Raw genomic sequence first — 225178 nt, 5'->3', positions numbered from 1 at the left:
CGCCGAGCCGGAGCTGGATTTCGCGCCGATGCGCGAGTACCTCCGCGCGCGCATGCAGGAACGCGATGTGCCTGCGATGTCGGTGGCGGTGGCCAAGGACGGCCGCCTGCTGTGGGCCGAAGGCTTCGGCATGGCCGATCGCGAACGCGGCATCGCCGCCGATGCCGACACGATGTATTCACTGGCCTCGGTGACCAAGACCTTCACCGCGGTCGCGCTGATGACGCTGGTGCAGGAAGGCCGCATCGCCCTGGATGATCCGATCAACGATCATCTGGGCGAGGCCAGGCTGCATTCGTGGGTGGACGATGCCGACGCGGCGACCCTCCGCCATGTCGCCAACCACACGTCCGGGCTTGGCACCGCCGAGCAGTTCTTCTATGGCGAATCCGAGCACGCGCTGATTCCGCCGATGGCGCAGTCCATCCAGCGTTACGGGCATCTGTACCGCCGCGCCGGCGAGACGCACGAGTACAACAATTTCGGCTACGGCCTGCTCGGTCATGTCGTGGAGCGGATCTCCGGCCAGCCCTACGGCGACTATCTGCGCACGCGGGTGTTCGCGCCGCTCGGCATGCGGCATTCGGCCATCGACCTCGCAGCCGGGCTGGAACGGCATGCGGCGGCGCGCTACGGCGGCAAGCGCGAACCGATTCCGTTCTATGGCTTCGCCGAACCCGGTGCGGCGGCGATGTACGCCAGCGCGCGGGATCTCGCGCGTTTCGGTTCGTTCTTTCTCGGCCATCTCCAGCCGGGCCAGCGGGAGATCCTCGACGCCCGCCATCGCGCGGCGATGGTCGAAGGGGCATTCCGCACCGACCCGCACGCCGCCTACGGTATCGGCCTGGAGGTCATCGATGACGGCGGCTATCGCTGGTACGAGCACGGCGGTTCGATGTCCGGCGTGTCCGCATCGCTGACGATGGTGCCGTCCGAAGGCCTGGTGGTGGCGGTGCTGGGCAACGTATCCGGCGCGCCGGTGGCGCAGGTGCGCGAACGGATCTTCCAGCAGATGCTGCCAGGGTGGCGTGCGGAGGCCGGCTCGACCGCCGCTGCGGCGCCTGTCGCCGCGCAGTCGACGCCGCCCGGTACCGCACCGATCGAATGGCGCGGCGACTGGTCCGGCATCCTGCACACCTACGAAGGCCCGGTGCCCGCGCGGCTGCGGGTGCTCGACGATGGCCGGGCGCTGTTCCGGCTGGGCGATCAGTTGTGGAGTCTGCTGGACAAGGTGGAAGTCGAGGACGGCCGTCTGCGCGGCTACACGCTCAGCCAGGTGCCGACGGTCGATGCGCAACGGCGCCGCCATGCGTTGCGTGTAGACCTGCGGCAGCGCGGCGACGCGCTCGCGGGCGAGGCGATGGCCTGGTCCGGTCCGAAGGGACCCGCGGGCGTGCTGGATCCCTACTTCGTGTTCGCGCTGAATCACTGGCTGGAACTGCGGCGCGCCAATGCCGGGGATGAAGGCTGACGACAGGAACGCGTAACCTGTCGTCAACATGCCCCGCGATACCACCCACACCCCACCTTCTTCCGCACCGGCCTACCGCGAAGTCGCACCGGCCGCGCCGCTGCGCGCGGGATTGACCTGTGCCTGGACCTACCAGGCACCGTCGCGGCCGGCGCCGGACGTGCTGGTCATCCCCGATGGCTGCGTCGATCTGATCTGGACCGACGACGAGGTGTTCATCGCTGGACCGGATCCGGTCGCGCAGCCGGCGTCCATCGCGCCCGGCGCGCTGCTGGTCGCGGTCCGGTTCGCGCCGGGCGCCGCGCAGGCGTTCCTCGGCATGCCGTTGCGGAACATCACCGGTCAGCGGGTCGCGCTGCACGATCTCTGGGGTTCGCGGACACGGCGCTTGACGGATGCGCTGGCCCTGGACGCCGCCGCTCCAGCCGAACGCCTGCGATCCCTGCAGCATGCCATCGCCCGCCAGGGTCCGCCGGTTGCGGATCCCGCCATGCGCGCCCTGTTCGGGCGTCTGGATCACCCCGAAGCCATGCCATCGTCCCTGCTTGCGCGCGAGTTCGATATCAGTGAACGCACCCTGCGGCGGCGCTGCCAGGATGCGTTCGGCTACGGTCCCAAGACGCTGGCGCGGATCCTGCGCCTGCAACGCTTCCTGCGTGCGCCCGCCGAACAGGCACTGCTGCGGCGCGCGCTCGACGCCGGCTATGGCGATGCCTCGCACCTGGTCCGCGAAACCCGCCTGCTCACGGGCCTGGCGCCAGGCGCGCTGCTGGCTGGGCGGCACGGCTGATTGGCCGTTTTTTCCAAGACGCCTTCCGGTCACCGCGCGATACTGCGCGTCCACCTTCTCCACGAGCCGGACCATGAGCGAATCCCAGCATCACCGCATCGACTACGTCGAGTTCAACGTCGCCTCGATCACCACGTCCAAGGCCTTTTACGGCAAAGCGTTCGGCTGGACCTTCCAGGACTACGGTCCGGACTACTGCGAATTCCGCGATGGCCGGCTGACCGGCGGTTTCACCCATGGCGAGCCGCGCCCGGGCGGCGCGCTGATCGTGATCCAGTCCGATGATCTCGAAGCCAGCCAAGCCGCGGTGGAAGCGGCGGGCGGACGCATCAGCCAGCCCATCTTCGCCTTCCCCGGCGGCCGCCGCTTCCATTTCCTGGATCGCGACGGCTACGAGCTGGCGGTGTGGTCGCAGGGATAGTCCTCTACCCCTGGGCCCTGTAGGAGCGACGTGAGTCGCGACCGCGGTACCGGAAGGACCAAAAGGGCCAGATCGCGGCTAGCGTCGCGCTTGCCAGTGCCCGATCTCCGGAATACCTGCCTTCCCCGCGGGCCCCTGTGGGAGCGACATAAGTCGCGAATCAACCCCGTGAGCGCGTGACGCGAAAAGCTCGCGACTCGCGTCGCTCCTACAGGCAGGATGTCGCAGGTCCGGGGGACCGCGTTACTGCTTCGGCATCGGCAGCGGATCGTCGGCGAAGATCGCCACGTGCGGCACGCCGTCGGCGCCGATCCAGCCGCGATACATGCCTTCGGTGTTGAACGGGAACGCGATGCTGCCGTCGGCGGCCAGCGCGATCGCGCCGCCATCGCCGCCGGCCTTGGGAATCTCGTCGTTGATCACCGCCTTGGCGGCGCTGGCGATGTCCTGCCCGCCGTAGCGCACGCGCGCGCAGATGTCGTGCGCGGCGACCGCGCGGATGTAGTACTCGCCCCAACCGGTGCCCGACACCGCGCAGCGCGCGTCGGCGTAGGTGCCGGCGCCGATGATCGGCGAGTCACCGACCCGGCCGTAGCGCTTGTTGGTCATGCCGCCGGTGGACGTGCCCGCGGCCAGGTGGCCCTGCGCGTCCAGCGCCAGCGCGCCCACGGTGCCGAAGTGCTTGGCGGTCTCCAGATCGGCATGGGCCTGGCCGGAGGCTTCTTCCTTCAGCGCCTTCTGCAACTGCTGCCAACGCTTCTCGGTGCGGAAGTACGACGGGTCCACCAGGGTCACACCCTGCTCGGTCGCGAACGCCTCGGCACCGTCGCCGACCATCATCACGTGCCTGGACTTGTCCATCACCAGCCGGGCCAGCTGGATCGGATTCTTGACCCGATGCACGCCGGCCACCGCGCCGGCCTTGCCGGTGGCGCCGTCCATGATCGAGGCGTCGAGTTCGTTCTTGCCGTCATGGGTGAACACCGCGCCGCGCCCGGCGTTGAAGCTCGGCGCGTCCTCCATCACCGAGATCGCGGCGGCCACCGCGTCCAATGCGGGCTTGCCGGCGGCGAGCTCGGCGTGGCCGGCACGCAATGCTTCTTCCATCGATTTGCGCGCGGCGGCGATTTCCGCGGGCGCGAGATCGCCACGCTCCACGCCGGCGCCGCCGTGGATGACCAGGACCGGACGGTCGGCATCCGCGGCGATGGCGGTGCCCGCCATTCCCAACAACGCAAGGCAACACGCACGCAACAGGTTCGTCATGGCAGCAACTCTCGGGATTGGCGGTGGTTCGGGGATTTCATTCTAGCGACGCGGTGCGCGCGGCGTCGCCCAGGACGCCGTTCACCACGTCGACGCGGCGCTCGAACGCCGGGTGCTCGACGCGGAAATCGGGCAATTGCAGCAAGCTGCCGGTATCCAGGCCGATGACCGGCATGTCGCGGAAGGTCAGCGGCTTGCCGACGGCGAACACGTCGGCCTGGCGCTGCGGACGCACCAGCCAGACATGGCCGCCATCGCCACTGTGGACCCGCGCCATGCCCTTCGCGTCGATGCACAGCGCGGTGTATTCGTCGATGCCGATGCCGACCAGGTCCACGCGCTGCTGTTCGGCCGACAGCCGGGCGACGAAGGCGATCAGGCGACCCAGCCGGTCCCGCTCGCCGAAGTGGCTGTCGGTGATCACGTTCTGCAGATAGGGCATGTGCAGGAAATCGCCGACCAGGGTGACTTCCGGACCCGACGGATTCGTCATCGCGGTGGGCGAGACGATGCTGCCGCCATCCATCGCGCCATAGGCGAACGCGCCGAGGATCGCCAGGCCCGCGCTGGTCCCGCCGATTGGCTTGCCGGCGCGCACGTGCGCGTCCAGCGCTTCGTTCAGCGGTGTGCCCTTCCAGAAACGCACGTAATTGGACTGGTCGCCGCCGGCCAGGAAGATGCCGTCGGCCTCGCGCACGATGCGCAGCACCTCCGGGTCGCTGGCGGCGCGACGGTCATCGAACACCAGCGTCTGCGCGGCGGTGATGCCGCCAATGTCCTTGAAGAATTCGTCCTGCGCCTCGACGGTGCCGGAGGCGCGCAGAATCACGATGCGGCCATGCCCGGCCTTCCCGATCATCCAGCGGAAGGCGTCGTACGGCCAGTCGCCGCCGCCGACCAGCATCAGCCCGGCCTCGGTCGCGCCGGGGCGCGGCGCCTTCGGATCACCGATCTCGAAGTAGCGATAGCCGTCGCGGCGCGAGGCGTCCGGCGCGGAAGCCTCGTCGGCGGCAACCGCCCCGGTGGCGCCGGCGAGCGTCAGGATCAGCAGCGCGCAGCGTTGCAGGAACAGGCGGCGGGACAGCGGTGACGGCATCTCTTTGCTCCAGGTGGCACCAGCATTGAAGACGAACGGATGCGCGCTTCCCCTCCCCCGTTCGTCGCTGCTTTGCAGCATCGATGGTCGTCGTTGGCCCGCGCGGATTGGGGTAATGTCGTGGAATGACCGAATCCACCGACGCCTGGTTCGCCCGCGAGATCCTCGTCCACGAGGAGGCGCTGGTGCATTTCCTGCGCCGCTGCTGGCCGCATCGGGAAGAGATCCACGACCTGCGCCAGGAAGTCTACGTGCGCGTCTACGAGGCCGCCGGCAAGTCGGTCCCGACCGCGCCGAAATCGTTCCTGTTCGCCACCGCGCGCCACCTGATGACCGACCGCCTGCGCCGCAGCCGGGTGGTCTCGATCGAGACAGTGGGTGATTTCGAGTCGATAAACGTCTTGATAGACGAGGTATCGCCCGAACGGTGGTGCGGCGGCCGGCAGGTGCTCAAGCGCCTGGCCGACGCCTTCGACCGCCTGCCGGACCGGTGCCGGGAGGTCATCTGGCTGCGCCGGGTCGAGGAACTGCCACAGAAGGAAGTGGCCTCGCGCCTGGGCATCAGCGAAAAGACCGTGGAAAAGCATGTCGCCAAGGGAATCCGCCTGATCGCCGAACATTTCTACGGCGGCGGCGGCACGCGCACCCGCGCGCGGCAGGCCTTGCAGGACGCAGGAAAGGAACCGGGACATGGCCAGCAGCAGACAGATTGAACAGGCCGCGGCGGCCTGGCTAGCGCGACGCGAAAGCAGCGCGTGGGCCGGCACCGACCAGGCCGCACTGGACGCGTGGCTGGCCGAATCCACCGCCCACCGGGTGGCGTTCCTGCGCCTGGACGCGGCCTGGAACGAAAGCGGACGCCTGGCCGCGCTGGGCGCCGGCCAGGCGCCGGGCGCCGCGCCGCCGCGCGGGCAATGGACCGCCTCGCCGCTGGATCGGCCCGCGTCCCAGCGCATCGCCTCCACGCCAGCGCCCGCTCCGTCCGGCGGACCGCCGGACGTGGCGCGGCTGGTGTTCGCGCCGCGCGAACGGGAACACCGCAGCCGCTGGCCGCGCGTGGCCACCGCGCTGTTCGCCGGCGTGCTGGTCGTGGCGGGCGCGGGACTGTGGGCGCACCACTATTTCTATGGCGTGGTCGAGCAGGCCTCCTATGCCACCGCGCTGGGCGACCTGAACCGGGTGCCGTTGAGCGACGGTTCCGGCGCCACGCTCAGCAGCGACAGCCGCATCGCGGTCAGCCTGTCGCGCCGCGAACGCCACATCGATCTGCAGCGCGGCGAGGCGTTCTTCGAGGCGGCCAAGGATCCGCACCGGCCGTTCGTGGTCAGCGCCGGGCCGCGCCAGGTGGTGGCGGTGGGCACCCGCTTCGCGGTGCGCCGGGATGGTCCCGATCTGCGGGTGGTGGTTACCGAGGGCACCGTCCGGCTGGAGGCGTCTCCCGACGCCCAGGGCCATCTGCAACCGACCACCCTGCTGCCGGCCGGCAGCCTGGCCATCGCCAGCCGCAATGGCGTGGTGGTGCGCACCGGCTCGGTCGCCGACGCCGAACGGCTGGTCGACTGGCGCAGCGGTTTCGTGACCTTCCGCGACACCTCGCTGGCCGAAGCCGCGTCCGAATTCAACCGCTACAACGCGCGCAAGATCGTCATGGGCGATCCCAACGTGGGCGCGCTGCGGGTCGGCGGCAACTTCCGCTGGTCGAACGTGGACGCCTTCGTCAGGCTGCTGGAACAGGGCTTCCCGGTCCGCGCCGAAGCCGGCGCCGACCGCATCGTCCTGCACAGCCTCTGACCCTGCCGGGAGACGGGGGATTTCCCCGGCTCGTTCGTCCTGATAGCCAAGGGCGCCTTCCCGTGCGCCCATGGGGAGAGCCATCCAATGCGGTCGTCGTTGCGTGTCCTGTTGTTGAGCCTGGCCTGTTCAGCCGCACTGAGTGCGCAGGCGCAGAATTCCAAACCCGCGCAGGTCAACATCCCCGCCGGGGATCTGGTGGCGGCGCTGGATACGCTGGCGCGCCAGTCCGGCACCCAGTTCGTCTACCGCGCCGACCAGCTCAAGGGCCTGCGCACCCAGGGCGTGCACGGCAATCTCTCGGCCGACCAGGCGCTGGACAAGGTGCTCAGCGGCAGCGGCCATGTCGCCCGCCGCGACGCCGCCTCCGGCGCGGTGGTGATCGTGCGCCAGGATGCCCCGCCGCGTCCGGCGCCCGCCGCCCGCCCTACTCCGGCTCCCACCGGCCAGTCCGCTGACGCCGCCGAGGAGCCGGTCACCCAACTCGAGAACGTACAGGTCACCGGTTCGCGCATCCCGCGCGCTCAGATCGAAGGTCCGGCGCCGATTACCGTGGTCACCGCCGAGCAGATCCAGGCCGCCGGCTTCACCTCCGTCCCCGACGTGCTGCGCTCGCTCAGCCAGAACAGCGGCAGCGTGCAGGGCCAGCAGAACACCACCAGCGCCCAGTCCACGCCCGGCGCGCAGGCGGTCGACCTGCGCGGCCTCGGCCCCAACCACACCCTGGTGCTGATCAACGGCCGCCGTATCGCCGACTTCCCGCTGCCGCTCAACGGCCGCAGCAACTTCACCGACATCGGCAACATCCCGCTCGGCATGATCGATCGCATCGAAGTGCTGACCGGCAGCGCCTCGGCGGTGTACGGCTCCGATGCGATGGCCGGCGTCATCAACTTCATCCTCAAGAAGTCCACCGACGGCACCACCATCGACTATCGCTACGGCGACACCAGTCGCGGCGGCGGCGAGTCGCACAAGCTGACCCTGACCACCGGCTTCGAGCGCGGCGGGTTCAGCGGCATCGTCGGGGTGGAGTTCCTCGACAAGCGTCCGTTGTGGGGCTACGAGCGCAGCGTGCAGGATTCGACCCTCGACGCGCCGACCTCGCGCCGTCGGCTGCCGCGCCTGACCGCGCAGCTCTATGACTGGGACGATGACGTCAACATCGCGCCGGCGGACGGCTGCGCTGCAATGGCCGGCCTCAACCAGGGCACCACCGTGCTGGCCGAGGATCGCTTCGGCCAGCCGTACTGCGGCAGCGAGCGCGCCATCGCGTACCGCACCATCCAGAACGAACGCAAGGGCTACAACGCCTACGGTTCGTTCGAGTATCGCTTCTCCGACACGCTGTCCTGGTTCGCCGATGTGCAACTGGGTCGCCAGAAGGTCAAGCTGCTCACCGGCACCAACGGCAACGACGTCGTGAGCGACGTCATGGGCTGGGAATTCCACGATCCGGCCTCGACCGACAACAACGACAAGGTGTTCTACAACGCCGTCACCGGCCATTACGAAACCTGGTCGCGCCAGTTCACGCCGGAGGAAATCGGCGGCCTGCGCAATCGCATGAACACCACCACGCAGAAGACCCTGGCGGTGACCACCGGCCTGCAGGGTGCCTTCGGTGAGTCGTGGAACTGGGAAGCGGCCTACAACCATTCGCAGTACAAGGCCGACGTGGGCATGCCGCGTATCTGGGCCGAGGCGGCCAATCGCCTGTTCCTGGGCGAACGCCAGGGCTACGACGCCGACGGCTACGCGATCTACAGCCCGGATCCGGCGCGCCTGTTCACCCCGCTGACCCAGGCCGAGTTCGCCTCCATCGCGGCGATGTCCACCTTCCATCCGAAGGCCGACAACGACAACCTCAGCTTCACCGTGGATACGCCGGCGCTGTTCACCCTGCCCGCGGGCGACGTCGGCTTCGCCGCGGCGGTCGAATACGGCCGGCAGTCGTACGAGGTCAATCCTGATCCCCATGCGCTGACCGCCGACGCCTACTACGGCCCGCGCTATGGCGATGGCGAAGGCGACCGCGATCGCTGGAGCGTGGCCGGCGAGTTCCGCCTGCCGCTGCTGTCCACGCTGCAGGCCAGCCTGGCCGGCCGCTATGACCGCTACGAATACGGCAACAAGAATCCCGGCAAGTTCACCTACAGCGCCGGCCTGGAATGGCGTCCATTCGAGACCCTGCTGGTGCGTGGCTCCTACGGCACGGGTTTCCGCGCACCGGACATGCACTACCTGTTCGCCGGCGACGACTTCTACCGCACCGTGTCGACCGACTACTACCAGTGCAGATCCACGAATCCTAACCTCAGCGACGGCGATTGCTACGACGATTCCACTTGGGAAACCAACACCTTCGACGTCTACACCGGCAACATGGATCTGGATGTGGAAACCAGCAAGTCGTTCACCGCCGGCTTCGTGTGGTCGCCGGTGTCCAACTTCGACCTGGCCATCGACTACTACAAGATCCAGGTGTCCAACCAGGTGCAGACGCAGAGCCGCGAACTGCTGCGTTCGACCGAGGCCGACTGCCGCCTCGGCGTGACCGACTCCGGTGCCCCGATCGACATCAATTCGCCCACATGCGTGGACGCGATGTCACGCGTCCTCCGCGACGAGGACGGATTCATCACCAGCGTGCACTTCAGCCCGATCAACATCGCCGAGGAGGAAACCTCGGGCCTCGACGTGACCGCCAACTACCGCCTGGCGACCGCCCGCGCCGGTGATTTCGCCTTCCGCGCCAACTACAACTGGACCCATCGCCACACCCGCCAGCTGTATCCGGGCGATCCGACCGAAGACATGCTGGACGTGAGCTTCGCCGACACCACCTTGCCGCGCACCAAGGGCAACGTGGGCGTGAACTGGGACAAGGGCGCGTTCGGCGCGAGCCTGTTCGGCAACTACGTGGGCCGCGTGGCGAACTACAACAACGACGCATGGACCGAGTCGACCTGGCGCTTCAATGCCGGCGCGCGCTACGACGTGACCGATCATCTGCGCATCTCGCTTTCGATCAACAACCTGTTCGACAAGATGCCGCCGCGGGACGCCACCTGGGCGAACTACCCGTACTACGACACCTCGTGGTTCGATTCGTTCGGTCGCAGCTTCTACCTGCAGTTCACCTGGAAGCTGGGTGGCCAGGCGCTGTAAACCCGGCTGCCCGTTCCGGATCGGCCATACGGAAAACCCGCCTCACGGCGGGTTTTCTTTTGCGCTCATTCCCGTGGTCGCGTCATCCGCGGCGATTACATGGTCCCGCGATTCTTGCCCTGCCACGGCCGGTACCACGCGCGGATCGCGGCCATGTCGGCCTCGGCGTCGCCGGTGGGGTAGTACACGTCGCCAATGCCGATGGTCTTCTCGGGGTAGTGGAAGTAGGCCATCAGGATCGGCACCTGCGCCTGCTGGGCGATCTTCAGGAAGCCACCCTTCCATTTCTCCACCCGCTTGCGGGTGCCTTCGGGCGTCAGCGCGAACCACAGCCGGTCCGACTCTCGGATCATGCGGACCGCCTGCTCCACCGTTCCCTGCGGCGAGCTGCGATCCACCGGCACCACGCCCAGCTTGCGCAGCAGCGGCGACAGCGGCCACCAGAACAGCTGCGCCTTGCCGAGCACGCGCACCTGAAAGCCCATCGCGATCTTCGCGGCCATGCCCCAGATGCCGTCCCAGTTGGACGAATGCGGCGCCACGATCAGGACCAGCTTGGGAATGTCGGGGATCGTGCCCACCACCCTCCAGCCGAAGGTGCGCAGGAAGGTACGCCCCATCCAGCGGGTGAAGCGGTTGGGCGGCACCTGCGGCATGTTGGGCGGAATGACGGGGATGACGTCGTGGGCGTCGCTCAATCGATTACTCCCAGTGGCTCTTTTGCGAACGGCCGCGTTTGACTTCGCTGCGTTCGCGCTTGGCATCCAGGCGCCGGGCCTTGGCCGCGCGCGATGGCTTGGTGGCGATGCGGGGCCGGGGCACGTGCATCGCCGCGGCGATGAACGCGGCCAGGCGCTCGCGGGCGTCCTGCCGGTTGCGGTCCTGGGTGCGGAAACGCTGGGCATCGATGACCAGCACGCCGTCGTCGGTCAGGCGCCGGTCGCGGCGGGCCAGCAGGCGTTCGCGCAGGGGTTCGGGCAGCGACGGCGAATGCGCCACGTCGAACCGCAGCTCGACCGCGGTGGCCACCTTGTTGACGTTCTGCCCGCCCGCGCCGCTGGCGCGCACGAACCGTTCGACCAGTTCGTCGTCAGGAATCGCCAGCGTGGGCGTGATGTCGAGTCGTCCGCTCCCCATGCGCGGATTGTAGTGGAGGTCGCGTACCGCCCGCATGACAGCGGGCGGCCGCGGGGCCGTTCAGGGGCCCGCCGCCGCGCGCAGGTAGGGGACCGGATCCACCACCAGGAACGCCCCCGATTGCTCGCCGAACTGGCGCAGCAGCGGTGCATGGCCCGCCCCGTACACCACCAGCATCCGCTCCCGCGGGCTTTCGGCCAGGCGCACCAGACGGGCGAAGATGCGCAGGTTACGGCCATGCCAGTTGGCCATCCAGTTCGCGCCGGGCGCGTCGACATCGTCGCCCAGCATCGCGTAGTCGTAGTAGCGGCGATGCCGTTCGGCCAGCGCGGCGGGCGTGTTCGTGCGGACCAGCACGTCCGCCAGCGCGACGCCGGCAGGGACCGCCCCCTCGAGCCCGCGCGGATCGCGCATGGCCGCCACCATGGCCTCCTTGCCGGTGCGGCGGGCATAGGCGTCCCAGTCCATGGAGGCGATATCGCCGGGCGGCATGCCGTTCCAGTCGCCGGCGTCGACGCGCGGCAGGTCCAGCCGGGCGGCCAGGCGCAGGCCGATCTGATCCACTTCGCTGCGTCCCAGTGCGTAGCGGCCCGCGCGATAGTCGGCATAGCGCGCATCCAGCGCCGCCTGCCCGGCGACCGGATGCTCGACCACCACACGGGTCGGGGCGAAGCGCGCGAGCGCGGAGACGATCGCCTCGATTTCCGCCTGTCGCGCCGGCGTCATCACGTCGTCCACCTGCAGGTTGATCACGTCACGCCCATGATTGGCCAGGTGCGGCGTGCCGACCACCATCAGCCACGGCCGCTCGTGCGGCATGCGGTTCCGCAGCAGCGATGCCTGCGCGGAAGCGGTCGCGGGTTCCGTCGCCACCACGGCGTCGGTGCAGGCGAGGGCCAACAACAGCGACAGGAACGAGGAAATGCGGTGGCGCGACATGGCAGGGTCCGATGCGTGGCGGATGCGCGACAGGCTGCCGGATCCGCGTTGGCTTCCCGAGTGCACATCGTCCCCATGACCATCGTCGGGGCCCTTGTTTTAACGTGATGTTTACTTCCACGTCGGCACCATGCAGGCCCGCCCCTGCCGCAAAGCCGCACACATGACGAAACGCCCGCTCGCACTGCGTCTGGTTTTCCTGGCCGGATGGATGTTGTTCACGGGCGTGGCGCTGGCGGCGGAACCCTCCGACGCGGACATCGAGAAACTGCTGCAGGCCTCGCGCGCGGAAAGCATGCTCAACGCGATCATCCCGCAAATGGAAACCATGCAGCGCCAGCAGTTCGACCAGCTGATGGCGGGCAAGGAGATGAGCGCCGAGCAGCGCGCCGAAGCCGACCGGATCATGGCCAAGACCAACGAGATCATGCGCAAGGCGCTGTCCTGGCAGGAGATGCGCCCGCTGTACGTGGACGTCTACAAGAAGACCTTCACCCGCGAGGACGTGCGCGCGATCACCAAGTTCTACGAGAGCCCGGCCGGCCGCAGCCTGCTCGACAAGACGCCCGCGCTGATGCAGAACCTGATGGGCGCCATCCAGCAGAAGATGGTGCCGATGATGGAAGAGCTGCAGGCCGAGATCCAGAACGTCACCCCGGCGCCGGTACCCGCTCCGCCGGTCACCCCGTCGCAGCCGCGCCGCAAGAAAAAGCGCTGACCCGGCGCGGAACTTGAACCACCGGGCCCTCCACCCGGGCGAACCCCCGCCGTTCCGGTCGCCAAACAGGCTCCGCGCTACGCCAGCAGCGGGTCGGCGGGCAGTTGCGCGCGCATCGGCAGGCGCCAATCGATCGGGGCCTGGCCGCGCTCCCGCAGGTAGCGGTTGGCCGCCGAGAAATGCCCGCAACCCAGGAAACCCCGGTGCGCCGACAGCGGCGAGGGGTGCGGCGCGCGCAGCACCCGGTGCCGGCGCGCATCGATGACCTTGCCCTTGGCCTGCGCGTAACTGCCCCAGAGCAGGAACACCAGTCCCTCGCGCTCGCGCGCCAGCGTCTCGATGACGTGGTCGGTGAAGCCTTCCCAGCCCTTGCCCTGGTGGGCGCCCGCGCGCGATTCCTCGACGGTCAGCACCGCGTTCAACAGCAGCACGCCCTGCCGCGCCCACGGCAGCAGGCAGCCGTGATCCGGCGGCGCGATGCCCAGGTCGGCCTGGATTTCCTTGTAGATGTTGATCAGCGACGGCGGCACCGGCACGCCCGGCCGCACCGAGAAGCACAAGCCGTGCGCCTGGCTCGGCCCGTGGTACGGATCCTGGCCCAGGATCACCACCTTGGCCGCGCCGAACGGCGTGGCCTCGAAAGCGGCGAAGATCTGCGGTCCGGGCGGATAGATGCGCGCACCCGCGGCCTTGCGCTGGCGCAGGAACTCGGACAACGCCTGCATCTCCGGCCGCAGCAGCCAGTCACCGGCGTGCTGCTTCCAGGACGGTTCGAGTTTGATGCGTTCGGTATCGGACATTGGCGAAGGGATTCGGGATTGGGGATTCGGGATTGGCATGTTACCCAACACGTCCCTCGCCCTTGCCAATCCCCAATCCCGGCAATTCAACGCCCTTCCATCCGCGCCAGGCGCAGCTGGAACAGCACCTTGGTCACCAGCAGGCGTTCCTCGATCGGCTTGAGCACCAGGTCGTTGGCGCCGGCCTGCAGCAGCACGGCCTGGTTGTCGCGGTTGCTGTCGCCGGTCATCACCAGGATCGGCAGGCGGCGCTTGCCGTAGGCGAAGTCGATGCGGATCCGCTGCACCACGTCGCGGCCGCTGAGTTCGCCCTTCAGGGTCACGTCGGTCAGCACCAGATCGAAGCGGTGGGTCGAAAGGCCCAATGATTCGGCGGTGAGCAGGGCAAAAGCGTCCTCGGCGCGCAGCACGTGCACGACATTGAGCGATTGCCGCTCCAGCATGCGCTTGGTGGTCTCGGCGACCACCCGGCTGTCTTCCACGTACAGCACGGTCGCGCCGGGAATCGGTTCGGGTTGCACGTAGCCGCGGATGAACGTGGCCAGCGCCTCGTGTCCCAGCGACTTGTCGAAGTAGTCGGTGACGTAATCGTTGAAGCGGCGCTCTTCCAGGTGCTGCTGGGCATCGCCGGACACCACGATCACCGGCACGTAGGCCTGGCCGGAAGCCTCGCGCACGCTGCGCGCGATCTCCATGCCATCACCATCGCGCAGCGCCAGTGCGGTGGTGACCAGGTGGATTTCACCCTCGGCCAGCGCCTTGCGGGCTTCGGCGATGCTGGCGCAGCCGATCACGTTGACCCCGGGCAGATCCCGTTCGAGCACGTCGGCGATGAGTTTGCGCACCAGTTTGGAACCGTCGACCACCATCACCCGGGGGGCGTCGCTGATGAGATGCCGGAGCGCGTCGGACATGCGGGCGGGTCAGGTGGCGGTCGGGCGAGTCTGCCGCAAGAAGTGGCCGGTCACCAGCCACGCCCCCAGCCAGCCGACCACGGTCGCGCCGGCCAGTACCGCGCCGGCGCGCAGCGGGTCCAGGCCGGCCAGGGCGAAGCGGCTGCCGTAGCTCTGCGCCAGGGTCGCCAGCGGCGCCTGCAACGCGGCGGCGGCGGCGACCAGCAGGCCCAGCGCGATGGCGCCGGCCACCAGGCCGTACCAGGCGCCCAGGTAGATGAAGGGTCGGCGGATGAAGCCATCGGTGGCGCCCAGCAGTTGCAGCACGCCGATTTCCTCGCGCCGCGACTGGATGTCCAGGCGCACGGTATTGCCCACCACCAGCAGCGCGCCGATACCGAACAGCGCCGCCAGCACCCAGACCAGGCGTTCGCCGAAGCCGAGCCAACCGCGCAGGCGATCACGCCACTGCGCGTCGTGCTGCACCAGATCCGCTTCGGGCAGGCGCTCCAGCGTCGCCACCAGCCCGGCTTCGTCGCCGCGCGGGGTGATCTGCAGCAGCGTCGGCAGCGGATTGCCTTCCAGCGCGTCCAGGCTGGCGCCCAGGCCGCTGCGCTCGCGGAACTCGGCCAGTCCCTGTTCCGGCGTGCGCAGTTCGACCTTGGCCACGTCGGCGCGGCCACCCAGCTGTACCGCCAGCACCCGTGCGCGCGGCACCGGCACGTCGAGCTTGAGGAAGACGTCGATCTCGCGCGAATCGCTGACGTCGCCGGCGAACTGCTCGACGTTCGCCAGCGCCAGCCACAGGCCCAGCGGCAACACGAACGCCACCGCCATCACCCCGATGGTCAGCACCGTGGCCCAGGGCCGGCGCACCAGCCGGCCCAGGCTGGAAACGAAGCTGTAGAGATGCTGGTCCAGCCAGATGCCGAAGCCCGAACGCGGACGCGAAAAGCGGTTGCTGTCGTTCATTCGGCCAGATCCGCCGGCGAGATGTCGTCGACCAGCTGGCCGTGGTCCAGCACCAGCACGCGCTTGCGCATGCGCTTGAGCAGGGCCAGGTCATGGCTCACCACCAGCACGCTGGTGCCACGCTCGGGCATCGAGGCGAACAGTTCCATGATTTCCGCGGCCAGGGTCGGATCGAGGTTGCCGGTCGGCTCGTCGGCCACCAGCAGCTTGGGTTCGGCGACGATCGCGCGGGCGATGCCCACGCGCTGCTGTTCGCCGGCCGAAAGTTGGGTCGGCAACGCCTTTTCGCGATGGCCCAGTCCCAGCCGCGCCAGCACTTCGCGTACCCGCTTCTGGATGTCGGCGCGCCGCTCTCCGCGCAGGATCAGCGGCAGCGAGACGTTCTCCATGATGGTGCGATCGGTCAGCAGGCGGTGATCCTGGTGGACCGCGCCGACTTCGCGGCGATGCAGCGGAATGCGGCCGCCGCGCACCTTGAGCAGGTTGCGACCGGCGAACAACACCGCGCCGCGGCTGGGCCGTTCGCTCAGGTGGATCAGCTTGAGCAGCGTGCTCTTGCCGGCGCCGGAGTGGCCGGTGACGAACAGCATCTCGCCTTCGGCCACTTCGAAGTTGACCTCCGACAGCGCCGTGTGGCCGCCGGGGTACTGTTTGCTGACGTTTTCGAATCGAAGCACGCTCATGCCGCGATTATGCCGGAGCGTGGAACGCGGAAGCGATCCCCGCGCATCGCCGGCACCGATACGCGACCGGTGCCGGCCGGGCCGGCGTCAGCCGCCGACCAGCGACTTCAGCTTGCGGCCCAGGCGGCTGAAGAACGAGGGCTTCTCGTGCTTGTCGACCGCAGCCGCGGCGGATGCGGCGGCCACGGGCTTTGCCACGGCGGCCGTCTCGGCGCCTTCCACCGGACGTCCATGGCGACGGCGGCGGCGCTTGCGCGGCGCGCGCTCGCCTTCGGCCTGCGGCGCCGGGGCGGCGGCCGGGTGCGTGACGGCAGGCGATCCGGCGACCGCGTTGTCGGGACGGGGCGGACGCGGCGGGCGCGGCTTGCCGTCACCGCGCGGCGCGCCATCGCGGCGTTCGCCGCGACCACGTTCGCCACCGCTGCCACCACCGCCACCGCTGCGACGACGGTTGCCCTGGCCGGAACCGGAGCGCCCGCCACCGCGGCGCTGTTCCTCGGCGCTGCGCTGTTCGCGAGCCTCGCGGAAAATCTGGCCGATGCTCTCATCTTCCTCGCCCTCGGCGCCTTCCACCGGCGCGCGCTCGGGACGCGGCAGCGCGGTCAGCACTTCAGGGGTCACCGCTTCGACCGGAATCTTCTGCTCGATGTACGCCTCGATGTCGGGCAGCGACATCGCATAACGCTCACAGGCGAAACTGATCGCGTCACCCTCGGCGCCCAGGCGGGCGGTGCGGCCGATGCGGTGGACATAATCCTCGGCATCGAACGGCAGATCGTAGTTGTAGACGTGCGAGACGCCATCGATGTGCAGGCCGCGCGCGGCCACGTCGGTGGCGACCAGGATTTCCAGCTGGCCCTTCTGGAAGCGGTTGAGCAGGGTCTCGCGCTTCTTCTGCGGCACGTCGCCGGACAGCACGCCGACCCGGTAGCCGGCCCGTTCCAGCGCGCGGGCGACGCGTTCGACGAACGCCTTGGTGTTGACGAACACCATCGTGCGCGCGCCCTCGCTGCGCGACAGCAGGCCCAGCAGCAGCGGGATCTTCTCTTCGTCGGCCGGGAAGTACATGCGCTGGCGGACCCGCGCGGCGGTAACCGTCTCGGCCTCCACCACCAGCTTCTCCGGCTCGTTCATGTGCTCGTAGGCCAGTTCCAGCACGCGATGGCTGAGGGTGGCGCTGAACAGCAGGGTCTGGCGCTCGGTGCGGATCGGCATGCGCCGCAGCAGGAACCGGATGTCCTTGATGAAGCCCAGGTCGAACATGCGGTCGGCCTCGTCCAGCACGCAGACCTCGCAGGCGTGCAGGGAGACGACCTTGTGCTGCTTGACGTAGTCGATCAGGCGGCCCGGGGTGGCGATGATCACGTCCACGCCCTGCTGCAGCAGCTCGCGCTGCTTGTCATAGTCCACGCCGCCGTAGACCAGGGCGAAGCGCAGGCCCAGGTCGGCGCCGAACTTCACCGCATCCTTGTGGATCTGGATCGCCAGCTCGCGGGTGGGCGCCAGAATCAGCGCGCGCGGGTCTTCCGGCTTGCGCTCGGCCAGGGCCGGGCGCGACAGCAGGCGGTTCATCACCGCCACCAGGAAGGCCAGGGTCTTGCCGGTGCCGGTCTGGGCCTGGCCGGCAACGTCGCGTCCGGCCAGCGCGACCGGCAGGGTCAGCGCCTGAATGGGGGTGCAGCGGGAAAAACCGGCGTTCTCAAGCCCGGCCAGCAGGGCCGGATGCAGGTCGAACGAGGTAAAAGTAATGTCGGTTAAAGGTTTGTCGCTCATGCTTTCTTCTTTGCGCCGCAGTGTTCCGTTGGCGCGACTGATAAGGGACTGCTCGTGCTTGCATCGCCGTCGGCGGCGTCGCAAACTGCGCCCCCAAAGCCGGATCGCGCGGCCGCCAGGATGGCTTGATCTGGCCGCGGAACGCCCCAGTTTACCCCAATAGAGGTGGCCGTCCCCGGCCCCCATCCGTCCGCGGCCCGCCGCGGCTCCGCAGGAGAACCCAGTGAGCGAAAAAGTAACCCATGTCGGCGATGCCGATTTCGAGGCCGCCGTGCTGCAGTCCGACGAGCCCGTTCTGGTTGATTTCTGGGCCGAATGGTGCGGCCCGTGCAAGATGATCGCCCCGGTCCTGGACGAGCTGGCCCAGACCTATGACGGCCGCCTGAAGGTGGTCAAGCTCAACGTGGACGAGAACCGCGCCACCGCCATCAAATACCACGTCCGCAACATCCCGCTGCTGCTGCTGTTCAAGGACGGCCAGGTCCAGGCGACCCAGGTCGGCGCGGTCGGCAAGGGCCAGCTGACCCAGATGATCGACAAGACGCTCGGCGCCCAGACCGCCTGAGCCGGTCCGGCCGGATTCCCGGCTGAACCCGTGCGAACCCGTTGCGGCCCGGCGCTTGCCGTCGCCGCAACGCGGTGCTAGTGTCCGCACATCCGGCGCCTTTTCTGCGCCGCACCCTTCTGAGTCAACACACTCCCCGACCTGCCGCCGCGCGTTCCAGCCGGCGCTCGCCACCTTAGCGAGGAATCGCACTTTGTCCGACAGTAGCAACGAAACCGGCGCCCCCGCCGAGAAGCGCGTGCGCAAGCCGCGCGTCGCCAAATCCGCTCCCGAAGCCGCCGCCGCGGCGCCTCCGGCCGAAGCGCCGGCCCCCGCAGCGCCCCCGCCTCCCGCGCCCGCTCCGGCTCCCGCCGTCGAAGCGCCGCGCGCCACCGCGCCCGCCCACCAGGAAAGTGCCGGCGATGCCGGCGGCGGCCAGTCGCCGCAGGGCCAGGCTGACGGCGAACCGCGTGAGCAGCGCGACGGCAACCGCTTCAACAACAACAACCGCCGCGACCGCTTCCGCAACCGCCGTGACCGCGAGCGCAACCGTGGCGGCTACAACGACGGCATGCCCGGCGACGGCAACGGCGGCGGCAACGAGAATTACGTGCCGCGCCAGATGCCGAGCGTTCCGGAAGGGTTCCCGCAGTACTCGCTGGGCGACCTCAAGCGCATGCCGGCGCCCAAGCTGCTGGAAATCGCCGAGCAGCTGAACATCCAGGAGGGCGTCGCCCGCGCCCGCAAGCAGGACGTGATCTTCGCCCTGCTGAAGGTGCTGACCCGCCACGGCGAAGGCGTGGCCGCCGACGGCGTGCTGGAAATCCTGCCGGACGGCTTCGGCTTCCTGCGCGCGGCCGAGGCCAGCTACCTGGCCGGCCCGGACGACGTCTACATCAGCCCCAGCCAGATCCGCCGCTTCAACCTGCGCACCGGCGACCACCTGTCCGGCCGCATCCGCTTCCCGAAGGACGGCGAGCGCTACTTCGCGCTGTCGACCATCGACACCATCAACGGCGAGCCGCTGGAAGCGTCGAAGAACAAGGTGCTGTTCGAGAACCTGACCCCGCTGTTCCCGCGTCGCCGCTTCACCCTGGAGCGCGGCAACGGATCGTCGGAGGACATCGCCGGCCGCATCCTCGACCTGATGGCGCCGCAGGGCAAGGGCCAGCGCGCGCTGATCGTGTCGCCGCCCAAGGCCGGCAAGACGATCATGATGCAGCAGATCGCCACCGCCATCACCACCAACCACCCCGACGTGCACCTGATCGTGCTGCTGGTGGACGAGCGTCCGGAAGAAGTCACCGAAATGCAGCGCACCGTGCGCGGTGAAGTGGTGTCCTCGACCTTCGACGAACCCGCCGCCCGCCACGTGCAGGTCGCCGAGATGGTGATCGAGCGCGCCAAGCGCCTGGTCGAGCACAAGAAGGACGTGGTGATCATGCTCGACTCGATCACCCGCCTGGCCCGCGCCTACAACAACGTCGTGCCCAGCTCCGGCAAGGTGCTGACCGGCGGCGTGGACGCCAACGCCCTGCACCGCCCGAAGCGCTTCTTCGGCGCCGCGCGCAATGTCGAGGAAGGCGGTTCGCTGACCATCATCGCCACCGCGCTGGTCGAGACCGGCAGCAAGATGGACGAGGTGATCTACGAAGAGTTCAAGGGCACCGGCAACAGCGAAGTGCACCTGAACCGCCGCATCACCGAGAAGCGCGTCTACCCGGCCATTGACATCAACCGCTCCGGCACCCGCCGCGAGGATCTGCTGATCGAACCGGAACTGCTGCAGAAGATCTGGATCCTGCGCAAGCTGCTCCATCCGATGGACGAAATCGCCGCGATGGAATTCCTGCTGGACAAGATGAAGAACACCAAGTCCAACGACGAGTTCTTCGCTTCGATGAAGCGCTGAGCCAGCAGCAAGACGAAAACGCCGGCCCACGCCGGCGTTTTCTTTTCCGGATCCCCTGCCCCGACACCGCCATGGATCAACTCAATGCGATGCGCGCTTTCCGGCGGGTCGTCGAACTGGGTGGCTTCGCCCGTGCCGCCGACGATCTGGGTGTCTCCGCGGCCGGCCTGAGCAAGCAGCTCCGGCAGTTGGAAGAACACCTGGGCGCGGTGCTGCTGCAGCGGACCACGCGCCGCATGAGCCTGACCGATGCCGGGCAGGCCTATTTCGGTGAGTGCTGCCGCCTGCTGGACGAGATGGAACGGGTCGAACATGCGCTGCGCGCGCAGGTTGGCCAGGTCGAGGGCCGGCTGCGGGTCAACGCGCCGACCTCGTTCGGCCTGGCGGTGCTGTCGCCGCTGCTGGGGACGTTCCTGGCCCGTCATCCGCGATTGAAGCTGGATCTGGCGCTGGATGATCGGGTGCTGGACGTGATCGGCACCGGTTTCGACGTCTCCCTGCGCGTGCGCAGCACGCTGGAGGATTCCTCGCTGGTCGCGCGCCGGCTCGGTACGATCCAGCAGGTGCTGTGCGCGGCACCGGATTACCTGCACCGTCGCGGCATGCCAGAATCGCCCGCGGATCTGTCCGGCCACGACGTGCTCGCCTATGCCCTGGCCGACACGCCGGACAGCTGGCAGCTCCAGGGCCCGGAGGGAACGACCCGGGTGGCGCTGCCGCCGGCACGGACCGTCGTCAACAACAGCCTGATCCTGCGCGACCTGCTGTGCGCCGGTCTCGGCATCGGCGCGCTGCCTTCCTTCCTGGCGGCGCCGGCGATCGCCGGGGGACGCCTGCAACGCGTCCTGCCGGCCTGCGCTTATCCGCAGCGGCACGTCCATGCGATCTACCCCACCGCGCGGCACCTGCCGCCCAAGGTGCAGGTCTTCGTCGATTTCCTCGCCCAGGCGCTGCCGCCGTTGCTGGAAGGCGATTCGTAACCGGCAGCGAAAACTGTCCGCACCGCGGACGCATTTTTCGGCGTCGGCCGCGCATTCAAGCTGTGAATCCCCAGGCAGCTGTTCCAGGCCGCCTCCCCACGAGGATTCCCGCAATGCTCCCTTCGCTTCGATCTTCCCTGCGTCGCCTGACCCTGGCCGCAGGGTTCGCCGCATCCCTTTCCGCCGCCACCACCGGCCACGCCGGCGAAGTCGGCACCAGCCCCTGGGGCCCTGGCGATGAAATCGGCCGCCTCAACCTGATCACGCCCGAATCCCGCGCCGCGATCCTGTCGCGCGTCGACGGTCGTCGCGCCTATGACCTGGCCACCGACTACTACATCGGCATGCCCAGCTGGCAGGGCGCGGGCGATCCGCACTACCAGTTCTGGATGACCCACACCCCGCGCGGCACCGCCGTCGACGATCCGATGGCGGTGGGCGACGCGCTCAACGCCAGCACCAGCTACACCGGCACCGCCTTCTCGATGTACAGCCACACCGGCACCCACATCGACGCGCTCAACCACTTCGGTTTGCACGGAAGGATCTGGAACGGCTTCAGCGCCGACGAGCATCTCGGCGATCGCGGCTGGCGCAAGGCCGGCATCGAGAAATTCCCGAACCTGATCGCACGTGGCGTGCTGATCGACGTCGCCGCCGCCAAGGGCGTGGAAATGCTGCCGGATCAGTACCGCATCACCCGCGCGGATCTGCAGGCGGCGCTGGCGAAGCAGAAACTGAAATTGCAGCGCGGCGACGTCGTGTTGATCCGGACCGGCCGGATGCGCCTGTTCGACCAGGCGGAGGCCTACATGGCCAATCCCCCGGGAATGAGCCTGGACGCGGCGCGCTTTCTGGTCGAGGACGGTGGCGCGATGGTGGTCGGCGCGGACAACCTGAGCTTCGAGACGTTTCCTTCGCAGGAACCCGACGCCTATGTTCCGCTGCACACCTACCTGCTCGCCGAACAGGGCGTGCCGATCATCGAGCTGATCGCCCTGGATGAACTCTCGCGCGACAAGGTCTATGAGTTCGCCTTCATCGGTGGGCCGCTGAAAATCCGCGGCGGCGACGCGGCGCCGTTGCGACCGATCGCGTTGCCGCTGCGATGACCCCGCACGCGGCAGCGGTCATTTGATCGGAACCAGCCCCCGCGATGGGTTTCGCCGGGTCATTGCAGGAACGCCCCGTACGCTGGCGAGGCGTTCCCTGCCGGGAGGACCGGTAGCCTCAGCCCGACAATGGCGTGAGCAGGCGCCGGCCCTTGCCGATCTCGTAGACGCCGCCCGCCACCATCGCGTCCGGGCTGCCGCCTTCTCCGCGCTCCGACTGCATCCATGGCGCACTCTGGCGGGGCCCGGGAACATAGACCTCCCATCGGCCATAGCCCGGCGCCTTCTTCCCGGGCATCTTGTAGTCCACCGGCACGCGCACCAGCCAGAACGGCGCGTCCATCTCAGCCCCCTCGGTGGGAGGCTGGAAGGTCCATTTCCTGGCCGCGACCAGGGTCGCCTCGGAAAACGCGTCGCGGGCCTGCTGCATCAGTCGCTCGTCGCCGACGAAGCCCAGGTTGACCTGTTCGGTGATCACATCCGCGACCGTGCCGTCGCGCCCCACCTTGACCACCAGGTACACGGTGCCCTGGGCGCCCAGGCGCGCCGCGCCTCCCGGATAGGCGGGGGGCTGGAGCTTGATGCTGCGCACGGAGTCGTTGCGCTGCTGGCGCTCTTCCGGACTGATCGCCTCGTCGCCGAAATGGCTGCCGCGGAGCGCCACCTGGAAGTCGCCATTCGGCAGCTTGTTGGCGACCACCCGCAGGCTCATCCGCGCCTTGCCGCGACGCGCGACGCCATCCACCAGGATCGGCTCGAACTTCCAGCCGGCGGCCGCCTTCTCGACCAGGCCGATCACGGCCTCGGGCAGCTTGTTGCGCTGGTCGATGTCCAGTTTCTCCACCGCGCCCTCCGGCTCGATGATGATCGCGCCAGTCACCAGCATGCTGGCTTCGACCTGCTGGCGGATCTCCTTGATGCCGGCGCCCGCCGTGCAGGCGATGCCAAGCAGGCACGCGAACGCCAGCCATCGACCCATGCCATGCGTTCCCTTTTTCATGTCGCCCGCTCCTTCAATATCCGGTCGGTGCCGGAGCACCCGATAGATCCATTCCCACGATGGCTCACCCTCCGCCTTCCAGCCGCGTGAAAGGCGAATCCAGCGCCATCGGGCGCTGTTCGTCGCCTCGCTTCAGCAGGGCCGTGCATTCGGGTTTGTCGGCCTTCGATTGCGTGGAAGCGGTGCCGTGCGGACGGGATTCGAAGTGGAGGGGAACCCGCATCCGGGTCCGCACCGGCTTTCCATCCACCTCTTCCGGCATGAAGCGGACCTGTTTCATCCAGTCCTCGATCGCCGGCCGGAACAGGCGCTTGCTGCCCGAGGGCGTGAATTCGAGCGACTCCAGCGTGGTGCCGCCATCCGGCTCGACCACGAACTGCACCACGCCCCTGTGGTTGGCGTTCTTCCCCGCCGCTTCGCGCGGATAGGGGGGAACGATCTTCCCGTCCGGTCGTGGCGTACCCGGCCCGGCGCCCTTGTAGTCGATCGCCAGCTGGTAACCGTCCGCCGTTGGCGCGGCACAGGCGCCCACGGTGAGATAGGTCTTGCCGGCACGCGCCTGCCCGTCGACGTCCGGGGGAACGAATCGCCATTGCATGATCTGGTCCCGGACAAAGGTTGCCACCGCCTCCGGCATCTGCTCCGGAAGCTGGATTTCCGTCGGGCGCCCCGTCGCGTCGATGCTGACCGCAGCCCGGGTCTGGAACACGAACAATTCCTTTTCTTCCGGGCCCGTTGCCGAAGCGGTGCTGGTGCCCGCCATCAACAGCAGCGCGCCCAACATCCGGCGACCCTGCAACGAAGAATTCCTTGCGTTCATTGCGTCTCCATTCTGGTTCGGCAGCGCCGGCCGAGGCCATCCGGACGCCGTGCGACATTCATAGCGAACTGCCGATCACTGGCGTTTTCAGTTTCATCGAATAGTCCAGCGCCAGGACTTCACCCTCTTTCAGGCCGGACGCGTCGAACGCCTGCCGGGATGGGTCGAGCCACGGGATCGTCCTGGCCGGGCCGGCGGACTCGTAGTGCCAACCTTCGCGCGGCGGGCGATCCACGTTCATGCGATAGCTGATCGGCACGATCAGGGTGGTGTCGCCTTCCGCGTGCGGGGCAGCGTCCGCGGGCTCGAACGTCCAGTTGCGCGCCGCTTCCACCGATGCGGTTTCGAGCATCGGTCCCCACTTCTCCGCGGCCTTGGCCGCGACCTTCTTGTAGGGCCAGGAGGTCTGTACCGCCACCGCGTCGGTCACCTTGCCCGACGCATCAACCCGGATCGCCACCAGCACGTCGCCACCCACGCCGTTGATCGCCGCCTGCTTCGGATAGCGCGGCGGCTTCATCGAGATCGCATCGCGATAGCCCGAGAAGCGGACATGCTCCACCTGCAACCGGAAGCCCTCGTCGACCTGCCTGGCGATCAGCGTCAGGTGAAGCCGCGCCTTCGCGTGCGTCGCCCGTCCGTCGCGCATCACCGGTTCGAACTTCCATTGCCGGACCGAACGCTCGACCAGCGCCTTGACCGCTGGCGTCAGTTCGGTGTCGATCCGGTAGTCGAACACCGCTCCGGTCGGATCAACCCCGATTTCTCCGTTCACCGGCAACCGCAACCCCGCATCCTGCGCCAAGGCGTTCATCGCCAGCAGGCACAACGCCAATCCCCACGCTCTATTCATTGTCCGCTCCTCCGTTCCATCCGTGCCGCACCTCCGTGCACTTCGACCCCGGCCCGGATCGCCTAGAGCGCTGCCCCGATCACCGGCGTCTTCAACTTCACCGCAAGATCCAGTGCCAGTACCTCGCCTTGCTTCAGTCCGGAGGCGTCGAAAACCTGTTGTTCCGGAGTCAGCCAGGGAATGGGATTGGCCGGGCCCGCCGACTCGTAGCGCCAGCCCGTGTCGGGCGGAGTGGCGTCGCCCACCCAGAAATTCACGGGAACCACCAGGGTCGCATCGCCGGTTTCTTGCGATGCCGCATCCGCCGGTTCGAAGACCCATCGACGCGCGGCTTCCAGCGATGCCTTTTCCAGCACCTTTCCCCAGTAGCGTCGTGCCGCCTCGTTGATCTTGCTGTTGGGCCAGGAGGTCTGCACGGCGGATGCGTCCACGACGCGCCCTTCCGCGTTCACCCGCACCGCCACCAGGACATTGCCGCTGACGCCGCCCCTGGCTGCTTCCACCGGATAACGCGGTGGCGTCATCTTGATCGAGGCCCGATAGGTGGAGAACTGCACGCGCTCCACCTGCAACTGGTAGCCCGCGGGCACCGGCTGCGCGATCAGGGTCAGGTGCATGCGCGCCTTGGCGTGGGTGGCGACGCCGCCACGCAGCACGGGCTCGAACTTCCATTGCCGTACCGAGCGTTCGACCAGCGCGGCGACTGCCGGCGTCAATTCGGTATCGAGCCGATAATCGAACACCGCTCCCGCCGGATCGATGCCAATCTCGCCGTTCACCGGCATTCGCAGTTCCGCGGTCTGGGCGTTGGCCACGGCGGCCAGCAGCCACAGCGCGATTCCCCATATCCCCTTCATCGCCCTCTCCCTGGATGAATCCCCGGCGCCGAGCCTAGCGCGGTCGCGGGCCGCCTTCAATCAGGACCATCGCCCCGGATTCCGGGAGCGACCGGCATAATGGGCCGGAGGTGAATGCATGCACGGTAGTGGCCTAGAGCTGACATTGGTGTTCCTGCTGGCCGCGGTCATCGCCGTGCCGGTGTTCAAGCGGCTGGGCATCGGTGCGGTGCTGGCCTATCTGGTCGCCGGCGTGGTGCTGGGGCCGGACGGCATGGCCCTGATCCGGGACGCGGACCGGATCCTGGACGCGGCGGAAATCGGCGTGGTGATGATGCTGTTCGTCATCGGCCTGGAACTGTCGCCGTCGCGCCTGCGGGTGATGCGCAAGCCGGTATTCGGCGCGGGCGGGCTGCAGGTGCTGCTGACCGCGCTGGCACTGGGCGGCATCGCCCTGCTCGCCGAGCATCACTGGAAGACCTCCCTGGTCATCGGCCTGGGCCTGGCGCTGTCCTCGACGGCGGTCAGCCTGCAATTGCTGTCCGAACGCAAGGAACTGACCAGCGAACACGGGCGCCTGGGTTTCGCCATCCTGCTGTTCCAGGACCTGGTGGCGATTCCGCTGCTGGCGGCGATCCCGCTGCTGGGGGGCGCCAAGAACGAGACCCTGACCTGGACCATGGTGTTCCAGGCGATCGGCGCGATGGCGATCGTCATCTTCGGTGGCCGCCTGATCCTGCGGCACATGTTCCGGGTGGTGGCGCGCACGCGGATGCCGGAAGTGTTCACCGCCAGCGCGCTGCTGGTGGTGCTGGGCACGGCCTGGTTCATGCAGCTGGCCGGACTGAGCGCGGGCCTGGGCGCGTTCCTGGCAGGCGTGCTGTTGTCGGATTCGGAGTTCCGTCACGAACTGGAATCGCAGATCGAACCGTTCAAGGGCCTGCTGCTCGGCCTGTTCTTCATCGCCGTCGGCATGGACATCGATCTGGACCGGGTGATGAACGAGCCGCAGATCATCACCGCCGGCGTGCTGGTGCTGCTGCTGGTTAAGTTCGGCATCCTGTTCCTGCTCGGCCTGTGGCCGGGCCGGCTGGACGTGCGCGGCGCGCTGATGCTCGGTGGCGCGCTGTGGCTGGGCGGCGAATTCGCCTTCGTGGTGTTCAACGAGGCCGCGCGGGTGAAGCTGCTGGATGCCGACGTGCGCGATCGCCTGGTCGCGATCGTGGGCGTATCCATGGCGCTGACGCCGCTGTTGATGATGGGGCTGTCGCGGTGGGTGTCGGGCATCGCCCGGCCGATGCCGGATCGGCGCGCCTTCGACGACATCCCGGACCAGACGCCGCAGGTGCTGATTGCCGGCATGGGCCGGTTCGGCCAGATCGTGGCGCGCGTGCTGACCTCGCAGCGCATTCCTTTCGTCGCCCTCGAACACAGCCCGGAAACGGTGGATACATTGCGCCGGTTCGGCGGTGCGCGCATCTACTACGGCGATCCCACGCGCCCGGATCTGCTGCGGTCGGCCGGTGCGCAGCACGTCAAGGTGTTCGTGATCGCGATGGATGATCCGGATACCAACATCAAGGCGGTGCGCTTGATCCGCCGGATGTATCCGAACGCCAAGGTGCTGGCGCGCGCGCGCAACCGCCAGCATGCCTGGCGGCTGATGGATCTGAGCACCGAACCCTTCCGCGAGACCCTGGGGACCAGCCTGGAAATGGCCGAACAGACCCTGGTGGCATTGGGGCGTTCACCCGAGGCGGCGGCCCAGCAGGCGCGACGCTTCCGCGAGCACGACGAGAAGCTGTTGCGCGCGCAGTACCTGGTCTATGACGACGATGCGGCGGTGATCCAGACCGCACGCGATGCGGTCGGCGATCTGGAAAAGCTGTTCGAGGCCGATGCCAGCGGCGAAGACGAAGCCGACGCGTCGCCTGCCGCGACGGATGCCACGCCCCGCGCGACCTGAAGCGCAAGGGCAAGACAAAGCCTGGAACCCGCGTTTACGCCGGTTCCCTCAGCCGCGCGGTTCGCGCAGGAAGCGGGCCATCGAGGCCCCCGGCGCGACCGGCACGAACTCGCCGGCCACGTCGACGAAGCCGCGCATCACCGCGACCTCGCGCGGCGTGCGGTTGAGCGCATCGCGCAGATCCGGATCCGCGCCCGCGCGCAGCAGCCGCTGGACTACCCGCAACAGGCCATGCAGCGCGGCCAGATGCAGCGGGCCGAATCCACGCGGATCCTGGGTCTCCAGCGACACGTCCTCGTCCAGCAGGCGTTCGACGCCCGCCAGCACGACTTCCTCGTCGCACGCGGTGCCGGGCTCGGCGCGCGCGCCCAGCAGCAGCAGCAGCGGCGTCACCGATCCGGCGGCGACCTGATCGGGTTCGGCGCCGGACAGCAGCAGGGTGTCGAACAACGCGACCAGGCGCGGCTTGTCGCGCGAGGTGAAGCCGTACAGCGCGGCGCAATGCAGCGGCGTCAGGCCCTGCGCGTCCCCGGCATGCACGTTCGCGCCCGCGGTCAGCAGGCGCGCGACGATGTCCGGCAATCCCAGCGCGGCGGCCAGCATCAGCACGGTGACGCCGCCCGGCAGGCGGTGCTCCAGCGCCGCGCCGGCCTGCAGCAACAGGGCGACGATCTCGGCCTGGCGCATGCTCACCGCCGCCGACAGCGGGGTGGCGCCGGTATTGGCGGCGCGCTGCGGATCCGCGCCGCGTGCCAGCAGCAATTCCACCACCGCGCGGTGGCCGCCGCCGGCCGCACGCAACAGCGCGGTGCAGCCCTGCGCATCCGGCGAGTCGACCGTGAATCCCAGATCCAGCAGCCGGCGCACGGCGTCCGCGTCGCCCGCCATCGCCGCGGCCGGCAGATCCGCGGCGCGCAGCGCGCGGCGCGGCAATGCCCAGCCCCGCCAGTCCAGCCAATCGGCCAGATCGCGGCGGCCACTGGCGAGGGCGACGCCCAGCGGCGTCTGCCCGTCGGCCGCGCGCGAATCCGGGCGCGCGCCCTTGGCGACCAGTTGGCGCAAGGCCAGTTCGCGGCCCAGCGCCGCCGCCAGATGCAGCGCGGTCATGCCATGGCTGTCGCGCGCTTCGCGGTCCACGCCGATGTCCAGCAGCCGATCCAGCAGCCGCGACCAGCCCAGGCGCACCGCCAGGGCTAGCGGCGGATCGCCCAGCGGGGACGCGGCGAACGGATCCGCGCCGCGTTCCAGCAGATCGCAGGCGAACTGTTCCAGTCCGCGCCCGACCTGCTCGCCACGCGCGCAGGCATCCAGGAAGCGGGCCAGGCCACCGGCGCCGGCGGGAGAGACGCCGCGGCGCAGCATCACTTGGATCGAGGCGAGGGCTTCGCCGCCGCGCGAAAGCAGCGCGAACAGCGGCGTGTCGCCGGCCGGATCCAGCGCATCGGCATCCGCGCCCTGCGCCAGCAGCCAATCCAGCCGCTGCGGCGACAACGCGATCCCGGGATCGTGCAGCAGGCTGCCCAGTTCCTGCCGCGACGCCAGCCGCACCAGCGAAGCCAGCTCGGCGCGCGGACGATCCGCGTGCAGGCCTTCCCGCAGCAGCGCGATTGGCGCGCGATCCGGCGGTGGCTGGTCATCGTCGCCGACGCTGACAGCCGCCGGCAGCGGATAGGTCGCATCCAGCGCGGACACGATCGCCCAGCGACCGGCCTCGGCGGCCAGATCCACGGCGCGGCGTCCCTGCGTGTCGGGCTGATCGGCCGCCACGCCGAGTTCCAGCAGGCGCCGGATCAGGGCGGGCGACGCATTCTCCGAGGCGCAGGCGACGCGCACCGCATTGCGTTGTTCGGCATCGGCCACGGCCACATCCACCCCCGCCTCGGCCAGCCGTTCCAGCACGGCGATGCGACCGCCGCGCGCGGCTTCCAGCCAGGGCGTGCGGCCATGGGCATCGTGCGCATGCGCATCCGCGCCCGCGGCCAGCAGCGTGTTGACGATGTCGATGTGCCCGGCCAGCGCGGCTTCGTGGAGCGCGCTGCGGCGCTGGCCATCGCGGGTGTCCACCTTGGCCCGGTGCTTGAGCAGCAATTGCACGCCAGCCGGATCGTCTTCCTCGGTGGCCGCCGCCGCCAACAGCACCGGCTGCGCGTTCGCCGGCTCGGGCCGCGCGCCGCGTTCGAGCAGGAACTTGGCCAGCCGCCAGTTGCCGGCCACGCAGGCCACGCCCAGCGGCGTCAGCCCGTCCTGGTTGACCGCGTCGATCTCGGCGGCGGCATCGCGCAGCAGCGCGACCACGCCGGGATCGGAACTGCGCGCGGCATGGTGCAGCGGGGTATTGCCCTCGCCGTCGGTGACCCGCGGATCCGCGCCGTTGGCCAGCAGGGTGGTCACCGCGTCGGGGCGGCCGTGCCAGCTGTCGCGGGTGGCCGCCAGCAGCGGCGTCATCCCGGCCTGCGCGTGGTTGAGATCCACGCCTTGGCCGATCAGCGCGCGTAGCAGGCGCAGATCCGGCAGTACCGCCGCCAGCACGGCGAGGCTGCGCTGGTCGCGCGAACCGGCCGGCGGCAGCGCGTGTGCATCGGCGCCGGCGTCCAGCAGTTCCAGCGCGCGATCAACCCGGCCGGTGCGGGCGGCCTCGAACAGCGCCAGTTCCAGGTCCGCCTCGTGCAACAGGGAATCCGGCGCGGTTTCCTGCTCGACCGCGGCTGGCACGCCACCGGCCATGTCGACCACGGGCAACCCGCGCGCCGCGGCAATGGACTGGATGCCCCAGTGCAGCAACGGCAGGGACAGCACATACAGCGGCGAGACAATCGGGCGGGCGGTCGCGGACAGCAGATCCGGCCACGCCAGGATCAGGCCCCCGGCCACCGCCAGCGCGACCAGCGCGGCCACGCCCAAACCACGCCAAGCGTGGAAATCCCGCTCGGCCAATGCACGCCAGTGCCAGCCCAGGCTGCCGGGCTCGCGTTCGATGCCCTGCCACAGTGGCCAGGTCCGCCACAGGCCGATCAGCAACACCCCAATCACCGCGCTCAGGCCCAGCGCCGCCGCCAGGCTGCCACTGTCCCGCAAGGCCGACAGCGGCCAGGCGATCAGCAGTGCCACGACGACGAACGCCGCGCCCCAGCCGATCAGCAGCGCCGGCAGCGATTCGCGCCAGTCGCGTGCGACCGGCAGCGGCCGGCTGCGCCGCTGCCAGGAGCAGGCCAGGGCCAGCGCCGGTTGCGCCAGCCAGGCGCCCGCGGCGGCCAGCGGGCCACCGACCCAGCCCAGCGCGGCCAGCGCCACGCCCAGCAGGCCGGCGATCACGGCCAGGCGGCGCAGTCGGGATGTGGACTCGGCTACGGGCTCAGGCATCGGCGCGTTCGTCGCTGTCCGGCTGCGGCGGGAACTGGATGTGGAAACCACGCGCGGCCAGGTTGCCGCGCACGACCTCCACGTCTTCCCGCGCCAGCCTGCGTTCGGGGGTGAGCGCCACTTCCAGCACGAAGCCCAGATCACCCAGTTGGGTGCGCAGCGGTTCCGGCAGGCGGGTGAAGTCGTCGCGCGCGGCCAGGTACACATAGGTGTCCGCCTTGCGCAGGCTTTTGTAAACGAAGGCTTGCATCCGCGCGTACGCGTCCTGCGGGAAAAAGTAGGGAATGACGGAGATTGTGGAGGAAACCGGTATGCGGGGAAACCCTGCACGTTCAGGCGTTCGCATGACCATCGGCGGACGATGCGGCCATCGCCGGCTGCTACGCTTGCACCTTTCACACCGGCCTAACGGAAATCCCATGCGCCACGTTCTGCCCGCCCTGCTCCTGCCGCTGTCCCTGCTGGCCGCACCGCTCGCCGCCCAGGAAGCCACGCCTCTGACCATCGAGCAGGTGATGGCGGATCCGGACTGGATTGGTCCGGCGGTCGAACGCGCCTGGTGGTCCTGGGACGGCCGGCACGTACAGTACGAACTCAAGCGCCCCGGCAGCCTGGTGCGCGATGCCTACGCGCAGGCCGTCGACGGCGGCGCGGCCGAACGCGTCGGCGACGCGGAGCGCAGTGGCCTGGATGCGCCCAACCCGCAGATCGACGCACGCGGCCAGCGGATGGTGTTCGTTCGCAATGGCGACGTGTTCCTGCGCGATCTGCGCAGCGGCGCGCTGACCCAACTCACCCGCAGCAACGACACCGAGGCACAGGCGCGCTTCGCCAGCGACGGCGGCGTGGTCTGGCGCGATGGCAACGACTGGTACCGCTGGTCGCCGCAGGCCGGCGTCGCCCAGGCCGCGGTGCTGCGCGCGGAAAAGGATCCCGCCGCGGCGCCCAAGCCCGATGTCCTGCGCGAACAGCAACTGCGCACGCTGGAGACCCTGTCGCGGGATCGCGCCCAGCGCGAGGCGGCGCGCCAGCAGGATGCCGCCTGGCGCAAGGCCGACGGCAGCCGCGCGCCAGCGCCGGTTTACCTGGGCGCCGATGTCACCATCGCCGACAGCGCGATGTCGCCGGACGGCCGCTGGGTAGTGGTGGTGACCCAGGCCAAGGGCGCCGACGAGGGCCAGGAAGGCAAGATGCCGATGTACGTGACCGAGTCCGGCTACGAGGAATTCCAGAGCGTGCGTACCCGCGTGGGCCGCAACGATCCGGTGCCGCAATCGCTGTGGCTGGTCGATGTCGCGGCGGGCACCGTCCGCCCGCTGGCCTACGACACGCTGCCCGGCATCGCCGAGGACCCGATGGCCGCGCTGCGCAAGGCGGCAGGCAAGGATCCGCTCAAGGGCAATCGCCCGGTACGGGTGGAAAGCGAATCGGCCGCGGCGATCGCCTGGAGCGACGATGGCCGGCAGGTCGCCGTGCAGGTCCATGCCATCGACAACAAGGATCGCTGGATCGCCACGGTGGATCTGGCCGACGCGCGCCTGCAGCCGCGCCACCGGCTGACCGATCCGGCCTGGATCAACTGGAACAACAACGAGTTCGGCTGGCTGCCCGACGGCAGTCTGTGGCTGCTGTCCGAGCAGTCCGGCCATTCGCACCTGTACACCGTGCAGGGCGGCGGCAAGCCGCGCCAGCGCACCCGCGGCCGCTGGGAAGCGACCTCGCCGGTGCCGACCGCCGACGGCAGCGCGTTCTACTTCCTGTGCAACCGCGCGAACCCGGCCGACTACGAGATCTGCCGGCTGGATCTGGCCAGCGACACGGTCAGCGAAGTCACCGCGCTGGACGGCGTGGAGCGCTTCGCGCTGTCGCCGGATGATCGCCGCCTGCTGGTCGCCCATTCCAGCGCCTACGTGCCCACCCAGCTGTCGGTGCTCGACGCGACCGGCGGCACGCCCGTCGCGCTGACGGATACGCGCACGCCCGCGTTCAAGGCGCGCGAATGGATCCAGCCGGAAATCGTGCAGGTGCCGTCGAAGCATGGCGCCGGCCAGGTGTGGGGCAAGTACTACGGCCCGAAGGTGATGGAACCCGGCAAGCGCTATCCGATCGTGATGTTCGTGCATGGCGCCGGTTACCTGCAGAACGTTCATCACCGCTACCCGACCTACTTCCGCGAGCAGATGTTCCACAACCTGCTGGTGCAGCGCGGCTACATCGTGCTGGATCTCGACTATCGCGCCAGCGAGGGCTATGGCCGCGACTGGCGCACCGCCATCTACCGCAACATGGGCCACCCGGAACTGGAAGACTATCTGGACGGCCTGGACTGGCTGGTCGAAACCCGCCAGGGCGATCGCGACCGCGCCGGCATCTACGGTGGTTCCTATGGCGGCTTCATGACCTTCATGGCGCTGTTCCGCAAGCCGGGCGTGTTCAAGGCCGGCGCCGCGCTGCGGCCGGTGGTCGACTGGACCCAGTACAACCACGACTACACCGCCAGCATCCTCAACACGCCGGAACTGGATCCGCAGGCCTATCGCACATCCTCGCCGATCGAATATGCCGCCGGCCTGCAGGATCATCTGCTGATCGCGCACGGCATGATCGACGACAACGTGTTCTTCCGCGATTCGGTGGTGCTGACCCAGAAGCTGATCGAACTGCACAAGGACAACTGGGAACTCGCCCCGTATCCGCTGGAGCGCCATGGCTTCACCCGCGCCGATTCGTGGCTGGACGAATACAAGCGCGTGCTCAAGCTGTTCGAGAACAACCTGAAGTAATCCGGGCCTGACCGACGCGATTCCTCCATGCAGACGCCTTCCCGCTCGCAGTTCGTCACCATCACCGCCTGGCTGTCGCTGGCGCTGGCGCTGCTGGGGGTGGTGACCGGCGTCCTGCAGGGCGTGATGCTGCTGGCGACAGGGCAGGATCGCGGCCTGCTCGACGCCCTCACCGCGGGCGCGGGCGGCCTGGCGATGCCAGCGCCACTGCTGTGGGCCTTCGATCACCTCGGCTTGTTGCTGCTGCTGTCCGTGCTCTCCTCGGCGCTGTGGGCGGCGGCTTCGTGGGGACTGCTGCAACGGCGCGAATGGGGACGCTTCGGCTTCATCGTCCTGCTCGCGGCCGGCGCGCTGTTCGCCTTCGCCGGGGCATTCGCCTTCGATCGGCTCCTGGCCGGACTGACCGCGCAGGCCGGCCTGGATCCCGCCGATATCGATCCCCTGCTGGCGAACATGCAGGCCGCCACCCGCCTGGTGATGTATGGCGGCGCACTGCTGATCGCGCTCCTGCACGCTGCCATTGCCTGGAAACTGTGCACGCCGGCGGTGCGCGCGGAGTTCCGCTGACAACTGCGGAAAGTACGTCCCCGATATACTGGCGCGCTCTCCCCACGAGTGTTCATCCATGTCTCTGGCACGGACGCTGGCGCTTCGCGCCGCCTGTATCTTTCTTGCCGGCCTGCCGGCACTCGCCGTCGCGGCGCCCGCCTGCGGCGTCTATCGCAGCGCCGAGGGCGGTCGCGAACTGCGCGTCGAGAGCATTGCCACCGCGACCGAATACACCGACTACCAGGCACCGCGTCCGCTGGCGTACCAGGCCCAGGCCGATGGCCGCATCACGGCCTACGATCTGGAAAGCGCCTACGCCGAGCACTGGACGCCGGAAGCCGGCGGACGCGCCCTGCGCACCGAGATGGACACGTTGTACACGCTGGCCGAGCCCGCGCACTGCGTCGCGCCGCCGCCAGCGCCAGCCGGCAGTTGTCGCGCGGATCCGGCCGCGTGCTTCGAGGCCAAGGACAATGCGGATGAAGCCACCCTCACCCGCTGGTGCGAACAGGAAGGCCTGCCGTTTGCCTGTGTCGCCCTGATCGAGGGCTTCCAGGACGCCGCCGACCGGCAGCAGCAGGGCGACGCCTTGTCGGAGGAACCACCGCCCGAATGCACCGAGGGCCACCCCGCCCATTCCGAGGCGGCGTGCGAGGAGAAGGTCAAGCAGGCGCTGACCCAGGCCTTCGCCGACGCCTTCAAGGGCATGTATGCCGACGATGTTCCGCTGTCGGCCGCGCACCTGGATCGTGGCCTGGCGCTCTGCCGGCGCAGCGGCTCGGCCAAGGTCTGCGGCGAGGCGGCCGAAAAGCTGTGGAATGGCGGCCGCTACCTCGACGCGCGTGACGCGCTCGCCGTGGCCTGCGAACAGGGCAAGGACAAGGATGCCTGCGGCAAGGCGGCGCCGCTGGCGGTACTGGCCACCGCGGATCTGCGCGCACCCGCCCCGGTCGCCCTGCCCTGCGGCGCCTATGCGGCGGAAAGCGGGTTGATGTCCGAACTGGGTTTCGGCGACGCCGGCCGGGTCGAGGGCGGGTTCGGCAGCGTCATGCGCGCCCGCCTGGAAGATGGCCTGATCCGCATCCGCCACGACAAGGGCGGCGATTTCGTGTTCAAGGTGATCGGCGGTGATCGCCTGCTGGGCCTGGACAGCTGGAACCGCTACGCGCTCTACCAGCGCGGCGAAGGCGGTGCGGGTCGCTGCGCGCCGCCACGCCGGTTCATCGAACAGCCGCTGGTCGAGGACTGTCCCGCCATCGGCCGCGAGGGCGGCGCCGAAGCCTGCTGCAAGGCCGGCAAGCTGCAGGGCTGCAACGCGCTGGGACACGCGCAGGCATTGGCGGGCAACTGGGCTGGTGCCCAACCCCACTACCTGCGGATCTGCGCGGCCGGCGTGCGCGTGGGTTGCGAGAACCTGATCCGGGCCTATGCGGAAACCGGCGATGACACCGTCATCGAATCGATGCGGGCCGTGTGCGCCAAGGACGAACGCCACGTCGCGTGCGACGTGCTGGAAACCTCCAACTGGGAACAGATGGGCGTCGGCCGCGCGCTCCAGGACGCATTGCGCGAACTGGAGCAGGAAGCCGGCGAAGACGTTCCGGAAGAAGGCGAAGCGACGCCCTGAGGCTCGCCCCATGCCACGCCCGTCCACCGAAAAAGGACCGTGGCGACGGCACGCCGTTAGAATGGCGGGCATGAACGACATCATGCCCGTCCGCGACTACCTCACCGATCTCCAGGATCGCATCTGCGCCGCCATCGAGGCCGCCGATGGCCAGGCCCGATTCCAGGAAGATCGCTGGAGCAGGCCGGAAGGCGGCGGCGGCCGCACCCGCGTGCTGCGTGGAGGCAGGGTGTTCGAGCAGGCCGGCATCGGCTTCTCCGATGTCTCCGGCAGCAAGCTGCCGCCCTCGGCGTCGGCGCATCGCCCCGAATTGGCCGGCGCTTCCTGGCGCGCGGTCGGCGTGTCGCTGGTCTTCCATCCGCGCAACCCCTACCTGCCGACCACCCACGCCAACGTGCGCCACTTCCGCGCCGAGCGCGATGGCCAGGCGGTGGCCTGGTGGTTCGGCGGCGGTTTCGACCTGACCCCGTTCTATCCGTTCGACGAGGACGTGCTGCACTGGCACCGCACCGCGCGCGATCTGTGCGAACCGTTCGGCGGCGCCGAGCGGTATGCCGCGCACAAGCACTGGTGCGACGAGTATTTCCACCTGAAGCACCGCGGCGAAACCCGCGGCGTCGGCGGCCTGTTCTTCGACGACCTGGGACAGGATTTCGATCACGACTTCGCTTACCTGCGCGCGGTCGGCGACGGCTTCCTCGACGCCTACCTGCCGATCGTCGAACGCCGACAGGACATGCCCCATGGCGAGCGCGAGCGCGAGTTCCAGCTGTACCGTCGCGGCCGCTACGTCGAGTTCAACCTGGTCTACGACCGCGGCACCCTGTTCGGCCTGCAAAGTGGTGGCCGCGCCGAGTCGATCCTGATGAGCCTGCCGCCCTACGTGCGCTGGGAGTACGGCTACCAGCCCGAGGCGGGCAGCGCCGAGCAGCGCCTGCAGGACTACCTGCGTCCGCGCGACTGGCTGAAAGAGCTGGCCTGAGCGCGCGCCGGCGCGGCTTGCCGCCGGTTCCCGGTTGCAGGTTTTCCCGTCGGATGGCCGACTCGGCAACACGGCCTTTGCATGCGCGGGAGCGTTGCAGCAAGCGGCTTGCCTGGCATCATCGCCTCCCTTGAAAAGGAGCGTGCAACCGCGCGACGGGCGGTTGGCCCGCCATTCGGCGGTAAGCGCCTGCCCTTCGCGCCAGCCCGGGACTTCATCCCTGCCGGTTGGAATCCCTCACGCGTGTCGCGTCACCAGCGTGATGTGCCCGTTGGTTTCCAGCACCGCGAGGTGGATCTCGCCAACGTCCTCGATGCCCGCCTCGCGCATCGCCTTGTCGAAATCCTCGCGGCTGATCAGTTCACGCCGCAGGACGTCCTTGTAGACCTTGCCTTCGCGCGCCAGCAGCACCGGCGACCCTTCGACCAGTGCTTCGAACCTGCGGTTGCGCGCCGAGGCCATGCCGACCAGCCAGTTGATCGCCATCAGGGTGGCGGCCAGCAGCAGGCCGCCGCCGACCGATGCATCCTCGCCCAGCAGGGCGTTCTGCACCGCATTGCCCAGCAGCACCACCAGCAGCATGTCGAAGGAGGTGAACTGGCCCATCGTGCGCTTGCCGGAGACCCGGATCATCACCAGCAGGGCGAAGTAGACGATCGCGGCGCGGGCGATGAAGCCCCACCACGGCATCGAGGGATTGAAGGTCTGATGCAGGAAGGAATCCATGTCCGCGCTCCGTTCGGGATGGGACACGTTAGCGCGCGCCGGGTACACCGGGCGGACAAATAAAAAGCCCCGAAGACCAGGGGGGGGTCATCGGGGCCAGGGGAACGGGACCTGGGGAGGGGTCACCGTTCCGGGGAGATCGCTCCAGGGGATGGGAGAGATCCGCGACAGACATTGCATCTGTCGCGAGTTATCTGACCATTTCCCACATGGATGGTTCGTGAAGATTACCGTTAAGAATCCGTGGAATTAAGGTCGCATTCATTTTATTGAACTCACCAGTTCAGAAATTGAATCGCACCCGATTTCGACATCCTTCGCGCAAGTTTCTGGTTACCAAAGGGTTTCCGGGTTTGGACGTCCAAAACCGCGTCAATGCGCCTGATCCCAGTCGTCACCCACCCCGCTGTCGACCACCAGCGGAACGATGAGTTGCGCCGCTGCCGACATCCGGGCACCGGCCTCGGCCACCAGCGTGGGCACGAAGTCGGCGTCGGCCTCGAACACCAGTTCATCGTGCACCTGCAGGATCATCAGCGCGCGCTCGCGGTGATCGGCCAGCCAGGCATCGACGGCGATCATCGCGCGCTTGATGATGTCCGCCGCCGTGCCCTGCATCGGTGCGTTGATCGCGGCGCGCTCGGCGCCGGCACGCTGTCCCTGGGTGCCCTTGTTGATGTACTCCAGGTACAGGCGGCGGCCGAACACGGTTTCCACGTAGCCGTGTTCGCGCGCCTGCTGGCGGGTGCGCTCCATGAAATCGCGCACGCCCGGATAGCGGCTGAAGTACAGCGCGATGTAGTCCTGCGCTTCGCCCCGGCCAATCCCCAGCTGGCGTGCCAGGCCGAACGCGCTCATGCCGTACATCAGGCCGAAGTTGATCGCCTTGGCCGCGCGGCGCTCGTTGCCCGTCACCTCTTCCAGCGTGCGGCCGAACACTTCCGCGGCGGTCGCCTTGTGGATGTCGGCACCGGATTCGAACGCCCGCACCAGGCCGGGGTCCTCGGACAGGTGCGCCATGATCCGCAGTTCGATCTGCGAGTAGTCGCAGGCGATCAGCTTGCGGCCCGGTGGCGCCACGAAGGCCTTGCGGATGCGGCGGCCGTCCTCGGTGCGGATCGGGATGTTCTGCAGGTTCGGATCGGTCGAGGACAGGCGGCCGGTGGCGGCGCCGGCCTGGTGGTAACTGGTGTGAACCCGGCCGGTTTCCGGATTGACCATTTCCGGCAGCTTGTCGGTGTAGGTGCTGCGCAGCTTGGCGAGCCCGCGGTATTCGAGGATCACGCGCGGCAGCTCGTGCTGGTCGGCGATCGCCTCCAGCGCTTCCTCGTTGGTGCTGGGCTGGCCGGTCGGCGTCTTCAGCACCGCCGGCAGCTTGAGCTCGTCGAACAGCAGCGCCTGCAACTGCTTGGGCGAATCCAGGTTGAAGCTGCGGCCGGCCAGTTCGGTGGCCTTCTGCTGCGCGGCCAGCATGCGCTTGGACAGGTCCGCGCTCTGCCGGCGTAGTTCGTCGCCATCGATACGCACGCCGTTGGCCTCGATCCGGGCCAGCACCGGCACCAGCGGCATCTCGATGTCGCGGTAGACACCCAGCAGGCCGGGTTCGGCCGCCAGCTTCGGCGCCATCACCCGGTGCAGCCGCAGGGTCACGTCGGCGTCCTCGGCGGCGTAGCGGGTCGCATCGTCCAGCGCGACCTGCGAGAACGGAATCTGCTTGGCGCCCTTGCCGGCGACCTGTTCGTACTTGATGGTGTCGTAGCCGAGGAAGCGCTTGGCCAGGCTGTCCATGTCGTGGCGATTGCTGCCGGAATTGAGCACGAAGCTCTCCAGCATGGTGTCGTCGGCATATCCCTTCACTTCCACGCCATGCCGGCGCAGCACGTGCAGGTCGTACTTGCCGTGCTGGCCGAGCTTGGGCTTGCCGGGATCGGCCAGCAGCGGCGCCAGCTTCGCCAGGGTCGCGTCGCGATCCAGCTGCGCGGGCGCGCCCGGATAGGTGTGGCCCAGCGGCACGTAGGCGGCCTGGCCCGGCTCCACCGCGAAGCTGAGCCCGACCAGGTTGGCCTGCATGGCGTCGAGGCTGTCGGTCTCGGTATCGAAGGCGAATTCGGCCGCCGCCGCCAAGCGCGCGATCCAGGCATCCAGCTGCGCGTCGGTGAGCACGGCCTCGTACTGCCCCGGCGCGGCCAGCGCCGCGTCGACCGGCGCGTCGGCCGGGGCGGGACCGGACACGAATCCGGTGCCGCGCGCGCGACCGGGTTCCTTTTCGGCGATCGCGCCCGTGCCGGCGCCGCCATCCAGTTCCTTCAACGCCTGGTTGAAGCCGTAGCGCGAGTACAGTTCCCGCAGTTCCTCGACATGCCGTTCGCGCAGCGCGAGGGTATCCGGTCCGCCCTCGAGCGCGACGTCGGTCTTGATGGTGACCAGTTCGCGGTTCAGCGGCAGTCGCGGCAGCGCGGCGCGCAGGTTCTCGCCAATCTTGCCCTTGATGCCGTCGGCGGCGGCCATCACCGCATCCAGCGTGCCGTACTCGCCCAGCCATTTGGCGGCGGTCTTGGGTCCGCACTTCTCCACGCCCGGCACGTTGTCGACCGCATCGCCCATCAGGGCGAGGAAATCGACGATCTGCTCCGGCCGCACGCCGAACTTCTCCATCACCGTCTCGGCCGAATCCATCCGGCTGCCACTCATCGTGTTGACCAGCGCCACGCCCGGCCGCACCAGCTGGGCGAAGTCCTTGTCGCTGGTGGAGATGGTCACGTCGATTCCCTGCGCCGCGCCCTGCAGGGCCAGCGTGCCGATGACGTCGTCGGCTTCCACCCCGTCCACGCACAGCAGCGGAAATCCCAGCGCCTGCACGATCCGGCGCATCGGCTCGACCTGCGCGCGCAGATCCTCCGGCATCGGGGGGCGGTTGGCCTTGTACTCGGGGTACAGCACGTCGCGGAAGGTCGGGCCGCTGGCGTCCAGCACGAAGGCCACGTAGTCGGGCCTTTCCTTGAGGGTGGCACGCAGCATGTTGACCACGCCGAACAGCGCGCCGGTCGGTTCGCCGGCCGCGTTGGTCAGCGGTGGCAGTGCATGGAAGGCCCGGAACAGGTAGCTGGATCCGTCGATCAGGACTAGTCGTTTCATGCCGCGATTCTACGCTCCGGCGCGGGCGCGGCGTCACGGCACCCCGCTGGCGATTGGCGCATAATCCCCGCATCGGTCATTCCCGAGGAGTCCGCGATGTCCCGCATGTTGTTGGCACCCGCCGCGCTCGCCGTGTTGCTGCTGGCGGGTTGCGCATCGATGGGCGGTACCCAGGACGATCCGGCCGTGGATCTGGCCGACGCCCAGGTCGCGGTCCGCACCGAGCCCAATGGCGACGTGATCGAGGAATACCGTGTCGCCGGCCAGTTGCGCATGGTCAAGGTCACTCCCGCGCGTGGCCCGGCCTATTACCTGATCGACGAAAACGGCGATGGCCGGTTGGACAAGAGCAAGGGCGAAGGCCCGGTGTCGCCGGTGTACTGGAAGATCTACGGCTGGTGAAGCCCGGTTGGGTGGGCGGCAGCGTCGTTGGGGCGAACGGCGTGAAGCCCGGTGATCCGGCCCGTCCGCATCGACGCGATATCCCACCCCGGATCTGCCGCATGGCCGTCATGTCGCGACTGAGGCAATGGGCGCGGGATCTCAAGCGGCAGACACGGGTCGTCTACTTCGCCGCCCGCGACGCGCGCACTCCCTGGTTCGTCCGCCTGCTGGCGCTCGGCATCGCCGCCTACGCGCTCAGTCCGATCGATCTGATCCCCGACTTCATCCCGGTGCTGGGCTATCTGGACGACCTGTTGATCGTTCCGCTGGGCGTGCTGTTGGTACTGCGGCTGACGCCCGGTGAAGTCCTGGCCGCAGCGCGGATCCGGGCCGACGAAGCCGCGGCGATGCCGACCAACCGCACGATGGCAACGGCCATCGTGATGCTGTGGGTCATCGCGCTGGCGCTGGCCGGCTGGCTCGCATGGCGGGCCTGGCGCGCCTGAAGCGTCCCGAATGCATGGTGCGTGGAACCCCGCGCGGCGCCGGACGGCCCTGCGCGATGCGCGCGGCCCGTGGCCGCGAGCCTTCCGCCTCGCCGGGACCGGGGAGAGAAGGCCCATCCCTGTGGCGAGGCATCGGAAAGCCCGCGGCCACGGGCCGCGCGCGGGTTCAGCGCACCACCAGCACCGGCACGCGGCTGTGGGTCAGCACCTCGTGGGTCTGGCTGCCGATCAGCAGGCGCCCGAGTCCACGCCGGCCATGCGAGGCCATCACGATCAAATCCGCCTTCTGCTCGGCGGCCGCTTCGATGACGCCTTCGGCCGCGTAGCGATCGCGGATATGCACCGGCGTGATCGCCAGGCCGTGCGCCTGCGCGCGCCGGGTGACCGCCTCGAAAATCTGCTGGGCCGCCTCGTCCTGGGCCTTCTGGTAGTCCGTGGAGAAGCGGTTGGCCGCGCCCCAGCCCAGGGCATCGTCGAAACCGGTGACGATGGGTTCGCTGACGGTCACCACCGCGACCTGCGCCTTGAGCTGGCTGGCCAGCACCAGTCCCTGTTCGACGCCCTTCATCGCCAGCTCCGACCCGTCGGTCGCAATCAGGATGCGCTGATACATGGGAATACCTCCGTCGTCATGGGGTGGAACCATTACGCGCCGGAATGCCGCGCCCCGCCTTGATCGGGATCAATCCGCAGGCATCAGACCGCCTGCAGGTTGGCGTAGGCCAGCACCAGCCACTTGCTGCCTTCCTCGTCGAAACTGACCTGCACGCGCGCATGCGCGCCACTGCCTTCGTAATCAGTTACCACACCGCGCCCGAATTTCGCGTGCACGACGTTCTGGCCCAGCTTCAGGGTGGGTGATTCCACCGCCGCGTGGCCCAGATCGCGGCGCGGACCGTAACTGGCGGCCGGGCGCGAGACCTGCACGCGCGGGCGCACTTCGCTCAGCAGCGGCGCCGGGATCTCGCGCAGGAAGCGCGAGGGGATCCCGTACATGTCCTGTCCATGCAGGCGGCGCGCCTCGGCGAAGCTGAGCACCAGCTTCTGCCGCGCGCGGGTGATGCCGACATAGGCCAGCCGGCGCTCTTCTTCCAGCCGGCCGCTCTCGTCCAGCGACTTGTTGCTGGGAAACAGGCCTTCTTCCAGCCCCGCCAGGAACACCAGCGGGAACTCCAGGCCCTTGGCCGAATGCAGGGTCATCAGCTGCACGCCGTCCTCGCCCGCCTGGGCCTGGCCTTCGCCGGCTTCCAGCGCCGCGTAGGCCAGGAAGGCGACCAGATCGCTCATGCCTTCGGTTTCCTCGTCTTCGACGCGGACGAAACGCGAGGCCACCGAGACCAGTTCGTCCAGGTTGTCGGTGCGCGAATCCAGCTGGCCGCGGCTTTCGTTGGCGTAGTGCTCGCGCAGGCCCGAACGCATCAACGCATGATCGATGCGGTCCTGCAGCGGCAGTTCGGCGGTTTCCGCGGCCAGCGCGTCGACCAGGCTCAGAAAGCCGGCCAGCGCATTGCGCGCGCGCGCCGCCAGCTCCGTTCCGCCGGACAGCCGGCGCGCGGCCTGCCACAGCGACAACGCATCGGTCCGCGCGAGCCGGCGCACCTCGTCCATGGTCCGGTCGCCGATACCGCGCGTGGGCGTGTTGACCGCGCGTTCGAAGGCCGCGTCGTCGTCGCGGTTGGCCATCAGCCGCAGGTAGGCCAGGGTGTCCTTGATTTCGGCACGTTCGAAGAAACGCATGCCGCCATAGACCCGGTACGGCACCTGTTCGGACAGCAGGGTTTCTTCGAATGCGCGCGACTGGGCGTTGCTGCGGTAGAGGATGGCCGCATCGTTGAGGCTGCCGCCGTCGCGCACCCACTGGCGGATGCGCTCGACCACGAAACGAGCCTCGTCGATCTCGTTGTAGGCCGCATACAGATCAATCGGTTCGCCATCACCGCTGTCGGTCCACAGCTGCTTGCCGATGCGCCCGGGGTTGTGGGCGATCACCGCGTTGGCGGCATTGAGGATGTTGGCGGTGGAGCGGTAGTTCTGCTCCAGCCGTATGGTGCGCGCCTGCGGGAAGTCCTTGAGGAAGCGCTGCACGTTCTCGACCTTGGCGCCGCGCCAGCCATAGATGGCCTGGTCGTCGTCGCCCACCACGAACACGTTGCCGGTGTCCCCGGCCAGCACCCGCACGAAGGCGTACTGGATGGCGTTGGTGTCCTGGAATTCGTCGATCAGCAGTTCGCGGAAGCGGTGGCGGTAATGCGCCAGCAACGCGGGGTTGTCGCGCAGCAGCTCGTGCGCGCGCAGCAGCAGTTCGGCGAAATCGACCAGGCCGGCGCGGTCGCAGCGCTCCTGGTACAGCACATACGCGCGGCGCAGGGTATCGGCCCAGACATCCTCGCCTGGCTGCAGGTGCTCGGCGCGCCGGCCCTCGTCCTTCTGGGCGTTGATCCACCAGGCGATCTGGCGTGGCGGGAAGCGCGCCTCGTCCAGTTCCAGTTGCTGCACCACCCGCTTGACCAGGCGGATCTGGTCGTCGCTGTCCAGCACCTGGAAGGTTTCCGGCAGCTTGGCTTCCTGCCAGTGCAGGCGCAGCAGGCGGTGGGCCAGGCCGTGGAAGGTGCCGATCCACATGCCGCGGCTGCCGTTGCGCAGCTGCAGGTCGGCGCGCGCGCGCATCTCGCCGGCGGCCTTGTTGGTGAAGGTCACCGCCAGGATGCCGTGGGTCGGCACGCCTTCGACTTCATTGAGCCAGGCGATGCGGTGGGTGAGCACGCGGGTCTTGCCGGAGCCGGCGCCGGCCAGGACCAGGTAATGGCCCGGCGGCGCGGAGACGGCCTCGCGCTGCGCCGGGTTCAGATCATCGAGTAGGTGAGAGACATCCACCGCGGCATTTTACAGGACGCCGCGGTGGAAGCCCGATCAGGCCGGCGCCTCAGTGGGCGGCGGCGTGTTCGCGCTTGGGGGCGATGCTGCTCATCACCTTGTCGGTGTAGGCGATGCCGATGGCCGAGAGGATGAACGCGCCGTGGATGATGGTCTGCCACATCACGCCGACGGAGGTGACGGTGGTGCATTTCATTGCCCCCAGGTCGTAACCCGCCTGCAGCGCGGTGGCGGCCGTGGAAAGGGCATTCAGGTGGTCCTGCGAGCCGCACATCGGCAGGCCCAGCTCGCCGGCGCCGATGAAGGTCTTGAGCAGGTGGATGGAGGAGATGCCGATGATCGCCATCGCCAGCTTCACCTTCAGCACGCTGGCGTTGACGTGACTCAGCCATTCCGGCTGGTCCGGATGGTTGTGCAGGCGCAGCCGCGAGACGAAGGTCTCGTAACCGCCGACGATGACCATCACCAGCAGGTTGGAGATCATCACCACGTCGATCAGGCCCAGCACCAGCAGCATGATGCCCTGCTCGGTCAGGGTGTTGGCGCCGTGGATCAGGTGCCACAGTTCCTTCAGGAACAGGAACACGTAGACCGCCTGGGCCACGATCAGGCCCAGGTACAGCGGCAGCTGGAGCCAGCGGGAGGCGAAAATCAGGTTCGGCAGGAAACCGAGGCGCGCGGGAGTCGGTTGCGACATGTGGGTCGGATGCAATGCTCGGGAAAGGGCGCAGGTTACCGGGCCGATCCCCTGCTGCCAACCCGCAGCCGGCGTTACACTCGGCGCTTTCATGTCCGGGGCCCCCGCGATGATCGACCTGTACTACTGGCCCACCCCCAACGGCCACAAAGTCACCCTGTTCCTCGAAGAAGCCGGGCTTGCCTACACAATCAAGCCGGTCGACATCGGCGCCGGGGATCAGTTCAAGCCGGACTTCCTGGCCATTTCCCCCAACAACAAGATGCCGGCGATCGTCGATCACGCGCCGGCCGATGGCGGCGCGCCGCAGAGCGTGTTCGAGTCCGGCGCGATCCTGCTGTACCTGGCCGAGAAGACCGGCCGCTTCCTGCCCGGCAATCCGCGCGGACGCATCGCCGCGCTGGAGTGGCTGTTCTGGCAGATGGGTGGACTGGGCCCGATGACCGGGCAGATGGGCCATTTCAATGTCTATGCGCCGGAGCCGATTGCGTACGCCATCGAACGCTATGGCCGCGAGGTTGCCCGACTGCACGGCGTGATGGACAAGCGGCTGGCGCAGAGCGCCTACCTTGCCGGCGACGACTATGGCATCGCCGACATGGCCAGCTATCCGTGGATCCGCGCCTACGACAAGCTGCCGCCGGATTTCGAGGCGTTCCCGAATCTGAGACGCTGGCATGAAAGTATCGCCTCCCGCCCCGCCACCCAGCGCGCGTATGCGCTGCGCCACCAAGTCAATCCCAACGCCGGCCAGCCATTGACCGACGAGGAACGCAAACACCTGTTCAACCAAGGACCCGTGAAGTCATGAAGAAAGCGCTTGCCCGCCCGTTGACCGGACTTTTCCTGGCCGCCTGCCTGGCGTCCACCTGCCAGATTGCCGCCATGCCCGTTGCCCACGCCGAAAAACTCACCCTGGAAGCCCTGGCCGGCGACGCCTCGCTGTCCGGTCCCTCGCTGATGAAGGCCAAGACCTCGCCGGATGGCAAGCGGGTGACCTTCCTGCGCGGCAAGCAGGACAACCGGTTCCAACTGGATCTGTGGGAGTACGACATCGCCAGCGGACAGACCCGGATGCTGGTGGACTCCAAGGTGGTGCTGCCGGGCACCGAGACCCTGAGCGACGAGGAAAAGGCGCGCCGCGAGCGCCAGCGCATCGCCGCGCTGTCGGGCATCGTCGATTACCAATTCTCGCCGGACGGCCAGCGCCTGCTGTTCCCGCTGGGCGGCGAGTTGTACCTGTACGACCTGGGCAAGAGCGGCGCCGACGCGGTGCGCAAGCTGACCCATGGCGGCGGTTTCGCCACCGACCCCAAGGTCTCGCCCAAGGGCGGCTTCGTCAGCTTCGTGCGCGAGCGCAACCTGTGGGTGATCGATCTGGCCAGCGGCAAGGAAGTCCAGCTGACCCGCGACGGTTCGGACACGATCGGCAACGGCGTGGCCGAGTTCGTCGCAGACGAGGAAATGGATCGCCACACCGGCTACTGGTGGGCGCCGGATGATTCGGCCATCGCCTTCGCCCGCATCGACGAGAGCCCGGTGCCGATCCAGAAACGCTTCGAGGTGTATCCGGATCGCGCCGACATCATCGAGCAGCGCTATCCGGCCGCCGGCGATCCGAACGTGCTGATCCAGCTGGGCGTGATCTCGCCGAAAGGCGGCGCGCCGAAATGGCTGGACTTGGACGCGGAGAAGGACATCTACCTGGCACGGGTGAACTGGCGCGATGCGCGCCATCCCACCTTCCAGCGGCAGTCGCGCGACCAGCGCACGCTGGAGCTGATCGAGGCGGATCTGGACAGCGGCAAGCAGCGCACCCTGATCACCGAAACCAGCAAGACCTGGATCCCGCTGCACAACAACCTGCGCTTCCTCAAGGACGGTCGCATCCTGTGGTCGTCGGAGAAGAGCGGCTTCGAGCACCTGTACCTGCACGACAAGGACGGCAAGCCGCTGGCGCAACTGACCTCCGGCGACTGGACGGTCGAGGACGTGGCGGCGCTGGACGAGGCCAAGGGGCTGGTCTACTTCACCGCCACCGAGGCTTCGCCGCTGGAACGGCACCTGTATTCGGTCAGCCTGGCCGGCGATGCCAAGCCCAGCCGCATCACCCGCGCCGAAGGCATGCATGGCGTGGCCTTCAGTGACAACGCCGAGATCTACATCGACAGCTGGTCCAACCCGGCCACGCCGCCGCAGGTGGAACTGCACCGCGCCGACGGCAGCCTGCTGACCGCGCTGGTGAAGAACGAGCTGGCCGATCCGCAGCATCCCTATGCGAAGTACAAGGATGCGCATCGCCCCATCGAATACGGCACCCTGTCGGCCGAGGACGGCCAGACCCTGCATTACAGCCTGATCAAGCCGACCGGCTTCGATCCGAAGAAGAAGTATCCGGTGGTGGTGTATGTCTATGGCGGCCCGGCCGGCCAGACCGTGAGCCGCACCTGGGCGCCGACCTTCGATCAGTACCTGGCGCAGCATGGCTACGTGGTGTTCTCGCTGGACAACCGCGGCACGCCGCGGCGCGGGGCGAAGTTCGGCAACGCGCTGTTCCGCAGGCAGGGCACCGTGGAAGTCGTCGACCAGCTCAAGGGCGTGGACTTCCTGAAGTCGCAGCCGTGGGTGGACGGTTCGCGCATCGGCGTGTACGGCTGGTCCAACGGCGGCTACATGACCCTGATGCTGCTGGCCAAGGCCTCGAACGCCTACACCTGCGGCGTGGCCGGCGCGCCGGTCACCGACTGGGGCCTGTACGACACCCACTACACCGAGCGCTACATGGATCTGCCGAAGTCGAACGTGGAGGGTTACCGCGAAGGTTCGGTGTTCACCCACGTCGATGGCCTGACCTCGCGGCTGCTGCTGATCCACGGCATGGCCGATGACAACGTGCTGTTCACCAACTCGACCAAGCTGATGAGCGCCCTGCAGCAGCGCGCGGTGCCGTTCGAACTGATGACCTATCCCGGTGCCAAGCATGGCCTGCGCGGCAAGGACAACCTGCACCGGCTGAAGGTCACCGAGGATTTCTTCCAGCGCTGCCTGAAGCCCACGGAGTGATGCCATGAGCCAGTCCCCCGTCCCGCCGCCGAACTGGTGGAACCGCAACTGGAAGTGGTTCGTGCCGGTCCTGGTGGTGACGGGGATCGCGCTGTTCGCCGCGTTCTTCGCGGCGATCTTCGCGCTCGTGTTCGGCGTGATGAAATCATCCGAGCCGTACCAGACCGGGCTTTCCCGCGCCCGCGCCGACGCCGCGGTGATCGCGGCGCTCGGCGAGCCGATCACCCCCGGCTATTTCGTCCAGGGCAGCATCGACGGTAGCGCCGCATCCGGCGAGGCGAGCCTGGCCATCCCGCTCAAGGGCAGCCGCGGCGCGGCCACGCTGTACGTGGAAGCCAGCAAGCAGGCCGGCGCATGGCAGTACGAGACGCTGGTGGTGGCCCTGGACGGTGGCCAGCGGATCGATTTGCGGGATGAAGACGACGACGCCGGGGAATTCGGGCGCTGAGTCCGCACCGGCGCGCACCTCAGAAGCGGTAGTCCGCGCTTTTCAGCACCAGGCCGTCGACGTCCTTGTGCCACCACAGGATGACGGCGGCCCGCGGCGTCGTTGCCAGCGGGATCACACCGCCCGGCTCGCCTCCAAACAGCGCATTCCCGGATATTCCGGCCTCGTCCAGAACCGTTGGCGCCAGCCAGCGCCCGGCCGCCGGGTCATAGCGATCCAGCACAATCTGGAAGCGCCCATCGTCGCGCACGCGCCGCTGCGCACGGGGCGGCGCCAACCGCCCGATCGACACCACCGCCCGGGTATCGTCGACCCGGAAGGTGCGCATCCGCTGGCGGTCGAGTTGGACGAATCCCTCCGGCAGCGTGAGCGGAGGCGTCGCGTCGGCACGCCATTCCCACGGCTCCGACGTATCGGCGTCCGCCGCGTAGTGCGCCAGCGCACCGACCGGATTCCATCCACCCGCCGCGTCGAATTCGGATCCGCCGATCACGAACAACCGCGCATCGTCCTCCAGCCAGCCGATGCGTACCGGCCACGGCGTGAGCGGCAGTGGATGCCACGTGCCTTCGGGTTCGGGCAGCAGCGCGCCCGCCGTGCGGTCGCCTCGCTCCCAGCGGAGCGCGACGACGCCCGACGGCGCGATTTCCAGATCGCTCGGTTCACCGCCGCAGCCGTCCTGCCGGCAGTTCGTCAGCCGCAGCGGTTGCGACCATCGCCGGTCCTGCGGAGCGCGATGGGCGACGAAGACATCCCGGCCGATCGGCGGTGCGGTGACTTCACTCCAGGCAGCCCAGATCGTGCCGTCAGCGCCGCTCCGCAACCACGGCGTGCAGGCGATCGCGTTGGCGCAGCGCGCGAGCACCCGCGGCGTCTCCCAGCGCCCGCTGCGCACATCGAACCGGCTCGTCTTCAGTTCGTTGCGGATCCGCGCGGCCAGCAGGAAAGGACGGTCGACCACTTGATCGTTCCAGGCCACGGTCACGTTGCCATCGCCGTCCATGGCCGCGGCGGGCGGCGTGCTGACGCCAAACCCGTATCCTCCGGTCCGGCGCGGGTCCACCGGGATCGCCTCGCTCCAGCGCTCGCGGGCGGCGTCGAAACGCGCGGCCAGGAGCGCATGCCGCCGCTGGGGCGCGACGCTGCTGGACAAGGCCCGCACCGCGCGCGCCTGCGTGTCCGCGATCTCCGACCAGATCGCCGTCGCATCCCCGTCCGGCGCGACCAGCAAAACCAGTTCGTGCACGTCCGCCTGCAACGCCTTGTCCGCAGGGGTCACGCGCTGGACCGCTTGCCATGCCGCCTGCCCCGCGAGATGCCGCGCGGCGAAGACGTGCCGTCCCGTCGAGGTGTCCTGCATCCAGGCCACGAACACCGTTCCCGCCGCACCCGTCGCCGCCTGCAGGTTGAAGGAACGCTGCCCGGGCGCAGTGGGTTCCGGACCGATGCGAACCGCAGCGCTCCACGCTCCACGCGCGGCATCGCGGCGAGCGGCGTACACGGTCGCACCCTCGATCCATGCCAGGGTGAGGCTGCCGTGCGCATCGGCCACCGCCTGCACGCCATCCAGGCGCTTCGCCCGCGCGATCTCCGCGACGGGACTCGCTCCGGATCCGCGATCAGGCGCCGGCGTCATGTCTGCGCCCTGCATGCCGTGCCCACCCGCCGAAGCAGCGAACACGCAAGCCATGAACACCCATCCCGGCATCGTGCGGACCATCGTCCGTGCCTTGCCATACTGGCCTTCCGTCCTCGTACGCATCCTCCACCACCTCACCATCGGCAACCGTCGTCTCCGGAAACCTCGATGCCGGGTACCCAGGAAAATTCCGTCCGCTTGCCGGTGCGTGCGTTCGTGTAGGCCATGGAGTGGATCTGCGCTCCCTGGCTGACCATCTCGTAGCGACCGTTGACCTTGCCCTCCAGCAGCTCCTGCCAGGTGGTGGTGAACTGATACGGGCGGCCAGGCACCATTTCCTCCACTTCCTCGCTTTCGCGCACCAGCGGCAGGCTGTCGCGCGAACCCGCGTAGCGCACCGCGCCGCCCGACCAGGCGATCGCGGCGTCGTGATAGAGACGGAGCTCGAAGCGGACGGGACGCGCGCCTTCGGAGGTGAAACAGCGGATGTCAGTGCTGACCGCGCCCTGGGCGCTGCCCGCCATGCACAACACGAGCGCTGGAAGAAGTTTTCTCATCGGAATCCTCGGGCCGGGGGCGATGCAGGATGCCAGCCCGGTCGACATGGCGGGACAGCGTGCGAAGAGGCGAGCGTAGCCTTCGGGCGACAGCACGGGAATCGGAACCGTCCGAGCGTCCACGTCGTCCATGCGGGGTGATGCGTCATTCGCGCAACGGGCGGCAGGGAATCCCGAAATCGATGTGGTAATGCTCGTCATGGCGGACCCAGGCCTGCCCCGGCATGAAACGCACCTGCCGGCGGATGAAGTCGCCGCGGCGGGTGCGGTACAGGGCCGGGATCAGCGCCGGATCGAAGATGACCCGCTCCATCGCGATGCCTTCGCGGCGGGCGGCGGCGTGCACCGCATGCAGGTGCTCGGCGATGGCTTCGTGGTCGATGCGTAGATTGCCATGACGTCCCTGGCGATCGAACTCGATGCCATAGCCGAACTTGTTGTCCACGCGGGAAGGCAGCGGCACCGAGCGGCCCGATTCGTCGAGCACCGGCACCATGAAATCGACCGCCAGTCCGTTCTGGTGGGTGCGATGCGGGCGAAAGGGTCCGCCCTGCGCCCAACCCGATTCGCCGTAGACGAACACGCGATCGGGCATCGATTTTTCCAGCGCGCCGTAGGCGTGGGTGATCACCCGGACCACGCGCGAATGCGCATGGGTCCGGCCGAGGCGGACGCCCAGTCCGCTGTAAGGCTGGAAGTTGGCGCCGGAAACGGGGATCCGTGCCGCCTTCTCCAGGCGGCCATGGCCGGGCGTGCCGAAACAGACGCTGTCGGCGGTGAAACCGGGGGATGCGATGACGAGCGTGGCCAGTCCGGCCAGCAACGCCAGCCTTCCTGGCAGGCGCATGCGGGATCTAGCGCGCGGGCGGACTGGTCGGCGGTACGGTCGGCGACGGCGCCGCGCCCGGCGGCACGTAGATCGCCACGCCGGCCGCGCGCTTCTGGGTGGTCGGGATGCCGATGCCGACGCCGCCGCCACTGTGGCGGCCGTAGCTGCCTGCGCCAACCGACATGCCCACCGGGGAACCGCTGGAGCCCACGCCCATCAGGACCACGCCGTTGGCGCCCAGCGCCGCGGCTTCGCGCTTGAGCCGCGCCACCGCGGCGTCGGTCTGGCCCTGGGTGCCGAAACCGACCGCGCTGGTCGATTCGAGCTGGGCGATTTCCACCGAGCCCGGCGGCGGCGTGCTGTAGACCTGCACCTGGGACGGGTCGATCGGCGCGCGCGCCGTTCCCAGCATCACCTTGGACGTTCCGGCGCACCCGGTCAGCAGGATGACCAATCCCAACATGGCGGCAAGACGGACGGACATGGCACGACTCCCGTGGTTTGCGCCGGATCATCCGCCGCAGGGACTGAATATGGCATATCCGCGCACGCATGCCGGGATCCCGGGGCCGCGCGGTATCATGACGGCCTGTTCATGCGTATCCGTACCGAAAGATGAGCGTCGTCCCCGACTTCCGGCCCAGCACCGCACGGCTGGCGGTCGACCATGTCCCCGTCGCCTCGCTGGCCCGCGAGCTGGACCGGCCGGACACTTTGGCGATCTTCGGTTTCGGCGATACCGCGCCCGGCCGCGACCAGGTTCCCGACCCGCGCTACCTGCACGTTCCACTGCAACCGCTCCATGGCACCGCTTGCCTGGAGGTCTGGCGCTCCCCGGCGCGGGTGTCCTCCGGCGTCACCGACGACGGCATCACCTGGGCCAGCGACGGCGAACTGCAGTTCGGCGTACTGGAAATGCAGGAACCCGAAGGCGGCATCCTGCTCGCCGGCGAACTCGTCTACCGTCGCCTGACCGGTTTCTGGCAGGCCAGCGGTTTTCCGCACCTGCTGCGCATCTGGAATTACCTGGACGCGATCATCCTGGGCGACGGCGATCACGAACGTTATCGGCAGTTCTGCGTGGGTCGGGTGCGCGGTCTGGGTCCGTTCGACACCGGCAGCCTTCCGGCCGCCACCGCCGTCGGCAGCCGCGACGGCCGCCGCGTGCTGCAGGTGTACTGGCTGAGCGCGCGCGTGGCCGGCACGCCTCTGGAGAATCCGCGCCAGGTCAGCGCCTACCGCTACCCGCGCGAATACGGCCCGCAATCGCCGAGTTTCGCCCGCGCGCTGCTGCCCACGACGGCGCCGGCGCTGCCGCTGTTCCTGTCCGGCACCGCCGCCATCGTCGGCCATGCCTCGCAGCACGCCGACTCGCTGAAAGCCCAGCTGGATGAAACCCTGACCAACCTGGACAGCCTGATCGGCGCGGCGCGCGCGCTGCGCCCGCAGTTGCCCGCCCACCTGGACGCCTCGGCGCGGTTGAAGGTCTACGTGCGAGACGCCGGCGACGCCGAAGAGGTGGCCGCGCAGCTGGCCGCCCGCCTGGGAGGGAATGTTCCCTACCTGATGCTGCTGGGCGACGTCTGCCGGCGCGAACTGCGGGTCGAGATCGAAGGCATGCACGGCCTGGAGGCTTGATCGCCACCGCGCCGCACCCATACTCGGGACATCGCCGGCCCTTTCCGGCGCGGAGACGACATCGATGGGTCTGATCAGTCTGTTGTGGGGCATCGTCGCGATGATCTGGATGGTGCTGGCCTTGATCCCGCTGCTGGGATGGGGCAACTGGTTCCTGATTCCGTTCGCCGCGGTGGGCGCGATCATCGCCGCCATCGGCGTCCTGTTCACCTCCGCCGGCAACCGCGGTCGCGCCAAGACCGGCCTGGTCCTCAACGGCATCGTCATCGTGGTCGCCATCGGCCGCCTGATGCTGGGCGGCGGCATCGTCTGATCCGCTCGTCCGGAACGTAATCGCGGTTGATTGAACCGTCCCGGCCGCGCGGCGCAGACTGCGCCGGCCGGGCTCCCCCGCTGCACATTGCCCGGCACCGTCCGCCCCTGCGTCCTGGACCCGGGCCGTCGCGATCCGGTGGGCGCAGGCGTCCCTGTGTCCTGCAATGGAGCGCCTCATGAAGCATTCGCATCCGTCCTGGTGGCTGCTGGCGGGTTTCGCCGCCTGCCTGACCGCCCAGGCCAGTTCCCCGTCGTCGCCCCCTGCCGCCACGCCGCAGCAGGCCGAAACCACCACCGCCGACAGCAAGGTCGCCATCGATCCGAAGACCGGCAAGCTGCGTCCCCTGACCCAGGAGGAGCGCCGCCAGCTCAGCGAACAATCGCGTGGCGCCGCCGCCAAGGCGCGGCGCGCCGAGCCGCTGGGCGCGGGCAAGAAGGGTTTCGTGGCCCCCGCCAGCGAGGCCGAGGCCCAGGCCGGCCAGCGCCGGCTGCCCGCCGGCGGCGTCGTCCAGGCGGTCCCGGAAAGCAGCATGACCGACCTGATGATCGTGCGGGGTGCGGACGGCCAGCTGCGCATGGGCCATGCCGACGACGCGTCGAAGCTGCAGCAGGCGAAGGAGGCCAGCGATGAATAGGATGATCCCGTTGCGCGCCGCCCTGCTGGCGGCCCTTGCCTGCGCATGGCCGGCCACCGCCGCCGATCTGGTGCTGGTCAGCGGCGATGCCGGCACTGGACTGGGCCTGGACGATCCCACGCCGAAGGCGCCGGAAGGACTCAATCCCGGTACCACCCTTGGCGCCCAGCGCACCCTCGCCTACCAGTTCGCGATGGATCTCTGGGGCTCGGTGCTGCAGAGCGACGTCACCATCTATGTCGGCGCCAGCTTCCAGCCGCTGGCCTGCACGCCGACCAGCGCGACGCTGGGTTCGGCCGGCACCACCTTCGTGTTCTCCGACTTCGCGCCCGGCCTTGTGCCCAATACCTGGTATTCCTCGGCGCTGGCCGATTCGCTGGCCGGCAGCGATCTCAATCCCGGCTTCATCGACATCAACTCGCGCTTCAACGGCGACATCGGCGTCAATCCCAACTGCCTGACCGGCCAGGACTGGTACTACGGGCTGGACGGCAACACGCCGGCCGGCAAGATCAACTTCCTCAACGTGGTGATGCACGAGATCGGCCATGGCCTGGGTTTCCAGGGCTTCACCAATTCGGCCGGCGGTTTCCTCAGCGGACGGCAGGACATCTACTCGACCTTCGCCTACGACAACACCCTGGCGGCCACCTTCCCGCAGCTGACCGCCGCGCAGCGCGCCACCGCGCTGCGCAATACCGGGCATCTGGTCTGGACCGGCGGCAATGTCAACGGCCAGGCCGCGCTGGTGCTCGACAACCGCAGCGTGCTGAAGGTCACCGCGCCGGCAGTGATCGCCGGCAGCTATGACGTCGGCTTCGCCAACTTCGGACCGGTGCCGACCACCGCCAACTTCGCCGGCACCGTGGTCGCGGCGCTGGACGGCGGCGGCGTCAGCACCACCGATGGCTGCGAACCGATCAGCAACGCCGCCGCGGTCGCCGGCAACATCGCCCTGGTGGATCGCGGCAACTGCAATTTCGTGGTCAAGGCCGCGAACGTGCAGGCGGCCGGCGCCACCGGCATGCTGGTCGCCAACAACGCCGCCGGGCAGCCGGCGATGGGTGGCAGCGATCCGGCCATCACCATCCCCAGCCTGGGCGTCTCGCAGGCCGATGGTGCGCTGATCCGGGCCAACCTGCCGGCGAGCGTCGGTTACGGCGTGGATGCGGCGCTGCTGCAGGGCGCCGACAACAGCGGCCGGGTGCGGCTGTATGCCCCGAACCCGTATGAAAGCGGTTCGTCGTTCTCGCACTACGACACCGCACTGGTCCCGAACGCGCTGATGGAACCGGCGATCACCTCCACCCTGCGCGGCGAGGTGAACCTGGACCTGACCCCGGCGCTGTTCCAGGACATCGGCTGGCAGCTCAATCCCGGCAATGCGCGCATCGGCAACTGCACCACCAATGTCGACGTGGTCGGCAGCGGGGGGCTGATCCCGGGCGCCAACGTGCAGGCCTGGAGCAACCTGTGCCTGCGCACCAACAGCAGCAAGGGCGCATACCAGGGCTGCATGGATGCCTACAAGGAGCGGTCGCTGGCGGCCGGCGTGCTGGTCGGCAACCAGGGCGGCAAGGTGATGTCCTGCGCGGCCAAAATCACCAAGTAGAAACAAGCGGATAGGCGGGTCCGGAACGGCGTCGCGAGGCGCCGTTCCGTTGTCCGCCCCGGCCTGCGCGCATCGGTCGCAGGCCGCTCCGGATCGGGGGGCGTATGATCGCGGCACCCCCAAGGAGCGAGCGATGGCTTATCCCTATACGCGTCCGCGCCGCATGCGCCGCGACGACTTCTCCCGCCGGTTGATGCGCGAGCACGTGCTCACCGCCAATGATCTGATCTACCCGGTCTTCGTCCATGAGCTGAAGGGCCGCGAAGCCGTGCCGTCGATGCCGGGCGTGGACCGCCTGTCGATCGACGAGCTGCTGAAGGTCGCCGAACAGGCCATGGAGCTGCGGGTGCCGGTATTGGCGCTGTTCCCGGTCACCGCGCCGGAAGCCAAGTCGCTGGACGCCGAGGCGGCCTGGGACGACGAGGGCCTGGCCCAGCGCGCGGTGCGCGCGATCAAGCAGCGCTTTCCGGAACTGGGCGTGATGACCGACGTGGCGCTGGATCCGTTCACCACCCATGGCCAGGACGGCATCATCGATGACCATGGCTACGTGATGAACGACATCACCGTCGAGGCGCTGGTCAAGCAGGCGCTGTCGCATGCGCGCGCCGGCGTGGACATCGTCGCGCCCAGCGACATGATGGACGGCCGCATCGGTGCGATCCGCGGCGCGCTGGAAGAGGAAGGCCACATCCACACCCGCATCATGTCCTACTCGGCCAAGTACGCCTCCGCCTTCTATGGTCCGTTCCGCGATGCGGTGGGCAGCGCCGGCAACCTGGGCAAGGGCAACAAGTCCACCTACCAGATGGATCCGGCCAACACCAACGAGGCGCTGCACGAAGTGGCGCTGGATCTGGAGGAAGGCGCGGACATGGTGATGGTCAAGCCGGGCATGCCCTACCTGGACGTGGTGCGGCGGGTGAAGGACGAGTTCGGCGTGCCGACCTTCGCCTACCAGGTGAGCGGCGAGTACGCGATGCTCAAGGCCGCCTACGCCAATGGCTGGCTGGACGAGCGCGCCTGCACCCTGGAAGCGCTGACCGCGTTCAAGCGCGCCGGCGCCGACGGCATCCTGACCTACTTCGCGCTCGATGCGGCGAGGTGGTTGCGCGAGGGGTGAGCGGATTCGGGATTCGGGAAAGTCTGCTTTTGCCTCCCCCTTTGAAAAAGGGGGATTGAGGGGGATTTGCTCTAGGCGCAAAGAGCAGGCGTCTTTGCAACAGCCGCATGGCTGGTCAATCCCCCGTCATCTGCTTCGCAGATGCCCGCCCCCTTTTGCAAAGGGGGCTGAGTGGAGAAAGATTTTCTGCCCAAAACCCGTCTGCAGCATCTTCCTTGCTCCGTCGCCCAGCGGTTGGGCGGCCTGCCGAATGGAGGCTGCCATCCCGCTCAGCCAGGCAAACACCCCGCCTTGCCGCGGCGCGTTGGCGCCAGCGTCCGATAGATGTCCAGCTTGCCCGCCGTCGGCGCGCGCGCCGCGCCGCTGACCAGCATCTCGTTGGGACGCGACGGATCCACGACCGGGCCCAGGGTGGTGCCCTCGGCCGAATTGAACGACAGCGACCACGGCGCGATGCCGGCATACGCCTTGCCATCGCATTCGGCCACCAGCAACTGGATCGGCTGTTGGCCGGCCTGGTCCGAACGCGCGAACACCAACGCCTTGCCGCCATCGAGCCAGGCCGCATCGAACTCGTCCACCGCGGTGTTGACGCCGGGCACCGGCTTCGGTTCCACGAAGGCCTTGCCATTCCATCGCGCGACGAACAGATCATGGCGACCGGCGCCGCCGAAACCGTTGCTGGCGAACAGCAACCAGCGGCCATCGGCGCTGGGCGTGGGCGCCCATTCGTTGCCCGCGCTGTTCACGCCCGGCCCCAGGTTTTCCGGTTCCCCGAACCCGCCGTCCGCGCGCACCGAGGCGCGATAGAGATCATCGCCGCCATGCCCGCCGGGACGGTTGGAGAAGAAGTACAGCCAGCGGCCATCCGCGCTCAGCAACGGATCAAAATCGTTGGCGTCCGAGTTGATCGGCAGCGGCTCCGGATCCATCCAGCGCTTGTCCCGCAGGCGCGCTTGCCACAGATCCCAGCCACCGGCGCCCCCGGCGCGGTCGGTGCTGCCCCAGACGATCCGTTGCCCGTCGGGGCTGACGCTGCCGCGCACCTCGGTGGCCGGCGTCGACACCACGCCCATGCCTTCGATGCCGAATTCGGCCAGCTGCGCCGCCACGGCGGCTGAGAGTAGACTGCCGATCAGGACGGCAGCCGCGCGTGTTGGTTTCATGGTGTCGCTCCGTGCCGTTCCCTCACCCACGGGATATATACCAAGCCATGTCCACCGTTCGTTATGCCGTCTTCGGCCATCCGGTCTCCCACTCGCTTTCGCCCCGCATCCATGCCGCGTTCGCGCGCCAGACCGGGGTCTCGCTCGCCTATACCGCCATCGACGCGGCGCCGCACGAATTCGTCGCCGCGCTGGACCGGTTCGTCGGCGAGGGCGGCAAGGGCGCCAACGTGACCCTGCCGCTGAAGGAAGCCGCTTTCGCGATCTGCACGCGCACCAGCGAGCGCGCGCGGCGGGCGGGCGCGGTCAACAGCCTGACCTGGAACGACGGCCAGTGGCATGGCGACAATACCGACGGGATTGGCCTGGTGCGCGATCTGACCGGCCGCAACGGCCTGGATCTGCGTGGCCGGCGCGCGCTGATGCTGGGTGCCGGCGGCGCCGCGCGCGGCGTCGCTCCGGCATTGCTGGACGCGGGCGTGTCGGAGCTGATCGTGGTCAATCGCACGCCCGAACGCGCCGACGCGCTGATCGACGCGATGGGCGAACCGGATCGCGCGTTGTCGCGCTACTGGCAGGATCTCGGCGATATCGGCGACTTCGGCCTGATCGTCAACGCCACCTCGGCGGCGCGCGGCGGCGGCGAGGATTTCGATCTGCCGTTCACCCTGACCACGCCCCGCACCCTGGCCGTGGATCTGAACTACGGCGAAGCCGCCATCCCGTTCCTGGCCTGGGCCAAGGCCGCCGGTTGCCGCGATGCGGTCGACGGCCTCGGCATGCTGGTGGAACAGGCCGCGGAAGCCTTCGAAGCCTGGCATGGCACCCGCCCGGACAGCGACGCGGTGTACGCCGCGCTGCGCGGCAAGGATGCGCTGCTGGTCACCGCCGACTGAATCCGACCGGAGACAACGCATGGATGCCCTGGCCATTCAGCTGCTGACCATCGCGGCCTATCACCTGCCCCATCTGCTGGCCTGTGCCGCCGCGGTCGCGCTGCTGTGGGCATGGGCACAGCCTTTGCCCGGACGGGCGCTGGCGCTCTGGGGCGCCGGCCTATTGTTCGGTTCAGCCCTGCTGCAGCTGGCACTGAGCCTGTTCCAGGCAAACCACATCCACCGGATGACAGAAAGCGGCGCCAGCCCCGGCAGCCTGTTCGCGATCATTTCGGCGGCAAACCTGCTCGCCAGCGTGATCGGCTCGGTCGGGCTGGTGCTGCTGGCCTGGGGCGCCAGCAAGGCGATGCGCACGCGCGCCCTGCGCTGACGTCGGCGCGCGTCGCGATGGGCGAGAGGGCTACAGCAGTCCGTCGCGCTTGACCGCCAGGTAGCGCTCCACCAGCGCCGCCGGCAGATCCGCGCAGGTCACGTCCAGCACCATGACGTGATGGCGACGCAGGGCGTCGTGGGCAATCGCGCGCTGCTCCAGGTAACGGGCGATCGCGCCGGCATGGACCGCGCCGGATAGATCCTTCACCGGCGCGGACAGCGCTTCGTCCAGTTCGCGCTCGCGCAGGCTGGCCACGCAGACCAGGTGGCGCTTCTGCAACAGGCGCACCGCCGCCAGCAGTTCCTCGATGTCCTCGTCGCGCACGTTGGTCACCAGCATCACCAGCGAACGCCGCCGCTGGCGCAGCGACAGTTCGGTCGCCGCGGCCAGGTAATCGGTGGCGACCGGCCGCGGCTGCAGGTCGTAGCTGGCCCGCAGCAGGGTGTCGATCGCGCCCATGCCGCGTTGCGGCGCGACCCAGCGGCGCTCGCCGCCGCTGGCGCCCAGGCCGACCGCGTCGCCCTGGCGCAGCGCCAGGTAGGACACCACCAAGCTGGCGTTGAGCGCGTGGTCGAAATGGGACAGGCCGCCCTCGCGCGCCATCATCCGGCGACCGGTGTCCATCAGCATCACCAGTTGCTGGTTCTTCTCGTCCTGGTACTCGCGCGAGATCAACTTGCGCGCGCGAGCGGTCGCCTTCCAGTCGATCTGGCGCAGGCTGTCGCCCACCCGGTACTCGCGCATCTGGTTGAAGTCGGTGCCCTCGCCGCGCCGGCGCTTGAGGTGCGCGCCGACCAGGCGCGAGGCCTGTTCGGCGCTGAACAGCGCGAACCGGGTCAGCGGCGCGAAGTCCGGATAGACCCGCACGGTGCGCGGCTCATCGAGCCGCCGCGACTGCCACCACAGGCGCAGTGGCGAATGCAGGCGGACCTGTACGCCCGCGAACACGGCGTCGCCGCGCTCGGTCGGGCACAGGCGATAGCGGAACGAGGTGGTTTCGCCGCGCCGCAGGCGCAACCGCTGCGGCAGGCCCTGCATGGTCCAGTGGCCAGGGTGGAGATCGAACACGTCCACGCGCTGCCGCGCGCCGCTCTCCAGCCGCACCGCCACCTCGCGCGCGATGCCCAGTGGCCAGGCCTCCGGCATGTCACGCGCCACCGCCGGGGAAGGTTGCCGCCGCAGCCACAACGCGTCCAGCAGGGCCAGCACGATCACCGCCACGCCCACGCCCGGCCAGACCGGCCGGGGCACGTCGGCGAACAGCACCGCCAGGCCGGACAGGCCCCACAGCGCCAGGCAGGCGATCAGTGGCCAGGCGGGCCTCATTTGCGCGGCGCTTCCACCTTGGCCAGCAGCGCGCGCAACACATCGTCGGCCGACTGGCCTTCGATCTGCAGTTCCGGCGCCAGCGCGATGCGATGCCGCAGCGCCGGGGTGGCGATGTCGCGCACGTCGTCCGGCGTGACGAAATCGCGGCCCTGCAACACCGCCTGCGCGCGCGCCGCGCGCACCAGCGCGATGCTGCCGCGCGGACCGGCGCCCAGCGCGATGCCCGGCCACTTGCGGGTGGCGGCGACGATGCGCACCGCGTAGTCGACGACCTGTTCGTCCACCGTCACCGCGGCGGTACCGCGCTGCATGGCGATGATGTCGGCCGCGCCCAGCACGCGCCGCACCTGCGACAGATCGAAATCGCCGGCGGTGCGTCCGGTGGTGATCGCGTCGACCATGCGCTTCTCGTCATCCAGCGCCGGATAGTCGATCAGGATTTTCAGCAGGAAACGATCCAGCTGCGCTTCCGGCAGCGGATAGGTGCCTTCCTGTTCGATCGGGTTCTGGGTGGCCAGGGTCATGAACGGCGGCGCCAGCTCGAAGGACTTGCCTTCGATGGTGACCTGCCCCTCCTGCATGACCTCCAGCAGCGCGGACTGGGTCTTGGCCGGCGCGCGATTGATTTCATCGGCCAGGAGCAGGTGGGTGAAGACCGGGCCGCGCCGGATCTTGAAGCTCTCGGTCTTGGGATCGTAGACCGCGTGGCCGCTGACGTCGCTGGGCATCAGGTCGGGTGTGAACTGGACGCGCGCGTAGGTCAGTTCCAGCGCCTGCGCCAGCGCGCGCACCAGCAGGGTCTTGCCCAGCCCGGGGACGCCCTCGATCAGCACGTGGCCGCCGGCCAGCAAGGCGATCAGGATCTGGTCCAGCACGTCGGCCTGGCCGATGAACGCCTTGGACACTTCCTCGCGTACCTGCGCGGCGCGCCCGGCCAGGGTTTCGCCCGTCATTGCGCCGGCGAGGGCGGCAGTGGAATCGCTCATAGTCGGTTTCTCAACTGGATCAAGGTGGAAATTCGGTCGCGGAAGCCGGCCTTGTCGTGCGTGGACGGCGTCTGCAGGGCGGTGCGCACGGTATCGGCCGGCACGCCGAGGCGTTCGGCCAGCGCTTCGACCTGGGCGTCGCCGGCCAGCGCCGCGGCCACCGGATCGCGGCGGCGCAGGCGGGCCAGGAACGCCTGGCGGGCGGCGGTGTAGAGCAGTACGCCGCGGCCGTAGCGGAACAGGTGATCGCCACTGGCGCGCACGTGCTCCAGCAGCGAGCGGCGATCCATCGGCGGCGCGGGCAGCGCCGGGCCGAACGGTTGCATGCGCGACCACAGCCACGCCAGCAGCGCGATCAGCAGCGGCGCCCACACCATCCAGCCACGGAACAGGATCGTGCGCAGCAGCGACGGCATGTCGGCGGCATAGATCAGGTGCATGGTGCCGGCGCCGTAGTTGGGGGCCAGCACCTGCCGCGCCAGCGCCTGGTGCGGCGCATCGCGCAGGCCGCCCTGCGGGCGCTTGAGCGGATCCCCGAACGGGTTGCCGGACTGGCCCTGGTTGACCAGGAAATCGAAATCGGCCAGCACGTCGACATGGCCCTCGCCATGCGCCAGGCGGGCATAGACATAGCCGGCGTCCAGATCGCCCCAGGCCAGCTCGGGTTCCACGTCGTGCAGGCGGAACCGGCGTCCGCGGCAGAATTCCACGTGCGGGCGCTGGCCCTCGACCTGGAAATCGGCGCAATCGTTCTGATCCTGGGTCTCCACGCCCAGGTGCGCGAACAGCAGCGGATCCGGACTGCCGTCCCAGACCCGCCGCGGCGGCGTCCGCACCAGCAGGTGGCCGCCCTGTTCGACCCAGTCCAGCAGCCGTTCGGTCTGCAACGCGTCCAGGCCGCTGGACTCGTTGAACAGCAGCACGGTATCGCGCGGTCCCGGCGGATGGGCGTCCAGCGCGAGCCGCTGCCGCGACTGCGCCTTGACCCCGTCGGCCTCCAGGGTCTTGCGCAACGCGTACAGCGGGTTGTACGCCGCCTCGCCGCTGGGCGGCAGGTACAGGGTCTGTTCGACCCGGTGATAGTTGCGCTGGAACCAGTGGATGCCGGCGGCGATCAGCAGGCCGCCCAGCACGGTCAGCCCGACGATGAGGGCGATCCGGGTCGGGCGCGTCATGCCAGCCACCCGCCGCGCGCCTGCATCTGCCCGAGCAGGGATTCGAACTCGGCTTCCTCCGGCAGGCGCTGCGCATAGGCGGCGTATTGCCAGACCCGGACGACGCGCGCGAACAGCTGCCGGTCCTCCGCCTGCGCCATCCTCCGCGACAGCCGCAGGCATTCGGCCTCGGTGGCGCCGGGCGGCAGTTCCACCTGCGCCCGCCGTCCCATTGCCTGCACGCCGGCGCGGTACACCAGCGCCAGCGCGTCGCGCGCGCGTCCCTCCCGCCACAACCGGCGCGCGACGGCGGCCACGTCATCGGGCAGGACGTCCGGCACGATCGTCGGCTCGTGGCGGGTGCCGGCATCGAACGCCGCCGCCCGGCCTCCTCCCTTTCCACGCATCCACGGCAGCCAGTAACGCGCGGTCAACAGCAACCCGAGCACCAGCAACCCGGCCAGGATCCACAGGCCCCATTCGGCGAGGAAGGCGAACATCGCCACCACGCCCTGCAACCATCCCGCTTGCGGCGTGTTTCTTTCCGGCCTGGGGGCGTCCTTGTCGATGCGTTCCCACTGCTTCTGCACCACGGTGCGGTTGAGCGACGGGTCGCGATAGGCCTGTTCGCTGGCGCGGCGGAAACCACGCTCGTCGACCCGCTGCTTGCCGAACACTTCCGGCAGGGTTGGCGCCTTCGGCACCTCGTCGCCATCGGCCGACTCGTGCGACACCGGCTCCTCGGGCGCATCTTGCGCCCGCGCGGGCGCGGACACGGCCATTCCCAGGATCGCGAACATGACGAGCAGCGCCGACGCGCCCCTGGCAAGCCGGCCACGCAGTTTGCGGAACACGATTTCCACGTCCCAGGCTTCCAGCTGGGTGCGCCGGTTGAGGTACAGGCCGAACCCCGCGCCGACGAAGAACGGTTCGATCACCGACACCGCCATCCACGCCATCGCGTTGAGCCCGATCTTCACCCACACCGGCGATTGTTCGGCGATCAGCGTCCAGGTCGTGCGCAGGGTTTCCGGCAGCAGATCCAGCGGGGTGAACATCAGGATGCCGGCGATGCCGCCCAGGAACAGCGCGCCTTCGAAATGCAGGCAGACCAAGGTCAGCAATGCCGCGTTGCCGTAGATCGCGCCGCCCAGCACCCGCCGGCGCTCGCGCAGTCGCTGGCCCTGCACGCCTTCCAGCAGATCCACCGGCAGGTACAGCGAGCGCACCGGACTGAAGCGGCGCCAGGTCAGGTAGTGCAGCATCGGCCTCCAGCCCCAGCTCGCCTGCGCGCGCACGGTCTCGCGCACTCCGGGCACCGCGCCGAACACCGCGCGCGAGGCGACATACAGCGGAATGCGATCGAACACCGGCTTGAGCCACCACATCAGCACGCCGGCCAGGCCGATCAGGTCCAGCGCCCAGCCGGCCGCGTTGAGCAGCGCGAACACCGGCAGGGTCACCAGCAGCCAGGGCTTCCAGATCATGGCCGCGTGCCGGCGCACCAGCGCCATGCCCAGTTCCATCGCCTCCCAGGAAGAGCGCGCGCGCAACTGGACGGTGAGCTCTTCAAGCCTCATCGGTGCTCCCCCGGCCGCCGCGCCACAGCCATACCAGCACCAGCGTCCACAGGCTCGCCGAAACGCCGTACTTCACCGAATCGGGAATCGACTGGATCGAGGACCAGAACGCCTCGATGAAGGCCGCGATGAAGAACATCAGCGCCGCGCCCAGGCAGATCCGCGCGCCTTTCCAGCCGGCTTCGACCAGCGCGTCGACGCGCCGGCGCCGCCCCGGCGCGAGCAGGTTGTAGCCCAGCCGCAGGCCGGCGCCGCCGGTGATGACGATCGCGGTCAGCTCGAACGGCGCATGGCCGGCGACGAAGCGCCACAGCGGATCCGCCGAACCGATCTGCTGCAGATGGCCGAACGAGGCACCGATGTCCACGCCGTTGAAGATCAGGACGTAGATCGGCCCCAGGCAACCCAGCAGGCCGCTGGCGAACACGCGCAGGCCAATGCTGGTGTTGTTCATGATGTAGACGCCGAACATGTACCAGTCGCTGCCCGAGTCGCGTCCCAGCCGGTGGCGGGGATCGCCGGGATCGAACATCCGCTCCATCGAGGCGATCTCTTCCGGCGCCTTGATCCCGTGGATCAGCTCCGGCTGGTATTGCAGCAGCACGAACAGGATCACCATCGGCAGCGCGAACAGCGCCATGGCGATCCACATGCACGCCGCCTCGCTGCGCACCAGCCGCGGGAAATCGGCCAGCACGAACACCAGCGCGCGCCGCCAGCGCGGCGGCGGCGTGCGGTACAGCAGGTTGTGGCCGCGCTGCATCAGCTGTTGCAGGCGATCGGTGATCTGCGGGCTGTAGCCGCGCTTGCGCGCCAGCGCCAACTGCTCGCAGATGCGCCGATAGCGCGCCGGCACGTCCTCGTCGGCCAGGTCGACGCGATGGCGCGCATCGCGCGCCTGTCCCGGTTCCCCGCGCAGATCCAGCCATTGTTCGAACGCCAGCCATTCGCGCTGGTGGCGGGCGACGAACTGCTCCTGCCTCATCGACGCCCCACCAGCCAGTTGGCCATGCCATACAGGCGCAGTACGCCGGGTTGGCCCTGCGCCTGGGTCAGCGGCGCGACGATGTCGGCCAGTTCGGCCTGGCGCGCCGGCGTCAGCAGCGGCGCGCGCTCGCCGAAGGCGACGATCGCGGCCTGCTCGTCCGGCTGCAGGCCCGGCGGCACGGGCACCACCACGTTGGCCGGCGCCGGCACGGATTCGCGCGCGTCGTCCACGTGCACCACCACGGTCCGCGCCACCATGTCACCGAGGCGGCGACCATGCGGATCGGCCAGGCTGGTGACCAGTCCCGCCATGTAACCGAACGGCAGCATGTCGACGGTGCGCAGCAGGTTGCGGGTGATCGCGGCCAGCCAGCCCACCGGCGCGCCATCGGCCGACACCACCCGCAGGCCCATCGCGCGCTTGCCGATGGTCTGCCCGTTCCAGAATGCCTCCAGGGCGATCGGATAGATCCAGTACACGACGAACATCAGCACCATCGACAGGCCCTGGCCCATCTTGCCCATCAGGCCGAGCACGGTGCCGACCACGAACAGGATGCCCAGCCGCACCGCCAGATCGATCGACCATGCCACGGCGCGGGGCACCGGCCCGGACGCGGGCAGGTGCAGGGCCACGCCTTCGGGCGTGATCACCTCGCGATAGGTATCCAGTCTCACTTCATCACCCGATGCCGGTCCGTGGCACGGCGCCGGCGATGCGCCGTCCTGGCGAAGTCTGCGTGTTGCGCGCCATGCGCGATCCCGTGTCCGTGTGTTCCGTCCGTCGCGACTTTAGCCGCCGCCGCCACGCTTGCCCAGCCCGCGCCGCTACACTGCGGGCATGTCATCGTCCTTCCCTTGCCGTGCGGGCTGCGCCGCCTGCTGCACGGCTCCATCGATCGCCTCGCCCATTCCCGGCATGCCCGCCGGCAAGCCGGCGGGCGTTCCCTGCGTGCAACTGGACGAAGCCCTGCGCTGCCGCCTGTTCGGGCGCCCGGAACGCCCGCGCTTCTGCGCCTCGCTCAGGCCCGGGCCGGAGATGTGCGGCCACAACCGCCAGGAGGCCATGGCCTACCTGGACGCGCTGGAGCGGGCCACCCGGCCCTGAGCCCGAACGACGCATCTCAACTGACGGTCGGTTTCTCTTTCTTGCCGCCGAACACGCGCTTCAGGCCCGCGCCGATCGCGACCACGCCGATCAGCAGCAGCTTCCAGAACTTGGCCAGCACCAGGCCAATCTTGGCGAACAGCCCGGCCTTGGCCGCCAGGCCGCCGCCGACCAGCGCCGCCAGGCCATAGCTGGCGACCTTGTCGGTGGAGGCATTGAAGTCGGCGTAGCGCGCGCCACTGTCGAACTCGGTCATCGGCAGCAGGTCCTGCATGCCTTTCTGCACCTGCGCCAGCTCGGACATGCCGGCCACCGCGTTGAGGCTGAGATAACCATGCCGGCCCAGCACGCGGATGTCGTAGTTCAACGTGTGCTCCGTGTTGCCGTCGAACGACAGTTCCTTGGCCCAGTACAGCTTCTTGGCCGAACCGTCGTAGCGCGGCGGCACCGCCCAGCCGACCAGATCCACGGTGCCGTAGCCGGCTTCCTTGCGCGCGCTGTTCTCCTCGCGCGTGGAGTCCTTCATTTCGGTCAGCATTTCGTCGTAATCGATCTTGGCCGCGTCCTCGTCGGAGACATAGCCTTCGTCCGAATAGGTGACCACGACCGCCCAGCTGTCATCGGCCAGCAGATCCGGCTTGCGCGGCACGATCAGGCCCAGCACCGACTCGTCCGGCGGGTTGCCCCACAGGTCTTCCAGCACGCGGCGGGCGTCGGCCTGTTCCAGGTAGCGGAACTCCGGCTTCAGCTGGAAGCGCGCGTGCGCCTTCGGCACCGCGATATCGCCCTCCCGGAACTTCAATCCCGCGACAAACGCCTCGGCGCTCTTCGGGCCCGCGTCTTCCCCGCCTTCCTGCGCCACCGCCGGCGTTCCCCACGCCAGCACCGCGGCGGCCAGCAGGCCACCGAACCATGGTTTCAGCATTTTTCTTCCCCGTTGATGGACAGATCCCTGTCCCACGCCAGTGTTGCCGGTGCGCCGGCGGCAGGCAAGCCCCGGGACATCGGCAAACAGGTCCTGCCGGTTCCAGGCATGCCAGGCCGCAATCGCGGCAAAGCTCTCGACCGTGGAACGGAAGCGTCAGCCCCCGGCGGCTTGCAGGTACTGATCCTTCAGCCGCACGTAGTGGGCGGCCGAGTAATGCAGGCTCTCGATTTCCCTGTCACTGAGCTTGCGGGCGAAACGGGCCGGATTGCCCAGCCAGAGTTCGCCCTCGCCGACGACCTTGCCCGGACCGACCACCGCGCCGGCGCCGACGAAGCCATGTTTCTTCACCGTGGCTCCGTCCAGGATGCAGGCGCCCATGCCGATCAGGCACAGGTCCTCGATGGTGCAGGCATGAATGATGGTGCCGTGGCCGACGGTGACGTCCGCGCCAATCAGGGTCGGATACCCGGCCCGGTTGTACGGGCTGTGGTGGCTGACGTGGATGATGGTGCCGTCCTGCACGTTGGTGCGGGCACCGATGCGGATATGGTTGACGTCGCCGCGGATGATCGTGCCCGGCCACACCGACACATCCTCCGCCAGCACCACGTCGCCGATCACGGTGGCCGCGGGATCCACGTAGACGCGCGGGCCAAGGGCGGGAAAACGGTCAAGATAGGGGCGGATAGCGGTCATGTCGCCATTGTAGCGACCATACGCCCGCGTCCGGGCCTACACTGCGGCCATGGACACTCCCGCCGATACGCCCCAGACCGAGCTCCGTCCCACCCTCGATCGCCTGCGCGCGGCCTGGCAGGCGCGGCGGCCCGACCTTGCCCAGCGGCAGTCGGACCTGCAGCGCCTGCGCGATGCGCTCAAGCGCCGGCTGGACGAGATGGCCCGCACCATCGCCGCCGATTTCGGCCATCGCTCGCTGCACGAGAGCCGCATCGCCGACGGCATGACCGTGCTCAACGAGATCGACCACCTGCTCAAGCACCTGCGCCGCTGGATGATGCCGCACCGGGTCGGGGTGGGCTGGCGGTTCTGGCCGGCGCGCGCGGAGATCCGGCCCGAACCGGTCGGCGTGGTTGGCGTGATCGCGCCCTGGAACTATCCGGTCAACCTGGCCCTGATTCCGTTGGCCACCGCGATCGCCGCCGGCAACCATGTCTATCTGAAGCCCTCGGAACACACGCCACGCACCACGGAATTCCTGCGCGACCTGCTGGCCGAAGTGTTCCCGCCCGATCGCGTGTCGGTCGCCAGCGGCGGTCCGGAGATCGCGTCCGCCTTCGCCGGCCTGCCGTTCGACCATCTGGTGTTCACCGGCTCGACCGCGGTCGGTCGCAAGGTGATGGCCGCCGCCGCGCCGCAGTTGACCCCGCTGACCCTGGAACTGGGCGGCAAGTCGCCGGCCATCGTCTGCGACGACTATCCGCTGGATCAGGCCGCCGCGCGGCTGGCGACCGGCAAGTGGTTCAATGGCGGCCAGACCTGCATCGCGCCGGACTACGTGCTGGTCGCCGCGCATCGCCGCGATGGGCTGGTGGAAGCGCTGCGCAGGCAGGTGAAGGCGCGCTACGGCGATCTGCGGAACCCGGGCGACTACACCCGGATCATCAACGACGGCCAGTTCGCCCGCCTGCGTGGCTATCGCGAGGACGCGCAGGCGCGCGGCCTGACGGTGATTCCGCTGGCCGGCGCCGAGGATCCGCAGGAGCGGCTGTTCCCGCCGACCCTGGTGCTGGATCCGGGCGATGACGCCAGGGTGATGCAGGACGAGATCTTCGGCCCGATCCTGCCGATCCGTTCGGTCGATTCGCTGGACGAGGCCATCGCCTACGTCAACGCGCACGATCGCCCACTGGCGCTGTACCCGTTCAGCAACGACCGCAACCGGATCGAGAAGATCCTGCGCAACACGCTGGCCGGCGGCGTCACCGTCAACGACACCGTGCTGCACTTCGGCATCAACGATCTGCCGTTCGGCGGCATCGGTCCCAGCGGCATGGGCGCCTACCATGGCAAGGCCGGCTTCGACGCCTTCAGCAAGGCGTTGCCGATCCTCTGGCAAAGCCGTCGCGCCGGCAGCGACATGCTCAAGCCGCCCTACGCCAAGGTCGCGCGTTTCATCGACTTCATCGTCCGGTAGGCGGACGGACCGGCGAAGCCGCATTCCCCGGAACCGGCTTCGTCCCGCGGCAGGGCCATTGCGGCCCGATACCGCGAACCAGAATCCCGTCATTCCGGCGAACGCCGGAATCCATTGGCTCTTTTATTCCCGACCGCATCAAGGACCGGAGCCCATGGGTCCCCGCCTGCGCTGGGACGACGGCAGTTGCGGCGGTCTTCGTGAGCATGCGGGGGCGGGAACACCATGGCGAGTCCCCGGATGCTTCCGTCGCAAGCGCAAACCGAAGCCTCGTCATTCCGGCGAACGCCGGAATCCATTGGCTCTCCATGTTCCCGACCGCATCAAGGGCCGGAGCACATGGGTCCCCGCCTGCGCTGGGACGACGGCGGACGACAGGGCCGGCGGGGGCATGGCGGTGGCGCCTTGGCGGGGCAGCGCCCATGCGCCACGGATGACCGGCCGCGATACGCTGGCCCGCCGGTGTGTCGAAAACCGTCACGCTGGCACGTCTTAGTCAGGTCACCCCCGCACAGGACCGCCCATGACCTCCCCGATGTCCCCCAAGGCCACCCGCCGCGAATGGATCGGCCTGGCCGCCATCGCCCTGCCCTGCATGGTCTACGCGATGGACCTGACCGTGCTCAACCTGGCGCTGCCGGCCATCAGTGCCGATCTCAATCCCTCATCCTCGCAGTTGCTGTGGATCGTCGACATCTACGGTTTCCTGGTGGCCGGCTTCCTGATCACCATGGGCACCCTGGGCGACCGCATCGGCCGGCGGCGCCTGCTGTTGATCGGCGCGGCCGCGTTCGCCGCCGCCTCGGTCATCGCGGCGTTCTCGCGCAGCGCGGAAATGCTGATCGCGATGCGCGCGCTGCTGGGCGTGGCCGGCGCCACCCTGGCGCCCTCGACCATGTCGCTGATACGCAACATGTTCCATGACGAACACGAGCGCCAGTTCGCGATCGGTGTGTGGATCGCCAGCTTCTCGGTCGGTGGCGCAATCGGACCGCTGGTCGGCGGACTGCTGCTGGAATGGTTCTGGTGGGGCGCGGCCTTCCTCGCCGCGGTGCCGGTGATGGTGCTGCTGTTGCTGCTGGGGCCGAAGCTGTTGCCCGAATACCGCGATCCCGATGCCGGACGGCTGGATCCCGCCAGCATGGCGCAGTCGCTGCTGGGCGTGCTGGCGGTGGTGTACGGACTCAAGCGGATCGCCGAATACGGCGCCGATGCGCGTGGCCTGCTGGTACTGGCGGTCGGCCTGGTACTGGGCGTGCTGTTCGTGCGCCGCCAGCGCCACCTGGACTACCCGTTCCTCGATGTCACCCTGTTCCATCGTCCCGCCTTCAGCGCCGCGATCGTCGCCTACGCGCTGGCGGGCCTGTCGATGATGGGCGTGTACATTTTCATGACCCAGTACCTGCAGCTGGTTCTCGGCCTGTCGCCGCTGGAGGCAGGGCTGGCCACCGTTCCCTGGTCACTCTGTTTCACCGTGGGTTCGCTGCTGGCCCCGCGCCTGGCCCGTCACTGGGGCGCACGGCGGGTGATGGTGCGCGGCCTGCTGGTGGCCTCGGTCGGTTTCGGCATCACCGCGCTGGTGGTGCCGCCGCATGGGCTTTGGATCCTGATCGCCGGCATGCTGGCGATGAGCGTCGGCCTGGCGCCGGTGTTCACCGTGGGCAACGAATTGATCATCACCACCGCGCCGCCGGAACGCGCCGGCGCGGCCTCCGCGTTGGCCGAAACCAGCGCCGAACTGAGCGGGGCCTTGGGTATCGCATTGCTCGGAAGCGCCGGCATGGCGCTGTACCGCTTCTGGCTGGAACCGGCATTGCCCGCCGATCTCGCCCACGCCGCCGCCGGGCACGCGCTGTCCACGCTCGGCGGCGCCATCGCCACCGCCGAGGCACTGCCGGCCGGCCAGGCTGTCGCGATCGAAACCACCGCGCGTACCGCCTTCACCGACGCGATGCGGCTGGTCGCGGTGTTCGGCGGAAGCATGATGCTGCTGGCGGCCTGGATGGCATCGCACCTGATGCGCGACGGCGAGGGCGAAGGCCATGTCGCCCGCGTTGCCAACGAAGCACCGGGCGCCTGAGCCCGGCGGCTGACTTACACTGACGTCCTTCCGGCGCCCCGGGGCGCCACGATCACGGATGCACGGAATGAAAATCGCCAGCTGGAACGTCAACTCGCTCAATGTGCGCCAGCCGCACCTGGAGCAATGGCTGGGCGCGTTCTCGCCGGACGTGGTGGGCCTGCAGGAAACCAAGCTGGAGGATCACCGCTTCCCGGACACCGCGCTGGCCGGGCTGGGCTACCGCAGCATCTTCGCCGGCCAGAAGACCTACAACGGCGTGGCGATCCTGTCGCGGGTGCCGGCCACCGAAGTGCAGGTCGGCATTCCCGGGTTCGAGGACGAGCAGAAGCGGGTGATCGCGGCGACGGTCGGCGACGTCCGCATCGTCAACCTGTACGTCGTCAACGGCCAGGACGTGGGCACCGACAAGTACGCCTACAAGCTGCGCTGGCTGGACGCGGTGCACGGCTGGCTGGCCGCCGAACTGCAGCGGCACCCGAAGATGATCGTGATGGGCGACTTCAACATCGCCCCGGACGAACGCGACGTATACGACCCCAAGGTCTGGGGCGACGACCACATCCTGACCTCGGTGGCCGAGCGCGACGCGTTGCGGCGGCTGAACGCGCTCGGCCTGCACGACGCCTTCCGCCTGCACAACGACGAAGCCGGCGTCTACAGCTGGTGGGATTACCGGATGGGCGGGCTGCGCCGCAACCTCGGCCTGCGCATCGATCTGACCCTGGTGTCGGACGCGCTGCGCGGCCAGGCGGCGGCCTCGGGCATCGACCGCGAGCCACGCACCTGGGAACGCCCCAGCGACCACGCGCCGGCCTGGGTACACCTGGCCGGCTGATTTCCCCGCCGGCATCGCGGAATGAACAAAGGCCCGACGCGCGCGCGCCGGGCCTTTGTGATGCCACGGACCTTGGGTGCGTCTCGAATCAGCGCACGCGGCCGCAGCGAAACCGGATCATCGCGGCGTCAGCGTGCGCGCCCCCGGGTGAACAGGTTGACGATCAGCAGCAGCACCACCGCGCCGATGAAGGCGGTGACCAGGAATCCGATCCAGCCTCCCCCCAGGCCCAGGCCCAGTGCCGGCAGCAGCCAGCCACCCAGGAAGCCGCCGATGATGCCGACGACGATGTTGAGGATGACGCCCTGCGAACCATCGCGTCTCATCACGATGCTGGCCAGCCAGCCCGCGATGCCACCGACGATCAGATAGATGAGAAAATTCATTCTGCCTGTCTCCTTCCGTTGTGGACTCGGTCCCGAACCCATGGGGGTATTCGGATTAAGCGGTCGCCGCCGTGAAACCACTGTCAAGCCGGCCAGGGGGAATGGCATCCTTGCGCCGCGGTGATATCGCGAATCGCGCCGCGATGCACGCTGCCCCGCACCACCGGACGACCATGCCCGACCTTCCCTCCATCGCCGAGCCCCCGTCCCACCTCGCCTGGCGATTCGGGCGATTCCAGGTATGGCTGCGTCCGCACGCGCCGCGCACGCGCGGCGAACCCTCGGCGCGGCAAGTGCTGGCCGACGCGCTGGCGCAACCGGCCGATGCCCTGCCGATCCGGCGCGATGCGCGCGGCAAGCCGCACCTGGATGCGCCTTTCAGCGATCAGGCGATCAGCTGGAGCCACAGCGGCGAGGTGTTGCTGGTCGCGCTCGGTCCGGCGCGGGATCTGGGCGTGGACGTGGAACGCCATCGCGAACGCCCGCGGATGATGGAGATCGCGCAGCGCTTCTTCCATCCCAGTGAACTGGACTGGCTGCGCGCGCAGGACGACGCAACGCGCACCGGCGCGTTCGTGCGCCTGTGGTGCGCCAAGGAGGCGCTGCTGAAGGCGCATGGCCATGGCGTTTCCTTCGGCCTGGAAAAGCTGGTGTTCGGCGAACGCGAAGCCGGCCTGCAGCTGATCGACTGCGATCCCGCGCTGGGCACTCCGGCCGAGTGGCGGCTGCACGAATGGGAACCCCTGCCCGGGCATCGCGGCGCGTTGGCCTGGCGGACCTGAGCCCCGGCGTTCGGGGATAATGCCGGTGATGAATGCCTCGACGCTTCCCCCCGGCCTGGACGCACGACTGCGCCAGGGCCTGACCGAACTGGGCCTGGACGCCAATGCCCTGGCGCCGCCGCTGCTCGACTACCTGGCGCTGCTGCACCGCTGGAACCGCACCTACAACCTCACCGCCATCCGCGATCCCGCCGAGATGGTGACCCGGCACCTGCTGGACTCGCTGGCCATGCACGCGTTCGTGGCGCAGGGCGCCCTCGCCGACCTGGGCACCGGCCCGGGCCTGCCGGGGATTCCGCTGGCGATCGCCCATCCCGGCCTGCGGGTGACCCTGGTCGAAAGCAACGGCAAGAAGGCCCGCTTCATGCGCGAAGCGGTGCGCCAGCTGGGACTGGGCAATGCCCGGGTGGCGGAATCGCGCGCCGAGGGCCTGGACGAGCCGGCCGCGTACGACAACCTCACCGCGCGCGCCATGGATACCCTGGCCGGCATCGTCGGCGTCGGCGGGCACCTGCTCAAACCCGGCGGCAGCCTGCTGGCGATGAAGGGCGTGCGCCCGGACGAGGAAATCGCCGCGCTGCCGCCCGGCTGGTCGGCCGAGGCCATCCATCCGCTGCGGGTCCCCGGGCTGACCGGCGAACGCCATCTGGTGATCGTGCGCAAGGCGGCGTCCTGAACACGCGCCGCGATCCTTCATAAGCGTTTGATATCGTTGGTCGGGGCCACGGCATGAGCGCCGTCCCGCGGCATCACCGCGCGGCGCGCCCGGTCGCGTGAGTTCGCAGGACCGGTCCGGACCCCGCATAATCCCCCATCCACCCCGTGTCCCGAGGCGACCACCCGCATGGCCCGCATCATCGCGATCGCCAACCAGAAAGGCGGCGTCGGCAAGACCACCACCGCCGTCAACCTGGCCGCCGCGCTGGCACGCGCGCCACAGCGCGTGCTGCTGGTGGATCTGGACGCCCAGGGCAACGCCACCATGGGCAGCGGCGTGGACAAGCGCGAGCTGGAGAATTCCACCTGCGACGTGCTGTTGCAGGAAGTCGAGGCGCGCGCGGCGATCGTCACCACCCAGGAAGGCTTCGACCTGCTTCCCGGCAACATCGATCTGACCGCCGCCGAGATCCAGCTGATGGAGATCGACGGCCGCGAGATGCGCCTGAAATCCGCGCTGGAACCGGTCCGCGGCGACTACGATTTCATCATCATCGACTGCCCGCCGGCGCTGTCGCTGCTCACCCTCAACGCACTGACCGCCGCCGATTCGGTGCTGGTGCCGATGCAGTGCGAGTACTACGCGCTGGAAGGCCTGAGCGCGCTGGTGGAGACCATCGAAGCGCTGAAGGCGCGGCTCAATCCGGCGCTGGAGATCGAGGGCGTGCTGCGCACCATGTTCGACGTGCGCAACAACCTGGCCAACGCCGTGTCGGCGGAACTGACCCAGCATTTCGGCGATCGCGTGTTCCGCACCATCGTGCCGCGCAACGTCCGCCTGGCCGAGGCGCCCAGCCATGGCCAGAGCATCGTCGGCTACGACCGCACCTCGCGCGGCGGCGTCGCCTACCTGGGCCTGGCCGGGGAAATCATCCGCCGCCAGAGCGAACGCAAGAAGCAAGAAAAGAGGATGGAGTACGCCTGATGAGCGCGTCGAAGAAACGCGGCCTGGGCCGTGGACTGGAAGCCCTGCTGGGTCCCAAGGCCGCCGAAACCCCGCCGCCGGAGGCCCAGCCGGGCGAGGCGCTGCGGACCCTGCCGGTCGGCCAGCTGCAACCGGGCAAGTACCAGCCGCGCATGGCGATGGATCCGGCCAAGCTCAACGAACTGGCCGAGTCGATCAAGGCGCAGGGCGTGATCCAGCCGATCGTCGTGCGCGAACTGTCGCCCGGTCGCTTCGAAATCGTCGCCGGCGAACGCCGCTGGCGCGCCTCGCAGGAAGCCGGCTTGGCCGAAGTGCCGGTGGTCGTGCGCGAACTGGACGATCGCACCGTCATCGCGATGGCGCTGATCGAGAACATCCAGCGCGAGGATCTCAACCCGCTGGAAGAAGCGCAGTCGCTGCAACGCCTGATCAACGAATTCGCGCTGACCCACGCCGAGGCCGCCGAAGCGGTCGGCCGTTCGCGCGCGGCGGTGTCCAACCTGCTGCGCCTGCTGGAACTGCCGCCGGCGATCCGCGCGCTGCTGGAAGCGCGCCGGTTGGAAATGGGCCATGCCCGCGCGCTGCTGACGCTGTCCCCGGAACTGGCCAGCAAGCTGGCCTCCGAGGCCGCCGACCAGGGCTGGTCGGTGCGCGAGGTCGAACACCGCGCCCAGCAGTTCGCCGCCGGCAAGGTGCCGGTGGTCGGCCGCAAGGCCAAGCCGGGCAAGGCCGCCCCGCAACCGGACATCGCCTCGCTGGAAACCGAGCTGTCCGAAAGCCTGGGCACCCGGGTCACCATCGCCCACGGGCGCGGCGGCAAGGGCAAGCTGATCATCCAGTACACCGATCTCGACACCCTGGACGGCGTGCTGGAGAAGCTGCGCGGTCCGCGCGGCTGAGCAACGGGCGCGCCCCGAGCGGCGGCGCGCCGGCAACCCGTACCCGCCCCGGATTCAGCCCGTGGCGGCAGAATAGGCGTCCATGACCTCCAGCCCCGTCCTTTCCGTCGTCGTCCCGGTCTTCAACGAACGCGACAACGTCACCCCGCTGATCGACGAGATCACCGCCGCCCTGCGCGGGCAGGTGGATTTCGAGATCGTCTACGTCGACGACCATTCCCGCGACGACACCCTGGCCGTGCTGCAGGGCCTGAAGGCGCGGGTGCCGGAACTGCGGGTCCTGCAGCACGTCCAGCAGAGCGGCCAGAGCACCGCCATCCGCACCGGCGTGAAAGCCGCGCGCGGCGCCTGGATCGCCACCCTCGACGGCGACGGCCAGAACGATCCGGCCGACATCCCCAAGCTGATCGCCGCGCGCGACGGCGGCGAGGCGCAGACCAAGCTGTATGCCGGCTGGCGGGTCAACCGCCAGGACAGCGGCAGCAAGCGCTGGGCCAGCAAATGGGCCAATGCGATCCGCTCGCGCATGCTGCGCGACGAGACCCCGGACACCGGCTGCGGCATCAAGCTGTTCGAGCGCGACGCCTTCCTCGACCTGCCTTATTTCGACCACATGCACCGCTACCTGCCCGCGCTGATGCAGCGCGCCGGCTGGAAGACGATCAGCGTGCCGGTCAACCACCGCCATCGCACCACCGGCGTGTCCAAGTACAACAACCTCAATCGCGCGCTGGTCGGCATCACCGATCTGCGCGGCGTCGCCTGGCTGATCAAGCGCGCCAAGCGCACGGCGGTACGGGAGCTCTGAAGTGGAAGTGCATTGGCTCAACCAGCCGATCGAGGCGCTGTACTGGACCGGCCTGCACGTCACCGGCTGGAAGCTGATCGGCTACACCGGCGCGCTGATGTTCGGTGGCCGCTGGCTGGTCCAGTTCATCGCCTCCAAGCGCGCGGGCAAGCCGGTCATCCCTCGGCTGTTCTGGTACATGAGCGTGCTGGGCAGCCTGATGACGCTCAGCTACTTCCTGTTCTCGGCCAAGCAGGACTCGGTCGGCGTGCTGCAGAACCTGTTCCCGGCCTTCACCGCCCTGTACAGCCTGTACCTGGACATCAGGCACCGCGGCTGGCACCGCGACAAGGCCAGCCACTGAGGCGGGCGAAGCGTCGCCGGACCCGACGTTAGCGGGCGCGTCGCTTTTCTCCCCCTTCGCAGAAGGGGGACCGAGGGGATTCACTCTTCCGCGCCAAACCCGCCCCATTCACCTGCCTGCGATTGTGTAACGCCCCGCCGGGCCGCTAGCCTGTGCGACCCATGCCTCTGCTCCGTCGCCTCCGCCGCCCCACCCTGATGCGCCTGCTGGCGCTGTGCGTGCTGCTGCTGGGCGTGGTCGCGCAACCGGTGATGGCCTCGGTCGGCGGCATCCACGAACTCGGCCACGGCGGCGGCCTGCATTCGCATGCGCAGGCACCGGCGCATGCCGATGAAGACGGGGGTGATGACGATGGGTCGGGCAAGGGCACCGGCCTGCTGCATGCCCTGATGCATGCCATGCACTGTTGCGGCCATGCCCCGGCGATGCCCGCGGCTACCGCGGCCTGGCAGCCAATCGCACCACCGGACACGATGTCGTTCCTGCACGGCGTCCCCGCGCCCACCCATCGCAGCGACAAGCTGCTGCGTCCACCGATCGCGATCTGAGGCCTTGCCCGGCGTCGGCCGGGTTTCGTTCGTCCTCGATCCTTTCGGAGAATTTCCATGTGGTTGCGTCTGGCGGCAGTGGCCGCCTTCGCGGCCGTGTCCGCCTTACCCGTGCGGGCACAGTCGCCTGTTGTCCTTTCCCTGGACGATGCGTTCACGCGCGTCGCCCGGACCCATCCCGACCTGCGCCTCGTCGACGGCCAGCAACGCGTGCTCGCGGCCGAGGTCGAGATCGCCGCGCTGCGACCGGGCCTCACCGCCGGCGCATCGGTCGAAAACGCGCTCGGCACCGGCGACATCAGCGGTTTCGGCGGCGCCGAGATCAGCCTGACCCTGGCCGGCGTGCTGGAACGCGGCGGCAAGTGGGATGCCCGCCGCGCGCTGGCGCAGAGCCGCATCGATGCACTGGCGGTCCAGCGCGAAACCCGCCGGCTGGATCTGCTGGCCGAGGTGGCGCGTCGTTACCTGGCCATCACCGCGGCCCAGCGCCAGCGCGCGGTGGCGCTGGACGACATCGAGCAGCGCACCCGCACCGTCGCCGCCGCGCGCCAGCGACTGGCCGCCGGCGCCTCGCCGGAATCGGTGCTGCTGACCGCCCAGGCCGCGTTGACCCGCGCGGAACTGGAGCGCGATCGCGCCGATCGCCTGCTGGCGTCCGCGCGGCAGCATCTGGCCGCGCTGTGGGGCGAGCGCGATCCGGGCTTCGAAACCGTGGCCGGCAATCCGCTGGCGCTGCCGGCGGTGGCCGACTTCGGCGAGTTGGCCGCGTTGCTGGACAGCACGCCGGAACTGGCCCGCTTCGCCGACGAGCGCCGCATCCGCGAAGCACGCGTGCAACTGGCGCGCAGCGAGCGCAGCGCGAATGTCGATTGGCAGTTCGGCGTTCGCCGCCTGCAGGAAAACGGCGATACCGGCCTGATGGCCAGCGTCGCGATTCCGCTGGGCGGTGCGCGCCGCGCCGCGCCCGGCATCCGCGCGGCCGAGGCGGAACTGGCGCTGGTGGAAGTGGAGCGCGAGGCCGAAGGGCTGGCGCTGTACTCCACCCTGGCCGACGCGCATGGCCGCTACCGCACCGCGCAGTTCGAAGTGCAGCGCCTGCAGGACGCCGTGCTGCCGAAGCTGGCCAAGGCCGAACGCGCGGCCGAGCGCGCCTATCGCGCCGGCGCCATCAGTTACCTGGAATGGGCGCAGTTGCAGACCGAACGCATCGCGTCCCGGCGCCAGCAACTGGAAGTCGCCCTCGACGCCCAGCGCGCGCTGATCGAAATCCAGCGCCTGACCGGCCGCGCCTTCGTGGCCGCCGCCCCCGCACAAGGAACCACGCCATGACGTTTCGCCATCACACCACGCGGTGGTTGCCGCCGTTGTTGCTGACCCTCGCCCTGGCCGCCTGCGGCGGCAAGAACGAAGAAGCCCACGATCACGAGGCCGGCGAGCATGCCGGCGAGGAAACCGAAGCACGCACCGGCCAGCATGGCGGCCGCCTGCTGGAAAAGGACGGCGTGACGGTGGAACTGGCGATCGCCGAGGACGGCACGCCACCGAAGTTCCAGGCGTGGCTGTATCGCGACGGCAAACCCTTGCCGGCAAGCGCCGGCGGCGTCGAGGTGCGGCTCAAGCGCCTCGGCGGCGGCGGCGAAAGCCATCGCCTGCAGCCGCAGGCCGACGGCAGCCTGCTCGGCACGGCCGAAGTGGTGGAACCGCATTCCTTCGACGTCGAGGTGCTGGCGCAGGTCAACGGCAACGCGCTGCGCTGGGCCTATCCGAGCTACGAGGGCCGCACCGAAATCGCCGCGCCCATCGCCCGGCAGACCGGCATCCGGGTCGCGCCGGTCGGCCCCGGCATCATCGCCGACGAACACGAAGTGCAGGGCCTGCTGACGCCGGTGGAAGGCCGCGTGGCCAAGGTCGCCGCGCGCTTCCCCGGCCCGGTGCGCCGGCTTTCCGCCAATGTCGGCGATCAGGTCCGCGCCGGCCAGGCGCTGGCTTCCGTCGAGAGCAATCTCAGCCTGACCACCTACACGATCAGCACGCCGATCAGTGGCGTGGTGCTGGCGCGCAACGCCGAGGTCGGTTCGGTGGCCGCCGAGGGCACCCCGCTGTTCGAAGTGGCCGACCTCTCCACCCTGTGGGTGGATCTGCACGTGTTCGGCTTCGACGCGCAGCACATCCGCGCCGGCGCACCGGTCACCCTCACCCGCATCAGCGACGGCGCGCAAGCCGAGACCACGCTGGAACGGGTGCTGCCCGGCACCGCCACCGCCAGCCAGAGCACGGTCGCGCGCGCGACCATCGCCAATGCCGATGGCCAATGGCGGCCGGGTTCGGCGATCACCGCGCGCATCACCGTGGATCGGCAGCCCGCCGCGCTGGTGGTGCCGGTGGCGGCCTTGCAGACGTTCCGCGAGAACGATGCGGTGTTCGTGCGGGTCGGCGACACTTACGAGGTGCGCCCGGTCAAGCTCGGCAAGCGCGATGCCCAGCGAGTCGAGATCCTGTCCGGGCTGAAGGCCGGTGATCAGGTCGTGGTCGAACAGAGCTACGTGGTGAAGGCGGACATCGAGAAGTCCGGCGCTTCCCACGAACACTGAGGACCCGGCCATGCTCGAGAAAATCATCCGCTTCGCCATCGCGCACCGATGGCTGATGCTGGCGCTCACCCTCGCGCTGATCGGCGTGGGTGCGTGGAGCTTCCGCCAGCTGCCGATCGACGCCACCCCCGACATCACCAACGTGCAGGTGCAGATCAACACCGAAGCCTCCGGCTACTCGCCGCTGGAATCGGAACAGCGCGTCACCTTCCCGATCGAGACCGCGCTGTCCGGCCTGGCGGGGATGGACCACACCCGCTCCATCTCGCGCTACGGCCTGTCGCAGGTGACGGTGGTGTTCGACGACGGCGTCGATCTGTACTTCGCCCGCCAGCAGGTCGCCGAACGGTTGCAGCAGGTCAAGTCGCAACTGCCGCCCGGACTGGAGCCGGAACTGGGGCCGGTCACCACCGGCATGGGCGAGATCTTCATGTACACGGTCGACGCCAGGCCGGACGCGCGCAAGCCGGACGGCGGCAAATGGACCGCCACCGACCTGCGCACCCTGCAGGACTGGGTGATCAAGCCGCAGCTGCGAAATACCCGCGGCGTCACCGAAGTCAACACCATCGGTGGCTATGCGCGGCAGATCCACATCACCCCGGATCCGGCGCGACTGGTCGCACTGGGGTTCACCCTGCGCGACGTGGTCGACGCGGTCGCCGCCAACAACCAGAACGTCGGCGCCGGCTACATCGAGCGCAATGGCCAGCAGTACCTGGTGCGCGCGCCGGGCCAGGTCGCGGATCTGGATGGCATCCGCGACATCGTGCTGGATCGGCGCGAGGGCGTGCCGATCCGGGTGCGCGACGTGGCCGAGGTCGGCGAGGGTCCGGAACTGCGCAACGGCGCCGCCACCCAGGACGGACACGAAGTGGTGCTGGGCACGGTGTTCATGCTGATCGGTTCCAACAGCCGCGACGTCGCCCAGGCCGCCGCCGCGCGCCTGGCCGAGGCCAATCGCAGCCTGCCGCCGGGCGTGTCGGCCAACCCGGTCTACGACCGCACCGTGCTGGTGGATCGCACCATCCAGACCGTGGCCAAGAACCTGGTCGAGGGCGCGTTGCTGGTGATCGTGGTGCTGTTCCTGCTGCTGGGCAATTTCCGCGCGGCGCTGATCACCGCGGCGGTGATTCCGCTGGCGATGCTGTTCACCCTCACCGGCATGGTCCGCGGCGGGGTTTCCGGCAACCTGATGAGCCTGGGCGCGCTCGACTTCGGCCTGATCGTCGACGGCGCGGTCATCATCATCGAGAACTGCCTGCGCCGATTCGGCGAGTTGCAGCACCAACTGGGCCGCGTGTTGAACGAGGAGGAGCGGCTGGACACCACCGCCTCGGCGACCGCGGAGGTGATCCGTCCCAGCCTGTTCGGCCTGGGCATCATCACCGCCGTGTACCTGCCGATCTTCGCCCTCACCGGCGTGGAAGGAAAAATGTTCCATCCGATGGCGATCACGGTGGTGCTGGCGCTGACCGGCGCGATGCTGCTGTCGCTGACCTTCGTGCCCGCTTCGATCGCGCTGTTCCTGCGCGGCCGGGTGGAGGAGAAGGACACCCGGTTGATGCAGTGGGCGCGCCGCGCCTATGCGCCGGCCCTGGACTGGGCGCTGCGCCGGCGCGGCTGGGTACTCGGGGGCGCGGTCGCCCTGCTGGTCGTGTGCGGATTGCTGGCGACCCGGCTGGGGTCCGAATTCATCCCCAGCCTGGACGAAGGCGACATCGCCCTGCACGCCATGCGCATTCCCGGCACCAGCCTGGAGCAGGCGCTGAAGATGCAGGCGACCCTGGAAGCGCGCATCAAGCGGTTCCCGGAAGTCGAACGCGTGTTCGGCAAGCTGGGCACCGCCGAAGTGGCCACCGATCCGATGCCGCCGTCGGTGGCCGACACCTTCCTGATGCTCAAGCCGCGCGATCAGTGGCCGGATCCGCGCAAGCCCAAGGCGCAGCTGGTCGCCGAGATCGAGGCCGCGGTGAAGCAGCTGCCCGGCAACAACTACGAGTTCACCCAGCCGATCCAGATGCGCATGAACGAGCTGATCTCCGGCGTCCGCGCGGACGTGGCGATCAAGCTCTACGGCGACGATCTGGACCGGCTGGTGGAGATCGGCCGGAGCATCGAGGCGGTGGCGCGGGCCGTGCCGGGCGCGGCGGACGTCAAGCTGGAACAGACCACCGGCCTGCCGCTGTTGACCATCACCCCGGATCGACGCGCGCTGGCCCGTTATGGCCTCAACCCCGGCGTGGTGCAGGAAACGGTGGCGACCGCGGTCGGTGGCGAGGTGGCCGGCCAGTTGTTCGAGGGCGATCGCCGATTCGACATCGTCATCCGCCTGCCGGAACGCCTGCGCCAGGATCCGGCCGCGTTGCAGGACCTGCCGATTCCACTGCCCGGCGACGCCAACGCCGACGAATCCAGCCGCGAAATGGGCGGGTTCGCCGACGCGCCCAGGACGGTGCCGCTGCGCGAGGTGGCCAAGATCGACAGCACCCTGGGACCGAACCAGATCAACCGCGAGAACGGCAAGCGCCGGGTAGTGGTGACGGCGAATGTCCGTGGCCGCGACCTGGGCGGTTTCGTCTCCGAGCTGCAGCAACGGGTCGGCAGCGAGGTGAAGGTGCCGGCCGGGTACTGGATCGATTATGGCGGCACGTTCGAGCAGCTGATTTCGGCCACCCAGCGGCTGGCGGTGGTGGTGCCGGTGACCCTGGCCCTGATCTTCGCCCTGCTGTTCTGGGCGTTCGGCTCGGTCCGCGACGCCGCCATCGTGTTCAGCGGGGTGCCGCTGGCGCTGACCGGCGGCGTGGTCGCCCTGGCCCTGCGCGGGATTCCGCTATCCATCTCGGCCGGGGTCGGCTTCATCGCCCTGTCCGGCGTGGCGGTCCTGAACGGATTGGTGATGATCGCCTTCATCCGCCGCCTGCGGGAACAGGGAGATCCGCTCGACGAGGCCGTGGCGGACGGCGCCCTGGGCCGGCTGCGGCCGGTGCTGATGACCGCCCTGGTGGCCTCGCTGGGCTTCCTGCCCATGGCCTTCAACGTCGGCGCCGGCTCCGAGGTCCAGCGCCCGCTGGCGACCGTGGTCATCGGCGGCATCGTCTCCTCGACCCTGCTGACCCTGCTGGTGCTGCCGGTGCTGTACCGCTGGTTGCACGGCCGCAAGGCCCCGGCCGGGTCCCCGGAGGCCCTGCCGGCGGCCTGAACCGGCCGGTTCCGGGGGCGGCGGGCGCCGCCTCCGGGCCCGTTTGGGGGCTAAGTGCTTGCAGGCAAAGGGAAAGCCCGCCATAATGCGCGGCTCGCTGTGTCCGGTCCCCGACCGGGTGAGTCCGGAAGCGCAACTTGGACTCGCCGCCGACAGCAGATTTTTTGCCCAATCTGCGCACCGCGTCCTATGCGGTGGGGCCGCCGCCTCCCTGGCCAAGGGAAGCATCAAACTTTTTCGAGGTGCGTATGTCCCGCGTATGCCAAGTCACCGGCAAGCGTGTGCAGACCGGTAACAACGTCTCGCACGCCAACAACAAGACCCGTCGTCGCTTCCTGCCCAACCTGCACGAGCGCCGCTTCTGGGTCGCCAGCGAAAACCGCTGGATCAAGCTGAAAGTTTCCGCGCATGCCCTGCGCACCATCGACAAGAACGGCATCGACTCCGTTCTGGCCGAGCTGCGTGCCCGCGGCGAGAAGATCTGAGGAGTAAACGACCATGGCATCCAAGCGTGACAAGATCCGTCTGATCTCCTCGGCCAACACCGGCCACTTCTACACGACGGACAAGAACAAGAAGAACACCCCGGGCAAGATGGAAATGAAGAAGTACGACCCGGTCGTGCGCAAGCACGTGATCTACAAGGAAGGCAAGATCAAGTGATGCCGTGATGCGCCCGCTCCGGCGAGCGCATCCGCATCCACCGAAGCCCGCCGCAAGGCGGGCTTTTTGTTTGCCCGCAAGAAAGAACAAATCCCCCTCGGTCCCCCTTCTTCGAAGGGGGAGGAACGGCAGTTTTCCGGCGCTGGAACCTGGCAGCGACGGTTGGCTCCTTTGCAACGTTTCTCGACAGCCTCATGGCTGGAAAGGGAGCGGGCGACGGGAGCTTGACCCGCCAGACGACTGTTGAGAAGCGATGGCTCATCGCGCAGCCTCACCGCGTCAGGCCCTCGAAAAAAAAACCACCCAACAAATCCCGACCTTCCGGTTTGCGCGGACTGCGGCCAGAATCAGCCATCGCTCCTATGACAGGCGCCGCATGGACTGGTCCCTGGGAACCGTACTGCTGATCCTCGACTGGGTGATCCGGCTGGCCGCGCTGCTGTGGATTCCCAGCCGCACCTCGCCGGCCGCGGCGCGCAGCTGGATGCTGCTGGTCGGCTTCGTGCCGCTGCTGGGCCTGCCGGCCTACCTGCTGCTGGGACATCCCTGGCTCTCGCGCGAACGCATCCAGCGGCAGGCGCGCGCCTCGCAGGTGATCCGGGAGGAACAGGTTCCGCTGGCCACGCTGCGCTGGCACGGCGGCACCGGCATCGCCGCGGAAATGGCGCCGCTGGTCGAGCGGCAGGGCGCGTTCATGCCCGTCCGCGGCAACGCGGTCGAACTGCTCGACGACTACGACGGCTCCCTGCAGGCACTGATAGCCGCGATCGACGGTGCGCGCAGGAACGTCCACCTGCTCTACTACCTGATGTTCGACGACGCGGTCGGCGATGCGATCACCGCGGCGCTGGAACGCGCGGCCGGGCGTGGCCTGGAGTGCAGGTTGCTGCTCGACGCGGTCGGCGCCAAGCGCGGCTGGCGCCGCTATGCGCGACGCCTGCGCGACGCCGGCGTGCAGGTCCACCAGTTGCTGCCCGGCGGATTGCGCTGGCGCCGCAGCGGCCGCATGGACCTGCGCAACCATCGCAAGATCGCGGTCATCGATGGTTCCATCGGCTTCATCGGCTCGCAGAATCTCGCCGATGCCGCCTTCATCCCGGGCTACCCCAACCGCGAACTGGTCGCCCGGGTACAGGGTCCCGTCGTCGCCCAGCTCGACGCGGTGTTCGCCAGCGACTGGTACCTGGAGACCGGCGAACGCCTGCACGTGGATCCGGTCCAGGACGCCGGCGCGGACGCGATGCCGACGCAACTGCTGCCCAGTGGACCGGCCTATCCCTTCGAGAACGCGCGCGACGCGGTGAACGCGCTGATCCACCTGGCCAAGCGGCGCATCGTGCTGGCCACGCCCTACTTCGTGCCCGACGACGCCACGCTCAGCGCCCTGCGCATCGCCGCGCTGTCCGGCGTGGACGTGCAATTGATCCTGTCCGCGCGCAACAACCAGCGCCTGACCGCCTGGGCGCAGGAATCGTATTACGCCGAACTGCTGGCCTGCGGCGTGCGCATCGCCCTGTACGAGCCGCATTTCCTGCACGCCAAGCACATGAGCGTGGATGACGACGTCGCGCTGGTCGGTTCGATCAACCTGGACATCCGTTCGTTCGCGCTCAACGCGGAAATCGGTTTGCTGTGCTACGACGCTGATGTCGTCGCCCGATTGCGCGGGATCGAAGCGGCCTACTTGCGCGATGCGCATGGCGTGCGGGCCGAGGATTGGGCGCGTCGCCCCGCATGGCGGCGCAGCCGCGACGGCATCGCGCGACTGGCCGATTCGCTGATGTAACGAAAATCAAATGCTGAAGGGTTTGAAGGACAAAGGTTTTCGCGCGTTTGTGAAGTTTGCGTTGCACGTTCATGCGCCACTGATGCCAAGCCAGCATGAGGCTGCACGGATCGATCCACTACAATGCCGGCATGACCAGCGTACCCGCGGGCCTCGCCCATGACATCGCCATCATCGGGGGAGGCGCCAGCGGCGTCCTGACCGCGATTCACCTGCTGCATGCGGCGACCACGCCGCTGCGCATCGCCCTTTACGAACCGCAACCCACGCTCGCGCAGGGCGTGGCCTATGCCACGCCGTATCCGGAGCATCTGCTCAACGTGCCCGTGCAGCGCATGAGCGCGTTCAACGACCGGCCCGAGGATTTCCTCGACTTCCTGTCCCGCGATCCGCGGGAACGCGCGGCGCTGGCGCCGGCTTTCGTCGAGCGCCATCGCTACGGCGAATACCTGCGTGATCGCCTGGCCCGCGCGCGCGACGCCAGCGTCGCCACGCTGGTGCGGGTCGCGCAGCCGGTGATGGCGATGAACCGTCAATCGCAGGGCTGGCGGTTGCGCCTGGCCGATGGCGTGGAAGCCGACAGCGCCGCGGTGGTGCTGGCGGTCGGCAACCGGCCACGCCCGCTGCCGGCACGCGGCGCCAACGGCCTGTCCGCCGAGGCCAGCCTGTCGGCCTGGGATTTCGACGCGGTGCGCGCGGTGCCCGGCGACGCGCGCCTGTGCATCGTCGGCTCCGGCCTGAGCATGGTCGACGCGGTGCTGAGCTTCGTCGCCACCGAACACCGTGGCACCATCCACGTGCTGTCACGGCACGGCTGGCTGCCGCAGCCGCATGCCGCCCACGCGGTCGCCGATTTCGAGCCCGCCCAGCTGTTGCCGCTGGATCTGCGTGCGCGCCTGCGCTTCGTCCGCCAGCGCGTGCGCGAGGCGGCCGCCGCCGGCCTGCCCTGGCAGGCGGTGATGGAACGCCTGCGTCCGCACGGACAGGCGCTGTGGCGTTCCCTGTCGGAAGCCGACCAGCGACGTTTCCTGCGCCACGTCGTGCGCCTGTGGGACGTGCACCGGCACCGGGTCGCGGTGTCCGTGCACCAGCAGTTGCAGGCATTGATCGATCGCGGGCAGCTGCGGCTGCATCGCGGCCGCCTGGACACCGTGATGCAGGTGGGGCGCTGCGTGCAGGTCGGCGCGAACGTGCGGGGCCAACCCGGCCTGGAACTGGAAGTGGACCGCGTGGTGAACGCGACCGGGGTGGAGATGCGGGTGCCGACCATGCGCAATCCGCTGTTGACCGAACTGCTCGGCGAGGGTCACGCACGGACCGGTCCCCACGGCATCGGCATCGCCACCGACGATGCCGGCCGGGTACTGAATGCCGACGGCCACGCCCAGGCGGATCTGTGGGTGCTGGGCAGCCTGCGGATCGGCAGCCTGTGGGAGACCACCGCCATTCCCGAGCTGCGTGGCCAGGCCGAGGCCGTGGCCCGCCAGTTGCTCGGCCGCTGACGGGCGGCGCCTGCCGGTGGTCGGCATTCCCGCGCGGTTCCGCGCGGCGATGTAGAGCACGACCGGCTCCGCTGCTACGCTGCTCCCGTGTCGGACGCCGGGAGGGCGGCGTTGGTTTCGAGCTGGATCCTGCTGCTGGTGTCCATCAGCTACGCCGCGCTGCTGTTCGGGGTGGCGTGGTGGGGTGATCGCCGTCCGATGTATCCGGATCGCCCCTGGCTGCGGCCGGTGGTCTACAGCCTGGCGCTCGCCGTCTACTGCTCGTCCTGGACTTTCTACGGCGCGGTCGGCAGCGCGGTACGCAACGGCATCGGTTACCTGCCGATCTACCTGGGCCCGTTGCTGTTGCTGCTGTTCGGCTGGCGCATCATCGAGCGGCTGGCGCTGATCGCGCGCAGCGAAAACACGGTTTCCATCGCCGACTTCATTTCCTCGCGCTACGGCCGCTCGCGCCGGCTGGCCGCACTGGTGACGGTGATCGCCCTGATCGGCGTCGTCCCCTACCTGGCCCTGCAGTACAAGGCGGTGGCGATGAGCCTGGGCGTGCTGACCGGCCAGGCCGGCGGCGCGCACGGCTTCTTCTCGGATCCCGCTCTTTACGTGGCCCTGCTGATGGCGCTGTTCGCCGCGCTGTTCGGCACCCGCCAGGTGGACGCCACCGAGCACCACCACGGCATGATGCTGGCGATCGCGCTGGAGTCGATGGTCAAGCTGGTGGCGATGATCGCGGTCGGCCTGTTCGCCTACCTGTGGCTGCAGGGCCGCTCGATTCCGGTCACCGAGTCGGCGCGCACGCTGTTCGAGAACTCGCCGCCGATCGGTTTCGTCGCCCAGACCCTGCTGGGATTCCTGGCCATCGTCTGCCTGCCGCGCCAGTTCCATGTCGCAGTGGTCGAATGCAGCGACGTCGGCGACATCCGCCGCGCGCGCTGGCTGTTCGGCGCCTACCTGGTCCTGATCTCGGTGATGGTGGTGCCGATCGCGGCGGCCGGCGTCGCCTCCTTCGGCATCGGCAGCGGCGTGGCCGACGACAGCTTCATCCTCGCCCTGCCGCTGGCCGACGGCAGCAAGGCGCTCGCCCTGGTCGCCTACGTCGGCGGCTTCTCCGCCGCCACCGGCATGGTCATCGTCGCCAGCATCGCCCTGGCCACCATGGTCAGCAACGATCTGGTGATGCCGGTGCTGCTGCGACGCGGCTGGGCCGAGCACCACGCCGAAGCCGACGTCGCCTCGCGGGTGCTGTGGATCCGCCGGTTCGCGATCCTGCTGCTCGCGCTCACCGCGTATACCTACTATCGCAGCAGCAGCAACGACAGCACGCTGGCGTCCTACGGCCTGATGGCATTCGCCGCGGTCGCCCAGTTCGCGCCCGGCCTGATCGGTGGCCTGTACTGGCGTGGCGCCAGCCGGCGCGGCGTGGAAGTGGGCATGCTGCTGGGCTTCGGCACCTGGATCTACACCCTGCTGCTGCCGACCATGACCCAGGCCGGCTGGTTCGACGCGAACTGGATCGCGACCGGGCCATTCGGCATCGCCTGGCTGCGCCCGCACCAGCTGTTCGGCCTCAGCGGCTGGGATCCACTCACCCACGGTACGTTCTGGTCATTGCTGGTGAACACCGGCGCGATGATGGTGATCTCCGCGCGCTGGCGCCCCGGCGTGGACGATCGCCTGCGCGCGGCGCCGTTCCTGGATCCATACGCGCAGCGCCCCGCGCTGGTCGCAGGCGAGTGGCCCGGCAGCGTGCGGGTGGGCGATCTGCAGACCCTGGCCGAGCGCGTGGTCGGCGAGCGCCATGCGCGCCGCGCGTTCCTGGAGCAGGCGCAGGCGCTGGGCCGCGAAATGCAGCCGCACGCCTCGGCCGATCGCGCCTGGGTGCAGTTCACCGAGCGCCTGCTGGCCGCCGCCATCGGCGCGGCGTCGGCACGCATCGTCCTGACCAGCGTACTGCGCGGCTCGGGCATGGAACTGGGCGAAGTGGTCGCGGTGCTGGACGAGGCCGGCCAAGAACTGCGCTTCAATCGCGAGATCCTGTCCACCACCCTGGAAAACATCGCCGCCGGGGTCAGCGTGGTCGACCCGGAGATGCGGCTGGTCGCCTGGAACCGACGCTACCAGCAGATGTTCGGCTATCCGGACGGCATGCTCTACGTCGGCCGTCCCGTCGCCGACCTGATCCGCTACAACGCCGAGCGCGGTGAACTGGGTGAAGGCGACATCGATGCGCAGATCGGAAAGCGCATCGCTTACATGCGTGCCGGCTCGCCGCACGTGTTCGAGCGCGTGCGCAGCGACGGCCAGGTGATCGAGATGCGCGGGCAGGCCCTGCCGGGTGGCGGCTATGTCACCAGCTACAACGACATCACCGACTTCAAGCGCGCCGAGCAGGCGCTGCGCGAGGCCAACGAGAACCTGGAGCAGCGCGTCACCGAGCGCAGCCGCGCCGCCGAGGCCGCCCAGCAGTCCAAGACCCGTTTCCTCGCCGCCATCAGCCATGACGTGCTGCAACCGCTGAACGCGGCCCGCCTGTTCGCCTCCGCCCTGCGCGATGGCGAGCAGGATGGCGAACAGCGGCACCTGGCCGAACGCGTGGACGCCTCGTTGCGCGCTGCCGAGGAATTGCTGGACGGCCTGCTCGACGTGTCGCGGCTGGATGCCGGTAGCCTGCGGGTGGAGATCGGCGACTTCGATGCCGGCGAACTGCTGCGCGAGCTGGCCGCGCAGTACGCGCCGGTCGCCGCCGGACGCGGCCTGGATCTGCGGGTACACGCGCGCGCGCTGCCGGTGCGCACCGACCGCCGACTGTTGCGGCGGGTGCTGCAGAACTTCCTGGCCAATGCCCTGCGCTACACCCGCCAGGGCCGGATCGTGCTGGGCATGCGGGTGCTGGACGGCAAGGTATCGCTGCAGGTGTGGGACACCGGCCCGGGCATTCCGGAAAACCACATGCGCCAGATCTACGACGAATTCCATCGCTACCAGCAGCCGTTCGACTGGGGCGAACGCGGGCTCGGCCTGGGCCTGTCGATCTGCCAGCGCATCTCGCGCCTGCTCGGCCATCACCTGGACGCGCGCAGCCGGGTGGATCGCGGCAGCATGTTCTCGATCGTGGTTCCGCGCGCGACCCGCATGCACGCACCGGCCACTCCGCCGCGCCGCGCGCTCGCGGCGGATTCGCTGGCCGGGCTGCGGGTGCTGTGCGTGGACAACGATCGCGAGATCCTGGATGGCATGCGCGCGCTGCTTGGGCGCTGGCAGGTGGAGGTGATCACGGCCACCACCGTCGACGAAGCGCTGGAGCGGATCGGCGCGGCGCCCACCGTGATCCTGGTCGACTACCACCTGCACGATCGCCTGGACGGGCTGGACACGCTGGACGCGCTGCGTGCCGCCAGCCCGGGACCGGTGGCCGGCGCGCTGCTGACCGCCGATGGCCGCGACGAGTTGAAACAGCGCGCGCGCGAGCGCGGCTATCGGCTGCTGACCAAACCGGTCAAGCCGGCCTCACTGCGCGCGTTCCTGGCCGCGCACCACGATGCGCGCCAGCGGCTGGAGGCCTGATCGCCGGCGTGGCGTCACCAGCATTCCTCCGGCGTGTCCGTGGCGGTTCCGCTCACGCTCCGGATACCCAACTGGTTGATCGCGAGCGTGCCGCAACGGGTATCCGCCGCCGCCTGCGCGCCTTGCGGCGTCGCCTGGAGGCTGAACTTGCGCGCCTCGACGCCGGACAGGCTCAACCGATAGTGCTGGGCCACGTCGGCGTCGCACTGGACCAGATCCGGCGGCTTGCCGGACGTGTCCAGGTAGGACAGGTGCAGGGTATGGAAGCGCTCCAGCTGCTGGGCGCGCTCATGCAGGCAGGCGGCTGCGGCGGTGCGCCGTGTCTTGACGATGTGGCGTTGGTAGTTGGGATAGGCGATGGCGGCCAGGATGGCAATCACCCCGACCACGATCATCAACTCGATCAGGCTGAATCCCGCGGCCGGCATCCGGCGCGGACGAACCTCATGGACGTGGACCGATCGCATCGGCGTCCTCCTGCATGCATGGGGAATGGTGTGGCCCGTCATGCGGGCCCGTCGATGCATCGGAGTCGACGCGTCTGTGGCGGCCGATGCTAACCAGTCAGGCAGCGCAGAAGAAGGCGCTCGCCTTCAAAGTTATGCGGATGACAACATAAGTCGCGAGAATCCGCTCACTTTCTCCTGATGGAGAAAGCCCCGGTCCGAAGTCGCCCGTGCCCGGAATCGGAGTGAATCGCGACAACGCCACGCGCGGCGACGAATGCGCCGCGCCAGCCTACGGGTGGAAATGCAAGCGCGCGAGCGTGCCGCGTTCGGGCGCCGAATCGATGTCCAGGCGCCAGCCCAGGTGCTCGCACAGGCGCGCGATCAGATCCAGGCCGATGCCGCCGCCGTCGCGTCCCTCGCCGCGCGCCAGTTGCGCGTAGATGCGGCTGATCTCTTCCGGGCCCATGCCATGCCCGGGATCGGCAATGGTCACGGTGGCGTCGGAGTCCAGCCGGATGTCGATCACGCCACGGTCGCTGTTCTCGATCGCGTTGCGCAGCAGATTGCCGATCGCGGCCTGCACGATCGCCAGCGGCGCGGTTATCCGGACGGCGGGCAGTGTCCCGGTGTGCAGCGCCAGATCCTTGCCGTGGGTGAGATGGCGGTGATCCTCGACGATTTCCGGCAGCAGTTCGTCCAGCGAAACGGTATCGCTGACCGCCGCCAGCCGCTCGGGATCCTTGGCCAGGATCAGCAGCAGCGAGATCAGCTGTTCGATCTGGCGGACGCTGCGCAGGATGCGCTGCATCTGCTCGCGGGCGGCCGCGGGCATGCCGCCCTGGTCATGCGCCAGCCGCGCGGCGCCGCCGATCACCGCGATCGGCGTGCGCAGTTCGTGGCTGGCGCTGTTGATGAAGGCGCGTTCACGCTCGACGAAGCGCTCGCTGCGGTTGAGGTAGTCGTTGAAGGCGTCGGCGATTACCCGCAACTCGTCGCTGGCCCTGGGCTCCACCTCGATGCGCTGTCGCCCGCGCTCGGGCTGCAGCCGGCCGATGTCGCCCGCCATCACGCTGAGCGGACGGATCGCGCGACCCAGGCCCCAGGCCAACAGCAGGCCCAGCAGGATCACCGCGGCGAACATGCCGACCACGATGCCGCTGCTGATGGTCTCCTCCAGCCCCTCGAACTCGGTGATGTCCAGCGCTAGCGCGACGCGTCCCCCCGGCAGGTCCTGCACCATCACCACCCGCAACTTGCCTTCCACCCACAGGTCATCGTGCAGGCCCGGCGGTAGCACGCGCAGCACCTTGGGCGGCGGCGGCGCGTCGTCCCAGCGGTACAGGGTCATGTCGTCGGTGTCGGTCCAGCGATAGGCGGGATCCGCCGCCAGGCGATCCTGGTAGTGATGGAGTTCGGCGCGCAGCAGGGATTCCCAGACCATGCGTTCTGCTTCCTCGTTGACGATCAGGCCGCCGACGAAGATCGCCACCGAGAGCAGCGAGACATAGACCAGCAGCCAGGTGAGGATGCGCCGGCGCAGACCATTCCTAGTGGCCATCGTGATGTTCCTCAGGTACCGCCAGGCGATAGCCCACCCGGGGCAGGGTCTGGATCAACTTGACCGGAAATGGGCCGTCGACGCTGCGGCGCAGTTCGTAGACGTGCGAGCGCAGCATGTCGCCATCGGGTGGGCTGTCGCCCCACAGCGCGTACTCCAGGCGATCCCGGGTCACCGCGCCGGGGCTGGCCTGCATCAGCACCTCCAGCAGCTTGCGGCAGGCCGGGTAGAGATGCAGCGGCTGGCCGGCCCGGCTGGCTTCCAGCGTCGAGAGGTCCAATTTCAGATCCGCCACCTGCAGCAGGCGGCTGCGTCCGCGCCCGCCGGCACGCGCCAGCACCGCCTCCAACCGCACTTCCAGTTCCGGCAACTCGAAGGGTTTGGTCAGGTAATCGTCGGCGCCGGCGCGGAAGCCGGCAATCTTGTCGGGCAGCTCGTCGCGGGCGGTGAGCATGATCACCGGTACGTCGCTGCCGTGGGTTTCGCGCAGGCGGCGCAGCACTTCGCGGCCATCCATGCGCGGCAGCATCCAGTCCAGGATGATCGCGTCGTAGCCCTGCGTGGTGGCCAGGTGCAGGCCGGTCACGCCGTCCGGCGCGGCATCCAGGTCATGGCCACGCGCTTCGAAGTAATCGAACAGGTTCGCCACCAGGCTCCGGTTGTCTTCGATCACGAGCAGCCGCATGCGGGTTTCCGTCCTCTTGTTGCCGGTGCGGGCTGCCGGCGGGCCGCCACGCTGAGCCTTCCGGTGTCGGAATCCGGTCGGAACGCGGGTGATTCTCCCATGTGCGCGGGCCCCCTGCGCGTGACCGGGAAATGCAACGGCGGCTGAAGGATGCCTTCGGCGGGCATCCGGGTTAACCCGCAGCGAACCTGGTTCCGACGGCTCTCCGACAGCGGCGACACCAGCATGCGCGGCATACCGGCACAGGGGCCGGGAATGACCGCATCCGATGTCCTACGCCGCACCACAGCTACCGTCGTCGCTTCACGCCGCCCGTTCCCCGCTTGCCTTCGATCGGGATTTCCTCGCCCGCCACGCCGGCTGGCCGCTGCTGGCGTTCGTGTTCGCCACCGTGCTGCTGATTCCGCTGCGCGGCGATCTCTGGCTGGCCGACCGGCTGTACGCGTGGGAAGGCCACCGCTGGTCGCTGCAGCAGGGTTTCATCACCCAGCACCTGGTCCACGTGATGGGCAAGCGCCTGAGTACGCTGGGTTGGTATTGCGTGGCGCTGCTGCTGATCGCCAGCGGCTCGTTTCCGCGCCTGAAGGCGTGGCGGCGCCCGCTGTTCTTCCTGCTGCTGGCCACCGCGCTGTCCACCGCGGCGGTCGGCACGCTGAAGCTGTGGACGGACATGGACTGTCCGTGGGACATGGCGCGCTATGGCGGCAGCCGGCCGTTCATCGATCTGTTCACCGCGCGCCCGGCACTGCTGCCGCGCGCATCCTGCTTCCCCGCCGGGCACGCCAGCGCCGGCTATGCCTGGGTCGCGCTGTACTTCTTCTTCCTGGCCACCCGGCCGCGCCTGCGCTGGCTGGGACTGGGCACCGGCCTGGCGGTCGGCCTGCTGTTCGGATTCGCCCAGCAGCTGCGCGGCGCCCATTTCCTCTCGCATGACCTGTGGACGCTGGCGGTCTGCTGGTCGATCGCCCTGCTGCTGTACGCCTGGCTGCTGGTTCCGCGCCGGGCCCCGGCCGCCCGCTCCCAGACGGTCCTGTCCGCACCCGGCCTGCTGCCGCGGGGCGAGCGGTGAGCGCCAGCCCGCTGGAAGCCGGCCTGCGCCGCAACGCCCGCTCGGCCACCCCGCTGTGGCTCAGGCAACGCCCGGTCATCGCCAGCGAAACGTTGTTGCTGGGGGTGAGCCTGTACTTCAGCATGTTCAGCAACGGCGAATTCTGGCGCAACGTGATCGTCGCGCCGGCGGTGCAATGGAAACTGGCCGCGGCGCTGTTCGTGATCATCACCGCCGTGCACGCGCTGCTGCTGGGCCTGCTTATCCACCGCCGCTACGCGCGCCCCGTGCTCGCCGCGCTGATCCTGGTCACCGCCATCGCCACCTACTACATGGGCAGCTACGGCGTGTACCTGGATTCGGACATGCTGCGCAACATCCTGCATACCGACCGCAAGGAGTCCAGCGAACTGCTCGGCTGGCGCCTGCTGGTGCCGATCCTGTTCGCGGGCCTGCCGATCGCGCTGCTCTGGCGCGTGCAGCTGCGCGAACGTCCATGGCGGCGCGCGCTGGCGGTGCGAGCCGGTTTCCTGGCCATCCTGGTGCTGGCCTTCGCCGGCGCGGCGATGCTGTCGTTCCAGGATCTGTCCTCGCTGATCCGCAATCGTCGCGAAGTGCGCTACCTGGTGACCCCCGCCAACTACCTGGTCTCGCTGGCGCGGGTGGTGACCGCCTCGCCGCCCGGCAGCCGTCCGGCCAAGACGCCGATCGGCCAGGACGCCCGCCAGTTGCCGCAGGCCACGGGACGGCGACCGCGCCTGCTGGTGCTGGTGGTGGGCGAGACCGCGCGCGCGCAGAACTGGGGCCTGGACGGCTACGCCCGCCAGACCACGCCGGAACTGTCGCGCATGGAAGTGATCAATTTCCCCGCGGTGACCGCCTGCGGCAGCAGCACCGAAGTGTCGCTGCCGTGCATGTTCTCGCCGTATGGCCGCCACGACTACGACCAGAAGAAGATCCGGGATCACCAGTCGCTGCTGCACGTGCTGGAGCATGCCGGCGTCCGCACCCTGTGGCGCGACAACCAGTCCGGCTGCAAGGGCGTCTGCGAAGGCCTGGCGATGCAACAGCTGGACGACGCGAAGGATCCCGAACTGTGCAACGGCCAGCGCTGCCTGGATGAAATCCTGCTGCGCGGCCTGGAAGCGGCGATACCGTCAGGTCCCGGCGATCGGGTGGTCGTGCTGCATCAGCTGGGCAACCACGGCCCCAACTACTTCGAACGGTATCCGGCCAGCTTCCGCCGCTACACGCCGGTGTGCGAATCGGGCGACCTGGGCAGTTGCGATCGCCAGGCCATCGTCAATGCCTACGACAACGCCCTGGGCTACACCGATCACGTCCTCGCCAGGCTGATCGGCCAGCTGGGCCGCAATCCCGACTACGACACCGCCATGATCTACCTGTCCGACCATGGCGAATCGCTTGGCGAAAAGGGGCTCTATCTGCACGGGGTGCCCTATGCGATCGCCCCGGAGGAACAGACCCGCGTGCCGATGGTGATGTGGCTGTCGCCGGGCTTCGCGGCCAGTACTTCGCTGGATACCGCCTGCCTGCGCCGCGAGGCGGCCGAGCCCGCCAGCCAGGACAACCTGTTCCCGTCAGTGCTGGGCCTGTTGGACGTGCGCACGGGCCTGTACGACCGGGATCGCGATCTCTTTGCGCGTTGCCGCCGCGCCGTGGAAAACTGATCCGGCGCTCAGTGCGTCCGCACCGCTCCGGCGGAGGAGGATCACGATGAATCCTGGTCACGTACCGGGCTGGTTCGGATGGGCCCTGGCCTCGGCGGCGTTCGCCGCGCTCACCGCGATCTTCGCCAAGGTCGGCGTCCAGCGCATCGACTCGGACATGGCGACCTGGATCCGCACGGCGGTGGTGATGGCGGCGCTGTCGGTGTTCATCGCCGCCACCGGAAAGTGGGCCGACCCGACGACGATTCCCGCCCGCACCTGGACATTCCTGGTGCTGTCCGGGCTGGCGGCCGGCGCGTCCTGGTTGTGCTACTTCCGCGCCCTGCAACTGGGCGACGCCTCGCAGGTCGCGCCGGTCGACAAGGCCAGCCTCCTGCTGGTGCTGGTGTTCGCATGGTGGTTCCTGGGCGAACGCCCCACGCCGCGCGACGGGCTGGGAATGCTGCTGGTGGCCGCGGGCGTGCTGGTGCTGGGCCTGAAGCGCTGAGGGACCTCAGTCTTCCTCGGGCGGCGGCACGACGCCGTCCGGGTCCACCGCGAGGCGGCCGGCCATCAGCACCGCCTGGGTGCGGTTGGTGACGCCGAGCTTGCGCAGGATCGCGGTGACGTGCGCCTTGATGGTCGCTTCGGACACGCCCAGGTCGTAGGCGATCTGCTTGTTGAGCCGGCCCACGCCGAGCATCTGCAGCACCCGGAACTGCTGCGGGGTGAGATCCCGCAGGCGCTGGGCGATCTCGTGCTCGTCGCGGCCGATCGCGGGCGCGTTCATCGCCTCGACCGGCGCCCAGCGCTCGCCCTCCAGCACCGTGCCGATGGCCTCGCCGATGGTGTCGGAATCGGCGGATTTGGGAATGAAACCCAGCGCACCATGATCCAGCGCGCGCCGCATGACCGTGGGTTCCTCGCGCGCGGACACGATCACCACCGGCAACTGCGGATGCAGCGCGCGCACATGCACCAGCGCGCTGAATCCCTGCGCGCCGGGCATGTTGAGATCCATCAGCAGCAGATCCGCGTCCGCATGCGCATCCACCAGCGCGTACAGCGCGTCCACGCTGTCGGCCTCGTGCAGCCGCACACCCGGCAGCACCCGCTGCACCGCGGCGCGCAAGGCCTCGCGGAACAATGGATGGTCATCGGCAATCAGCAGGGTGGTCATGGGGTTCTCCTGCGTGAAGGCAAATCCCCCCTGCCCCCCTTTTTCAAAGGGGGGATTCCTTCGGTGGCAACGCTCTTCGAAAAGTGGATGCCTTCGATGGCGGCGCTGTTCGAAATGCGGATGCCTTCGGTGGCAGTGCCGTGCAGTCGTCGTGTACGTTTTCCGGAACAGCTTGCTGGCGACAGCGGACTTCCCTTACGTGGAATCGAGCTTTTCCCCCCTTTGGAAAAGGGGGGCAGGGGGGATTCACTCGCGGGATGCTTCCCTACCAGCGACATCTCAAACCCTACGCGCGTCGGCTGCGCCGCGACATGACCGATGCCGAGCACCGGCTGTGGCAATACCTGAGGAGAAAGCAACTTGATGGCGTCCAGTTCTATCGGCAAAAACCCATCGGACGTTACATCGTGGATTTCTATGGGCCGGCCGTGGACCTGGTGATCGAGCTGGACGGCGGCCAGCATTTCACCGTGGAAGGACGGGCGCGCGACAGGCTTCGCGATGCGTTCCTGGCCAGCCAGGGACTGCGGGTGCTGCGGTTCGATGATCGGCAGGTGCTGCTGGAAACGGCGGCGGTGCTGGAAGTGCTTCTGCGGGCGATTCGCGAGCGTCAGGGGTAAATCCCCCCAGCCCCCCTTTTTCAAAGGGGGGACTGCTTCGGCCATATCCGTGTTGGATGACCGTTCTTCCTTTTCGGCGGACAGCGCCGGCACGTCGGCGAGCGACGCCATCCGGAACAACCCAGCGTGCCCCCCCCTTTGAAAAAGGGGGGCCGGGGGGGATTTGCATGCTTCGGCCATATCCGTGTTGGATGACCGTTCTTCCTTTTCGGCGGACAGCACCGGCACGTCGGCGAGCGACGCCATCCGGAACAACCCAGCGTGCTCCCCCCTTTTAAAAAGGGGAGCTCGGGGGGATTTGCATGCTTCGGCCATATCCGTGTTGGATGACCGTTCTTCCTTTTCGGCGGACAGCACCGGCACGTCGGTGAGCAATACCATCCGGAACAACCCAGCGTGCTCCCCCCTTTTAAAAAGGGGAGCTCGGGGGGATTTGCATGCTTCGGCCATATCCGTGTTGGATGGCCGTTCTTCTTTTTCGGCGGACAGCACCGGCACGTCGGCGAGCAATACCATCCGGAACAACCCAGCGTGCTCCCCCCTTTGAAAAAGGGGGGCCGGGGGGGATTTGCTCGTCCCCGCCATGCTCACTTCACCTTCCGCTCCGCGACCAGCGAATCGACCACGCCCGGATCCGCCAGGGTCGAGGTATCGCCCAATTGGTCCGGCGCGTTCTCGGCGATCTTGCGCAGGATGCGGCGCATGATCTTGCCCGAGCGGGTCTTCGGCAGGCCCGGCGCCCACTGCAGGTGATCCGGCGCGGCGATGGGGCCGATTTCCTTGCGCACCCACAGCACCAGTTCCTTCTGCAGATCGTCGCTGGGAACCTCGCCGGCCTTGAGGGTCACGTAGGCGTAGATCCCCTGGCCCTTGATGTCGTGCGGGAATCCCACCACCGCCGCTTCGGCGACCTTGGGATGCAGCACCAGCGCGCTTTCCACCTCGGCGGTGCCGATGCGGTGGCCGCTGACGTTGATGACGTCGTCGACGCGGCCGGTGATCCAGTAATAACCGTCGGTGTCGCGGCGGCAACCGTCGCCGGTGAAGTAGGTGCCCGGATACGTGCGGAAATAGGTGTCGATGAAGCGCTGGTGATCGCCATAGACCGTGCGCATCTGGCCCGGCCAGGAATCCAGCAGGACCAGATTGCCCTCGGTGGCACCTTCCAGGATTTCACCGTTGGCATCCACCAGCGCCGGCCGCACGCCGAAGAACGGCAGCGTGGCCGAGCCCGGCTTCTGGTCGATGGCGCCGGCCAGCGGGCTGATCATGATCCCACCGGTCTCGGTCTGCCACCAGGTGTCCACGATCGGGCAGCGGCCATCGCCGACCACGTCGTAGTACCAGCGCCAGGCCTCCGGGTTGATCGGTTCGCCGACGCTGCCGAGCAGGCGCAGCGAGGTGCGGGCGGTCTTCTTCACCGGTGCCTCGCCCTCGCGCATCAGCGCGCGGATGGCGGTGGGCGCGGTGTAGAAGATGGTGACCTGGTGCTTGTCGATGACTTCCCAGAAGCGCGACACGCTCGGATAGTTCGGCACGCCCTCGAACATCACCGAGGTTGCGCCGTTGGCCAGTGGTCCGTATACGATGTAGCTGTGGCCGGTCACCCAGCCCACGTCGGCGGTGCACCAGTAGATGTCGTCCTCGCGCAGGTCGAACACGGCCTCATGGGTGTAGGCCGCGTACAGCAGGTAGCCGCCGGTGGTGTGCAGCACGCCCTTGGGCTTGCCGGTGGAACCGGAGGTGTAGAGGATGAACAGCGGGTCCTCGGCGTTCATGCGCTCGGGCTCGCACTCGGCCGGCTGATCGTCGACCACCGCGTCGAACCAGCGGTCCCGCGGCATCTGCATGTCCACCGCGCCGCCGGTGTGGCGCACCACCAGCACCGTTTCGACCGAATTGGTGCCCGGCAGCTTCAGCGCCGCGTCGACATTCGCCTTCAGCGGCACCTTCTTGCCCCCGCGCAGGCCCTCGTCGGCGGTGATGATCAGCTTGCTGCCGCAGTCGGCGACGCGGTCGGCGATCGAATTGGGGGCGAAACCGCCGAACACCACCGAGTGGATCGCGCCGATGCGCGCGCAGGCGAGCATCGCCACCGCCGCGTCCGGGATCATCGGCAGGTAGATGGTGACCCGGTCACCCTTCTTCACGCCCAGGTTGCGCAGGGCATTGGCCAGCTTGCAGGTGCGTTCGTACAGTTCGCGGTAGGTGACGCGGCGGGTCGGCTGATCCGGACTGTCCGCTTCGAACAGCAACGCGGTCTTGTCGCCACGGGTGGCCAGCTGGCGGTCCAGGCAGTTGACGCTGGCATTGAGTTCGCCGTCCTCGAACCAGCGGATGTGGAAACCGTCCAGCTGGAAATTGACGTCCTTGATCCGGGTCGGCTTCCTGAACCAGTCCAGCCGCTCGGCGACCTTGGCCCAGAACCGGTCCGGATCATCGATGGAGGCCTGGTAGTCGCGCTGGTAGGCGGCATGGTCGATGCGTGCCTTGGCGGCGAATTCTGGCTTGACGGGGTAGATGTCGCTCATGGGGGCCCTCCCGGGGACAGCGGAACGAAAGTCTGAGGATGCGATTCTGACAAGAATGCCCATCACACCGCGAGCGCCGGCAACGCTCCGCGGGACGGGCGATGCACCGAGTTTGCCGCATCCGGCCATGCGGCATCGCAGCAACCCTGTTAGACCTTGGTCGTAATTCCAGCCGGATACCACTGCGCGGGATCGGGCGCCGAGGCTTTTTTCAAGGCGTTTTCTCCGGTTCCCGGAGCCATTCGACCAATGGCGAATAGGCGCGGCGGAGCCATCGGCGCAAGTCTGCCCGGCACGTGCCGACCACGGCATGCGTCCAAACCGGGAGGGGTTATGACCACACGTTTCGCAACGATGGCACGGCGGCCGCTGGCCACCGCGTTGTTCGTCGCCTGCATCGCGCCGGGCCTGGCCTTCGCGCAGACGGCGAAGGAAAAGGCGCTGGAGGCCCGCGTGGCCGAACTGGAGCGGCAGGTGCAACTGCTGCTGTCGGCGCAGCAGCAACAGCAGACCCAGATCAGCAGCACCCAGGAACAGGTCACCCAGGTCCAGGCCGCGCAGGCGGCCAAGCCCGCCCTGCCGGCCGGCAAGCAGCCGATCCAGGGCACCACCATCATGACCGCGGCCAACCCGGGCACCGCCTTCTCCTACGGCGGTTTCATCAAGATGGATGCGATGGTGACCGACACCAGCGACGGCCGCATCGCCGACGGTTCGTCCGGCCGCCTGTTCTACGTGCCCAGCACGATCCCGGTCGCGGGTGCGAACGCCGACGGCGGCGACCCCTATGCCGATTTCCACGCCCAGTTCTCGCGCTTCTGGCTCAGCGCCGATCACGTCACCGACAACGGCGACAAGTTCAAGGGCTACATCGAAGCCGACTTCTTCGGCGGCGGCAGCAATGCGCTGGCCGGCAACGAGACCGCGACCAACACCTACGCGGTGACCCTGCGCCACGCCTATGTCACCTGGAACAACTGGCTGGCCGGCCAGACCTGGTCCAACTTCATGGACGCCGGCGCGCTGCCGGACGCGGTCGACTTCGTCGGTCCCACCGACGGCACCATCTTCGTCCGCCAGGCCCAGCTGCGCTACACCAAGGGTCCGTGGTCGTTCTCGATCGAGAACCCGCAGACCACGGTCACGCCGTACCTGGCCGGTGCGCGCTTCAACAGCGGAGACAACGCCGCGCCCGACTTCACCGCCCGCTGGCTGACCAAGGGCGACTGGGGCCACTTCACCGTGGCCGCGCTGCTGCGCCAGTTCAAGGTCGCCGACGAAACCGACACCGGCGCCGCGCTCAGCGTTTCCGGCAAGTTCAACCTGGGCAAGAACGACGACATCCGCTATGCGGTCAACGCCGGCCAGGGCATCGGCCGCTACCTGGCCTTCGGCGTCGGCAGCGACGTGGTCACCGAAGCCGACGGCGACATCAGCGCGCTGGACGGATACGGCGGCTTCGTGGCCTGGCGCCACGTGTTCAGTCCGAAGGTCCGCACCAACCTGATGTACTCGGCCTCGCACTTCGACAACGACGTCTCGCTCACTGGATGGGGCGTCACCGAACGCACCCAGTCGATGCACGCCAACGTCATCTATTCGCCGTTCCCGAAGCTGGACATCGGCGCGGAACTCATCTTCGGCCAGCGCTCGCTCGAGGATGACCGCGAGGGCGATCTGAAGCGCCTGCACACCCACGTCAAATACTCGTTCTGAGGGGAGAGGAATGAACGCGACCACGCTCAAGCACTCGCCGTCCGGTGAACTCACCGGCGGCCACAAGAAAGTCATCTTCGCATCCAGCCTGGGTACCGTCTTCGAGTGGTACGACTTCTATCTGTACGGATCGCTGGCCGCGATCATCGCCAAGCAGTTCTTCAGCGGCGTCAACGAGACCACCGGCTTCATCTTCGCGTTGCTGGCCTTCGCCGCCGGCTTCGCGGTGCGCCCGTTCGGCGCGGCGTTCTTCGGCAGCCTGGGTGACCGCATCGGCCGCAAGTACACCTTCCTGGTCACCATCGTGATCATGGGCCTGTCGACCTTCATCGTCGGTGTCCTGCCCAACTACGCCAGCATCGGCGTGGCCGCGCCCATCATCCTGATCGTCCTGCGCCTGCTGCAGGGCCTGGCCTTGGGTGGCGAGTACGGTGGCGCGGCGACCTACGTGGCCGAACATGCCCCCAACGGCAAGCGCGGCCTGTACACCAGCTTCATCCAGACCACCGCCACGCTCGGCCTGTTCCTGTCGCTGCTGGTGATCCTGGGCTGCCGCCTGTCGCTGGGCACCGAGGAGTTCGAGGCCTGGGGTTGGCGCATTCCGTTCCTGGTCTCGATCGTGCTGCTGGGCGTGTCGGTGTGGATCCGCATGCAACTGAGCGAGTCGCCGCTGTTCCAGCAGATGAAGTCCGAAGGCAAGGGTTCCAAGCAGCCGTTCCGCGACAGCCTGAAGGGCGGCAATTTCAAGCTGATGCTGCTGGTCCTGCTGGGCGCCACCGCTGGCCAGGCCGTGGTCTGGTACGGCGGCCAGTTCTACTCGCTGTTCTTCCTGACCCAGGCGCTCAAGGTCGACGGCACCACCGCCAACCTGCTGATCGCCGGCGCGCTGGCGCTGGCCACGCCGTTCTTCGTGTTCTTCGGCTGGCTGTCCGATCGCATCGGCCGCAAGAAGATCATCCTGGCCGGCTGCCTGCTGGCCGCGCTGACCTACTTCCCGATCTTCAAGGGCCTGACCCACTTCGCCAATCCCGGCGTGGAAGAAGCCCGCACGAACTCGCCGGCGGTGGTGGTGGCCGATCCGGCGACCTGCAGCTTCCAGTTCGATCCGGCCGGCGTGCGCAAGTTCACCAGCTCCTGCGACGTCGCGACCGCCGCCCTGACCAAGGCCGGCGTGCCCTACACCGTGCAGTCGGCCGCGCCCGGCTCGCTGGCGCATGTCGAGGTCGGCGGCAACCGCGTCGAATCCTACGAAGCCGCCGGGCTGTCCAAGGACGAGGCCAAGGCCAAGGGTACCGAACTGGGCGCCGCGCTGAAGGGCGCGTTGACCTCCGCCGGCTATCCCGAGAAGGCGGATCCGGCACGCATCAACATCCCGATGACGCTGTTCCTGCTGTGGGTGCTGGTGATTTACGTGACCATGGTCTACGGCCCGATCGCCGCCTACCTGGTGGAACTGTTCCCCACCCGCATCCGCTACACCTCGATGTCGCTGCCCTACCACATCGGCAACGGCTGGTTCGGCGGCTTCCTGCCGGCCATCTCGTTCGCCCTGGTCGCCGGCACCGGCAACATGTACTACGGCCTGTGGTATCCGATCGGCGTGGCGGTGATGACCTTGATCATCGGCGCGCTGTTCCTGCGCGAGACCAAGGACGTGGACATCACCCGATAAGCGCGCTCCCTCCGCGCCGGCCGGACGCATTCCGGCCAATCCGACGCCGGCCCCGAGGGGCCGGCTTTTTTTTTGCGCGCGTGGAATAGGGCCTTCTTTTAGGAATCGTCCGATTTCCCGCGCGCCGGCGCCTTTCTATCCTGATCGGACCTTCCCAGAAACCCGCCCGCCCTGCATCCGCCGGGCGTCCCGCCTTCCCCGGCAACCGAGGATCCCATGGCCATCTATGGAAACCTGAGCGACTTCTCGCTGCGCGACATCCTGACGGTGGTCGGCGGCAAGCATGGCGTGTTGACGGTGGATCAGCAGGATGGCCAGGTTCTTCGCCTGGATATCGCCGGCACCAGCATCACCCGCATGACCATGGAACGGCCCATTGAATCCCGCACCGAAGGACAGCTGCTGCTGCGCATGTTCGCGCAGGGAAGCGGCGAATTCCGCTTCGAGACACAGGAAGCCGTGGACGCGGGACGCTCGTTCCTGCGGATGGACGAACTGCTGGAGGGCCGTGGTGCGGTACCGCTGGACGAGCGCGATCTGCCCCATCCCAAGACCGTATTCCTCGTGATCAAGGGCAGGCAGGTGGAACTGTCGCCGGACCTGGCGGACTTCCTTGAAGTCTCGGAACCTTTGCTCACGGAAGGCGCCAGCGCCGAGCGGATCTCTCAGCAGTTGGGATTCCCGCTCGAGGGGACGCGCCGAAACCTGCAACGCCTGCGCCAGGTCAAGAAGGTCTGGCCGATGCAGGCACACGTGGATCGATTGGATCCGACACAACGCAAGCAACGCCGCTCCCTCGGGCAGCGCATCGCCAGCTTCTTCACACGATGACCCCACTCAAGATCGTTATCTCCGGCCCGGTCGGCGCCGGCAAGACCACCTTCATCCGCGCCGTTTCCGAGACCGAAGTGGTCAGCACGGAGGAAATCAGCAGCGAGCAGATCGGCAAGACCCATACGACCGTGGCCCTGGATTTCGGCCAGATCGGATTGGGCGACTACGTGCTGCACCTGTTCGGGACGCCCGGGCAGACCCGCTTCGACTACATGTGGGACATCCTCAGCGAAGGCGCGCTGGGCCTGATCGTGCTGGTGGCCTGCGACGCGCCCAACGAATTTCCGCAGGCGCGGCGGATCCTGGAATTCGTGATCAGCCGCCAGCCGGTGGAATTCATCATCGGCCTCACCCGCTCCGATCTCGCCACCGACGGCTGGAGCGTGGCCGAGGTGGCCACCTACTTCGGCGTCCCCGAGCAGCAGGTACTCGCGCTCAATCCGCGTGACGCGGCCGACGCACGCCATGCCATCCACCAGCTGTTGCAGCGCGTGTAGGCGCCTGCGGACGGCTTTCTACCCCCTGTTTTCCACGAGGACACACCATGAGCAAGCAAGAACAGATGCAAGCCAGGCTCGACGCGTTGACGCGCGCCATTCCCGGCATGAAGGGCAGTTTCCTGTGCACCTTCGACGGTATGCCGGTCAGCCAGTCGGTCAACGATCCCGGCATCGATTCCGCGCGGGTCGCCGCGATGGCCGCCACCGCCCTGGGCGTGGGCCGGCGCATCACCGAAACGCTGACCACCGGAGCACTGCGTGGCATCCAGCTGGTGGCCGCGGAAGGCCGCATCTTCATCTACATGGTCGGTGGCAAGGCATGCCTGGCACTGGTCGCACCCGCCGACACCAATGTCGGCCTGATCGAACTGGAAGCCGCCGACGTGATCGGCCAGCTCGCCACCATCCTGTAAGGAACCGATGCCCATGAACGATGAACGCAAGAGCTGGAGCGTCAAGGATGCGGCGATCGTGCGCGAACTGCGCGGACTGATCACCCTGTCACCCGAAGAATGCGCCCTGCTGAAGGACCTTCAGCCGGCGGCCCGCGAAGCGGCGCCGACCCTGGTCGCCGAGTTCTACGAGCGCCTGCTGTCGCACGAGATGACCCGTGAGTTCATCAGCGACAAGGAACGCCTGGCCACGACCCTGGCCAACTGGTTCGTGGAAGTCTTCTGCGGCGAATACGACGATGCCTATGCGATCAAGCGCCTTTCCATCGGCAACGTGCATGTGCGCATCGGGCTTCCGGTCCGCTATCCGCTGGCGATGATGGATCTGATCGCGCTCCACGGCGAGCGCATCGCGTCGGCCAAGGGCCAGACGGCGATCCAGGCTTTCCGCAAGGTCCTGGCCATCGACGTGGCGACCTTCAACCAGGCCTACGAGAACAATCAACTGCATCATCTGGCCGAACTGACCGGCAGTGAGCGCCTGGCGCGCCGGCTGCTGTCCGGCGGCTGAGGTGGTCACGCATTCCGGGATTGCCGGGATGCGGTCTATTGCGGGGGAGCGGCCAGCTCCCGCGCATCCAGGTAGCCGTCGCCATTCCGGTCCTGCTTGCGGAAGGTGGCCGCCAATCGCTCGCGATGGGTTGCGCGGGTGATGGCGGCCCCCTTGCCGCCCGGCAACTCGTCGGCGGACAGCACGCCATCCCGGTTGCGATCACGCGCGTCGAACGCATAGCTCATCCAGTCCAGGAACTCCACCTGGCTGATCCGGCCGTCACGATCGGCGTCCATCCGTTGCAGATAGTCACTCGTGCCGTTGACCTGAGCCACGGCGAGCAGCGGCAGGGCCAGCAACATCCATGCGGGCAGGGAACGCGTCATTGGCGGATTGTAGGGCGGGATTTGTCTGGGCGCCGAGCACGCGCGCCCGTCCCAGGCAACCCGCGCCAATCCCCCGTCGCCTCCGGCGCCCGCCCCCTTTTGCAAAGGGAGCAAGAGCTCGCCACGCCTCTTGATCGGCGTTTCGACGTTGGGCAACACCGAAGCCTGCTTTGCCTCAAACTTCATCGCGCCCGCGTATATCCCTTGAAGCCCGCTTTGCCTCCCCCTTCGGAGAAGGGGGACCGAGGGGGATTTGCTCTTCGCCGCAAACCTCAATGCGCCAACGCATATCCCTTCAGGCGCGCGGAGTATTCCTGCAATGCGCGGATGCCGCTGGCCTCGGCCTCATGGCACCAGGCCTGCAGGGCTTTGAGCCGTTCGGCCGCGTCGTGGCTGCGGGCCTCCAGCAATGCCGCCAGGCGCGCGCGATGTTCGACCAGGGCACTGATCCGCGGCCGCTGCGATACCCAGCTGCGCAATTGTTCACGCGCGTCGGGCTTGAGCCAGCGGCCATCGTCGACCAGGCCACGACGCAGCTTGCGCGGCAGCAACGCCCGCAGCTTGGCGCCAGCCTGGGCGGCCTCTTCCTTCAGCGCCGGCTTGAGCACGTTGCGTTGGTAGTCGGTCATGGCCTGGAAACGATGCGACAGCAGCGCCCTGAGCGTATCGGCGTCCGGTACCGCGATGTTCGGGCGGATGTCCAGGGTCGGCGCGACCCGCAGCACTTTGGCCAGCCGGATCTTTTCCAGCCCCTTAATCACGATCCAGCCGATGTCCACTTCCCAGCGCCGCATCGAGAAGCGCGCCGAACTGGGGAACGCGTGATGGTTGTTGTGCAGTTCCTCGCCGCCCACCCATACGCCCCACGGGGTCAGGTTGGTCGAGGTGTCGGAAGATTCGAAATTGCGGTAGCCCCACCAGTGGCCGAGGCCATTGATCACGCCCGCCGCCCAGAACGGAATCCAGGCCATCTGGATCGCCCACAGGGCGACGCCGGGCAGGCCGAACAGCGCCGCGTTCACGAACAGCAGGAGAACCGGGCCTCCGGTGGCGTACCGCGTATAGAGACGACGCTCGATCCAGTCGTCCGGCGCGCCCTTGCCGTACTGCTCGATGTCCGCGCGCTGCCAGCGTGCTTCGCGGTACAGCTCCACCCCGCGCCAGAACACGTTGCCGATGCCCTTGGTCTGCGGGCTGTGCGGATCCTCTTCCGTCTCCACCTTCGCATGGTGCTTGCGATGGATGGCCACCCACTCCTTGGTGATCATCGAGGTGGTCAGCCAGGTCCAGAACCGGAAGAAGTGGTTCAGCACCGGATGGAAATCCACGCCCCGGTGCGCCTGGCTGCGATGCAGGTACAGGGTCACCGAGAAGATGGTCAGCTGGGTGAACACCAGCAGCACGATCAGCAGCTCCCACCAGCCCAGGCCCAACAGGCCTCCGGTCAGGAACTGCAGCAGCGAATCGGACATGAAGGGATGCTCCGGGAGGCTCCGGCACCGGAGGAATCCGGCGCCGTCAGCGCATCATGCGGCCTGCACGTGACGATTTCACCCGACGCCGCCGAATGTTGTTCAGGTGGCCGGCGGCGCTGCGGCCGTGGCCGCTTGCCGGCGTTGCATTTCCTCGGTCAGCACCCGCTTGATTTCGTCGACGATCGCCTGCAGCGAGTCCTCGCCGTAACCCACGTGATGGCTCGCGATGCGGCCCTGGGGGTCGATGACCCACAGATTCGGGTAAGCCTTCACACCGTAGGTGCGCGCGATATCACCATTGTGGTCGCGCGCCTGCAGCAGGCTGTAGTCCCGCATCTGCCGCATCATCTGCCGATAGGTCGCCGGAGGATCCTCGACATTCACCGCGATGATCTGCAGCCATTGGGGGTCGACCTTCTTCTGCAGCGCGTCCAGCACCGGCAGCTCCTTCAGGCAGTAGCCGCACCAGGATGCCCAGAAGGTCACGATCACCACCTTGTCCCGGTGCCCGGCCAGATCGACTATCTTTCCGTCACGTCCCTTGCCGAGCACGGTCGGCGCCGGATCGCCGATGGCCGGCGACTGCGCGAACGCGGGGGTAACCATCGCAAGACAGAGCAGCAGCACGGCGAGGCGGATGCGGCGCATGGTCGGTTCCCTCCCTGGACTGGCGCCGAGTCTATCCCGCTTCCGCTCCCTCCACACAGCCCCCGCCGATGTCCCTAGCCCCTGACGCCACCCCGCCGGCCGCGCCCCTGTTCGAACTCGACCGCGCCACCGTCATCCGCGGCTCGGTCCGCGTCCTGCGCGAGCTGACCCTGAGCATCCCACTCGGCCAGCACACCGTCATCCTCGGCCCCAACGGCTGCGGCAAGTCCACCTTCATAAAGCTGATCAACCGCGAGCTGTATCCGCTCGCCCGCGAAGGCCAGGCCCCGGTGAAGGTGTTCGGCCTGCGCCGCTGGAACGTGGCCGAACTGCGCACCCGGCTGGGCGTGGTCACCAGCGATCTGACCCGCAACCTGCAGGACATGCCGCACCTGCGGGTGGAGGACGCGGTCATCACCGGCTTCTTCTCCAGTTTCGTCATCCCGCCCCATTGCGAGGTGGACGCGCAGATGCGCGCGCAGGCCCGCCGCGCCCTGGCCACGGTCGAGGCCACCGCCCTGGCCGATCGCGAAGTCGCCGAACTGTCCACCGGCGAAATGCGCCGCGTGCTGATCGCCCGTGCACTGGTGCACCAGCCCGAAGCCCTGCTGCTGGACGAACCCACCGCCGGCCTGGACCTGATCGCCCAGCGCCACTTCCTGGAACTGCTGCGCGATCTGGCGCGCCAGGGCATCACCCTGGTGCTGGTCACCCACCATCTGGAGGAAATCGTCCCGGAGTTCCAGCGCGTGATCCTGCTGCGCGCCGGCGACGTGATGGCCGATGGCGTCCCCGAAGACGTCCTCACCTCGGACAATCTCTCCGCCGCCTACGGCGGTCCGCTGCAGGTGCGGCGGGAGGGCGGTCGCTTCGTGCTGGGACTGGAGTGATCCTGACGCGGACCTTGCCGCCGGCCGCCACGCCCCCATCTGGATTTCATCGCATCCTGCTCCCGGTTCCCACGGCCCCGCCATGCCCGAACTGCCCGAAGTCGAAACCACCCGCCGTGGCCTGGCCCCGCACCTGGAGGGCCGGCGCATCCAGGCCGTGACCCTGCGTCGGCCGGATCTGCGCTGGCCGATTCCGCCGGAAATCGCGCGCGACCTGCCCGGCCAGCGGATCGCGGCGGTTCGCCGGCGCGCCAAGTACCTGTTGATGGACGTGGAGGGTGGCAGCGCGCTGCTGCACCTGGGCATGTCCGGCAGCCTGCGGGTGCTGCCGGTGGACACCCCGGTGCGCGCGCATGATCACGTCGACATCGCGGTGGAGGGACCGCGCGGGCAGCAGCGGGTGCTGCGCTTCAACGATCCGCGCCGGTTCGGCTGCCTGCTGTGGCAGCCGGCCGGGGAGATCCATCCGCTGTTGCAGGCCCTGGGGCCGGAGCCGCTGTCGGACGAATTCGACGGCGACTACCTGTTCGAGCTCAGCCGGGGCCGCAAGGCGCCGGTGAAAACCTTCCTGATGGACCAGGCCGTGGTGGTGGGGGTGGGCAACATCTACGCCGCCGAGAGCCTGTTCCTGGCCGGGATCTCGCCACTGCGCGCCGCCGGCAAGGTCTCGCGCGAGCGCTATGTTGCCCTGGCCGAGGCGGTGAAACGGATCCTCGGTTACGCCATCACCCGCGGCGGCACCACCCTGCGCGACTTCATCAGTCCGGACGGCGCGCCCGGCTACTTCGAGCAGGAACTGTCGGCCTACGGACGCGGCGGCGAACCCTGCCCGCGCTGCCGGCGGCCGATGAAGGAAGCCAGCATCGGCCAGCGCACCACGGTGTGGTGCGGCCACTGCCAGAAGTGACAGAGACCTTCTCCCGAATGCCTTTACTCACGTTTGGGGCTATATTCGCCGCCTGACTTGTGGGGAAAGCACATGGCGGACGCTTCAGACATCACCATCTGGCTGGATTCGGCCCGGAACGGCGATCGCGCCGCGCTGGATCGGGTGCTGGCCACGCTCTACCAGGAACTGCACACCATGGCCCGGCGCCAGCTGTCCGGCCAGCACGGCTATACCCTGGACGCCACCGCCCTGGTCCATGAGTCCTACCTCAAGCTGATCGGTTCCACCGGCACGGCCAAGTTCGAGGACCGCGCGCATTTCTTCGCCTATGCCGCCTCCTCCATGCGCAGCGTGGTGGTGGACTACGCCCGCAGCCGCCTGGCGCGCAAGCGCGGCGGCGACCTCAAGCGGGTCGCCGACATTCCCGAGGAAGTCGAGGGCAACCTGAAGCTCGACGAGGATCTGCTGGCGCTGAACGCCGCGCTGGACCAGCTGGCGCAGGCGGACGAACGCCTGGCCAAAGTGGTGGAGCTTCGCTACTTCGCCGGCCTGTCGGAACTGGAAATCGCCGAGCTCCTGCAGCGCTCCGAACGCAGCATCCGCCGCGACTGGCAAAAGGCGCGGATGTTCCTGCTGTCGTCGATGCAGGAACCCTGATCACGGCGCTCCATCGTGGACGTCGAACGCTGGAAACAGCTTTCCCCGCTGCTGGATGTCCTGCTGGAACTGGCGCCGGACGCGCGCGCGCACCGACTGGACGCATTGCGCGCCGAGGATCCGGAGGTCGCCGCCGAGCTGGAGAAGCTGCTCGAACTGGAAGATGACAGCGACGGCTTCATGGAGGCGCCGCTGCTGGACAAGCCGCAGAGCGGACTCCAGCCCGGCATGCTCATCGGTCCCTACCGGCTGGAGGATCTGCTGGGCGAAGGCGGCATGGGCATGGTCTGGCTGGCCTCCCGGGCCGACGGCCTGTACCAGCGCCGGGTCGCCCTGAAGCTGCTGCGTCCCGGCTTCGCCGATCCCAACCTGCGCCTGCGCTTCACCCGCGAGCGCGAGATCCTCGCGCGACTGGAACATCCCAATATCGCGCGCCTCCTGGATGCCGGCGTCAGCCAGGGCAGCCAGCCCTACCTGGCGCTTGAATACGTCGAAGGCATCCCGCTGACCGAGTACTGCCAGGTCAACAACCTGTCCGTCGACGACTGCCTGCGCCTGTTCCTGCAGGTCTGCGAGGCCGTCAGCCACGCGCATGCCAACCTGATCGTCCACCGCGATCTCAAGCCTTCCAACATCCTGGTCTCGCCCGATCGCAACGTCCGCCTGCTCGACTTCGGCATCGCCAAGCTGCTGGACGAAAGCGAACCGGCCCCGCTGAACCCGCGCACCGAAGTCCGCGCCTTCACCCTGCACTACGCCGCACCCGAGCAGATCCGCGGCGAACCGGTCACCACCATGACCGACGTCTATTCGCTGGGCGTGGTGCTGTACGAACTGCTGGCCGGCACCAAGCCCTACCGGCTGCGTAGGCAGAGCGACGCCGAATGGGAAGAAGCGATCCTGGCGGTGGAGCCGCTCAAGCCTTCGGTCGCGGCGCAGCGCACCACCGGCGGCGGTCGCACCGACTGTCCCAACGCCCGGCGGCACGGCCGGCGGCTGAGCGGCGATCTGGACAACATCGCACTGAAAGCGCTGGCCAAGTCGCCGGAGCAGCGCTATCCCTCGGTCGAGGCGCTGGCGCTGGATCTGCGCCGGCACATGGACGGACGGCCGGTGCACGCCCGCCCGCAGAGCCTGGGCTATCGCGCACGCAAGTACATTTCCCGCCATCGCTGGGCGCTGGCCGCCGGCAGCGTGACCGCGCTGATCCTGATCGCCGCGCTCGGCGCCAGCCTGTGGCAGAGCCAGCAGGCGGTGCGGGAAGCGGCGCGAGCGCAGGCCATGCAGAACTTCGTCATCGGCCTGTTCGACAACGCCGGCAGCGCGCAGCGCGGCAACACCTTCGATGCGCGCGAACTGCTGGTCGCCGGGGAACGGCGCGGCGAGCGCGAACTGGCACGGCAACCGTTGGCGCACGCCGAACTGCTGGGCGTGATCGCGCGCCTGCGCGTCGGCCTGGGTGATTACCGCGAGGCGCTGGCGCTGCTGGATCGGCAACAGCGCCTGCTGGCCGGCAGCGATGCGCCGGCGCTGCGGCTGGAAAGCACCACCCAGCGCGGTCGCGTGCTGGCCCTGCTGGGACGCCCGCGCGAGTGCATCGACGCGATGATCCGGCTGGAACCGGAGATCGCGCGCCTGCAGATTCCGATGCCGCAGCAGGCCGCCGACTTCCTGTCGCAGGATGGACGTTGCCGCCGCGCGGTCGCCGACCGCCAGACCGCGCGCCAGTTCTTCCTGCGCTCGCAGCTGCTCCGCCGCGGCCTGCGCGATCAGACCGGCGTGGCCGAAAGCCTGTACGACCTCGCCGGACTGGAAAGCGACATGGGCAACGCCGATGGCGCGATCCGCGGGTTCAACGCCGCCCTCGTGCACCTGCGCCAGTACGATGGCCAGCGTCATCCGCTGACGGTGGATATCGAACGTAGCCTTGCCAGTCTCTATCGCATTCGCGGCGACTCGCAGACCGCACTGATGCACTACCAGCGCGCGCTCTCGCTGTCCCGCGACATCCATGGCGATCGCCACCCGGCGACCCTGGCGGTGCGCCGGCAGATGGGCGCGGTGCAGGTGGACCTGGGCCACTTCACCGAAGCCGACGCGCAGATGCGCCAGCTGCACGAGCGCACCATCAGCGCGCTCGGCCCTGCCCATCGCGAGACCGGCTCGAGCTGGAATTCGCTGGGCATCATCGCCTGGGAACTCGGCGACACCGACACCGCCATCGCCGACATCGAGCGCGCGGTGAAGGTCTGGCGCAGCCCGGACAGCCGGCAGCAGCTGCCCGGCGGGCTCTACAACTACGGCATGGTGCTGCACAGCGCCGGCCGCGAGGATGAAGCGCTGGCCGCGCTGCAGGAAGCACGCGGCTTGCGCGCGGAATTGTTCGGCGCCAGCCATGCGCTGGTCGGCGAGACCGATCGCATGATCGGCGAGGTGTTGGCGTCCCAGGGCGATCTGGCCGCGGCCGGCGAGTATTTCGATCGCGCCGAGAAACTGACCCGCATCGGCTACGGCACCGAGCACCCGCGCACGCTGTTCGCCGAACTGTCGCTGGCCCGCCAGCTCGGCCGCACCGGCCAGATCAGCGAAGCCCTGCGCCGGATGGATGCCTTGGCCCTGCGCAAGGGTGAAGGCAGCGAGATTCCAAAGCTGCGCTGGAGCGCACGCGGCTACGCCGCCGAACTACGCTGCGAACAGAACCAGCGCGAGCGGGGCCGCCAGGATCTCGATGCACTGCTGATCGAACTGCGCAACACGCAACCGGATGGTGGGGTCATACCGCGCGAGATTGCGCGGATTCGGGCGCGGTGCATTTGATGCCGGGAGCGAAGCCTTGCCGCCGCTGAAAGGGAGCAAGGTGTTGGCTTCATTTCTGGCGCCAAGAGCAAATCCCCCGTCGCCTTCGGCGCCCGCCCCCTTTGGCAAAGGGGGCAGTCAGCAAACTTCGACGCCCGGAAAACACTGCTGCCTCCCCTTTTGGAAAAGGGAGCAGCCAGGAGACTTCAACGCCCGAAACCGGCTTTGCCTCCCCCTTTGCAGAAGGGGGACCGAGGGGGATTTGCTTCTGGCTTCTCAGGACAAGGCAGCCGAGCAACCCCTGCCCTACAGCGGCAACGGCGCCTGCATAGGCTCGATGCGGCTTTCACCGCGGGCGATCCGCTTGAACTCGGCGCGGCTCACCGAGACGTAGCGTTCGTTGCCGCCGATTTCCACCTGGGGGCCGTCCTGCACCGCGCGGCCTTCCTCGTCCACGCGCACGGTCATGATCGCTTTCTTGCCGGTGTGGCAGATGGTCTTGATCTCGGAAATCTCGTCGGCCCAGGCCAGCAGGTACTGGCTGCCCTCGAACAGTTCGCCGCGGAAGTCGGTGCGCAGCCCATAGCAGAGCACCGGGATGCGCAGCGCATCCACCACCTCGCTGAGCTGCCACACCTGCGGTTTGGTCAGGAACTGGGCCTCGTCCACCAGCACGCAGTCCAGCTTGCCGTGCGCGGTGATATCGGCCCGGATGAGCGTTTCCAGATCGGTGCCATGCATGAACGGGGTACCGCTGGCCTTCAGGCCGATCCGCGAGGCGACCACGCCGGTGCCGGCGCGGTCGTCCAGGCGCGGGGTCAGGATCAGCACGCGCATGCCCCGCTCCCGGTAGTTGTGGGCGGACTGCAGCAACGTGGTGGTCTTCCCGGCATTCATTGCCGAGTAGTAGAAGTAGAGCTTGGCCATGCGCGGATTCTACTGCCGCGCATGGCTGGCCCGTCAGGGATTGACGGGCGTGGGCTCCTCGGGCACGTCCGGTTCCGGAGCATCCACCTGCGGCGCGGTTTCCGGCACCCGCGAGCCGGGGGCGGGCAGATTCTCGTCGACCTGTTCCACCTCGCCCACCGACACCCGGCCGATCCGCGGCTTGGCCCAGACCTGGTCGGTGTAGGCCCAGTACTTCTTGGCATCCCAGTAACGGGGGTCGTAGAACTTGCTGCCGTCGATGGTCTGCTCACCGCCGGGACCCGGAACGATGATCTGCACGTTGCCGGTGAAGCCGGTGCGGCTGCCGGTCTGCTGCATCCTGCCGCGACGCAGCTGGGTTTCGTAGCGCGGCTTGGCGGCGGCGTCGCCGAAGCGGGCGTAGATGGCCTGCCCTTCCTCGACCGCGCGCGCGCGTTCGGCTTCGCTCAACGCGCTCCAGTAACGTTCGCGCAGGCCGAGGAAACCGGCGTAGCCGCGCTCGGCCGCCAGATCCATCCAGGCGTAGGCCAGCGCCTTGTCCTGCGGCGCGCCCTGCCCGTTCCACAGCATTTCCGCGACCATGCCCTGGGAGGGCTTGTCGGCGTAGAAGCTGGCGCGGCGGAAGAACCGCATCGCGTCCTCGTACTTTTTCGCCTTGAAGGCTTCCATGCCCAGCAGCCGGTACTTCATGTCCGGGTGGTGGGTCAGGAAGCCGGCGGTGATCATCAACGGATCGGAGGTGGGATCCGGCGGCGGCGCGGGTTTCTTGTCGGCCGCCATGGCGGCGGATACCGGCAGCAACGCCAGCAGCCACAGTCGTTTGGACATCATCCTGTTTGTTTCCCCTTGAAACCGAAGACTCGAATCCTAGGGGGAATGCGCCCGGGTGTCTCTCCTACTGATGGCACAGGCCCTCACTCGCTCTGGACGCGCTCCGTCCAGGACACCCGGCCATAGCGTCCCGCCATGCTGCCGAGGACATTCATCGCCACGCACGCCGAGGTGCCGGAGGCTCCGCTGGCACAGGCCTGGGAATCGACCCCGCCGCCGCCTCCGACCAGCTTGCCCAGCAGGATACTGGGGTCGGTGATCATGCCCAGACCCAGATCGATCGAACCCGCGGGTGTGCCGTCAATGCTGTCCTTCCCGTCGATCTTGCCGTCGCCATTGATATCGAAGAAGGGCATTGAGGTCGCGCCGCCGGTGAAGGGGTCGATTGCGTTCAGATACCCGCGCCCGTTGCCGCCGCAGCCACCTCCGGTCGGCGCCATGCTCGCGGCCAGCAGGGTCCGGCCACCGATGATCTGTTGCGATTCGCCAATCATGCGCTCGCCATCGGGCGTGGCGCCGGGGGTGCGCAGATCAACCACCCAGCCACGCTTGCCCCGCATGTCGTTGGGACGTGCCTTTTCAAAGGCGCGCACCGGTTTGCCGTCGGTCGTGGCGCTGGCGGTGATTTTCCGTTCGAGCAGTTGACTGCGGGTGATGCTGGAGTCGCCGTCGCCCACATCCACGCCATACCAGCTCTGGGTGGATACATCGGCGCCGTCGGCGAGGGTCAGATAGCGCCCGGTGCCGAAGAACACCCAGCGTTTGTGGGTCGTAGGATGAAGGGCCACGCCGATGCCGCCGGTGATCGATTGCCGGGTCCCGTTCGCATCCACTGCGGTGAATACCCTGCGGACGCTGCCATTCCTCAATCCGAACTGCCAGACGTTGCCGCGCAGATCGCCCGCGTAGGCGATGTCCGCCCGGCCATCCCCGTCCAGATCCAGCACCGTGGGTGTGGACAGGCCATTGGCGGTTTCATCGCCCGCGACCATCTTCCTCCGCAACTCGCCGGTGGCCGCATCCAGGACATAGAGCGCGGCCTTGCCATCCGGGCTGTTGATGCCATTGGCCACGAGTACGGTGTCCGGCGCTCCGGTGCCCGTTTGCAGGCGCACCAGTTGCGGCCGCGACAGCACCTGCCCCATGCCGCCGTCACCGGGAAACTCCCAGCTCGACGGCACCTGATCCGGCCGTGCCAGATCCAGCGAGAGGCCATACACCCCACGTCCACCGCGCCCCAGCGTACCCGCGGCGAGCACGCCATTGCCGCCGTCCATGCGGGCCACCGTCAACGGACCATCCACGAAGTACTGATGGCGGAATCCCTTGGCCCGACTGAGTTCCTTCAGCTCGTTCATGTCCAGCAGGCCCGGGACGTAGGCCAGCAGTTCCTTGCCATTCGTCGCATCGAACACGTGCAGCATGCCATCGTTTGCGCCGACGAACACGGCCTCCGCACCTGCAGTCTTCACATGCACGGGCGAGCTGTGGACGATGTCGCCCAGCAGGCCGCGGCGCGCGCGTAATCCGGCGCCTTCGCGGCTGCGGTCGCCGCGGATCCATGCGGCGATGTCCTCAGTCAATACGGCTTTCTGATCGCTGGTCGGAAATGCTTTTGTCGACCATTTTCCCGACTGGCCGGGCAGCCCGTGGGTATACAGCCGACGGCGGTCATGCGCGGGGATGCCTTCGGCCGCGTTCCAGGCCAGATCGGAGGACACCCCGGTCGAATTGATGACGTAGGCCTTGAGATCACCGGTCCACGGTCCGGGGAGGAAGCTGGCCACGAAGCTGCGCTTGCCGGCTTCGAGTGTCATGCCATCCACGGCGAGACTGGAAGCGGATGCTACGCGCTCGCTGATGGTGTTCAGTACCGCTTCCAGGCCCTTGTTGAGCGCCTCGGGGTCCATCGCACTGACGTAAGCGCCATGTCCATTCACGCTGGCATGGAACAGATCGTCCACCTTGTACATCCCGCTGTTCGGCCACTGCACGGGGCTCGGCCACTGCCGGGTTCCGGCGACCAGCGCGGGCCAGTCGGCCACCGGGTCCAGACTGCCCCTCATGCCGATCGAGATCGTGAAAGTCACCATGTGTTGCCAGAAGGCCGGGTTTTCCTGGGTGGTTGGCACGACGTCGGGCAAATCACCGCGCAGATCCCACTTCCAGTACCTCATCGCCACATCAGCCAAGGTCTTGCCGTACCCGTCCCGATATGGAGGCGCAGGGTTGTACTGGTAGGTGTCTCCATTTGGAGAGGTATGAACGGGCCCGCTGGTACCGTCTTCGTTGTAGATGGCAATGTTGTCGGGCGTCCACTCACCATCCGTCGCGAGGATGACGAAGTTCTGCCGGCATGCAATCTGACTGTCTGGTGATTCCGGCCCCCAGGGACCGTTCCTGTCCCGACGACTGAAGTAAAGGCCAGCACGGTCCAGCGCTTCACGCAGGGGCGTAAGATCGACGCTTCGCTCGCTGTAGACCCGCTCGAACCACGTAGCGCGGTTGGTCCCCCTGAACAGCCCCTTGTCCGTCTGCACCGGAATATCGAAGTTGCGGGTGTTGTGATTGTTCAATACCGCGTAGCCCAGCCGCACGTTCTCGTCCAGGCCGCTGAAAGCGCCACTGACGGCCGCCTTGGCGACCTTCATGCGTGTCCGATGGTAGCCGTACCAGTTGGCGTAGTTGCGCCATTCCTCGGCGAGGCTGCGGGTGATGACGCTTCCATCGGCAGCACGCCATTGGAACCCGCTGACATCCCGGCAGACACCTTCCGGCCATTCGTACGTACCCGGGTTCTTCCACAAACCGGCGGCGTCCTTTTCGGCGGTCGAGCAAATTTGCGCCCGGTCCTCAGCCAGCAGCTTGTACAGGGAGTACTGATCAAGGGCACTGGGATTGGCGATGCCCGGATTCGCAAGGTAGAACCAGTGTTTCCCCACGGAATAGAGCGAAATAGGTTCCGTCAGGAGATCCGAATGACCGGACGTCGCCGTAGGATCCATTTCCGGCATTTCACTGCCGTCAGGGTTACGCCACGGTCGATAGGTCCTTTGGGGATCGTAGGCGAGCACATTGAGCGCGAGTGTTGCCAACTTCCCGCCATACGGTACCGAATTCCAGGCCATGATGACCTGTCTACGGTATGCGTCCGGGAGCGTAGCGAGTGATTCCAGATCAGGGTTCTGCATGTACCCCTCACGCATCGACAGGGAATCATCCAGCAGCAACAGAAGATTGGGCGGTACCGCTACTCCCGATGTCAGCGGTACCGGGGGAATCGGGAAGTCGTCCACGCCAGCCGAAACCGGTCCCATCGCAAGGGTGATGAGGAATCCGGCGAGGCCCGCGGACAAGCGCGAAACGGGTAGCGGACGGGCGCGACTGGAACTGGGTTTCATGGCGGTCGACTAGAGAGATGTGGAAGCGGATGCGGGTACCAGCACCCTCGAGTGCAGGGCCACCGAGGCGCGGCCTTCGGCCTGATAGCGCGCTTCGACGTGGTAGACATCGGCCAGGCACAGAGGGTCTCTGGGCCATCCGTTGGCGCCGAGAATGCTTGAGCACCCATGCGTGACTTCGGCAACGCCCTGGTGCACGACCAGAAAACGCACGTCATCGGCCTTCGGCACGGCCAGCGCGTTGTCCGCGAGCGGGGCAGCGGCGCGCGCATTGGCCTTGAACAGGGCATCGAACCCGTTGTCCGGGTTCAACGTATACGGCGGTCGTCCACAAACGCCCTTTATGCATTTGTCGCCAGCGGCTGGAGGCGATGACAGTGACAGCGCCAATGCCTCGCCTTCCCGCAATGCGGCTTCGGTGGCCTGGAAAGCCAGGCTGCGATCGAACAGGTTGGCGGTCATGCGCTCCTCCAGGCTGCCGATGCGCAGGCTGGCCAACGCCAGCAGGGTCATCACCAGCAGCAGCACCAGCACCGTCAACAGGGTGTTGCCCCGTTGGACGGCACGCGCCGGGCGGGCGGGCCTGGGGTTGCGGGGAGCGCTCATGGATTGCGGTTCCGCAGGCTGACGACATGCACGATGCGGCGGCCTATTTCGTTGCCGGACCCTCCGCCCGGCGAGGCCTCCAGCTCCAGCGCGATGCGCACCGCGCGCACCTGCTTCCAGTCCGCGCCGACCTGGCTGGCGGCGACGTACTCGGTCTTGCCGGGCAGCAGGTAGTGGAGTTTCAGCGTGCGCACGCCATCGATGACTTCCGCCTTCTCATCGGTCCGCGAAGGCCCGCGGGTCACGCGATACAGCGACTTACCGCCGCGCGGGTTCGTCTCCACCTGCCAGCGGACCGCGGCGACCGGGGCCAGGAATGCCGGGCGGTGGACGGGATCGATGAGGAGTCCGGCAGGGTTGCCGTCATCGTCGCAGTTCGTCCCGCCTCCGATTTGCCCGCCCGCGCCTGCCCGGCTGCTCGCACGGACAGAAATCCCGCCTTCTGATCCGGGATCTATCTGGCATGTGGCCGCCATGTAGGAGATTTGGCTGCCCTGCCCCGCGATGGCGGCCCTCAGCAGATAGCCGGTATTGCCGTCACAGGCCACCACCGGCTCGTCGGGCGTGAACCGGGGAGAGCCCGCGTAGTACAGCGTGTTGTCCTTGTGCATCGTGATGGGCACGGCGCCCACCGTGGCCGCGCGCAGCTCGATGGAATCTCCCTGCGCTTCGCTCGAACCCACGAGGCCATCCCCCCAGTCGCCCAACTGCCCCCAGGGAGCCACATTGCCGCCCAGCCAGCGGACGAGCGGGAGTTTCTCCGGGGCGGACGCGGCTGCGGCCGTATGCGGGTCAACCGGAGCCCGGCACGCGGTGCCATCCGCGCCGCGGATGTCCCGCGCCATCAGTTCGAAACCGGCGCGCGCGTTTTCCTGGATCCGCGCCAGCGCCTCGCTGCTGTCGTAGACCGCGCGATTGCTGGTGAACAGGCCTATGGCGGCCAGCACCACCAGCAGGCCCAGCACCACGGCCACCATCAGTTCGATCAGGGACAGGCCTGCCATCGCCTTTCGTGGTGGACGTTGCGGCCGATACGCCCGGGCGTCGTTTCGACGCGGGCACAGGGAGGCGGTGGTACTCACAGGCGACTCTTGATGGTGAGGGTGTTGCCGGACTGTCCGCCCGGCAACCGGGATTCGTCCCACTCCACGGTGATGGCGCACTCGCCGGTCTTGGTTTCGCAAGCCAGGCTGCCGCAGGCACCTTCACCGAGATCGTCCCGCAGGGCTTTCACCCACTCGCGCATGTCGTTGTTGGCCAGGGTGGCGCCCTTGCCGACCTGATCGGCGTCGCAGGTGCGCTGCAGCTGGTAGTCGGCCAGGAACGTGCTCCTCGCGGCAGGAGAGAGGACAGCCTCCAGCGGCATCGCCGCGCGGATGGCGTCCAGCATCCCGTAACTCTCGATGATGGCCTGGGAGCGCATCGTCGACACCTGGTTGGCCTTCAGCGCCACGCTCTGGGTGGCGGCCGCGCCCAGCACGCCGATGCCCAGCACCAGCACCGCCACCAGCACTTCGACCAGGCTCATGCCCGCGGCATGACGGCAAGAGGACGGGCGAGCCTTGGCGTTGTTACGTCGCTGGACAGACATGCTTACCTCGGTTCGATCAGGAGGGGGTGGTATCGGGGGCCGGGCATTTGCCGCTTCCGCTGGCGGAGGTCACCTCGATCCGTCCGCTGGGATGCAGCAGCACGTCGCGGATGTTGTTGGCCGGCCGGGTGGTGGGGATGCAGACGCGCAGCGTGAGCGGTTGCGACAGCGACGATGCTCCGCTCGCGGGCCGGCCATCCGCGCGATAGGCGACCCTGTCGTTCCAATAGCGGCTGTTGAACGCGTTGCCGGGGATGAACTCCACGGAGGATGATTTCAGCTGGGTGAACGCCAGTGACTTGCTGCCGTCATCGCCCTCGGGCCGCGCGAGCAGGAGGCCGTTCCATTTGCGCTGGCAGCATTGGCATTGGCCGCCGTTGCTGGAATCGCAGATCATCACCCGCCGGTTCTGCCGAACGGCCTCCATGCGGGCGTTCTGCAGGGTGGCGATCACCTGGTCGCTGGCCGCGGCCAGGCGGTTCTGGTTGAGCATGGTTTCCAGGGACGGCGCAGCGATGGCAAGCAGGATCGCCAGCACGGCGATCGTCACCATCAGTTCGATCAGGGTGAACCCCGCGGCGGTGCGTGCCGTATCCGGCCGCACCGCGCCATTTCCGTTCCCCTCCGCCTTCATCTCTGTCTCCACCGTGTGATCGTCCGTGGAGCCAGAGACTCCGGCTCCCGGCAGCGCGCGCCCTGCGCGGCTCCGGGCCGCGGACCGAAGATGGAAACGCGAATATGGTTCAGCGGCCATCGGAGGATTCCGAAAGGAACCCAATCGTGGAAGCGGTCACGCGACAGATCTGCGCTCGGCAGGGGTTCGGTACCTCCGGACTCCGACCGCGTCGCGATCAGCCCGCCGGTCGCGGGCACTTTCCGTTGCCGCTGGATGCGATCACTTCGACCCGGCCGCTGGCACGGATCGTCATATCGCGGATGTTGTCGCGTGGGCGGGTCGTGGGAATGCACAGGCGCATGCGGCCCGCGGATGCGGATTCCCCGCCCGCGCGCATCCGGCCGTCGGCGTCGTATCCCGTCCAGGCCGTGGCCGCCTGGTTGAGCTGAAAGGCAATCCGGGCATCCATTCGGGTGGTAGCAACCACGCCGTTCCCGCCGTCAAGCCGCCGATAAGCCATCCAGCTTCCTGCGGCCGGCGCGTCGTCCGCGCAGTTCTCGCCATCCACGCTGCGACAAAAATCCACGCGCGTGTTGCGGGCGACGGCTTCCAGGCGCGCCGCATTGAGAAAGGCGAGCATTTCGTTGCTGGCGTTCGCCAGGCGGTTGCCGTTGATCAGGTTTTCAAGCGACGGCATCGCCATCGCGCTCAGGATGGCGAGCAACGCGGTGGTCGCCATCAGTTCGACGAGGCTGAAGCCTCCCACGCGCTTGCGCGCGCCGTGCCGTATGGGCGGGTACATCTGCTGACTCCGTTGGTATCGATTCGTGTCGTCACGGCGCGATCCCCGGCTACGAACAGGAGTGCGTCACATGACAATTGGAAGGAGACCACGGGCGCCGGCGGCGCCCCATCGGAATCGTCCGAAAGCCACGCGAACCGGGATGCCGGTCGGGTGTGTCGCAGCGGCGCGGGCATGGCGCATGCCGACGCCACCCCGCCGATGCGGGGCCGGATGTCAATGTGAAAATTTTCTGTTTCAAGCCGTCCCGGGCGCCGATGCGGGGCGGGCTTGGCCCTACAATAGCGCCCCCATGCAAGGCCTCAACCCTCCCCAACGCGCCGCGGTCCAGCACGTGCACGGACCGCTGCTGGTGCTCGCCGGCGCCGGCAGCGGCAAGACACGCGTGATCATCGAGAAGATCGCGCACCTGATCACCTCGGGGCGGATGCCGGCCAAGCGCATCGCCGCGATCACGTTCACCAACAAGTCCGCCAAGGAAATGCGCGAGCGCCTGGGCAAGCGGCTCAAGAGCGACGTGACCGACGGCCTGACCGTGTGCACCTTCCACGCGCTGGGCTTGAAGTTCCTGCAGATCGAGCACGCGGCGGCGGGGCTGAAGCGCGGCTTTTCCATCTTCGACGCCGACGACGCGGCCGCGCAGATCAAGGATCTGATGACCGGCGCCAAACCCGATGCCATCGACGCGGCGAAAAACCTGATCTCGCGCGCCAAGAACGCCGGCCTCTCGCCCGAGGAGGCGATGGCGGCCGCGCGCAGCGCGCGCGAGCAGGAGGCCGCCAGCCTGTATGCGCGCTACCAGGCGCGCCTGTCGACGTTCAACGCGGTGGACTTCGACGATCTGATCCGCCTGCCGGTGCAGATCCTGGAAGGCAACGAGGACATCGCCAAGGCCTGGCGCGAGCGCATCGGCTACCTGCTGGTGGACGAGTGCCAGGACACCAACGACGCCCAGTACCGCCTGCTGAAGCAGCTGGCCGGCCCGCGCGGCGATTTCACCTGCGTGGGCGACGACGACCAGAGCATCTACGCCTGGCGCGGCGCCAATCCGGACAACCTGCTGGAGATGGCCAAGGACTATCCCAAGCTGGAGATCATCAAGCTGGAGCAGAACTACCGCTGCTCCAACCGGGTGCTGCGTGCCGCCAATACGCTGATCGCCAACAATCCGCACGAACACCTGAAGAAGCTGTGGAGCGATCAGCCGGACGGCGATCGCATCCGGGTGTGGGAATGCCGCGACAGCGAGCACGAAGCCGAGAAGGTCGCCGCCGAGATTGCCTTCCTGCACACGGCCCGCGAGGCGCCGTGGAGCGATTTCTGCATCCTGTTCCGCGGCAACCACCAGTCGCGGGTGCTGGAGAAGGCGCTGCAACTGCTGCGCGTGCCCTACCATCTGACCGGCGGCACCGCCTTCCTGGAACGCCAGGAAGTGAAGGACGCGCTGTCGTGGCTGCGGCTGGTCGCCAATCCGGACGATGACACCGCGTTCCTGCGCGCGGTGCAGTCGCCCAAGCGCGAAGTCGGCACCACCTCGCTGGCCAAGCTGGCGGAAATGGCGCAGCACGCGGGCATGCCGATGTCGCGCGCGGCCGAGTCGATGACCGTGCTGAAGGCGCTGCCGGCGCGCGCGGCCAACGGCCTGAGCGCGTTCAACGACGTGATCCGGGATCTGCGCGATCACACCAAAACGTTGTCGGCCAAGGAACTGCTGCTGCGCCTGGTCGAGCGCTCCGGCCTGCTGGCCGACCTGCGCGCGCAGAGCAAGGATCAAGCCGGCTTCGAACGCCGGCGCGCCAACCTGGACGAACTGGCGGACTGGTTCGACGGCGGCCCGCGTGGCGGCAACGTCGGCGATCTGGCCGCGCAGCTGGCGCTGCTGTCGCGCAACGACAAGGACGACGGCGGCAACCAGGTGCGGCTGATGAGCCTGCACGCAGCCAAGGGCCTGGAGTTCCGTTACGTCTTCATCGTCGGCTGCGAGGACGGCGTCCTGCCGCACGAGATCAGCGTGGAGGAAGGCAATCTGGCCGAGGAACGCCGCCTGATGTACGTGGGCATCACCCGCGCCAAGCAGGCGCTGTGGCTGAGCCACAGCCGCGAGACCCGCCGCTTCGGCGAACGCATCCGGCTGATGCCCAGCCGCTTCCTGGACGAACTGCCCGCCGAGGAACTGCAACGCGACGGCGCCGATCCGGTCGCCGACGCGGAGCGCAAGAAGGAACGCGCCAGCGCGGGGCTGGCGGCGATCCAGGCGTTGTTTGACAGCTGAGTTCCGCCCCTTTTGCAAAGGGGGCTGACGGCAACGCCTGCCGCCCGGGATCTGCTTCTCTCTTCCCTTGCCATTCGGCGATCGAAATGCGCCTGAGGGGATTTGCCGTATCGGCTGAATGATCGGCTTGTTCCCGACATACGGTGGACGTCCACCCACTCACCTCGCTAGGCTTGCGCGCAGTCCCTCGCAGGTGTCGCCATGACCCGTTCCAGTCCCGTCTGGTTGCCGATCGGATTCGTCATCGCGCTGATCGGTGTCGGCTTCAAGTATTGGCAGTTGCCCGCCGATCAGGCGGCCCTGCCGGCCGCGCTGTATACCCCCGGGCTTGCCGCCGTGGCGGTGGTGGCGATGCTGCTACGCGCTTTCGGGACCGGGCGCTTCCTGCGCATCTGGTTGTGGGCGGCCATTGCGGTGCCTGTCGCGGTGGTCCTGCGGCATCTGCTGGTGGAGCAGGTCGCGGCGGTGCCCTGGCCACGGGAATTGTCGATCGCGACCCTGCTCGGCCTGGGCGCCTCGCTGATCGGCACCGCCATCGGCAGCCTGCTGCTGTTGCGCTCCAGCCGGCGTCCGCAATGAGCGATCTGGCGGCCGCGTTCCGGCTGCTGGCCGGCTACAACCGCTGGATGAACGAACGGCTGTACGCGCTGGCCTCGGAACTGCCGGCAGCGGATGTGTTCGCCGATCGTGGCGCGTTCTTCGGTTCCATCTTCGGCACCCTGAGCCATCTGGTAGTGGCCGATACGATTTGGCTGAAGCGCTTTCGCCAGCACGCCTCGCGATCGGAAGTGCTGGCTCCGATGGACACGCTGGAAGTGCCGCGGGCGCTGGATGCGCGACCGTGCGCGGATCTGTCGTCGCTGCGCGCGTGGCGGGAGTGGCTGGACGCCATCATCGTGACCTGGGTGGAGACGCTTGATGCGGCGACCCTCGCGGTGCCGCTGGACTACCTGAACCTGCGCGGCGATGCGTTCCGGCGCCCGCTGGACGGCACGCTGCTGCATTTCTTCAACCACCAGACCCACCATCGCGGCCAGATCACCACGCTGTTCGCGCAGATGGGCGTGGACGTGGGAGTGACGGACCTGTTCGTGCGGGTGCCGGATCTGTCCGCCGTGGATCGGTGAAGCCGACGGGAAGGCAGCTTCGCGCCAAGCGCCGGGATCTCTCCAAGAGCAAATCCCCCGTCGCCTTCGGCGCCCGCCCCCTTTTTCAAAGGGGGCTATCCACGGCTGCCTTTCGCATGAATCCGCTTTTGCTTTCCCCTTTGCAAAAGGGGGATTGAGGGGGATTTGCCCTTGGCGCGAAACGCAAATCCCCCGTCGCCTTCGGCGCCCGCCCCCTTTTTCAAAAGGGGGCTATCCACGGCCGCCTACGCATGAATCCGCTTTTGCTTCCCCCTTTGCAAAAGGGGGATTGAGGGGGATTTGCCCTTGGCGCGAAACGCAAATCCCCCGTCGCCTTCGGCGCCCGCCCCCTTTTTCGCTTTCAACAGCCGCATGGCTGGTCAAGGGGGCTATTCCATGGCTCCCTTTCGCATGAAGCTGCTTTGCTTCCCCCTTTTGGCAAAGGGGGATTGGGGGGATTCAAGCTTCGCGCTGCGCGAGCAACTGCGCGATCTGTTCCTGCAAGGTGGCCACGTCTGCTTCCAGCGCCTGCACCCGTGCTTCGAGATCCGACGCGTTCGATGCGGGGGCGGCCGGCATGCGCGCGGCGATGGCGGCGACGTCCACCGCGCCGGACAACAGGTGCATATAGCGATCCTCGCGCTGGCCCGGGCCACGCGGGATCTGCACGACCAGCGCGGGTTGGCGCTGGGCGAGACGGTCCAGGTGATGGCGCAGATCGTCGGCGTCGGCGAATTTCGCCAGCCGCTCGCCACGCGCGAGCAGTTCGTGGAGGGTCTGCGGACCGCGCAGCAGCAGCAGGCCCAGCAGGGCGACTTGTTGTTGCGGCAGGCTGAAGTGGTTGCCGGTGCGATGTTCGTAACGTTCCGCGCGCGAGGAGAACACCTGTCGCGCCAGTCCCTTCTGTTCCAGCGCGCGCAGGCCGCGGTTCACTTCGCCCGGTTCCAGGTTCATCACCGGATCGCGGGCGGTCTTCTGGTTGGCCGCGGACTGGGCGGCGTTGACGGTCAGCGGGTAGACGTCGGGGGTGGTGGCTTCCTTCTCGATCAGGCAGCCCAGCAGGCGGGCTTCGGTGGCGTCGAGAATCGGGGCCGGGGCGATGGGTTCGGAAGAGAAATCGGATTCGGTGCTCATGCCGCTCAGGATACCGTCCCGACGCGGCAATCCCGCGTCGCGGATGCGGCCGAAAAGCGGCTGAAACCGGGCTCGGCTAAAATCGCGCCACTTCTGTTCGATGGAACCGCGATGCGTCCTGCCCTGCTGACGGCCAGCATACTGGCCTCCCTTCTGTCCCTGTCGGCCTGCAAGCGCACCGAGGCGCCGGCCCCGGCCGCCCCCGCGGAAGCGCCGAAGGCCACCACCACGCCTGCCCAAGGCTTCCACGACAACCTCAACGCGGTGGCCTGGGTGCAGACCTCGGTGGAGTACAAGGCGCTGTCCGAACAGAGCTACCGCGCCGCGGCCGATCACCTGGACGCGGCGCTGAAGGAAAAGCACTGGGACGCACTGGTGCCGGACGAACGCGGCAACGCGGCCACTGGCCTGAAGCCGGCGGTGGTGATGGACGTGGACGAGACCGTGCTGGACAACTCGCCCTACCAGGCGCGCCTGATCCGCGACGGCAAGGAATACGACGAGGTCAGCTGGGACCAGTGGGTGGCCGAGAAGAAGGCCAGGCCGGTGCCGGGCGTGGTCGATTTCGCCAAGGCGGCCAACGCCAAGGGGGTGACCGTGCTGTACATCTCCAACCGCGCGGTGCACCTGAAGGAAGCCACCCTGGCCAACCTGCGCGCGGTCGGCCTGCCGGTCGCCGACGACAGCGTGTTCCTGGGCCTGGGCACGGTGGTGGAAGGCTGCGAGCAGAACGGCTCGGAAAAGAACTGCCGTCGTCGCCTGGCCGGGCAGAAGTACCGGGTGCTGATGCAGTTCGGCGATCAGATCGGCGACTTCGTGCAGGTCGAGGTCAACACGCCCGAGGGCCGACAGAAGCTCTACGACGAGTACGAGGACTGGTTCGGCGAGCGCTGGTGGATGCTGCCCAACCCGACCTACGGTTCCTGGGAGCCGGCGCTGTTCAACAATGACTGGGCGCAGCCGGCCGTGGCCCGCAGCCAGGCCAAGCGCGCCGCGCTGGACGTGGCCCGATGAGCGCGCGTCCGCTGCAGTTGGACACCCGCGAGCGGCTGATCGTCGCGCTCGACGAACCCTCCGGCGCCGAAGCGCTGGCCTGGGTGGATCGGCTGGGCGACGCCGTCCGGTTCTACAAGATCGGCATGGAACTGCTGGCTTCGGGCGACTACTTCCGGGTCCTGGACGAACTGGCCCGGCGCGAGAAGAAGATCTTCGTGGACCTGAAGTTCTTCGACATTCCGGCCACCATCGCCGGCGTCATCAAGGGCCTGTCCCGCTGGCCAGTGAACTATTGCACCCTCCACGGCTGGCACGCCGGGATGATGGAGGCCGCCGCGGCCGCCCGCAGTGGCGACCTGCGCCTGCTGGCGGTCACCGTGCTGACCTCGATGGATGGCCATGATCTCAAATCCATGGGTATCGACGGCGAACCTGCGGACATCGTCGTCCAACGTGCGTTGGCCGCACAGGCCGCGGGCATCGATGGCGTGATCGCCTCGGGCCAGGAGGCCGGCGTCATCCGCGCCGCCACCGGTCCGGGTTTCGACATCGTCTGCCCGGGCATCCGTCCGGGGGGGCCGGTGGGCGATGACCAAAAGCGCACGGTGGGCGTGGCCGAGGCGTTCCGCCGGGGCGCGGACGCGATCGTGGTCGGCCGTCCGATCCGGCAGGCCGCGGATCCGCGTGCGGCGGCCGAGGCGATTCAGGTCGAGATTGCAGATTCAATCAATAAAATCAAATAGTTGTCTGATATTTATTCAGGTATTGCTTTAAATGTGGGCCAGCGCTAGTCTGTGCGCCATCCGGCTTCGGCCGGACATGTGCCACAACACATAGTCCTCCGGCTTCGGCCGGCTTCAGGAGGCAGGCGGTTCCCTTCCGGGATCGCCGCCTCCTTTTTTATTGCGCCAGAAGCAAATCCCCCTCAATCCCCCTCAATCCCCCTTTTTCAAAGGGGGAGGCAAAAACGGGCTCATGCGGAAGACCACCGTATCGATAGCCCCCTTGACCAGCCATGCGGCTGTTGAAAGCGCAAAAGGGGGCGGGCGCCGAAGGCGACGGGGGGATTTGCTCCTGCCGCGGAAAACAGGACCGACGTCCCTTGCTCCGATCGCCACGGACCGGCCAAGATGCGGCCCGACTTGGGGAAGTCCTGCCGATGCCTATCGTTCCGACCTCGCGCCGTGCCTTGCCCGTGCTGGCAGCCTTGCTGCTGGCGGCAACGCTGCTGGGCGCCTGCAAGCGCGAGCCGGAAGAACTCGCCGGTGCCACCAGCGAGCCCGCCGCCGCCGTGCGGGAGTTGGTGAACCATCTGCGCCGCGACGATCTGGCCGGCTTCGCCCGTGCCGCGGTGCCGCCGGCGGACTATGGGGTGCTGGAAACCGCCTGGCGCGAGGACCGCAGCCGCTGGCCGCTGACCGAGCTGCCATTGAGCCGGCAACTGGTGCCGATGCTGGCGGCACTGTCCAAACCGGGTTCGGAACAGGCGCTGATGCGCGATTTCAACCGCCAGTTCGCCCGCCAGGACAAGGATCTGCGCGATGCCGCCCGCTCGCTGGGCCTGTTCGGCGTGCAGTACCTGAAGAAGGAAGGCGACTACACGCCCACCCAGCGGGTCCATTACACCCAGGTGGTCCAGACCCTCAGCCAATGGGCGCAGGACGCACCACTGGCGGACCCGGCGCTGGCGCGCAATACCATCAACCGGATGGCCGCCGCCGCGCGCAAGGCCGGGCTGGCCAGCGAGGAAGATCTGCGCGAGGCCGGGATGGACGGCAGCCTGCGCCGGCTGGCGCCGGTGTTCGCCGAAACCAAGGCGAGTTTCGCCCGCTACGGACTGCCGCTGGAGACCACCTTGGCCGACCTGCGCACCGGCCTGGTCGAACAGACCGGCGATCGCGCCACCGTGCGCATCCACTACCCGCTGGGCAATCGCGAGATCGACAGCCAGGTCAGCCTGGAGCGGCGGGACGGCCGCTGGTACCTGAGCGACTACCTGCGCGCGGCCGAACGGGCCCGGCCCCCGGCGCCTCCGGCGGAACCGCCTGTCGAGCCCGAACCCGCCAACGCCGCACCGTCGATCACCGCCCGCCGATAACCGCGCCGTTCCCTGCCAGACCGCTCCGCCCGGTGCCGGCCCCCCGGACATGCCGGACCACGCGCGCAAGCTCGCGCCTGGTGGCCGCTGCCCGGCCCCGGCGGGAGCGCTTTCCAGCCTGACAGGCCCGTGCGCCATAATGCCGCCGATGCCAGAACAGAACCCCCTGCCGTTCCCGGAAGCCCCCACCCCGACGCCGCCGGACAAGAAACCGGAGGCGCCGCGCGAGCCGGCGTCCGAATCCGCTCCCCCTGGCCGTCCGCCGGTGCCGGCGCCGCCCGTGCGCGCCTCGCGGCGGCCCTTGTGGGCGCGCCTGCTGGGCCGCCTGGCCGACCCTTGGCTGGCCCTGCGCATCGAACCGGAGGCACCGCGGGAAGTCGTGGACGGACGCCCGGTCTGCTACGTGCTGGAGGACTACGGCCTGTCCAACGCGCTGATCCTGGACCGCGCCTGCCGTGACGCCGGCCTGCCCTCGCCGCTGGAACCGCTGCCGGTGGGCGGCGACCCGCTCGGCCGCAAGCGCGCCTACGTGGCGCTGTCCCGGCGCAACGCCAGCACCCTGATTCCCGACCAGATCAGCGCCAAGACCCATTCCGGATCGCTGGCCAAGCTGCTGGAGGCGCACCGCGCCAATCCCGAACTCGACGTCCAGCTGGTGCCGGTGTCGATCTTCGTCGGCCGGGCCCCGGACAAGCAGAGCGGCTGGTTCTCGGTGCTGTTCTCGGAAAACTGGGCCATCGTCGGCCGCTTCCGCCGGCTGCTGGCGATCCTGCTGAATGGCCGGGGCACCATCGTCCGTTTCGCCCCGCCGGTGTCGCTGCGCGACACCGTGGCCGAGGGGCTGGATCCGGAACGCACGGTGCGCAAGCTCTCGCGCGTGCTGCGCACCCACTTCCACCGCATCCGCGAAGCCATCATCGGCCCGGATCTGTCCACCCGCCGCCTGCTGGTGGACCAGGTGCTGGCGTCCGAGCCGGTGCGCGAAGCGATCGCCGAACAGGCCAGGCGCGACAAGAGCAAGCCCGAGGACGCCTGGAAGAAGGCGCATGCCTACGCCTGGGAAATCGCCGCCGACTATTCCAATCCGGTGGTGCGCTCGGCCAGCTTCCTGCTCTCGCACGTGTGGAACCAGATCTACGACGGCGTGCTGGTCCATCACCTGGACAAGTTCAAGGAGGCCGCGCCGGGCCACGAAGTGGTCTACGTGCCCTGCCACCGCAGCCACATGGACTACCTGCTGCTGTCGTACCTGCTGTACGAACGCGGCATCGTGCCGCCGCACATCGCCGCCGGCATCAACCTCAACCTGCCGGTGGTCGGCACCATCCTGCGCAAGGGTGGCGCGTTCTTCATGCGCCGCAGTTTCCGCGGCAACCCGCTGTACTCGGCGGTGTTCACCGAATACGTGGCGCAGCTGGTGTCCGGCGGCTATTCGCTGGAGTACTTCATCGAAGGCGGGCGCTCGCGCACCGGCCGGCTGCTGCCGCCCAAGGGCGGCATGATCTCGATGACCGTGCGCGCGTTCCTGCGCCAGCCGCGCAAGCCGGTGCTGTTCCAGCCGGTCTACATCGGCTACGAGAAGCTGCTGGAAGGCAACAGCTACCTGGACGAACTGAGCGGCCGGCCCAAGGAGAAGGAATCCATCTGGGTGCTGCTGTGGAACATCCCCAAGGTGCTCAAGCAGAACTACGGCCAGGTGGTGGTCAACTTCGGCGAGCCGATCCCGCTGGGCGAAGTGCTGGCCGAACATGCGCCGGAGTGGGACGGCAAGCCGGTGTCCGAGGATGAAAAGCCGGCCTGGCTGTCGGACACCATCGACACCCTGGCCCAGCGCATCCACGTCAACATCAACCGCGCCGCCGACGTGAACCCGATCAATCTGCTGGCGCTGGCGCTGCTGTCCACGCCGAAGCACGCGATGGGCGAAGTGGATCTGATCGCCCAGATCGAACTGTCCAAGTCGATGCTGGCGGATCTGCCGTACTCGGATCGGGTGACGGTCACCCCGCATTCGCCGGAGCGGATCATCGCCCACGGCGAGGAGATCGGCGTGCTCCGGCGCATCAAGCATCCGCTGGGCGACGTCATCAGCTTCGACAGCGACGACACCGCGGTGCTGATGAGCTACTACCGCAACAACGTGCTGCACCTGTTCACCGCCTCGTCGTGGATCGCGTGCTGCTTCCAGAACAACCGGCGCATGAGCCGCGCGGGCGTGCTGCGCTTGGGCCGCGGCCTGTACCCGTTCCTGCAGGAAGAGCTGTTCCTGCCGTGGAGCGAGGACGAGTTCGTCGAGCGCATGGATCGCACCGTCGACGTGTTCATCCGCGAGGGCCTGCTGCAGCAGGTCAACGAGGAAGACGGCGGCATCCTGGCGCGCAGCGCCGGCCAGACCGACGAGGTGTTCCGCCTGCGCGCGATCGGCCATTCGCTGCAGCAGGCGTTCGAGCGCTACTACATCGCGATCTCGGTGCTGGTGAAGAACGGCCCCGGCAAGCTCGGCGCGGCCGAACTGGAAAGCCTGTGCCAGCAGGCCGCGCAGCGACTGAGCCTGCTGTACGCGCCGGCCGCGCCGGAATTCTTCGACAAGACGCTGTTCCGCGGCTTCATCCGCAAGCTGCGCGAGATCAAGCTGGTGTGGCCGGACGAGAACAGCAAGCTGGTGTTCGACGAACGCCTGGATGCCTGGGCCAAGGACGCCAAGGTGATCCTGGGCCGCGAACTGCGCCACACGATCGAACGCGTCAGCCCGGAAGCGGCGGCGCCGGCGGAGCCATCCGCGCCGGTGGAGTGATCCGCGGCCGGCGGCCGCGCGCGGTCAGTTGAGGTGGCCGAAGCTGCGCGCCAGCCAGGCCTTGGCCGCCGCGCCGGCGGCCGGGTCCTCCACCAGATCGCGCAGCGGCGAGCCGCATTCGCCCAGGTGCGCGGCATCGTCGATCACCAGCGCCATCCGCAGCAGTTCCGCGCCCCCGGCCAGGATCGCCGGCGGCAGGTACTCGCGGAAGCCGTAGTGCTCGAAGGCGTCGATCAGGAACGGTTCGCAGGCCACCAGCCAGAAGCGGATGCCGTTGTCCTGGGCCCAGCGGTAGGTGCCCTCCATCAGCCGGTCGACCACGCGCTTGGCGCGCTGGTCGGCCTGCACCGCGAAACGGGTTCCCACCGCCACGCTCTGCGGCGGCCAGGCGCGGGCGAAACGGTCGACCTGGAACAGGCTGCCGTATTCCACCTGCACGGCCGGCGAGCCGAAGTCGTGCAGCCGGAGCGTGGCCACCGCCTGCGGCCCGACCTCGACCACCACGGTGGTGCCGCTGCCATCCAGCCCGTCGGCGATGCGCTTGCCGCGGCCATCGGGCCGGCCGCGTTCCAGGAAATACACTTCGCGGCGCAGGCGCTGCACATCGCCCAGCGCTTCGCCGGGGGCGATGCGGCGCACCCGCAGCGGGCCCGTGGCCACGCCCGGGTCGCGCGGCGGGATCCGGCCCGCAATGGCTTCGTTTTCCTGGTTCATGCGGCCCTGGCCACGTCCTGCTCGCCCGAAATGGGCACCTGTTCACAGAAATGAAGCAAGCATCGGGCCAACTCCCGCCAGATCCCGGGATTCCCCGTGGGCGGGGCCTGCCGCCGCGCCTACCCGCCGAAACCGGCGCTCGGCCACGGCGCCAGGTGACGCGACGCGTCAGCTTCGGGCGGGATGGGACGCGCGCGGGATGCCCGAAGGCGGGGTCAGGCCGGCTCGTCGGGGATCAGCGCGCTCTCGAGGCGGGCGATGCAGTCCTTCAACCAGAGCTTGCGCTTCTTCATGCGCTTGATGGCGACTTCGTCGGTTTCCGGGTCGCTGGCCACCCATTGGGCGATCGCTTCGTCCAGCTCGCGGTGTTCGCGCCGGAGTTCGGCGATGCGCTGGGCGATGTCGGCGGGATTCTGGGTGTCCACGCAGCGAGCGTACACCGGCCAGGGTTTCGTCGTCATTGCGGTGCGGCCGGTACAATGGCCGTTCGCATGAACGCCATCCATCCCCTGCCCCAGGTCCTCGCCGATCCCGCGCCGCGCGCGTCGGATCCCCGTCGCCATGCCCGCGAACAGGGCAAGCTCGCCAAGCGCCTGCGCCGCCAGGTCGGGCAGGCCATCGCCGACTACGGGATGATCGAAGAGGGCGATCGGATCATGGTGTGCCTGTCCGGCGGCAAGGACAGCTACACCCTGCTGGACATCCTGCTGCAGCTGCAGAAGAAGGCGCCGGTCAACTTCGAGCTGGTGGCGGTCAACCTGGACCAGAAGCAGCCCGGCTTCCCGGAGCACATCCTGCCGGACTACCTCGAATCGATCGGGGTGCCCTACCGGATCCTGGAACAGGACACCTATTCGGTGGTGTCGCGGGTGGTGCCGGAAGGCAAGACCATGTGCTCGCTGTGTTCGCGCCTGCGTCGCGGCGCGCTGTATTCGCATGCCGAGGAACAGGGTTTCACCAAGATCGCGCTGGGCCACCACCGCGATGATCTGGTGGCCACCTTCTTCCTCAACCTGTTCTTCCACGCCAAGCTGTCCGGCATGCCGCCCAAGCTGCGGTCCGACGACGGCAAGCACGTGGTGATCCGGCCGCTGGCCTACGTGCGCGAATCGGACATCGAGACCTATGCGGAAGCAAAGGCCTTCCCGATCATCCCGTGCAACCTGTGCGGCAGCCAGGAAAACCTGCAGCGCAAGCAGGTCAAGAAGATGATGGATGCCTGGGAACGCGAGTCCCCCGGCCGCGTCGAAACCATCTCGCGCGCGCTGGGCGACATCCGGCCCTCGCAGCTGAGCGATCCGAAGCTGTTCGACTTCCTCTCCCTCGGCCACCGCGACGGCGCGCAGCAAGCCGATGCGCATGCGTGGCTGGCGGGGGAATCACGGGATTCGGGATTGGAGATTGGGGATTCGTAACGCCATCCCCATCTCTTCCGTCTGACCGAATCCCCACTCCCGAATCCCCAATCCCGGCCCCTGAATGTTCTTCCGCAACCTGACGCTGTTCCGCTTCAATCCCTCGCTCGATTTCTCCCAGCTCGATGAACTGCTTCCCGAGGCGCGGCTCAAGCCGGTCGGGCCGCTGGAGCTGTCCTCGCGCGGCTTCATCTCGCCGTTCGGGCGGGGCGAGGAAGCGCTGTCGCATCGCATCCACGACGCCATCTGGCTGAGCGTCGGCGGCGAGGACAAGATCCTGCCCGGCGCGGTGGTCAACGACCTGCTGGCGCGCAAGCTGGAGGAAATCGAGGAAAAGGAAGGCCGCAAGCCCAGCGGGCGCACCCGCAAGCGGCTGAAGGACGATCTGCTGATGGAGCTGCTGCCGCGCGCCTTCGTCAAACCCTCGCGCACCGACGCGCTGCTGGACCTGGAACACGGCTTCGTCGCCGTGGACAGCTCCTCGCGCAAGAGCGGCGAGAACGTGGTCTCGGAAATCCGCCGCGCGATGGGCAGCTTCCCGGCCCTGCCGCTCAATGCGGAAATCGCGCCGCGCGCGATCATGACCGGCTGGATCGCCGGCGAGCCGCTGCCCGAAGGCCTGAGCCTGGGCGAGGAATGCGAACTGAAGGACGCGATGGACGGCGGCGCGGTGGTCAAGTGCCAGAACCAGGAACTGCAGAGCGACGAGATCGCCAAGCACCTGGAAGCCGGCAAGCAGGTCACCAAGCTGGCCCTGACCCTGGACGATCACGTCTCCTTCGTCCTGGGCGAGGACCTGATCATCCGCAAGCTGAAGTTCCTCGATGGTGCGGTGGATCAGCTGGAGAACACCGAGCGCGAGGATCTGCGCGCCGAACTCGACGCCCGTTTCGCGCTGATGGCCGGCGAAGTGAAGCGCCTGTTCGCGGTGCTGGAACCCGCACTGAAGCTGAGCAAGGCGGACGCCTGATTCGGGATTCGGGATTCGGGATTCGGAAATCGGAAATCGGAAATCGCAGGAGCCTCCGCTTCGACCTCCCCCTTGACCCGCCATTCGGCGGTTGAGAGGCGCCTGTAAAAGGGGGACCGAGGGGGATTCGCTTTCAGCGCCAAGAGCAAACGCTTCTCAACAGCCGCATGGCGGGTCAATCCCCCGCCACCCGCTTCGCGGGCGCCCGCCCTCTTTTTCAAAAGGGGCTTCACTGGGCTTTCCAGGGTGAAGCGTCGGCGCATTGCGCTTGCCCGATCCTCCCTCGTTGCTTCCAGACAGCCGGCAGCGGGGAATTCCATGCGATGCTTTCGCCATGCTTCCCCGCCTGCAACGCCTGATCGCCAAGACGCCCCGCAGCGTCGAGCGCGACGTCGTTTCGTTGCAACTGGACGATGGGCGCCATATCGAGGTGCAGCGGGTTCGTGATCCGCGCGCGCGCCGGCTCAAGCTGAGCGTGGACGAACGCGGGGCGCGGCTGACCCTGCCGATGCGCGCCAGCCTGGTCTCGGGCGAACGTTTCCTGCACGAACACCGTGCCTGGCTGCAGGCGCAACTGGCGCGGCAGATCGGCGCGGACGCGCTGCCCGCGCTGGAGCCGTTCACCACTCTCCACCTGCCGCTGCGCGGGCGCGAGATGCCGGTGGACTGGCAGGAGGCCCGCTATGCCGCCATCCGCCAGGATGGCGAAGCCATCCGCATCCAGTTGCCGGCCCGGCTTGGCGATGCCGCCCTGCGCCGGCACCTGCGCGCGTTCTACGAGACCGAGGCGCGCGCGGACATCAACCGCTGGCTGCCCCGTTATCTGGCGGCGTTGCCGCGCGCGCCCGCGCCGATCCGGCTGAAGATGATGTCCTCGCTGTGGGGCTCGCTGAGTCCGGATGGCGCGATGACCCTGGACCTGTCACTGGTCATCGCCCGGCCCTCGGCGTTCGAATACGTCCTGGTCCACGAGTTGTGCCACCTCATCCATGCCAACCATTCGCACGCGTTCTGGCGCGAGGTGGAGGCCCGGTTCCCGGCCTGGCGCGACGAGCGCGTCTATTTCCATGAACACGGGCGCCGCCTCAAGGCCGGCCTGCGTGCGCTGCTGGCCGGCTGAGGTTTCCGCTATCGTTCCTTCCGGTGACGGACCGGCGTGGACGCCGGGCTCCGTTGATCATCGATGACAAGGAGAAATGCGGAATGCGTGGAATGCTGTTGGTGTGTTGCGTGGCGCTCGCCCTGGCCGGTTGCAAGCAGTCGGCCGAGGAAACCCTGGCCGAGGCGGCCCTGGAAAAGGCGACCGGCCACAAGGTCGATCTCGACGAAGACGGTGATACGGTCACCATCAAGACCGACGAAGGGGAAATGAAGATCAGCGGCGGCGACAACGCCAAGCTGCCCGCCACCTTTCCCAAGGATGTCTACCTGCCGGCCAACTACGCCGTGGAAAGCGTGATGGAAGTGAACAAGGCCCAGCTGGTCGCGCTCAAGGCCCCGGGCGAAGTCGCCAAGCTCTACGCCGACGCGCGCACCGCGATGGAAAAGCAGGGTTGGAAGCAGACCATGGCGATGCAGGGCAGCGCCAACGACGGCCTGCTGGCCTACGAGAAGGAAGGCCGCAAGGCGACCGTTTCGTTCAACGGCGAGGGCGCGGGCGAGCCGGTCTCGATCGGCCTGCAGGTGATGGAAGCGGAAACCGCCGCGCAGTAATCCCCACCATCCGCCGCGCCGTGGCCCCACGGTCGGGGCGGATGCGGGTACCAAAAAAAGCGGCCTTCGGGCCGCTTTTCTTTTCGCCTTCGAAGTGAGCCCGCGTTTGTCGGGAAAGCCCACGCCGGCACGGCGCGCCTGCCGCGCTCAGGACGCAGTGAAGAAATCGCCGATGGCACGCGCCACGCCGGCCGGATCCTCCATGTGCAGATGGTGGGTGCCGGCCATCACGATCAGCTCGCCATTCGGCAGCAGGCGCGCGCGCTGGCTGCGCAACGGCTCGGGGAAATAGGGTTGTGCCGGTTCGGCGAAGATCACCCGGGTCGGGCAACGGATATCGGCGACCAGCGCGGCGATCTGGGCTTCGTCCAGGCGCTGTGGCGTGGGCAGGGTCAGGCGCTGGTCGCTGCTCCAGACGTGGCCACCGTCGACCGGACGGATGCCGCGTTCGACCAGCAGGCGCGCATTGGCTTCGCTCAACTGGTTGGCCTGCATGCGCGCCCGGATCGGCGTGGCGATGTCGGTGAACACGCGCAGGCGCTTGCCCGGCAGCGTGCGCGCGGCGGCGATGGCTTCCTGCCAGCGCGCGGCGGTGCGATCCACCGTTTCCGACAGGCCACCGAGCGCCTCGATCGCCAGCAACCGGCGCACGCGTTGCGGCGAGGACGCGGCAAGCAGGCTGGCGATGCCGGCACCCATCGAATGGCCCAGCAGGCAGAACTCGTCCCAGCCCAGCGCATCGGCCAGGTCCAGCACCGCGTTGACCGCCACTCCGCTGGTGTATTCGGCGCCCGGTCCGATGTGCACGCTGTGGCCGTGCCCGGGCAGGTCCGGCACCACCAGTTCGATGCCCGACAACTGCGCCGACAGGGGCAGGAAGCTGGCCGCATTGTCCAGCCAGCCGTGCAGCGCCAGTACGCGCACGCCGCCCGGTTCGCCGCCGCGCAGCCCGCCGATGCGCCCCATCGCGATACCGGCGGAAAATTCCTCCAGCCTCACGCCGGTTCCCCGGCCACCTGGCGCGCCAGCGCCGCCAGCGCGTCGGCGTGGGCCGGCGCGGCGTTGAGGCAGGGAATGTAGCGCAGCTCGCCGCCCTGGCCGGCGAACCGCTGGACGAAGCCGATGCCGACCTCCTCCAGCGTTTCCAGGCAATCCACGGCGAACCCGGGACAGACCACGTCGACCTTGCGCAGGCCGCGCGCGGCCATCGCGTCGAGGGTGGCGTCGGTGGCCGGTTCCAACCAGCGTTCCTTGCCGAAACGGGACTGGTAGGTCAGGGTCCATTCGTCCTCGCCCAATCCCAGCGCCGCGGCGATCGCGCGGCTGCTGGCTTCGCAGCGCTGCGGGTAGGGATCACCATCGCGGGCCAACCGCTGCGGCAGGCCATGGAAGGAGAACAGTAAGTGCTCGCCGGCGCCGTTGCGCGCACGCCAGTCGCGGATCGAATCCGCCACCGCGCGCACCCAGCCGGCATCGACCGAGTAATCGTCGATCACGGTCAGGTCGAAGCCGCGCGCCTCGCGCGCCAGCACGTCCTTCACCGATTCGGTGGTGGTGGTCGAGTACTGCGGGTACAGCGGCAGCACGATCAACCGGCGGACGCCCGCCTCGCGCAGTTCGCGCAGGCGATCGGGCAGCGCCGGCGGGCCGTAGCGCATGGCGTCGACCACCCGCCAGCGCGGCAGGCGCTGCTGCAGCGCCTCGGCCAGGCGGCGGGTATGCACCGCCAGCGGCGAGCCTTCCGGCAGCCAGATTTGCGCGTACTTGTGGGCCGCGCGCGGACCGCGCAGCGGCAGGATCAGGCCGTGCAGCAGCGGCAACCAGATCCAGCGGCTGAGCTGGACCACGCGGGGGTCCTGCAGGAACTCGCCCAGGTAGCGCCGGACGGCGGGAGCCGTGGGCGCCTCGGGCGTGCCTAGATTGACCGCGATCAGCGCGGTATCGGGTGCGTCGGGCATCCGCGTATTGTGGCAGAGCGCGCCGGCGCGGACCGCTGCTTCCTTTCAATGACGATGTTCGAGCGGGTCGATGGACGGTGCGCGCAAGCCGGAATCCTCAGCGCCGATTCATTCGACTGCACCTATTTTCAATCGGTTGCAGTAAATTTCTGCGAATCCACCTTCGGAGCGCCCATGAAACGCCGCCATTCCCGCCTGCTCATGCTGCCGGCAGCGACCCTGCTGGCCACCGCCCTGTTCGCCGGCCAGGCCCTCGCCGGCCCCAAGGAAGACGAGCGCGCCACCAACGCGGTGCGGGTGCTGGATGAAATCCGCCGCATCCCCGAGGAAGGCATCCCCGACAAGCTGCTGGACGAAGGCCGCGCCATCGTGGTCATCCCCGACACCCTCAAGGCCGGACTGGTGTTCGGCGGCCGCCGCGGCCATGGCCTGATGTCGGTCAAGAACCCCGACGGCACCTGGTCGCAGCCGGTGTTCGTCAAGCTCACCGGCGGCAGCATCGGCTTCCAGGCCGGCGTGCAGTCCTCGGACATCGTGCTGGTATTCCGCAACGACCGGAACCTGGACAACATCGTCAACGGCAAGATCACCCTGGGCGCCGATGCCGGCGTCGCCGCCGGTCCGGTGGGCCGCAACGCGGCGGCCGCCACCGACGGCCAGCTGAAGGCCGAAATCTGGTCGTGGTCGCGCGCGCGCGGCCTGTTCGCCGGCGTGGCGCTGGACGGCGCCGTGTTGCAGATCGATGACGAAGCCAACACCGCGGTCTACGGCGGCGGCAGCACGCCGCGCGCCATCTTCGAAGGCCGGGCCGGGCATCCTTCCGGCGCCGTGGTCGGTTTCCGCGACCAGCTCGAGGAAGTGACCGCCGCCGCCCGCGCCGCGCGCAGCGGCCGGTCCGCACCGGCCCCGGCCGCCACCGTCACCCCGGCGACCGCGGTCGCGCCCGCCAGCACCGCGCCGGTCGCCGAAACCGCGCCGCTGGGCCAAGCCCCGGCCACGGCCCCGGCACAGTCCGGTTTCCAGCCGGTCGCCGAAGGCGAAATCCGCACTGAACCGCTCAACGGCACGCCGTAAAAAAGCGAAAACTCCAGCGCGCGCCCGGGATCTCCGGGCGTGCCTGCGCTATGCTGATCGCCTGAATTTCATTACTCAACGCACGAGAAGACCATGGGCGGTTTCAGCATCTGGCATTGGATCATCGTTCTGGTGGTCGTTCTGTTGATCTTCGGCACCAAGCGCCTGCGCAACGTCGGCCAGGATCTGGGCGAAGCGGTGAAGGGCTTCAAGAAGGGCATGCACGACGAGGACAAGCCGGTCGAACGGCTTGACGATCAGTCGCAGTCCCGCAACAGCGAGTCCAGCACGTCCAAGGATCGCGACAACTCGCAGCAGTAAGCGCGGTCCCCTGCCGCCATGTTCGACATCGGTTTCCCCGAACTGGTGGTCATCGCCATCGTGGCGTTGATCGTCCTCGGCCCCGAGCGCCTGCCCAAGGTCGCGCGTTTCGCCGGCCTGTGGGTGCGCCGCGCGCGCGCGCAATGGCATTCGGTGAAGGACGAACTGGAACGCGAACTGGCCGCCGACGAACTCAAGCGCAGCCTGCGCGACACCGAGGAAGCGCTGCGCGAGACCGAACGCAAGGTCCGCGAGAGCGCGGCGGAGACCGAACGCGAGTTCGACGATCTGCGCGCCTCGGTGAAGGCGCCGGCATCCGCATCGACGCCGGAAGAACCCGAGCCCGCCCCGCCAGCGGACGCGGAAGACGTCCCCCTGTCCCACGGCAGCAGCGATGAACCACGACGCACCTGAGGATCAGGCCGAAAGCAGCCTGATGGGCCATCTGCTGGAACTGCGCACGCGGCTGATGCGTGCGTTGCTGGGCGTGGTGATCGTGCTGGTCGCGCTGCTGCCCTTCGTGAAAACCCTGTACAGCCGGCTCGCGCTGCCGATGCTGAGCCAGCTGCCGGACAACCAGTCCGCGCAGATGATCGCCAACGATCCGACCTCCGGCTTCTTCGCGCCGATCAAGCTGGCCTTCTTCGCCGCCATGTTCCTGACCGCGCCGTGGCTGCTGTACCAGGCCTGGGGTTTCGTCGCGCCCGGCCTGTACCGCCACGAGAAGCGGCTGGCGTTTCCGCTGCTGGTCTCGTCCATCGCGTTGTTCTACGCCGGCTGCGCGTTCGCCTATTTCCTGGTGCTGCCCGGCGTCTTCCACGCGTTGATGATGTTCACCCCGGACATCGTCACCATCGCGCCGGATCCCGGCAAATACCTGGACTTCGTGCTGGTGATCTTCCTGGCCTTCGGCGTGAGCTTCGAGTTGCCGGTGGCGCTGGTGATCCTGGCCCTGCTGGGCTGGGTCACGCCGCAGCAGCTGCGCCAGGGCCGCGGCTACGCGGTGGTCGGCATCTTCATCCTGGCCGCCGTCATCACCCCGCCGGACGTGGTTTCGCAGCTGATGCTGGCGATTCCGATGTGCCTGCTGTACGAGGCCGGCATCATCGCCGCGCAGTGGGTCGCGCCCAAACCCGACCGCGACGATTCGCGCACGCCGCGCGACGCCTGAGCGCGCACGCCTGCGCCTGAATTCCTCTCCACATCGCTGAAGACGGGCGCCGGATCCATTCACGGTAGGCCGCTGCGAAGGTTCATCCTGGCTTTGCCAGACTCGACCGCGCTGTTGCGAACGAGAAGGAAAATCGATGAAAAAACGTCTGGGCGCGCTCGGCCTGCTGGGCCTGCTGACGGCCTGCCAGCCGGAACACCCCGTTGAGACCGCGCACGCCACGCCCGCTCCGCCGGTCGCGCCGCCACCGGTTTCCGATGCCCAGGCGTCACGCATCGCCCTGCAGGCCCAGTTCGTCGACGAGGCCCTGGGCGTGGCGATCCTGCCGTTGCCTGGTTTCACCCTGCGGCGTGATTTCCGCCGCGACTACCTGGCGACCGACGACTGGAAAACCTTCGCCGAACCGGACAGTCGCGGCAAGGCCGTGGCCGCGCTGGTCCTGGACGGCTCCAACGAGATCACCGCGGCGGAAGTGCGGCTGGGTGTCAGCGACGATCCCGATGCGGTGGCCGCCTGCCTGGAGGTCTCCGACTCGGCGCTGCCTTCCCCGCGCGACGAGATCCGCGTCGACGGCCAGCCGTTCCGTCATTTCCGCGCCAGCGATGCCGCCATGAGCCACTACCTGACCGTCGACGCCTATCGCGCGGTGCGCCAGGACCGCTGCTACGCGATCGATCTGCTGATCGTCGGCACCCGTCCGGAAGTCTACGATCCGCCGCGCACGCCGCCGTTCGACACCGCCACCGCGCAGGCGCGGCTGCGCGAGGCATTGGCCGCCATCCGCTTCGTGAAGTAGCTGATCCGTGAAACGCCTGCCACTGCGAGAGGCGGCGTTCCACAGCTGGCGCGGCACCACATTTGGTGTTGACGCTCACATTTCCCCCCACTATCTTGTGGCCGTCGGTTCTCCCGGTCGCACGCCGGGGGATGAAAAGGGAAGCCGGTCGAATGCCGGCGCTGCCCCGCAGCGGTAGGTGGAAACGAACCCGTCATTGGCACTGAGGCGCCCTGCCTTGGGAAGCGACGGGCTAGGAGGAAGCGAGGCTTCCGCGTCCACGAGTCCGAAGACCTGCCGACAGCCGCGCGCCGCACACCGCGCGGTGCCGGCCGCGGAATCTCCGGGGGGAGATGGCTGGTGAAGCAGGCCCGCCGTCCGTCGTTCCGGTCGCGGCCCCTGCGACGCCGCTTCCCCACCCTGTTGCTCCATCCGGCCTTCCGCTGCCTGCGAGGGACAGGCCGCCGCGTGCATCACGCATGGAGGAAGCCCCGTGGCCCCGACCGATACCGCCGTCGCCGAAACCGACGTCCCCCCGTCCCAGAAGGACGCATTCCTGTTGACCCCGCCGCCCACCGCCACCGCGATGAGCGTGACCAAGCGCAACGGCAGCCGCGAGCCGGTGGATCTGAACAAGATCGTCCGCGCCGTGCAGCGCAGCTGCGAGGGCCTGCACGCCATCGACCCGATGCGGGTGGCCACCCGCACCATCTCCGGCCTGTACGACGGCGCCAGCACGCGCGAACTGGACGAACTGTCCATCCGCACCGCCGCGCTGCTGACCGCCGAGGAGCCCGAATACAGCCGGCTGGCCGCGCGCCTGCTGGCCAGCTACATCGCCAAGGAAGTGACCGGGCAGGAAATCCACGCGTTCTCGCAGTCGGTCGCGCGCGGCCATGAGGTCGGCCTGATCAACGATCGCCTGCTGAACTTCGTGCAGACCAACGCGCGCAAGCTCAACGACGCACTGGACGCGTCGCTGGACCTGCATTTCGACTACTTCGGCCTGCGCACCCTGTACGACCGCTACCTGCTGCGCCACCCGCATACCCGCAAGGTCATCGAGACCCCGCAGCAGTTCTTCCTGCGCATCGCCTGCGCGCTCAGCGAGGATGTCGCCGAGGCGCTGGGGCTGTACCGCCGCATGGGCAACCTGGACTACCTGCCCAGTTCGCCGACCCTGTTCAACGCCGGCACCACCCACGAGCAGCTGTCCTCGTGCTTCCTGCTGGACTCGCCGCAGGATTCGCTGGAGTCGATCTACCAGCGCTACGGCGACATCGCCCAGTTGTCCAAGTTCAGCGGCGGCATCGGCGTGAGCTATACGCGGGTGCGCTCGCGCGGTTCGCTGATCAAGTCGACCAACGGCCATTCCAACGGCATCGTGCCGTGGCTGAAGACGCTGGATTCCTCGGTCGCGGCGGTCAACCAGGGCGGCAAGCGCAAGGGCGCGGCCTGCGTCTACCTGGAAACCTGGCATGCCGACATCGAGGATTTCCTGGAGCTGCGCGACAACACCGGCGACGAGTCGCGCCGCACCCACAACCTCAACCTGGCCAACTGGGTGCCGGATCTGTTCATGAAGCGGGTGGAGGCGGATCAGGAATGGTCGCTGTTCGATCCGCGGGTGGTGCCGGAACTGACCGACCTCTACGGCGAGGCGTTCGAGCAGGCCTATCTGCAGGCCGAGACCCAGGGCAAGGCGGCCAAGGCGGTGCCGGCGCGCAAGCTGTACGCGCGGATGATGCGCACGCTGGCCGAGACCGGCAACGGCTGGATGACCTTCAAGGACAAGTGCAACCGCGCCAGCAACCAGACCCTGCGCGCGAACAACGTCATCCACCTGTCCAACCTGTGCACCGAGATCCTGGAGATCACCTCGGCCGAGGAAACCGCGGTGTGCAACCTGGCCTCGATCAACCTGGCCCGCCATTTCGACGAATACGGCGATTTCGACTTCGAGCGCCTGGCCGAAACCGTGCGGCTGGCGGTGCGCCAACTGGACCGCGTGATCGATCTGAACTTCTATCCGATCGAATCCGCGCGCCGGGGCAACCTGCGCTGGCGTCCGGTCGGCCTGGGCTGCATGGGCCTGCAGGACGTGTTCTTCCGCAAGCGGCTGGCGTTCGACAGCGCCGAGGCCCGCACGCTGTCGCAGAAGATCGCCGAGACCATCTATTTCCATGCGTTGGAAACCTCGTGCGAACTGGCCGAGGAACGTGGCCGCCATCCATCCTTCGCCGATACCCGCGCGGCCGGCGGCGAGCTGCAGTTCGACGCCTGGAACGTGGCGCCGCAGGACATGGCGCGCTGGGACGCGCTGCGCGGGCGCATCCGCGAGCACGGCCTGCGCAACTCGCTGCTGATCGCGATCGCGCCGACCGCGACCATCGCCTCGATCGCCGGCTGCTACGAGTGCGTGGAGCCGCAGATCTCCAACCTGTTCAAGCGCGAGACCCTGTCCGGCGACTTCCTGCAGGTCAACCGCTACCTGGTCGCCGAGCTGAAGCAGCTCGGCCTGTGGACGCCGGAGATGCGCGATGCGATCAAGCTGGCCGAAGGATCGATCCAGGGTGTCGCGGAAATTCCGGAACCGCTGCGCCAGGTCTACCGCACCGCGTGGGAACTGCCGATGCGCTCGCTGATCGACATGGCCGCCGATCGCGGCGCCTATATCGACCAGTCGGCTTCGCTCAACCTGTTCATGGAGAGCCCGAACATCGGCGCGCTCTCGTCCATGTACATGTATGCGTGGAAGCAGGGCATCAAGACCACCTACTACCTGCGCTCGCGTCCGGCCACCCGCATCGCCAAGACCACGGTCAGCCGCGCCGGCAACGAGACCCCCAAGCCGGCGTATACGGCGGTGGAAGCGGTGTCGTGCTCGCTGGAGAACCCGGAAGCCTGCGAGGCCTGCCAGTAGCGGTTTCATGCGCGGCCGGGAGGTCATGCCTCCGCAATCCCCACGCAGGATGCGCACAGGAAGACGGGAACAGGACGTTCCGGGCGCAGGGACGCGCCAATCCATTGAACCGCCCCTCCCCGCTTGCGGGGGAGGGCTGGGTGGGAGCGAGACCGGAGCCATGACGGCGAATCGTTCGCGGTATCCACGGAAGCGCCATTTCGCTCACCTGGCTTCATCGCAGACGATCGCAATCCTGCTCCGTTCGCCCCCATCCCAACCTTCCCCCGCAGGCGGGGGAAGGGGCAGTAAGTCGCGAACGGTGCACTCCGCTCCGTTCGCCCTCATCCCAACCTTCCCCCGCAGGCGGGGGAAGGGGCAGTAAGTCGCGAACGGTGCACTCCGCTCCGTTCGCCCTCATCCCAGCCTTTCCCTCGCGAGCGGGGGAAGGGACAGAAAGTAGCGAACGGGTGCACTCCGCTCCATTCGCCCCATCCAGCCTTCCCCCGCGAGCGAGGGAAGGGACAAAAGCAGGAAACACGACATGCCCGCCCACGCCCGCCAGATGCTGCTCGATCCCGGATTCGAACTGACCCTGCGCCCGATGCGCTATCCGCAGTTCTACGAGATGTATCGCGACGCGATCAAGAACACCTGGACGGTGGAGGAGATCAACTTCCAGATCGACATCAGCGATCTGCACGACAAGATGACCCCGGCCGACCGCCACCTGATCCATCGGCTGGTCGCGTTCTTCGCCACCGGCGATTCGATCGTGTCCAACAACCTGGTGCTCAACCTCTACCAGCACCTCAATGCGCCGGAAGCGCGCATGTACCTGTCGCGGCAGCTGTACGAGGAAGCGCTGCACGTGCAGTTCTACCTGACCCTGTTGGACAACTACCTGCCGGACCCGGCCGAGCGCGTCAAGGCGTTCGCGGCGGTGGAGAACATTCCCTCGATTCGCAAGAAGGCCGAGTTCTGCTTCAAGTGGATCGATTCCCTGCAGGATCTCCGCCGCATCGAGACCCGCGACCAGCGCCGGCAGTTCCTGCTCAACCAGATCTGCTTCGCCGCCTGCATCGAGGGGCTGTTCTTCTTCGCCGCGTTCGCCTACGTGTACTACTTCCGCTCGCGCGGGTTGCTGCCGGGCCTGGCCTCGGGTACCAACTGGGTATTCCGCGACGAGAGCTGCCACATGGAGTTCGCGTTCGAGTCGGTGCGCACGGTGCGCGAAGAGGAGCCGGATCTGTTCGACGACGGCATGCGCCAGCAGGTGTACGACATGCTGGCCGAGGCCATCGAATGCGAAGTGCAGTTCGCCGAGGACGTGTTGTCCGGCGGCGTGGCCGGCATTTCCACCCGCGACATGCGCCAATACCTGCAGCACTGCGCCGATCAGCACTTCGTCAAGCTGGGCATGGAGAAGAAATACAACGTACGCAACCCGCTGCCCTTCATGGAACTGCAGGACGTGCAGGAGCTGACCAACTTCTTCGAGCGCCGCGTCTCGGCCTACCAGGTCGGCGTGCAGGGCGAAGTCGGTTTCGACCACGCGTTCTGATCACCGTCACTTACTGTAGGAGCGACGTAAGTCGCGACCGCCCAGCCGACCGCCATGCGGGTCGCGACTTACGTCGCTCCTACATGCGCTAGGATGCGCCCGGGAGGCGCTGGCCACACGGAGCAACCGCATGTCCGAACATCCCTCGCACGATCCGCGCCCGGCCGAGGCGCGCCTGCTGCATATGGTCTTTCCCGACCACACCAACCACCTGGGCACGCTGTTCGGCGGGCAGGCGCTGGCCTGGATGGACATGTCCGCCTTCATCGCGGCCTCGCGCTATGCGCGCACCACGGTGGTCACCGCCCGCTCCGAACAGGTGGATTTCAACCAGCCGATCCACAAGGGCGACCTGGTCGAGGTCATCGCGCGCATCGTCAAGGTCGGCCGCAGTTCGATGAATGTCGACGTCGAGGTCATCACCGAGGATCTGCTGAGCGGCGAGCGCAAGCTGTGCACGCGCGGGCACTTCGTGATGATCGCGCTGGATCCGCTGGGCCGGCCGACCCAGGCGCCGCCGCTGCCGCCGCCGATCGTGCAGGGCTGAGGCAGCGTCAACGCCGCGCGAGGGGCGCCGGAAAATCCGGAGGTGCGAAAGCGGGCGGCGGCAGCGTCACCTCCGCGGGCAGGTCGCCGAACTCGCCGGTGCGCAGGAAGTGGTGCACGGCCGCCTTGGCCTTCGGCTCGTTGCGCAGCTGGTAGAACACGCCATCGTGGCCGCCGCGGTGGATCACGATCGCGCGGCCATTGCGCAGGTAGGGCAATTGCGCCTGCATGTTGTCGATCGGGGTGGAGGTGTCCCAATCGCCATGCACCATCAGTACCGGGACGTCGATTGGCCGCAGCCGGCGATAGTCGTCCCCCAGGTCGGGCGTCGGCCAGCGCGGCGCGGCCGCCAGGTAAGGCGCAAAACCACCTTCGCCGACATAGGCGCGCGCCGGATCCTGGCGCAGCAGGTATTCGCGCTGCGGCGTGATGCCCAGGCTGGTGTCGATCAGCGGTCCGATCAGCGCGTACGCGTGCGCCTGCCGTCCCTCGGCCACTTCCCTGGCCCACGCCGTGTAATGGCCGTGGTACAGCGACAGCACGAAGGCCGGCCAGGTTTCCGGCGTGCCGGCTTCCGCCAGCAGCGAGGCTTGCAGGTCAGCCAGGCCGATCACCACCGGCGCGTCGCCGTCCCCAAGGTCGACCGCGATCGGCTGTCGCGCGAGGCGTTCGCGCAGGGCATCGATGGCGGCCATCAATCCGCCCGTGGGCAGGTAAGGCGCCAAGCCGGTATCGCGATCGGCCTCGAAGGCGATGCGCTGCATCGTCGCCAGCAGCGGCGAAGGCATGTCATAGCCGAAATCCAGCGGCTCGATCGAGGCCAGCACGGCGCGCGCGACGATCTCCGGGTGCGAGCGCATCACCGCGAAGCTCCATTGCGAGCCGAAACTGCCGCCGAACAGGCTGATGCGCGGATAGCCCAGCGCGCGGCGCAGGTCGTCGACGTCGTCGGCGCAGGCCACGATGGTGTAGCCGGCCAGGTCCTTGTCCGGGTGCGCGGCCACCGCCGCCTTCGCCCGCAGGCGCGCGTCATCGATATCGTCCTGCGCGGTGAATGCGCGCCCGCGCGGCCATGCCGGGGACATCGCGGTCAGCTTTTCGCCGCGGTCGCTGTAACCGCGTTGCTCGATCACCACCAGGTCGGCGGTATCGCGGTAGCTCAACCAGGACGCCAACCGGCTGCGCGCGGCTTCACTGCCGCCGTCGAAGGCATCCAGCACCGACAGGCCGGGGCCGCCGGGCAGCCAGAACACCGGCGGCGCATCACCGGGGACGCGGGCGCGGATGCGGGCGAAGCCGACGCCGATCAGCCGGCTGCCGGGAACCCCGCGATGCTCGGGCACGTACAGCGTGCCGATTTCATAGGGAACCGCGGTGCCGTCCGCCGTCTGGACGGTCCCGGCGGTGACCACGATGTCGCCGGCCTGCCGCGCCTGCGCGGGCATCGCGGAACCGAATGACGACAACAGCACGAGGAGCGACAGCCACGGCGCACGCTTCATGGGCGGGATTCCGGCAGCGGGGAGCGCAGCCTCGCCCGGAAGATATCTTTATGTCAAGATATCTCCATGACGCCCCCCGCCGCTCCTCCTCCCGATCTGATCGACCAGCTGTTGGCGGACTGGCGCCGCGAACGTCCCGACCTGGATGCCGGCGCGATGGCGGTGGCGGGCCGGGTCCTGCACCTGGGCCGGCTGCTGGAGGTCCGCGCCGACGAGTGCCTGAAACCGCTGGAGCTCAGCTATACCGAGCTGGATCTGCTGGCGACCCTGCGCCGTTCCGGTGTCCCCTTTCGGCTCTCGCCGACCGAACTGCGCCAGTCGGTCCTGCTGACTTCCGGGGCGATGACCGCCTGCCTCAACCGGTTGCAGGCACGCGGCCTGATCCGGCGCGAACCGGATCCGGGTGACGGCCGGTCCCTGTTCGCGGTGCTGACCGCCAAGGGCGTGAAGCTGGCCGAGCGCGCCATCGCGCTGCGGTTCGAGCAGGCGCGCCGGGCGGTAGCCGGACTGGATGCCGACGAACAGGCGCAGTTGGCCGGCTTGCTGCGCAAGCTCGGGCAGGGCATGGCCGCCGACTGACGGGCGACGCATGGTGTCGCGCATGGGCAGCGCGGCCCTACACTGGCCCGCCCCCTCCCGCGGCCGCCGCATGCGCCACGACCACATCCTCACCCTGTCCTGCCCGGATCGCACCGGCATCGTCTACCGGGTCACCGGGCTGCTGTTCGAATCGGACTGCAACATCATCGATGCGCAGCAGTTCGGCGACGAGGAATCCGGGCGCTTCTTCCTGCGCGTGCATTTCGACCTGCCGTCCGCGGCGGCGTTGCCGGCGCTGGAAGCGCGCTTCGAAACCCTGGCCGACGCATTCTCGATGCGCTGGCGGGTCCACGACGCCCGCCGCAAGGCGCGCCTGCTGGTGCTGGTCAGCAAGCAGGGCCACTGTCTCAACGATCTGCTGTTCCGCGCGCACAGTCGGCAGTTGCCGGTGGAGATCGCGGCGGTGGCATCGAACCACCGGGATTTCGCGCCGCTGGCCGCCTCCTATGGCGTGCCGTTCCACCATCTGCCGGTCGACGCCGGCAATCGCGCCGTGCAGGAACGCCGGATCCTGGACCTGGTCGAGCAGGCGCAGGTGGATCTGGTGGTGCTGGCGCGCTACATGCAGATCCTTTCGCCGGGCCTGTGCGATGCGCTGGCCGGGCGCGCCATCAACATCCACCACAGCTTCCTGCCCAGCTTCAAGGGCGCGCACCCGTACCACCAGGCGTACCAGCGCGGGGTCAAGATCATCGGCGCGACCGCGCACTACGTGACCCGCGATCTCGACGAGGGCCCGATCATCGAGCAGGACATCGCGCGGGTGGATCACGCGATGACCCCGCGCGATCTGGTCCGGCTCGGCAGCGACACCGAATCGCTGGTGTTGTCGCGGGCGGTGCGCCGGCACGTGGAGCATCGCATCCTGCTCAACGGGCATCGCACGGTGGTGTTCCGCTGATCCGCGCCGCTAGGACGGCGGTGGCAGCACCTCGCGCAGGTAGTCGACGAATACCCGCAGCTTGGGCGGCAAATGTTCGCGCGCCGGGTAATAGATGTGGAAGCCGGCGAACGGCTGCTGCCAGGCCTCCAGCACCCGCACCAGCTCGCCGCTGCGCAGCTCCGCCACGACCTGGGCCTCGAACACCTGCGACATCGCAAGGCCCTGCCGCACCAGCACGAGGCCGAGGTCGCTGTCGTTGACGATCAGGCGACCGCCCACTTCCACCTCGAAGTCGCGCCCTTCGCGGGTGAATTCCCACGCCATGAGGCGGCCATTGCTGCGCCGGTAGCGCACGCATTCGTGATGGACCAGGTCGGCCGGTTCGACGGGTTTCGGATGGCGCTGGAAATAACCGGGCGTGGCCACGATCGCCTGGCGCTGCATCGGCCCGATCGGCAACGCCACCATTTCCCGGGCCAGTGACTCGCCCAGGCGGATGCCGGCATCGAAGCCGCCGGCCACCAGATCGGCCAGGGCCGGTTCGACGAACAGCTCGACCTGCACCTCCGGCCAGCGCGCCATGAACGCCGGCAGATGCGGCGCGATCATGCGCTCGGCCACCACGTTCGGCAGGTTGATGCGCAAATGCCCGGCAGGCCGATCGCGCAGGAAATCCATGTCGCGGAACGCCTCGTCGATCTGGCGCAGGCCCGGCGCCACCTGCTGCAGGAAGCGCTGGCCATGCTCGGTCAGCGCGACCCGGCGGGTGGTGCGGTTGAACAGGCGCACGCCGAGCTGGCTTTCCAGCGCGCGCACCGTCTGCGACAGCGCCGATGGACTGACGTCCAGTTCGGCCGCCGCGCGGCTGAAGCTGGCGTGGTGCGCGACGCGGGCGAAGGCGACGACCGCCGGCAGGGGATGCGATGCCATTGTGAAGCCTGGCTTCAAACAGGATTCGGATATTGCGCCTTTATCCATGCAATCGCCAGCCCTATCGTGTTTCACACCGCCGCCATCGTCCCCACCCGCGCGGCGCCTCCCCCTCCCGCAAAGGAATTCCCGATGAAAACCCGCACGCTGGGCCGCAACGGCCCGACCGTCTCCGCCCTGGGCCTGGGCTGCATGGGCATGAGCGCCTTCTACGGCGGCCGCGGCGACGACGCCGAATCCATCGCGGTGATCCACCGCGCGTTGGAGCGCGGCCTGAGCCTGCTGGACACCGCCGACATGTACGGCCCGCACACCAACGAAGTCCTGGTCGGCCAGGCCATCGCCGGCCGTCGCGAACAGGTATTCCTGGCCACCAAGTTCGGCATCCGCCTGGATCCCGCCGACCCGCACGCCCGTGGCGTGGACGGACGCCCGGAGTACGTGCAGGCCGCCTGCGAAGCCAGCCTGCGGCGATTGGGCGCGGATCACATCGATCTGTATTACCAGCATCGGGTCGATCCGCAGGTGCCGATCGAGGACACGGTGGGCGCGATGTCGCGCCTGGTCGAACAGGGCAAGGTGCGCTTCCTCGGCCTGTCCGAAGCGGCGCCCGACACCATCCGCCGCGCCCACGCGGTGCATCCGATCACCGCGGTGCAGACCGAGTACTCGCTGTGGTCGCGCGAACCGGAGAGCAATGGCGTGCTGGATACCGTGCGCGAACTGGGCATCGGCTTCGTGCCCTATTCCCCGCTGGGCCGCGGTTTCCTGACCGGGGCGATCCGTTCGCTGGACGATTTCGACGCCGACGACTACCGACGCCACTCGCCGCGCTTCCAGGGCGACAACTTCGCCCGCAATCTGGCACTGGTGGATAAGGTGCACGCCCTGGCGGCGGCCAAAGGCGTCAGCGCGGGGCAGCTGGCGCTGGCCTGGGTACTGGCGCAGGGCGAGGATCTGGTGCCGATTCCGGGCACCAAGCGCCTGCGCTACCTGGAGGAGAACCTGGATGCGCTGGACGTGGTGCTGACGCCGGACGAACTGGCCGCCATCGAAGCCGCCTTTCCGCTGGAAGCCGTGGCCGGCGATCGCTACACCGCCGCCGGCATGGCGATGGTCAGCCGCTGAGTTTCATCGCCTCGCGTCACGCGTCCGGCCCACGCCGGGCGCGTGGCGATCACCGCCGACTACAGCCCCAGCCATTGGCGCAGTGGATGCGCCGGATCCGCCAGCAGGCGGACGGCCAATGCGATGGAGACCGTCACCAGCAGCGGCTTGATGATCCTCGCGCCCTGCTTCATCGCGAAACGCGAGCCCAGCTGCGCGCCGATGAACTGGCCGGCGCCCATCGCCAGGCCGACCTTCCACAGCACCGCGCCGGTGGCGATGAACACCGCGAAGCCACCGACGTTGGAACCGAAGTTGAGGAACTTGGTGTGCGCGGTCGCCTTGAGGATGCCGTAGCCGGCCAGGCTGACGAAACCCAGCATCAGGAACGAGCCGGTGCCCGGCCCGAAAAGGCCGTCGTAGAAACCCACCAGCGGCACGAAGCCGAAACCGAACGCGGCCACGCCCATGCGGCGATGCCGATCGACCTCGCCGATGTTCGGCTTGAGACCGAAATACACCGCGATGGCGATCAGCAGGAACGGCAGCGCGGCCTTCAGCCAGTCGCCCGGCATCACCGTCGCCAGCAGCGCGCCGCCGACCGCGCCCAGCGCCGCCATCGATGCCATCGGCCACTGCTGGCGCAGATCCACGTGGCCGTGGCGCGCATAGCTCCAGCTGGCCGAGGCGGATCCGAACAACGATTGCAATTTGTTGGTGCCGAGTGTCTGCAACGGCGGGATGCCCGCCAGCAGCATCGCCGGAATGGTGATCATGCCGCCGCCGCCAGCGATGGAATCGATGAAACCGGCCAGCAGGCCGGCGAGGAACAGCAGCAACAGGATCTGCAGGGCGACGTCGTGCATGGGAGGCTTGCGATGTGGCGGATGGCGTCTCGAACGGCCAGGGGCCACATGGAACGCATCTGACAATGATAGTCGCCATCCCCGCGCGGCGCCGGGATCCGGGTAGCATCGGCCCGTCCCGAACAGGAATCCGATGATGCGCCTCGCCCTGTATGCCGTGCCGTTGTTGCTCTGTGCCTCGCTGCCGCCCCCCGCCCACGCGCAGCAGGCCGTGCCCGGCCAGCGCCCCGAAGTGGCCACCGCCGCGCGCGATCTGCAGGACAAGGTCCTCGCCTGGCGACGCGATTTCCACCAGCACCCGGAACTGTCCAACCGCGAGGAGCGCACCGCCGCGCAGGTCGCCGCGCACCTGCGCAAACTGGGCCTGCAACCGAAGACCGATGTCGCGTTCCATGGCGTCACCGCGGTCATCAAGGGCGGCAAGCCGGGACCGCGGGTCGCGCTGCGCGCGGACATGGACGCGCTGCCCGTCACCGAGCAGACCGGTCTTCCGTTCGCCTCCAAGGCCACGTCCACCTATCGCGGCGAAACCGTGGGGGTCATGCACGCCTGCGGTCACGACGCGCACACCAGCATCCTGATGGGCGTGGCCGAGGCGCTGGTGGCGATGCGCAAGGATCTGCCCGGCGAGGTGCTGCTGGTGTTCCAGCCGGCCGAGGAAGGCCCGCCCAGCGGCGAGGAAGGCGGCGCCTCGCTGATGCTCAAGCAGGGCCTGTTCGAAGAATTCAAGCCCGACGCGGTGTTTGGTCTGCATGTGTTCGCGAACATCCCGGTGGGACGCATCGCGGTGCGCCAAGGGCCGATGATGGCGGCCTCGGATCGCTTCAGCATCCGCATGGTGGGTCGCCAGACCCATGGCTCGCGGCCGTGGGGCGGCATCGATCCCATCGTCGCGATGGCCGATCTGATCGGCACCGCGCAGACGATCGTCAGCCGCCGCACCGACATCTCGCGGCTGCCGGCGGTGGTGACGTTCGGCGCGATCAAGGGCGGCATCCGCTACAACATCATTCCCGACGACGTGGAGGTGCTGGGCACCATCCGCACCTTCGACGAGGGCATGCGGCAGAAGATCTTCGCCGATCTGACCAGCGTGTCCGAGCACGTGGGTGCCGCGCACGGTGCGCGCGCGGAAGTGAACATCGAAAGCCACGACGGCAATCCGCCCACCATCAACGATCCCGCGCTGACCGCGCGCATGCTGCCAAGCCTGCGCGCGGTGGCCGGCGTGGACAACGTGTTCGAACCGCCGCTGCAGATGGGATCGGAGGATTTCTCGCTGTACGGACAGAAGGCCCCGGCGATGTTCTTCTTCGTCGGCGCCACCGGCAAGGACGTGGATCCGGCCACCGCGCCCAGCAACCACTCGCCGAAGTTCCTGCTCGACGAAGGCGCGCTGGATATCGGCTTCCGCGCCCTGCTGCAGGTGACCCTGGATTATCTGAACGGGACGCCGGCGCCCGCGTCGGCCGGTTGAGCACGCCGCGCACCGCCAACGCTGCATCTGCCTCCGCTCATCCGACCGGGCCTGCCTCCCGGTCGGAGCACGGACGCCAGCCACAGTCGCGGGAACCGCGACTCAGTCCTTGCCGGCAGGCGCCGGGGGCGCGCTCACGGTGACCCGATAGCGCGCCTCGCGCACCGGCGGCACGTCCTTTTCCCAGGTGCGGCGGTAGACCAGCCGCACCTCGGCGGTACCCGGTCGCTCGGCCACGAAACGCCAGCGCGCGGTGCCGCCCGCGCCGGGCATCGGCGGCGTCGCGGGACCGTCGTGGGCCGACGGGGGAGGCGTGGCTTGTCGCAAGACCGGCGCACCGGTTTCCACCAGCTCCCATCCGTAGCCGGTGCTGGCGTTGGCCGGCAGGGCGATGTCGAGAAAGCCGCCCACGTCCAGGACTTGCGTTCCAGCATCGGCCGGCACTTCGGCCGTGGCGGCCGCGGGTGCGGGACCATCGGCGCCGGCCGCGGCCGGTTCGACCGGCAGCGAGGCACAGGAGGTGGCCAGCGCACCGGCGACGGCCAGGCTTGCGCAACGTATCACGAGGCTTCGCATGACGCTCTCCAGTGACGCCTGGCGTACAGGCGGGCCGGAATACACTAGCAGCATGAGCAAGCCCGAAGACTCCCTGCTGGGGCGCGAAGTCGCCTATCCGGACCACTACGATCCCGGCCTGCTGTTCCCGATTCCGCGCCACCAGGCGCGCAGCGAAATCGGCATGTCCGACGATGCGCTGCCCTTCCACGGCCACGATCGCTGGCACGCCTATGAGCTGAGCTGGCTGGACGCGCGCGGCAAGCCGCGGGTCGCCACCGCCACCTTCACCGTGCCGTGCGATTCGCCCAACCTGATCGAATCCAAGTCGCTCAAGCTGTTCCTCAATTCGCTCAACGCCACCCGCTTCAACAGCGATGCGGCGGTGCTGGAATGCATCCGCACCGATCTGTCCGCGCGCGCGGGCGCCGACGTGACGGTGGCGTTCGGACTGCCGCCGATGCAGGAAGTGGTGGAAGGCGAATCGCTGGACGATCTGGATGTGGAGATCGATCACTACGGCCCACCGCGACCGGAAGGACTGCTGATCGACAGCACCGTCCTGGTCGAGGAAACCCTGGTGTCGGCCCTGCTCAAGTCCAATTGCCCGGTCACCGGCCAGCCCGACTGGGCCACGGTCCTCATCCGCTACGCGGGCCCGCGCATCGATCGCGCCGAGCTGCTGCGCTACCTGATCGGCTTCCGCGATCACGCCGAGTTCCACGAACAATGCGTCGAACGCATCCATCGTGACTTGATGACACATTGCTTGCCGCAGTGGCTGTCGGTGGAAGCGCGCTATACCCGCCGCGGTGGCCTGGACATCAATCCCTGGCGTGCGAGCCGGGGAGTAACCGCGCTTCCGGCGCGGCGCGAACCGCGCCAGTAGCCCCTGGCTGAAGGCCATCGCGGCCTTCACGCCAATCCCATGATTTCTTAACAGGACGCATGCAAGGCTAGCTCGTCCCAACATCCTGCACGGAAGGACGGTTGTGTATGAGCAACGAGAAGAAAGCGGATTTTTCGGGCGTCACCGCCAAGGTGGATTCCACCGAGCAACTCGTGGAGAAGGCCGACTTCTCCGGTGTGACCGCGAAGGTGGACAGCACCGAGGAGCTGGTCGGCGAACAGAGTTACACGATCGAGAAGGGCGACACGCTCTCCAAGATCGCGAAGGAGCACTACGGCAGTGCCAATGCCTGGAAGCACATCTTCGAGGCCAATCGCGATGTCATCGAGGATCCGGACCGGATCTTCCCCGGCCAGGTGATCAAGCTGCCGCCCAAGGACAGCATCGCCTGAGCGCCCGCTCACCTCACCGACCATTCAACGGCTGACACAAGGACTGACACCATGAAGCAGAACCGCATCTCCTACGCCCTGATGATCGCGCTGGCCGGCACCGTGGCCCTGGCCGCCTGCAAGAAGAAGGAAGAACCGGTCGCCGCCCCGCCGGCCGCCACCGAACCCGCTCCGGCTCCGGCGCCCGCTCCGGCCGAACCCGCTCCCGCGCCGGTCAGCGCCACCAGCGTGACCGTGGGCAACACCGCCGCCGCCGACAAGTCGGTCGCCGCGGTCAGCACCTTCACTCCGAAGGACAAGATCATTGTTTCGGTGAAGACCGATGCCAGTACGCCGGCCAATGCCAACGTCGATGCGAAGTTGACGTTCCAGGATGGCCAGGTGGCAGGTCAAAAGACGCAGGCCATCAAGGCCGAGGACGCCGGCACCACCAATATCGAGTTCACGAACAGCAATCCCTGGCCCGCCGGCAAGTACAAGGTCGACGTGACCTTGAATGGCCAGCCCGTGGGCATGACCCAGGAAATCGAAGTCAAGTAATTCCACCCTCTCTCCCACCCTGGTGGGCAAGCTCGGGCGCGATGCGAATCGCGCCCGCTTTTTTTGGGACACCGGCGGTTATCGCACCGGGCCGCCGCCGCCACGGACAAGGCAGGCCGCGCGCCGCCGCATCCATACGCCGGAGGCTGGTGATCCGGGTTTTGCCCAGGACTGCATAAACCGCGACAATGGGGGTCCGTTTCACCCCTGTCGTATCCCTCTTTTCGCTCGACCCCTTTGTTCACCCCCGCGCGCGGCCCGCCGCGTGCCATCTCAACCGGGAGCAGTTCCATGGCAGAACCTGTCCTCACCCCGCCCCCCGGCGGTGAGAAGATCACCATCTCCGGCGGCAAGCTCAATGTCCCCAACCATCCGATCATTCCCTTCATCGAGGGTGACGGCACCGGTCCGGACATCTGGCGTGCCTCCGTCCGCGTGCTCGACGCGGCGGTGGAAAAAGCCTACGGCGGTGCCAAGAAGATCCATTGGCTGGAAGTGTTCGCCGGCGAGAAATCCAACAACCAGTTCGGCACCTGGCTGCCGGATTCCACCGTGCAGGCCTGCCGTGACTACCTGGTCTCGATCAAGGGCCCGCTGACCACGCCGGTCGGCGGCGGCATCCGCTCGCTCAACGTCGCGCTGCGCCAGATGCTGGACCTGTACGTCTGCCTGCGCCCGGTGCGCTGGTTCGAGGGTGTGCCCTCGCCGGTCAAGAAGCCGGGCGACGTGGACATGGTGATCTTCCGCGAGAACACCGAGGACATCTACGCCGGCATCGAATGGGCCGGCGGCAGCGCCGACTCGCAGAAGGTGCTGGACTTCCTGGCCAAGGAGTTCCCGCAGGCGTTCGACAAGATCCGCTTCGGCACCCAGGACAAGGTCGATGCCTGGCAGGACGCGCTGGCCTCGGTTGGCGCGCCCAAGCGCGATCTGGGCGTGCAGGTCGGCGTCGGCATCAAGCCGGTGTCGTTCCTGGGCACCACCCGCCTGGTCCATGCGGCCATCGAATACGCGATTGCCAACAATCGCAAGTCGGTGACCCTGGTCCACAAGGGCAACATCATGAAGTTCACCGAAGGTGGCTTCCGCGACTGGGGCTACCAGATCGCGCGCGAAGCCTTCGGTGCGGTCGAGCTGGACGGTGGCCCGTGGCACGTGATCCCGGAAGGCAAGCCGGGCGCGGGCCTGGTCATCAAGGACGCCATCGCCGACGCGTTCCTGCAGCAGATCCTGCTGCGTCCGCGCGAGTACGACGTGTCCGCCACGCTCAACCTCAACGGTGACTACCTGTCCGACGCGCTGGCCGCGCAGGTCGGCGGCATCGGCATCGCCCCGGGCGCCAACATCAACTACGTGACCGGCCACGCGGTGTTCGAGGCGACCCACGGCACCGCGCCGAAGTACGCCGACCAGGACAAGGTGAACCCGGGTTCGGTGATCCTGTCCGGCGAGATGATGCTGCGCTACATGGGCTGGACCGAAGCGGCCGACAGGATCATCGACGGCGTCAACAAGGCCATTGCCAGCAAGCGCGTCACCTATGACTTCGCCCGCCTGATGGATGGCGCCACCGAAGTGAAGTGCAGCGAGTTCGCCGACGAGATCATCAAGCACCTGTAAGGGCGCGATCCCGCGGTTGGTGTTGCAGACGCCCGGCTCACGCCGGGCGTCTTTTTTTGGCGTGATTGGTGTCTGCCGAAGCAGGGATAAGGCTTCCTCCTCCGCGCGCGACGGGCTGAGGTAGATCGGCCCAGATACATAGTCGCTGCTTCCGCGCGCGATTGCATAAAGCGCCCCCATCCCAACCTTCCCCCGCACGCGGGGGAAGGGGCCAGGCGATCATTCCGCGCAGGTGCCCGCTTCCGCCTCCCCCTTCGAAGAAGGGGGACCGAGGGGGGATTTGCTGTTGGCGCGAAGTGCGAGCGCCTCCCAGCCAATGGGCTGCGCTTGTCCGGGCCCGGCCGGATCCTCGAAGCGGCTGCCCCGCCTCAGCGGAACAGCGACAGCGCGGTCATCTCGCGCAGGCGGCGGGCATGCAGGACGCGCAGCGCGCGCTGGTGGCGTTCGACCGGAACCGGCCGGCGTCGCGGCCGCTCCTCGCCGGCCGCCGAACGGGCCGCCTCCGTGCTGGCGATGTGACCATCGAGGAACAGCATGCCCTGACTGACGGCGCCCAGTTCACGCCACCACGAATGCTTCGTTTCGGTACGCATGGGGTTCTCCTGCCGCCGGACCTTCCGGCTTGAACAGGAGCCAAGTTAGGCTCATCCTGATTCCCGAAAAAGCGAAACCTGCGCAAGCCAGACTTGAGCCGCATTCAACATGGATCCTTCCGCATGAGCCGTTTGCCGCTGGACCAGATCGACGCCTTCGTCACCGCCGCACGGATGAAGAACCTGACCCGCGCGGCCGAGGCAATGCACCTGACCGTCAGCGCGCTGAGCCACCGGATGCGCCTGCTGGAGGACCGGGTCGGCCACAAGCTGCTGGCGCGCGGTCCGCGCGGGGTGGAGCTGACCCCGGAAGGCCAGCGCCTGTTCGATGCGGTGGCCACGCCGCTGGACGCGATCGGACACGCGTTGCAGCGCATGTCGGCGCGCAACGACCACGTCATCACCCTCAGCCTGATTCCGTCGATGGCCACCGCCTGGCTGGTGCCGCGCCTGCCGGATTTCCTGGCGGCGAATCCGGAGCTGGGCCTGAACCTGCAATCGAGCACCCACGTGGTGGACTTCGAGCGCGAACCGGTGGACCTGGCGCTGCGACTGGGCGGTGGCCGCTGGCCCGGCGTCCGCTCGGAGTACCTGTTCCACGAATGGATCCAGCCGGTCGCCAGCCCGGCCTTCCTCAAGCGCCATGGCAAGCCCGCCCTGGCCCGCATCGGCAGCCTGCCGTTGCTGGGCGATCCCTCCGAGCGCTGGAAGGACTGGTTCGCCGAATTCGGTGGCGAGCCGCCGCGCCGCTTCGTGGCCCAGTTCGACGATACCGAGACCCTGCACCAGGCCGCCGCGCAGGGGGTGGGCGTCGCGCTGGCCCGGCTCACCCTCGCCGAACCGCTGATCAAGGCCGGCCGGCTGGTGCCGCTGACCAGCAAGTGCCTGCAGGCCGACTTCGCCCACTACCTGGTCTATCCGGAGCGCAGCCTCGCCCACCCGGACTTCCAGACCGTGCGCAAGTGGGTGCTGGACGAGGCGCGGGTGGACGCATGATCCAGCCGACCGTCATCGCGACACTCATCCACGACGCCTTCGCCGACTATCACGCGCGGTTCGCCGACATCACCCGCCGCGCCCGCCATCGGTTCGAACGCATGGACTGGGCCGGCACGCGCGCGGACGCGGTCGAGCGCATCGAACTGTACGACGAGTGCGTCGCCGAATGCGCGCTGCGGCTGCAGGCGGCGCTGCTGGATCACGCACACGACCGCATGCTGTGGTCGGCGGTGCGCGACGGCTACGACCGGCTCATCGCGGATCTGATCGACCGCGAGCTGTACAAGACCTTCTACAACACGCTGACCCGGCGCTTCTTCAAGACCCGCGGCGTGGATCCGTCGATCGAGTTCATCGCGATGGACATCGAACCGACCGACGCGATCACCCATCCGGTCGCACGGCACAGCTACGCGGTGTCAGAACTACGTCCCACCGACACCTTCGTGCGGGTGCTGGGCGACTATCCGTTCGACATCCCGTACGCGCATCGCACCCGCTGCGCGGCCTCGATCGCGATCCGCCTGCAGGACGATCTGGCGCACTGGGGCGAGAATCCGGTGCGGGGCATCGAGCTGCTGGACACGGTGTTCTACCGCGAGCGCCGCGCCTACCTGGTGGGCCGGGTGTTCGGCGAGCACCGCTTCTCGCCCTGCGTGATCGCGCTGGTCAACGACGGCGGAGCGCTGAAGGTCGAGGCGGTGCTGACCCGGCGCGGCGATGTGGCGCATCTGTTCGGCACCTCGCGCAGCTACTTCCATGCGGACCTGTCCACGGTCGGCGATGCGGTGGTGTTCCTGCGTTCGCTGCTGCCGGGCAAGCCGATCGACGAAATCTACACGGTGCTGGGTCGGGCCAAGCAGGGCAAGACCGAGCGCTTCCGCACCTTCTTCCATCATTTCGACACCCACCCCGGCGAACAACTGGTGCAGGCCGAGGGCACCCCCGGCATGGTAATGGCGGTATTCACCCTGCCGAGCTATCCGCTGGTGTTCAAGATCATCCGCGACCGCTTCGCCTATCCCAAGGAAGTCAGCCGCAAGGACGTGGAGGATCGCTACAACCTGGTGTTCCACCTGGATCGCGTGGGCCGCCTGCTGGATACCCAGCCCTACCGGTTCCTGCGCTTCCCGCGCGCGCGCTTCGCCCCGGCATTGCTGGAAGAACTCCTGTCCAGCTGCGGGCACGGCATCACCGAGGATGGCGACGATCTGATCATCCACCTGTGCTACGTGCAGCGGCGGCTGCGCCCGCTCAACCTCTACCTGCGCGAACAGAAACCGGAAGCCGCGCTCGCCGCCGCGATCGACTACGGCCAGGCGATCAAGGACATGGCGCGCAACAACATCTTCCCCGGCGACATGCTGCTGAAGAACTTCGGCGTATCGCGGCACGGCCGCGCGGTGTTCTACGACTACGACGAGCTGTGCCTGGTCACCGACTGCCACTTCCGCGACTGGCCGCAGCCGACCTGCTACGAGGAGGAGATGGCGGACGGACCGTGGTTCTACGTCGGGCCCGGCGACGTGTTTCCCGAGCGCTTCCCGCAGTTCCTCGGCCTGCCGGCGCCGCAGGCGAACGCGTTGCGCGCCGCGCATGGCGATCTGTTCAACGCGGGCTGGTGGCGCGATCTGCAGGCGCGGCTGGCCGCGGGCGACTATCCGGATACGCCGCCGTATCCGGATGCGTTGAAGCTGGCGTGAGCCGGACCGGCACGCGGATTTACTCCCGTGATGCACTTCCCGACCACCGGATGCGGGGGAATCGGATACCTCCTATGGGAAAGACACCGGGCCGGAAATAACGTCGCCGGATCTTCCCTGTTGGCACTTCCGCCATGCGACATTCCTTTTCTGCCCTGCTCCTTTCCTGCCTTTCCGCCTTCGTGTTGCCCACTCCGGCGATGGCCCAGCCCGCCTCCCCCACGCCGGAGCAGACCTTCCAGCTTTACGTCAGGACGTTCCTGCATTTCGACATGGACGCCGCGCGGACGCTCAACGATGCACTCAGGCCATTGCATGACGGTCGGGACGCGCTAGATCTGGAAGCAGGCGAAGCGCTTGCCCACGTGTTCCGCAACGGCGTCCCCGCGGGCCTGCTGCCATTGCCGCCCGAAGGAACGCGCAACGATGCCGATCCCTCCGGCGAGAAGACCGACCAGCTCGGACAGCGCGTGGCCAACGCGCTCTACCAGACCCTGACCACCACGCCCTGCACGGTGGAGAACATGATGGACCACTCGCCGGAAAGCGGGGAGGAGGAATACATGGTCACCCTCGCCTACATGTGCCCCATCCCGGATGCCACCGGTGCGCGTGATGCGTTCCAGACCTTGCTGGCCGGTTTCTCGTTCGAGCGGATGTCCACTTTCACGGAGGCGTACACCCTCGCCCTGCAGAGGTCGCGCGATACGGCGGTGCGCGGCGAATTCCGTTTGTCCGCGCCTTCTTCCAGCGGTCCTTGGCATCCCGACGATAGTCGCGACCTGGAAAAGCTCCTGTCCTCGCTCATGGAGGCGTTGGCACCTTTCCAGGATCTGGTCGAGCAAGCCGCGGCAAAAGAGGTGCCCGCACTCACCGGCGTGGCAGCCTGCGATCTGCTGCTTGCGCGCCATCGCGGCTGCGTGGCCCGGAGCGCACCAGACCAGTTGCCCGGGGTGGATGAGATGGCGGCCGAGCTGAAGGCCGAGGCCGCCGGCAAGGACGTTGAATACATGACCGGCAAGTGCAGATCCCTTCGACCCATCACCGAAGCCATGTGCCTTATCCCCTAGCGGCGGTCGGGCAAGAGGTGCGTCGGGCAAGCGGCAGTATCACAAGGCACTCACCCCCGGACAGCGACCTGATCATGGCCTGCTGACAGCCGTCGCGTTACCTTTGTCGCGCCTCCCGTCTTTCCGGCCCGCGATGAGCACCTACCGCCTGCAATCCATCTTCCGGCCCGCCTCGGTGGCGGTGGTCGGCAGCCGGTCGCGACCGCGGTCGGTCGGTCGCGCGGTGATCAACAACCTGCTGGAAGGCGGCTTCGGTGGCCCCATCGGACTGGTCAACCTGCATCCGGCGAGCATCGACGGCGTGACCACCGCCCGGCGGCTGCGGGATCTGCCGTGGAAGCCGGATCTGGTGGTGATCGCCACGCCGCCGGCCACCGTGCCGGGCATCGCCCGCGAGGCCGCCGAATGTGGCGCGGGCGCGGTGGCGGTGCTGACCGCGGCGATGGGTTCTGGTCCGGATTCGCCGGCGGCGCAGCTGGAAGCCATCGCGCGCGAGAAGGGCCTGCGCGTGCTGGGGCCGAACTGCCTGGGCGTCATCGCGCCGCACGTCGGCCTCAACGCCAGCCTCGCCGGACGCCTGCCGGGCGCGGGCGACCTGGCGCTGATTTCGCAGTCCGGCGCGATTTCCGGCGGACTGGTGGAATGGAGCGTCGGCCGCTCGATCGGATTTTCCGCGGTGGTGTCGCTGGGCGACGCGCTGGACGTGGATTTCGCCGACCTGCTGGACTACTTCGCCACCGATCACCGCACCCGCGCGATCCTGCTGTACGTCGAGGCGATCAAGGACGCGCGCAAGTTCATGTCGGCCGCGCGCGCCGCCGCGCGCACCAAGCCGGTGGTGGTGGTGAAGTCCGGCCAGTCCGCGGCGGCGACCGCGCGCGCCGCCGCCGACAGCACCCACGTCCAGCACCTGGCCCATCCGCGCGTGGTGTACGACGCCGCGTTCCGGCGCGCCGGCCTGCTGCAGGTGCGTTCGCTGGACGAATTGTTCTCCGCCGCCGAGACGCTGGGCCGGTTGCGTGCCTTCCCCGGCCGGCGGTTGGCCATCCTGACCAACGGCGGCGGCGTGGGCGCGCTGTCCGTGGATCGCCTGCACGAACTGGGCGGCACGCTGGCGGCGCTGTCCGACGATACCCGCGATCGCCTCGACGCGATGCTCCCGGCGGGCTGGTCGCGCAGCAATCCGGTGGATCTGCTGACCGATATCGACGCCGCGCGCTACGCCGCCACCATCGAGGCGCTGCTGGAGGATCCACAGAACGACGCGCTGCTGGCGGTCAACGTGCCCACCGTGCTGTCCTCGGCGGTGGAGACCGCCGAGGCGATGACCCGGGTGCTGCGCGCGCGCCCCGCGCACGGTCCGCACAAGCCCGTGTTCGCGGTCTGGCTGGGCCACGATCCCGCCGCCGCCGAGGTGCTGGACGCGGCGCGGATTCCCAACTATCCAACCGAGTCCGACGCGGTCGGCGGCTTCATGCATCTGGTGCGCTATCGCGAAGCGCAGGCCGCGCTGATGGAAACGCCGCCCAGCCTGCCCGAGGATTTCGTGGTCGACACCGACGCGGCGCGCGCGCTGGTCGAGCACGCGCTGAAGGACGGCCAGCACTGGCTGGATCCGCTGGCCACCGCGCACGTGCTCGCCGCCTACGGCATTCCGGTCGCGCCGCTGCGCCGCGCGCGCGATCCGGAGGATGCCGCCCAGGTGGCCGCGCCGTTGCTCGCCCAGGGCATGGCGGTGGCGGTGAAGATCCTGTCGCCGGACATTCCGCACAAATCCGACATCGATGGGGTGCGCCTGAACCTGGTCAGCGCCGACGCCGTGCGCGAGGCGGCGGCCGGCATCCTGCAGCGCGCGCGCAGCGCGCGCCCGGATGCGCGCATCGGTGGGGTATTGGTGCAGCCGACCCTGCTGCGGCCCAAGGCGCGCGAGCTGATTGCCGGCATCGCCGACGACGAGGTGTTTGGCCCGGTGGTGGTGTTCGGGCGCGGCGGCACCGCCGTGGACGTGATCGACGACAAGGCGCTGGCGCTGCCGCCGCTGGATCTGCGGCTGGCGCACGAACTGATTGGCCGCACCCGGGTCTCGCGCGTGCTCAAGGCCTATCGCGACGTGCCGGCCGCCGACGAACGCGCGATCGCGCTGGTGCTGGTGAAGCTGGCGCAACTGGCGGCCGACATCCCCGAAATCCGCCAGCTGGACATCAATCCGCTGCTGGCCGATCGCGACGGCGTGATCGCGGTGGACGCGCGCATCGCGGTGGCGCCGGGCCGGAAACTGCACAAGGGCCGCGGTCATCCGCGCTTCGCGATCTTCCCGTACCCGAAGGAATGGGAACGCACGATCACCCTGGCCGACGGCAGCGACGCGTTCGTGCGGCCGGTGCGGCCGGAGGACGACGCGATGTTCCGCGAGTTCTTCACCCACGTCACCGACGAGGATCTGCGCCTGCGCTTCTTCCAGTCGGTGCGCCATTTCAGCCACGAGTTCATCGCCCGCCTGACCCAGATCGACTACGCCCGTTCGATGGCGCTGGTGGCGCTGGATCCGGCCAGCGGGCAGATGCTGGGCGCGGTGCGGCTGCATGCCGATGCCAACTACGATCGCGGCGAGTACGGCATCCTGGTCCGCTCGGATCTGAAGGGCCACGGCATCGGCTGGCGGCTGATGCGGATCATGATCGAGTACGCCCGCTGGCTTGGCCTGAAGGTGGTCGAGGGCCAGGTGCTGCGCGACAACCGCACCATGCTGGCGATGTGCGAGCAACTGGGTTTCCGCATCCGCGCCGATCCCGACGAGCCGACCCTGATGGACGTGGAACTGCCCATCGACGGACGCGTGGAAGACGCCGGCTAGAGCCGGCAGACCTGGCGCAACCGGATCGCACCGGCCTCGGCGCCGTGCTGGTCGGCGGCGGCCTGGCGCAATCGGCGGATCAGCGCCGCCGGTTCGCGGTCGTCCTCGCTGGAACAGGCCAGCGTGATCTGGCCCCAGGCGATCGCCTCGCCCATCGCGTAGACCTCGTAGTCGGCGAAGTAGCCGGCGCCAGGACGCGCGGAATCAGGTGCCGACATGGCGTTCGGACTCGCACTCGGCGCAGCCCAGATGCTCCAGCGCCATCTCCAGCGCCAGCGTGTAGCTCTGCGCGCAATAGCCCTGGGCCACCGCGAGGCAGGCACGCGAGGGCGGCAGGCGCGGTTCCGGCGCATCGCAGTCGTCATCGTGGACCTCGATGTAGGGAATGCCGGCGTGGTCGACCGCGGCATGCAGGCGCGCGCTGGTGGCAGCGCTGCCGGGGTCCAGCAGCAGCAGTTCGGTGCGGGTGAGCCGGGCGCCATCCAGCGCATGCAGGTACTCGGCTTCGTTGGCGCACACGCGCACGGCGAGGGTCTTGCCGGCGGCGGCGGCGCGCTCGGCCAGCGCGCGCACGACCGGCGCGGGCAACGGCGGCGGCGGTTCGCTGCCATGGGCGCGGCGCTCCGGACCGCGGATGAGCAACAGTGACATGGGAAGCTCCGGGTTGCGGGGAGGAAGGAGGCGGATTCAGATGTCGCCGGCCGGCGTCCGCAGGCGGCGCAGGGCGATCGACAGCGCCAGCACGTGGCCCTGCACGCGGTCGCGGTTGAACACCACCGTCGCCAACGGCGGATGGCGCAGGTCCAGGCGCGACTCCAGCACCTGCGCGCTGTCGTCGTGCACTTCGATGTAGGGCATCGGCACCTGTTCCAGCGATTCGCGCAGGGCCGGCAGCGCGGGGGCGTTGGCGGCGAGGTCGCCCGCATCCAGCAACAGCATCCGCACGTCGAGCGCGGCGCACGCGCGCAGGCCGGTGAGCAACGCGTCCGTGTCCGTGCAACGGCAATGGAACACGCGGTGGCCGCAGGCGCGCGCCCGTGCCCGCAGGCCGCGCAGCGCGGAGGGCGCCATCGCCGCGCCGGGGGCGGAGGACGCGTGCGGGCCCTCGAGGATCAGGAGGTTCATGCCGGGTTTCCAGGCGCGCTTTCGCGCGGTGGAAACAGGCTAGGCGCCGGGGGCGTAAACGGACCATTCCGGCCAGCGCCCCGCCGCGTAAATTCCACATAAGCGGCATGCGGGCATTCAGCCGTGCCGCGTTGCACATGCGTGATAGGCTCGCCGCACTTTCCCCCGGAGACCACCGATGAAGCCGCATTCGATCTGCCTCGCCGTGCTGTTGGCCCTGGGCGTGCCCGCGCTCGCGCATGCGCAGGACGCCTCGTCCGCCGCCGCCGATGCGGCCATCACGCTCGATGGCGCGATCAAGGGTGATTGGCGCACCCCGGCCAACGTGGCCCGCGACGGCTACCGCCACCCCGCCGAGACGCTGTCGTTCTTCGGCCTGAAGCCGGGACAGACCGTCGTCGAGATCACCCCGGGCGGCGGCTGGTATTCGGAGATTCTGGCGCCGTATCTACGCGGGAGCGGCCAGTACGTGGCGGCGATCGTGGATCCGGCGGCGGTCGCGCAGGGCGGTGGTCGCGACTACCAGCAGCGCAGCAAGGACGGACTGGAGAAGAAGTTCGCCGCCTCGCCGGCGCTGTACGACACGACCAAGGTGGTGGCGTATTCGCCGTCGGCGCCGGTGTTCGGCCCGCCGGCCTCGGCGGATCTCGTGCTGACTTTCCGCAACGTGCACAACTGGCGCTCGGCCGGGCAGGCCGAAGGCATGTTCAAGGGCTTCTTCGACGTACTCAAGCCAGGCGGCGTGCTGGGCGTGGTCGAACACCGCGCCAAGCGTGACGTGCCGGCGGACGACAACAGCGGCTATGTGGGCGAAGCGCAGGTGATCGCGCTGGCCGAGGCGGCCGGATTCCGGCTGGACGGCAAGAGCGAGATCAACGCCAATCCGCGCGACACCAAGGATCATCCCAACGGTGTGTGGACCCTGCCGCCGTCCAACAATCACGATCCCAAGGACGCGGAGAAGTACAAAGCCATCGGCGAAAGCGATCGGATGACGCTGCGGTTCGTGAAGCCCTGAGTCGAGCCGCTGGTCCGTGCTGATCGCGTTCAACAAGCCCTTCAACGTGCTGTGCCAGTTCACCGATCGCAGCGATCCGCCCCGGCGGACGCTGGCGGAATTCGATCTGCCGCCGCGGGTCTACGCGGCGGGTCGGCTGGACTACGACAGCGAGGGCCTGCTGCTGCTCACCGATGACGGCGGACTGGCGCACCGGCTGACCGATCCGCGCCACAAGCAGGCCAAGACCTACTGGGCGCAGGTGGAAGGCACGCCGCAGGACGCGCAGCTCGACGCGCTGCGGCGCGGGGTGGTGCTGAACGATGGACCGACCCGACCGGCCGAGGTGCGCCGGCTGGATCCGGATCCCGCGCTGTGGCCGCGGGATCCGCCGGTGCGTTTCCGCAAGACGGTGCCCGATACGTGGCTGGAAATCCGAATCAGCGAAGGCCGCAACCGGCAGGTGCGGCGGATGACCGCCGCCGTCGGCTTGCCGACCCTGCGCCTGGTGCGCGTGGCGATGGGCAATGTCGCACTGGATGATCTCGCGCCAGGTCAGTGGCGCGAGGTCCGTTCGTAACGCCCGGCTGGCCTCACATGAAACCGTCACGCCGGAGGCATTCCGCGTGGCGGGAAGCCGCGGAAGTCGATCAGGGATTGGCCGAAGGCGCGCGCGAGGTGGTGCGGCGGCCGGTTCGCCCGGTGCCGTTGACCTTGCGCGCCTCGATGCGGCGCGACTTGCCCTCGATCGGCGCATCGGCGGCGTCGCGCTTGCGCTTGCGGTAAGCCGCGTAGGCCAGCAGGCCGATGCCCGCGGCCGCCGCGACGGCCACCACCGGATTGCGGCGGATGAACTTGCCCGCCGTCTTCGCGCCGGTCTTGGCCGCACCCAGCACAACACCGGTCTGCAACAGTTTGTCGGCGTTCTTCGGCACCGCCTGCTTGAGGCTGCTGCCTGCCTGGCTGACCAGTTCCAGCGCGCGGTCGGTAATGATGGTGAGCTTGCTCATCGTCGTTGTCCTGTGTAGATGACGGCATCCAGTGTCCATCCGCGGATGTTCACGGCACGTTAGCGGCGCCCCGATGCGCCGACCGGGGGCTGAACGGGTGGGTTTCCAGCTTGTGGGAGCGACGTGAGTCGCGACCGGAACACTACGGAAAAGGCCGCCTTCGCGACTCACGTCGCTCCTACGGAACATGTCGTCCGGTCAGGTGCCGCGTGGCTTGGCCCGATGGGTGGCCTGGGCGGTCCACGGATCGTCGGGCCAGGGATGCTTGGGGTAGCGGCCCTTCATTTCCTTTTTCACTTCCGGGTAGGTGCGCTCCCAGAAGCCGCGCAGATCCTGGGTGACCTGGAGGGGGCGTCCACCCGGCGACAGCAGGTGCAACGTGAGCGGGATGCGGCCATCGGCGATGCGCGGCGTTTCGGCCAGGCCGAACAGTTCCTGCAGCTTCACCGCCAGCACCGGCGGCTGGCCGTGGGTGTATTCGATGCGCCGCTCCATGCCCGAGGGCACGCTGATGCGGGTCGGCGCCAGCGCGTCGATCCGCTGGCGCAGCGACCAGTCCAACGGCGATCGGAGTGCTTCGCCGAGTTCGGTTTCGTCGAGCGCGTCCAGCCGGCTCTTGCCGGCGAAGGCCGGCCTCAGCCAGCGATCCAGATCCGCCAGCAATGCCTCGTCGGACAGATCCGGCAAGCTGAGCTCGGGCATCCATTCGCGCAGGCTGCGCACGCGTTCGCGCCACTGCCGCAGCGATTCGGTCCACGGCAGCGCATCGATTCCCAGTTCGCGCACCGCATCGGTGAGCGCCTGCGCGGCCAGCGCCGGATCCACGCGTCCGGTCGAACGCGCTTTCAGGATGATGCGATCGAAACGGGTCTCGCGCTGCGCGCTCAACGCACGCCTGCCGGCGTCCCAGCGCACCGTGTCCCCGGTGACGAAGCGGTCCGGGAACTCGCTGCGCAGGAAAGCCTCATCGACCGGCGCACCGCGCTGGATCAACGCATCCTTGGCTTCGTGGCGCAGTTCATTGGCGACGATCCAGGGCTCGCCGAACAGCGCGCTGTCATCGAACAGGCGCGCCATGCGCCCATTGGCGAGCGCGTAGCGGCGCGGATCCTGGGGATGCTGGTAGCCGATGCGATCGGGATAGGCATGACTCAACCGGTCTCCCAGCAGATGCGCTTCCAGGGTCGCGGGTGGCGCGGCCTCCTCGCGCAGGCGCCGGCGCCATTGCTTCGCCGCGGCGTCGATCGCGGCCAGGGCGGATCGATGGGCGTCGCCGGGCGCCCGGCCCTGGCGGAACGCCGCCAGCGCACGCCAGCGCGCGGCCAGCGCATCACCGCCGCCGCGCAGCGGATCCCGCGCTTCAATCAGTGCCGCCAGATCACAGGACAGCGCCCGCGCCGCGCCATTCGGCGCCGACAGCAACATCGCCGCCAGGCGTGGATGCGTGCCCAACGTGAGCATGCGCTGGCCGAGCGGGGTAACGCCGCCACTCTCTCCCAACGCACCCAGCCGTTGCAGCAGTTCGCGCGCCGCGCCCAGCGCACCGGCGGGCGGCGGGTCGACGAATCGCAGTTGATCGCTGCCCCAGGCCGCCAGCTCCAGCGCCAGCGCGGCCAGTTCGACCTGGGCGATTTCCGGCCGGCGCTGCGGCTCCAGCCGCTGCGACTGCGGCCACAGCCGGTAAGTCCAGCCTTCGGCGACGCGGCCGGCGCGGCCGGCACGCTGGTCCGCCGATGCCTGCGAAATGGCGACAACCTCCAACCGGGCGAAACCGCTGTTGGGGTCATAGCGTGGTTCGCGCGCCAGCCCGGCATCGATCACCACCCGCACGCCCGGCAGCGTCACCGAGGACTCGGCCACGTTGGTCGCCAGCACCACCCGGCGGTGGCCCTGCGGATCCGGCTGCAGCACTTCGGACTGCCGCTCCACCGGCAATTCGCCATGCAGGGGCAGCACCGCGACATCGCGGGGCAGCCCGTCCAGCATCGCATCCAGGCGCGCGATCTCGCGCTGGCCGGGCAGGAACACCAGCACGTCGCCCGGATGCGCCGCCAGCGCATGCTCGATCGCGCGCCGCGCCTGCGCTTCGGCGGGTTCGTCGCGGCGCGCGGGAAAATGCGCCACCGACACCGGAAAACTCCGCCCTTCGCTGCTCAGGCGCGGCGCGTCCAGGAACCGCGCCAGGCGTTCGCCATCCAGGGTCGCCGACATCACCACGATGCGCAGGTCCTCGCGCAGCTGGGCCTGCACGTCCAGCGCCAGGGCCAGGCCGAGATCGGCTGACAGGTGGCGCTCGTGGAATTCGTCGAACAGGATCGCCGCCACCGATTCGAGCATCGGGTCATCCTGGATCATCCGGGTCAGGATGCCCTCGGTGACGACCTCGATGCGGGTGCGCGCGGACACCTTGTTATCGAAGCGGATGCGGTAGCCGACGGTTTCACCGACCGCCTCGCCACGCTGCTTCGCCATGAAGCCCGCGGCCGCGCGCGCGGCCACCCGGCGCGGTTCCAGCATCAGGATCCGGCGCCCCTGCCCCCACGGCTCGTCCAGCAGCGCCAGCGGCACCTGGGTGGTCTTGCCGGCGCCCGGCGGCGCTTCCAGCACCAGCCGTGGATGCGCGGACAGGCTCCGCCGGATCTCCGGCAGCAGCGGGGTGATCGGGAATTCAGGTGACGGCGCGGGCGACGACATGGCCGGCTAGGATACCGGCTCCGCGCGCCGGGCCGACTACAATGGCGCGCCCTTCGCTGCGCTTTCCCACGCTCCATGCACCTGATCGACATCGGCGCCAACCTGACCCACGAGAGCTTCGCCCACGATCTGGACGCGGTGATGCAGCGGGCCCGCGCGCACGGCGTGGCGCAGATGGTGGTGACCGGCGCCAGCCGCGAGCATTCCCCGCAGGCGCTCGCGCTGGCCCGCGCGCACCCGGGCGAACTGTTCGCCACCGCCGGCGTGCATCCGCACCACGCGGTCGAGTACACCGACGAATGCGACGCCGAAATGCGCGCGCTGCACGCCCATCCGGAGGTGGTGGCGGTCGGCGAATGCGGCCTGGACTACTTCCGCGATTTCTCGCCGCGGCCGGCGCAGCGGCGCGCCTTCGAGCGCCAGCTGCAGATCGCCGCCGAGAATGGCAAGCCGCTGTTCCTGCACCAGCGCGATGCGCACGCCGACTTCATGGCGATGATGAAGAACTTCGATGGCCGCCTGGGCCCGGCGGTGGTGCATTGCTTCACCGGCAGCCGCGAGGAGCTGTTCGACTACCTGGACCAGGACTGGCACATCGGCATCACTGGCTGGCTGTGCGACGAACGCCGCGGCCAGCACCTGCGCGAACTGGTGCCCCACATCCCCGCCGAACGGCTGATGATCGAGACCGACGCGCCCTACCTGCTGCCGCGCACCGTGCGGCCACAACCGTCGCATCGCCGCAACGAGCCGATGTACCTGGCCCACATCGTGGAGGAACTGGCGCGCGATCGCGGCGAAGAGACCGGCGTCACCGCGGCCACGACCACCGCGACCGCGACCGCGTTCTTCCGCCTGCCGGCGTGCGAATCCGGCGCCTAGGCATGCGTTCAGCCAGCCCACGCCCGGGGCCGGCATCCTAGCGCTGGTTGCGCTCGCTCCATTCGCAGATTCGGACGGTACGTTCCAGATCGCATTGCATGTCGATGTGCCGAGGCGGCCAGCCGATGCTGCCGTCCCGGAAGCCCTCGATCAGCCGTCCGTTCTCCTCGATGCACACGCCCCAGGTGTTGATGCGATCGCCCATGGGCACGATCATCCCGATCCGGCTCTTGCCGACCAGGGTGAACGCACCCGCATCATCGGTGACGGCGGTGTATCGGGATGGCTGGCAGCCGGCTCGGAACGTCTCCGGCAACACGTGGATGCGCACGCCCGCCACCGGCATGGCGCCGCGGACCAGCCGGCCTTCGATCCGCGGGACGATCTGCTCGCGATACGGAAAGCAGCCGGTCAGCACGCAGAGACCGGCGAACAGCGTCAACCAGCGCCCGATGCGGATTGCGTGCCTCCGCGAGAGGAACCGGCACCCGTGCGATGCCCGTGCAGAAGGGGGACGAGGATGACGTTGCTGCATGTCCTGGACGGTTACGAAGAGAAGGTTTGCCACCCTGGCACGCGATGGCGCAGGGCGGTCGCGGTCGGATCGCCGGACATCGTAGGCGGGGCCCCTTTCGCGCGCCATCGGAGCATTCCGAGTCACGACCGGACACGCACCGCGACAGGAACGTCACCGTGCCGGCAGCGACGCCTCGTAGGCCTGCAGGTGGCACCAGGCGGTGGACAGCAGGGGCACCGGCCTTCCGAACCGCTGCGCGCGGTGCACCATGTCGCCGACAATCTGCAGGCCTTCGACACGCTGGCCGGCTTCCAGGTCGCGCAGCATCGAGGCTTTCAGATCCGTACCCGGCTGCCGCAGGGTAGACAGGGCGGTGTCCTGCGCGGCCTGCGGAATCGGTTGTCCGGACGCGGCCGCCACCGCGGTGCATTCGGCATACAACGCGGTCATGAACGCCTCGCCGCCCTCGCCCGCCACGATCCGCCCGATCGGCGCGCGCATCAGGCAGGTGCCGGCGGCCAGCGCGGTGAGGAAGCTGTACTTGATCCACTGCTCCCGGCCGATGTCCGGCGACAGCAGGTGATCGATGCGTGCCTTTTCGCAGGCTTCTGCGAAGGCGTGCAGGCGCGCGCGCGGCGGAACGCCGTCACGCTCGCCGAAGGTGATCGAGGCGGGCTTGCCCAGATGCAGGATCTCGCCCTGCGGGCCCTTGGTCGCGCTGATGAAGCATAGGCCACCGATCACGCGATCGCAGCCAAACCGCTCGTCCAGCCGCGCGTAGTGCAGCAGCCCGTTGAGAATCGGCAGCACGTCGGCACCGGCCTGGAGGGCCGGCGCGATGGCGTCGATCGAACTGTCCAGGTCGTAGGCCTTGCAGCTGAGCAGGACCAGATCGAACGGCCGCGACGCCGCCAGCGCGGGCAGCTGCGCGGCGGTCACCGTCGCCACCGGCAGTTCCGCGTCGCCAAGGGGACTGCGGAGGCGCAGGCCGTCGCGCGCCAGATCCGCGGCGCGCGGGGACCGGACCAGGAAGGTGACGTCGGCGCCGGACTGCGCGAGCCGGCCGCCGAAATAACCGCCGGTACCGCCGGCGCCCAGGATCAGGATTCGCATCCGCACCACTCCTTGCATTGCGCCGGTTTGCTCCGGCGCCGACTCAACTGCGCAGGCCGACGCCGCGCTTGAGCAACCACAGGGCCAGCGAACTCAGCGCCAGCACGAACACCAGCATCAACGCGTAGGCCACCCACAGCGGCACGTCGCTGCTGCCCAGCAGGCCATAGCGGAACGCGTTGACCATGTAGAAGATCGGGTTGGCGTGGGTCATCGCCTCGGCCCACGGCGGCAGCAGCTTGACCGAGTAGAACACGCCGCCCAGGTAGGTCAGCGGGGTCAGGATGAAGGTCGGCACGATCGCCACGTCGTCGAACTTCTTGGCGTAGACCGCGTTGATGAAACCGGCAAGCGAGAAGATCGTCGCGCCCAGCAGCACCGTGCTCAGGGTGACCAGCGGATGCGGCATCCGCACGGGGGTGAAGAAGGTGGCGATTACCAGCACGATGATGCCCACCATCAGGCCCCGCAGCACCGCGCCGGCCACGTAGCCCCACAGGATCACCCAGTTGGGCATCGGGCTGACCAGCAGTTCCTCGATGTGGCGGCCGAACTTGGCGCCGAAGAAGCTGGAGGAAATGTTGCCGTAGCTGTTCTGGATGACGCTCATCATCACCAGGCCCGGCACGATGAACTCCATGTAGCTGTAGCCGCCCATGTCGCGGATCTGCGAGCCGATCAGGCCACCGAAGATCAGGAAGTACAGGGTCATGGTGATGGCCGGCGGCACCAGGGTCTGGCCCCAGATGCGCAGGATGCGCGCGACTTCGCGGCGGACGATGGTGCCGAGGGCGATCAGGTTGGGATTGCTCATGCCGCCTGCTCCTTGCCGTTGCCGGTCATGCGCACGAACAGTTCCTCCAGTCGGTTGCTCTTGGTGCGCATCGAGCGCACCCGGATGCCGGCTTCGTTGAGCACGGCGAAAATCCGGTTCAGGTCCATCGCGCGCGGCATGTCCAGGTCCAGCGTGTGCGGGTCGAGCGCGATCAGGGTGGTGCCCTCGATGACCGGCAGTTGCGCCGGCAACTCTCCGTCGATGTCGAACAGGAAGCCTTCCACGTCCAGTTTCGCGAGCAGGCTGCGCATGGGCCCCTGCTCGACGATGTTGCCGTGGTCGATGATCGCCAGGTTGCGGCAGAGGCTTTCGGCCTCTTCCAGGTAGTGGGTGGTCAGGATGATGGTGGTGCCCGCGGCGTTGATGTCCTTGAGGGTCTTCCACATGCCGCGGCGGATCTCGATGTCCACGCCGGCGGTGGGTTCGTCGAGGATCAGCAGCCTGGGCCGGGTCATCATGGCGCGGGCGATCATCAGGCGCCGCTTCATGCCGCCGGACAGGGTGCGGCTCATCATCTGCGCCTTTTCCCACAGCTGGGCACGCTTGAGCTCCTCTTCCGCCCGCACCAGCGCCTCGGCGCGCGGCACCCCGTAGAAGCCGGCGTAGTTGACCAGGATGTCGATCGGCTTCTCGAACATGTTGAAGTTGATTTCCTGCGGCACCAGGCCGATCAGGCGCAGGGCGTCGTCGCGGTGACGCGACAGGTTGACGCCGAACACCTCGACTTCGCCGCCGCTCTTGTTCACCAGCGAGCTGACGATGCCGATCAGGGTCGACTTGCCGGCGCCGTTGGGGCCGAGCAGGGCGAAGAAGTCGCCGGGCGCGACCTGCAGCGAGACGCCCTTGAGCGCCTGTACGCCGTTGTCGTAAACCTTGCGGAGATCGGAAATGGCGAGCGCGGGCGCGTTCGCGGAAACCACGGGTTGGGACACGTAGGGACCTTGCGGCGCCGGCCTGGGCGCCCGGGGGGACACGAACGCTTATTATAGGCACCCCGCCGGGCCGGCCCCGGCACCACACCGTTCCATCGCCCAGCACCTTGGCCATCGTCCATTTTCCGTTGAAGCTCGTGGGGCGCCGCATGCTGGCCCCCAGCGTCGGCCACTATGTCTTCGTCCGCGACGACGGCCAGCCCCTGGATTTCATCCCGGGCCAGTTCATCCAGGTGCATTTCAGCTACGCCGACGGCACCCCGGCCAAGCGCAGCTACTCGCTGGCGACCATTCACGACCACCGGCTGGGGCCGGGCGAGGCGGTGGAGATCGCGGTCAGCTACGTGCCCGGCGGCGCGGCCACGGCCCTGTTCGAGGGCCTGCCCGAGGGTGGCCATGTCGATGCCAGCGGGCCCTACGGCCGCTTCTGCCTGATGCCCAACGACCGCAACCGCCGCTACCTGCTGATCGCCACCGGCACCGGGGTGACCCCCTACCGGGCGATGCTGCCGCAGTTGGCCGAGCAGATCGCCGGGCGCGACATCGAGGTGGTGCTGCTGTTCGGCGCGCGTACCCCGGCCGAACTGCTGTACGGCGACGATTTCCGCGCCTTCGCCGACCAGCACCCGCAATTCCGCTTCGTGCCCTGCTTCTCCCGCGAGCTGCCGGACCATCCGCATCCGGATGTGCGCCAGGGCTACGTGCAGCAGCACCTGGCCGAGTTCGCGCCCAGTGCCGATACCGACATCGCCTATCTGTGTGGCAATCCGGACATGGTGGATGCCTGCTTCGAGGCGCTGAAGGCCGCCGGCCTGTCCATCCCGCAGATCCGGCGGGAAAAATACGTCAGCAGCAAATAGCGCCCCCCGCCTCCGACGGATCCGCATCGCAGCCGTCCCGAAGCCCCCGGCGGACCCCGTTGACGACGGGGTGCCGGTCCCTGGCGCGCGTCGCCAGGGACCCGGCAAAAAAATCACCGCACTTTGGTCACATCCGGCGCGGGGCACCGTCATGGCATCCTGAAACGCATCGCAACCAGGACGAATGCCCATGCGACACCACCGCAAGACCCTGCTGGCCTGTGCCGGCCTGCTCGCGCTCACCGCCTGCAGCAACAACGCTCCCGCGCCCGACAAGGCCGCCACCGGCCGCCACTACGGCCGCATCGGCTTCCAGCCCTGCACGCTGGCCGAACCCGGCGCTGGCGGCAACGTCGAGGCGCAGTGCGCGACCTTCGAGGTGCCGGAGAACCGGCAGGCCCCGCAGGGCCGCAAGATCGCGCTCAACCTCGCCTGGCTGCCAGCCACCGACGAGGGCGCTGCCCTCGAGGATCCGGTGTTCTTCCTGGCCGGTGGTCCCGGCCAGGCCGCGACCCAGCACGCGGTGATGGTCGACGCGGCCCTGCGCGAGGTACGCAAGCAGCGCCACGTGGTGCTGGTGGACCAGCGCGGCACCGGCCGCTCCAATCCGCTGGAATGCAGCGATTCCGAGGAAGGCACATCGGTCGCCGACATGGACTCGCTGGACGAAGCGGCATTGCAGGCCGTTTCGCGCCAGTGCGTGGACGCGCTGTCCAAGCACGCCGATCTGCGCTTCTACACCACCACCGAGGCCATCCATGATCTGGACGCCGTGCGCGCCGCCATCGGCGCCGCGCAGATCAACCTGATCGGCGTGTCCTACGGCACCCGCGTGGCCCAGCAGTACGCCGGCACCTATCCGCAACACACCCGCGCGATCGTGCTCGACGGCGTCGCACCGAACAGCCTGGTGGTCGGCGGCGAGTTCGCCCGCCGCTTCGATGACGCGCTGGCCCTGCAATCCAAGGCCTGCGCGGCCGACGCGGCCTGCCGCGCACGCTATCCGACCGATCTGCGCACCCGCCTGCTGGCGCTCAAGCAGCGCCTGGCCACCGCGCCGGTGGAGGTGACCTACCGGGATCCGTCCAGCGGCCAGGAAAAGCAGGACAAGCTGTCCGCGTCGACGGTGACCGGCCTGACCCATGCGTTCTCCTACATGCCGGCGACCACCTCGCTGCTGCCGCTGGTGCTGGACGAAGCCGATCAGGGCCGCTACGGACCGCTGATGTCGCTGGCGAAGTTCATGGACGGCCAGGTGTCCGGACAGATGGCGCGCGGCATGCAGCTGTCGGTGATCTGCGCCGAGGATGCCGATCGCTACCGGCCGGATCCGGCCGACGCCGACACGGTGATGGGCGATGACCTGGCGCGCCTGTTCTTCAGCCCCTGCCCGGTCTGGCCGAAGGGCGAACGTCCGGCCGGTTTCAACCAGCCGCTGGTGTCGAAGGTGCCTGCGCTGCTGATGTCCGGCGAGCAGGATCCGGTCACGCCGCCGAGCTATGGCGAGGCCGTGCTCAAGGGCCTGGCCAACGGCCGCCACCTGGTCCTGCGCGGCCAGGGCCACAACGTGATCGGCCAGGGCTGCATGCCCAAGCTGGTGAGCCAGTTCATCGAATCGGCGGACGCGAAGGCGCTGGACGCCAAGTGCCTGGACGCGATCGACGGTACGCCCGCCTTCACCAGCTTCAATGGATGGGAGCCGTGATGGACGCCGTGATGGATTTCTGCATCCCCTTCCCAACCACCGGCGCGATTCCAGGAGAGATTCAATGATCGTGGCACAGGATCTGCACAAGAGCTTCAAGACCAAGACCGGTCTGGTCAACGCGGTGGACGCGGTCAGCTTCCAGGCCCGCGACGGCGAGATCACCGGCCTGCTCGGCCCCAATGGCGCCGGCAAGACCACCACCATGCGCATGCTGTACACGCTGATGTCCCCGGATCGCGGCAGCGTACTGGTCGACGGCGTCGATGCCGCGCGCGACCCGGTCATGGTGCGCCGTGCGCTGGGCGTGCTGCCGGACGCGCGCGGCGTGTACAAGCGCCTGACCGCACGCGAGAACATCGCCTACTTCGGCGAACTGCACGGCCTGTCGCGCGAGGTCATCGCCGAGCGCACCCGCAAGCTGTCGCAGGCGCTGGACATGGACGACATCCTGGATCGCCAGACCGAGGGGTTCTCGCAGGGCCAGCGCACCAAGACCGCCATTGCGCGCGCGCTGGTGCATGACCCGAAGAACGTCATCCTCGACGAGCCGACCAATGGCCTGGACGTGATGACCACGCGCGCGATGCGCGGCTTCCTGCGCCAGCTGCGCGAGGAAGGCCGCTGCGTGATCTTCTCCAGCCACATCATGCAGGAGGTCGCCGCGCTGTGTGATCGCATCGTGGTCATCGCCAAGGGCCGCGTGGTCGCCGCCGGCACCGCCGACGAGCTGCGCCAGCAGGTCGGCGAGGACAACCTGGAAGACGCCTTCGTCAAAGTGATCGGGTCCGAGGAGGGACTGCACGCATGAGCCTGTTCGGTACCGTCTTCACCGTGATGCGCAAGGAACTCAGGGATCTGTCGCGCGATCGCCGCACGCTCGCCCTGGCGCTGTTCCTCGGCCCGCTGCTGTACCCGGCGCTGATGCTGGGCATGGGTTCGCTGGCCGAGAAGCGCGCCCGCACCCAGATCGACAAGGACCTGGACATCCCCGTGGTCGGCAAGGAAAACGCGCCCAATCTGGTGGCGTTCCTGGCCAGCTACGGCCTCAAGGCGGTGGACCCGCCCAAGGATCTGTCCGCCGCCATCCGCAACCAGGACATCGACGTCGCCCTGCGCATCAGCCCCGACTACGCCAACGACTGGCGCGCCGGCAAGCCGGCGCTGGTGGAGATCATCAAGGACAGCACCCGCCGCGACGCCGAGATTCCCAGCCGTCGGCTGGAAACCACCCTGGCGATCTACAGCCAGCAGGCCGGTGCGCTGCGGCTGATGGCGCGTGGACTGGATGCCTCGGTGGCCAAGCCGGTGAACATCGGCGCGCAGGATCTGGCGACACCGGAAGCCAAGCGCGGCGTGCTGCTGTCGGTGCTGCTGCCCTATCTGCTGATCCTGACCTCGTTCATCGGTGGCGCCTACCTGATCCTCGACGCCACCGCCGGCGAACGCGAACGGCAATCGCTGGAACCGTTGCTGGCCACGCCGGCCTCGCGCGGCGCGGTGGTCAGCGGCAAGATCGCGGCGGCCTGCGTGATCGGCATGGGCACGCTGGTCCTGACCCTGCTGGCGTTCCGCATCAGCGCGCAGATTTCCTCCGGCGTCGGCCGCCAGTTGAACGTGTCGTTCCCGGCGATGGCGCAGATGCTGCTGGTGCTGCTGCCGATGCTGTTCATCGGCACCTCGCTGCTGACCTGGCTGGCGGCCAGCGCCAAGAGCATGAAGGAAGCACAGAGCCACATGACCTGGCTGCTGCTGCTGCCGATGGTGCCGACCTTCGCGCTGATGGCCAGTCCCGTGAAGAGCCAGCTGTGGCAGTTCGCGGTGCCGTTCCTGGCGCAGAACCAGCTGATCCTCAAGGTCATCCGCAACGAGGCCATCAGCCCGCAGATCTGGGGCATCTACCTGGCCTGCGCGTTCGGCCTGGCCGCACTGCTGTGGTTCGCCGCGGTGCGTCGCTACCACCAGGAGCGCCTGGCGATTTCCGGTTGATACGCGGACACCGGCGCGAAAAAAGGGGGGCGGAATTTCCGCCCCCTTTTCTTTTGCCAGGTGTTTTCTTCGCTTGCCGCGCCGGATCAACCGCCCGGATTGAAGCCGATGGTGCGGCGGGTGGTGACCGGTTCGCTGACCGGCTGGAACTTCCAGCGCTTGGCCGCGTTGACTGCTTCGCGATCGAACACCCGTGCCGGGGTGGCGCGCACCACCCGCGCGGAGGTGACCGAACCGTCGGTGCCGACGGTGAACTCGACCAGCACTTCGCCGGCCGTGCCCGCGCGCAGCGCTTCGGGCGGATAGCGCGGGGCCGGCGTGCTGATCGGGCGCAGCTGGTTGCTGGCGGCCGGAGTCGCGGCCGTGCTGGCCGGAGCCGAAGCGGGCGTGGACGGTGCCTGCGCCGCGGCGGCGCGCGCGGCCGCTTCGCGTTGCTCGGCCTCGCGGCGGGCGGCGGCCTGGCGCTCGGCTTCCTGTCGCGCCGCTTCCTGCTGCTGCACCAGCTGCTGCGCCGCGGCCGCTTCGGTCGCGCGCTGCTGTTCGGCCTGCTGCGCCAGACGCTGCTGTTCCTTCAGCCGGTTTTCCTCGGCGGCCTTGGTCTTCGCCTCGGTGTCCTGGGCGCGCTGGGCCACCGCTTCCTGTGCGGCGGCGATGCTCTGCTTCAGGCGCGGCAGCGCCGGGGCCTTGGGATCGGCCTTCTCGATGATCGCCGACAGGCGCTGGGCCTCGGTGAACTCCTCGCGCGCGATGCTCTGCTCGGCGGCGATCAGCGTGTACGGCATCAGGTCGGTCAGGGCGCTGGTCACGCCGGGATCGCTGGGCAGCTTGTCGCGCAGCGCCAGGTAGTACTCCATGGCGTTGTTGCCGCCGGGCGCATAGATGCGGTTCTCGCGCAGCGCGTTGGTGGCCGCGTCGCGGAGCTGGTCCACGTTCATGGCCTGGACTTCCGCCGAGACCGCCGGTGGTGGTGGCGCAGCCTGGCCGGCGGCGGCGGCCTGGTCGGCGGCGGGCGCCGTGGCCGGTTCATCCTTGGAGCATGCGGCGATGGCCAGTACCAATAGCAGAGGTACCACCAAGCGCGGCTTGGCGTAGTGCAGGTTCGACAGCATCGGTTGTTTCCCCCAGAAACACGAAAAGTGACTCAACGGACCCCGCGTGCCCCAGCACACGGGATCACACCCCGTCTGTCAATCTTGTCACCTTATTTGCCGATGCAGAAGGTGGAAAAGATGTATCCGAGCATCTCGTCGGCGGAAATCCTGCCGGTAATCTCGCCCAACGCGTCATGCGCGAGCCGGAGCTCCTCGGCCGCCAACTCCAACATTTCGTGATTCAGTTCACTGTTTGCGCGTTCCACGTGGCCGTCTGCGCGGCGCAGCGCGTCGACATGGCGGGCCCGGGCGCTGAACTCGCCTTCGCTGCCCTCCCCCGCGCCTTGGCCGGCGAGTTCGCGCAGGCGGGCGTGCAGCGCCGGCAGCCCATGGCCGGTGGCGGCCGATACGGCGACCACCTCGGGGTCCGTGTCCTGCGGCGGCGCCGGAAGCAAATCGATCTTGTTGTGGATCCACAGGCGCCGGGGCACATCGGCGATGACGTCGGCGACCGCCGCCGTCCCGGCCTGCACGTCCCGCGCGTCCACCACGATCAGGGCCAGATCGGCCCGCTGGAGTTCGGCGCGCGCCCGGCGCATGCCTTCGCGCTCGATCGCATCGCCCCCCTCGCGCAGGCCGGCGGTATCGACCAGGTGCAATTCGAGCCCGTCCAGGCGGATGGTCTCGTGCAGGGTGTCGCGGGTGGTGCCGGCCACGTCGGTGACGATGGCGCGATCGCTGCCGGCCAGCGCGTTGAGCAGCGAACTCTTGCCGGCATTGGGCGGGCCGACGATCACCGTGTGCAGGCCATCGCGCAACTTGCGCCCACGTTCGGCGTCGGCGAGCAGCCGCCGCAACTCCACCTGCGCCGTCTGCAGGCCCGCGCGGACTTCGCCACCGCCGAGCGTTTCGATGGACTCGTCGGCGAAATCGATCGCCGCCTCGACATGCACGCGCAGGCGCAGCAGGGCGGCGGCGATCGCCTCCACGCGGCGCGAGAACACGCCATCCAGTGAACGCCGCGCGGCCCGCGCGGCGCGCGTATCCGATGCGGCGATCAGATCGGCGACCGCTTCGGCCTGGGCCAGATCCAGCTTGCCGTTGTGGAACGCGCGTTCACTGAATTCGCCCGGGCGGGCGCGCCGCGCGCCCAGCGCGCAGGCGCGGTCCACCAGCGCATGCAACACCACCGGACTGCCGTGGGCCTGCAGTTCGGCTACGTCCTCGCCGGTGAAGCTGGCCGGGGCGGGGAACGCCAGCGCGATGCCATCATCCAGGGTGCCGCCTTCGCCGTCATCGAAGCGGACGTAACGCGCGCACCGCGGTTGCAGCGTGCGATGGCACATCGCGGTGGCGATCGCCAGCGCGCGCGGCCCGGACAGGCGCACGATGCCGACTCCGCCCGCACCGGGCGCGGTGGCGATCGCGGCGATGGTGTCCTGCGGCGACGTCGGGTTCATTGCAGTTGCCTGATCTGTTCGCGCACGGCGTCGGCCGAAGCGCCGGTCGGCTGCAGTTCGAGATAGGTCCGGTAAGCCTGCTGCGCCTTGGCGCTATCGCCGAGATGGCGGTAGGCGTCGCCGAGATTGAGATACGCGACCGCGCGCGAGGGATCGATGCGCACGGTGTTCTCCAGCCAGCGCGCCGCCTGCGCGAACTTGTCCTGGCGGTAGTAGACGAAGCCCAGGTTGTTGGCGGCCAGGGCGAAATCCGGGCGCAGCTTCAACGCTTCGGCGAAGGCTTCCTCCGCCTCGGCGTAGCGCTTTTCCTTGTACAGCTGAAGTCCGCGATCATTGGCCTGCTGCGCCTTCTGGCGCTCGGACACACGACCGGCGGCGACCGGCAGGACGACCTGGCGCAGGTCGCCCTGCAGATCCCGGATCGCCACGCCCGCCGCGCCCGCCTCGGGCGTGGATGCCTCGACCTTGCCGTTGAGCGCGATGGCCTCGGTCGACAGTTGCTGCGTGCCGGCGGTCAGGAACTCGTTGCCGACCGGCACCTCGAACACGAATTCGCCGCCCTGCGAGCCGGGCAGCGATCCGAACGCCGGCGTCTGCGGCGAGATGCCCGACACCGCGGGCGCGACATAGGCCGCCAGTTCGGTGCCGGTGATGAGGCCGTCGCCGTTGAGGTCACCCTTGCCCGACAGGGCCTGCAGCAGCACCCAGGTGAACACCGAATGGCCGTTGGGCCCGCTGTCGGCGACCTGCTGGTCGGCACCGCCGGCGGTCAGCATCTGCCGCGCGGTCCGGCGCGCGTTCTCGCGCAGGTAGGCGCTGGCGCCGTTGCCGCCGCGGGTCAGGCCCAGGCCGCTGTAGCAGGCGTCCATTACGAACATCACATGCTTGGCTTCCAGGCTCTCGGCGATGTTCTGGATATCGGTCATGGCGATGGCGTCGCTGGCGAACTGCGCCGGGTCCGAATCGACCGGGATGATGTAGCCCAGCTCGCGCCCCGAGGCCAGCCGGCGGGTGGCCCCGTGTCCGGCGAAGAATACGAACACGCGATCGTTCTTGCCGAGTCCGCCATGGCCCAGGCGGTCGTGGAACGCCGCCAGGATGTTGTTGCGGGTGGCTTCCTTGTCCTTGAGCACGATGACCTGCGAGGACGGAAATCCGAACTGGCCGGTCAGGGTGTCGGCGATCGCCTGGGCGTCGTTGCCGGCATAGCGCAGCTTCGGCCAGCGCGCATAGTCGTCGATGCCGATGACGATCGCCCAGGAGCGCGCGTAGCCGGTGGTGACCGCGGCCTCCTGGCGGCGTGCGGCGCGGGCGACGCTGAAATCGCGGCCATTCCAGGCGGCGAACTGGTAGCCCTCGGCCGACAGGCGATCCAGGATTTGCGGCAGCGCCTTGACCGTGCGTTCGTGGATGTCATGGAACAGGACGATGCCGCGCTGCTCTTTCTGCACCTGTTCGAGCACGCGCTGGACGATCGATTCGGGCACCGGGTCGGCCCAGTCCAGCGAGTCGATGTTCCACATCACCGAACGCAGTTTCGCCTCGCCGAGGATGCGCATGCCCTCGGCGTTGCGGGCCCCGTACGGGAAACGAAACAGCGGCGCGCGGCGCGCGTCGATGTCGCGCAGCAGGGTGTCGGTATCGAGGATCTGGCTGCGCAGCGCATCGCCGGTCTGCTTGGACAGCTGCGCATGGGTGAGGCTGTGGTTGCCGACCGTGTAGCCCTGGGCGATCAGTTCGCGGGTCACGCCGGCCAGTGGGCCGAGCGCCGCCTGCCCCTTGTCGTCGAGCCTGCCCAGGTTGCGGCCGACCTGGAAGAAGGTCGCCGGCACGTCGTAGCGCTTGAGGATCGCGATGACTTCCTCGGTATAGGCGCGGTGCGGGCCGTCGTCGAAACTCAGCACCACCGTCCTGGCCGGCAGGTCACGGCCGAACACCTCGCGGTCATCGTCGGCCATCGACATCGGATAAGGCGTGATCACCCCGTACTCGCGCAGCAGCACGTCGCGGTCGTAGCGCTTGCGCAGGCTGGCCACGTAGTCGTCCCACTTCTCGCGCTTGAGCGCGATCGCGCGGGTGGCGTCGAAGCGGCTGAAGATGCGGGTGATCTCGCGGTTGTAGTTGCGCTCGATTTCCTCCAGCGCGTCCAGGTCCTCGCCGATGCGCTGGTGCAGCTTGATCGCCGGCAGCGAGGAATCCTTGCCGACCAGCGTTTGAAGATCGCGCAGGATCTCGCGGAACGCCAGCCGGTCGGCGTCATGCAGGTCGGGGGCGGATTCGATGTAATCCAGCCGGCCTCCGATGGCGGCGAAGCGTTCCGGCTCGGGTCGCGCCAGCAGGGCCGCGAACAGGCCGCGCAGGCGATCGGCGCGTTCCAGGTTGTCGTGGAACAGGCCCTGGCCGATCACACTGGCGCTGGCGCGCGCGGCCGGCGGCAAGTTCGCTTCGTCGTCCAGCAGGACGATGATCCGGCGATGGTTCTCCAGTTGCGCCTTCAACTCGCTGTCAATCGCTCGGGTGTCCAGCCCGGGGACATCGCGCGCCTTTGCGGTCGCCTGCGATTCCCCGCCCCCCGTCGTGGCCTTGCCGCGATCACCGCAGGCGACCAGCGTGGCAGCGGCCACCAGCATCAGGGACAGGGAAAGCAAGCGACGGATTGGCATTGCGGTACGGGCCCGGACCTGCGGCGGGAGAGGCCGCGCATGTTACCGCGACCATGAAAAACCCGCCTTGCGGCGGGTTTTTCGAGGTGACTTGCCGAACTTGCCGGCTTACTTCTTGGCGGTGGCCGGGGTGGTGGCCGGTTCGCCGTGCCGCTTGGTCATCCACCACTGCTGCAGCAGGCCCAGCGCGCCATTGGTGACCCAGTACAGGACCAGACCGGACGGGAAGAAGGCCATCATCACGCCGAACACCAGCGGCATGAACTGCATCATCTTCTGCTGCATCGGATCCATGCCCGGCGCCGGCGTCAGCTTCTGGGTCAGCCACATCACCAGCATGTTGAGGATCGGCAGGATGAAGAAGGGATCCTGCGCGGTCAGATCCTGGATCCAGGCGAACCACGGCGCCTGGCGCAGTTCCACCGACTCCACCAGCACCCAGTACAGCGACAGGAAGATCGGCATCTGCACCAGGATCGGCAGGCAGCCGCCCATCGGATTGATCTTCTCCTTCTTGTACAGCTCCATCATGGCGACCTGGAACTTCTGCTTGTCGTCGCCGTAGCGTTCCTTCAGCTGCTGGATGCGCGGCTGGAACTTGCGCATCTTGGCGAAGCTCTTGTACTGCGCCGCCGACAACGGGTACAGCGCCAGCTTCACCAGCACGACCAGGCCGATGATCGACCAGCCCCAGTTGCCCAGCAGCGCGTGCAGGTGCGCCAGGATCCAGAACAGGCCCTGGCCGATCAGATCGAAAATCTGGAACTGGCTGTAGTCGACCGCACGATGCAGGCCCGGCACGTTCTCGGCCTTGATCTTGTTGACCAGCTTGGGACCGACCCACAGGCGCGCGGTGGTCGCGACGGTCTGGCCCGGCGCGACGTTCAGCGGATCGGCCATGTCGCGGATCAGCGGACGCGGACCGGTGGCGTACTTCGGCTCGTCCAGCGAGATGGTGGTGTGGTCGGCGGCCTGCGGGATCCAGGCGGTGAAGAAGTGGTGCTGGAGCATCGCGATCCAGCCACCGGTGCCGCGCCAGTCCACGCGGCCATCGGCCACGTAATCCTCGTCGAACTTGCGGCGCTGGTAGCCGCCGTCATACCAGGTCGCGCCGCTGAAACTGAAGGATTCCGGGTTGGTCATGCCGCGCTTGACCAGCGGCGGGTTGCGGGTCAACTGGCGATAGATCGCGCCCTGCCACGGCGTGCCGCCGGCATTGACCACCTCGTCGCGCACCTGCACGGCGTATTCGCCGCGCTTGAGCGTGTAGGTGCGACGAATGCTGACGCCATCCGGGCCACGCCAGATGAAGGGCGCGGAGATCTCGTTGCCACCGGCCGCAAGCGCGAACGCGGTGCCGGCTTCGGGCACGAAGCCCTTCTCGTGGTTCGGGGCGGCGCGGGTGGATCCGGCCGGCACCCAGCCGCTCTCGGCGACGTAGTAATGCGCGGGGTCCTGGTTGAACAGCTTGACCGCCGGGCTGCCGGGGCGCTTGTCCTGCGGGTAGTGCAGCAGTTCAGACTCCAGCACGCTGCCGCCGTCCAGCACCAGCTTCAGCACATCGCTGCTGATCGTCACCCGCTGGCCGGTCGAAGGCGTGGCCGGGGCGGTCACCGCCGGCGTGGCCGCGGGCGCCTGCGGCACCGTGCTGCCCGGTTGCGCGGTGGGCGCGGAGGTGGGGACGGTGCTGCCCTGGTTCGCGGCGGCGGTCGCCGCCAACGGCGCCGGGGCGGCGGCGGGCGCATTGAACTTGCCCCACTCCATCCACAACAGGATCGCCACCATCAGCCAGGCGAAAATCAGGAAAACACGGGTCTGGTTCATCGGACAGGCAATCTCAACCGGCGTCGGGTTCCGGTGTCGTGGAGGGAGAAGAGGGGGAATTCAAGGCCGCCGGCATTGTGCCTACCGCCGGAGTCGGCGGCAATGCGCCGGCGCGGACGAGCACGCGGACGAAGGTATCCCGCAACAGCGGATTGCTGGCCGTCCTGGCCGGCGGCCGCGCGACCACGACGTAGTCGCCGCCAGGCAGGTGCGGACGCAGGCTGCGGAACTGCTCGCGCAACTGGCGCTTGATGCGGTTGCGACCGACCGCGCGGGTATCGACCTTGCGGGAAACGGCCATGCCCAGCCGGGCCGGATGATCACCGGCCAGCCAATGCAGGCTCAACAGCGGGTCCGCGCAGCGACGCGACTTCTCGAAGACGCGGGCATACTCGGCGCCCGTGCGGACCCGGGCATGACGTGGAAACGCTGCGCTCATGACAGCAAGAAGCCCGCACCGTTCAGTGCGGGCTCCTGGCAAGGGCATCGCATGATTGATGTCTTGGCCGCGAGCTGCGGCAAAGCCATCAGGCGGTGAGGCGCTTGCGGCCCTTCGCGCGGCGACGCGACAGGATCTTGCGACCGTCGGCGGTCTTCATGCGGGCACGGAAACCGTGGTCGCGCTTGCGCTTGAGATTGCTGGGTTGGTAAGTGCGCTTGGTGGCCATGGGGCCCTCGTGCGAGGTTGCGGATGGAAAGAACCGGAAATTCTATAGGTATCCGCCGGTTACGGTCAACACCGGTGAAGAAGATCGAAATGGGCCGCGCAAGGCCGCGCTTCGCCAGGGATCACCGACCGTCCATTCATCCACATCTTATGCACAGGAGCCATTGGCGCGGCCGGGTGGCGGTGGTAGTCTGGCCGACCCCTTCTTTACAGCCTTCCGGCCGCGCTGGCGCGTGGCGCGACGGCGTGTTTTCCACACCTTATCAAGAACGAGTTGTTTCACGCGATGGATGCCTGGCCCCGCTGCCTCGAACGCCTGGAAGCCGAATTTCCGGCAGAGGATGTACACACCTGGTTGAAGCCGCTGCAGGCCGAACAGCGCAGCGATGCGGTGGTCCTGTATGCGCCCAACGCCTTCATCGTGGAACAGGTCCGCGAACGCTATCTGGACCGGATCCGGGAGCTGCTGGACTATTTCGCCGGCCATGCCGAGGTCTCGCTGGAAATCGGCTCGCGCGCCCGTGCGCCGGAACCGGCCCGACCCGCCATTCCGGGGGGCCCGGCGGCTCCTGCCGCCTCCGAGCCCTACGCCGGCAACCTGGACACCCACTACACCTTCGACAACTTCGTCGAGGGCCGCAGCAACCAGCTGGGTCGCGCGGCGGCCTGGCAGGCGGCGCAGAAGCCGGGTGATCGCGCCCACAACCCGCTGCTGCTGTACGGCGGCACCGGCCTGGGCAAGACCCACTTGATGTTCGCCGCCGGCAACGAGATGCGCCGGCAGAATCCGAACGCGCGGGTGCTCTACCTGCGTTCGGAACAGTTCTTCAGCGCGATGACCAAGGCGCTGATCGAAAAGTCGATGGATCAGTTCAAGCGCCGCTTCCAGCAGGTCGACGCGCTGCTGATCGACGACATCCAGTTCTTCGCCGGCAAGGACCGCACCCAGGAAGAGTTCTTCCACACCTTCAATGCGCTGTTCGACAGCCGCCAGCAGATCATCCTCACCTGTGATCGCTATCCGCGCGAAGTGGAAGGCCTGGAGCCGCGATTGAAATCGCGCTTGGCCTGGGGCCTGTCGGTGGCGATTGAACCGCCGGATTTCGAGACCCGCGCGGCCATCGTGCTGTCCAAGGCGCGCGATCGCGGCGCCGAGATTCCCGATGAGGTGGCGTTCCTGCTGGCCAAGAAGATGCGCAGCAACGTGCGCGATCTGGAAGGCGCGCTCAACACGCTGGCCGCCCGCGCCAACTTCACCGGTCGCGCCATCACCCCGGAGTTCGCCCAGGAAACCCTGCGCGATCTGCTGCGCGCACAGCAGCAGGCCATCAGCATCCCCAACATCCAGAAGACCGTGGCCGACTACTACGGCCTGCAGATCAAGGACCTGCTGTCCAAGCGCCGCACCCGCTCGCTGGCGCGCCCGCGCCAGGTGGCGATGGCGCTGGCCAAGGAGCTGACCGAGCACAGCCTGCCGGAGATCGGCGACGCATTCGCCGGCCGCGATCACACCACCGTGCTGCACGCCTGCCGACAGATCCGGAACCTGATGGAGACCGATGGCAAACTCCGCGAGGATTGGGATAAGTTGATCCGTAAACTCAGTGAGTAAGCGGCCTGTTCCCTTGTGGACAAACTGTGGCTGGATTTTCCGCCAGATTTTATCCACAGGTTTCAGGGCCCCTTCCGAGGGGCTTGTCCACGGGGTTGGATCTATCGGAAAATCGTTGAGATTCAAATGTTTGTGATGGTTCTTCACTGATTTCGGCGAAACCATCACCACCAGTTTTTAAGATCTTTCACTTCTTTTTAGAAGCACAAGGCACAAGGGGCACCCACCGACATGCGTTTCAGCCTTCAGCGCGAAGCATTCCTCAAGCCGTTGGCCCAGGTGGTCAACGTGGTCGAACGGCGGCAGACCCTGCCGGTCCTGGCGAACTTCCTGGTGCAGGTGCAGAACGGCCAGCTGTCGCTGACCGGCACCGATCTGGAAGTGGAAATGATCGCGCGCAGCGCGGTCGAAGACGCCCAGGACGGTGAAACCACGATCCCCGCGCGAAAGCTGTTCGAGATCGTCCGCGCCCTGCCCGACGGCAGCAAGGTCACGGTCAGCCAGTCGGCCGACAAGGTCACCGTGCAGGCCGGGCGCAGCCGTTTCACCCTGGCCACGCTGCCGGCCAACGATTTCCCGTCGGTGGATGAAGTCGAGGCGACCGAGCGGGTGGACGTGCCGGAAGCGACGCTGAAGGAGCTGATCGAACGCACGGCGTTCGCGATGGCGCAGCAGGACGTGCGCTATTACCTCAACGGCCTGCTGTTCGATCTGGCCGACCGCACTCTGCGCTGCGTGGCCACAGACGGTCACCGGCTGGCGCTGTGCGAGGCCACGTTGGAAGGCGCGCCGCTGTCCAAGCGCCAGATCATCGTGCCGCGCAAGGGCGTGACCGAACTGCAGCGACTGCTGGAAGGCGGCGACCGGGCGCTGGAACTGGAAGTCGGCCGCAGCCACATCCGGGTCAAGCGTGACGATGTGACGTTCACTTCCAAGCTGATCGATGGCCGCTTCCCGGACTACGCCGCGGTCATTCCGATTGGCGCGGATCGCGAAGTGCTGCTGGATCGCGAGGTACTGCGTGCCGCCCTGCAGCGCGCGGCGATCCTGTCCAACGAGAAATACCGCGGCGTGCGGGTGGAAGTGTCCCCCGGTCAGCTGCGCATCAGTGCACACAACCCGGAGCAGGAAGAAGCCCAGGAAGAAATCGAGGCCGACACCAAGGTTGACGGCCTGGCCATCGGTTTCAACGTCAATTACCTGTTGGACGCCCTCAGCGCCCTGCGCGACGAACAGGTCGTGATCCAGCTGCGGGATGCCAATTCCTCCGCACTGGTGCGCGAAGCGAGCAGTGAAAAGTCCCGCCACGTGGTCATGCCGCTGCGTCTCTGACATTCGGTTTCACGTGGAACACGAATTTCGCCCGGCTTGATGCCGGGCGTTTTCGTTTTGGGGACCGGAAAATCCGGAGGCATTCCGGGAATCACGCCATCGCTGCGAGGGCCTTCTTGCTGGAAGCGTTCGCTCCCCAGGCCACGCGCGGGCCTGAACACGCAAAGGACGCGATTGGGAAACCTCGTCATCGACTGCGGAATGGACGATCTCGTGGCGGAAGTGGCTTTCTGAAGCCCCGCGCTGGCTGTCCGCTCCCCGGGATGCTCCTCAGGGAAAGGACCGCTTCATCCCCAGTCGCAGACCACGTCAGGCGAGGTCCAGGCGATTCTCCAGCGGGCCCAGCATGCGCCACGGATGCATCTGGACCTGGAGAGGGACTCGATACCCGCCGAAATCGGGCGGCTCGAACGGGGCGGCGCCACCCTGGTCAGCCGTCAGGCGGGCTGGTGGTCATGCAGGCACCGGGCGGCCATTGTTCTGCCTGGGGCAAGCCCTGCCGTACCAGTTTCGAAGAGGAGGCCAACCGCTGGATCTGAGTGGAACCGCGCGCGACGTCGCCCCCACCTGTTCGGAGCCGTATCCGGGGCGCCGATCCCGGTAAGATCCCGGCATGCTCCCCCGCTCGCTTCCGCCGGTTCCGGTGGCTTTCCGACGTCCGCCCGCAGACCGCCCCCGTTCGACCGGAGCGTCTCAGCCATGCGTGTGACCCGCTTGACCGTGGCCGGCCTGCGCCGTTTCGACCAGGCCAGCCTGCAGCCCGCGGCCGGCTTGAACCTGATCACCGGAGACAATGGCGCCGGCAAGACCAGTCTGCTGGAGGCCTTGCACCTGATGGCCTATGGCCGCAGCTTCCGGGGCCGGGTGCGGGATGGACTGGTCCGCACCGGCGCGGAGGCGGTGGAGGTCTTCGTCGAATGGGAAGAAGCCGCATCGCCCCGCCCCCGTCGTGCAGGCCTGCGCCACAGCGGCCAGGCCTGGACCGGCCGGCTGGACGGCGAGACGGTGGCCCAGTTGGGAGAACTCTGTGCCGCCTTGGCGGTCGTCAGCTTCGAACCGGGCAGCCATGCGTTGGTGACCGGAGGCGGTGAACCTCGCCGCCGCTTCATCGACTGGGGTCTGTTTCACGTGGAACAGGAATTTCTCGGTCTGTGGCGGCGCTATGCCCGCGCGCTCAAGCAGCGCAATGCGCTGCTCAAGTCCGGAATCGGCGGAGCCCAGCTGGATGCATGGGATCACGAGCTGGCCGAATCCGGCGAGCCACTGACCCAGCGGCGGCTCCAGTACCTGGAGCAGTTGCAGCTACGCCTGGGCAGGATGGCGGGTGAGCTGGTGCCGGGACTCGGCCGTGCCAGCCTCGAATTCCAGCCGGGCTGGCGGCGGCATGAGCTGTCCCTGGCGGATGCGTTGCTGCTGGCCAGGGACCGCGATCGCGCCGCCGGCCATACCTCGGTGGGGCCCCATCGTGCCGACTGGCGGGTGGACTATGCCGCCTGCCCCGCCCGGGAAGCGCTGTCCCGTGGCCAGGCCAAGCTCACCGCGCTGGCCTGCCTGCTGACCCAGGCCGAGGATTACGCGGACCGCCGCGGCGAATGGCCAGTAATCGCCCTGGATGACCTGGCCTCGGAGCTGGATCGTGGCCACCAGCGACGGGTGCTCGAACGCCTGCTGGGCAGTGGCGCCCAGGTGTTCATCACCGGCACCGAATTCCCGCCCGCGTTGCAGGAAATGGGCGTGTCGCCAACCCGGTTCCACGTGGAACACGGTCAACTGTCTCCTGTCTGACAGCCGTGGCATGCCGGGGCCGGGTGCCCCGGGATGCTATAATTTCGCTTCGTATCCCTATAGCTGCGTGCCTGCCCGGCGTTCCCCGGTCCGGCACCAGCGGCTATGCAGCCGACCACGAAGCGAATGACCGACGAAACGATTCCTGCACCGAACGGCAATTACGACTCCAGCAAAATCACCGTCCTCCGTGGCCTGGAAGCGGTACGCAAGCGCCCCGGCATGTACATCGGCGACGTGCACGACGGCACCGGCCTGCATCACATGGTGTTCGAAGTCGTCGATAACTCGATCGACGAAGCCCTGGCGGGCCATGCCGACGACGTGATCGTGAAGATCCACGAGGACGGCTCGGTTTCGGTGTCGGACAACGGCCGCGGCATTCCGGTCGATATCCACAAGGAAGAGGGCGTTTCGGCGGCCGAAGTCATCATGACCGTGCTGCACGCCGGCGGTAAGTTCGACGACAACAGCTACAAGGTTTCCGGCGGCCTGCACGGCGTCGGCGTGTCGGTGGTCAATGCACTGTCGAACAAGCTCACGCTCGACATCTGGCGCGACGGCTTCCACCACGAGCAGGAATACCACCTCGGCGAACCGGTGTATCCGCTGAAACAGCTGGAGGCCTCGACCAAGCGCGGCACGTTGACGCGTTTCTGGCCGTCGGCGGAAATCTTCACCGACGTGGAGTTCCACTACGACATCCTGGCCCGTCGCCTGCGCGAACTGTCGTTCCTCAACTCGGGCGTGAAGATCACCCTGATCGACGAGCGCGGCGAAGGCCGCCAGGACGTGTTCCAGTACGAAGGCGGCATCCGCAGCTTCGTCGAGCACCTGGCCCAGCTGAAGACGCCGCTGCACCCGAACGTCATCTCGGTGACCGGCGAAACCAACGGCATCACCGTGGACGTGGCCCTGCAGTGGACCGACGCCTACCAGGAAACGATGTTCTGTTTCACCAACAACATCCCGCAGAAGGATGGCGGCACCCACCTCGCGGGTTTCCGCGCGGCGCTGACCCGCACCCTGAGCAACTACATCGAACAGAACGGCATTGCCAAGCAGGCCAAGGTCAACCTGTCCGGCGACGACATGCGCGAAGGCATGATCGCGGTACTGTCGGTGAAGGTGCCGGATCCCAGCTTCTCCTCGCAAACCAAGGAGAAACTGGTCAGTTCCGACGTGAAGCCGGCTGTTGAGGCCGCGTTCGGTGCACGTTTGGAGGAGTTCCTCCAGGAACACCCCAACGAGGCCCGTGCCATCGCGGAAAAGGTGGTCGACGCCGCCCGTGCCCGCGAAGCCGCCCGCAAGGCCCGCGAGCTCACCCGCCGCAAGGGCGCGCTGGACATCGCCGGCCTGCCCGGCAAGCTCGCCGACTGCCAGGAGAAGGATCCGGCGCTGTCGGAACTGTTCATCGTCGAGGGTGACTCCGCCGGCGGCTCCGCCAAGCAGGGCCGCAACCGCAAGAACCAGGCGGTGCTGCCGCTGCGCGGCAAGATCCTCAACGTGGAACGCGCGCGTTTCGATCGCATGCTGTCCTCGGCCGAGGTCGGCACCCTGATCACCGCGCTCGGCACCGGCATCGGCAAGGACGAGTACAACCCGGACAAGCTGCGCTACCACCGCATCATCATCATGACCGACGCCGACGTGGACGGATCCCACATCCGCACGCTGCTGCTGACGTTCTTCTACCGGCAGATGCCGGAACTGATCGAGCGCGGCCACGTCTACATCGGCCTGCCGCCGCTGTACAAGCTCAAGCAGGGCAAGCAGGAGCTGTACCTGAAGGACGATGCGGCGTTGAACGTCTACCTCGCCAACAGCGCGGTCGAAGGCGCTTCCCTGATTCCGGCCAACGCCGAACCGCCGATTCCGAGCGAAGCGCTGGAAAAGCTGTTGCTGGCCTACGCCAACGCGCGCGAGGCGATCGCGCGCAACGCGCACCGTTTCGATCCGCAGTTGCTGGAAGCACTGATCGACGCGGCGCCGCTGGACGCGGCGTTCGTCGCGCGCAACCAGGAACAACGCGCCGAGCTGGATGCGCTGGAAGCCAAGCTCAACCGTGGCGGCCTCGGCAGCCCGCGTTACTCGCTGCAATTGCAGGCCGCCAACGAACAGCGCCCGGCCGCGCTGTTGTCCACCCGCCGCCACATGGGCGAGGAACTGACCCAGGTGTTGCCGCTGTCGGTGTTCGAAAGCGGCGAGCTGCGTGCGTTGCGTGAATCGGCGGATCTGCTGCATGGCCTGGTCCGCGAAGGCGCCAGCGTCGTGCGTGGCAACAAGACCCAGGCCATCGAGAGCTTCGCGGAAGTGCAGGCGTGGTTGCTCGACGAGGCGAAGAAGGGCCGCAGCATCCAGCGCTTCAAGGGCCTGGGTGAAATGAATCCGGAACAGCTGTGGGACACCACGGTCAATCCGGATACGCGCCGGCTGCTGCAGGTCCGCATCGAGGATGCGGTCGCCGCGGATCAGATCTTCAGCACGCTGATGGGCGATGTGGTGGAACCGCGCCGCGATTTCATCGAAGCCAACGCGCTGAAGGTCGCCAACCTCGACGTCTGATCCATGCAGGTCGCGCCGGAGGCCGGACCCCCGCCAGTGCCGCCCATGCGATTGCGTTCGGCGCTGGCCGGTTTTGGCATCGATACCGCGCTCGCCTTCGCCATCACCTTCGCGCTGATGATGGGGGCGGGTATCGTCTGGGGCATCGGACATGCCATCCAGCTGGCGGCAAGCGGTGCGGAAGAGGCCGAGATACTGGCGGGACTGGCGCAACCGGGCGCGCTCGCGCAGATCCTGATCGCGCTGTTCTCGATGGGCAGCGCCGCGCTGCTGCTGTATTTCTGGCGACGACCGGCCAGTGCGCTGGAACGTCAACACTCGCAAGTGGCTGCGCGCAGGATGGGCACCTGGGTCGCGGTAGCGGGCGTGGCGCTGCTGACATTCCTGTCCAGCAGCGTCGCCACCTGGTTGGGCGAGCGCATGGGCACCCCGCCGAATCCCAGCAACCTTGCTCCCATCCAGGAACTGACCAGCACCACGCCGGTTTTCACGGTGGTGTTCGCGGTCCTGCTGGCGCCGCTGTACGAGGAACTTCTGTTCCGCCGGGTACTGTTCGGCGGCCTCTGGCAGGCAGGTTATCCGCTGCTGGGCATGCTGCTCAGTGGCCTGGTCTTTGCCCTCGCCCACGAGGCGCCCGGGCTCAACGGCAACACCGCGGGGGCCACCGCCCTGCTGCTGGCGGTGTACACCGGCATGGGCGTCGCTTTCGCCTGGCTGTACCGCCGCACCGGTACCCTGTGGGCGCCGATTGCGGCCCATGCGCTGAACAACGCCCTGGCGCTGGGCGTGCTGCAGCTGGCCGGGGGCTGACGGCGGCGTCCGGTTGACGGAATGTTAAGACGGTCTTGCCGACACTAAACGCGATTCCGTGCTGGAGAGCGCCGTCATGAAACCCTGGTTGCTTGCCGCCGCCGTCGCGGCGCTGCTGGTCGCCTGCGCCACCACCACCTCGCCCACCGGACGCACCCAGGTGGTCGGCGGCATTTCGCAGCAGCAACTGGACCAGTTGGGCGCGCAGGCCTTCGCCGAAACCAAGGCCAAGGAGCCCGCCAACCGCGATGCGAAGCAGAACGCCTACGTCACCTGCGTGGTCAACGCCCTGGTGCGCCAGCTGCCGCCCCAGCAGCGCGCCGTCGCCTGGGAAACCGCGGTGTTCGTGGACAAGGAACCCAACGCGTTCGCCCTGCCCGGCGGCAAGGTGGGCGTGAACACCGGCATTTTCACGGTGGCCAGGAACCAGGATCAGCTGGCCGCGGTGCTGGGCCATGAAATCGGCCATGTCATCAGCCGCCATCACGAGGAGCGTATCACCCGCCAGATGGGCACCCAGACCGGACTGAGCATCCTGGGCGCGCTGGCCGGCGCCAAGTACGGCCAGACCGGCATGGATGCGGTCAGCCAGTTCGGCAGCCTCGGGGCCCAGGGCCTGATCCTGCTGCCCAATTCTCGAACCCAGGAGAGCGAGGCGGACGTGGTCGGCCAGCGCCTGATGGCCCAGGCCGGTTTCGACCCGCGCCAGGCGGTCAACCTGTGGGAAAACATGATGGCCGCAGGCGGCGGCCGTCCGCCACAATGGCTGTCCACCCACCCCGACCCGACCAACCGGATCCGCGAACTCCAGCGCGATGCTCCTGCCCTGGTGCCCACCTACGAGGCCGCCCGCAAGGCGGGAAACACCCCTCGCTGCGGCTGAGATCGCCCCCGTATTGCTGCCATGCAGCAACAAAAACCTTACCTGTTTCACTGGAGTTTCTGATAGCTTTTCCGGCCCCGGAAGGATCCGACCGCCCCCCAACAGACTTCTGCCGTTCGCTTCGAGGTGACCCCCATGCTGCATCGCAAGTCCAAACACGCCCTGCTGTCCCTTGCCATCATCGGCCTGCTTGGCGCCGGGGTCGCCGCCGATGCCGTGGCCCAGATGAACCGCGATGACAGTTCGATGCGCCGGCAGAAGAAGGAAAAGGTCGAGATCAAGTATCCCGAGGCGACCCGCCAGGAGCCGAAGGAAAAAGCGTCGGCCAAGATGCAGAACCAGCTCAACAAGCTGTTCAAGGCCTACGACAAGGAAAACAACGAAGACGAGACGATGACGCTCGCCAACGAGATCATCGCCAGTGACAAGGCCAACGCCTACGACAAGTCGGTCGCCGCGCAGATCGGTTCGCAGGCCGCCTATGGCAAGGACGATTCCAAGCTGGCCAAGGAGTATGCAAACAAGGTCCTGGAGTTCAACGGACTGGACAACAACAACCATTACCAGACGATGTTCTTCCTGGCCCAGCTGCAGATGCAGGATGACCAGTACACCGAAGCGCTGGCGACGATGGACAAGTTCTTCGCCGAGACCAAGTCGCAGAAGCCGGAGGAATTGATCGTCAAGGGCAACGTCCTGTACCGCGCCGAGCGCTACGCCGATGCGATTCCGTTCCTGAAGCAGGCCATCGAAGCCTCGCCGGAACCGAAGAACGAGTGGATGCAGTTGCTCATGGCCAGCTACGCCGAGGCCGGCCAGAATGATGCCGCCGTCAAGCTGGCCGAACAGATCGCCACCAAGAACCCGGCCGACAAGAAGGCGCAAATGAACCTTGCCTCGGTCTACCTGCAGGCCGACAAGACCGACCAGGCCGCCGGCGTGCTGGAGAAGCTGCGCGCTTCCGGCCAGCTCACCGATGATCGCGAGTACCGCCAGCTGTACAGCATGTACGCCAACATGGACGGCCGTGAGAAGGACGTCATCTCGGTGATCAACGAGGGCCTGCAGAAGGGCATCCTGAAGGACGACTACCAGGCCCAGCTGGCCTTGGCCCAGTCCTACTACTACTCCGAGCAGATCCCGCAGGCCATCGAGGCCTGGAAAAAGGCCGCGCCGCAGTCGCCCAATGGCGAAACCTACCTGAACCTGGCGCGCGTCCTGTGGCAGGAAGACCGGATTCCGGAGGCCAAGCAGGCCGCCAAGTCCGCGTTGGACAAGGGGCTGAAGAAGCCCGAGGACGCCAAGAAGATCTTGGCCCTGCCCTAACGGGAAACCAATATTCGGACGGCCAGAAACATCGAAAAAACGATGGTTTTGGCACCACGGAATGGTATAAGCTGGGAGTTCCCCCTGCCAAAAGTCAGGTGGGGGGAACCTAATACGACGCGGACGTTCCGACGTCCCGCACCAACCTTGAGTTCATTGGCGCATGGCTGAACAACTGGTCATCAATCGGTACCGGGAAGAAGAAGAGGACAAGGGCCTCAACTGGCCCCGTATCATCGGCATAGCCTTCGTGATCGCGTTGCACGCGGCCGCGCTGCTGCTGCTGCTCATTCCTGCGGTCGCCCCGCCGGCGGAGAAGGAAGAAACGCAACGGACCTCCGTGGTGATCGTTGACGCTCCGCCACCGCCGCCACCGCCGCCGCCGCCGCCGCCCAAGCAGGACACGCCGCCGCCGCCGGTCAAGAACCTGGCGCCGCCGAAGCAGACGCCGCTGCCGCCGCCGCCCGAAGCGCCGCCGGTCGAAGTGTCCGACCCGCGCCCGACCGACGTCTACCAGCCGCCGGCTCCGCCCGCACCGCCGGCCCCGGTCGCCGACATCGGCGCCAGCGTGGACATCTCGTCCAAGAACATGAACCCGCCGCGTTACCCGCCGTCGGCCGCCCGCGCCGGCATCGAAGGCACGGTCATCCTGATCATCGACGTGGACGCCAGCGGTAACGTCACCAACGTCTCCGTCGAGAAGTCCAGCCGCAACCGCGATCTGGATCGCGCCGCGATGGAAGCCGCCCGCAAGTGGCGTTTCAATCCATCCGTGGTCAACGGCCAGAAGGCCGCCGGTCGCGTCCGCGTTCCGGTCGACTTCAAGATGGGTGGCTGACGCCACCCCTCCGAGTTACCCCATCCGTTTCGTCACCCGCAACACCCTCAATCAACACACTTAAATAAAGGTAAGCGTCATGCTGCAGGAAACCATCATCGCCGCCGCAGCCGGGGGCAACAACGCCGCGAGTGCCCTCACCAACATGGGCTTCGAGCACCTGATCACCGAAATGGTGCAAAAGCCCGGCGAGTACGCCGTCTCCTGGGCAGTGCTGCTCATCCTGGTCGCCATGTCGGCCATGTCCTGGTACTGGACCGTCATCAATTCGCTCAAGAGCGTGCGCCTGAAGGGCCAGGCCGACCGCGTCGTCAGCACCTTCTGGGAAACCCCGAACGCGCAGGACGCCATCCGCCTGATGGAAGAACAGCCGAAGAACGAGCCGTTCTCCAAGATCGCCCTGGACGCCGCCCAGGCTGCCGCCCACCACCAGCGTGCCGAAGGTTCCAGCACCGGTCTGGGTGAAGCCCTGAGCCGTTCCGAATTCGTCGACCGCGCCCTGCGCCAGGCCGTCACCCGCGAGAGCGCCAAGCTCCAGAGCGGCATGACCCTGCTCGCCACCGTCGGCGCGACCGCCCCGTTCGTGGGTCTGCTGGGTACGGTGTGGGGCATCTACGGCGCCCTGATCCGCATCGGCGCCACCGGCCAGGCTTCGATCGACGCCGTTGCCGGCCCGGTGGGTGAAGCGCTGATCATGACCGCCATCGGTTTGTTCGTCGCGATCCCGGCCGTGTTCGCCTACAACTTCTTCAGCAAGACGAACAGCTCGACCATCTCCAAGTTCGATACGTTCGCCCACGATCTGCACGACTTCTTCGCCACCGGCTCGCGCGTCCGCTAAGCCCGGCAGCAGTAGTCCCCCGCATATCGACAAGCATTGACGGAGCCCGAAAATGGCTTTCAGTAGTGGCAATAGCAGTGGCCCGATGGCCGAAATCAACGTCACGCCCCTCGTGGACGTGATGTTGGTGCTGCTGATCATCTTCATCATCACCGCGCCGCTGATGTCGCATAAGGTGAAGATCGAACTGCCCGAGGCAAACCTCGTGCAGAGTGAAGACGACAAGAAGGCTCCGCCGGTTCCGCCCATCACCGTTTCGGTGAAGGAGGATGGCTCGCTGTATTGGAACGACGAACCGATCAGCAAGGAAATCCTGGAATCGCGCCTGTCCAGTACCGCCCAGCTGCAGCCGCAGCCCAAGCTCAATCTGCGTGGTGATCGCACCACCAAGATGCGCACGATCAACGAGGTGACGAAGATCGCGCAGGGCCAGGGCATGCTGGACATCGGCTACGTCGCCACCAAAGAAAAGGGGCAATGAGCCATGGCATTCAGTAGTGGTGGAAGCAAGGGCCCGATGGCCGACATCAACGTCACGCCCCTCGTGGACGTGATGCTGGTGCTCCTGATCATCTTCATCGTGACCGCACCGATCATGACGTATCCGATCGACGTGGCCCTGCCGCAGCGCGTGATCAACCCGCCGCCGCAGTTGAAGGAACCGCCGCCGCCGATCGATCTGCGCATCGATGCGGGTGGCTCGGTTTACTGGAACAACTCGCCTGTCAACGTGCGCGATCTGCAGCAGCGCATGGAGCAGGAGATCCAGCGTGATCCGACCAACCAGCCGGAACTGCGCATCGACGCGAACCCGGACGCCCAGTACGACGTGATGGCGAAAGTACTGGCCGCGGCCAAGAACGCACAGATGCTGAAAATCGGTTTCGTGCAGTAACACGCATAGACGCAAACCTGTTGAACGCCGCCTTCGGGCGGCGTTTTTTTTGCGCGCTGTTCCATGCAGGAGCGGCGTCAGTCGCGACCGCAGGACCTGGCCGTGCGATCTGACCACGCGCGGCCGTGGTGGCATATGCAGGCAAACAGCCACCAGGGCGGTGAACTCCCGGTCGCGACGGACGTCGCTCCTACAGGCGGACCCACCCCTCTTGCCACGCCCTGCGGCCAGGCGTAGCGTGGATTGCGACCCGACGCGAAAGGAGCAACCCATGGCTTTCTCCGCAACCGCACGTCCCTCCGCCCTGGCGGAGATGAATGTCACCCCGCTGGTCGACGTCATGCTGGTCCTGCTGATCATCTTCATGGTGACGGCGCCGTTGCTCTCGCGGCCGCTGGACCTCGCCCTGCCGCAAGCCACCCCGCCCATCGAGCAGGCCAAGCCCCTGATCCTCAGCCTGGACGTCGCCGCGGATGGCAGCCTGAGCCTGGATGATCGCCCGCTGTCGGCGGCGGATCTTCGGGTCCGCCTGGACGACGCCCTGCGCAGTGACCCCAAGGCCGTGTTGACCCTGCACGCGTCGCCGGACGCCGATTACCAGCAAGTCGTCACCGCGCTGGCGCAGGTACGGGCCAGCGGCATCCAGCAGGTCAGCTGGCGCGAGCACTGACTCGGCACCGATGCGGATCGCCCGTCATCGATGACGGGCATCCGTCCGAACAGGGCCGCCGGGATGGCCGTGTTCGAGGCTTGCCGATGTATCCGCATCCAGATGCGCGTTGGCATATCTCGGAGCTTTCCTAGGGGCATTTCCTGCTTCGCTGTCTATGCTCGGCCGCTTTCCTCCCCGGAAGCCGACCGACATGCGCTCACGCCAACGATACGCATTCGCGCAATCGCCATCGCTGACCATCAGCAGTTTGCTGGTTGCCAGCCTTTTCGCCTGGGCGCTGCACGCCCAGGCCGGTCCCCGGGTGCCAAGCGCTGTCGCGGAGCGTCCGATGACGCTGGAAGAAGCACTGGAAAAGGAAAACGAGATCCTCACGGGGCCCTTCGCCAATCTGGCGCCGGCGTGGGGCATGCGCTTTGACGACGATCTCTATCTCCAAGTCATCGACCAGGCCGAGCGTGACGGCAAGACGCGGGACCTGCCCGCCGAAGTCGCGGCGCGCCTGGAAGAATGGCGGCGGGAAAAGGCCGTCGAGGAAGCCTTCCGGAACGCGCCGTGGAAACGTGGGCAGGATGAGATTGTGGTGGAAGGGCCGATCCGGCTGCGTCTGCCGCGGGGCTGGCAATTCCTCGCCGCCGCGGATGTGGAGACGCTGGGGAAGGTTCTGGGTGAAAAGGTGCCGGTTGGCCCGATACTGGCATCTGAAGAGGATCACTGGATCGTGGCCCTCCAGGTGACGGAGACAGGCCATTACGACAGCGACGCACTCAAGGTGGAACCGGCCAGTGCGCTTGCCGCAATCACCGAGCATTACCGCAATCCGTTCGACATCCACACACTACAGGGCCAGGGCACCGGCTTTGTCGCCCGCTGGCTTGCCGAACCGCGCTACGACGCGGGCCGTCATCTGCTGAGCTGGGCGAGCACGGTTCCGCATCCACCGTACGAGATCCACAAAGTGGTCCGCTTTGGTCGGACGTGGGCATTGACCCTGATTCCGATCACGAGCAGTTTCGAACAGGATGCGGAGACGATCCTGGAAACTGGCCGGACCCTGGCGGACAGCTTCTCTTTCGTGCCGGGAGAGGACTATGCCGATGCCGGACTCGGGGTTCAGGCGGCCCAGACCAGCGTCATCGACCTCATCAGCGGCGGCCCCAGCCCCGCCATGCAACAAGCCGTCTACGCGATGAACACGGTCCATGCCTCGTCATCGGGATTTCCCTGGGGAAAATTCCTGTTGCGGGTTGGGCCCATCCTGTTGCTGGTGGCCACCGTGCTGCTGGCCAAGCGGCAAACGCCCGCGGCCAGTTCCGGACCTGCGACGGACGGGATTCCGGAAGAAACATCGAACGATGCGTCCGCCATCGATGCTGCTTCGAGCGGGACTCCAGCCAGCGAACGCGAACGCGGGAACTAGCCTGTCGCTTGTCCCGCCCGAACCGACTCCAGGATGGCCAGATAGTTCTGCACCGTGCGATGCAGGCCGGCGTACAGGGCTTCGCCGATCAGGGCGTGGCCGATGGAGACTTCCAGCACGCCGGGAACGGCTTCCAGGAATTCCTGCAGGTTGGCCTGGCTGAGATCGTGGCCGGCATTGACGCCCATGCCGAGCGAGCGGGCATGGCGGGCGGTCTGGATGCAGCGGCCCAGTTCCGCGTCCGCGTCGCCGGCGGCCATCGCCTCGGCAAACGGGCCGGTGTAGATCTCGATGCGGTCGGCGCCGATGGCGGCGGCCTTTTCCAGTGAAGGGCAGCCGGCATCGACGAACACGCTGACCCGGCAGCCGTAGGATTTCAGCTCGGCGATCAGGGGAGCCAGACGATCGGCGTCGCGATCGAAATCGAAGCCGTGATCCGAGGTGATCTGGCCGTCGCTGTCCGGCACCAGTGTCGCCTGCGCCGGCCGGGCCTGCTCGCACAGGGCGAGGAAACCGGGATAGCCCTCGCGCGGCGGCGCGAACGGATTGCCTTCCAGGTTCAGTTCCACCTGGCTGCCACGGGTGAGTTCGGCCAGGCCGTGCACATCGTCGGCGCGGATATGACGCTGGTCGGGGCGCGGATGCACGGTGATGCCGTGCGCGCCGGCATACAGGCAGGCGCGCGCCGCGCGAACCACGTCCGGCTCGTCGCCGCCGCGGGAATTGCGCAGCACGGCGATCTTGTTGACATTAACGCTCAGGACGGTCATCCCGGCCTCCCTGCGAAGCGGATGGCGTGACTCACAGGGGCGGCGATCCCGACGACGGCGGCAACGTTCCCTGCTTGCGCGCCTCGGCGAGTTCGCGCAGGCGGCGCAGCTCGGCCGGATCGATCATCTGGGACTCGTCGCGCTGGCTGTCGCCCATCCGCGCGGCATACCAGCCGACAATCCATGCGATGAACAGGCCGAGCGCGGCGAGCAGGCCGACCACCATCAGCGCCGTCGAGGTGGTGCGCATGGACAGCACCAGTGCCCCCACGGCGAACAACAAATAGAGCCAGTGCATGACCGTCCTCCCCTGGATGGCGGGAGTGTACAACGCCCGGCCCGGGCCGGAAGCGGCGCCGGATCACAACAGCGGGGACGTCAGCCGCGCCAATGCTTCGGGCAGGCGATGCCGCCACAGCGAGCGCCGGCGTTGCAGGTGGACGGGAGCGGAAACGGCGAACTCGCCCTCCAGCAACTGCGCCAGCAGGCCTGCCAGTCCGCGGTCGCGGAACAGCATGGAAATCTCGAAATTCAGCCGGAAACTGCGGTGATCGAAATTGGCGCTGCCGATCAGCGCCAGATGGTCGTCGCACAGCAAAGCCTTGCTGTGCATCATGCGCGGCCCGTACTCGTAAACCTTCACGCCGGCGGCCAGCAACTCGTCGAAGTAGGAACGCGCGGCGTAGGTCACCAGGCGCGAATCGCTCATTTTCGGCACCAGCAGGCGCACGTCCAGGCCACCCAGCGCCGCCGAGGTCAGCGCCATCCGCGCCGCCTCGCCCGGAACGAAGTACGGCGTCACCAGCCAGACACGCGACTTGGCTTCGTGGATGGCCGCCACGTGCATGCGGTGGATCGGTTCCCAGGCCGAGTCCGGGCCGGACACCAGCGTCTGCGCGGAGATGCCGCCTTCCACGCCGGTTTCGGTCGCGCTCCACAGGCGGGTGCCGTGGAAGTCCTTGCGCGTCTGGCCGGTGGCATAGACCCAGTCCTCGACGAACACCTGCTGGACGCTGCGTACGACCTCGCCTTCCATTCGCAGGTGGAGATCACGGTAGGCATCCGGGCGCAGCGACTCGTCCTCCTCGTCGGTGATGTTGATGCCGCCGGTGAAGGCGATGCCGCCATCGATGACCACGATCTTGCGGTGGGTGCGCAGGTTGACCCAGGGGCGGGTGAACGGGCGGAACCGGGTGGGATGGAACCAGGCGCTTTCGCCGCCGGCGTCGTGCAGCGGCTGCAGGAAACGGCGGCCAACCTTCGAGGAGCCGACCGCATCCAGCAGCAGGCGCACTTTCACCCCTTCCCGCGCCTTGGCGATCAACGCCTCCAGCAATCGCGTGCCGCAGCGATCCGGGTTGTAGATGTAGTACTCGAGGTGGATGTGGTTGCGGGCCTGCCGGACCGCATCGAGGATGGCCTCGTAGGTGGCCGAGCCGTCCACCAGCAGCTGCACCGACGTGGCCGTCGACGGCGGCAAGCCGGTGGTGCTCTGGGCCAGCATCGCCAGCTCCGCGCAGCCTTCCTCGGCCGGGCAGAACGTCTCGTAGGTATCCAGGCCGGTGCGCGACTGGTGCCGGCGCAACTGCTGGCGCTTGATCTTCTGCGGACCGAGCAGGAAGTAGATCAGATAGCCGATGTAGGGCAGCAGTGACAGCGAAAGCACCCAGCTGAGGGTGGCGACCGGCTCGCGCTTCTGCAGCACGATCCAGCCGCACAGCGGAATCAGGTAGAGCAGCCAGGCCGCGGTGAGCCAGCGGTTCAGATGCGGGATGGACAGGAAGGCATCCCACCAGGTGTGCAGGGTTTCCAGCATGGCGGGATTCTATGCGGTGTCGCCGCCGTTGAGACGGCCCCGGCGTAATCTGCGCCGATGGGTGATGCGATCAAAGGCCGAGGTTCCACCGGCTACCTGCCGGGCCGGTTCGCCGTGACCACCGCGCAGGCGGAGGACGACGGCTGGCACGAGCGCGACCGCGAGGATGAAATCGAATCCGCGCCGGCCACCCAGGTCACCGAGGAGCGCGCGCGCAGCATCATCAGCCGCAACCAGTCGCCGGACATCCCGTTCCAGCAATCGCTCAACCCCTATCGCGGCTGCGAGCACGGGTGCTCATACTGCTTCGCCCGCCCGAGCCACGCCTATCTGGACCTGTCGCCGGGCCTGGATTTCGAGACCCGCATCTTCGCCAAGACCAACGCGCCGGAGGTATTGCGCAGGGAACTGGCGAAACCGGGCTACCGCTGCAGCCCGATCGCGTTGGGCATCAATACCGACGCCTACCAGCCGACCGAGCGCAGGCTGGGCCTGACCCGGCGCATCATCGAGGTGCTGGCCGAAACCCGGCATCCGTTCTCGCTGATCACCAAGAACGCGCTGGTCGAGCGCGACCTCGATCTGCTGGCGCCGATGGCGCGCGACCACCTGGTGCAGGTGTATTTCTCGATCACCACCTTGGACAACCAGCTGTCCGCGCGGCTGGAACCGCGCGCGTCCGCGCCGCATTCGCGCCTGCGCGCGGTGCGCCGCCTGAGCGAGGCCGGTATCCCGGTCGGGGTGATGTTCGCGCCGGTGATTCCGTGGGTGAACGACAGCGAGCTGGAGGCGGTGCTCGAGGCCGCGCGCGATGCCGGCGCCGATTCGGCCGGCTACGTGCTGCTGCGGCTGCCGCACGAAGTCTCGCCGCTGTTCCGCGACTGGCTGCAAACCCACCTGCCGCAGCGCGCCGAGCATGTCATGAGCACGATCCAGCAGCTGCGTGGCGGCAAGGATTACGACGCGCGCTTCGGCAAGCGTTTCAGTGGCCAGGGCGTCTACGCCGACCTGCTCGCGCGCCGTTTCGATCTCGCTTACCGGCGGCTGGGCTTCGATCGGCGCAAGCACCAGGGGCTGGACACGGGCAAGTTCGTGCCGCCGCGGCCACCTTCGCCTCAGGGTGAACTGTTCTGACCTGTCGGCACGGCGTGGGAGCGACATGAGTCGCGACCGGATGAATCCAGGCCCGGCGTCGAATCGCGACTCACGTCGCTGCCGCAAGAGGCAGAATCAGTCGCCGTCGCGGTGATAGCGCGACGCCGCTTCCACTTCGTTGCGCGAGCCCAGGAACACCGGCACCCGCTGGTGCAGGTGGGTGGGTTGCAGATCGAGGATGGCTTCGCGGCCGGTGCTGGCGGCGCCGCCGGCCTGCTCGACCAGCAGGCCCATCGGATTGGCTTCGTACATCAGCCGCAGCTTGCCCGGCTTGCCGGGATCCTTGCGATCCCAGGGATAGATGAAGATGCCGCCGCGGGTGAGGATGCGATGCACGTCGGCGACCATGCTGGCGATCCAGCGCATGTTGAAGTCCTTGCCGCGCGGACCTTCCTTGCCGGCCAGCAGATCGGCCACGTAGGCCTGCATCGCCGGCTCCCAGTGGCGCTGGTTGGACACGTTGATGGCGAACTCGCGGGTGTCCTCGGGGATGCGCATGTCGCGCTGGGTCAGCACGAACGCGCCCTGCTCCCGATCCAGGGTGAAGGCGTGGGTGCCGTGCCCGGTGGTCAGCACCAGCATCGTGCTGGGACCGTAGATGCAGTAGCCGGCGGCGACCTGGTGGCGGCCCGGCTGCAGGAAATGCTCGTCGCCCGGCCGGCTCACGCCCTCGGGGCTGCGCAGCACTGAGAAGATGGTGCCGACCGAGACGTTGACGTCGATGTTGGAACTGCCGTCCAGCGGATCGAACAGCAGCAGGAAGCCGCCGCGCGGATAGGCGTCGGGAATCGGCTGGCTGTGCTCCATTTCCTCCGACGCGCAGGCCGCCAGGTGGCCGCCCCAGGCGTTGGCCTCCAGCAGGATGTCGTTGCTCAGCACGTCCAGCTTCTTCTGCGCCTCGCCCTGGACGTTGCCGGTGCCGGCGTCGCCCAGCACCCCGCCCAGGGCGCCCTTGCTGACCGCGATGGAGATGCTGGTGCAGGCCCGCGCGACCACCGCGACCAGCTGGCGCAGTTCGGCGTCGATGCGGCCGGCGCGCTGCTCCTCGATGAGGTAGCGGCTGAGGGAGACGGTGTGGGCGGCAGGTGTGGGCATGGCAGGATGGCGGGCGGAAGAACCGCGCATTGTCCGGACATTGCGGACCAATGCAAGACCAATTTTTGAATCCAGAGGACGTTCCGTGATTCCGACGCCCCCGGCGGTGTGGCTTTCCCTGTCTTCGGCGCTGGGCCTGGGCCTGTTGATCGGCCTGGTCCGCGAGCGCGCCGGCGGCGAGGCGCGCGCCATCGCCGGACTGCGCACCCATGCCCTGACCGCCCTGGGCGCGGCGGTCGCCGCCCATCTCGGCCTGCCGGTGCTGCTGGTGATGCTGGCAGGCGTGGGGGTGCTGGCGGCCCTGGCGTACCTGGGCACGCGCGATCACGATGTCGGCCTGACCAGCGAGATCGCCCTGCTCCTGACCGCCCTGCTGGGCGCGCTGGCGGTGCGGTCGCCGCCGCTGGCGACCGGCCTGGCGGTGGTCGCCGCCCTGCTGCTCTACGCCAAGGAGCCGCTGCACCGGCTGACCCGCCAGGTGCTGAGCGAGCGCGAGGTCTTCGATGGCCTGCTGCTGCTGGCTTCGGCGCTGGTGATCCTGCCGATCCTGCCGGACGCGGCGATCGGGCCGTTCCAGGCCATCAACCCGGCGACCCTGTGGAAGCTGGTGGTGCTGGTGATGGCGGTCAGCGCGCTGGGCCACGTCGCGTTGCGCCTGATCGGCAACCGCTGGGGCCTGGCCGTCGCCGGATTCTTCGCCGGCTACGTGTCGTCCACCGCCGCCGTGATCGGCTTTGGCCAGCGCGCCCGCGAGACGCCCGCGCTGCGATCCTCGGCGGTGGCGGCGGCGCTGCTGTCCAATCTGGCCTCGCTGAGCCTGTGCGTACCTATCCTGTGGGCGGTGTCGCCGCCGCTGGTCATCGACCTGTGGCCGGAACTGGCCGCGATCGGCGCGGTGCTGCTGGTCGGCGGCCTGCTCGGCCTGCGCGCGGGACGTGATGATCCGGCGGCGCCACCGACCGCGGAAAGCCGCATGTTCCGGTTCGGCCAGGCGCTGGGTTTCGCGTTGGTGGTGGCCGTGCTGACCTTCGTCTCGGCCGCGCTGGCGGCGTGGATTGGTCCGCGCGGAGCGATGGCGGCGGCGGTGATCTCGGCGACCGCGGAACTGCATGCGGCGGTGGCGACGCTGGCCAACCAGTTCGCGCGCGGCGGCCTGAGCGATGACGAGGCGCGCTGGCTGATGCTGGCCTTGCTGGGGGCGAGCCTGGCGACCAAGTCGGTGATCGCCTGGATCAGCGGCGGCGCGGCCTACGGCGTGCGCGTCGCGGCCGGATTGCTGGCGGCGCTGGCGGCCGGACTGGCGGTGCTGCTGCTGACCTGAGCGGGCGGAGATCCCTTGCAGGAGCGACGTCAGTCGCGACCCATTCCGTGCGTGGGGAGCGATACCGGTCGCGACTGACGTCGCTCCTGCCCGGAAGCAATCAGATGATCCGCAGGGTTATCGCCTTGAGGACCGCGCGGGTGCGATCGCGGGTGCCGAGCTTGTCGAGGATGTTGGAGACGTAGTTCTTCACCGTGCCTTCGGCCAGGAACAGCGTGCGGGCGATTTCCTTGTTGGAATAGCCGCCGGCCAGCAGCCGCAGGATCGCCACCTCGCGTTCGCTGAAGCGCTCGCTGGGTGGCGTCTCATCGTGGAACCGATAGCGTGCGCGCACCGGTTCGGTGGAGACCGGTTGCAACAGGGTGTCGCCGTCGGCGACACGGCGGATGGCGGCGCGCAGATCCTCGGGCGCCGCGTCCTTGAGCAGGAATCCCTGCGCGCCGGCATCGGCCGCGCGCAGCAGCAGGTCCCCGTCATCGAACGTGGTCAGCAGCAGCACGGGAGTGCGGTCGCCGCGCGCGCGCAGTTGCTGCAAGGCTTCGATGCCATCCATGCCGGGCATGCGGATATCGCTGAGGATGACGTCCACCGGCGTGGCGGCGACGCGGTCCAGCAGTTCGGCTCCGCCCTCGGCCTCGAATGCCACCCGGATGCCGTCCGGACCGTCCAGCAAGGCGCGCAGGCCGGCGCGGACCAGGGCCTGATCGTCGGCCAGCGCGATCCGCACGATCGCGGATCCGGATGCGTCGTTCATGAGGGAAACTCCACGGTCAATTCCAGGTTGCCGGCCACGCCGCGGCCGATGCGCAGGTCGCCACCGGCGGCGGCGACCCGCTCGCGGATGCCGGCCAGTCCGTTGCCTTCGCGCAGCAGGGCGGGCGCTTGCCCATCGTCGGCGATCCGCAGGCACAGCCGCGGTCCTTCGCGCCGCAGTTCGACCCACAACGTCGCCGCGCCGGCATGGCGCGCGGCATTGGTCATCGCTTCCTGCACGATCCGCAACACGGTCTCGGCCAGTTGCGGGTCGCGGATCACGGCGTCCTCGTCGATGCGCAGCTGCATGCGCAGCTGCGGTAGCGGCGCGGCCAGCGCACGCAGCGCGGTCTCCAGATCCAGGCCGCGCGAATCGCGCAGCGCCTGCACCACGTTGCGGATGTCCTCGAGCAGCTCGCTGGCCAGCTGTTCGCCCAGGCGGACCTGCGGGCGCTCGGCCAGGGCGGGATCGGTGGCGAGCGCGCGCAGGTTGAGCTTCATCGCGGTCAATTTGTGCCCGGCGACGTCGTGCAGCTCGCGTGCCACCCGCAGGCGTTCGGCGTCGCGCGCGCTGTCGGCCAGCAGGGCGCGGGTGGCGAGCAGGTCGGCATTGACCAGGGCCAGCCGATCCCGCGCGTTCTCGGCGCTGCGCGCGTAGTGGCCGATCAGCGCGGCGAAGGCCTGGAAGCCGGAGTAGATCGCCACCATGAACCAGGCAGCGTCATGCCCGGCGCGGACCATCAGCAGGCCGAACACCGCGTTGGCCGCGAGCATCACCAGCAGCGCGTGCAGCGGGCGCCAGGTCATCGCCAGCTGGGCGGCCACCACCACCAGCAGGACCGGCGCGGTGCCGGTGCGCGGCGCCAGATGGATCATGGCCAGCGCGAGCAGCAGCTGCAGCCACAGCAGCGCGTCGCGCAGGCGCCGGCCGACGCCGGGCTGATCCAGCAACAGGAACGCGGCCAGGAACGCCAGCAGCGCGCCCAGGCGCGCGCCGTCCAGGCCCCCCGTTTCGCCGCGCATCGCCAGCATCACCGCCGCCCAGGTCAGGACACCGGACAGGTTGAGCGGTTGCAGCAGCAGCTTCAGGCGTTCGCGCATGCGGACATGCTGCCTGCCGCGAACGCCGCGCGCCATGGCCGTGGTGAAAGTCGTGACTTCCGGCAGGTCGTTGGCTGCTGACACCACGCTGTCAGCAGCGCCCCCGCAGGATGGCTGCCTGCCATTTCAGGAGGAAAGCGCATGACTCCCCGCAGTTTGACGGCGCGCGCACAGGAACTGCTGCCGCGCGCATTCCAGGCGTATGTCGCCGGACTGGGCCGCAACCTGGTCAGCGGCGAGCAGATCACCTATCCGGCTTCGCCCGGGCACGAGCTGCCCACCGAGGGCCGGCACGATTTCGATTTCCTGCATGGCCGCTGGCACGTGCGCAATGTCCGGCTGAAAGAGCGGCTGGCGGGCTGCGAGGACTGGGAAAGTTTCGATGCGCGCCAGCACTGCGGTCCCGTGCTGGGCGGCATCGGCAACCTGGACGAGTTCATCACCGACTGGGCCGGCGGCTATCGCGGCATGACCCTGCGCCTGTACGACCCGTCGCGGCGCCAGTGGAGCCTGTACTGGGCCAACAACCAGCAGGGCCTGCTCGAACCTCCCGTCGTCGGACGTTTCCAGGATGGCGTGGGAACCTTCCTCGGCCGCGATCGCCACAAGGGCCGCGAAGTGTGGGTGCGGTTCCGCTGGCACGACATCCAGGCCGACAGCGCGCACTGGGAACAGGCGTTCTCGCCGGATCGCGGCGGCCACTGGGAAACCAACTGGCACATGTACCTGACCCGGGAGGCGGCGTGAGCGCATCGTCTTCCACGCGCACAGTCGAAATCCGCAGCTACCGTCTGCGTCCCGGCACCCGCGATGCGTTCCACCGGCTGGTCGCCACCACGGTCATGCCGATGCTGCGGCGCTGGCGGATGGACGTGGTCCGCCATGGGCCCTCGTCCCATGACGGCGCCTCGTACCTGCTGATCCGCGCCTATGCGGATCTGGAGGCGCGCCAGCGCGAGCAGGACGCGTTCTACGGCAGCGCGGAATGGCGCGAAGGACCGCGCCAGGCCGTGCTCGACATGATCGAAGAGTACCTGTCGGTGGTGCTGGAAATGGACGCCGCCGCCCTCGACACCCTGCGCCTGGAGTGAACCCATGCTGGATACCCTGTCCCCTTCCCCGATCCACGCGCCCTGGCGGCTCCCGCCCGCGCCCTCGGCCGCTCCCTTCGTTCCCGGCGTGATCGAGCTGCGCCAATACACCCTGCATCCGGGGCGACGCGACGAACTCATCGCGCTGTTCGAACGGGAATTCATCGAGACCCAGGAAGCGGCGGGCATGGTGCTGCTCGGCCAGTTCCGCGATCTCGACGAACCGGATCGTTTCGTGTGGCTGCGCGGGTTCGCCGACATGGCGGCGCGGCGGGAGGCGCTGGGGCGGTTCTATCAGGGGCCGGCGTGGCACGCGCATCGCGACGCGGCCAACGCGACGATGATCGATTCGGACAATGTGCTGCTGCTGTGTCCGACCGCCGGGGGACCCGCGCTGGCCGTGTCCACGCCGCCGCCGCCGAAGGGTGCGGAGGCGCCGGAACAGGTGCGCATCGTCATCTGCCTGCACTACTTCGATGCACCGGTGAATGCGGAATGGCTGGCCCACTTCGAACAGATCCAGCGGCCCTGGCTGGAGGACATGCATGCGCGGGTGCTGGCCACGCTGGTGACCGGCGCGGCGCCCAACGACTATCCCGCGCTGCCCGTGCGCGAGGGCGAGCATGTGTTCGCCTGCGTCCTGCAGTTCGCCGACGAGGCCACCCACGAGCGCTGCGACCGGCAGCTCCAGGCCGCGTGGCGGATCGGCGCGCAGCCGCACCGCACCGACCTGCTGCGATTGGTGCCGACCGCGCGTTCGCGGATCGGCCGCGACGTCGCCGCCGACACGGAGGATTGAGATGCGTGCCGCCCTTTGCGTCCACCGCCGCCGGCAAGGGATGATGCCGGCATGCGCCGCGCCGACCGCCTGTTCCTGATCATCCATGCCCTGCGTGGACGCCGCACCGCCCTGCCCGCCCGTACGCTTGCCGAGACCCTGGCGGTCTCGCTGCGCACCGTCTATCGCGACGTGGCCGACCTGCAATTGTCGGGCGTTCCGATCGAAGGCGAAGCCGGCGTCGGTTACCTGCTGCGCAAGGGCGCGGACATTCCGCCGCTGATGTTCAACGCCGACGAACTCGAAGCCCTGGTGGTTGGCACGCGCTTCGTGCGGGCCTTCGGTGGCCAGCGGCTTTCGGTGGGCGCGCGTTCGGCGCTGCTGAAGATCCAGGCGGTACTGCCGCCGGATCTGCAGGCGCGCGCGCAGCGCACCCGCATCTACGCGCCGGAGCTCAAGGATCGCTTCGAGTCCACCGGGCTGCTGGATCGCCTGCACGAGGCCATCGAGCAGCGACGCGTGCTGCGGTTCCGCTATGCCGATCATTCCGGCGAGGAAACCCGGCGCGACGTGGAACCGCTGTGCCTGGCGTTCTGGGGCGGCAGCTGGACCCTCGGCGCCTGGTGCCGGTATCGCGGCGACTTCCGCAACTTCCGGCCCGATCGCATCCTCCAGCTGGATGAAACCGGCGAGATCTTCGACGACGATCCGGAGCGCGGCCTGGACGCCTATTTCCGCCGGGTCGGACCGCCGCCGTCCGACGCCTGATCCGCGTCAGGGCGCCCTGCGCCACTCCAGGCCGAGCAGGAAGCCCCGGTCGGGTCCCGGTTCGTAGTAGCGGCCGTTTCCTTCGTTGACGATCACCGAGCCGACATACCGTTGGTCCAGCACATTGTCCACGCGCAGGAACGCGCGCAGCGTGTCGTCGCCGAAACGCCAGCGATGCGCGGCTTCCAGGTGCAGCAGCGCATAGCCGGGTGCCCGCTCGCTGCCGATGTCGTTCACGCTCACCCGATCCTGCGCGACCGCCTCGGCCGCGGCGCTCCAGCCGGCGGATCGCCATTCAAGCCGGCCGAAGAACTGTTGCCGCGCGGTGCCGGGAATCGCGGCGCCGGCCTTCACCGGCGTGTCCGGCACCGCGCAACCGCTACGCGCGCAGGTCAGGAAGCTGTCGCGGAATTCCGCATCCAGCCAGGTCCAGGCTGCCTGCCATTGCCAGTGATCACCGAAGGATGCGCGCAGGCTTGCTTCCGCGCCCTGCCGCCGCGCGCGTCCCACGTTGCGGTAGGTGCTGCGTCCGCCCAGGTTGCTGGCCACCGACAGCTCGTCGTCGGTGTCGGCGCGGAACAGCGCGATGGCCAGTTCTCCGCCGGGCCAGCGCCATTTGCTGCCGAGCTCCCAATGCCGGCTGATGGCCGGTCGCAGATCCAGTGCCAGCCCGGCGCCGCCGTCGGCGCGATAGCCGAGCTCGTTGAAGGTCGGGGTCTCGAAGCCGCGTCCGCTCGACAGGTAGACCCGCCAGTCGTCGCCGGCGTCGAACATCACCCCGGCGACCGGCGTGGTCTCGGTATAGCGCACGCGACCACTGTCGTCGGGATTGGACGCGGTCACATAGTGATCGCGGGAATCGAAGCGGACCGCGCTGTGGCGCGCACCGGCCAACAGCGACCAGCGATCGGCCAAGCGCCACCACGCCTGCGCGTACTGGTCCACGTTCTCCACCTGGTTGCGCTCGTCGCGGCGAGGCCGGCCACGCACGCCCCATGCCGTACCGACGAAGTTCTCGTAGCCGCGCCGGTGCTGTCGCTGGCGATCCGCGTTCACGCCCACGGTGGCCTCGAACGGGCGCGCCGCCAGTTCGCCCTGCCATGACCAGCGCGCATCGACGCCCGCCTGGTCGTTGTCCAGATCGATGACGCCGCCGCTGTTGAGCGGATTGCCCTGCGCACCGACGGGCAGCGGCAGGAACTGCTCGACGTCGCGGGTGCCGGCGTAGGCGGTCGCATGCAGGCGATGACCTTCGCCCAGCGGCTGATCCAGCACCAGCCCGAACTGATCCTGGCGCACCGACTTGCGGGTGTTGAACTGGTGCGCGGCGGCGACCGCCTGTGCCGGATCCGCGCGCCACTGCGCCCGGGTCAGGCCGAGCGGATCCTGCGCGCGCGGCGAGTCGAAATGGTTGAGCACCAGATCCAGCGTGCCGTCACCGGGCAAATCCAGGCCGAGCTTGCCGTTGAACGACTCGCGCCGCGCCGCGCTGTGATCGCGATAGCCGTCGGTCTCGAACACGCTGGCCGCGAGGTTGTAATGCACCCCGCCCTGCGCGCCCGACCAGCGCGCGCCCAGCGTGCGCGTCGCATGGCTGCCAACCGAGCCCTGCACGCGCAGTTCGCCGGGCGCCTCGCCGCGCGCGCTGGACAGCTGCACCACGCCGCCGGAGGAGTTTCCATACAGCGCCGAGAACGGACCGCGCAGCACTTCCACCCGCTCGGCGCCCATCAGGTTGAAATGCGACAGCTGGCCCTGCCCGTCCGGCAGCGTGGCCGGAATGCCGTCGGCATACAGGCGCACGCCACGCACGCCGAAGGTCGCCCGCGCGCCGAAACCACGAATCGACAGCTGGGTATCCTGGGCGTAGTTCTGGCGGTCACGCGCCAGCAATCCCGGCACGCCGCCGAGGCGTTCGGACAGATTGACCCCGGGGGTCGCCGCGTCTTCGCGCAGATCGATCACATCCAGCGAGGCCGGGGTGTCGAACGCGGGTACCACTTCCAGCCGCGTGGCCTGCACGGTGACGCGGTCCAGCGTGCGCGCGGTGTCCTGCGCCGCCGCCGGCAAGGCGATGAGTAGGGCCAGCGCCAGCGCGGCGCGCGGTAGATGCGTCATGTGCGCATTCTATGGGCTGGCTGCACCCTACGGGAAACCGGGTGCATTCGTTCTGTCGCAAGTAGACCACGCGTCATCGCATTTTCAGACGTTTCCCATGTCCTGCTCCGGGGCGTCGCGGCTACGCTCCGCCGTCTTTTACCTCCGAACGGGAATCATGCTGATAGAGCTGTGGATACGCCTGCTCACGCGAAAGGGAACGCAGGTCCCTGTCGTGGAGGGGATATTGGAAGCGGTGGAGAAGAATTCGCTGGACCTGCATTGGACAGCCCTGGCTAGCCGTTTCTCACCCGGATATCGCCTCCGGATCGGCGGCGAGCATTACTTCATCCTTTCCAGTGAACTTGATTTGCTGCCGGGCAGCGATAAGTCCACCTTCTCGCTACTGCGAATCCAGGAACGCATCGTCCTGGCCTATCGCAACCAACCGCCTGGACGTCGTACGATCGCGTGGGCCTTTCAGCCGCGGGTGTCATTGAATCCTTGGGGAGGCAATCCGCGCGAAACGCTGCGTGCGGTTCTTTGGTGGCTGGTGGCTGGAGTGACGCTGCTGGGTTTCGGGTGCGGCGCATTGTATCTGGATGTGAGCGGGCGGTCGGACTCCGCCTGGATCGTATTGCCGGGTATCGCGTCAATATTCGCTTCGGCGCTTCTGCTCGGCCTCGCCCTGTTCGGCCTTTGGGATCTGCGCTCGAAAGACCGTTTCGTCTATTTCCGTGCACGTCGGGAAGCGATGGTTTCATCCCCCGACGTCGCGAAGGATTCTTCCGATGCGCTGTAGCGAAGTTCTGGAAGGAGTCGTCAGCAACGTCGTTCGCAGGGAAAGAATCACCAGCGAACTGATTGTCGGCGTGAACCACTCATTCTTTGCTCGCCGTGAATTCCATGATGTTGAATGCCGCGTCGATGGTCATCCGGCCTATCTCAACTTGCAGGCCGATACCGCGCTCTATCTACGCAGTGGTGACCGCGTACAGGTCGCCGGGCGCTTGGAGAATGGGGTTCTGGTGGTCGTCGCCATGCGCAACCTGACGGATGGATCCCTCTATTGCTGGAAAACCGAAGGCGGGCGCTACCGACAGCAAATGAAGCGTCTTGACCGGCTGATGGGATGGGGAATCGCGTGCCTCGCAACGCCCCTGATCGCATTGTTCGCGCTGGAAACCTGGCCCTCCTCGCCGATGAAAGCCATCGCGGTCGTGGTCGGCGGCGCCGCCGCCGCCTGGCTGACGCACAAGCTGGGGACGCTGTTTCCTTACATCTACAAGAGCGGTTGCCTGCCCGGCAATGCAGAAACCGAGTCGTCCGCCCAAGCGCTGATCAACGTGGATGCCGAAGAGGCTGACCGCATCATCAGGGTGTAGACGTCGGTGGCGGCGGCCTACACGTCGCCTTCGGCCAGCCAGCCTTCGCCGGTGCCGCGGGTGAACACCCGGTCGCCCTCGCGCACGTCGCCGGCCGGGATCGCCTCCTGGTGGGCCAGGCGCGCGTAGATCGGGGTGAAATCGGGGGCGGTGGCGTCCATCAGCTGCTCGAAGCTGTCGATGACGAAGTAGGTCTTCTGGTAGGTGTCGATGCGGTAGCGGGTGCGCATCAGACGCTCCAGATCGAAGCCGATCCGGTTGGGTGCCGGCGACTCCAGTGAGTACAGCGATTCGCCCTTGGACGAGACGATGCCGGCGCCGTAGATGCGCAGGCCGTCCGGCGTGTTGATCAGACCGAATTCCACCGTGTACCAGTACAGCCGGGTCAGGTGGACCAGCGCCTCCGGGTCGATGCCGTGCGCCTTCACCCCGCCCTTGCCGTAGGCCTCCATGTAGTCGGCGAACACCGGGTTCATCAGCAGCGGCACGTGGCCGAACAGGTCATGGAACAGATCCGGCTCGGCGATGTAGTCGATCTGGTCCGGGCGACGGATCCACCAGGTGACCGGGAAGCGCCGGTTGGCCAGGTGATCGAAGAAATCCAGTTCCGGCAGCAGGCCCTCGACCCCGATCAGGGTCCAGCCGGTGGCGGCCTTCAGCACCCGGTTGAGCTCGCTGAAGCGCGGGATGCGATCCGGGCTCATGCCCATCGCGTCCTGCGCCTGCAGGAATTCGTCGCAGGCGCGACCGACCAGCAGCTCGCGCTGGCGTTCGTACAGCTTGCCCCAGGTGTCGTGGTCGGCGGCCGGATAGTCGGCCGGCTGCTCCACCACGGCGGTCGTATAGACCGGCACGTAGCCCTTGTCGGTCTGCTGGTGCTCGACGCGGCGGGGTTCGTTCATGGCGGGCTCCGGGGCGGAAATCGGTCGACTGCATGCTAGCGCCGGGGGCGCGCAATGGGGTTGCAAAGTTGCGTGTTGTAGGGATTGTGGCGCAATCTTGTTGCGTCAAATGATGTTGCGAGGCAACAAATGGCCGAATCCGTCGCCCTGGACCGGACCGACCTGCGGCTGCTGGCCCTGCTGCAGAAACAGGGCCGCGCGCCCAATTCGGAGATCGCCGCCCAGGTGAACCTGTCCCCGTCGGCCTGCCTGCGCCGGATCCAGCGGCTGGAGGCGGCGGGGGTCATCGGTGGTTATGCCGCGCTGGTGGACCCCAAGAGCGTCGGCCTGGGCCTGCAGGCGTTCGTGCGCGTGCAACTGGAAAAACACGAGCAGAGCGGGGTGGCGCTGTTCGCCGACAAGGTCCGGCACTGGGACGAGGTGGTCACCTGCCATGCGCTCACCGGCGACATGGACTACCTGCTGCACGTGGTGGTGCAGGATCTGGAACACTTCTCGCGCTTCCTGCTGGACAAGCTGCTGGATGCCAGCGGGGTGGCCGACGTCAATTCCAGCTTCGTGCTGCGCACGGTGAAGGCGTTCGGCGGCTGGCCGCTGCCGAAGGAGCGGGCGCCGCTGTAAGCTGCGCGCTTCGCAGACGGCCGCGTGCTTCGTTGCCGCGATCATTCCTCCGCCACTTCCCGCGTCTTGCATGCTTCACGATCCCGAGCGCCACCAACCGTTGCGCGCACCCGCTTGGGACGAAACCCGGGTCCGCGAAGCGATCGCGGTGATCGTGAGCGGAATTGAAGCGGCACATGTGCCTGGTCTGGGTTGGCCGCTCCATCCACTGGATCGTGAAACCGACGGCGAGCCCGATGGCGCGACTGCGTTCTACTACGGCGCGGCCGGCGTGATCTGGGCGCTGTGGCATTTGCAGGCACGGGGGTTCGTCCGGTTGCGGTACGACGATGCGCTGGAACCGGAACAACTGCTGGCGCGGCATCGCGCCTGGCTCGAGACCAATGGCTTGCGCGAACCGGCGTCCCTGCTGATGGGAGAAACGCCGATCCTGATGATGTTGCATGCGGCGACGCAGGCGCCGTGGACGCAAACGATGCTCGCGCGCCTGATCGAAGGCAATGCGCGGCATCCTTCGCACGAGCTCATGTGGGGAGCGCCCGGCACGCTGCTGGCCGCGTGGCTGATGCATGAAAGGACCGGACAGGCCGGTTGGCGGGACCTGTTCCGACAGACCACCGATGCGCTTTGGCAGGCATGGCGGTACACGGATGCGCCGGGCTGCCACTACATCCCGCAGCAACTGTATGGACGAGAGTCCAGCTACCTCGGCCTCGCGCATGGCCTGGCCGGCGTCGCGCTGGCGCTGGCGCGGGGCCGCGAGTTGCTCGAGGTCGGCACTTGGGAAGCCTGGCGGGAGCGCCTGCTCGACACCCTGCATCGAACCGCCGTCCACGAGGACGGCGGGGTGAACTGGCGGCCGCAACTGTTCGAACGGGAGGGCGGCGGAAAATGGCTGATGCAGGTTTGCCACGGCGCGCCCGGTATCGTGATCGGCGCCGCTGACATCGCCGACGCGGCATTGGATCATCTGCTGGAGCGGGCAGGCGAGGCGATCTGGCGCGCCGGACCGCTCGCCAAGGGAGGCAATCTCTGCCACGGCACCGCCGGCAACGGCTATGCGCTGCTCAAGCTGTTTGAACGCAGCGGCGATGTCCTGTGGCTGGAGCGTTCGCGCGCGTTCGCGATGCATGCGTTGGTCCAGCAGCAGCGGGATCTGCGCTTGCATGGCCAGCCACGCAACTCGCTGTGGACCGGCGATGCCGGAATCGCCGTCTATCTGGCCGACTGCGTGCAGGCGCAGGCCAGGTTCCCGGGTCTGGAAGTGTTCTGAGGGTTCGACATGCAGGAGCGGAATCATGGGAGAACTTGACGTGCGACCGGCGACCACTGCCGACCTGGACGCCATGTGGACGATCTTCCAGGCAGTGATCGCCCCGGGCGACGCCTTGCCGTTCGACGAACACTTCGACCGCGACACCTTCCGCGATCACTGGTTCGGCGCGCACGCGGCGTGGGTGGCGGAGCGGGACGGGGAGGTCGTCGGCATGTACAAGATGGGCGCCAACCATGCCGGGCGTGGCGCGCACATCGCCAGCGCCACCTACGCGGTCGCGCCCGCCGCGCAGGGCAGGGGCATTGGCCGGCGCCTGGTCGAACACAGCCTGCAGCGCGCGCGCGAGGCGGGCTTTCGCGGCATCCAGTTCAACTACGTGGTCAGCACCAACGCGGCGGCGGTGGAACTCTACCGGCGGTTGGGCTTTGACATCGTCGGCACGCTGCCCGGCGCCTTCCGCCACGCACGCGCGGGGTGGGTGGATGCCCATGTGATGTTCAAGACGCTGGATCGGCCGGCAACGGAGCCGGAACAGTGACGCCGCCGGAACGGAAAGCGCCGGGACGGACGACGAGTCGCCCCGACCTCCGTCACGGGCCGCGTACTACACTGGCGGCCCGCCGGCGCGGCACGCCGGCATCCCGGGCAGGCACGGCATGATCCGCGAAGTCGGTGGCGTTCCCATCCAGGCCACCCATCGCGCCCGCTGTCATTGCGGCGCGGTGGTGCTGGAACTGGATCTGCCCGATGGCATCGTCAAGCCGCGTCGCTGCGACTGCTCGCTGTGCCGGCGCAAGGGCGCCATCGTCGCCTCGGTGCCGCTGGCGGGCCTGCGGGTGGTGCAGGGCGAAGACGTGCTGAGCCTGTACCAGTTCAACACCCGGGTCGCGCGGCACTACTTCTGCTCGCGCTGCGGCATCTATACGCACCACCAGCGCCGATCCGACCCCAACGAATACGGCTACAACGTTGGCTGCCTGGAGGGGGTCAATCCGTTCGCGATGGGCGAGGTGCCGGTCGAGGACGGGGTGAACCACCCCTCGGATCGCGAGCCTGCAAAGACATGAAACGCCGCGACCTGTTGGCCGGCGCGGGCGCGGCGCTGGTGATGATGTCCACGCGCCTGCCGGCGGGCACCCTGGGAGGACAAGCGATGTACGGATTGATCGGAAAGATGAAGGCGGTGGCCGGCCAGCGCGATGCGCTGATCGCCCTGATGCTGGAAGACGTGGGCGCCATGCCCGGTTGCCTGAGCTATATCGTCGCGCGGGATCCGGGCGATGCCGACGGCATCTGGATCACCGAGGTCTGGGACAGCGCCGCCAGCCACCAGGCATCGCTGTCGCTGCCGGCGGTGCAGCACGTCATCGCGCGTGCCAAGCCGCTGATCGCGGGCTTCGGCGAGCATTTCGAAACCGAACCCGTCGGCGGTCATGGACTGGCGGGCGCACCGGCATGAAGCCGCAGCCACTGATCGCGGTCAACGACATCGCCGCCAGCCGGCATTGGTACCAAGCCACGCTGGGACTGGCGAGCGGGCATGGCGGCGATGACTACGAACAGTTGATGGCCGGCGACGAGATGGTCCTGCAGTTGCACCGATGGGAAGCGCATGCGCACCCGCACCTGGGCCGGGCCGATCTCGCCCGGGGCAACGGCGTGCTGCTGTGGTTCCTGGCCGACGACTTCGACGCCGCGCTCCGCCGTGTGCGCGAGGCCGACGCGGAAGTGCTGGAAGGCCCGAAGGTCAATCCGAACGCGCGGCACCGCGAAATCTGGCTGCGCGATCCGGACGGCTATGTCGTGGTCGTGGCCGGACCTTACGGGGACCTCGGCGCATGAGCCGCATCCTCTACAGCGGTACCCGCAACGCGTCCAGCTGGGCCTTCCGGGCGTGGCTGGCGCTGCGCGAACAGGGCATCGCGTTCGAGGAACACATCGTCGACATCCGCAAGCCGCAGCGCTTCGAGAACCTCGCCCGCATCGCCGCGTTCTCGCCGCCGGCGGCCGTCCCGGTGCTGGTGGACGGGGATGCCGTCATCCACGACTCGCTCGCGATCATGGAATACGCCAGTGAACTGGGTGAATCGCCCTTGCTGCCCGCCGACATCCGCGACCGCGCACGGGCACGCGCGCTGCTGGCCTGGGTGCACTCGGGCCTGTCCGGCCTGTGCGGCCGGCTGTCATTCGAAAGCGCTTTCTATCCGCAGCGGCGGCGCATGACGACCCAGGAACAGGCCGAGGCCGGGCGCATCCTGGCGGCCTGCCAGCAGGCGCTCGGGCACAGCGGTGGGCCCTATCTGTGCGGGGCGCTGTCGCTGGCGGACCTGGCGTTCGTGCCCGTGCTGTGGCGCTTGTTCGCGCACGATGTCGACGCCAGCGCCTGGCCGCAGGTCGTTGACTGGGCCCAGCGCCTGCTGTCCCGGCCGGCAGTGCGCGAATGGCTGCGCGAGGCCGAAGCGCTGCCACCGGTCTACCTGGACGACTACGGGGCCTAGGCGCGTCTCTTACGCCTCCAGCCAGCGCAGGCCGACGATGCCGAGCAGGATCAGCGCCATGCAGCCCAGCCGGGCGGGCGAGGGGCTGTCGCCGTAGGCGAAGATGCCCAGCGCCGCGACGCCGATCGCGCCGATGCCGGTCCAGACCGCATACGCGGTGCCGGTGGGCAGATCGCGGATCGCAAGGGTCAGCAGGTAGATACTGACCAGCGCGGCGACGATGCCGAGCACGCCGGGCACGGGACGCGTCCACCCTTGTGCGGATTTGAGGGCGCCGGCCATGACGATTTCCATCAGGCCGGCGAGGATCAACAGCCACCACGCCATGGCGGACTCCGGTTCACTTGAAGGGCGCCCAGCCTGACCACACACTGGATGCCGTACAAGTACGCACTTCGAGGTGCCCATGGACAGTGGCCAGCCCATTGCGACGATGCCAACGCTGGAAACCGATGCCGCCGCGTGCCCGTCGCGGGCCGTGATGGCATTGCTGGCGGGCAAATGGGCGCTGCCGGTCCTCACCGAGCTGGCACGCGGTCCCGTACGCAACAACGCCTTGCTCCGGCGCATCGACGGCGTGTCGCAGAAAGTGCTGACCCAGAACCTGCGCGAGCTGGAGCGCA

213 protein-coding genes, 1 pseudogene and 1 riboswitch (2 of these 215 cut by a window edge) are annotated in these 225178 nt (G+C 68.1%); of the genes and pseudogenes, 129 read left to right on the top strand and 85 right to left on the bottom strand.

The genetic code is table 11. The features are described from left to right. The 3 genes from AC3DE2_RS10635 to AC3DE2_RS10625 all read left to right on the top strand — a co-directional run. Window positions 1-1471: the 3' portion of a serine hydrolase domain-containing protein gene (locus AC3DE2_RS10635; protein ID WP_488426121.1), read on the top strand. It extends 86 nt beyond the left edge of the window; 1471 of the gene's 1557 nt are visible here — the last part of the coding sequence; its start codon lies beyond the left edge, outside the window; the stop codon is at window positions 1469-1471. 28 nt (window positions 1472-1499) lie between these two features. Beyond that, window positions 1500-2261: a DUF6597 domain-containing transcriptional factor gene (locus AC3DE2_RS10630; RefSeq protein ID WP_488426120.1), complete on the top strand. Its 762-nt coding sequence runs from the start codon at window positions 1500-1502 to the stop codon at window positions 2259-2261. Window positions 2262-2334: 73 nt separating this feature from the next. Further along, complete coding sequence (locus AC3DE2_RS10625; protein ID WP_295375210.1) at window positions 2335-2682, top strand: VOC family protein; 348 nt, start codon at window positions 2335-2337, stop codon at window positions 2680-2682. Between the two features lie 243 nt (window positions 2683-2925). Here the strand turns inward: AC3DE2_RS10625 and AC3DE2_RS10620 are convergent, their stop codons facing one another. Together AC3DE2_RS10620 and AC3DE2_RS10615 are read right to left on the bottom strand one after the other, a co-directional pair. Then, on the bottom strand, window positions 2926-3948 hold the full coding sequence (locus AC3DE2_RS10620) for an isoaspartyl peptidase/L-asparaginase family protein (RefSeq protein ID WP_295375212.1): 1023 nt from the start codon (window positions 3946-3948) through the stop codon (window positions 2926-2928). Window positions 3949-3985: 37 nt separating this feature from the next. Beyond that, window positions 3986-5044 carry a cyanophycinase gene (locus AC3DE2_RS10615; protein WP_488426119.1) on the bottom strand — a complete coding sequence of 353 codons (1059 nt, stop codon included), beginning with the start codon at window positions 5042-5044 and terminating at the stop codon, window positions 3986-3988. 125 nt (window positions 5045-5169) lie between these two features. Between AC3DE2_RS10615 and AC3DE2_RS10610 the strand changes: the two genes are divergently transcribed. From AC3DE2_RS10610 to AC3DE2_RS10600, 3 genes are all read left to right on the top strand, one after another. Next, window positions 5170-5757, top strand: a complete 588-nt coding sequence (locus AC3DE2_RS10610) for an RNA polymerase sigma factor (RefSeq protein WP_295375217.1) — start codon at window positions 5170-5172, stop codon at window positions 5755-5757. After that, window positions 5735-6835 (top strand): FecR domain-containing protein, encoded by a 1101-nt coding sequence (locus tag AC3DE2_RS10605; protein ID WP_295375219.1) that lies wholly within the window; start codon window positions 5735-5737, stop codon window positions 6833-6835. The genes AC3DE2_RS10610 and AC3DE2_RS10605 overlap by 23 nt, the downstream gene beginning before the upstream one ends. Window positions 6836-6922: 87 nt before the next feature. Then, a complete protein-coding gene (locus AC3DE2_RS10600; protein WP_488426118.1) occupies window positions 6923-10006 on the top strand; it encodes a TonB-dependent receptor in 3084 nt (1027 codons plus the stop codon). A 95-nt stretch (window positions 10007-10101) separates the two neighbouring features. Here the strand turns inward: AC3DE2_RS10600 and AC3DE2_RS10595 are convergent, their stop codons facing one another. The 3 genes from AC3DE2_RS10595 to AC3DE2_RS10585 are packed head-to-tail and all read right to left on the bottom strand — an operon-like array spanning window position 10102 to window position 12082. Further along, a complete protein-coding gene (locus AC3DE2_RS10595) occupies window positions 10102-10662 on the bottom strand; it encodes a lysophospholipid acyltransferase family protein (RefSeq protein WP_488426157.1) in 561 nt (186 codons plus the stop codon). Window positions 10663-10708: 46 nt separating this feature from the next. Continuing rightward, window positions 10709-11143, bottom strand: coding sequence for an alternative ribosome rescue aminoacyl-tRNA hydrolase ArfB (gene arfB, locus AC3DE2_RS10590; protein ID WP_295375225.1), 435 nt, complete (start codon window positions 11141-11143; stop codon window positions 10709-10711). A gap of 60 nt (window positions 11144-11203) precedes the next feature. Further along, on the bottom strand, window positions 11204-12082 hold the full coding sequence (locus tag AC3DE2_RS10585) for a DUF5694 domain-containing protein (protein ID WP_488426117.1): 879 nt from the start codon (window positions 12080-12082) through the stop codon (window positions 11204-11206). Between the two features lie 163 nt (window positions 12083-12245). Between AC3DE2_RS10585 and AC3DE2_RS10580 the strand changes: the two genes are divergently transcribed. Beyond that, window positions 12246-12800 (top strand): DUF2059 domain-containing protein, encoded by a 555-nt coding sequence (locus AC3DE2_RS10580; RefSeq protein ID WP_295375230.1) that lies wholly within the window; start codon window positions 12246-12248, stop codon window positions 12798-12800. A gap of 77 nt (window positions 12801-12877) precedes the next feature. On the opposite strand, the gene ung is transcribed toward AC3DE2_RS10580, so the two are convergent. From ung to rhlB, 5 genes are all read right to left on the bottom strand, one after another. Next, complete coding sequence (ung, locus tag AC3DE2_RS10575; protein ID WP_488426116.1) at window positions 12878-13600, bottom strand: uracil-DNA glycosylase; 723 nt, start codon at window positions 13598-13600, stop codon at window positions 12878-12880. Window positions 13601-13686: 86 nt separating this feature from the next. Beyond that, window positions 13687-14514 (bottom strand): response regulator, encoded by an 828-nt coding sequence (locus AC3DE2_RS10570; protein ID WP_295375235.1) that lies wholly within the window; start codon window positions 14512-14514, stop codon window positions 13687-13689. 9 nt (window positions 14515-14523) lie between these two features. Beyond that, the gene (ftsX, locus tag AC3DE2_RS10565; RefSeq protein WP_488426115.1) at window positions 14524-15465 is read right to left on the bottom strand and encodes a permease-like cell division protein FtsX; all 942 of its coding nucleotides are present in this window, start codon (window positions 15463-15465) and stop codon (window positions 14524-14526) included. After that, on the bottom strand, window positions 15462-16148 hold the full coding sequence (ftsE, locus tag AC3DE2_RS10560) for a cell division ATP-binding protein FtsE (protein WP_295375240.1): 687 nt from the start codon (window positions 16146-16148) through the stop codon (window positions 15462-15464). The genes ftsX and ftsE overlap by 4 nt, the downstream gene beginning before the upstream one ends. An 87-nt stretch (window positions 16149-16235) precedes the next feature. Next, window positions 16236-17921 carry an ATP-dependent RNA helicase RhlB gene (gene rhlB, locus AC3DE2_RS10555; protein ID WP_488426114.1) on the bottom strand — a complete coding sequence of 562 codons (1686 nt, stop codon included), beginning with the start codon at window positions 17919-17921 and terminating at the stop codon, window positions 16236-16238. 223 nt (window positions 17922-18144) lie between these two features. Here rhlB and trxA point away from each other — a divergent pair, with 223 nt between their 5' ends. The 4 genes from trxA to AC3DE2_RS10535 all read left to right on the top strand — a co-directional run bounded on the left by trxA (window position 18145) and on the right by AC3DE2_RS10535 (window position 22469). Beyond that, entirely contained in the window at window positions 18145-18486 is a 342-nt protein-coding gene (gene trxA, locus AC3DE2_RS10550) for a thioredoxin TrxA (protein ID WP_295375247.1), read from the top strand. 193 nt (window positions 18487-18679) lie between these two features. After that, window positions 18680-20377, top strand: a complete 1698-nt coding sequence (gene rho, locus AC3DE2_RS10545) for a transcription termination factor Rho (RefSeq protein ID WP_488426113.1) — start codon at window positions 18680-18682, stop codon at window positions 20375-20377. A gap of 71 nt (window positions 20378-20448) precedes the next feature. Then, window positions 20449-21357: a LysR family transcriptional regulator gene (locus AC3DE2_RS10540; RefSeq protein WP_488426112.1), complete on the top strand. Its 909-nt coding sequence runs from the start codon at window positions 20449-20451 to the stop codon at window positions 21355-21357. Between the two features lie 113 nt (window positions 21358-21470). Then, window positions 21471-22469: a cyclase family protein gene (locus AC3DE2_RS10535; protein ID WP_488426111.1), complete on the top strand. Its 999-nt coding sequence runs from the start codon at window positions 21471-21473 to the stop codon at window positions 22467-22469. A 118-nt stretch (window positions 22470-22587) separates the two neighbouring features. Here the strand turns inward: AC3DE2_RS10535 and AC3DE2_RS10530 are convergent, their stop codons facing one another. The 4 genes from AC3DE2_RS10530 to AC3DE2_RS10515 all read right to left on the bottom strand — a co-directional run bounded on the left by AC3DE2_RS10530 (window position 22588) and on the right by AC3DE2_RS10515 (window position 25999). After that, a complete protein-coding gene (locus tag AC3DE2_RS10530; RefSeq protein WP_488426110.1) occupies window positions 22588-23469 on the bottom strand; it encodes an energy transducer TonB in 882 nt (293 codons plus the stop codon). A 64-nt stretch (window positions 23470-23533) separates the two neighbouring features. Continuing rightward, complete coding sequence (locus AC3DE2_RS10525) at window positions 23534-24289, bottom strand: energy transducer TonB (RefSeq protein ID WP_295379478.1); 756 nt, start codon at window positions 24287-24289, stop codon at window positions 23534-23536. A gap of 58 nt (window positions 24290-24347) precedes the next feature. Then, window positions 24348-25142, bottom strand: a complete 795-nt coding sequence (locus AC3DE2_RS10520; RefSeq protein ID WP_295379477.1) for an energy transducer TonB — start codon at window positions 25140-25142, stop codon at window positions 24348-24350. A gap of 62 nt (window positions 25143-25204) precedes the next feature. Continuing rightward, a complete protein-coding gene (locus AC3DE2_RS10515; RefSeq protein ID WP_295379475.1) occupies window positions 25205-25999 on the bottom strand; it encodes an energy transducer TonB in 795 nt (264 codons plus the stop codon). Between the two features lie 118 nt (window positions 26000-26117). Here AC3DE2_RS10515 and AC3DE2_RS10510 point away from each other — a divergent pair, with 118 nt between their 5' ends. Continuing rightward, window positions 26118-27944 (top strand): monovalent cation:proton antiporter-2 (CPA2) family protein, encoded by a 1827-nt coding sequence (locus tag AC3DE2_RS10510; RefSeq protein ID WP_295379474.1) that lies wholly within the window; start codon window positions 26118-26120, stop codon window positions 27942-27944. A 48-nt stretch (window positions 27945-27992) separates the two neighbouring features. Here the strand turns inward: AC3DE2_RS10510 and AC3DE2_RS10505 are convergent, their stop codons facing one another. Next, window positions 27993-31304, bottom strand: coding sequence for an ankyrin repeat domain-containing protein (locus AC3DE2_RS10505; RefSeq protein ID WP_488426109.1), 3312 nt, complete (start codon window positions 31302-31304; stop codon window positions 27993-27995). Further along, window positions 31297-31554: a YcgL domain-containing protein gene (locus AC3DE2_RS10500; RefSeq protein ID WP_295379470.1), complete on the bottom strand. Its 258-nt coding sequence runs from the start codon at window positions 31552-31554 to the stop codon at window positions 31297-31299. The genes AC3DE2_RS10505 and AC3DE2_RS10500 overlap by 8 nt, the downstream gene beginning before the upstream one ends. Before the next feature lie 181 nt (window positions 31555-31735). On the opposite strand from AC3DE2_RS10500, the gene AC3DE2_RS10495 reads away from it, so the two are divergent. The 4 genes from AC3DE2_RS10495 (at window position 31736) to hemF (ending at window position 37245) form a co-directional block, all read left to right on the top strand. Then, on the top strand, window positions 31736-34087 hold the full coding sequence (locus AC3DE2_RS10495) for a prolyl oligopeptidase family serine peptidase (protein ID WP_488426156.1): 2352 nt from the start codon (window positions 31736-31738) through the stop codon (window positions 34085-34087). Window positions 34088-34114: 27 nt separating this feature from the next. After that, entirely contained in the window at window positions 34115-34654 is a 540-nt protein-coding gene (locus AC3DE2_RS10490) for a hypothetical protein (protein ID WP_295379468.1), read from the top strand. Window positions 34655-34712: 58 nt separating this feature from the next. Continuing rightward, entirely contained in the window at window positions 34713-36263 is a 1551-nt protein-coding gene (locus AC3DE2_RS10485) for a hypothetical protein (protein WP_488426108.1), read from the top strand. A gap of 70 nt (window positions 36264-36333) precedes the next feature. Next, complete coding sequence (gene hemF / locus AC3DE2_RS10480; protein WP_295379463.1) at window positions 36334-37245, top strand: oxygen-dependent coproporphyrinogen oxidase; 912 nt, start codon at window positions 36334-36336, stop codon at window positions 37243-37245. Between the two features lie 237 nt (window positions 37246-37482). On the opposite strand, the gene AC3DE2_RS10475 is transcribed toward hemF, so the two are convergent. Then, window positions 37483-37959 (bottom strand): DUF421 domain-containing protein, encoded by a 477-nt coding sequence (locus AC3DE2_RS10475; protein WP_488426154.1) that lies wholly within the window; start codon window positions 37957-37959, stop codon window positions 37483-37485. Window positions 37960-38343: 384 nt separating this feature from the next. Further along, complete coding sequence (gene polA / locus AC3DE2_RS10470; protein ID WP_488426107.1) at window positions 38344-41106, bottom strand: DNA polymerase I; 2763 nt, start codon at window positions 41104-41106, stop codon at window positions 38344-38346. Between the two features lie 96 nt (window positions 41107-41202). Between polA and AC3DE2_RS10465 the strand changes: the two genes are divergently transcribed. Continuing rightward, window positions 41203-41508, top strand: coding sequence for a DUF2782 domain-containing protein (locus AC3DE2_RS10465; protein WP_295379456.1), 306 nt, complete (start codon window positions 41203-41205; stop codon window positions 41506-41508). A 101-nt stretch (window positions 41509-41609) separates the two neighbouring features. Next, the gene (locus AC3DE2_RS10460) at window positions 41610-41996 is read left to right on the top strand and encodes a YkvA family protein (RefSeq protein WP_295379454.1); all 387 of its coding nucleotides are present in this window, start codon (window positions 41610-41612) and stop codon (window positions 41994-41996) included. A 166-nt stretch (window positions 41997-42162) separates the two neighbouring features. Here AC3DE2_RS10460 and AC3DE2_RS10455 read toward each other — a convergent pair whose 3' ends face one another. From AC3DE2_RS10455 to AC3DE2_RS10445, 3 genes are all read right to left on the bottom strand, one after another. Next, the gene (locus tag AC3DE2_RS10455; RefSeq protein ID WP_295375054.1) at window positions 42163-42609 is read right to left on the bottom strand and encodes a universal stress protein; all 447 of its coding nucleotides are present in this window, start codon (window positions 42607-42609) and stop codon (window positions 42163-42165) included. Window positions 42610-42692: 83 nt separating this feature from the next. Further along, window positions 42693-44870, bottom strand: coding sequence for a DNA helicase II (uvrD, locus tag AC3DE2_RS10450; RefSeq protein ID WP_488426106.1), 2178 nt, complete (start codon window positions 44868-44870; stop codon window positions 42693-42695). A gap of 49 nt (window positions 44871-44919) precedes the next feature. Beyond that, window positions 44920-45567 carry a TIGR00645 family protein gene (locus AC3DE2_RS10445; protein WP_488426105.1) on the bottom strand — a complete coding sequence of 216 codons (648 nt, stop codon included), beginning with the start codon at window positions 45565-45567 and terminating at the stop codon, window positions 44920-44922. Between the two features lie 109 nt (window positions 45568-45676). On the opposite strand from AC3DE2_RS10445, the gene AC3DE2_RS10440 reads away from it, so the two are divergent. From AC3DE2_RS10440 to AC3DE2_RS10430, 3 genes are all read left to right on the top strand, one after another. Next, window positions 45677-46378, top strand: coding sequence for a glutathione binding-like protein (locus AC3DE2_RS10440; RefSeq protein ID WP_488426153.1), 702 nt, complete (start codon window positions 45677-45679; stop codon window positions 46376-46378). Between the two features lie 74 nt (window positions 46379-46452). After that, the gene (locus AC3DE2_RS10435) at window positions 46453-48630 is read left to right on the top strand and encodes a S9 family peptidase (RefSeq protein WP_488426152.1); all 2178 of its coding nucleotides are present in this window, start codon (window positions 46453-46455) and stop codon (window positions 48628-48630) included. A gap of 4 nt (window positions 48631-48634) precedes the next feature. Then, window positions 48635-49078 carry a cytochrome c oxidase assembly factor Coa1 family protein gene (locus AC3DE2_RS10430; RefSeq protein WP_488426104.1) on the top strand — a complete coding sequence of 148 codons (444 nt, stop codon included), beginning with the start codon at window positions 48635-48637 and terminating at the stop codon, window positions 49076-49078. Between the two features lie 19 nt (window positions 49079-49097). Here the strand turns inward: AC3DE2_RS10430 and AC3DE2_RS10425 are convergent, their stop codons facing one another. Genes AC3DE2_RS10425 through AC3DE2_RS10410 form a run of 4 tightly spaced genes read right to left on the bottom strand, consistent with a single transcriptional unit; the run spans window position 49098 to window position 52587 of the window. After that, window positions 49098-50798 carry a hypothetical protein gene (locus AC3DE2_RS10425; protein ID WP_488426102.1) on the bottom strand — a complete coding sequence of 567 codons (1701 nt, stop codon included), beginning with the start codon at window positions 50796-50798 and terminating at the stop codon, window positions 49098-49100. A gap of 53 nt (window positions 50799-50851) precedes the next feature. Continuing rightward, window positions 50852-51406 carry a hypothetical protein gene (locus AC3DE2_RS10420; protein ID WP_488426101.1) on the bottom strand — a complete coding sequence of 185 codons (555 nt, stop codon included), beginning with the start codon at window positions 51404-51406 and terminating at the stop codon, window positions 50852-50854. 13 nt (window positions 51407-51419) lie between these two features. Further along, entirely contained in the window at window positions 51420-52121 is a 702-nt protein-coding gene (locus AC3DE2_RS10415) for a penicillin-insensitive murein endopeptidase (RefSeq protein ID WP_295375070.1), read from the bottom strand. Between the two features lie 7 nt (window positions 52122-52128). Beyond that, a complete protein-coding gene (locus AC3DE2_RS10410) occupies window positions 52129-52587 on the bottom strand; it encodes a hypothetical protein (protein ID WP_295375073.1) in 459 nt (152 codons plus the stop codon). Window positions 52588-52718: 131 nt separating this feature from the next. On the opposite strand from AC3DE2_RS10410, the gene AC3DE2_RS10405 reads away from it, so the two are divergent. The 5 genes from AC3DE2_RS10405 (at window position 52719) to hemB (ending at window position 57426) form a co-directional block, all read left to right on the top strand. After that, complete coding sequence (locus tag AC3DE2_RS10405; protein WP_488426100.1) at window positions 52719-53741, top strand: chorismate transformation FkbO/Hyg5 family protein; 1023 nt, start codon at window positions 52719-52721, stop codon at window positions 53739-53741. Between the two features lie 64 nt (window positions 53742-53805). Continuing rightward, on the top strand, window positions 53806-54054 hold the full coding sequence (locus tag AC3DE2_RS10400; RefSeq protein ID WP_295375076.1) for a hypothetical protein: 249 nt from the start codon (window positions 53806-53808) through the stop codon (window positions 54052-54054). A gap of 178 nt (window positions 54055-54232) precedes the next feature. Continuing rightward, the gene (locus AC3DE2_RS10395) at window positions 54233-54691 is read left to right on the top strand and encodes a post-PEP-CTERM-1 domain-containing protein (protein WP_488426099.1); all 459 of its coding nucleotides are present in this window, start codon (window positions 54233-54235) and stop codon (window positions 54689-54691) included. Further along, a complete protein-coding gene (locus AC3DE2_RS10390) occupies window positions 54684-56303 on the top strand; it encodes a PA domain-containing protein (protein ID WP_488426097.1) in 1620 nt (539 codons plus the stop codon). Before AC3DE2_RS10395 ends, AC3DE2_RS10390 begins: the two co-directional genes overlap by 8 nt. Before the next feature lie 133 nt (window positions 56304-56436). Further along, complete coding sequence (hemB, locus tag AC3DE2_RS10385; RefSeq protein ID WP_488426096.1) at window positions 56437-57426, top strand: porphobilinogen synthase; 990 nt, start codon at window positions 56437-56439, stop codon at window positions 57424-57426. Window positions 57427-57695: 269 nt separating this feature from the next. Here the strand turns inward: hemB and AC3DE2_RS10380 are convergent, their stop codons facing one another. Beyond that, a complete protein-coding gene (locus tag AC3DE2_RS10380) occupies window positions 57696-58592 on the bottom strand; it encodes a TolB family protein (protein WP_488426095.1) in 897 nt (298 codons plus the stop codon). Window positions 58593-58639: 47 nt separating this feature from the next. Here AC3DE2_RS10380 and aroE point away from each other — a divergent pair, with 47 nt between their 5' ends. Both aroE and AC3DE2_RS10370 read left to right on the top strand, forming a co-directional pair. Next, entirely contained in the window at window positions 58640-59488 is an 849-nt protein-coding gene (aroE, locus tag AC3DE2_RS10375) for a shikimate dehydrogenase (RefSeq protein ID WP_295375089.1), read from the top strand. A gap of 19 nt (window positions 59489-59507) precedes the next feature. Then, window positions 59508-59858: a hypothetical protein gene (locus AC3DE2_RS10370; protein WP_488426094.1), complete on the top strand. Its 351-nt coding sequence runs from the start codon at window positions 59508-59510 to the stop codon at window positions 59856-59858. Window positions 59859-59888: 30 nt separating this feature from the next. On the opposite strand, the gene AC3DE2_RS10365 is transcribed toward AC3DE2_RS10370, so the two are convergent. Genes AC3DE2_RS10365 through AC3DE2_RS10340 form a run of 6 tightly spaced genes read right to left on the bottom strand, consistent with a single transcriptional unit; the run spans window position 59889 to window position 66575 of the window. Then, the gene (locus AC3DE2_RS10365; RefSeq protein WP_295375093.1) at window positions 59889-61187 is read right to left on the bottom strand and encodes a DUF58 domain-containing protein; all 1299 of its coding nucleotides are present in this window, start codon (window positions 61185-61187) and stop codon (window positions 59889-59891) included. After that, the gene (locus AC3DE2_RS10360; protein ID WP_295375123.1) at window positions 61184-62143 is read right to left on the bottom strand and encodes an AAA family ATPase; all 960 of its coding nucleotides are present in this window, start codon (window positions 62141-62143) and stop codon (window positions 61184-61186) included. The genes AC3DE2_RS10365 and AC3DE2_RS10360 overlap by 4 nt, the downstream gene beginning before the upstream one ends. Before the next feature lie 29 nt (window positions 62144-62172). Beyond that, window positions 62173-63351 (bottom strand): DUF4350 domain-containing protein, encoded by a 1179-nt coding sequence (locus AC3DE2_RS10355; protein ID WP_295375096.1) that lies wholly within the window; start codon window positions 63349-63351, stop codon window positions 62173-62175. Then, window positions 63348-64910, bottom strand: coding sequence for a DUF4129 domain-containing protein (locus tag AC3DE2_RS10350; protein ID WP_488426092.1), 1563 nt, complete (start codon window positions 64908-64910; stop codon window positions 63348-63350). Before AC3DE2_RS10350 ends, AC3DE2_RS10355 begins: the two co-directional genes overlap by 4 nt. Further along, entirely contained in the window at window positions 64900-65895 is a 996-nt protein-coding gene (locus AC3DE2_RS10345; RefSeq protein WP_488426090.1) for a stage II sporulation protein M, read from the bottom strand. The genes AC3DE2_RS10350 and AC3DE2_RS10345 overlap by 11 nt, the downstream gene beginning before the upstream one ends. Beyond that, window positions 65892-66575, bottom strand: a complete 684-nt coding sequence (locus AC3DE2_RS10340; protein ID WP_295375104.1) for an RDD family protein — start codon at window positions 66573-66575, stop codon at window positions 65892-65894. Before AC3DE2_RS10340 ends, AC3DE2_RS10345 begins: the two co-directional genes overlap by 4 nt. 163 nt (window positions 66576-66738) lie before the next feature. Here AC3DE2_RS10340 and AC3DE2_RS10335 point away from each other — a divergent pair, with 163 nt between their 5' ends. Continuing rightward, window positions 66739-67005 (top strand): YkgJ family cysteine cluster protein, encoded by a 267-nt coding sequence (locus AC3DE2_RS10335; protein WP_295375106.1) that lies wholly within the window; start codon window positions 66739-66741, stop codon window positions 67003-67005. 16 nt (window positions 67006-67021) lie between these two features. Here AC3DE2_RS10335 and AC3DE2_RS10330 read toward each other — a convergent pair whose 3' ends face one another. Both AC3DE2_RS10330 and AC3DE2_RS10325 read right to left on the bottom strand, forming a co-directional pair. Next, window positions 67022-67930 (bottom strand): DUF2167 domain-containing protein, encoded by a 909-nt coding sequence (locus AC3DE2_RS10330; RefSeq protein ID WP_295375109.1) that lies wholly within the window; start codon window positions 67928-67930, stop codon window positions 67022-67024. Between the two features lie 156 nt (window positions 67931-68086). After that, window positions 68087-68629 carry a gamma carbonic anhydrase family protein gene (locus AC3DE2_RS10325; protein ID WP_488426089.1) on the bottom strand — a complete coding sequence of 181 codons (543 nt, stop codon included), beginning with the start codon at window positions 68627-68629 and terminating at the stop codon, window positions 68087-68089. A 49-nt stretch (window positions 68630-68678) separates the two neighbouring features. On the opposite strand from AC3DE2_RS10325, the gene AC3DE2_RS10320 reads away from it, so the two are divergent. From AC3DE2_RS10320 to xth, 3 genes are all read left to right on the top strand, one after another. Then, window positions 68679-70088 (top strand): coniferyl aldehyde dehydrogenase, encoded by a 1410-nt coding sequence (locus AC3DE2_RS10320; RefSeq protein ID WP_295375113.1) that lies wholly within the window; start codon window positions 68679-68681, stop codon window positions 70086-70088. A 523-nt stretch (window positions 70089-70611) separates the two neighbouring features. Beyond that, a complete protein-coding gene (locus AC3DE2_RS10315; protein ID WP_488426088.1) occupies window positions 70612-72168 on the top strand; it encodes an MFS transporter in 1557 nt (518 codons plus the stop codon). Between the two features lie 67 nt (window positions 72169-72235). Then, window positions 72236-73006 carry an exodeoxyribonuclease III gene (gene xth / locus AC3DE2_RS10310; protein WP_488426087.1) on the top strand — a complete coding sequence of 257 codons (771 nt, stop codon included), beginning with the start codon at window positions 72236-72238 and terminating at the stop codon, window positions 73004-73006. Window positions 73007-73134: 128 nt separating this feature from the next. Here the strand turns inward: xth and AC3DE2_RS10305 are convergent, their stop codons facing one another. After that, window positions 73135-73392 carry a GlsB/YeaQ/YmgE family stress response membrane protein gene (locus tag AC3DE2_RS10305; protein ID WP_295378654.1) on the bottom strand — a complete coding sequence of 86 codons (258 nt, stop codon included), beginning with the start codon at window positions 73390-73392 and terminating at the stop codon, window positions 73135-73137. A 173-nt stretch (window positions 73393-73565) separates the two neighbouring features. On the opposite strand from AC3DE2_RS10305, the gene AC3DE2_RS10300 reads away from it, so the two are divergent. The 15 genes from AC3DE2_RS10300 to AC3DE2_RS10230 all read left to right on the top strand — a co-directional run bounded on the left by AC3DE2_RS10300 (window position 73566) and on the right by AC3DE2_RS10230 (window position 91719). Next, entirely contained in the window at window positions 73566-74174 is a 609-nt protein-coding gene (locus tag AC3DE2_RS10300; RefSeq protein ID WP_488426085.1) for a 4'-phosphopantetheinyl transferase family protein, read from the top strand. 28 nt (window positions 74175-74202) lie between these two features. Then, complete coding sequence (rsmG, locus tag AC3DE2_RS10295; protein WP_488426084.1) at window positions 74203-74850, top strand: 16S rRNA (guanine(527)-N(7))-methyltransferase RsmG; 648 nt, start codon at window positions 74203-74205, stop codon at window positions 74848-74850. A gap of 168 nt (window positions 74851-75018) precedes the next feature. Further along, entirely contained in the window at window positions 75019-75816 is a 798-nt protein-coding gene (locus AC3DE2_RS10290; RefSeq protein ID WP_295378649.1) for a ParA family protein, read from the top strand. Beyond that, entirely contained in the window at window positions 75816-76715 is a 900-nt protein-coding gene (locus AC3DE2_RS10285; RefSeq protein WP_295378647.1) for a ParB/RepB/Spo0J family partition protein, read from the top strand. The genes AC3DE2_RS10290 and AC3DE2_RS10285 overlap by 1 nt, the downstream gene beginning before the upstream one ends. 82 nt (window positions 76716-76797) lie before the next feature. Next, window positions 76798-77523: a glycosyltransferase family 2 protein gene (locus AC3DE2_RS10280; protein WP_295378646.1), complete on the top strand. Its 726-nt coding sequence runs from the start codon at window positions 76798-76800 to the stop codon at window positions 77521-77523. 1 nt (window position 77524) lies between these two features. Then, complete coding sequence (locus tag AC3DE2_RS10275; protein ID WP_295378643.1) at window positions 77525-77866, top strand: lipid-A-disaccharide synthase N-terminal domain-containing protein; 342 nt, start codon at window positions 77525-77527, stop codon at window positions 77864-77866. Between the two features lie 161 nt (window positions 77867-78027). Then, window positions 78028-78414: a hypothetical protein gene (locus AC3DE2_RS10270; protein ID WP_488426083.1), complete on the top strand. Its 387-nt coding sequence runs from the start codon at window positions 78028-78030 to the stop codon at window positions 78412-78414. 57 nt (window positions 78415-78471) lie between these two features. Next, window positions 78472-79743 carry a TolC family protein gene (locus AC3DE2_RS10265; RefSeq protein ID WP_488426081.1) on the top strand — a complete coding sequence of 424 codons (1272 nt, stop codon included), beginning with the start codon at window positions 78472-78474 and terminating at the stop codon, window positions 79741-79743. Next, window positions 79740-81005: an efflux RND transporter periplasmic adaptor subunit gene (locus tag AC3DE2_RS10260; RefSeq protein WP_488426080.1), complete on the top strand. Its 1266-nt coding sequence runs from the start codon at window positions 79740-79742 to the stop codon at window positions 81003-81005. The genes AC3DE2_RS10265 and AC3DE2_RS10260 overlap by 4 nt, the downstream gene beginning before the upstream one ends. A 10-nt stretch (window positions 81006-81015) precedes the next feature. Then, window positions 81016-84207, top strand: a complete 3192-nt coding sequence (locus AC3DE2_RS10255; protein WP_488426079.1) for an efflux RND transporter permease subunit — start codon at window positions 81016-81018, stop codon at window positions 84205-84207. 248 nt (window positions 84208-84455) lie between these two features. Beyond that, complete coding sequence (rpmB, locus tag AC3DE2_RS10250; protein ID WP_141455050.1) at window positions 84456-84692, top strand: 50S ribosomal protein L28; 237 nt, start codon at window positions 84456-84458, stop codon at window positions 84690-84692. A 13-nt stretch (window positions 84693-84705) separates the two neighbouring features. Then, window positions 84706-84870: a 50S ribosomal protein L33 gene (gene rpmG, locus AC3DE2_RS10245; protein ID WP_295378633.1), complete on the top strand. Its 165-nt coding sequence runs from the start codon at window positions 84706-84708 to the stop codon at window positions 84868-84870. Between the two features lie 376 nt (window positions 84871-85246). Beyond that, a complete protein-coding gene (cls, locus tag AC3DE2_RS10240) occupies window positions 85247-86656 on the top strand; it encodes a cardiolipin synthase (RefSeq protein ID WP_488426078.1) in 1410 nt (469 codons plus the stop codon). A gap of 131 nt (window positions 86657-86787) precedes the next feature. Further along, complete coding sequence (locus tag AC3DE2_RS10235) at window positions 86788-88158, top strand: FAD/NAD(P)-binding protein (protein ID WP_295378630.1); 1371 nt, start codon at window positions 86788-86790, stop codon at window positions 88156-88158. 111 nt (window positions 88159-88269) lie between these two features. Beyond that, window positions 88270-91719, top strand: coding sequence for a hybrid sensor histidine kinase/response regulator (locus AC3DE2_RS10230; RefSeq protein ID WP_488426076.1), 3450 nt, complete (start codon window positions 88270-88272; stop codon window positions 91717-91719). A 14-nt stretch (window positions 91720-91733) separates the two neighbouring features. Here AC3DE2_RS10230 and AC3DE2_RS10225 read toward each other — a convergent pair whose 3' ends face one another. The 3 genes from AC3DE2_RS10225 to AC3DE2_RS10215 form a co-directional block, all read right to left on the bottom strand. Then, window positions 91734-92186, bottom strand: a complete 453-nt coding sequence (locus tag AC3DE2_RS10225) for a type IV pilin protein (RefSeq protein WP_488426075.1) — start codon at window positions 92184-92186, stop codon at window positions 91734-91736. Between the two features lie 271 nt (window positions 92187-92457). Continuing rightward, window positions 92458-93726, bottom strand: a complete 1269-nt coding sequence (locus tag AC3DE2_RS10220; RefSeq protein WP_488426074.1) for a sensor histidine kinase — start codon at window positions 93724-93726, stop codon at window positions 92458-92460. Further along, complete coding sequence (locus AC3DE2_RS10215; protein ID WP_295378621.1) at window positions 93716-94411, bottom strand: response regulator transcription factor; 696 nt, start codon at window positions 94409-94411, stop codon at window positions 93716-93718. Before AC3DE2_RS10215 ends, AC3DE2_RS10220 begins: the two co-directional genes overlap by 11 nt. 268 nt (window positions 94412-94679) lie before the next feature. Between AC3DE2_RS10215 and AC3DE2_RS10210 the strand changes: the two genes are divergently transcribed. Genes AC3DE2_RS10210 through AC3DE2_RS10200 form a run of 3 tightly spaced genes read left to right on the top strand, consistent with a single transcriptional unit; the run spans window position 94680 to window position 97637 of the window. Beyond that, window positions 94680-95480, top strand: coding sequence for a phosphatase PAP2 family protein (locus AC3DE2_RS10210; RefSeq protein ID WP_488426073.1), 801 nt, complete (start codon window positions 94680-94682; stop codon window positions 95478-95480). Next, window positions 95477-97150, top strand: a complete 1674-nt coding sequence (locus tag AC3DE2_RS10205; protein ID WP_488426072.1) for a phosphoethanolamine transferase — start codon at window positions 95477-95479, stop codon at window positions 97148-97150. Before AC3DE2_RS10210 ends, AC3DE2_RS10205 begins: the two co-directional genes overlap by 4 nt. A 46-nt stretch (window positions 97151-97196) precedes the next feature. After that, on the top strand, window positions 97197-97637 hold the full coding sequence (locus AC3DE2_RS10200) for an EamA family transporter (protein ID WP_295378616.1): 441 nt from the start codon (window positions 97197-97199) through the stop codon (window positions 97635-97637). Window positions 97638-97643: 6 nt separating this feature from the next. Here the strand turns inward: AC3DE2_RS10200 and AC3DE2_RS10195 are convergent, their stop codons facing one another. Continuing rightward, window positions 97644-98309: a response regulator transcription factor gene (locus tag AC3DE2_RS10195; protein ID WP_295378614.1), complete on the bottom strand. Its 666-nt coding sequence runs from the start codon at window positions 98307-98309 to the stop codon at window positions 97644-97646. A 257-nt stretch (window positions 98310-98566) separates the two neighbouring features. On the opposite strand from AC3DE2_RS10195, the gene AC3DE2_RS10190 reads away from it, so the two are divergent. Further along, entirely contained in the window at window positions 98567-98929 is a 363-nt protein-coding gene (locus AC3DE2_RS10190; protein ID WP_488426071.1) for an endonuclease domain-containing protein, read from the top strand. A gap of 587 nt (window positions 98930-99516) precedes the next feature. Here AC3DE2_RS10190 and acs read toward each other — a convergent pair. Continuing rightward, window positions 99517-101460: an acetate--CoA ligase gene (acs, locus tag AC3DE2_RS10185; protein WP_488426070.1), complete on the bottom strand. Its 1944-nt coding sequence runs from the start codon at window positions 101458-101460 to the stop codon at window positions 99517-99519. Window positions 101461-101793: 333 nt separating this feature from the next. Between acs and AC3DE2_RS10180 the strand changes: the two genes are divergently transcribed. The 6 genes from AC3DE2_RS10180 to AC3DE2_RS10155 all read left to right on the top strand — a co-directional run bounded on the left by AC3DE2_RS10180 (window position 101794) and on the right by AC3DE2_RS10155 (window position 107145). Next, window positions 101794-103176 (top strand): DcaP family trimeric outer membrane transporter, encoded by a 1383-nt coding sequence (locus AC3DE2_RS10180; protein WP_295383406.1) that lies wholly within the window; start codon window positions 101794-101796, stop codon window positions 103174-103176. Window positions 103177-103186: 10 nt separating this feature from the next. Beyond that, complete coding sequence (locus AC3DE2_RS10175) at window positions 103187-104848, top strand: MFS transporter (RefSeq protein WP_488426069.1); 1662 nt, start codon at window positions 103187-103189, stop codon at window positions 104846-104848. Between the two features lie 216 nt (window positions 104849-105064). Next, window positions 105065-105679, top strand: coding sequence for a DUF4388 domain-containing protein (locus tag AC3DE2_RS10170; protein WP_488426068.1), 615 nt, complete (start codon window positions 105065-105067; stop codon window positions 105677-105679). Beyond that, complete coding sequence (locus AC3DE2_RS10165) at window positions 105676-106179, top strand: GTP-binding protein (RefSeq protein WP_488426067.1); 504 nt, start codon at window positions 105676-105678, stop codon at window positions 106177-106179. Before AC3DE2_RS10170 ends, AC3DE2_RS10165 begins: the two co-directional genes overlap by 4 nt. Before the next feature lie 47 nt (window positions 106180-106226). Next, the gene (locus AC3DE2_RS10160; protein ID WP_488426066.1) at window positions 106227-106595 is read left to right on the top strand and encodes a roadblock/LC7 domain-containing protein; all 369 of its coding nucleotides are present in this window, start codon (window positions 106227-106229) and stop codon (window positions 106593-106595) included. A 13-nt stretch (window positions 106596-106608) separates the two neighbouring features. Next, window positions 106609-107145, top strand: a complete 537-nt coding sequence (locus AC3DE2_RS10155) for a protoglobin domain-containing protein (protein ID WP_488426065.1) — start codon at window positions 106609-106611, stop codon at window positions 107143-107145. A gap of 35 nt (window positions 107146-107180) precedes the next feature. Here AC3DE2_RS10155 and AC3DE2_RS10150 read toward each other — a convergent pair whose 3' ends face one another. The 3 genes from AC3DE2_RS10150 to AC3DE2_RS10140 all read right to left on the bottom strand — a co-directional run bounded on the left by AC3DE2_RS10150 (window position 107181) and on the right by AC3DE2_RS10140 (window position 109636). Further along, window positions 107181-107513: an EF-hand domain-containing protein gene (locus AC3DE2_RS10150; protein WP_488426063.1), complete on the bottom strand. Its 333-nt coding sequence runs from the start codon at window positions 107511-107513 to the stop codon at window positions 107181-107183. 272 nt (window positions 107514-107785) lie between these two features. Beyond that, window positions 107786-108985: a DesA family fatty acid desaturase gene (locus AC3DE2_RS10145; RefSeq protein WP_295375466.1), complete on the bottom strand. Its 1200-nt coding sequence runs from the start codon at window positions 108983-108985 to the stop codon at window positions 107786-107788. Between the two features lie 102 nt (window positions 108986-109087). Continuing rightward, window positions 109088-109636: a TlpA disulfide reductase family protein gene (locus AC3DE2_RS10140; protein WP_295375468.1), complete on the bottom strand. Its 549-nt coding sequence runs from the start codon at window positions 109634-109636 to the stop codon at window positions 109088-109090. 68 nt (window positions 109637-109704) lie between these two features. Between AC3DE2_RS10140 and AC3DE2_RS10135 the strand changes: the two genes are divergently transcribed. From AC3DE2_RS10135 to AC3DE2_RS10120, 4 genes are all read left to right on the top strand, one after another. Continuing rightward, window positions 109705-110526 carry an ABC transporter ATP-binding protein gene (locus tag AC3DE2_RS10135; protein WP_295375470.1) on the top strand — a complete coding sequence of 274 codons (822 nt, stop codon included), beginning with the start codon at window positions 109705-109707 and terminating at the stop codon, window positions 110524-110526. An 82-nt stretch (window positions 110527-110608) separates the two neighbouring features. Further along, complete coding sequence (gene mutM / locus AC3DE2_RS10130) at window positions 110609-111433, top strand: bifunctional DNA-formamidopyrimidine glycosylase/DNA-(apurinic or apyrimidinic site) lyase (protein WP_488426062.1); 825 nt, start codon at window positions 110609-110611, stop codon at window positions 111431-111433. 72 nt (window positions 111434-111505) lie between these two features. Further along, window positions 111506-112072: an ECF-type sigma factor gene (locus tag AC3DE2_RS10125; protein ID WP_295375474.1), complete on the top strand. Its 567-nt coding sequence runs from the start codon at window positions 111506-111508 to the stop codon at window positions 112070-112072. A gap of 15 nt (window positions 112073-112087) precedes the next feature. Then, window positions 112088-114889 (top strand): serine/threonine protein kinase, encoded by a 2802-nt coding sequence (locus tag AC3DE2_RS10120; RefSeq protein WP_488426061.1) that lies wholly within the window; start codon window positions 112088-112090, stop codon window positions 114887-114889. 285 nt (window positions 114890-115174) lie between these two features. Here AC3DE2_RS10120 and AC3DE2_RS10115 read toward each other — a convergent pair whose 3' ends face one another. The 8 genes from AC3DE2_RS10115 to AC3DE2_RS10080 all read right to left on the bottom strand — a co-directional run bounded on the left by AC3DE2_RS10115 (window position 115175) and on the right by AC3DE2_RS10080 (window position 123642). Then, window positions 115175-115795, bottom strand: a complete 621-nt coding sequence (locus tag AC3DE2_RS10115; protein ID WP_295377517.1) for a thymidine kinase — start codon at window positions 115793-115795, stop codon at window positions 115175-115177. A gap of 33 nt (window positions 115796-115828) precedes the next feature. After that, window positions 115829-116623, bottom strand: coding sequence for an SEL1-like repeat protein (locus tag AC3DE2_RS10110; protein WP_295377520.1), 795 nt, complete (start codon window positions 116621-116623; stop codon window positions 115829-115831). A gap of 86 nt (window positions 116624-116709) precedes the next feature. Continuing rightward, window positions 116710-120027 carry a pilus assembly protein gene (locus tag AC3DE2_RS10105; protein WP_488426059.1) on the bottom strand — a complete coding sequence of 1106 codons (3318 nt, stop codon included), beginning with the start codon at window positions 120025-120027 and terminating at the stop codon, window positions 116710-116712. 9 nt (window positions 120028-120036) lie between these two features. Then, entirely contained in the window at window positions 120037-120633 is a 597-nt protein-coding gene (locus AC3DE2_RS10100; protein ID WP_295377523.1) for a pilus assembly PilX family protein, read from the bottom strand. Continuing rightward, window positions 120630-121637, bottom strand: a complete 1008-nt coding sequence (locus tag AC3DE2_RS10095; protein ID WP_488426057.1) for a PilW family protein — start codon at window positions 121635-121637, stop codon at window positions 120630-120632. The genes AC3DE2_RS10100 and AC3DE2_RS10095 overlap by 4 nt, the downstream gene beginning before the upstream one ends. 74 nt (window positions 121638-121711) lie before the next feature. Continuing rightward, window positions 121712-122224, bottom strand: a complete 513-nt coding sequence (pilV, locus tag AC3DE2_RS10090) for a type IV pilus modification protein PilV (protein WP_488426056.1) — start codon at window positions 122222-122224, stop codon at window positions 121712-121714. 16 nt (window positions 122225-122240) lie between these two features. Beyond that, entirely contained in the window at window positions 122241-122978 is a 738-nt protein-coding gene (locus tag AC3DE2_RS10085; RefSeq protein ID WP_488426054.1) for a GspH/FimT family pseudopilin, read from the bottom strand. A gap of 97 nt (window positions 122979-123075) precedes the next feature. Beyond that, the gene (locus tag AC3DE2_RS10080; protein ID WP_488426053.1) at window positions 123076-123642 is read right to left on the bottom strand and encodes a GspH/FimT family pseudopilin; all 567 of its coding nucleotides are present in this window, start codon (window positions 123640-123642) and stop codon (window positions 123076-123078) included. 292 nt (window positions 123643-123934) lie between these two features. Here AC3DE2_RS10080 and AC3DE2_RS10075 point away from each other — a divergent pair, with 292 nt between their 5' ends. The 3 genes from AC3DE2_RS10075 (at window position 123935) to AC3DE2_RS10065 (ending at window position 127041) form a co-directional block, all read left to right on the top strand. Next, window positions 123935-125914, top strand: coding sequence for a UvrD-helicase domain-containing protein (locus AC3DE2_RS10075; RefSeq protein WP_488426052.1), 1980 nt, complete (start codon window positions 123935-123937; stop codon window positions 125912-125914). Window positions 125915-126115: 201 nt separating this feature from the next. Beyond that, complete coding sequence (locus AC3DE2_RS10070) at window positions 126116-126493, top strand: hypothetical protein (RefSeq protein ID WP_295377534.1); 378 nt, start codon at window positions 126116-126118, stop codon at window positions 126491-126493. Further along, window positions 126490-127041 (top strand): DinB family protein, encoded by a 552-nt coding sequence (locus AC3DE2_RS10065; protein WP_488426051.1) that lies wholly within the window; start codon window positions 126490-126492, stop codon window positions 127039-127041. The genes AC3DE2_RS10070 and AC3DE2_RS10065 overlap by 4 nt, the downstream gene beginning before the upstream one ends. 459 nt (window positions 127042-127500) lie before the next feature. Here the strand turns inward: AC3DE2_RS10065 and AC3DE2_RS10060 are convergent, their stop codons facing one another. After that, a complete protein-coding gene (locus AC3DE2_RS10060) occupies window positions 127501-128175 on the bottom strand; it encodes a YceH family protein (protein ID WP_488426050.1) in 675 nt (224 codons plus the stop codon). A gap of 111 nt (window positions 128176-128286) precedes the next feature. Here AC3DE2_RS10060 and AC3DE2_RS10055 point away from each other — a divergent pair, with 111 nt between their 5' ends. The 4 genes from AC3DE2_RS10055 (at window position 128287) to plsB (ending at window position 134063) form a co-directional block, all read left to right on the top strand. Next, window positions 128287-129189, top strand: a complete 903-nt coding sequence (locus AC3DE2_RS10055) for a 5'-nucleotidase, lipoprotein e(P4) family (protein ID WP_295382646.1) — start codon at window positions 128287-128289, stop codon at window positions 129187-129189. Then, window positions 129186-129914 carry an orotidine-5'-phosphate decarboxylase gene (gene pyrF / locus AC3DE2_RS10050; protein ID WP_295382645.1) on the top strand — a complete coding sequence of 243 codons (729 nt, stop codon included), beginning with the start codon at window positions 129186-129188 and terminating at the stop codon, window positions 129912-129914. The genes AC3DE2_RS10055 and pyrF overlap by 4 nt, the downstream gene beginning before the upstream one ends. 416 nt (window positions 129915-130330) lie before the next feature. Continuing rightward, window positions 130331-131269 (top strand): hypothetical protein, encoded by a 939-nt coding sequence (locus tag AC3DE2_RS10045; RefSeq protein WP_488426049.1) that lies wholly within the window; start codon window positions 130331-130333, stop codon window positions 131267-131269. A gap of 139 nt (window positions 131270-131408) precedes the next feature. Then, window positions 131409-134063 carry a glycerol-3-phosphate 1-O-acyltransferase PlsB gene (plsB, locus tag AC3DE2_RS10040; protein WP_295382643.1) on the top strand — a complete coding sequence of 885 codons (2655 nt, stop codon included), beginning with the start codon at window positions 131409-131411 and terminating at the stop codon, window positions 134061-134063. Between the two features lie 24 nt (window positions 134064-134087). Here plsB and AC3DE2_RS10035 read toward each other — a convergent pair whose 3' ends face one another. Both AC3DE2_RS10035 and AC3DE2_RS10030 read right to left on the bottom strand, forming a co-directional pair. Then, window positions 134088-134777: an N-acyl amino acid synthase FeeM domain-containing protein gene (locus tag AC3DE2_RS10035; protein ID WP_295382642.1), complete on the bottom strand. Its 690-nt coding sequence runs from the start codon at window positions 134775-134777 to the stop codon at window positions 134088-134090. A 215-nt stretch (window positions 134778-134992) separates the two neighbouring features. Continuing rightward, a complete protein-coding gene (locus AC3DE2_RS10030; protein WP_295382649.1) occupies window positions 134993-135202 on the bottom strand; it encodes a YdcH family protein in 210 nt (69 codons plus the stop codon). Window positions 135203-135268: 66 nt separating this feature from the next. On the opposite strand from AC3DE2_RS10030, the gene ttcA reads away from it, so the two are divergent. The 4 genes from ttcA (at window position 135269) to AC3DE2_RS10010 (ending at window position 138875) form a co-directional block, all read left to right on the top strand. Further along, window positions 135269-136192 (top strand): tRNA 2-thiocytidine(32) synthetase TtcA, encoded by a 924-nt coding sequence (gene ttcA / locus AC3DE2_RS10025; RefSeq protein ID WP_488426048.1) that lies wholly within the window; start codon window positions 135269-135271, stop codon window positions 136190-136192. A 64-nt stretch (window positions 136193-136256) separates the two neighbouring features. Then, window positions 136257-137162: a recombination-associated protein RdgC gene (locus tag AC3DE2_RS10020; protein WP_295382640.1), complete on the top strand. Its 906-nt coding sequence runs from the start codon at window positions 136257-136259 to the stop codon at window positions 137160-137162. 334 nt (window positions 137163-137496) lie between these two features. Next, the gene (locus AC3DE2_RS10015; RefSeq protein ID WP_295382639.1) at window positions 137497-138282 is read left to right on the top strand and encodes a M48 family metallopeptidase; all 786 of its coding nucleotides are present in this window, start codon (window positions 137497-137499) and stop codon (window positions 138280-138282) included. Window positions 138283-138365: 83 nt separating this feature from the next. Beyond that, window positions 138366-138875 (top strand): hypothetical protein, encoded by a 510-nt coding sequence (locus AC3DE2_RS10010; RefSeq protein WP_295382638.1) that lies wholly within the window; start codon window positions 138366-138368, stop codon window positions 138873-138875. A 147-nt stretch (window positions 138876-139022) separates the two neighbouring features. Here the strand turns inward: AC3DE2_RS10010 and AC3DE2_RS10005 are convergent, their stop codons facing one another. Beyond that, a complete protein-coding gene (locus AC3DE2_RS10005) occupies window positions 139023-139868 on the bottom strand; it encodes an alpha/beta fold hydrolase (protein ID WP_488426151.1) in 846 nt (281 codons plus the stop codon). A gap of 2 nt (window positions 139869-139870) precedes the next feature. After that, window positions 139871-140833 (bottom strand): ferrochelatase, encoded by a 963-nt coding sequence (gene hemH, locus AC3DE2_RS10000; RefSeq protein WP_488426047.1) that lies wholly within the window; start codon window positions 140831-140833, stop codon window positions 139871-139873. Window positions 140834-141034: 201 nt separating this feature from the next. On the opposite strand from hemH, the gene AC3DE2_RS09995 reads away from it, so the two are divergent. The 8 genes from AC3DE2_RS09995 to AC3DE2_RS09960 all read left to right on the top strand — a co-directional run bounded on the left by AC3DE2_RS09995 (window position 141035) and on the right by AC3DE2_RS09960 (window position 149187). Continuing rightward, complete coding sequence (locus AC3DE2_RS09995; protein WP_295382647.1) at window positions 141035-141907, top strand: lipid-binding SYLF domain-containing protein; 873 nt, start codon at window positions 141035-141037, stop codon at window positions 141905-141907. Between the two features lie 93 nt (window positions 141908-142000). Continuing rightward, the gene (tatA, locus tag AC3DE2_RS09990) at window positions 142001-142228 is read left to right on the top strand and encodes a Sec-independent protein translocase subunit TatA (RefSeq protein WP_295382636.1); all 228 of its coding nucleotides are present in this window, start codon (window positions 142001-142003) and stop codon (window positions 142226-142228) included. 18 nt (window positions 142229-142246) lie between these two features. After that, complete coding sequence (gene tatB / locus AC3DE2_RS09985) at window positions 142247-142642, top strand: Sec-independent protein translocase protein TatB (RefSeq protein ID WP_295382635.1); 396 nt, start codon at window positions 142247-142249, stop codon at window positions 142640-142642. After that, entirely contained in the window at window positions 142623-143399 is a 777-nt protein-coding gene (tatC, locus tag AC3DE2_RS09980; protein WP_488426046.1) for a twin-arginine translocase subunit TatC, read from the top strand. The genes tatB and tatC overlap by 20 nt, the downstream gene beginning before the upstream one ends. Before the next feature lie 136 nt (window positions 143400-143535). Further along, window positions 143536-144195, top strand: coding sequence for a hypothetical protein (locus tag AC3DE2_RS09975; RefSeq protein ID WP_488426045.1), 660 nt, complete (start codon window positions 143536-143538; stop codon window positions 144193-144195). Window positions 144196-144283: 88 nt separating this feature from the next. Then, window positions 144284-144490, top strand: a riboswitch (cobalamin riboswitch). Window positions 144491-144760: 270 nt separating this feature from the next. After that, window positions 144761-147097, top strand: a complete 2337-nt coding sequence (locus tag AC3DE2_RS09970; protein WP_488426149.1) for a ribonucleoside-diphosphate reductase subunit alpha — start codon at window positions 144761-144763, stop codon at window positions 147095-147097. 523 nt (window positions 147098-147620) lie between these two features. Beyond that, window positions 147621-148640: a ribonucleotide-diphosphate reductase subunit beta gene (locus tag AC3DE2_RS09965; protein WP_488426044.1), complete on the top strand. Its 1020-nt coding sequence runs from the start codon at window positions 147621-147623 to the stop codon at window positions 148638-148640. Between the two features lie 130 nt (window positions 148641-148770). Next, window positions 148771-149187 (top strand): acyl-CoA thioesterase, encoded by a 417-nt coding sequence (locus AC3DE2_RS09960; RefSeq protein WP_488426043.1) that lies wholly within the window; start codon window positions 148771-148773, stop codon window positions 149185-149187. 7 nt (window positions 149188-149194) lie between these two features. On the opposite strand, the gene AC3DE2_RS09955 is transcribed toward AC3DE2_RS09960, so the two are convergent. Further along, entirely contained in the window at window positions 149195-150688 is a 1494-nt protein-coding gene (locus AC3DE2_RS09955; protein WP_488426042.1) for an alpha/beta fold hydrolase, read from the bottom strand. Between the two features lie 66 nt (window positions 150689-150754). Between AC3DE2_RS09955 and AC3DE2_RS09950 the strand changes: the two genes are divergently transcribed. Together AC3DE2_RS09950 and purU are read left to right on the top strand one after the other, a co-directional pair. Further along, window positions 150755-151267 (top strand): MarR family winged helix-turn-helix transcriptional regulator, encoded by a 513-nt coding sequence (locus AC3DE2_RS09950; RefSeq protein ID WP_295379278.1) that lies wholly within the window; start codon window positions 150755-150757, stop codon window positions 151265-151267. A gap of 70 nt (window positions 151268-151337) precedes the next feature. Further along, window positions 151338-152189, top strand: a complete 852-nt coding sequence (purU, locus tag AC3DE2_RS09945; protein WP_488426041.1) for a formyltetrahydrofolate deformylase — start codon at window positions 151338-151340, stop codon at window positions 152187-152189. Between the two features lie 9 nt (window positions 152190-152198). On the opposite strand, the gene AC3DE2_RS09940 is transcribed toward purU, so the two are convergent. Continuing rightward, window positions 152199-153101: a LysR family transcriptional regulator gene (locus AC3DE2_RS09940; protein WP_488426040.1), complete on the bottom strand. Its 903-nt coding sequence runs from the start codon at window positions 153099-153101 to the stop codon at window positions 152199-152201. Between the two features lie 132 nt (window positions 153102-153233). Here AC3DE2_RS09940 and AC3DE2_RS09935 point away from each other — a divergent pair, with 132 nt between their 5' ends. Further along, complete coding sequence (locus tag AC3DE2_RS09935) at window positions 153234-154229, top strand: aldo/keto reductase (RefSeq protein WP_295379271.1); 996 nt, start codon at window positions 153234-153236, stop codon at window positions 154227-154229. A 59-nt stretch (window positions 154230-154288) separates the two neighbouring features. Here the strand turns inward: AC3DE2_RS09935 and AC3DE2_RS09930 are convergent, their stop codons facing one another. Beyond that, window positions 154289-155074: a TSUP family transporter gene (locus tag AC3DE2_RS09930; RefSeq protein ID WP_488426039.1), complete on the bottom strand. Its 786-nt coding sequence runs from the start codon at window positions 155072-155074 to the stop codon at window positions 154289-154291. A gap of 133 nt (window positions 155075-155207) precedes the next feature. Here AC3DE2_RS09930 and AC3DE2_RS09925 point away from each other — a divergent pair, with 133 nt between their 5' ends. Further along, window positions 155208-156551: an amidohydrolase gene (locus AC3DE2_RS09925; RefSeq protein WP_488426038.1), complete on the top strand. Its 1344-nt coding sequence runs from the start codon at window positions 155208-155210 to the stop codon at window positions 156549-156551. Window positions 156552-156653: 102 nt separating this feature from the next. On the opposite strand, the gene AC3DE2_RS09920 is transcribed toward AC3DE2_RS09925, so the two are convergent. Continuing rightward, window positions 156654-157127 carry a protease inhibitor I42 family protein gene (locus tag AC3DE2_RS09920; RefSeq protein WP_488426037.1) on the bottom strand — a complete coding sequence of 158 codons (474 nt, stop codon included), beginning with the start codon at window positions 157125-157127 and terminating at the stop codon, window positions 156654-156656. Between the two features lie 52 nt (window positions 157128-157179). Between AC3DE2_RS09920 and queF the strand changes: the two genes are divergently transcribed. From queF to icd, 4 genes are all read left to right on the top strand, one after another. Next, window positions 157180-157995: an NADPH-dependent 7-cyano-7-deazaguanine reductase QueF gene (gene queF, locus AC3DE2_RS09915; RefSeq protein ID WP_488426036.1), complete on the top strand. Its 816-nt coding sequence runs from the start codon at window positions 157180-157182 to the stop codon at window positions 157993-157995. A 107-nt stretch (window positions 157996-158102) separates the two neighbouring features. Beyond that, window positions 158103-158408, top strand: coding sequence for a LysM peptidoglycan-binding domain-containing protein (locus AC3DE2_RS09910; RefSeq protein WP_447103956.1), 306 nt, complete (start codon window positions 158103-158105; stop codon window positions 158406-158408). A 51-nt stretch (window positions 158409-158459) separates the two neighbouring features. Further along, window positions 158460-158948: a hypothetical protein gene (locus AC3DE2_RS09905; protein WP_488426035.1), complete on the top strand. Its 489-nt coding sequence runs from the start codon at window positions 158460-158462 to the stop codon at window positions 158946-158948. A 291-nt stretch (window positions 158949-159239) separates the two neighbouring features. After that, complete coding sequence (icd, locus tag AC3DE2_RS09900; RefSeq protein ID WP_295379254.1) at window positions 159240-160568, top strand: isocitrate dehydrogenase (NADP(+)); 1329 nt, start codon at window positions 159240-159242, stop codon at window positions 160566-160568. Window positions 160569-160936: 368 nt separating this feature from the next. Here icd and AC3DE2_RS09895 read toward each other — a convergent pair whose 3' ends face one another. Continuing rightward, window positions 160937-161161 (bottom strand): hypothetical protein, encoded by a 225-nt coding sequence (locus AC3DE2_RS09895; RefSeq protein ID WP_295379251.1) that lies wholly within the window; start codon window positions 161159-161161, stop codon window positions 160937-160939. A 123-nt stretch (window positions 161162-161284) separates the two neighbouring features. On the opposite strand from AC3DE2_RS09895, the gene AC3DE2_RS09890 reads away from it, so the two are divergent. The 4 genes from AC3DE2_RS09890 to AC3DE2_RS09875 all read left to right on the top strand — a co-directional run bounded on the left by AC3DE2_RS09890 (window position 161285) and on the right by AC3DE2_RS09875 (window position 167787). After that, entirely contained in the window at window positions 161285-162157 is an 873-nt protein-coding gene (locus AC3DE2_RS09890) for a LysR substrate-binding domain-containing protein (protein ID WP_295379249.1), read from the top strand. Beyond that, window positions 162154-163863 (top strand): bifunctional isocitrate dehydrogenase kinase/phosphatase, encoded by a 1710-nt coding sequence (aceK, locus tag AC3DE2_RS09885; RefSeq protein WP_488426034.1) that lies wholly within the window; start codon window positions 162154-162156, stop codon window positions 163861-163863. The genes AC3DE2_RS09890 and aceK overlap by 4 nt, the downstream gene beginning before the upstream one ends. Window positions 163864-163997: 134 nt before the next feature. Beyond that, on the top strand, window positions 163998-164933 hold the full coding sequence (locus AC3DE2_RS09880; RefSeq protein ID WP_488426033.1) for a hypothetical protein: 936 nt from the start codon (window positions 163998-164000) through the stop codon (window positions 164931-164933). Between the two features lie 133 nt (window positions 164934-165066). Beyond that, window positions 165067-167787, top strand: a complete 2721-nt coding sequence (locus AC3DE2_RS09875) for a bifunctional acetate--CoA ligase family protein/GNAT family N-acetyltransferase (protein ID WP_488426032.1) — start codon at window positions 165067-165069, stop codon at window positions 167785-167787. Here AC3DE2_RS09875 and AC3DE2_RS09870 read toward each other — a convergent pair. From AC3DE2_RS09870 to AC3DE2_RS09860, 3 genes are read right to left on the bottom strand one after another with little or no spacing between them, the layout of a single operon-like run. Beyond that, the gene (locus tag AC3DE2_RS09870) at window positions 167784-168005 is read right to left on the bottom strand and encodes a hypothetical protein (RefSeq protein ID WP_295379239.1); all 222 of its coding nucleotides are present in this window, start codon (window positions 168003-168005) and stop codon (window positions 167784-167786) included. The genes AC3DE2_RS09875 and AC3DE2_RS09870 overlap by 4 nt on opposite strands. Beyond that, on the bottom strand, window positions 167992-168438 hold the full coding sequence (locus tag AC3DE2_RS09865) for a type II 3-dehydroquinate dehydratase (RefSeq protein ID WP_295379237.1): 447 nt from the start codon (window positions 168436-168438) through the stop codon (window positions 167992-167994). Before AC3DE2_RS09865 ends, AC3DE2_RS09870 begins: the two co-directional genes overlap by 14 nt. A 36-nt stretch (window positions 168439-168474) precedes the next feature. Beyond that, window positions 168475-168912: a hypothetical protein gene (locus AC3DE2_RS09860; protein ID WP_295379235.1), complete on the bottom strand. Its 438-nt coding sequence runs from the start codon at window positions 168910-168912 to the stop codon at window positions 168475-168477. Window positions 168913-169090: 178 nt separating this feature from the next. On the opposite strand from AC3DE2_RS09860, the gene AC3DE2_RS09855 reads away from it, so the two are divergent. Together AC3DE2_RS09855 and AC3DE2_RS09850 are read left to right on the top strand one after the other, a co-directional pair. Next, window positions 169091-169930, top strand: a complete 840-nt coding sequence (locus AC3DE2_RS09855; RefSeq protein ID WP_295379232.1) for a class I SAM-dependent methyltransferase — start codon at window positions 169091-169093, stop codon at window positions 169928-169930. A 16-nt stretch (window positions 169931-169946) separates the two neighbouring features. Further along, window positions 169947-170489, top strand: a complete 543-nt coding sequence (locus AC3DE2_RS09850) for a pseudouridine synthase (RefSeq protein ID WP_295379229.1) — start codon at window positions 169947-169949, stop codon at window positions 170487-170489. A gap of 70 nt (window positions 170490-170559) precedes the next feature. Here AC3DE2_RS09850 and AC3DE2_RS09845 read toward each other — a convergent pair whose 3' ends face one another. Together AC3DE2_RS09845 and hrpB are read right to left on the bottom strand one after the other, a co-directional pair. Next, window positions 170560-170919, bottom strand: coding sequence for a hypothetical protein (locus AC3DE2_RS09845; RefSeq protein ID WP_295379227.1), 360 nt, complete (start codon window positions 170917-170919; stop codon window positions 170560-170562). A gap of 198 nt (window positions 170920-171117) precedes the next feature. After that, the gene (gene hrpB / locus AC3DE2_RS09840; RefSeq protein WP_488426031.1) at window positions 171118-173613 is read right to left on the bottom strand and encodes an ATP-dependent helicase HrpB; all 2496 of its coding nucleotides are present in this window, start codon (window positions 173611-173613) and stop codon (window positions 171118-171120) included. 75 nt (window positions 173614-173688) lie between these two features. On the opposite strand from hrpB, the gene AC3DE2_RS09835 reads away from it, so the two are divergent. After that, on the top strand, window positions 173689-174495 hold the full coding sequence (locus AC3DE2_RS09835) for a TatD family hydrolase (RefSeq protein ID WP_295379222.1): 807 nt from the start codon (window positions 173689-173691) through the stop codon (window positions 174493-174495). Window positions 174496-174532: 37 nt separating this feature from the next. Here AC3DE2_RS09835 and AC3DE2_RS09830 read toward each other — a convergent pair whose 3' ends face one another. The 4 genes from AC3DE2_RS09830 to AC3DE2_RS09815 form a co-directional block, all read right to left on the bottom strand. Further along, window positions 174533-174937 carry a hypothetical protein gene (locus AC3DE2_RS09830; protein WP_295379220.1) on the bottom strand — a complete coding sequence of 135 codons (405 nt, stop codon included), beginning with the start codon at window positions 174935-174937 and terminating at the stop codon, window positions 174533-174535. 246 nt (window positions 174938-175183) lie between these two features. Then, a complete protein-coding gene (panE, locus tag AC3DE2_RS09825; RefSeq protein ID WP_295379218.1) occupies window positions 175184-176125 on the bottom strand; it encodes a 2-dehydropantoate 2-reductase in 942 nt (313 codons plus the stop codon). A 43-nt stretch (window positions 176126-176168) separates the two neighbouring features. Further along, a complete protein-coding gene (locus tag AC3DE2_RS09820; protein ID WP_295379216.1) occupies window positions 176169-176939 on the bottom strand; it encodes an ABC transporter permease in 771 nt (256 codons plus the stop codon). After that, window positions 176936-177880: an ABC transporter ATP-binding protein gene (locus AC3DE2_RS09815; RefSeq protein WP_488426148.1), complete on the bottom strand. Its 945-nt coding sequence runs from the start codon at window positions 177878-177880 to the stop codon at window positions 176936-176938. The genes AC3DE2_RS09820 and AC3DE2_RS09815 overlap by 4 nt, the downstream gene beginning before the upstream one ends. Before the next feature lie 62 nt (window positions 177881-177942). Between AC3DE2_RS09815 and AC3DE2_RS09810 the strand changes: the two genes are divergently transcribed. From AC3DE2_RS09810 to AC3DE2_RS09795, 4 genes are all read left to right on the top strand, one after another. After that, on the top strand, window positions 177943-178752 hold the full coding sequence (locus AC3DE2_RS09810; protein ID WP_488426147.1) for a ferredoxin--NADP reductase: 810 nt from the start codon (window positions 177943-177945) through the stop codon (window positions 178750-178752). Between the two features lie 190 nt (window positions 178753-178942). Then, window positions 178943-180457: an alpha/beta fold hydrolase gene (locus AC3DE2_RS09805; protein WP_488426030.1), complete on the top strand. Its 1515-nt coding sequence runs from the start codon at window positions 178943-178945 to the stop codon at window positions 180455-180457. A 64-nt stretch (window positions 180458-180521) separates the two neighbouring features. After that, window positions 180522-181268 (top strand): ABC transporter ATP-binding protein, encoded by a 747-nt coding sequence (locus AC3DE2_RS09800; RefSeq protein ID WP_295376674.1) that lies wholly within the window; start codon window positions 180522-180524, stop codon window positions 181266-181268. After that, window positions 181265-182446: an ABC transporter permease gene (locus AC3DE2_RS09795; RefSeq protein ID WP_488426029.1), complete on the top strand. Its 1182-nt coding sequence runs from the start codon at window positions 181265-181267 to the stop codon at window positions 182444-182446. The genes AC3DE2_RS09800 and AC3DE2_RS09795 overlap by 4 nt, the downstream gene beginning before the upstream one ends. Before the next feature lie 86 nt (window positions 182447-182532). Here the strand turns inward: AC3DE2_RS09795 and AC3DE2_RS09790 are convergent, their stop codons facing one another. From AC3DE2_RS09790 to rpmH, 6 genes are all read right to left on the bottom strand, one after another. Then, a complete protein-coding gene (locus AC3DE2_RS09790; protein ID WP_295376678.1) occupies window positions 182533-183555 on the bottom strand; it encodes an energy transducer TonB in 1023 nt (340 codons plus the stop codon). A gap of 92 nt (window positions 183556-183647) precedes the next feature. Next, window positions 183648-184997 (bottom strand): tRNA uridine-5-carboxymethylaminomethyl(34) synthesis GTPase MnmE, encoded by a 1350-nt coding sequence (gene mnmE / locus AC3DE2_RS09785; RefSeq protein ID WP_295376680.1) that lies wholly within the window; start codon window positions 184995-184997, stop codon window positions 183648-183650. Continuing rightward, window positions 184994-187660: a polysaccharide deacetylase family protein gene (locus tag AC3DE2_RS09780; protein ID WP_488426028.1), complete on the bottom strand. Its 2667-nt coding sequence runs from the start codon at window positions 187658-187660 to the stop codon at window positions 184994-184996. Before AC3DE2_RS09780 ends, mnmE begins: the two co-directional genes overlap by 4 nt. A 108-nt stretch (window positions 187661-187768) precedes the next feature. Further along, on the bottom strand, window positions 187769-189484 hold the full coding sequence (yidC, locus tag AC3DE2_RS09775; protein ID WP_295376685.1) for a membrane protein insertase YidC: 1716 nt from the start codon (window positions 189482-189484) through the stop codon (window positions 187769-187771). A gap of 13 nt (window positions 189485-189497) precedes the next feature. After that, window positions 189498-189923: a ribonuclease P protein component gene (gene rnpA / locus AC3DE2_RS09770; protein ID WP_295376688.1), complete on the bottom strand. Its 426-nt coding sequence runs from the start codon at window positions 189921-189923 to the stop codon at window positions 189498-189500. Window positions 189924-190011: 88 nt separating this feature from the next. After that, window positions 190012-190152, bottom strand: a complete 141-nt coding sequence (gene rpmH, locus AC3DE2_RS09765) for a 50S ribosomal protein L34 (RefSeq protein ID WP_097123437.1) — start codon at window positions 190150-190152, stop codon at window positions 190012-190014. 285 nt (window positions 190153-190437) lie between these two features. Here rpmH and dnaA point away from each other — a divergent pair, with 285 nt between their 5' ends. The 14 genes and pseudogenes from dnaA to AC3DE2_RS09695 all read left to right on the top strand — a co-directional run bounded on the left by dnaA (window position 190438) and on the right by AC3DE2_RS09695 (window position 205128). Then, a complete protein-coding gene (dnaA, locus tag AC3DE2_RS09760) occupies window positions 190438-191763 on the top strand; it encodes a chromosomal replication initiator protein DnaA (RefSeq protein ID WP_295376693.1) in 1326 nt (441 codons plus the stop codon). 231 nt (window positions 191764-191994) lie between these two features. Next, window positions 191995-193095, top strand: a complete 1101-nt coding sequence (gene dnaN, locus AC3DE2_RS09755) for a DNA polymerase III subunit beta (protein ID WP_295376695.1) — start codon at window positions 191995-191997, stop codon at window positions 193093-193095. A gap of 243 nt (window positions 193096-193338) precedes the next feature. After that, a pseudogene (locus AC3DE2_RS09750) lies at window positions 193339-193536 on the top strand (VOC family protein); the annotation flags it as partial. Window positions 193537-193794: 258 nt separating this feature from the next. After that, window positions 193795-194880 carry a DNA replication/repair protein RecF gene (gene recF, locus AC3DE2_RS09745; protein ID WP_488426027.1) on the top strand — a complete coding sequence of 362 codons (1086 nt, stop codon included), beginning with the start codon at window positions 193795-193797 and terminating at the stop codon, window positions 194878-194880. A 126-nt stretch (window positions 194881-195006) separates the two neighbouring features. Then, entirely contained in the window at window positions 195007-197445 is a 2439-nt protein-coding gene (gene gyrB, locus AC3DE2_RS09740) for a DNA topoisomerase (ATP-hydrolyzing) subunit B (protein WP_295376699.1), read from the top strand. A gap of 45 nt (window positions 197446-197490) precedes the next feature. Beyond that, entirely contained in the window at window positions 197491-198255 is a 765-nt protein-coding gene (locus AC3DE2_RS09735) for a CPBP family intramembrane glutamic endopeptidase (protein ID WP_295376701.1), read from the top strand. A 76-nt stretch (window positions 198256-198331) separates the two neighbouring features. Beyond that, window positions 198332-199138, top strand: coding sequence for a M48 family metallopeptidase (locus AC3DE2_RS09730; protein ID WP_295376702.1), 807 nt, complete (start codon window positions 198332-198334; stop codon window positions 199136-199138). A gap of 135 nt (window positions 199139-199273) precedes the next feature. Beyond that, the gene (locus AC3DE2_RS09725; protein ID WP_295376704.1) at window positions 199274-200464 is read left to right on the top strand and encodes a tetratricopeptide repeat protein; all 1191 of its coding nucleotides are present in this window, start codon (window positions 199274-199276) and stop codon (window positions 200462-200464) included. Window positions 200465-200627: 163 nt separating this feature from the next. After that, window positions 200628-201302 (top strand): energy transducer TonB, encoded by a 675-nt coding sequence (locus AC3DE2_RS09720; protein ID WP_488426026.1) that lies wholly within the window; start codon window positions 200628-200630, stop codon window positions 201300-201302. A gap of 79 nt (window positions 201303-201381) precedes the next feature. Beyond that, the gene (gene exbB / locus AC3DE2_RS09715) at window positions 201382-202143 is read left to right on the top strand and encodes a TonB-system energizer ExbB (RefSeq protein ID WP_295376708.1); all 762 of its coding nucleotides are present in this window, start codon (window positions 201382-201384) and stop codon (window positions 202141-202143) included. A gap of 52 nt (window positions 202144-202195) precedes the next feature. Beyond that, window positions 202196-202624, top strand: a complete 429-nt coding sequence (locus tag AC3DE2_RS09710) for an ExbD/TolR family protein (protein ID WP_295376709.1) — start codon at window positions 202196-202198, stop codon at window positions 202622-202624. A gap of 3 nt (window positions 202625-202627) precedes the next feature. After that, the gene (locus tag AC3DE2_RS09705; RefSeq protein ID WP_295376711.1) at window positions 202628-203038 is read left to right on the top strand and encodes an ExbD/TolR family protein; all 411 of its coding nucleotides are present in this window, start codon (window positions 202628-202630) and stop codon (window positions 203036-203038) included. Between the two features lie 271 nt (window positions 203039-203309). Continuing rightward, the gene (locus AC3DE2_RS09700) at window positions 203310-203708 is read left to right on the top strand and encodes an ExbD/TolR family protein (protein ID WP_488426025.1); all 399 of its coding nucleotides are present in this window, start codon (window positions 203310-203312) and stop codon (window positions 203706-203708) included. Window positions 203709-203901: 193 nt separating this feature from the next. Then, complete coding sequence (locus AC3DE2_RS09695) at window positions 203902-205128, top strand: DUF2167 domain-containing protein (RefSeq protein WP_488426024.1); 1227 nt, start codon at window positions 203902-203904, stop codon at window positions 205126-205128. On the opposite strand, the gene AC3DE2_RS09690 is transcribed toward AC3DE2_RS09695, so the two are convergent. From AC3DE2_RS09690 to cls (AC3DE2_RS09680), 3 genes are all read right to left on the bottom strand, one after another. Next, window positions 205125-205898, bottom strand: coding sequence for a pyridoxine 5'-phosphate synthase (locus AC3DE2_RS09690; protein ID WP_488426023.1), 774 nt, complete (start codon window positions 205896-205898; stop codon window positions 205125-205127). The two genes, AC3DE2_RS09695 and AC3DE2_RS09690, sit on opposite strands and share 4 nt — an antisense overlap. A 31-nt stretch (window positions 205899-205929) precedes the next feature. Further along, window positions 205930-206196 carry a hypothetical protein gene (locus AC3DE2_RS09685; protein ID WP_440471055.1) on the bottom strand — a complete coding sequence of 89 codons (267 nt, stop codon included), beginning with the start codon at window positions 206194-206196 and terminating at the stop codon, window positions 205930-205932. Between the two features lie 63 nt (window positions 206197-206259). Beyond that, complete coding sequence (gene cls, locus AC3DE2_RS09680; protein WP_488426021.1) at window positions 206260-207714, bottom strand: cardiolipin synthase; 1455 nt, start codon at window positions 207712-207714, stop codon at window positions 206260-206262. A gap of 57 nt (window positions 207715-207771) precedes the next feature. Between cls (AC3DE2_RS09680) and AC3DE2_RS09675 the strand changes: the two genes are divergently transcribed. Further along, window positions 207772-208848 carry a PA0069 family radical SAM protein gene (locus AC3DE2_RS09675; RefSeq protein ID WP_488426020.1) on the top strand — a complete coding sequence of 359 codons (1077 nt, stop codon included), beginning with the start codon at window positions 207772-207774 and terminating at the stop codon, window positions 208846-208848. A 96-nt stretch (window positions 208849-208944) separates the two neighbouring features. Here AC3DE2_RS09675 and AC3DE2_RS09670 read toward each other — a convergent pair whose 3' ends face one another. Continuing rightward, entirely contained in the window at window positions 208945-209964 is a 1020-nt protein-coding gene (locus tag AC3DE2_RS09670; RefSeq protein ID WP_488426018.1) for a class 1 fructose-bisphosphatase, read from the bottom strand. A gap of 85 nt (window positions 209965-210049) precedes the next feature. Here AC3DE2_RS09670 and AC3DE2_RS09665 point away from each other — a divergent pair, with 85 nt between their 5' ends. Further along, window positions 210050-211285 (top strand): MgtC/SapB family protein, encoded by a 1236-nt coding sequence (locus AC3DE2_RS09665; RefSeq protein ID WP_488426017.1) that lies wholly within the window; start codon window positions 210050-210052, stop codon window positions 211283-211285. A gap of 100 nt (window positions 211286-211385) precedes the next feature. Here the strand turns inward: AC3DE2_RS09665 and AC3DE2_RS09660 are convergent, their stop codons facing one another. Further along, on the bottom strand, window positions 211386-212039 hold the full coding sequence (locus AC3DE2_RS09660; RefSeq protein WP_295376728.1) for a response regulator transcription factor: 654 nt from the start codon (window positions 212037-212039) through the stop codon (window positions 211386-211388). Next, window positions 212036-213175 carry a sensor histidine kinase gene (locus tag AC3DE2_RS09655; RefSeq protein WP_488426146.1) on the bottom strand — a complete coding sequence of 380 codons (1140 nt, stop codon included), beginning with the start codon at window positions 213173-213175 and terminating at the stop codon, window positions 212036-212038. Before AC3DE2_RS09655 ends, AC3DE2_RS09660 begins: the two co-directional genes overlap by 4 nt. Window positions 213176-213280: 105 nt before the next feature. Here AC3DE2_RS09655 and AC3DE2_RS09650 point away from each other — a divergent pair, with 105 nt between their 5' ends. The 4 genes from AC3DE2_RS09650 to AC3DE2_RS09635 are packed head-to-tail and all read left to right on the top strand — an operon-like array spanning window position 213281 to window position 215776. Next, window positions 213281-213886 carry a hypothetical protein gene (locus tag AC3DE2_RS09650; RefSeq protein WP_488426016.1) on the top strand — a complete coding sequence of 202 codons (606 nt, stop codon included), beginning with the start codon at window positions 213281-213283 and terminating at the stop codon, window positions 213884-213886. Next, complete coding sequence (locus tag AC3DE2_RS09645) at window positions 213883-214230, top strand: NIPSNAP family protein (RefSeq protein ID WP_440471063.1); 348 nt, start codon at window positions 213883-213885, stop codon at window positions 214228-214230. The genes AC3DE2_RS09650 and AC3DE2_RS09645 overlap by 4 nt, the downstream gene beginning before the upstream one ends. 4 nt (window positions 214231-214234) lie before the next feature. Then, a complete protein-coding gene (locus tag AC3DE2_RS09640) occupies window positions 214235-215029 on the top strand; it encodes an NIPSNAP family protein (protein ID WP_488426015.1) in 795 nt (264 codons plus the stop codon). Between the two features lie 51 nt (window positions 215030-215080). Continuing rightward, window positions 215081-215776, top strand: coding sequence for a helix-turn-helix transcriptional regulator (locus AC3DE2_RS09635; RefSeq protein WP_295376738.1), 696 nt, complete (start codon window positions 215081-215083; stop codon window positions 215774-215776). A 6-nt stretch (window positions 215777-215782) separates the two neighbouring features. Here the strand turns inward: AC3DE2_RS09635 and AC3DE2_RS09630 are convergent, their stop codons facing one another. Continuing rightward, window positions 215783-217894, bottom strand: a complete 2112-nt coding sequence (locus AC3DE2_RS09630; protein ID WP_488426014.1) for a TonB-dependent receptor family protein — start codon at window positions 217892-217894, stop codon at window positions 215783-215785. A gap of 157 nt (window positions 217895-218051) precedes the next feature. On the opposite strand from AC3DE2_RS09630, the gene AC3DE2_RS09625 reads away from it, so the two are divergent. Both AC3DE2_RS09625 and AC3DE2_RS09620 read left to right on the top strand, forming a co-directional pair. After that, window positions 218052-218675, top strand: a complete 624-nt coding sequence (locus tag AC3DE2_RS09625; protein WP_488426013.1) for a hypothetical protein — start codon at window positions 218052-218054, stop codon at window positions 218673-218675. Continuing rightward, the gene (locus tag AC3DE2_RS09620; RefSeq protein ID WP_488426012.1) at window positions 218665-219258 is read left to right on the top strand and encodes a hypothetical protein; all 594 of its coding nucleotides are present in this window, start codon (window positions 218665-218667) and stop codon (window positions 219256-219258) included. Before AC3DE2_RS09625 ends, AC3DE2_RS09620 begins: the two co-directional genes overlap by 11 nt. 17 nt (window positions 219259-219275) lie before the next feature. On the opposite strand, the gene phhA is transcribed toward AC3DE2_RS09620, so the two are convergent. After that, window positions 219276-220160: a phenylalanine 4-monooxygenase gene (phhA, locus tag AC3DE2_RS09615; protein ID WP_488426011.1), complete on the bottom strand. Its 885-nt coding sequence runs from the start codon at window positions 220158-220160 to the stop codon at window positions 219276-219278. Window positions 220161-220289: 129 nt separating this feature from the next. Here phhA and AC3DE2_RS09610 point away from each other — a divergent pair, with 129 nt between their 5' ends. From AC3DE2_RS09610 to AC3DE2_RS09580, 7 genes are all read left to right on the top strand, one after another. Continuing rightward, the gene (locus AC3DE2_RS09610; RefSeq protein WP_295376748.1) at window positions 220290-220781 is read left to right on the top strand and encodes an Lrp/AsnC family transcriptional regulator; all 492 of its coding nucleotides are present in this window, start codon (window positions 220290-220292) and stop codon (window positions 220779-220781) included. Between the two features lie 70 nt (window positions 220782-220851). Then, window positions 220852-222054 carry a lanthionine synthetase C family protein gene (locus AC3DE2_RS09605; RefSeq protein ID WP_488426010.1) on the top strand — a complete coding sequence of 401 codons (1203 nt, stop codon included), beginning with the start codon at window positions 220852-220854 and terminating at the stop codon, window positions 222052-222054. 25 nt (window positions 222055-222079) lie between these two features. After that, window positions 222080-222595 carry a GNAT family N-acetyltransferase gene (locus tag AC3DE2_RS09600; protein WP_488426009.1) on the top strand — a complete coding sequence of 172 codons (516 nt, stop codon included), beginning with the start codon at window positions 222080-222082 and terminating at the stop codon, window positions 222593-222595. A 118-nt stretch (window positions 222596-222713) separates the two neighbouring features. Continuing rightward, complete coding sequence (locus AC3DE2_RS09595) at window positions 222714-223124, top strand: GFA family protein (RefSeq protein ID WP_488426008.1); 411 nt, start codon at window positions 222714-222716, stop codon at window positions 223122-223124. Next, entirely contained in the window at window positions 223121-223516 is a 396-nt protein-coding gene (locus AC3DE2_RS09590; protein ID WP_488426007.1) for a putative quinol monooxygenase, read from the top strand. Before AC3DE2_RS09595 ends, AC3DE2_RS09590 begins: the two co-directional genes overlap by 4 nt. Then, window positions 223513-223899, top strand: coding sequence for a VOC family protein (locus tag AC3DE2_RS09585; protein WP_488426006.1), 387 nt, complete (start codon window positions 223513-223515; stop codon window positions 223897-223899). The genes AC3DE2_RS09590 and AC3DE2_RS09585 overlap by 4 nt, the downstream gene beginning before the upstream one ends. Further along, entirely contained in the window at window positions 223896-224555 is a 660-nt protein-coding gene (locus tag AC3DE2_RS09580) for a glutathione S-transferase family protein (protein WP_295376762.1), read from the top strand. Before AC3DE2_RS09585 ends, AC3DE2_RS09580 begins: the two co-directional genes overlap by 4 nt. A gap of 9 nt (window positions 224556-224564) precedes the next feature. On the opposite strand, the gene AC3DE2_RS09575 is transcribed toward AC3DE2_RS09580, so the two are convergent. Beyond that, entirely contained in the window at window positions 224565-224882 is a 318-nt protein-coding gene (locus AC3DE2_RS09575; protein ID WP_295376765.1) for a DMT family transporter, read from the bottom strand. Between the two features lie 106 nt (window positions 224883-224988). On the opposite strand from AC3DE2_RS09575, the gene AC3DE2_RS09570 reads away from it, so the two are divergent. Then, a protein-coding gene (locus tag AC3DE2_RS09570; protein WP_488426005.1) for a winged helix-turn-helix transcriptional regulator crosses the window boundary here: on the top strand, window positions 224989-225178 show its 5' portion. 182 nt of this gene lie beyond the right edge of the window; only the first 190 of its 372 coding nucleotides appear in the window; it begins with the start codon at window positions 224989-224991; its stop codon lies off the right edge, out of view.

The organism is Pseudoxanthomonas sp. 68-E7 (genome assembly GCF_057773145.1).
This window is presented reverse-complemented; position numbering and strand designations above follow the sequence as displayed.

Coding starts and splice junctions, on each gene's coding strand:
- AC3DE2_RS10630 (WP_488426120.1), top strand. CDS start 1,500: ATGCCCCGCGATACCACCCACACCCCACCTTCTTCCGCACCGGCCTAC.
- AC3DE2_RS10625 (WP_295375210.1), top strand. CDS start 2,335: ATGAGCGAATCCCAGCATCACCGCATCGACTACGTCGAGTTCAACGTC.
- AC3DE2_RS10620 (WP_295375212.1), bottom strand. CDS start 3,948: ATGACGAACCTGTTGCGTGCGTGTTGCCTTGCGTTGTTGGGAATGGCG.
- AC3DE2_RS10615 (WP_488426119.1), bottom strand. CDS start 5,044: ATGCCGTCACCGCTGTCCCGCCGCCTGTTCCTGCAACGCTGCGCGCTG.
- AC3DE2_RS10610 (WP_295375217.1), top strand. CDS start 5,170: ATGACCGAATCCACCGACGCCTGGTTCGCCCGCGAGATCCTCGTCCAC.
- AC3DE2_RS10605 (WP_295375219.1), top strand. CDS start 5,735: ATGGCCAGCAGCAGACAGATTGAACAGGCCGCGGCGGCCTGGCTAGCG.
- AC3DE2_RS10600 (WP_488426118.1), top strand. CDS start 6,923: ATGCGGTCGTCGTTGCGTGTCCTGTTGTTGAGCCTGGCCTGTTCAGCC.
- AC3DE2_RS10595 (WP_488426157.1), bottom strand. CDS start 10,662: ATGCCGCAGGTGCCGCCCAACCGCTTCACCCGCTGGATGGGGCGTACC.
- arfB (WP_295375225.1), bottom strand. CDS start 11,143: ATGGGGAGCGGACGACTCGACATCACGCCCACGCTGGCGATTCCTGAC.
- AC3DE2_RS10585 (WP_488426117.1), bottom strand. CDS start 12,082: ATGTCGCGCCACCGCATTTCCTCGTTCCTGTCGCTGTTGTTGGCCCTC.
- AC3DE2_RS10580 (WP_295375230.1), top strand. CDS start 12,246: ATGACGAAACGCCCGCTCGCACTGCGTCTGGTTTTCCTGGCCGGATGG.
- ung (WP_488426116.1), bottom strand. CDS start 13,600: ATGTCCGATACCGAACGCATCAAACTCGAACCGTCCTGGAAGCAGCAC.
- AC3DE2_RS10570 (WP_295375235.1), bottom strand. CDS start 14,514: ATGTCCGACGCGCTCCGGCATCTCATCAGCGACGCCCCCCGGGTGATG.
- ftsX (WP_488426115.1), bottom strand. CDS start 15,465: ATGAACGACAGCAACCGCTTTTCGCGTCCGCGTTCGGGCTTCGGCATC.
- ftsE (WP_295375240.1), bottom strand. CDS start 16,148: ATGAGCGTGCTTCGATTCGAAAACGTCAGCAAACAGTACCCCGGCGGC.
- rhlB (WP_488426114.1), bottom strand. CDS start 17,921: ATGAGCGACAAACCTTTAACCGACATTACTTTTACCTCGTTCGACCTG.
- AC3DE2_RS10540 (WP_488426112.1), top strand. CDS start 20,449: ATGGATCAACTCAATGCGATGCGCGCTTTCCGGCGGGTCGTCGAACTG.
- AC3DE2_RS10535 (WP_488426111.1), top strand. CDS start 21,471: ATGCTCCCTTCGCTTCGATCTTCCCTGCGTCGCCTGACCCTGGCCGCA.
- AC3DE2_RS10530 (WP_488426110.1), bottom strand. CDS start 23,469: ATGAAAAAGGGAACGCATGGCATGGGTCGATGGCTGGCGTTCGCGTGC.
- AC3DE2_RS10525 (WP_295379478.1), bottom strand. CDS start 24,289: ATGAACGCAAGGAATTCTTCGTTGCAGGGTCGCCGGATGTTGGGCGCG.
- AC3DE2_RS10520 (WP_295379477.1), bottom strand. CDS start 25,142: ATGAATAGAGCGTGGGGATTGGCGTTGTGCCTGCTGGCGATGAACGCC.
- AC3DE2_RS10515 (WP_295379475.1), bottom strand. CDS start 25,999: ATGAAGGGGATATGGGGAATCGCGCTGTGGCTGCTGGCCGCCGTGGCC.
- AC3DE2_RS10510 (WP_295379474.1), top strand. CDS start 26,118: ATGCACGGTAGTGGCCTAGAGCTGACATTGGTGTTCCTGCTGGCCGCG.
- AC3DE2_RS10505 (WP_488426109.1), bottom strand. CDS start 31,304: ATGCCTGAGCCCGTAGCCGAGTCCACATCCCGACTGCGCCGCCTGGCC.
- AC3DE2_RS10500 (WP_295379470.1), bottom strand. CDS start 31,554: ATGCAAGCCTTCGTTTACAAAAGCCTGCGCAAGGCGGACACCTATGTG.
- AC3DE2_RS10490 (WP_295379468.1), top strand. CDS start 34,115: ATGCAGACGCCTTCCCGCTCGCAGTTCGTCACCATCACCGCCTGGCTG.
- AC3DE2_RS10485 (WP_488426108.1), top strand. CDS start 34,713: ATGTCTCTGGCACGGACGCTGGCGCTTCGCGCCGCCTGTATCTTTCTT.
- hemF (WP_295379463.1), top strand. CDS start 36,334: ATGAACGACATCATGCCCGTCCGCGACTACCTCACCGATCTCCAGGAT.
- polA (WP_488426107.1), bottom strand. CDS start 41,106: ATGAAACGACTAGTCCTGATCGACGGATCCAGCTACCTGTTCCGGGCC.
- AC3DE2_RS10465 (WP_295379456.1), top strand. CDS start 41,203: ATGTCCCGCATGTTGTTGGCACCCGCCGCGCTCGCCGTGTTGCTGCTG.
- AC3DE2_RS10460 (WP_295379454.1), top strand. CDS start 41,610: ATGGCCGTCATGTCGCGACTGAGGCAATGGGCGCGGGATCTCAAGCGG.
- AC3DE2_RS10455 (WP_295375054.1), bottom strand. CDS start 42,609: ATGTATCAGCGCATCCTGATTGCGACCGACGGGTCGGAGCTGGCGATG.
- AC3DE2_RS10445 (WP_488426105.1), bottom strand. CDS start 45,567: ATGTCGCAACCGACTCCCGCGCGCCTCGGTTTCCTGCCGAACCTGATT.
- AC3DE2_RS10440 (WP_488426153.1), top strand. CDS start 45,677: ATGATCGACCTGTACTACTGGCCCACCCCCAACGGCCACAAAGTCACC.
- AC3DE2_RS10435 (WP_488426152.1), top strand. CDS start 46,453: ATGCCCGTTGCCCACGCCGAAAAACTCACCCTGGAAGCCCTGGCCGGC.
- AC3DE2_RS10430 (WP_488426104.1), top strand. CDS start 48,635: ATGAGCCAGTCCCCCGTCCCGCCGCCGAACTGGTGGAACCGCAACTGG.
- AC3DE2_RS10425 (WP_488426102.1), bottom strand. CDS start 50,798: ATGGTCCGCACGATGCCGGGATGGGTGTTCATGGCTTGCGTGTTCGCT.
- AC3DE2_RS10420 (WP_488426101.1), bottom strand. CDS start 51,406: ATGGACGACGTGGACGCTCGGACGGTTCCGATTCCCGTGCTGTCGCCC.
- AC3DE2_RS10415 (WP_295375070.1), bottom strand. CDS start 52,121: ATGCGCCTGCCAGGAAGGCTGGCGTTGCTGGCCGGACTGGCCACGCTC.
- AC3DE2_RS10410 (WP_295375073.1), bottom strand. CDS start 52,587: ATGTCCGTCCGTCTTGCCGCCATGTTGGGATTGGTCATCCTGCTGACC.
- AC3DE2_RS10405 (WP_488426100.1), top strand. CDS start 52,719: ATGAGCGTCGTCCCCGACTTCCGGCCCAGCACCGCACGGCTGGCGGTC.
- AC3DE2_RS10400 (WP_295375076.1), top strand. CDS start 53,806: ATGGGTCTGATCAGTCTGTTGTGGGGCATCGTCGCGATGATCTGGATG.
- AC3DE2_RS10395 (WP_488426099.1), top strand. CDS start 54,233: ATGAAGCATTCGCATCCGTCCTGGTGGCTGCTGGCGGGTTTCGCCGCC.
- AC3DE2_RS10390 (WP_488426097.1), top strand. CDS start 54,684: ATGAATAGGATGATCCCGTTGCGCGCCGCCCTGCTGGCGGCCCTTGCC.
- hemB (WP_488426096.1), top strand. CDS start 56,437: ATGGCTTATCCCTATACGCGTCCGCGCCGCATGCGCCGCGACGACTTC.
- AC3DE2_RS10380 (WP_488426095.1), bottom strand. CDS start 58,592: ATGAAACCAACACGCGCGGCTGCCGTCCTGATCGGCAGTCTACTCTCA.
- aroE (WP_295375089.1), top strand. CDS start 58,640: ATGTCCACCGTTCGTTATGCCGTCTTCGGCCATCCGGTCTCCCACTCG.
- AC3DE2_RS10370 (WP_488426094.1), top strand. CDS start 59,508: ATGGATGCCCTGGCCATTCAGCTGCTGACCATCGCGGCCTATCACCTG.
- AC3DE2_RS10365 (WP_295375093.1), bottom strand. CDS start 61,187: ATGAGGCCCGCCTGGCCACTGATCGCCTGCCTGGCGCTGTGGGGCCTG.
- AC3DE2_RS10360 (WP_295375123.1), bottom strand. CDS start 62,143: ATGACGGGCGAAACCCTGGCCGGGCGCGCCGCGCAGGTACGCGAGGAA.
- AC3DE2_RS10355 (WP_295375096.1), bottom strand. CDS start 63,351: ATGACGCGCCCGACCCGGATCGCCCTCATCGTCGGGCTGACCGTGCTG.
- AC3DE2_RS10350 (WP_488426092.1), bottom strand. CDS start 64,910: ATGAGGCTTGAAGAGCTCACCGTCCAGTTGCGCGCGCGCTCTTCCTGG.
- AC3DE2_RS10345 (WP_488426090.1), bottom strand. CDS start 65,895: ATGAGGCAGGAGCAGTTCGTCGCCCGCCACCAGCGCGAATGGCTGGCG.
- AC3DE2_RS10335 (WP_295375106.1), top strand. CDS start 66,739: ATGTCATCGTCCTTCCCTTGCCGTGCGGGCTGCGCCGCCTGCTGCACG.
- AC3DE2_RS10330 (WP_295375109.1), bottom strand. CDS start 67,930: ATGCTGAAACCATGGTTCGGTGGCCTGCTGGCCGCCGCGGTGCTGGCG.
- AC3DE2_RS10325 (WP_488426089.1), bottom strand. CDS start 68,629: ATGACCGCTATCCGCCCCTATCTTGACCGTTTTCCCGCCCTTGGCCCG.
- AC3DE2_RS10320 (WP_295375113.1), top strand. CDS start 68,679: ATGGACACTCCCGCCGATACGCCCCAGACCGAGCTCCGTCCCACCCTC.
- AC3DE2_RS10315 (WP_488426088.1), top strand. CDS start 70,612: ATGACCTCCCCGATGTCCCCCAAGGCCACCCGCCGCGAATGGATCGGC.
- xth (WP_488426087.1), top strand. CDS start 72,236: ATGAAAATCGCCAGCTGGAACGTCAACTCGCTCAATGTGCGCCAGCCG.
- AC3DE2_RS10305 (WP_295378654.1), bottom strand. CDS start 73,392: ATGAATTTTCTCATCTATCTGATCGTCGGTGGCATCGCGGGCTGGCTG.
- AC3DE2_RS10300 (WP_488426085.1), top strand. CDS start 73,566: ATGCCCGACCTTCCCTCCATCGCCGAGCCCCCGTCCCACCTCGCCTGG.
- rsmG (WP_488426084.1), top strand. CDS start 74,203: ATGAATGCCTCGACGCTTCCCCCCGGCCTGGACGCACGACTGCGCCAG.
- AC3DE2_RS10290 (WP_295378649.1), top strand. CDS start 75,019: ATGGCCCGCATCATCGCGATCGCCAACCAGAAAGGCGGCGTCGGCAAG.
- AC3DE2_RS10285 (WP_295378647.1), top strand. CDS start 75,816: ATGAGCGCGTCGAAGAAACGCGGCCTGGGCCGTGGACTGGAAGCCCTG.
- AC3DE2_RS10280 (WP_295378646.1), top strand. CDS start 76,798: ATGACCTCCAGCCCCGTCCTTTCCGTCGTCGTCCCGGTCTTCAACGAA.
- AC3DE2_RS10270 (WP_488426083.1), top strand. CDS start 78,028: ATGCCTCTGCTCCGTCGCCTCCGCCGCCCCACCCTGATGCGCCTGCTG.
- AC3DE2_RS10265 (WP_488426081.1), top strand. CDS start 78,472: ATGTGGTTGCGTCTGGCGGCAGTGGCCGCCTTCGCGGCCGTGTCCGCC.
- AC3DE2_RS10260 (WP_488426080.1), top strand. CDS start 79,740: ATGACGTTTCGCCATCACACCACGCGGTGGTTGCCGCCGTTGTTGCTG.
- AC3DE2_RS10255 (WP_488426079.1), top strand. CDS start 81,016: ATGCTCGAGAAAATCATCCGCTTCGCCATCGCGCACCGATGGCTGATG.
- rpmB (WP_141455050.1), top strand. CDS start 84,456: ATGTCCCGCGTATGCCAAGTCACCGGCAAGCGTGTGCAGACCGGTAAC.
- rpmG (WP_295378633.1), top strand. CDS start 84,706: ATGGCATCCAAGCGTGACAAGATCCGTCTGATCTCCTCGGCCAACACC.
- cls (WP_488426078.1), top strand. CDS start 85,247: ATGGACTGGTCCCTGGGAACCGTACTGCTGATCCTCGACTGGGTGATC.
- AC3DE2_RS10235 (WP_295378630.1), top strand. CDS start 86,788: ATGACCAGCGTACCCGCGGGCCTCGCCCATGACATCGCCATCATCGGG.
- AC3DE2_RS10225 (WP_488426075.1), bottom strand. CDS start 92,186: ATGCGATCGGTCCACGTCCATGAGGTTCGTCCGCGCCGGATGCCGGCC.
- AC3DE2_RS10220 (WP_488426074.1), bottom strand. CDS start 93,726: ATGGCCACTAGGAATGGTCTGCGCCGGCGCATCCTCACCTGGCTGCTG.
- AC3DE2_RS10215 (WP_295378621.1), bottom strand. CDS start 94,411: ATGCGGCTGCTCGTGATCGAAGACAACCGGAGCCTGGTGGCGAACCTG.
- AC3DE2_RS10210 (WP_488426073.1), top strand. CDS start 94,680: ATGTCCTACGCCGCACCACAGCTACCGTCGTCGCTTCACGCCGCCCGT.
- AC3DE2_RS10200 (WP_295378616.1), top strand. CDS start 97,197: ATGAATCCTGGTCACGTACCGGGCTGGTTCGGATGGGCCCTGGCCTCG.
- AC3DE2_RS10195 (WP_295378614.1), bottom strand. CDS start 98,309: ATGACCACCCTGCTGATTGCCGATGACCATCCATTGTTCCGCGAGGCC.
- AC3DE2_RS10190 (WP_488426071.1), top strand. CDS start 98,567: ATGCTTCCCTACCAGCGACATCTCAAACCCTACGCGCGTCGGCTGCGC.
- acs (WP_488426070.1), bottom strand. CDS start 101,460: ATGAGCGACATCTACCCCGTCAAGCCAGAATTCGCCGCCAAGGCACGC.
- AC3DE2_RS10180 (WP_295383406.1), top strand. CDS start 101,794: ATGACCACACGTTTCGCAACGATGGCACGGCGGCCGCTGGCCACCGCG.
- AC3DE2_RS10175 (WP_488426069.1), top strand. CDS start 103,187: ATGAACGCGACCACGCTCAAGCACTCGCCGTCCGGTGAACTCACCGGC.
- AC3DE2_RS10170 (WP_488426068.1), top strand. CDS start 105,065: ATGGCCATCTATGGAAACCTGAGCGACTTCTCGCTGCGCGACATCCTG.
- AC3DE2_RS10165 (WP_488426067.1), top strand. CDS start 105,676: ATGACCCCACTCAAGATCGTTATCTCCGGCCCGGTCGGCGCCGGCAAG.
- AC3DE2_RS10160 (WP_488426066.1), top strand. CDS start 106,227: ATGAGCAAGCAAGAACAGATGCAAGCCAGGCTCGACGCGTTGACGCGC.
- AC3DE2_RS10155 (WP_488426065.1), top strand. CDS start 106,609: ATGAACGATGAACGCAAGAGCTGGAGCGTCAAGGATGCGGCGATCGTG.
- AC3DE2_RS10150 (WP_488426063.1), bottom strand. CDS start 107,513: ATGACGCGTTCCCTGCCCGCATGGATGTTGCTGGCCCTGCCGCTGCTC.
- AC3DE2_RS10145 (WP_295375466.1), bottom strand. CDS start 108,985: ATGTCCGATTCGCTGCTGCAGTTCCTGACCGGAGGCCTGTTGGGCCTG.
- AC3DE2_RS10140 (WP_295375468.1), bottom strand. CDS start 109,636: ATGCGCCGCATCCGCCTCGCCGTGCTGCTGCTCTGTCTTGCGATGGTT.
- AC3DE2_RS10135 (WP_295375470.1), top strand. CDS start 109,705: ATGTCCCTAGCCCCTGACGCCACCCCGCCGGCCGCGCCCCTGTTCGAA.
- mutM (WP_488426062.1), top strand. CDS start 110,609: ATGCCCGAACTGCCCGAAGTCGAAACCACCCGCCGTGGCCTGGCCCCG.
- AC3DE2_RS10125 (WP_295375474.1), top strand. CDS start 111,506: ATGGCGGACGCTTCAGACATCACCATCTGGCTGGATTCGGCCCGGAAC.
- AC3DE2_RS10115 (WP_295377517.1), bottom strand. CDS start 115,795: ATGGCCAAGCTCTACTTCTACTACTCGGCAATGAATGCCGGGAAGACC.
- AC3DE2_RS10110 (WP_295377520.1), bottom strand. CDS start 116,623: ATGTCCAAACGACTGTGGCTGCTGGCGTTGCTGCCGGTATCCGCCGCC.
- AC3DE2_RS10105 (WP_488426059.1), bottom strand. CDS start 120,027: ATGAAACCCAGTTCCAGTCGCGCCCGTCCGCTACCCGTTTCGCGCTTG.
- AC3DE2_RS10100 (WP_295377523.1), bottom strand. CDS start 120,633: ATGAGCGCTCCCCGCAACCCCAGGCCCGCCCGCCCGGCGCGTGCCGTC.
- AC3DE2_RS10095 (WP_488426057.1), bottom strand. CDS start 121,637: ATGGCAGGCCTGTCCCTGATCGAACTGATGGTGGCCGTGGTGCTGGGC.
- pilV (WP_488426056.1), bottom strand. CDS start 122,224: ATGTCTGTCCAGCGACGTAACAACGCCAAGGCTCGCCCGTCCTCTTGC.
- AC3DE2_RS10085 (WP_488426054.1), bottom strand. CDS start 122,978: ATGGCCGCTGAACCATATTCGCGTTTCCATCTTCGGTCCGCGGCCCGG.
- AC3DE2_RS10080 (WP_488426053.1), bottom strand. CDS start 123,642: ATGTACCCGCCCATACGGCACGGCGCGCGCAAGCGCGTGGGAGGCTTC.
- AC3DE2_RS10075 (WP_488426052.1), top strand. CDS start 123,935: ATGCAAGGCCTCAACCCTCCCCAACGCGCCGCGGTCCAGCACGTGCAC.
- AC3DE2_RS10070 (WP_295377534.1), top strand. CDS start 126,116: ATGACCCGTTCCAGTCCCGTCTGGTTGCCGATCGGATTCGTCATCGCG.
- AC3DE2_RS10065 (WP_488426051.1), top strand. CDS start 126,490: ATGAGCGATCTGGCGGCCGCGTTCCGGCTGCTGGCCGGCTACAACCGC.
- AC3DE2_RS10060 (WP_488426050.1), bottom strand. CDS start 128,175: ATGAGCACCGAATCCGATTTCTCTTCCGAACCCATCGCCCCGGCCCCG.
- AC3DE2_RS10055 (WP_295382646.1), top strand. CDS start 128,287: ATGCGTCCTGCCCTGCTGACGGCCAGCATACTGGCCTCCCTTCTGTCC.
- pyrF (WP_295382645.1), top strand. CDS start 129,186: ATGAGCGCGCGTCCGCTGCAGTTGGACACCCGCGAGCGGCTGATCGTC.
- AC3DE2_RS10045 (WP_488426049.1), top strand. CDS start 130,331: ATGCCTATCGTTCCGACCTCGCGCCGTGCCTTGCCCGTGCTGGCAGCC.
- plsB (WP_295382643.1), top strand. CDS start 131,409: ATGCCGCCGATGCCAGAACAGAACCCCCTGCCGTTCCCGGAAGCCCCC.
- AC3DE2_RS10035 (WP_295382642.1), bottom strand. CDS start 134,777: ATGAACCAGGAAAACGAAGCCATTGCGGGCCGGATCCCGCCGCGCGAC.
- ttcA (WP_488426048.1), top strand. CDS start 135,269: ATGAACGCCATCCATCCCCTGCCCCAGGTCCTCGCCGATCCCGCGCCG.
- AC3DE2_RS10020 (WP_295382640.1), top strand. CDS start 136,257: ATGTTCTTCCGCAACCTGACGCTGTTCCGCTTCAATCCCTCGCTCGAT.
- AC3DE2_RS10015 (WP_295382639.1), top strand. CDS start 137,497: ATGCTTCCCCGCCTGCAACGCCTGATCGCCAAGACGCCCCGCAGCGTC.
- AC3DE2_RS10010 (WP_295382638.1), top strand. CDS start 138,366: ATGCGTGGAATGCTGTTGGTGTGTTGCGTGGCGCTCGCCCTGGCCGGT.
- hemH (WP_488426047.1), bottom strand. CDS start 140,833: ATGCCCGACGCACCCGATACCGCGCTGATCGCGGTCAATCTAGGCACG.
- AC3DE2_RS09995 (WP_295382647.1), top strand. CDS start 141,035: ATGCTGCCGGCAGCGACCCTGCTGGCCACCGCCCTGTTCGCCGGCCAG.
- tatA (WP_295382636.1), top strand. CDS start 142,001: ATGGGCGGTTTCAGCATCTGGCATTGGATCATCGTTCTGGTGGTCGTT.
- tatB (WP_295382635.1), top strand. CDS start 142,247: ATGTTCGACATCGGTTTCCCCGAACTGGTGGTCATCGCCATCGTGGCG.
- tatC (WP_488426046.1), top strand. CDS start 142,623: ATGAACCACGACGCACCTGAGGATCAGGCCGAAAGCAGCCTGATGGGC.
- AC3DE2_RS09975 (WP_488426045.1), top strand. CDS start 143,536: ATGAAAAAACGTCTGGGCGCGCTCGGCCTGCTGGGCCTGCTGACGGCC.
- AC3DE2_RS09970 (WP_488426149.1), top strand. CDS start 144,761: ATGAGCGTGACCAAGCGCAACGGCAGCCGCGAGCCGGTGGATCTGAAC.
- AC3DE2_RS09965 (WP_488426044.1), top strand. CDS start 147,621: ATGCCCGCCCACGCCCGCCAGATGCTGCTCGATCCCGGATTCGAACTG.
- AC3DE2_RS09960 (WP_488426043.1), top strand. CDS start 148,771: ATGTCCGAACATCCCTCGCACGATCCGCGCCCGGCCGAGGCGCGCCTG.
- AC3DE2_RS09955 (WP_488426042.1), bottom strand. CDS start 150,688: ATGAAGCGTGCGCCGTGGCTGTCGCTCCTCGTGCTGTTGTCGTCATTC.
- AC3DE2_RS09950 (WP_295379278.1), top strand. CDS start 150,755: ATGACGCCCCCCGCCGCTCCTCCTCCCGATCTGATCGACCAGCTGTTG.
- purU (WP_488426041.1), top strand. CDS start 151,338: ATGCGCCACGACCACATCCTCACCCTGTCCTGCCCGGATCGCACCGGC.
- AC3DE2_RS09940 (WP_488426040.1), bottom strand. CDS start 153,101: ATGGCATCGCATCCCCTGCCGGCGGTCGTCGCCTTCGCCCGCGTCGCG.
- AC3DE2_RS09935 (WP_295379271.1), top strand. CDS start 153,234: ATGAAAACCCGCACGCTGGGCCGCAACGGCCCGACCGTCTCCGCCCTG.
- AC3DE2_RS09930 (WP_488426039.1), bottom strand. CDS start 155,074: ATGCACGACGTCGCCCTGCAGATCCTGTTGCTGCTGTTCCTCGCCGGC.
- AC3DE2_RS09925 (WP_488426038.1), top strand. CDS start 155,208: ATGATGCGCCTCGCCCTGTATGCCGTGCCGTTGTTGCTCTGTGCCTCG.
- AC3DE2_RS09920 (WP_488426037.1), bottom strand. CDS start 157,127: ATGCGAAGCCTCGTGATACGTTGCGCAAGCCTGGCCGTCGCCGGTGCG.
- queF (WP_488426036.1), top strand. CDS start 157,180: ATGAGCAAGCCCGAAGACTCCCTGCTGGGGCGCGAAGTCGCCTATCCG.
- AC3DE2_RS09910 (WP_447103956.1), top strand. CDS start 158,103: ATGAGCAACGAGAAGAAAGCGGATTTTTCGGGCGTCACCGCCAAGGTG.
- AC3DE2_RS09905 (WP_488426035.1), top strand. CDS start 158,460: ATGAAGCAGAACCGCATCTCCTACGCCCTGATGATCGCGCTGGCCGGC.
- icd (WP_295379254.1), top strand. CDS start 159,240: ATGGCAGAACCTGTCCTCACCCCGCCCCCCGGCGGTGAGAAGATCACC.
- AC3DE2_RS09895 (WP_295379251.1), bottom strand. CDS start 161,161: ATGCGTACCGAAACGAAGCATTCGTGGTGGCGTGAACTGGGCGCCGTC.
- AC3DE2_RS09890 (WP_295379249.1), top strand. CDS start 161,285: ATGAGCCGTTTGCCGCTGGACCAGATCGACGCCTTCGTCACCGCCGCA.
- aceK (WP_488426034.1), top strand. CDS start 162,154: ATGATCCAGCCGACCGTCATCGCGACACTCATCCACGACGCCTTCGCC.
- AC3DE2_RS09880 (WP_488426033.1), top strand. CDS start 163,998: ATGCGACATTCCTTTTCTGCCCTGCTCCTTTCCTGCCTTTCCGCCTTC.
- AC3DE2_RS09875 (WP_488426032.1), top strand. CDS start 165,067: ATGAGCACCTACCGCCTGCAATCCATCTTCCGGCCCGCCTCGGTGGCG.
- AC3DE2_RS09870 (WP_295379239.1), bottom strand. CDS start 168,005: ATGTCGGCACCTGATTCCGCGCGTCCTGGCGCCGGCTACTTCGCCGAC.
- AC3DE2_RS09865 (WP_295379237.1), bottom strand. CDS start 168,438: ATGTCACTGTTGCTCATCCGCGGTCCGGAGCGCCGCGCCCATGGCAGC.
- AC3DE2_RS09860 (WP_295379235.1), bottom strand. CDS start 168,912: ATGAACCTCCTGATCCTCGAGGGCCCGCACGCGTCCTCCGCCCCCGGC.
- AC3DE2_RS09855 (WP_295379232.1), top strand. CDS start 169,091: ATGAAGCCGCATTCGATCTGCCTCGCCGTGCTGTTGGCCCTGGGCGTG.
- AC3DE2_RS09845 (WP_295379227.1), bottom strand. CDS start 170,919: ATGAGCAAGCTCACCATCATTACCGACCGCGCGCTGGAACTGGTCAGC.
- hrpB (WP_488426031.1), bottom strand. CDS start 173,613: ATGTCGTCGCCCGCGCCGTCACCTGAATTCCCGATCACCCCGCTGCTG.
- AC3DE2_RS09835 (WP_295379222.1), top strand. CDS start 173,689: ATGCACCTGATCGACATCGGCGCCAACCTGACCCACGAGAGCTTCGCC.
- panE (WP_295379218.1), bottom strand. CDS start 176,125: ATGCGAATCCTGATCCTGGGCGCCGGCGGTACCGGCGGTTATTTCGGC.
- AC3DE2_RS09820 (WP_295379216.1), bottom strand. CDS start 176,939: ATGAGCAATCCCAACCTGATCGCCCTCGGCACCATCGTCCGCCGCGAA.
- AC3DE2_RS09805 (WP_488426030.1), top strand. CDS start 178,943: ATGCGACACCACCGCAAGACCCTGCTGGCCTGTGCCGGCCTGCTCGCG.
- AC3DE2_RS09800 (WP_295376674.1), top strand. CDS start 180,522: ATGATCGTGGCACAGGATCTGCACAAGAGCTTCAAGACCAAGACCGGT.
- AC3DE2_RS09795 (WP_488426029.1), top strand. CDS start 181,265: ATGAGCCTGTTCGGTACCGTCTTCACCGTGATGCGCAAGGAACTCAGG.
- AC3DE2_RS09790 (WP_295376678.1), bottom strand. CDS start 183,555: ATGCTGTCGAACCTGCACTACGCCAAGCCGCGCTTGGTGGTACCTCTG.
- mnmE (WP_295376680.1), bottom strand. CDS start 184,997: ATGAACCCGACGTCGCCGCAGGACACCATCGCCGCGATCGCCACCGCG.
- AC3DE2_RS09780 (WP_488426028.1), bottom strand. CDS start 187,660: ATGCCAATCCGTCGCTTGCTTTCCCTGTCCCTGATGCTGGTGGCCGCT.
- yidC (WP_295376685.1), bottom strand. CDS start 189,484: ATGAACCAGACCCGTGTTTTCCTGATTTTCGCCTGGCTGATGGTGGCG.
- rnpA (WP_295376688.1), bottom strand. CDS start 189,923: ATGAGCGCAGCGTTTCCACGTCATGCCCGGGTCCGCACGGGCGCCGAG.
- rpmH (WP_097123437.1), bottom strand. CDS start 190,152: ATGGCCACCAAGCGCACTTACCAACCCAGCAATCTCAAGCGCAAGCGC.
- dnaA (WP_295376693.1), top strand. CDS start 190,438: ATGGATGCCTGGCCCCGCTGCCTCGAACGCCTGGAAGCCGAATTTCCG.
- dnaN (WP_295376695.1), top strand. CDS start 191,995: ATGCGTTTCAGCCTTCAGCGCGAAGCATTCCTCAAGCCGTTGGCCCAG.
- recF (WP_488426027.1), top strand. CDS start 193,795: ATGCGTGTGACCCGCTTGACCGTGGCCGGCCTGCGCCGTTTCGACCAG.
- gyrB (WP_295376699.1), top strand. CDS start 195,007: ATGACCGACGAAACGATTCCTGCACCGAACGGCAATTACGACTCCAGC.
- AC3DE2_RS09735 (WP_295376701.1), top strand. CDS start 197,491: ATGCGATTGCGTTCGGCGCTGGCCGGTTTTGGCATCGATACCGCGCTC.
- AC3DE2_RS09730 (WP_295376702.1), top strand. CDS start 198,332: ATGAAACCCTGGTTGCTTGCCGCCGCCGTCGCGGCGCTGCTGGTCGCC.
- AC3DE2_RS09725 (WP_295376704.1), top strand. CDS start 199,274: ATGCTGCATCGCAAGTCCAAACACGCCCTGCTGTCCCTTGCCATCATC.
- AC3DE2_RS09720 (WP_488426026.1), top strand. CDS start 200,628: ATGGCTGAACAACTGGTCATCAATCGGTACCGGGAAGAAGAAGAGGAC.
- exbB (WP_295376708.1), top strand. CDS start 201,382: ATGCTGCAGGAAACCATCATCGCCGCCGCAGCCGGGGGCAACAACGCC.
- AC3DE2_RS09710 (WP_295376709.1), top strand. CDS start 202,196: ATGGCTTTCAGTAGTGGCAATAGCAGTGGCCCGATGGCCGAAATCAAC.
- AC3DE2_RS09705 (WP_295376711.1), top strand. CDS start 202,628: ATGGCATTCAGTAGTGGTGGAAGCAAGGGCCCGATGGCCGACATCAAC.
- AC3DE2_RS09700 (WP_488426025.1), top strand. CDS start 203,310: ATGGCTTTCTCCGCAACCGCACGTCCCTCCGCCCTGGCGGAGATGAAT.
- AC3DE2_RS09695 (WP_488426024.1), top strand. CDS start 203,902: ATGCGCTCACGCCAACGATACGCATTCGCGCAATCGCCATCGCTGACC.
- AC3DE2_RS09690 (WP_488426023.1), bottom strand. CDS start 205,898: ATGACCGTCCTGAGCGTTAATGTCAACAAGATCGCCGTGCTGCGCAAT.
- AC3DE2_RS09685 (WP_440471055.1), bottom strand. CDS start 206,196: ATGCACTGGCTCTATTTGTTGTTCGCCGTGGGGGCACTGGTGCTGTCC.
- cls (WP_488426021.1), bottom strand. CDS start 207,714: ATGCTGGAAACCCTGCACACCTGGTGGGATGCCTTCCTGTCCATCCCG.
- AC3DE2_RS09675 (WP_488426020.1), top strand. CDS start 207,772: ATGGGTGATGCGATCAAAGGCCGAGGTTCCACCGGCTACCTGCCGGGC.
- AC3DE2_RS09670 (WP_488426018.1), bottom strand. CDS start 209,964: ATGCCCACACCTGCCGCCCACACCGTCTCCCTCAGCCGCTACCTCATC.
- AC3DE2_RS09660 (WP_295376728.1), bottom strand. CDS start 212,039: ATGAACGACGCATCCGGATCCGCGATCGTGCGGATCGCGCTGGCCGAC.
- AC3DE2_RS09655 (WP_488426146.1), bottom strand. CDS start 213,175: ATGGCGCGCGGCGTTCGCGGCAGGCAGCATGTCCGCATGCGCGAACGC.
- AC3DE2_RS09650 (WP_488426016.1), top strand. CDS start 213,281: ATGACTCCCCGCAGTTTGACGGCGCGCGCACAGGAACTGCTGCCGCGC.
- AC3DE2_RS09640 (WP_488426015.1), top strand. CDS start 214,235: ATGCTGGATACCCTGTCCCCTTCCCCGATCCACGCGCCCTGGCGGCTC.
- AC3DE2_RS09635 (WP_295376738.1), top strand. CDS start 215,081: ATGCGCCGCGCCGACCGCCTGTTCCTGATCATCCATGCCCTGCGTGGA.
- AC3DE2_RS09630 (WP_488426014.1), bottom strand. CDS start 217,894: ATGACGCATCTACCGCGCGCCGCGCTGGCGCTGGCCCTACTCATCGCC.
- AC3DE2_RS09625 (WP_488426013.1), top strand. CDS start 218,052: ATGCTGATAGAGCTGTGGATACGCCTGCTCACGCGAAAGGGAACGCAG.
- AC3DE2_RS09620 (WP_488426012.1), top strand. CDS start 218,665: ATGCGCTGTAGCGAAGTTCTGGAAGGAGTCGTCAGCAACGTCGTTCGC.
- phhA (WP_488426011.1), bottom strand. CDS start 220,160: ATGAACGAACCCCGCCGCGTCGAGCACCAGCAGACCGACAAGGGCTAC.
- AC3DE2_RS09610 (WP_295376748.1), top strand. CDS start 220,290: ATGGCCGAATCCGTCGCCCTGGACCGGACCGACCTGCGGCTGCTGGCC.
- AC3DE2_RS09605 (WP_488426010.1), top strand. CDS start 220,852: ATGCTTCACGATCCCGAGCGCCACCAACCGTTGCGCGCACCCGCTTGG.
- AC3DE2_RS09600 (WP_488426009.1), top strand. CDS start 222,080: ATGGGAGAACTTGACGTGCGACCGGCGACCACTGCCGACCTGGACGCC.
- AC3DE2_RS09595 (WP_488426008.1), top strand. CDS start 222,714: ATGATCCGCGAAGTCGGTGGCGTTCCCATCCAGGCCACCCATCGCGCC.
- AC3DE2_RS09590 (WP_488426007.1), top strand. CDS start 223,121: ATGAAACGCCGCGACCTGTTGGCCGGCGCGGGCGCGGCGCTGGTGATG.
- AC3DE2_RS09585 (WP_488426006.1), top strand. CDS start 223,513: ATGAAGCCGCAGCCACTGATCGCGGTCAACGACATCGCCGCCAGCCGG.
- AC3DE2_RS09580 (WP_295376762.1), top strand. CDS start 223,896: ATGAGCCGCATCCTCTACAGCGGTACCCGCAACGCGTCCAGCTGGGCC.
- AC3DE2_RS09575 (WP_295376765.1), bottom strand. CDS start 224,882: ATGGCGTGGTGGCTGTTGATCCTCGCCGGCCTGATGGAAATCGTCATG.